Source organism: Candidatus Kryptoniota bacterium (assembly GCA_036567965.1).
In the GTDB taxonomy this organism is placed as follows: Bacteria; Bacteroidota; Ignavibacteria; order Kryptoniales; family JAKASW01; genus JAKASW01.
The window spans coordinates 1-230,686 of record DATCTN010000026.1; the positions used below are offsets into that span (position 1 = coordinate 1).

Consider the following 230,686-nt stretch of genomic DNA (forward strand, 5'->3'; position numbering starts at 1 on the left):
TAAGAAGAAACCAATAAACTAGGCGCCTTACGGCGCCGTCGAACACTATTCGTTTCTTAGACCCACCCGGGAAATTTCCTAATCGCCATTTTTTCCTGAGGCCGTATCAGAGATTCTTCTATCCTGATACAGATTGAGTCACCGCCAAACTGCATCCCCCCTTGCAAGTCCGTCCGCCGCTCCATAATTTCAACCAATTACAATCAGGTGGTTTCTCTTGGACGAATCACAAGTGCGAGCTTGCACGCGCTCCGTCGCTGAAGCTCTGGAGCGTAAGCGACCGAAGTGCGTTTCGGCACGTTTACGCGCCGTAGCGTCAGCACGTGCATGCAAGTGCATGTTAATGCGCTTCAACGCGCAGGCACGCAGGCGTGCCGCGCTGTTCGTCTGGCTGGAAAGGGAAAGCGGGCGAAATGGCGGGATATGAATACCTCTGCACATGATGTGTTACACCACATGAGTAGCGGAAGTGTTATATTCTAACCAATACGATGATCCCTGATGAAAGTATCTGAAAAAAGTTTGCCGAGAGGTATTCCCTTGCCGCTTGTGCCTGAGGGGCTTCCGAAGACAGCCGTACTGGATGAGAACATTCGGCTTGCGGATTTCCCGAGCACGAGGTATCAGGGAAGCAAGCGCAAGATGCTTGCATGGATATGGGAAAATCTTCGTGAGATCCCGTTTAAAACAGCTCTTGATGGATTCGGAGGTACTGCATCAGTAAGTTATCTCCTAAAGAAGATGGCTAAGAGAGTAACCTATAACGACAAGCTCCGTTTCAACTATTTGATCGGGAGGGCACTGATCGAGAATAGTAGGATAAAATTGACAATGGAAGATGTTGAATGGTTATTAGCGGAACACGACGATGTTGCCTACTCTAATTTTGTAGTTGATAATTTCAAAGGAAAGTACTTCCGTGACAGCGAGAATCAATGGTTGGATAAGGTAAATTCAAACCTCATGCAGTTTAAAATGCTGCTGCCAGGGCCTGATCAATACAAAGTTGACTTAGCGTACTACGCCCTTTTTCAGGCATCGTTAATGAAGCGACCGTTTAATTTGTTTCACAGAGAAAATTTGTCAATTAGGACTCGAAGGGTGAAAAGGACCTTTGGGAACAAGAAGACTTGGGAAACGCCTTTCGACGATTTGTTTAGACGGTTCGCATTGGAAGCAAATAAGTTGGTTATAGACAATGATGTTAGTTGTTCTGCTGTCAATTATTCCATTTTCGATATCAATCCCGAAGAATTTGACCTGGTTTATCTCGATCCGCCTTACTTGCGATTAAAGGGGGGCAACGAAACGTCTAACTATTTCAAATGCTACCATTTTCTGGAAGGGATGAGTAATTATTCTTCCTGGTCTGATGTTTTGAATAGATTTCAAGAAGATGGGAAATCCGATTTCGGTTTGGATGATATCCATTTGACATTCGAGCGTATGCTGGAACGGTTCAAGGGAAGCAAAATCGTGCTATCATACAAGAAAAGTGGAGCACCTTCTATTGAGTATATATGTAGACTTTTGAAAAAGTTAGGCAAAAAGGTCTACACGCGGAGCATTCATTATTCATATGCTCTTAATCACCAGAACGGCGACGCAAAAAAAAATCGTGAATATCTTATCTTTGGTATCTGATTAATGATTGAGAATTTTACCTCTTTCCTTAAAGTCGACAAACAAATAGTTCCCCTATTAAGCAAATCAACCTACACGCGGAACTTCCCTTACGCTCTTCGAGAACTGGTGAGTAATGCATACGACGCGGATGCTTTGAGTGTTTATATCACAATCTCGGAAGATCTCAGCAGCATTGAAATAGAAGACGATGGGAATGGAATGTCTAAAGAGGAATTTCAATATTATTGCACGATTGCTGGTCAGAGAAGGGATGTTAAGCTTTCAAGGAAATACAAACGAAAAAGGATTGGTCAGTTTGGTATCGGATTTCTTTCGATTTTCCCTTTTTGCGAGGCCCTTCAAATTGCGACTTCTGTCGAAAATTCACCGGAGGTATTGACAGCGAGAATACCAGCTGGAAGATTTTTTGACATCGATTCTCCTGCCGAGATCGCCGACATTCCTATAGAAGGGACTATAGTGGAGAATCGTGGTCAAACTACTAAGCATTTTACTAGATTCACGCTAGTCAAGCCAACATACCTCGTAAAACAATACTTCACCGTAAAGAAAACCAAAGAGAGAAAAACCATCAAGAATTGGGAGCCCTTGGACAGACTCTCATGGGAACTTCAAGATGACTTACCAATATCCTTGCCTCCGAATTCCCCTCTAGGTAAAATCTTGAAGTACGAGGAACCTATTGGATTAGATGTTTTCCTTAACAGGAAACAGCTTCAAAGAAATGACCCAGGCAAACACATACTTGATCATGGTACTGAGAAAATAGGGGGAATTGAGTACAAGTATGCTATCACCACGGATTGGGACGCAATAAGCCCAGTCGAAGCTCGGGGGCTTAAGATACGGATAAGCAATGTCGGGATAGGAAAGCGAACCGATTTTGAGCTTAAAAGGTCCCGCGGATTTTCTAGATTGCATCAGCTTTCAGGTGAAGTGATGATTTCAGAAGCACTAAAGAATTTCCTAAATATTAGCCGAGATGGTCTGGTTTCAAATGATCTCGTCGATTCGATTCTTGATAGCATCAGTGAAAAATTCAGACTGCAAGCATATTACGTTGACCATGTTAACGATGCCCAGAAATCATTAGAAGATATCCTTGGAGAAGAGAGAAAGATTATCCTTGAGCCTAAACAAGATATTATTGGAAGAAATCTCGACAAGTTAAAGAAACTGGGATTTAAGGTAGTTACGCATCCGAGAGGTTCTGCCGATGCCGGCCGCGAACCTATTAAAATTGACAAGTTCAATAAAACTGTCTACATGAAGGAAGAGGTTGATGAAATTGTTGTAGACAGAATTAAAGTGCTTGGTAAGTTCGTAAAAGTAAAATACTCAAAGTGGGATTATGAAAAATCAGAATACCCTTCTTGCAGACTAACTCAGGATGATTCAGTAGAAATCAATCAGGGTTATCCGCTCTTTTCATCCAAGCAATATGGTACAGTGTTTAAAAGGATACATATAATGTTGCTCTTGCTGAATAAGAAGAATGAAAGCTCGGCCGATCTATTGAAGGATTTTATGAATAATTTCTTGAAAGAATTCGATGAACAAGAAGAAATAAAATGAGGCTGTTATGTTCATTCGCAGGTTTGCAATAACTAACTACCGCAGTTTAGTTGATTTCAAGATTGAACCGATGGAACAGACCACAATTCTTTTTGGCGATAATAACGCAGGGAAATCTAATGCTCTCTTCGCTCTCTATACCATTTTTCAAAGGAAGAGACAAGTAGACAAAGAAGCGGGTCTCCGCACGTTTACCTCTCCTAGAAATTTCTATAGCGGCGTGATCGAGAACTTTGCAAACGATTTCCATAACAATATCGCTGCTGATATCGAGTTTCAGGTAGAGTTCTCTTTATCTGATGCAGAGCTTGACTTAGCGGCGAAGCTCAAGAGACAATTCAGAAGGAGATCCCTGATCGACCATAATGTCATGGTTTTCGGGGGTTCCCTCGTCAAATCTGATGTAGGCGAAGATACCGCTGAGATAGTACTGAAGGGGGTAACTTTGAACGGCAGGTCTGTATACCAGTTTGATGGACAGAAACAATCTTTCACTTATTTCCCTTTGGACGACCCAACCAGAAAACAACAAGGTCGGTTAGGCGAGCCATTCGCTAGGTTGGTAGAACCGTTTAATGATTGCGTAGCCTTAATAGAGAGTTCCAGAGATATGGTTCCTGTTCCGTTCAATTATGACGGACAAGTTGAGCCAATCGGCTCTCATAATTTTAAACATTTTCTTCATACTCTATACCTAAGCGACAAAGGGCATTCTGAGTTCGAACAGATAAACGACGTTTTCAACAAAGACCCATTCAAGCTAGGGATAATCTCATTTGGGAAGCCGGGGAACCAACTAGAAGTGATGATACAGCAGAATGGTATACGGCTGCCCATTAAACACATGGGGTCAGGTGTTCTCCAATTTCTATATATTATTGCAAGAGCAATCCACACAAAAAGCAGGGTGATTTGCATAGAAGAGCTAGAGCAAAACCTTTCTCCAAAGAATCAAGAGCTGGTCCTGGCAAAATTGCAATCGATGATCGCGGATAAAGCAAACAACATAGATCAGGTGATAATCTCTTCTCACTCGCCTGTTTATGCTGATGGAAATCTTGGGGCAGTCTACCTTCTAGAGAAAAAAGGTGATATTACAAGAAATCAATCACGGCTGACGAAAAAGATGAACGAGGGATTTAAGGAACATTTGTTCCCTGCCGCCTTACCTCCAGATACATACACAGACGAGGAATTCGAAGAACGAAGGAAGGAACTAGATCGGATCACAGAAGAAATGTTCCGTCGATAAATTCGAAGACTTGATTTTCCCCCTATAGCTCGGAAGAAGTTCTGCTCATGAGCAAGAGTTACCTTGCGAAGGTTTCAGAGCTAAAGCAAGGTTACCTTCGCAAGCTTGCTCCGCGTTCCCTTCACTTTATCACATACGTATAAACCTCTCGTATCTCCACAGACCATCCCAAATCTGCGCCCGCCACATTGCCCAGGGCCGGATGCTTTTTTGCCGCTTCGATTGCCTTTTCCATATTCTTTGCTTCAATTATGAATACGCCGCCTATCTTTTTTCCTCTTTCCGTCTTTGTATTCCCGTCTACTCTTCCTATTCTCCCGTTATGATGGCCGAGTGTAACCGATTCGGTTTTTACGCCGATGTCCATCAGGAATTCCGCAGAGCCGTAGAGTCCCTTTCTTTCTCCTTCCCAAGCTCCCGCTTGTGACGAGTTCTTCTGGAGCTCTGCTTGATTTCATTCCTAGATTGCTTAGCGGACTGCTCATTGAAGGCCTTGGACACCTCGATGCCACGCGACAGGCAAGTGTTCGCTAGGACAGCTATGCCACCGTTCCGGTAGTAGCTATGGGATCGCCACGTCCCGACTTCGTCCGGACTCGCGATGACGTAAGAATTGTAAAGGGCGCCCCGAACTGCCTGCATGACGTTCCCGAGTTTTTGCATAGCCCTCCGGTCGACCGGCTCCGTCGTGCCGGGTACAAGTTCCTCGCTCCCAACTGCCAGTTCCGCTGTCCCACCCACCGGACGGAAACGGTTGGGTACTTCAATAACCGAATTGAAATTGTTAAATTGCAGGTGAGGTCGTCATGAGAAAAATTATCATCACTTTCTGCTTCTGTGCCACCATATTTTATGACGGAACTGCGTTCAGCCAGCAATCTCATTTCACGGACATGTTCGGCAACGTCAGCGGGTGGGTGAAAGATCAGGAAACCGGTGCGCCGATCAAAGGGGCCAGTGTATATGTTCTTACCTCCGGCGATGACCCCGTAGACAGCGCCAGGGCAATCGACAAAGGGATTGCGTCATACCAGGAGAACTTTGAGCCTAAGCAGATCACAGACCAAAATGGGCGATTCCTCATCAACTCCGTCCCGACTTCAGATGAAGGACCGTTGTATTCGGTGCTCGTCGAAGCGAATGGATATCGAAGTTATCTCATCAAGAACTTTGCCGTGCCTCCGGGAGCTTCGCTCTCATTTGATTTCAAAATCCTCCTGAAGAAAGGTGAAGGGAAGATGGAGGTTATCGAGAAAAGCAGGATCAATTCAATCATCTTCGATCGCTACGGGAATAATCCTGAGGAAGACAAAGAAGCTAATATGATGGAGCACATCGGGATCTCGCCAAATAAAGATAAAGTTGCTTTTTCTCATCCCGATTGGTCCATGAACCCGGCAAGAGATGGGAATCCAGCATCCTTCAACGTTCGATATTCCCTTTGGGTGATTGACCTGACATCGGATCGCGCGCGATGCCTTGCTGGAGAAGACAATGATTTCACGAACCTGTCCAGACCATCGTGGTCCCCTGACCAAAGCTGGCTCGCGTTCATGGCAAGCATGCCGGGAGGATATTCACTCAGCCTTTGGGTTGTTGACACCAGCGGCGCAAACCTGAAGCAGTTGGTTATTCCTGTGGGACTCCAGATTATGTATCATTCGCCAATAAAATGGAAGAACGGGCACACTGTAGTTGTCGAGGGATCCAGAAAAGAATTTGAAGACAACAAAGTAAAAATCATTGCGAAGATTCTTGACTATGACTGTGAAACTGGAACACTGAAGTCAGAGAATTAGATGTCAGAACTTATGCACGGTCACCTTTGCAGGGTTACAAAGCATCTTTCGCAAGCTAACTGCATCTGTATGACCACTTATAGCTCCCAAGGAGTTCTGCTCCTGAGCCGGAGGTTTGCCGGGAGTTCCTCAGGGGACTCCACTCGGACAACTCCCTCATAGTTTGGGTCGTGGTTGGACAAAGCATTCTTTCTCCTAAAACGTTTTCCCTTTCACTTTACCACGTACGTATAAACCTCTAGTATCTCGACAGACCATCCCAAATCTGCGCCCGCCACATTGCCCAGGGCCGGATGTCTTTTTGCCGCTTCGATCGCTTCTTCCATATTCTGTTAGCTGAAAGTCTTGGATAGCTCGATGCCACGCGACAGGCAAGTGTTCGGAAGGGCAGCCGTGCCACCGTTCCGGCAGTATGTATGGGAGATCTTCCCGATTGTAAGGCACGATTAGAATTGCTATTTTCAAACGCAGAAAGGAAAAGATATGGGAAAAGCACTCGTCGTGAAGCCGAAGACAAAATCAGACATGAAATTCTTGTCCGACCTTTTGCAGAAACTGGGCATCAAATCGAGTATCATCGATGAAGAGGCTATTGAGGATGCCGGACTTTCAGCCCTGATGAAAGAAGCGGACAGGACCAGGAAAGTCAGCCGCAAGTCTGTAATGAAAAAGCTGAAGTCGTAATGCGTGTTGAGTTTCTTGAAAGGTTCAGCAAAGACATAGATAGGATATCCTTAAGCAGTGTCAAAAAGTCAGTTGAAAGGTTGATTCGCCAGATTGAGAGTGCAGAATCACTTGAGAAGATCCCGCAGGTAAAGAAGCTGACAGGATTTAAGTCGGAATAAAGAATAAGAATTGCGGATTATCGGGTTGGCATTTTTGTCGAAGGTGATCTGGTCCAGTTTGCGAGAATAGTTCACCGAAAGGATATCTACAAAGTCTTTCCTTGATCTTACCCTCTTTCCTTACCCATCTCCAACGAAATAATTGTGAAGCCAGGCTGCTTATCCGTTGCGGAGGGGGCTTTTTTTCTCCTTCTCAAGCTCCCGCTTGTGACGAGTTCTTCTGGAGCTCTGCTTGATTTCATTCCTAGATTGCTTAGCGGACTGCTCATTGAAGGCCTTGGATAGCTCGACGCCACGCGACAGGCAAATCCTCGTTTCCACACCGCCGGAATTGCCGCCGGGACAGTAAGACTCCAGTTCCATCTCTCAAATAGCCCCCCGAGAAGGATAATATTGGTCAATATTACCGCTCCCGCAGTAAATTGCTTGACAAATATGCAATCCTGGTGTATCTTAACCTAAAACAACAGACGATTACCGCTGAAGCAGTAAGATCATGATCAAAATCGCCGATATAGCCGAAGCTGTCCGCCGCCACAGGAAGGAAGCCGGCCTGAGCCAGAAACAATTGGCCGATCTCGCCGGAGTCGGCAAAACAGCCGTCTTCGATATCGAAAAAGGAAAAGAGTCGGTCCGGCTCGACACTCTCGTGAAAGTACTGGACGCGCTCAACATTAAGATGACCCTCGATGGCCCTTTGATGAGACCGGAGAATGAGAAGCGCTAAAGTCTCTAACTTCGGCAGGTATGCCGGACAACTCGTCGAAGTCGAAAAGGGGAAATCCTACCGGTTCGAGTACGACGAGAAGTATGATGGTACACCAGTTTCCCTGACTATGCCGGTCTCGCAAAAGGTATATGAGTTCGACAGGTTCCCGCCCTTCTTCGAAGGCCTCCTTCCCGAGGGGATGCAGCTTGAGGCGCTGATCCGTATCACCAAAACCGACAGAGACGATCTGTTCTCCCAGCTCGTAATCGTCGGCAAAGATCTCGTAGGCTCGGTAACGGTTGAAGGCGAATGAACTTCTGCCCGATTACATATGAACCGTGCGGCGATGACAAATACTCGAAAGAAGGTCTCAGGCTGCTGTCGCGTAGCCTGAGTACACTGAACGACATCCCGCTGACACAGGAAGAGCAGTTGAGAGAGGTGGCGGCGAGGGCAACGAAAATGTCTATCCAGGGAATCCAACCGAAACTGAGCGCGGTTCTGAACGTAAGATCAAGTTCGTTTGAAATCGTTGACAGAGGTGGAAGATTTATACTTAAGCCTCAGAGCAATTTGTATGCAGAGCTTCCTGAGAACGAAGACGTCACGATGCGCCTTGCGAAGGAAGCTGGTCTGGATGTTCCATTACATGGCATGGTGTATTCAGTTGACGGGAGACTGACGTACTTTGTCCAGCGGTTTGACAGGCACGGCAAGGACGGTAAGTATTCTCTGGAAGACTTTGCGCAGTTGGCGGGGAAGTCCAGGGATACGAAATATGATTACAGCATGGAGAAGGTGGCGGGGATTGTCGAGACGTACTGCACGTTTCCGCTTGTGGAGAAAGTGAAACTGTTACGGCTGACCCTTTTCAATTTTTTAGCCGGTAACGAAGATCAGCACTTAAAGAACTTCTCGCTGATCACACGGAACGGCAAAGTTTCCCTGTCGCCGGTTTATGATTTGATCAATACGACAATTGCGCTGGTGAATCCTCAGGAGGAAATTGCGCTGCCTCTGAAGGGGAAGAAAAGAAACCTAACGCGGGAGACTCTCATAGATTATTTGGGAAGAGAGAGGCTCGGCTTGAATGACAGGACGATAGAAAATGTCACGGGCTCGATTCGGCATGCTATTCCACGATGGAACGAGCTTATCGAAAAAAGTTTCCTGTCAGGTAAGATGAAGGAGAATTATTCTGCACTTCTTGCAGAACGAACCGGGATCCTTTTTTGAATCCGAGCGACCTTGCGAAGGTTCCCGAGCTAACTCAGAGTCACCTTCGCAAGCTTGCTCCCCGTTCCCTTTCACTTTATCACGTACGTATAAATCTCTCGTATCTCGACAGACCATCCCAAGTCTGCGCCTGACACATTGCCCAGGGCTGGATGTCTTTTTGCTGCTTCGATTGCCTCTTCCATATTCTTTGCTTCAATTATGAAAACGCCGCCTATCTTTTTGCCTCTTTCCGTCTTCGTATTCCCGTCTACTCTTTCTATTCTCCCGTCATGATGGCCGAGTGTAACCGATTCGGTTTTTACGCCGATGTCCATCAGGAATTCCGCAGAGCCGTAGAGTCCTTTTAGATATGGCTCGCATTCCTTCATGACTTTATCCAATTCACCCTTTGAAAGAGCGTCCATCTTCTCTTGATCAAAATATCCAAAGCATGCGTATTTCATGAAGAAGTTCTCCATTTAAGTAGTGGTACAATACGACGAAAGCGGCGCCGGACAACCTTGCGAAGGTCGTCAGAGCCGGCATACCTTCGCAAGGTGGCTTCACCGAGCTAACGGTGGCATCGGTAGCGGCTGTCCTTTCCCATACCCTCAACGGTAATGAACCTCAAGGTCATAGGGGTACGGACGCCCTTTTCCCCTCTCGAGCAAGTCTTTGAGGCTCAACAAAAAGACAGCCCATCTCATCGAGCAATGACCCTGAAAGTCCGTACTTTCTCTCCAGCCAGAGTGCCGAAACTGAACGAAGGTCTGCTTCTCATCCGTCGACAAATCGAAGGTGACTTCGGTCTCCTCCCATTCGTCGTTACCTTGCCCCTTCGGTGATTTCCATGCGACACGCTTTCCCGGCTTAAGTTCCTTGACATTTAATTTCTGGCAGGAGCCATTATACTAAAATTCAAGAGTGTCCCCGACCTTTGCACCGTTGCCTCTCGTGTCCGTTGTCCACCACTGAGCGAGCTTCTCGGTCTCGGTTAAAGCCTTGTAGACTTCTTCCGGTGATGCCTTAATGCCCACTTGATGGTTAATTCCGTAACTCATTTCTTCATTGCCTCCTTCTTGATGGCCTCTTTTACCTTTGCCACGTCCGGGCCTTCTCCTGCCCCCTCATAAAAGGAGAGGTCCTCGTCGATTCCGACTAGCCGGAGGCATTGACCTCCCGGAGCCTGGAAGTAAAGGTGATGGTCCGGTACCTCAAGCTTCCTGACAAGACCGGACTCGACAATTTTTCGGCTCATATCCTCCACGTTGTCGGACTTGATTTCTAGCCAAATAGCTCTCTTACTTCGTAAGAACTCGCTCTCATCAGCGACATCCCCATAGAGAAACCCGATGTAGAAGTTTTCTCCCAAACGAATGAAGTCCCTTTCGGGATCCGCTTTCATAATTCTGCCACCGAGCACATCACAATAAAATTTGCGAATGCTGTCTCGATCTTGCCGCGGAATTAGAACCGACGAATGATTTCCAAAAATTACGTTTGCCATGATTACTCCTTTACTTTCTCTTGCGTGAGGCATCCCCAAGGTGTCTAGGGAAGATATCTAAAAAGTAGTTTCAGCCTTCCTCAATCGTGCCGAGGGTTTTCTTTTAAAACGACATCGCCCGTTTCAAGGAGTGACTTCAAATTGGAAAGGCAAATTGGCCATGCACCGGATACAGATTCGATGAACTTAGAATTCAGAACATCTATTCCGTGCGTAACTGTCAGCTTTACGGCTCCATCCGCCCGTTCCAAATCAAATGTGCAACGTGAAAATCCTTCTTCCTTCATTTCCGGTTTCCATTCGTTACGCCACTTAATTACCATGCGCTTAGGTGGACTAAATTCAACAACTTCTCCTGCGTCAGCGACTCGCCCGTCTGGAAACTTCATCATCCAAGCAGAGCCGATTTTCCAATCGGTTTCAGTGTCCATGCCAATCCAATACTGCTTCATAAGTTGCGGCGTGGTAAGTGCCTGCCACAATTTCTCTGGTGTCGTTTTGATGTAACTGACGTAAACAAACTTCGATTTCATTTTCTCCTCATTATTTCTTCACAGGCGTATGAGCGTCATCCCAGCGGTATTTCTTGCGTGAGCCACTTCCCAATTGCTCACAAAAAATTTCCAAAAAATAGTTCCACCCTTTCTCGTGTCCCTTTGCCAGCTCATGATCCGGAAGGTCGCAGTGCACGAGGGTCATGAGCATGTCTACTCCCTGTTTCTTAAAGGTCAGGGTAACCATTGACTCTTGTCCTAACGTACTTGGTGACACCCAGGTATGTTGAATTCGACCCGGTCGCTCGATCTCGGTGAATCGGCCGTAATGGGACGTTCCCTTGAGGGTCCAGTAAAAGAGCCCGTCTACTTTCGGATCCAACATAAACTTTTCGGCTGCATTCCAAGGATTGCCGGAGATCTTTGGGTTCAGCCACGCATCGTAAACCTCACCCAGCGGAGCGGGGATTGTTCGTTCAAACTTAAATTCGATTGTCTTCACTGATTTTTTCCTCTCCTCCTGTGCCATGATTAATACAAAAATTAATTGTTAATAATGATCCCAATAGCTTAGGATCAAAACCTTAAAAATAAGATATGACTCTCTTAGATTAACAAATTGTAAAAATGCGAAATGTTAACGGATGGTAAGTTGGCGCCCAAACTCGTTGGAAACTTCGGTGGCAAAAAACTTAGGTGGGAATCCGGTCATCCTCTTGAATTCCTTCGTAAAATGTGCCTGATCATAATAATACTTGTAGAGTTCGTCTTTGAATTCATCGAACGACCGGCCGTAAGCCCATTTCTTATAAAACTTCTGGAAGCGAAAAATTCCTGCCAGTACCTTCGGAGAGAAACCGACATGATCCCCGAAGAGAATTTCCAGATGGCGGCGCGTGTAGCCGGTCTTGCGTTCTAAATCCGCAATCGTCATGAGACCGTTTGTCGATTTCAATGAGTTGATGCAATACTCCACGATAGTATTTCTGAGCCGCCTCTTTCCTAACAGCCTGACGAGTTGGGATTGAATGAAATCTGCCGCTTCCTTTGCGCTTTTCAGTTCAGGAAGGATGTCGCGTACTTCTAGATGCCACTCAGCGGAAAGAAGTTCGGCAGGCAAAAGCCGATTGGTCATTTCGGCCATCGGTATTCCAAAAACAGGGTACGCTCCGTGCGGGTAAAACTCTATTCCAATACAACATGCCTTCCCGGATTTTGTGCGAAGGACTGCGGAGCAGTCCCGGGTGCCGGCGAAATATAGACAGTGTTCTCGACTTTCCTGAACCCGTCCTTCGACAATAGAGGTAATTGAATTTTCATAATTGAAAATTAATTTCGGACAGCCATTCGGTGCGGCAAGGTTGTTGTCGGACGGGAGCATCCCTACCGGGCTCTCAAATATCCAGATGGATTGAATGTAGGGTCTCAACTCCTCGCGCACCGATATGAATTCGAATCTCATGATTATGGTAACGCTGGCAGCGCTATCCGCGTTCCGGAACGAATCGCAATGTAAGAGGCCGGACAAGACACAGGGAAGTGGTTTGGGAATCTCGCCTCTATTGATTTTGTAAGGCCCGCTGCTGACAAAGACTATGCACAGTTGCGAAGGAGTTCCACTCCTTAGCATGAGCGTTCAAGCAGTCGCTTTAGCAGAGCGCTTCTTGCTGAGATAGTCGACCACGATCCACGCCGATCCGGCCATTGCAAGATTCGAAGCGTTCTCGACCCAGTTACTCATCTCATGCAGATGGATTACGCATGCCGGCACCCATATCAACACACCGAATCCGATCAGCATTGTTGTGAGCAGCCTGGACGCCAAAAGAGCTGAGCGACCTGATAGTATGGCGATAGCTGCAAGTGCAAATGCAATTGTCGTAGCTACCGTCCAGAACATCTGACCGGGAGGAATCCACTTCGGAACTAAGCTTGCCGTATAGTTGAGATAAAAGAGCTGATATAATGAATATGAAATAACGCAAATCCCATAGCTTATGTACGCAGCTCTTTCTATCTTTGCCGCTACTTCCGGATGACTTAGAATAGTGGATGCAAAAACAAAGACGCCGCCTAAGAGAATGGAAAATTGCTCACCAAAGTTGCCGTAGTTATCGAAGGACAGAGGCGTCTTAATGATCTGCGGTATCCAGTAAAGTGAGAATATCAAAAAGATCGCCGCAAGTATCACGGCTCCGAACCTCATCGTTCTCTGCCATTGTATTGCGAAGCCGCCGATAAGTTCGAAGATGCCCAAAATGTATACCAGGATTTCGGGATTTGAAATATTCCCAAGCGCCTCAATCTGATGCCAGTTCAGAGTTATAACGCCGTAGGCTATGGCAGCCAGGCCAAACACGTGACGACCTAAATGAAGTCTCATGTTATCTCAACAGCCATGACGTTTCGTTGAGTTCCTGGATACCTTGCGAAGGTTTCAGAGCTCAAGCGTCGTTACCTTCGCAAGGTTGCAAGCTTGTTTCGTTTTCATCGAACAGCCATATTTACCTTCGCAGGGTTCCAGGCTTTGAAATACCAAGACGAAAAATACTATCATGTTTACAACCGTGGCGCGAACAGGCAAAACATTTTCATCGGTCCGGCCAGTTATGATTCGTGTCTTCGCCTGCTCAAGAAATATCTTTCCAATTATGGAGTCTCGATAATGTCGTATTGTCTCATGCCTAACCATTATCATCTTCTTCTTCGTCAAAATGTGCGCGGATCTATTTCCGGCTTTCTCCAAACGGTGTTCAACGCCTATACTCAGGCGATCAATCTATCGACAGGCCACAGCGGCACGCTATTTCAGGGAAGAGCTAAGGGCCTGGAAATAATATCGGACGAATATGCCGTTCGATTGTGCAGGTATATACATTACAACCCGGTTGCGGCTGGTCTTGTCTCAAAGCCCGAAGATTGGGAATACTCGGACTATTCGGTATGGCTCGGAATCCGAGAGCCGGTTTTGTCCGACCTTAGATTGAGAGACGTGTATTATCGAGACCCGCGAGAGTATAAGACTTTGATGGATGAATATGTTATGGACAGAGAAATTGCAGAGTTAACGCTTGAGGGTGATTAGGGAAGCGGCCGGGTCTGAAACCTTGCGAGGGTTTCTTGGAAAAAGGCGGAGCTACCTTCGCGAGGTAACAGCATTCGCCAGGCAACTTCTCTTCAGTCCTTGCGAACCTTCCATGCAATCACCGTATTTACCTTCGCGAGTTTCACACACAGGAGAATCAAAGAGATGCGAACTCATAAACTTGGAACGCTCAGTGTTCCGGCGATCGGACTCGGGTGTATGGGAATGTCGGAAGTCTACGGTCCTGCCGACGAATCGGAAAGCATCGCCACTATCCATGCCGCGCTCGATGCAGGCATTAATCTTCTCGATACCGGCGACTTCTACGCGATGGGAAGCAATGAGATGCTTCTCAGAAAAGCTCTGCACGGCAAAACGCGCAGCGAATACCTTCTCAGCGTCAAGTTCGGCGGTATGCGTGACCCTTCGGGAGCGTACGTCGGTTTCGACGCACGCCCGAACTCCGTGAAGAATTTCCTCAGCTATTCGCTCAAACGACTTGGCACGGACTATATCGACATTTATCGCCCGTCCCGTATCGATCCGACTGTGCCCATCGAAGAAACGGTCGGAGCGATTTCAGATATGGTGAAGGCCGGCTATGTCAGGCATATCGGTCTGTCGGAAGTGGGCGCAGACACGATACGGCGCGCGCACTCCGTTCACCCGGTCGTCGATCTTCAGATAGAATACTCACTCTTCTCACGCGGTATCGAGCCGCAAATTCTTCCCGCCTGTCGCGAACTCGGCGTCGGCGTTACTGCATACGGCGTACTTTCACGCGGGCTCCTGAGCGGACACTGGTCAAGAGAAAAGTCGGCCGGCAAACGGGACATGCGAAGTCACATGCCGCGCTTCAGCGGCGATAATGTCGATCGCAACCTCGCACTCGTCGAGTCGCTGCGGGGCATCGCAACTTCGCACGGCTGCAGCGTGGCACAGTTAGCCGTTGCGTGGGTCCTCTCCCGCGGCTCCGATATTGTCCCTCTGGTCGGCTCACGCACACGCGAACAACTCAAGGAGGCACTCGGAGCTCTCGAAGTCAGACTTTCTCATGATGACATTGCAGATATCGAGCAGATGGTTCCTCCCGGATCCGTCGCCGGTGACCGGTATGCACCCCAGCAAATGGGGACGCTCGACAGCGAGAAATATGAAAAATAATTCCGAGGTAGGATAACTACCTGCTCAACACCACTCTCACGCGCTCGGCCAAATCTTCCTGCTTCAAAGGCTTCAGCAGAAACTGGGACATGTCCTGGAGTACGCCCTGCGGTGCTAACATGCCGGCGGTGTAACCCGACATGAAGAGTGTCTTTAGATTCGGCTTGAGTTTCCTCAACCTGCCGCCTGATCCAGACGATCATACAACTTCGATTCCCTCCGCGTGTATATCAGGGAGGTGACGCAGGGCAAATGTCATTGAGAATTCGTAACAATTCTGTTTTATCTCCCTCTTGATTATTCTAGATATGTCTGCAGGATGCTGCCTAAAAGTTTATTTTGCGGCAAGCGGCACGTGTGCTATCTTTTCATTGTACCGGAGGCAACCATGACGATTTCTACACGAATACCCGAACTGATTCGGAAGAAGATCTATATTGCAGGACTCCTTCTCCTTTTAGTTCCCTCACTGTTGTCAGCACAAACTTCGTTCGATCTAAAATCTCCGAACGGTAATATCAATATGAAAATCGATGTGGGAATTAAGATCGAATGGTCAGTTCAGGAGAATGGCCAACAGTTAATTTCGCCGTCTACGATTTCATTGCAGCTTGATGATGGCGAAGTGCTCGGAGACAGCGCCAGGCTAATCTCATCGAGGAGGGAAGAGAAAGACTCTTCGTTTCCTGCGATTAACTATTTCAAGTCGATAATTCCTGACAGGTACAACCAGCTCACATTGAACTGCGCCGACGACTTCGGTGTCATCTTCAGAGTGTATGACGATGCTGTGGCGTATCGATTCTTCACGAAGAAGGAAGGCGAGATCGTCGTGAAGAATGAAGAAGCGACCTTCAATTTTTCCGACGACTACAAAGCTTTCGTTCCATATATGAACGATTACAGGAACGGTAAGATCTTCAATTCATCATTCGAGGCGCTCTACAGGGAAATCAAGACTTCCCAGTTCGCAAAGGATTCGCTGGCGTTTCTGCCGCTCTTAGTCGATCCGGGAAACGGGAAGAAACTAGTGATCCTCGAGGCTGACCTGCAGGACTATCCTGGAATGTATCTCGGGCTTAATCAAACCGGTAAAGGTTTCATGGGCGTTTATGCGCCGTATCCGCTCGAAGCGGAACTCCACGGCATAAATTATATCCCCACGAAAAGAGCCGACTACATCGCAAAGACAAACGGCACCAGGAGTTTCCCGTGGCGCATCGTCGCAATCGGTAACCGCGACAAAGATTTGCTGAACAACGATGTAGTGCAAAAGCTGGCTGCGCCTCCTAAAATTTCGGATATCTCGTGGATCAAGCCGGGGCAGGTGTCGTGGGATTGGTGGAACGACTGGAATATTTCTAACGTCAACTTCAGATCCGGCATCAACACACAGACTTGTAAATACTACGTCGACTTCGCGTCCGCATACAAAATCAAATACATCATTATAGATGCGGGCTGGTCACCGGCAATGGACCTCACAAAAATAATACCCGCTCTGGATCTCCGGGAAGTTGTCGACTACGGCAAGAAGAAAAATGTGGGAGTAATTCTCTGGGCAACCTGGCACGCGACGGCGGTTCAGATGGACACGGTGTTTCCACTCTATTCAAAAATGGGAGTGAAAGGTTTCAAGATTGATTTTACAGACCGTGACGACCAGGTCGCTGTAAGTTCTCTCTACCAAATCGCCGCGAAGGCGGCTGAGTATCATCTCCTCGTCGATTACCACGGAGTGTTCAAGCCTGCAGGGATTCATCGGACATACCCGAATGTGGTCGGCAACGAAGGCGTCAGGGGAATGGAGTATCTCAAATGGTCTGCAGACGATGCGTCGAGGGAGCTCGTGAGCATTCCTTACATTCGCATGCTCTCCGGTCCGATGGATTACACACCGGGCGCGATGAGAAATGCCACGAGAGATGCGTTCAGACCGGTGAACTCGATGCCGATGAGCCAGGGTACTCGCTGCCAGCAGCTGGCTATGTATGTCATGTATTTCGTGCCGCTCCAGATGCTTTCGGACAATCCGACTATTTACATGAGAGAGAAGGAGTGCACCGAGTTCATAACGAAAGTGCCGACAATATTCGAAGAGACAGTCCCTCTCGATGGTGAAGTTGGAGAATATGCTGCCGTCGCCCGGCGCAAGGGAACTACATGGTATGTCGGAGCGATGACAAACTGGACGCCGAGAGATCTCGCTCTCGATTTTTCATTTCTCGCAAAGGGGAAATACCGGGCCGTTATTTTTGAAGACGGGATAAACGCCGATCGCGATGCGACAGACTATAACAAGAGAGAAATGGAGATCTCGTCAGGTGAGAAGTTGAATGTTCATCTTGCCCCGGGTGGCGGATGGGCGGCGAGAATTGAGAAGATGAAATAATCTTGACTCGACAGCCATGATTCCATGAATTTCTCCTGTCGCACCGGGTTTAGAAGGATGAGATAGGGTCATCACTTTAAGTTCCAGCAGCACCATAGACAATCTGATCGGTGTGACAACAGTGAGACCGCTGCTATAACCGCCGTCTCGTGGGGGAAACACATCATTCCGCGGGCGTGTCAAGAGATAGAGAAAGATTTCAATGTGTAACTAAGTAGTAAAGTAATTGGCTCACCTCGACTAGTCGGGGAATGCCAATTCTTCGATTAGCCTTTTCTTGCGAAGCGCTTCCTCCATTCTGTATCACACCAAAGTCCCCCAACCGATTAAACTGCTCCCTGGTTCTCAGAGTCAAATATTTGACACATGAGTAGATTAAAAATATTTGAAGTGGGGATAGAATAATGAACAGCATTCGAAATTCAACTTTTCGCGCCGCCATTTTCTCAGCGGTTGTAGTGATGTTGGCACTCTCGATTTCTCCCGAGGCGAGCGCACAGAGAAGGCGCGTCATCGTCGAGGGAAGCAGAGGCACGCGCGTAGTTAGACCTGTGCGCAACCCGTATCCTGTAATCGTAGGCGGACGCAGGTATTTCTACAGCGGTGGGTATTTTTATAGAGGCGGGGGACATGGATATGTCCTGATTCCGGCACCGATCGGCGCACGGATAAGAGTTCTTCCTTTTGGATTCATGACTTTTCATGTCGGACCGCTCGCATATTACTACTATGATGGGACCTACTACAATTATCTCCCGGACCAAAATGTTTACGTCGTTGTCGAGAAGCCGAGCGGCGCGACGCCCCCTGCTTCGGGTGATACACAAGACAAGCTCATCCTCACGGACGGGACCACGCTTTCGGGTATTTTTGTAGGCGCAAGTGCGGACAGCGTGGCATTCCAGGTGAACAACGAAGTCCGAAGCATACCGATCACGGGGATCACTTCGGTCACATTCGCTCCCTCTACGTTCAATAACAACGGGCAGAAATAATTGCGGATGAACATTCAAAAATTCTGGCCGGAAAACGTCAGGCTATCCGGCCTATATCTATACATCCCCGGTCTGATTTGGTATATGATGGCACTAAAAGACAGGATTTCAAGATTGCTGTCCTGAGCCTGCGAGCGTAATTCATGAGTGCCGCTACATGCGTTCCAACGCTCACAAGCCGTACCAGCATCTCTCCCGCATCAGTCAGCGGATGTCAATGAGAAGCTGAACTTAAGGGATAACGGAGAATCTGGGAGCCAACAGCCAGATCGGAAGAGGTTGCCGCGCTGATTTCCCGGTAATATTCCTGACGGTCGACTGCAAGATTGCCAATACCAGTTTCGATAGTTAACTTTCTTGCGTCAGGGGATTCGCATGATTCACTTGATGGGTTGGATCATCGACGCTGCAATGGAGAATGTTCCAACCAAATGACGACGAGATAATTTCAAATGAAATCGTATATGTCCGCTTCGAAAACTGCTGCATTGATAATCCTGATCTCGGTACTCAATGTCGATGCTCAGAATTACTTTCTCAGGACATCCGGCGACAGGCCGTACGGTATCGCGTTCGATGGCAAAGGCGGCATGTACATGGTGACCGCGCCCACAAACGGAGACGGTACGCTTTCTCTCGTCGCACCTGATGGAGGCATCACCAGACTTACGACCCTCCATGGCACTTTCATCGGTCCGGGCATCACTGTTGACGACAGCGGCAACGCGCTTGTGACTACCGGCGACAAGCTTTTGAAAATCGCGCCCGACGGCACTAGTAAGATAATCGCTGACGGATTCACGAGATCATTTGACGTCAAGCTCGACAGGAACGGGAGCATCTTTGTCGCCGATGATATCAAGAACATCGTTTACAAGATTACTCCCCGTGGGAATAAGGAAATCATATACTCGGTCGGCTCAAAGGGTGACTTTGCATTGACCGCAATTTGCATCGACCATCTCGGGAAAAATATTTACATCCGCGACAGGAATCGGATAGTGAAACTCCCCTTGATAGCGAATGCGAATTATGTTAGGCCGGAGGTATTATGTGAGAATCCGGAAATGTTCTACATGTGCATGGACAGCAGCGAAGTGTTATATGTCAGCACAATCAAGAACGTCGTAAGAATTGATTCGACCGGCAAGAAGGAAAGTCTTTCAAAGAACGATCTGAAGACATCCATCGGACTCGCGCCCGGAGGGATAGGGTTTAAAGAGGCTTGTATTTACGTCGCGGTCGAAGATGGGATCGTAGAAATTCCGATCTTGCCTGCGAGGGTGAAATGACGCCATCCTATTTCAAGTGTTCTGCGAATTCAACGGCTATGACCGCAAAATTCTTTCCGGATGGTGGGCAAGCCATGTGAGCGGTCACGATTAAATTTGACATTCCACCTGCCGCCCAATAAATTTTCATTTGAATGACAGCCAGGGCGGTGAGATCAAACCTAGACAAGTTATTCTAAGGTGGGCGAAAGATTGAGTATTAATCTTCAATGGAGGATTCATGCTGATTAGAATCGGTCTTCTTATGACTCTGATTTCTTGCTCTACTCTGGCGCAGGTGAGTAAACCGACTGCCGAGCAGGTTATCGAGCGCATAAAGAAGAATGTCGGTGTATCATGGTTTGAGCCGACGGTCGATACCTTCAAGGCCGGCGATTCGAGCGATACGGTAAGGGGAATTGCCGTGACGATGATGTCCACACTCGATGTACTTCAGCGCGCAGCGGCTGATGGTGACAACCTCATCATAACTCACGAACCCACATTCTATGGTCACGAGGACCAGACCACGAAACTGTTGAACGATCCGGTGTACGTGGCAAAGCAGGCTTTCATTAAGGAACATCATCTCATAATATGGCGGTTTCACGATCACTGGCACGCCCGACGGCCTGATGGAATACATACCGGGATGATCCACGCACTCGGCTGGGAAGAGTTCAAAGACAAGGATAATGACTACGTCTTCCATCTCCAGCCCACCACATTAAAAGAACTTGCATTGTCGTTGAAGCAAAAACTTGGAATACACACACTCCGTGTCATCGGGGACTCAAGCGCGAAAGTTTCAACTGTCAGTCTTTCCGAGGGATTCCCGGGATTCGATTCGAACCGGCGCTACTTTCAGTTCCCTGGAGTAGATGTCATGATCATGGGTGAAGGACACGAATGGGAAACGATCGAGTATGCCGCCGACGCAGTAACCGAGAATAACAAGAAAGGTCTTATCGTTCTCGGCCACATACCGTCGGAGCAGGCAGGAATGGAGGAATGCGCGCGGTGGCTCAGGACTTTTGTAAATGAAGTGCCGGTTGAGTTTGTGCCGGCGAAGGAGCCATTCTGGGTGGCCGAATGAATAGAGATCTCATGAACGCGGGCCCGTCGCATTATGCTGGTTTACGCGACGATACGGCAGTCCCTTCATGGAAGACGTGACCGAAGCTCGAATTGATTTAATGATTGATATAAATATTCCGATGAGACATTGCCGGCGATTGGCGATTTCAGATCACTCCTCACGAAATACTCAACTAAACCTGCGATTCATATGAAACAATCAGACAGAAACATCACTTTGATTCACTCTTACCTGTCGATGCGACGCATCGTCGGAATTCTTGCAATCGGATTACCATTCATCATTGTGCTGGGCGGACTTGTTGAGACCGGCTCGATCCTCCAGGGTTCCCTCAGCAGCTACTATTATACGAACATGCGCGACTTCCTCGTCGGACTTTTGTTCGCTGTGGCAATTTTCTTAATCTCATACAAGGGTTATGAACTAATCGACGACATCGTCACAAATCTGAGCGGTGTGTTCGCTTTGGGAATCATCGCTTACCCGACTTCTCCGTTCTCGGGTCAAGCGGTGAGAGTGGGTGTTTTCCTCACGCCTGATGATGTGTCGCAGTATGTCCATCTCGCATTTTCTGTACTATTCCTTTTGTTTCTTTCATTTAATTCCATCTTTCTGTTTACCAGGCACCGCGGTATCCTCGGCAAAGAGAAGAAGAAACGTAACATGATTTACATCGGCTGCGGACTCGTCATGCTGTTGTCTGTAATCGCAATGATTGTGCAAATCGCTTTCTACCCACATACGATTCTCGCACAGGGGAGACCGGTACTTGTGTTCGAGTCGATTGCGCTTATTTCGTTCGGGGTGTCATGGCTCGTGAAAGGGCACACGCTGTTCAGAGATAAGCAGGCGGCATAATCACATGGCTTCTCAGCGCGACCCCGCAATCACCTGATGCAGTGTCTGGAGAAGCTGCTGCTCTGTAAAAGGCTTTGGCAGGAAAACAGATCCTGTCGGTGAAGACTCGCTCTTGTCGGAACTAGGAAGGCCGCTCTGCATAATGATCCTGCAGTTCGGATCGATCTTCCTTATTTCATTGGCTGCCTCAAATCCATCCATCCCTGGCATTGAATTGTCCATCACTACTGCCGCGATGCGTTCTGTGTTCTTTCTGAAAAGCTCGACGCCCTCTAATCCATTTTCGGCCAGTAACGTTTTATACCCCCTTGATTCCAGGACAAACTGGGTGACGCTTCGGACCGACGGTTCGTCGTCGACAATAAGAATATATTCGCCTTTGCCCGGCGGCCTTTGCGCGGCGACCAGCTTGACATCGGCTTTCGCTCCGGATGCCGGCAAATACACCTTGAACGATGACCCTTTCCCCGGCTCACTGTATATGTTTACGAATCCGTTGTGCGTCTTTAATATCCTTGCGACCGTAGACAGACCGATACCGGTTCCCTTGCCGATTTCTTTCGTGGTGAAGAACGGATCAAATATTTTGTCGATGATCTCCGGCGCAATGCCTGTCCCGGAATCGGAGACGGTAATGGCCGCGTAAGAACCGGATTTCGCATCCGGGTTTAATTTGATGAATCCTTCGTCTGCCTCGACTCTTTCCACTCCTATACTTAACAACCCGCCGGAGGGCATCGCGTCGCGCGCGTTAACCGCGAGATTCAACACCACCTGGCTGAGTTGGGTCTCATCACCGTGTACAATAATAGGCTCGGCTGGAAGATCGAGGACTATCTGAATTGATTTTGGAAAAGTCTCCTCCATTATATCGCAAGTCGCTTTTATCAAATCATTAATTCTTACGTCCTTAGCTTCGCCCATAGTGCCCCTTGAGAACGTCAGGATTTGTTTTACGAGTGCTGCTCCTCTGCGCGTGTTCGCCTCCAGGATGTCGACAAGTCTTCCGTTCAGCTCGTCACCCGAATTGGCCTTCAGTCTCTCGACAGCGAGTAAAATGGGAGTGAGAACATTATTCAGGTCATGCGCTATCCCACTGGCGAGCGTTCCGAGACTATCGAGCCGCTGGGATCGAAACGCGGACGCTTCAAGCCGCTTCTTCTCGGTGATATCTTGCACAAGGAATACCAAACCTATTGTCTCGCCGCGGTCTTCAACACCGGAAACAGATATCAAAGCCTCAAACGTCTTCCCGTTAGCCCGGCGGCATTTTTTTTCAAATAAAATAGTCCTTCCTGCGGAGGCCGTAGAGTCGCGCAACGATTCGACAAAGTTTCCGCCTTCCTCAATAAAATCCCGAATGTGCATTCCGCGAGGAAGGAAGTCGGAGACTTCTCTTCTGAATGAAATATTAGAGAACAGCACGTATCCGTCCATATCGGTCACGACCACTATGTCCTGCATTGCGTCGATGATGAATCTTGCGGTCGTCGCGGGCGTGAGCGACATTAACTGGAACTTGTGGACCGCGTAGGTGACCACCGCTGCGGTGGCGGTGCTCGCTACTGTACCGAGCCGCAGCGTCTGTATACCGAGAAACGGAAGAAACACATCTACGACACCTGCGAGGACGATTGGGATCAACACCCCGATCAGGAGGAACAGCGCCTGATAGCGCTCTTGTTTCAACTTCATCGATCTGAATCTCTCATAACACAGGTACAATCCCCAGGTAAACCATATCTCGACCCAGCATATATAAATGAAATAGTAGCGATAGGGCGTGGGACAGAAACCCGTCGGGAGATAGATCGCGGTTGTAATGAATCCCACAAACTGCAGGATGGAGAAAACGATGCCGGGGAAGAAGATCAGGAGATACATCCATTTATTTCCGCGGGGACTGTGTCCGCTGAACTCGAGAGTGAAGTTGAGGAAGAACGACGGCAGGATTGTGTATCCCACTCCACAGATGCTGTTCACCACCAGCGCAGTCTGCACATCAGGCGTCACGCGCATTATGAACTCGCCTATTCCCCAGAGAACGAGACACGCTATCGAGAGGGACCACAACCGGTTCACGGTTCCGTGAGGGTTCTTCAACAGTACAAACAAGGCAAACGCGGAGTTGAGAAGCGTTGCCGCCAGCGACATCGCCGCAAAAATACTCACCCCTAAAACAGGGATGCCCGCATGCATCAGTGACTCCCGTCTGATCTAGTCATGGTCTCGATTTGCGGTCTTCCTCAACATGTACGAGCTCCTGCGATTGTATCTCAGCGTTAATGCGTCCGCGGAAATCTAATAAACGGACACGATTCAGAAACACAAGGTTCGCAACTTCGGACTTCGCAATCCCGATGATCAAGGTACGACCTGATTCTATCATTGGAAATGCTCTTCGTTGAGAGAGTAATTCAGTAAAGAAACTAAATAGCTACTTAATGAGGGTGAATGTCTACCTGAAACCGAGTTTATATTAGTAAGTTCGACGTTTGAAGTCAAGAAGGACCGGCCGATCACGAAATCCCTTGTTAATCCACCATCCAGGGGATAAATTTTCATCCGTAAGCAACTCAGGGCATGTTGATAAATTCAATCCGAATTCGGGACCTCTCATCACCACTACCCAAGCTGTTGCCATATTCAATTTTATTATTCGACAAATCCCAGAGGTGACGCAAATGAAGACAATTAGTCTTGTCATATTCGCGATTCTAATTTCAGTTTCCGGAAATACTTTTTCCCAGATCGTCCAACATGATAGTGCGATCTTTGTTCAACCCAAAAATGAATTTTATGACTCCATTAGCTCTTCGCTGGATAAGTTCTATACTCCGAAGAGCGTGGCGCAGGAAAAGTCGATTTCCCTTGACTTCACGAGATTTGATCCGCCGAAGTCCGTCGGGGAGTTCACGGAGATGTGGCACAATCCTCCGGTTTCACAGGGAAATACGGGCACTTGCTGGTGCTTCTCAACAACCTCCTTTCTTGAATCGGAAGTCTACCGGCTGTCGGGGAAGAAAATGAAGTTTTCTGAAATGTTTACGGTCTATTGGGAGTACGTCGAAAAGGCGCTCGGCTATGTGAAATCGAGAGGCGACCAGACGTTCGGAGAGGGCTCGCAGGCGACGGCCGTGCTCCGAGCGTGGAGAAAACACGGAGTGGTTCCTGAAAATGATTACACGGGCCTGTTAAACGGACAGCCGTTCCATGATCATTCTAAACTTTTCGCGGAACTCGATTCGTATTTGAAGGGCGTCAGGGCTTCGAATGCATGGAATGAATCCGATGTAGAGTCGACTGTCAAATCCATTTTGAATCACTTTCTCGGAGTTCCACCTGAAAAAGTGGAGGTCAACGGTAAGGTGATGTCACCGATAGAGTACTTCCAGAATGTTGTGAAGCTCGATTTGGATGAGTATGTCCCTCTGGTTTCGTTTTCGGACCGGCCGTACGACACTTGGGTCGAATACAACGTCCCCGACAATTGGTGGCATGGAAAGGAGTACTTCAACGTCAGGCTTGATGAATTCATGAAGGCGATAGACGGCGCGGTCCGTTCAGGATACACGATGGAAATTTTCGGCGATGTCTCCGAACCGGGGATCGAGGGCCATGCGGGGATCGCAGTGGTGCCGTCGTTCGACATCCCGTCTCAATACATAGATGAAAATTCCAGAATATTCAGATTTTATAATCACACAACCGGTGACGATCACGGGATCCATCTTGTCGGTTATACTCAGAAAGACGGAAAGAAATGGTACTTGATTAAGGACTCCGGATCAGGATCGAGAAATAATACTCACCCCGGTTACTATTTTTATAACGAAGATTACGTCAAGTTGAAAATGCTGGGAGTCCTGATTCCGAAGAGTGCAATACCGGATATAGCGGGAAGGATCAAATAGCCGACGAATGTATTGCCCGGTACGGCGGGCACGGAGGCATTATTACTTCTGACCCATCCGGGCTTCGGGTATTGTCGGTTGGAAGAGCTCAACCGGGTTGCCCGACGGATCGTCGACGATGACTTGCTTTCCGCCGACACCTGTGACTATTTCATTCCTGAAATGTGCTCCCGCCGACCTTAGCGACTCAACCATGGCGGCGATGTCGTCGACTTGTATCGCAAACCGGTTCCATCCTCCCGGCTCCGGTTTCGTGCCGTCAGGCAAGGACTGGCCTCCGCCTCCTGAGGGGCTCGGTGCACTCAGGACGAGTCTGAGATCTCCCCGCGACAGCATCGCGAACGGCGGTGCCGGATGCATTTCAAGAGTGAATCCCAGATGCCCGCAGTAAAACGAAATGGCCGCGTCGACATCGTGGACGATATAGCGGACCTGAACTGTTGCCATTATGGCCCCTTTCCGTTATCTTTATGATGATGTTACTTGATTTTCAAGATAAAGTCAACGACTGCGTCGCATGAATTCGGTGAGAAAAAAAGATCTTATGAGAGAGTTAATCGTGGGGACGAGGGAAAACTCTATCGGTGCAGTCCTCTTTCACCAGGCGGCAGGCCAGATTCTCGGTCTAAACGTCAGCGACATGAAGTGCCTTGACGCGATCGTGATCAGGGGGCCGTCGACCCCATCCAGGCTTGCGTCAATTACCGGACTCACAACCGGAGCAACCACAACGATGATCGACAGGCTGGAAAAAGCGGGGCTTGTCGAGAGGCAGCGTAACCCTGATGACCGGAGGGGTACTGTCGTTGTCCTCTCGAAACAGGCCGCGAAGAAACTCCCTCCGTTGTTTGACTCTATGTCACGCGCCATGGAACGGCTGGCTTCGGGGTACACGGAAAACGAGTTGAAGCTGCTCTCTGAGTATTTTCGAAAGCTTGCCGTCATTTGGAAAGAGGAACGGTACAAACTCCTCGCGCGCGTGCAGGATCGATGACACAGATCTGCATGAACCTCATTTTATTTTTGGATCAAGTTTATTAATTTCTGTTGTAGTTGTTGTGGCAGCAGGCAAAATTCGTGTAGTCAGGGAAGCCTCTTAGTCGCCGCTACCCATTTGAAAGCCGGCACTTCCAGTTTGATCTCTCTTCTCAGTGCCGGTAATGATTTTGAATTAGAATATCTTTCACTCTGATCCGATAATCGTGCATTGCTAATTCCCTCCTTCCGCGTTTTGTCTGAAAGGAATCTGTCTCTCAAATGAGGAAGGTGTATTGCGTTGGCATTGCATGTTCTTGAGAGTGAATCTCTCGCGGCCCTTGTAAATCGGTCGACGGGTATTTCCGCACAGAAGTGCTACCAGTGCGGGAAATGTTCGGCAGGTTGCCCGGCCGCCGTGGGTATGGACATCGCTCCTAACGTCGTCATGCGTCTCCTTCAGGTCGGTACTGAATCAGCGGATCAGAAACTGCTTTGCAGCTACAGCATCTGGCTTTGCCTCGCGTGCCACACCTGTGACATGCGCTGCCCTATGGAAATCGATCTACCCGGAATCATAGATGTACTCCGCTCGGAATCACTCCGCCGAGGAGCGGTCAACCCGAGGGCAAGGGATATCGTAGCATTTCATAAATCATTTATCGATAACGTCCGCCTTTTCGGCAGGATGTGGGAAATAGGGTTGATCGGCGAGTACAAGGTCCGTACGCGGCATTTTCTTCAGGACATTTTGCTTGCACCTTCGATGTTGGTGAAACGAAAACTCTCTCTATGGCCCGGATTGCACGGGCGTCTTGTCTCACGGATCTTTTCCCGCGGACCAGGCAGGTTGGAGAAAACCAGATGAAGATGGGATTATATCCCGGTTGTTCTCTAGAGGGATCGGCCCGGGAGTATGCCGAATCTCTTCGCGCAATCGCACCGCTTCTTAATCTGGACCTGAGAGAAGTGGAAGGCTGGAATTGTTGCGGTGCGAGTTCGGCTCACATAATTGACCATGCTGTCTCCCTCGCGCTTCCGGCCCGCATCCTGGCACAGGCCGTCAAGCAGGAAATGGATGAAGTCCTCGTTCCGTGCGCAGCGTGCTTTAACCGGCTTGCGTCCGCGAAGCACGAGCTTGCCGCCGACCCTGGCGTGAGGGAAGAGGTGTCCGCCATGATCGGCATGAATCTCGACGACAACACTGAGATCAGGAATATTCTTGAAGTTCTGGACAAAGTACTCACTCCTGATATTATCAAATCGATTCCGAATACTTTTCCCCACAAAGTCGCTTGCTATTATGGCTGCCTCCTCGTCCGGCCGCCTGATGTTGTCCGGTCTGACAAACCTGAGGACCCGGTAGTAATGGACGGACTTATGAAAAAAATTGGCGCGACCACTATCGACTGGGGAATGAAAACAGAATGCTGTGGTGCGAGTCTGTCGATCCCGAGGACGGACATAGTCGGGATTCTATGCGGGCGGATTCTGGAAGACGCCTTCATCCGCGGCGCGGAGGCGATCGTGGTTGCTTGCCCGATGTGCCATTCGAATCTCGACATGCGCAGATCGGAAGTTGAAAGGACAACCGGGAAGAAATTTTCTCTCCCGGTCATATATATAACTCAGGCTATCGGTCTGGCGTTCGGTCTTAGCCCGGATGTGCTCGGCATTCAAAGGCATTTTGTGAGAATGGGACTTGAAGCGAGGAACAAGGTCCCGCAGAAACCGCTGGCCAAAGAAGCAGGATCATAGGAATACTCTCCATGTCACGAATCGGTGTGTTCGTCTGTCATTGCGGCGAGAATATCAACTCGACTGTCGACTGCGGCCGTGTCGCGAAGGAATGCGCCGCAATTCCCGGTGTGGCGCACAGCGTAGACTATAAATACATGTGCTCCGACCCCGGACAGGCTCTCATCCGCGACTCGATACGTGATAAGAACTTAACCGGAGTAGTGGTCGCTGCGTGTTCGCCCCGGATGCACGAACCGACATTCAGACGGGCCTGTGCCGACTCCGGCATGAATCCTTTCCTTTGCGAGATGGCAAATCTCCGTGAGCACTGCTCCTGGGTGCATGCAAAATCGGATTCCACCACCGAGAAAGCGATCGACATTGTCTCGATGATGGTGGAAAAAGTGAAACGCAACAAGCCGCTCTTTCCTATAAAAGTGCCGGTCACTAAGACCGCGCTGGTGATTGGCGGTGGGATCGCTGGAATACAAGCGGCTCTCGATATCGCCAACGCGGGGAAACAGGTCGTGTTGATCGAACGTGATCCGTCGATTGGCGGTCACATGTCGCAGTTGTCCGAGACATTTCCGACACTCGATTGTTCGCAGTGCATTCTCACACCACGTATGGTTGAGATCGCCCAGCACCCGAACATCACGCTCTATTCTTACGCTGAGCTTGAAAGTCTTACGGGATTTGTAGGAAACTTCACCGCCCGAATTCGCAAGAAAGCGAAAAGCATAGACGAAAAAGCATGTACCGGCTGCGGGGACTGCGCGACCGCGTGTCCGATCAAGAAGATACCCAGCGAGTTTAATACAGGCCTCGGTTTGAGAAGCGCCATCTACATCCCGTTCCCTCAGGCTATTCCAAACAAACCGGTGGTCGACAGGAAACATTGCTCTTATTTCAAAAACGGCAAATGCAAATTCTGTGTGACGAAATGTCCGGCAAACGCTATAAAACTCGATCAACAAGACGAGCTTATTGATATTCCGGTCGGCTCGGTGGTAGTCGCGACAGGATTCAGCGTCGTGGATTCAACGTTCTTTCCGGAGTATGGATACGGAAAATACAAGGATGTGATATCAGGATTGCAATTCGAGCGGCTGCTTTCGGCGTCAGGTCCGACTCTTGGCGAAATGAAACGCCCGTCGGACGGATCGCTCCCGAAAAAAATCGTTTTCATCGCGTGTGCAGGTTCGCGCGATCCGGCAAAGGGTATCGAGTACTGCTCGAAGATCTGCTGTATGTATACGGCAAAACATGCCATGCTTTATAAGCACAAGGTGCATGACGGAGAAGCTTACGTCTTCTACATGGACATACGAGCGGGCGGGAAGGGTTATGACGAATTTGTCAGAAGGGCGATTGAGGAAGACGATGTGAAGTATATCCGTGGAAGGGTGTCGCGCGTTTACGAGCGCAATGGCAAGTTGATCGTTCGCGGCGCGGATACTCTGCTTGCAGGCGAGCAGGTGGAGATAGAAGCCGACATGGTCGTGCTCGCAACAGCCGCAGTTGCCAATCAAGGTGCTGAAGACCTCGCACAGAAACTTCATGTGAGTTATGACGCGCATGACTTCTTCTCCGAAGCTCATCCGAAGTTGAGGCCTGTCGAGACGAATACTGCGGGAATATTTCTGGCGGGCGCGTGCCAGGCACCGAAGGACATTCCTGAAAGTGTCGGCCAGGCATCAGCCGCAGCGAGCAAGGTCGTCGGAATGTTTTCAGCCGACGAACTAACCCGGGAGCCGATCATAGCCGTCGTGAATCGTTCCGCCCCGCCGGTCTTTTCCACCTGCGCAGGCTGCTTCATGTGCCAGTCCGCATGCCCGTTCAGCGCGATCGAACGTGAGGAAATCAGAACGAGAGACGGCCAACTAATCAAGACCGTAGCAAGAGTCAATCCTGGTTTATGCCAGGGGTGCGGGACATGTGTCGCGTTCTGCAGATCCAAGTCGATCGATCTGCAAGGGTACACTGATGACCAGGTCTATGCCGAAGTCGTGGAGCTATTTGCCTGATGAATGAAATCTTCGATCCAAAAATAGTCGCTTTCGTTTGTAATTGGTGCACATATGCCGGAGCCGACTTGACCGGAACGAGCAGGATCAAGTACGCGCCGAACGTCCGCATAATGCGCTTCCCCTGCACGGGACGAATCGATTACAATTTGGTGCTGAATGCTTTCGCGCAGGGTGCGGACGGAGTGATCGTGTCGGGCTGCCATCCGAACGACTGTCACTATACATCGGGTAATTTCCACGCGCGACGCAGATGGATAGTCTTTCGTGAACTTATGGAGTTCATGGGAATTGATATGCGTCGGGTAAGATTCTCATGGGTCTCCGCGGCCGAGGGCGCAAAATGGGCGGAGGTCGTCAACTCGACGGTTGAAGAGGTCCGCGCGCTCGGACCATCTAAAGATTTTTCTGTCATGAAGAACGAGTTGGTAGCGTGATGAACATCCTGGCTGTGACAGTTAATCCATGAAAGAGTGCGAATGAATCCACAGACGGAGGTACTTCAGAAGAAGGCAGGGGATCTCCTCGGGTCAGGAAAAGTGGGCGTCGTTATCGGCTATGGCGAGGGAAGCGCCGGACGCGTAAGACCTGTCTTCGTACGAGATACATCGCACATATCATCCCTGGTGTGGGATGAAAGATGCAGGCAAAACCTTGCGGTCTACCTTCTCAAACCGGAAATCAGGAAGCTTGGAATCCCTGCCGTAACTGCCGCACCTGCCGTCGTCATGACTATCATACAATTGATTTCCGAGAACCAGATCAAGTCCGCCGATCTCGTTACTCTCGCTTTTGACAACGACTCGATTGTTGAACTTAAGGACAACTCCGGGCTCGAGGCATACGCGCTGGGTCATCAGCTGGTTGTCCCTGAGTCGGTGGGCAAGGAGATAAAAACCATTTCAGATTTGGACACGCAGGGGCGGTTTAATTATTGGAACGATGAATTATCACGTTGTATAAAATGCTACGCCTGTCGCGCGGCGTGCCCCCTGTGCTATTGCGAGAAGTGCATCACTGACGACAACCAGCCGCAATGGGTCTGCGTCGCGTCCCACGCATTAGGGAACTTTGAGTGGCACATCAACCGTGCAATGCACCTTGCGGGAAGGTGCGTTGAGTGCGGCTCGTGCAGCGCCGCGTGTCCGGTCGGGATACGTGTCGGCCTGATGACGACGGAGGCGGCGAACATCGTGAAGCAAAACTTCGGGTACAGGCCGGGCTTGCGATGCGACTCGCAGGCGCCCATGGCAACGTTCAAAGTGGAAGACGCGGAAGATTTTATTAAATGAATACCATTCAAAAGAATATCACTCACGAAAATCTCCTGAAGTTCCTCGAAGCCGTCCGGTCTGACGGCAGGATTCTATATGGGCCCCAAGAAGTGAAGCATAAGACCTTTTTTAAGAAAGTAGAAGACGTCGAATCGATCACCTTCGATTATGTGCAGACTACTGAGTCACCGAAAGCTGTCCTTTTCCCGAGAGTCGAGAGGCTCATTTCTTACGAGAAGGTGAACGGCGAGGTCAAGATTGTTGATCACGCCGTCGAGATTGACGGGACTGAATTGGTCCTTTTCGGCAGCCGGCCCTGTGACGCTGTTGCTATGAAGCTGCTTGCCGACTTTTTCGAACGTGACACGCCCGACACGTTCGTCAAGCGGAGAAGAGGAAATCTGACTATCATCAGTATGAGCTGTGTGAATTCAGATGAATACTGTTTTTGTACTTCGGCGAAGACATCACCGGGCGATACCTCGGGGAGCGATATACTCTTAACACCGGTCGGTGATAATTCGTATTACGCGGAGATCTTAACTGAGAAAGGGAACGCGCTACATAATGCTCACGGCGGTCTCTTCACGGACAGTGAGACAATTGAAAAAGAGAAGTTTCTGGCGAAAGTCGAAAACAATTTCTCCACAGGCGAAGTAACCAGGCGTCTTTCAAAAGCGTTCAGCCATCCATTATGGAACGATGCGGCATTGAGGTGCATCGGGTGCGGCACATGCGCTTACGTTTGTCCGGTCTGTTCATGTTTTGACATCCAGGACGAGGGAAATTATAAAAACGGCGTCCGCCTGCGATGCTGGGATTCGTGTGGGTTCGCGAATTTCACGCTTCACACATCGGGGCACAATCCGCGTCCGACTCAATCGGCACGGTGGCGTCAGCGGGTGATGCATAAATTTTCATACTGGCCGGAGGATTACGGAACCGCCGGATGTGTCGGCTGCGGCAGGTGCTCGCGGGCTTGTCCGGCAGATATGAACCTAAAAGAACAGCTCAAGGAAATAGTCGAAAAGATCGAGGTGTCGTGACACTTGGAATGAGCATCGGCAATAACTACAATCCATACTTGATGCGAATTGAGAAGATCACTGATGAAGCTCCCGGCGTGAAGACGTTCCGTCTCAATTTCATCGACGACAGCGCCAGGAAAAATTTTGAGTTCCGTGCGGGCCAGTTCGGTGAGTATTCGATTTTCGGCGAAGGCGAATCGACGTTTTGTATTGCTTCTCCTCCAACTCGCAAGGATTACATCGAATGCACGTTCCGCCAGACCGGTCGGGTGACGTCCGCACTGGCAAGGAGTGAAGAGGGAGACATGATCGGATTTCGCGGACCGTATGGAAATATTTTTCCCCTCGAAAAGTGGAAAGGAAAGAACCTCCTCTTTGTCGCCGGCGGGATTGCACTTCCCCCGATGCGATGCGTCATCTGGAACGCGCTCGATCTGCGCGACTGGTTCAAGGATATTACCGTCCTCTACGGCGCCCGTACCGTTTCTGATCTCGTCTATAAGCACGAGCTTCAGGAATGGAGCAACCGGTCCGACATGAAATTAGTTACAACGGTTGATCCGGGAGGAGAGACTTCAGACTGGAAAGGGAAAGTCGGATTCGTCCCCACCGTACTGGAACAATTGGCACCTACGGGCGACAACACTACGGCAATTGTCTGTGGTCCCCCGATAATGATTAAGCTCGCGTTTCCGGTTCTCGAAAAATCCGGCTTCTCACCGGACAATATCTTCACTACTCTTGAGAACAAGATGAAGTGCGGGATAGGGAAATGCGGTCGCTGCAATGTTGGCCCCGCGTATGTGTGCAAGGACGGGCCTGTCTTTACATACTCTCAGTTACAGCGTCTCCCTGCCGAGTATTAGTTCTCATCTCGTGAGATTGTTCCCGCACTAATGTCGTTTCGGGAGTGATCTGTCCGCAATGGTCTCATGATATCTAGAAGAGCGAGGCAAGCGTCCTGCTGATCGCTCAGCCAACTACCTTTGCCAATTCTTCTCGTCTTCGTTTCCATGTAACGATGAAACCGATCACCATTATGATCACGCCGCCCCAAACGAGGTTGATGAAAGGCTTGATGCTCGCTTCTATTATCAGTGTCTCGGTCCCGGCATTTGGCGACGCAGCGGAATTATTTGAAAGAAGAGCCGCGTCCTGGGAATTTTTCACCGGAAGATAACTCAACAATATACCTGCCTGCTTTGTTTTATCGTCAACGTGGATTTGTGCAACTGTGAATTGATCTCCGGACCTGGTCGTAATTGTGTTCTGACGGTTTTCACCTGCCGGGTTGATCTCGTTCGTTAGAGTCAGCGTCTGCTTCAAGCCGTCTCTCGATACCAGGTCGACAGTGGAACTCAACTCAAATGCCTGCCCGTTCATCATTGCCTGCTTCTGATTGTCTGCTACGTTAAATCCTCTGAATGTGAGAGTGTATTTCCCGACAGTCGAAGGAACATTCATCGTCAGTGGTACAGTGATTCCTCCCTCCGACGTTTGCATCCCTGAGGAGCCTTCGCTTCCTTCTTCAATGTTTTGAGGAGAAAGGTACAGGTCGCGCGTGAGCATGTTCTTGCCGATGAACGCCAGAAGTGACGGATGAGTGAACGCGTCATAGTTCACAAGACTGAAAATGTACGGGTTCCGCATGACTGCCCCGTCGTTATATGAGCTGGCGTACATGATGAGAGGGGCGTCGAAAGAACTCGTTCCGTTTCCTACAACGACGTCGTATGCAGTCTTCTCGCCGCCTGCCTGCGAAGTACCGATGTATGTAAGCTTATAACCGAAAGCGTCCACAGACTGATTCCTCGGAAGCGACAGCGTCACCTTCTCATCGTAGCGGGTGGACGCGATTATTCCGATAAACAATACCGCTATCCCGACATGGGCCAGAGACGCGCCGAGAAACTTCGGGTTTCCTTTCGCAATCTTGTATGCGATTTCCAGATTTACAAAAAGGGCAAAGGCGCTGCACAGGAAAAACAATGCTATAGGTATGTCATGCATTCCGGCGAAAACTACGATTGCAGTCAACAGTACGGCGGCCGTGGCCGGCATTCTTATCGTCTTGAGCAAAGTCTGCGAATTGGATTTCTTCCACCAAAAGAGTTGTCCCAACCCGATCATCGCTGCCATGAATATCGCGAGTGGCAAATTCGTCTTGACGTAATAGCTCGTGTCTATTGCGCTCGGTTTGCCCTGGATAATGTTCGACAGCAGCGGCGCGCTCGTGCCCAGGAGCGTGAACGATGCGACGACTGCGAGGGCCGCGGCACCTAGGAACAGGGCGAATTCCCTCGAGGTGTAGGAGTAACGTATCTTAAGGTGCGGTATTTCCTTCACCCGCTTGAAGAACAACCCGAAGCCGAGCACACAGAAAAATGCGATAAGAAGCACGAGGTAAATGTAAACCCACATTCCAGGTTTTTCAAAACTATGAACTGATGTGTCACCAAGTACTCCGCTCCGCGTGAGGAACGTGCTGTATAGTACGAGCAAAAAGGGCATCATCCCCATGATCAGGTTCGCGCGTTTGAAGCCGCCCGTGCGGCGCTGCACCAGTAGTGTGTGTACTGACGCCACCGCGAATAGCCATGGGATGAAAGATGAATTTTCTACAGGATCCCATCCCCAGAATCCTCCCCAGCCGAGGGTCTCATAGGCCCAAAATCCTCCGAGCGTGATCCCGAACCCGAGTATCGCCGACGTGAAGAGCGTCCATGGTACAGCGATCTTTATCCACCCGTCGTACTCCCTTCGAAGTAATGCAGAGATCGCATTTGCGAACGGCACGGCAGTGGACGCGAACCCGAGAAAAAGAATCGGAGGATGAATTACTATCCACAGGTTTTCGAGGAGCGGGTTGAGTCCCCTGCCATTGTCGGGCATGAAACCGGACTGGACATTCGAAGGCCATGTCTGCCAGACATATTCGAACGGGCTCTTCACAATTGCGAGCAATATCAGGAAAGTCGCGATCGCGGAATAAACTCCCATCACCGACGCTTCGTAGTGATGCTTGCGCGCGTACGTCATGAGGATCAACCCGATGATGCAAGTGTACATTGTCCATAGCATGAAGCTCCCTTCCTGGCCCACATAAAAAGTGGAGATGAGAAGAGGGGAATGAAGCTCGTATGAACTGTAACTCCAGACGTAAGTGTACTGGAACTGGTGTGTGAGAAGGAGATTCATGAAATAGCCAGCCGTAAGGATTACCGAGACCGCTCCGACATGAAAACCGATTCTTGCCGCCTTCAGATACCGTTCGTCATTCTTCAGAAAAGAATAAACGTATCCAAACGTCGCCGTCAACATCCCTCCGAATGCGGCTATGATCAAGACTTGACCCAACATCTATTTCTCCTCTTGGTTATCCCTGGCCCTCACACGATTCCATCAGTGCCAGTTACAAGTAAATATGTGGAACCGCACACGGTAGAACCAACAATAATGTGAATTTATCTGTTCCTGTCACGATCGTAACTCTTTTCGTCTCCGATCTTATCCCATTGATGCTTCGGATGCGACTTCTATTCACTGTTGAAAAAGATTCAAACGATGACAATACACCTTCATTTCGTCAGAAACGAGCGTTAATCCCACCCATGAGGGAGCCGTAACTGGTCGCACCGTTGAAGGTACCCTGGTAATATAAATTCATAAATAAATTCCCGGGAAGTCTCGTGGTGAGGCTTGCGTTGGGCTGGTTTTGGACGAGATGGCCGGCGCCGTTTCCAAATCCATAATTGACTCTCGAAAATCCCACAGCGATTGTGGATGAGTTGAAGGAGACATACTTCGTCAGCGTAATGCCGTACACTGAGCCATTCAGGAAATTGCTGATGATCCTGCTGTAGGTCAATGTACCGGTGATTTGCAAGTACGGTATTTCCGACTGAGTCAGAGTCACTTGCACGTCTCTTGTCGGATCTATATCGCCCTGTTGAAAACTGTAGCCGGTCCCCAGCAGTACGAACGTCGAAGAGAAAGGCCTGATGTTCAAATCGAGTCTCACGGTGTGCCTTAACTGGTTCACGCTTTCCAGTATGCTGTCGAGGGTCGTTCCGAATGTCTGATAATAAATAATATTTCTCTGACCGCTGTAAGATAGGTTGACTGCGAATAGATTAATTGGGGCGATCTGAGCGGACGCGTATAGATTTGTCAGCGAGAAATCGTTCGTCACAACTTTTTTGTTGAGACGAAATATGTCCACCTGCCCGGTGATATAAATGTTCAGGATTCTTGTGGGGCTGCTGTTATGCTGGAAGTAAACGAATCGTCGATCGGTTCGCAATTCGTTGAACTGTTGGAAGACCCCGATCGTATTCACCATTAATCCGTTTACCATCGAATCGAGGCGAGAAACGTATCCGCCGATCTGCGGGTATCTCGGATTGAAACTGAGATTGTAGAAATCCGGCCTCGAACCGGCCACCGCTCCTGCTGTGAAGCTTCCGAGCCGCATTTCTCCCTGGAACCCGTCGATCGGCCCGACTCCGGCAACATTGTTGTTGATGTATCGACCCGCCCAGAGATTAATGTCGTCCGACTTGTACGACAGCGCGAGATCGTAGACCCTCAGGTTTGAAAGAGGATTAGATGTTACCTGGCTCCACTCATTTCCGAGGTAGGAATAATTCATATAATCCGTGAAAAAAAATTGTGAGCCGTTGATATGGTCCGCGTTGAGATTGAGCGAATAATTCCACCTCTGCAAGTCGGGGACATTCGTGTAATTCGAAAAGTTGGATGACGAATTCACGGTCACTCCACCGTATAATCTCGATTCAGGCAAGCGTGAACGATTACTTGACACTGCGACCGGTTTGCTCTCAATCTCCGTGCGCACCATACTCGTGTCTTTCTCGTCTCCTGCCGTCATAATATTTGATGTCATCTTTTCCTCACCTTCAACCAGCGCATAAGCTTTGTCGCCGACATTCACGGGAATCTTGCCGATTACCGGTCCCGCACATGATCCTGACGAAAGATATTTTGCACTCATGAGTGGTTGACTTCGCCCGTCACGTTCAACGTATAACTACTACCCGATAAACAATAGGAAAACAGAAATCGAATTGCAAAAGTAAGTAGACAATAAAATTGATTAATAAACCAATATCTGGATAGGGGTAGCTGTCCTGTGTTCTCGGAGGGCTCCGGATTGTTCAACGAGTCGATTGGGCCACCTCCCGGATGAACGATTTTTTGATGTCGACGCTGCTCCAACCTCATTTGAAGTAGTCCTGCTTTACCTCGGCGTGCAGATCATATCATCTATAAGAGAAAAAATCTGTAGGTTTATTGAGACAAATGCAGAACGACAGGTTCGCCAAATGTCGACCGGATTGATTATTGATTTTACGGTTGAGACAGTGCGAATGAAAAAGATGGATCTTCTAAAGCTTTGCCGGTGTCCCCACATCCAAATCGCAATCGAAACATGCCGTGACTTCGGTTGTGGTTACTTATTGATATTGCGCCGCGGGAGTGTTAACCTTTCGAAGGCTGAGGCCGAGGTTTTTTATTCTCGTTCTGTTTTACGTTCGGTTTAATTTGTGTCTCGCGCCGAAAGAAACGGCAAGAGCCGCAGGGAAACCGGGAGACAGGTAACAATGGACCATAAAAGCAAGTTGTCGCGCAGGGAGTTTGTGAAGATCGCCGCGCTAGGTGCGGGGACCATTGCGCTGGCCGGAGGGGGTATCGGCTTCATCGAGGGTTGTTCCGGACCGGCGCGTTCAGGCAGAAGTTTCCTCTCACAAGATGAATACCGACTTGTCGAGGAAATCGCGGAACAGATAATTCCCACGGATGATTGGCCCGGTGGACGCGACGCGGGTGTTGCGAACTTTATTGACATCCAGCTTGCAGGCCCGTACCGCCGCTTCCAGCAGGATTATCGCCGCGGCCTCGCAGCAATTGAGAACTCGTGTTTGACCGCGTACAAGAAAAGTTTCGGGGAACTAGCCTGGGACACTCAAACGAAATTTCTGTCGGATATGGAGGCGGGTAGTCTGACTGAAGAAACCTGGAAGAGTGTGTCGTCAAAATATTTCTTTGAGCTCATGAGGTCGCATTGTCTTCAGGGATATTACGGGAGTCCGCGTCATGGCGGCAACAAGAATTTCGTAAGCTACAGGATGATCGACCTTGATCCGCTTCAGACTGTCGGAGAAAACCGCCATGGAATCTGACCGGTGAGTGAGAAGCATGTGAACGCGGTCGTCATCGGCGCGGGAGCCGGAGGCGGTGTGGTGGCAAAGGAGCTGAGCGAGGGCGGATTGTCCGTGATCCTACTTGAACGCGGTGATTGGACGTCGTACGATGCTCATGACACCGATGAACTTGTTTCCCAACGTACCACGGTTCTCGGGAACGCTTTTGGTCCGGACGACGAAAGGTATCGCAGGGTGGTTGTGCGTGATGATGGCACGGATGAGATCGTCCTTCCCAGTGAAAACGACTATAATAACGTCGCTGCATGTGTCGGATCGGGAACTGTAAGCTACGGCGCGATGGCATGGCGGTTCATGCCTGAAGATTTCCGAATGAGATCGACTTACGGCAGTATCGCAGGATCGACGCTGGACGATTGGCCGCTCAGCTACGACGATCTTGAACACTGTTACGAAAGAGCCGAATGGGAAATTGGAGTCGCCGGTGATGCAACACTGAATCCTTTTGCCGCTCCAAGGAAGAAGCCGTATCCCATGCCGCCGTTCGTATACAACAAGGAAGCCAAGCTTCTTGATTCCACGATGAAGCGAATGGGGCTGCATCCTTTTCCGATTCCCATGCTGAGGAACTCCATCCCGTACAATCAGCGCCCGGCTTGCGTCAGAAGACGGTCGTGCTGCGGATTTGCCTGTCCGTTGAATGCTAAATCAGGGACCCATAATACCGTAATCCCTGCGGCTATATCGACAGGGAATTGCGAGCTGAGGACGAATTGTGTTGTGAGCGAAGTGCCCGTTAACGAATCGGGGAGAGCAACAGGTATAGTGTATTTTGACGGCGAAATGCGGAGGCATGAGCAGAGTGCGGATATCGTGGTTGTTTCCGCATCGGCAACTGAAACTCCCAGACTTCTTCTCAATTCCAAATCGAAATCTTACCCCTCCGGAATCGGGAATCGGTTCGATTGGGTCGGCAGGAATTTGCAGGGGCACGCTTACACAGGCGCGTTCGGACTGTTTGAAAATGACATATATGATGACGTGGGGCCGGGCGCTTCGATCGCGATAAGCGATTTCAGCCATCATAATAAGGGAATCGTGGGTGGAGGTATTCTTGCAAACGAGTTCACAAGGCTTCCATACTACTTCACGGCGATTCGACCGCCGGGCGCACCCACGTGGGGAAAAGCTCACAAAGAATTTCAGCGGAAATATTTCCGGCGTAACATACAAGTTGTCGGGCCAATCCAGGAAATGCCCATGTTCGATTCCCGCGTCCAGGTCGATCCCTCGGTGAAGGATTCCTGGGGAATACCCGTTGTCCGTCTCTCCGGCCATCGTCACACGAAAGACGTCGATGGCTGCGAGTTCCTTTCAGCGCAGGCGGAGCGGATCCTAAAAGAGGCGGGCGCCTCTTACACGTGGCAGGCTGTCGGAGGGAAGGGTTTGAGCGGCGGCCAGCACCAGGCCGGCACATGTCGTATGGGTGATGATCCTCGAACTTCAGTCACTGACAGGCATGGACGAGTGCATGAAACTCCGAATGTCTTCGTCGCAGACGCAAGCCTCCACGTGAATAACGGCGGCTTCAACCCTGCGCTCACGATAATGGCACTTGGATTCTGGGTCGGCGAGTATATCACAAAAGAATGGAATGCGGGAAACCATTTTGCGTAGACAATGCATCAACGGGAGCATGAAAAGGGAATTCGAATGAGTTTTGCTCGAAGAGTACTCAAGCGGATAACAATTCCAGTCGGCTCGCTCTTGCTTCTCTTCATCGGATTCAACGTTTTTTGGGATACGGCTCCTCCTCAGGTAACTTGCGCATCGTGTCATGAGATTGAGAGCTCGTCTTCGTCATGGGCTCACAGCGGTCACAGGGCTTTGAGCTGCAGAGACTGTCATGGTACGGCATTCACAAACGGGATCCACAGCGTATCTGAAAAGATTCAAATGGTCGTCAGGCATTTCAATGGTTCTGACTTACGGGAAATAAAGATGAATGAGACTCAGGTTGTGGAAATGATAGACAACTGTCGCCGATGCCACGCCGCGGAGTATTCAGGCTGGACATCAAGCGGACACTCGGCGACTTATGCGGCGATCTTTCTCAATGAGAATCATAACTCAACCGAGCAGTTGAACCCCGATTGCTTAAGATGCCATGGAATGTACTATGACGGCACAATTCAGAGTTTGGTTACGCCGTTGAGTGTCAAAGGTCCCTGGAGGTTGAAAGACGTGGTTGAGGCAGAGCGGCCCGCAATCCCTTGCCTCTCCTGTCATCAGATGCACCGAACGGGGACACCGTCTCAGCCTCCGGACTATTCCAATCCTCAAAGAATTTTCTACGAGACTAAAGTTGATTCCCTGGATGTTCTATTCTACGACCGCTATGAGAAAATTCACCTGGACCTGAATGAATTGCCGCCGGTGCAGCTCAAGGCTGGCGGTAGAACTGTAAAAGTCTCGGGCGATCCTGTCCAACGATTGTGCACACAGTGTCATTCGCCAAACTCGTTCCACGTCGCCGGCACAAGCGACGACAGGACTCTACGGGGAGTTCATGAGGGACTTCCCTGCGAGGCGTGCCATGACGTACACAGCAACGAAGCGCGACAGAGTTGCGTGCACTGTCACCCGGCGATATCGAACTGCGGTCTGGATGTCAAAACTATGAATACGACGTATGCCGATAGAGGTAGCCGGCACAATATCCATTTTGTAGCGTGTAAGGACTGCCACGCAAAGGGAATTCCAAAGAAGAAAGTGTCCTGAGCTTCAGAAGGCGTTACCCCGTCAGACGAATTCTCGTAGTTGCGTCTGGACGGTGACACGATCATGCGTCTTTTTATTGAAATATCGATAAGCAATCGCACAAGAACGGGTTCTTTATAGACTCAAGATTCACAATCGCACTTGTTTGATACTGAGGGGATTTTATTGTGATATCAAACTGTTCCACTATTTATACGGTCAAATATGCATGCTGTTTTTTTCTGTGATTCTTAGAATCTTCCATAATTCTGGATTGTTCCGATTTTTGGATGAGATATGTGAGCGACTCTGGTGAGGCGAGGCGTCAGAAGAGATATTGTCGTCAAATCCATCCTGGGATTACTTGTGCTCATTATTTTGGCTCTCGTATTGAGATCTGTTTACGCGTACGCATTCTTCCGGATTACGTCTACGACATTGGGCGAGAACGGCTGGTCCCCGGCAGGCTCGAATCCTGCGGTTCAAATAGATGAGGACATGACTTTCGAGGCAAGTTATCTCGTATTCAAAGTCGGTTCGGTGCGATTTCAGGTTCTGGGAAAAACAAAATACGATAGCCTCCCTTCGTACAGACTTCGAGCTTACATTGACTCCTACAGCGGGTTCCCATTTGTAGACTTCCATTCCGTATACGACACGTATGCCGATGAGAACACTCTCTATTGCCTGTACAACTCGCGAAGTCAAAAGGATGGACAAAGCTGGGTTTACACAACGACGAGGTTCCAACCGGATCACGGGATTATCATTTGGGACCAAACGAGGGATGGCAAGTTCATAAGGGAAGTGGAGTTGCCCCTTGAAACAAATTATACGAATGGTGTCAGCTTCATTTATTATTTACGAAACATGTGCCTGCGAGCTGAAGGAAGACAGACCGCTCTCGATATTCCCATTATAGATGATACAGTACGATCCTCGGTGAAACTGGTTATTGACGAAAAGAGAGAGCCGTGCACCGTCGCCGCGTTCGGTTATCCTGTGGATTCATACAGGCTGTCGGGTCACATTAATTTTATCGGCACCTTCGGGATAACAGGAGACTTTGTCGGATGGATGGCTGCAGACTCTACCGCGCTTCCTTTGCGCGCTGACGTGAAAGTGTTCCTCGGCAAGGTAGTGGTACAACTAAAGGAAGTGAAACGTGCCGGTGGGATACCACCAAGGCAGGCGGGAAATGAATAGGATCGAATTGGTCTCTCGCCTCTTCAGGACAGCGAGTTCCATCACCGATGCTTTCCCGCGTGCAGGATCGAAATTTCTCGATATGACTCTCCTGCCAGTTGCTGGAAGCGACATGTTGTCGAAAATGAAATTGGATGGAGCGAGGCGGATCGTTGGCAGGATTCAGCGCTTCGAGAAGATCCTGATAGTGTCGGACCTGAACATCGGTGATGCGTTGTTTTCGCAGGCGGCAGTGTCCGGTCTGCGGGATTACTTTCCTGATTCGCAGATGGATCTTGCGATCAGCAAGAAAGCCGAACGAATTGTCGGAGGGAATCCAGAGATAAACAACGTGCTCCCTGTCTTTGCCGGAACGCCGATTCCTTCGGCAAACGATCTCGCTGCCCTCGCGAAGATTGCCACTCGCGGCAAGTATGATTTTCTCCTCAGCCTATGTCCGTACTTCGGAACCAAAGATTTTTCCTTGTCAACAAGGAATGTCGTTCCATTCGACTCGTTCGCGGCTGTACTTGTTAATGCGATGAGGAAGCCGCTCGAAATGAGTCACGTCGTTTATCAACTTCATCGGTATATCCACCTTCTTTTAGGCGGAATTGCTCCTCAAAAAAGAAAGATGGAATTCAAGGGTCTGACGGCGACAATTCCAGAAAGCTCGATGGACGACGCACGCAAGTACCTCCGGAAGGTCGGCATCGGCGGGAATGACAAAATAATAATGTTAAATCCTGACGCGTCGACACGATTCACGAGGATTCCGCACGATATAGTGGTTCAGATAATCAAAAGACTCCTGAGACTCAAATGTCCGATACTACTCGGGTCTGGATTCGGTGACGGACAACTTGGGAAAATGATAATGGAATCTCTTTCACTCGAGGAAAGGAAAGGAGTCATCTCGCTCAAGTCGAATATTTCACTTGAAGAGTTTTCGGCGCTCATCGATTTCAGTGATGTATATATCTGTGGCGACTCGGGTCCGATGCACATCGCTGCCGCGAGAAGACGTTCGGATATGATCGGTGCCCCCCTCAGGAACAGGACGGCTGTATATTCTATTTTTGGTGCGACACCGGCGAAGACGTACGCGTACGATAGTTACCACCCGGGTTACTTTCCTTCTAATCAGCACGCTGATTCCCGCACGTATGTCGCCACTAGTCCTTGCAGAAATATCACATGCATCAACAAAAACGCAAAGACCTGCCGGACGACTCGTTGTTTCGAATTTGTAGACGTGGACTCGATCGTCGACGATATTGAGAACTCCCTGACTCACGAATGGGAACGCGACCGCATGCCTCGGAACATCGAAATGGAAAATCGTACCTAGCTCCGCAGAGTGGCAATTTCCAAAGTCGATTTCTTGGATGGTCACTCTCGATCGATCTACTCGGATGGTGGCGAAGATAGAGTAGTTTGTGTGTTTATTTCCCCCCAAGGCGCTGGAAGTTGGTCGGATGTTCGTGTTGAGAATTTCTGAGGGCGGGGTTAACTTGAAGAGATAAGACAGGTGAGGGTTGTGCAGATTCCAGAGGGTCTACAAAGGGTTTTGGGACGCAGAAGAAGAGGCAAGCGAAATGTGTCGCCATCTTTAACTGCCGAAGAGTTTCTTCGATCAATTACTTTAATTCCTGATATCGATCAGCTGCTGGGTCATTTTACGTCTAAATTTGCTGAAATGTTCGCGGCGGATTCTATATACCTTGTTTTGCTTGAGCCTGTAACAAATCGATACGTGATCAGGAGAACGAAGGGAGGAAAGCCGAGCCTTGTCGGGCGGTTCGGGTTCCTTCGCACAGATAATCTCATCAAGTGGCTTAATGTCAACAGGCGGCCGTTGAATGTCGGCATTCAGGGTGAAGTTGTCTCGTTTCTCGACGCGGCGGAACAGAAGCTTCTTGCGGACGCGTCAATCCAGGTAGTCATTCCTCTGATCGTGATAAATCGGCTGACGGGGGTCCTTTTCGTAGGCAGGGACAACAACAAAAGGAGGTATTCAAGCGAGGAGGAGAGCATGATGCAGAGCCTTGTTTCGCAAAGTGCGCTCGCCATCGAATATGCTATGATATACCAGTTCCAGGAAGATAAACTGAAACGTCTATTCCACGCTGACAAGATGATGACGGTAGGTGAACTTGCCGCAGGAGCAGCACACGAGATACGCAATCCGCTCGCCGCAATCCGAAGTACGGTTCAGTATTTGAAGAAGGATCTTGCGGGCGAAAAGAGTAAGCTTGCCGATGGAATAATCGAAGAAGTTGATCGCATCGACAAAATTATAAAAGGGCTCCTGTCTTTCAGCCGGATATCTGAGCTGCACATGGAACCGCTGGAACTCAATTTAGTGTTGGAGCAGACGATTTCACTTTTGGATTTGGAGATCAAGAAGCACAATATAGAGCTTGTGAGAGACTTCAGGCTCGCGGATTCGCGGATTAAGGGAGACGGCGCTCAATTGAAGCAGGTATTCCTGAACATACTTCTCAACGGCATACAGGCCATGGAAAGCAGCGGATGCCTGAGCATAATAACGGCGGAGTCGGCCGATCAGAGTGGTGCGATAGAGGTCTCGGTACTCGACACCGGCCCCGGAATTCCGCAGGCAGAGCTAGCGAGGGTGTTTGATCCTTTTTACACGACTAAAGAAAACGGAACCGGCCTCGGCCTTTCAATATCATACGGGATAATCAGCAGGCATGGCGGAGAGATTCAGATCAAGAACGGAGCGGATCAAAAGAAGCGCGGCACATGCGTGACCATCACGCTTCCAAGAGATTCGACGAAAGGACAATGACAGAAATACCGACAGGCAAGAAGCGCGTTCTGGTCGTCGATGACGAAAAGCGTATACGCCAGATATTGACCACAATTCTATCCGACGAGAATTACGATGTCGCCAGCGCGAGCGATGGGCTCGAAGCACTTAATATCATACAGGACTTCATGCCGCAGGTAATAATTGTCGATCTTCAGATGCCTCGCATGCACGGAATTGAAGTGATAGATCAGGTGACGAAGATGGATAAGCACATTGTGCCGATAATTCTCACTGCTCACGGGTCGATCGAATCGGCAGTGCAAGCGACGAAACACGGCGTGTACGATTACCTGACGAAGCCGTTCGATAACGAGCAGATGCTTCTAGTGGTCGGCCGCGCGATGGAACACCACCGGCTCACTGCGGAGGTAGATGAACTAAAGAAAAAGCTCGGCAGTAAGTACGGGCTCGATTCGATAATCGGGGATAGCAAGCCGATGCAGAAGGTGCGCGCAGAAATAAAGAGGATCGCGGGTGCGGACGCCGTGGTACTTATCGAGGGCGAAAGCGGGACAGGGAAAGAATTGGCCGCCCGGGCGATCCACTATGAAAGCAGCAGAAAGAATTCTCCTCTCGTGATCGTGGACTGCGGATCCATTCCAATGACCATTATTGAAAGCGAGTTTTTCGGACATGAAAGGGGCGCATTCACGGACGCGCGCGAGCAGAGAATAGGGAAGTTCGAAGAGGCTGATACCGGCTCAATTTTTCTGGACGAGATCGGGGAACTTCCGCTCAATGCTCAGACTAAGCTTCTCAGGGTTCTCCAGGAAAAAGAATTTACGCGAGTCGGGGGAACGGGCCCTTTGAAAGTTGACGTTCGCGTGATCGCGGCGACCAACAAGAATCTCGAACAACGAGTGAAGGCCGGGAAATTCAGGGAAGACCTTTTCTATCGGCTGAACGTGCTCCGGCTTCGCCTTCCTCCCTTGCGTGAACACAAAGAAGACATTCCCCTGTACGCCCGGCATTTCGTCGAGAAACACCGCGGGACGATTCGCCGCGGAGCTTGTGAGTTTTCCCCTAAGGCCATCGAACTCCTTGCGGCTGATGAGTGGGGCGGCAATATCCGCCAGCTCGAGAATGCAATCCAGCGCGCAATGCTCTCGATGCAGGGCGAGCGGATAGAGGTTTCTGACTTCTCTTTCCTGACTACTGAGCGTGTGAGCGCTCCGCTTCGGTACGATCCGGAACTGGGACTGATAAAATACATCGCATCGCTCGCAAAGGTCGCGGAAAGAAAAATCATTCTGGATACTCTTGAAGAAGAAGATTGGAACAGGACCGCCGCTGCCTCGAAGCTGAAGCTTAGCAGGCGAAGACTATTTGATAAAATGCAGGAGTATAATATAGAAGCGCCGCCGGATACCTGAGCTTCTGTGAAGAGCAGGCATCCGTTGTTCTGAAATACTTTTCCCCTCTTAGTTTTTCGTCGTGAAGTTCTCGTCGTGATGCAATTAAGCCTGTCGGAATGGTTCTCCGGCAAGTGGGCAATAGATTTCCCAAAAAAACGATAAATCCGCCCACTTTGGATTAGCCGCTATCGAATTCATTCAAAAATTGAGGTTTTGCTACGGCATTGGTCTTGCACACATTTTCAGTATGGCGTTGGAACCAAGCGCAAGGCTTGCACAAGCCGGGCGTTTCCGCACTCGAAGAGCTGAAGGGCGTGTCGCGCACGTTGTTTACTAAACAAAGAGCATACCCTTCCGACGTACTCTTTTCCACGTCGTGCGGAACTGTCCCCTTCCAAATGAGAACCGCGGGTGATCACAACATGAAGCACAGCAATCCATTCATCGGAGCAGCGTCCGCTATGCTTCATGAAGCAAGAAAGAATGCCTTAATCGGAAAACCGGGACCGAACCATTTGAACGGTGGTGGAGAAGAGCGTCCATCTTCTCTTTGCGGACCCGGTGTCGTTGTCCCCGGGTTGCTGAAGTGGATGGAGAATTCTCTTGGTTCCAACAGCTTCTGGTTCGAAAAAATGTTAAACAGATAGGGATGGTCCAAATGAAGAGCGATCCAAGAGAAATAGTGGTCGGCAGCCAGGAAATGCGGCAGGTAATGTCGCTGGCCGAGAGAGCTGTCCGTAATGACTTTGCGGTTCTCCTGCTGGGAGAAAGCGGAGTAGGGAAGGAAGTTATCGCCAGGTACATTCATCAGCGAAGCGCCAGGAGCGATGGCCCATTCGTTGCTGTGAATTGCGGGGCGATTCCTGAAACTCTATTCGAAGCCGAACTCTTCGGCTTCGAGCGAGGGGCGTTCACAAATGCTTTCGCTTCCCACCGGGGGCATTTCGAACAGGCACATCATGGTACAATTCTTCTCGACGAGGTTTCAGAGCTCCAGCTTGCATTGCAGGTGAAACTTCTTCGCGTACTGGAAGAGAAATCTGTCACGCGAATCGGCGCGGAGAGAGAAATCCAGGTAGACGCCCGAATCATTGCTGCGAGCAACGTCAATCTCCAGAATCTCGTAAGAGAAGGAAAATTCCGGAAGGACTTGTATTACAGGCTTGCCGTATCGATTATCTTCATCCCACCTCTCCGGGAGCGTAAAGGAGATATTGAGTCCCTTTCAAATTGCTTCCTGAGAAAGTACACTACGATGAAGAAAACACTCAGCCGTGAAGCGCTGCTGAAACTCACCCACTATGAGTGGCCGGGAAATGTCCGTGAATTGGAATACTGCATCGTCCGATCGATCATCGACAGCGACGGGAGGGAAATCATCAAGGCGGATGAAATTCATTTCCTGGAGGATGATATCCATTCGGGGAGTACGATCGAACGCAGAGCATACGAGGAGGCATTGAGAAACGCGAGTGGCAACATCAACAGCGTCTCTCGTCAGCTTGGTGTGCACCGCAACACTGTTTATAACAGGATTAGAAGGCTGAACATCGACCTCTTCCGATACAGGAACGGTCATACTGTACCCCAGTAACGCGATCAGTTGAACATTGCGGGCGGGCCCGGGCCGGCGAAAAGCTCGGGCCGCCGCCCCCGGAAGGCTCCTAGTCTCTCCTCAATACCAGGTCGCCTAACTTTGCCTGCATCACGATGCGCTGGGCCACATCCACCCAGTATGTGATCACGTTTGTATTCCCTGAGCTCTTGTTTGTTACCCGGGCGACGTAGCATTCATGGCCCTGAACGTTCTCGACACCGGTTACATTGATTTCATTCGCCGTATCTCCATCACTTGCACACTTCCACTCAAAACCTTTCTGCAAAGCCAGCATCCAGGTTCCGAAAAAATAATCGAGCGTCGAGTAGTCTGGGAGATCACTCAATTGGCTTACGCTCACACTCGTGCTCGTTCCTTGCTTTGTAGTCAACGTACTTTCGGTAAAAACAACTTTTCCTTTCTCATTGACGTATGAGTTGGTAACCAGTTCGGCCACCTTTTCTGAACTGTCCGAGCCCGCATCATACAACGGATTCTTCACTTTTGCCGCCTGTCGAACGACATAACAATTCTCTTTGTTGTACTCTTTTTTTGAAATGATCGTTATCGTCTGGTTTATAGGGACCGGTTCTCCACGCAGGATGACCTTCTGTCCGGACTGGACAGCCTTTAGCTCAAACTTGGCCGTTTCAGCATCTCTTGAGATAAAAGAATTGAAGGAAAACTTCTCTCCGGTTTTGAATTGCGGGGGCTTAACCGCAGCGATGTCAGCCGTTTCGCAAGGCCTGACATCGCAAGTGTTCTGGTGCAAGGAGCTCTTCTCGAGAAATGACAGATTTGGTCCCACAAACAATCCGAAAGCGCCGATCAGAATGGTAGTCAGCGCCTCTTTTCGTGACACCGTGGCTCGAGTCCTTGTCGAATCGTGACCCGATCCTTTCTCACCGACATTTTCAGTGGACATCGGAAGTCTCCTTTACTTTGTTCTTTTCCATTTCATCGATTTCTTCAAGTTTGCGTTCGTATTCTGCTGATGCAGCCTGCATTTTGTCGAGCGGTATCTTCGCATCCAGCCACATACTGTCGATGGCTGACTTTCTCAGAACAGGGCAAAGCTCTTTATGGTACGCAGTAAGGCTGCCGTATTTTTCGTAAGCGGTCGCCCTACAGCCGCCCGCGCAAAGATACTTGACCAAGCATCCGTCGCACTCCTTAATCTTATCCACCGTTGCTTCCCTGCACTTGTTCATCGCTTCTGATTCCCTGTATATCTTCACGATATCATCCTCAAGTATGTTCCCGGCTCTGAATTCATCTTTGAACATCATAACGCACGGATAAATGTCTCCGTTGGACACCATGTGAATATCTCCGCTTGCGAAACCACATTGTATCCGCCGTATCCCTTTTTTGATGATCAATTTGTCCCTGCTGTTCACTTCGAGCGGCGGGAGCTCGTCGCCTCCTAGTTCAAGCCTCAACCCGGCATTGTACATGACATCGCGGTATTGGCGTTCTGTTACTATTGTCTCGATTGGTTTGTGTTCCTTGTCGTATTCTATCGTTCTCGCAGGCATATACGCGCTCATCCTGTGTATGTCCACACCTATCTCATCTATCAATATCCTGTGAGTCTCCGGCATGCTCCTGACATTAGACTTTGCCACGACTGAATTCACCACGAAGTGTTTCGGCCTGTTCTTCGCGAGCAATTTTATTGCGGTCAATGTGCGGTCGTATGACCCTTTTCCTCTGAAAGCCTCATGCTCCTCCTTGACAATGCTGTCAAAGCTGACCCACACGAAGTCGAATAGCCTGGTAACATCATTGACATTCTGATCATTGATAAGAGTCCCGTTTGTAACCAAAGCTGTGAAGAAGCCTCTCTGTTTTGCATGAGCGGCCACTTCGAACAGATCCTCTCTGAACATCGGCTCGCCGCCGCAGAAGGCGACGATTGAAACTCCAAAGTCCCTCAGCCGGTCGAGGGCGAAAATCGATTCCTCCGTCGTCATTTCACGGGCCGATTTTCCATTTCGTTTCCTGCTATCCGCATTATAACAGTAGCTGCACGAGAGGTTGCACTTCTCTGTATTTGAAAAATAGACGGCGATCGGGTGATCGGCCGCGAGAGTAGTTGATTGCTTATGGAAGACGTATTTGTCGACATGCACCATATGAGCTTCCACCATTCCCTTTATGAACACGAGAACCTTATCACGAATGTCGACCGGATTGAGGTCGAATCTTTCGGCAAGGTCTTGCACAACTTCTTCGAGACGCGTGTGCGTCTCGAGGGACTCCATCACTTCTTTTCCCGATTCGTTCAATCTCACCCAGACATGGTTCTCGGGATCGAAGAAGAGATGCCAGCCTTCTTCGCCGGGGAAGTGTACCATCCTGGGCGGAAGGAGAAGTCTTCCGTTTTCCAGGTCGTGATATGAGTCCTCATTTAAGTTCATCGTGTCAGCGTCCATCAGGTCTCTATTCCTTTCGGTCGATTCATTCTCAAGTTCGGTGCCCTCCCATCGTTGGGCACCCCGCAATCGGCGGAGTGCCCAAAAATGGCAAGGGTATATCCTCCCGGTACGTTATACTGGGCTCAGTTTGTGGCAATGAATATGGTCACCGTGACGGGGACGGAGCAAACGCATGTGCAGTTGCATCCTGGATTGGTTGTCATGTTTGCCTCTAATGTGGAGAGGCTGGCAAACCCGAGCGGATTGAACATTTGCTTTTCACCTCCTTTGGGTAGTGATATTAATTGTCAGAATGTTTTGTGAGGTCATAATTCGACTGTTACTACTCTTTCTCCCTTTGCGCCACGGTTCACGATTACTTTTGGCTGACCGGGAAGAAGGGCGTCTGTTTGTCTTTCATCCCCGTGGGAAGAGAATTGCCCGTCGAAGAGCCGTCGGTATGTCAGGCAGTTCACGTACAACTCTTCATGTGTCCCCGAGCCGATAATGGCACCTTTTTCGATAACCATTATCCTGCTCGCCGACATGACCGTTGAAAACCTATGCGCGATTACGAACGTCGTTCTGCCCTTCATTAAGTTCGCAAGGGCGTCGTGTATGAGATTCTCAGATCGTGAATCGACGGAAGAGGTCGCCTCGTCAAGGATAAGTATCCTCGGATTCCTCAAGATTGCTCTCGCGATCGCGATACGCTGCCTTTCGCCTCCCGAAAGCTGGCTGCCTCTTTCTCCCACTTCAGTGTCGTAACCCATAGGGAGCCGCAAAATGAACTCATGCGCATTCGCCGCCTTTGCCGCCCGAACGATTTCCTCCTCGCTGGCCTCCAGCTTTCCATATTTGATGTTTTCTTTTACTGATGCGCTGAAGAGAAACGTGTCTTGCATTACGATCCCGAACTGCTTAAGGAAGGTATCTCGTTTGAGTTGCTTTATGTCGATTCCATCAATGAAGATTCCACCGTCGTAAGAATCGTAAAATCCCGAAAGGAGGCTGAGCAACGTGCTCTTGCCCGCCCCGCTTTCTCCGACAAGCGCGATTACATCTCCCGGTCTCACATCAAAACTGATATCACGGAGGACCGGGACGTCAGGCTTATATGAGAACGAGACATTCCGGAACTTGACGTTCCCCCTAAACACTATGTCAATGGCATCGGCATCGTTCCTGTCCTCCGCGCATTCGTCCATAAGTCCGAAGACTCTCTCCGCAGCCGCAAGCGAGGTCTGTACCCCTAAGTTTATTCCGATAAGATTTCGGATTGGTCCGAAAATGTTCACAGTGTAAGCGGAGAACGCCATCAATTGTCCAAGCGTGAGCATGCCACCGATGACCTGGTAGCTGCCATACCAGAGTATCGAGACGCCGGCAAAGGTGGTGCAGAGGAGTGCGATCGCAACGCTCATGGACGAGAGTACACCGAGGCGGATGTTGAGGTCTTTGTTCCTTTCGATTCCCGATTCGACCGTCCGAGAACGGAACTTCTCCAGCCCGAATGTTCTTATGAGGCGGATGCCGGCAAAACTCTCCTGGACATCCCCGTAGACTTTTGATTTTTCCTCCTGGACTTTGTGCGCGACGTCTTTTATGTGCTTGTTGAAAACCTGAACGCCTATCGCAAAAACCGGAGCGACAGATATCGCGATGAGAGTCAGACGCCAGTTAATTGCGAATGCGATCAGGACCGTACCCGAAACAATAATGAGGTTTATGAGTGCGACTATGACTGTGTCACCGACAAGCGTGCTCGCAGCAGTCGTGTCCGCCAGGATTCTGCTTGCCAGATATCCAGTCTTTGTTTCGTCGAATATGGCGACGGGGAGTCGCTGGATTTTCTCATACAATCCCTTCTGCATCGTGCAGACAACCTCTTCGCGGAACCCGACGAGAAGCCTTCCCCTGACAAAGTCGATTAATGATCGCAGGAAATACAACCCGAGGAAGCCCGCGCCGAACTTTGAGAGTAGTACGGGGTCTTTCCGCGGGATGACGACATCGATGAGAAGAAGCAGGACGAGGGGCGTCGCGAGATCGATCGCCGCGCTGACCACGGTCAGTATCCCTGCTGCGATAAATGACCTGGCGTGCGGCTTGGCGAATGGAAGTATCCGTTTTATTATCGTCCTGTTCTGCATTTCACTCTCGCCTGGTTCTCAGCTGTGCGCCGGTGCATCCATAGTGACGCCTCACCTGCGTGGATGAATTATGCTAGTGTAGAGTCAACAGGTGTGCCATGATGTGAGTGCGAATTCGCAAAGTTAATGCGGCACCGGATCTGTTTTCCACGCCCGGCTGCACATCGCGCGCCGACTCATCGTGGATGTCCTGATCCCGCTGGAGATTAACTGCACATGCGGCCCCTTGTGCATGCACAATACATAGTGGGCGGTTTCCTTCTCAAAAGGTGGGAAGCAAACCGCCCACCTAAAAAGGCAAATTCCCCGAAATCGAACTGAAAAAAGCGATTTGCCAATGGCATAGCGATTGCACAAATATTGTAGCGATGAAAAGCCGGATGAATGGAAAACGGATGATGCCATGAAGAAAGCTGAGGTAACTACAGAATGCTGATTACGATAGTGAAGAAAGAGATAATGGAGAGCATATTCAGCCTTCGCTTCCCACTCTTTCTACTCGTGGGAGTGATCCTCATACCGATGGGATTCTACGTCAATGAAGTGAATTATTCGAAGAGACTCAGCGACTATAACGAGCAGGTGAGATTGCAGGACAAAGCTCTTACTTCCTCCCAGATGTGGGATGTACTTTCGGGGAGCGTCCCCCTAAAGGGCTTTCTTCCGCCCGCACCCCTCTCTGCATTCGCAGAGGGCCTGGAAAATTCACTTCCGCGGTTCTATACATTCGGCCGCGACGGTTTTCAACCCGGTGAGGTACCCCTGGGCGAACGGTCCGTGTTGTCCGAACTTGGAGACCTCGATTTCGCATTCATAGTGCAAATGGTACTCAGTCTTATCGTGCTCATGTTCGGGGCGGATGTCATCTCGGGAGAAAAGGAGCTTGGAACACTCCGAGGCATCCTCTCGAACAGCGTGCCCAGGGATGTTGTCCTGTTCGGAAAGCTGATCGGTGGTTACATCTCAATCTGGCTCCCTTTCACGCTGGCGTTTCTCGCAGGCATACTCTTGCTGAGTTTTACGTCTTTTCCCCTGGGCAACCCCGATATGCTCTCAAGAGTCCTCATGGTGTTTCTCGCTTCGTCTGTCTTCATGCTTGTCTATTTTTCAATCGGCATCATGATATCTACCAGTACGTTCAGGACGAGGACATCGCTGGTTGCTATACTAGTCCTTTGGGCATTCTTCCAACTCGTGATACCTAAAGCCAGTAACATGATCGCGGACCTTGTTTATCCTGTAAGGACAGAGGCGGTGGTGTCGATGCAGAAATCGCTTGCCGCCAACACTCTCGAGAGCGAAAAATCGTCGGTCCTCGGTAAGAAATACGAAGAACTCTTCGGCGGCGGAAGTTCGCCAATCTCAGCTTCTGCAGCGGCCCAGGACGATTGGAATAAGTACCGCGAGGAGACCGACCGCAAGTACTCCGATGACGTGGCGGCGCAGCTCAACGCCATCGACGAGGGGTACGACAGGGAACGCGAGTCCCAGGCCCGGATCGGAACCGCAGTCTCCCTCATTTCGCCCGGAGCGGTATTCAGCAATTTCATAACGGACTTGTGCGGAACCGGTGAATGCGAAAGGCTAGAATACATGGACGCGGTACGCGCGCACCAACAGGTGTTGAACAAGGAGCTCTTCAGCGCCGTAAAGCAATCACCAATCACAATCCCCGGGCAATCTATGGGTACTAGCGTTTCCGTCCAACGGGTGGTGGATCTGAAATCCCTTCCCGGCTTTGAAGTGACCACAGCAGGATTTTCTGAAATATTTTCGCGGAATTTTAACGGATTCATGACGCTGGCGTTCTGGCTTATTGTTCCTTTTGCAATAGCATACACGAGGTTCATGAGATATGACGTACGATAGCCAATTAGTCGTAGAGCAAGCGTCGTCAAGTCCAGCGACGACAGCGGCCGCAGGACCCGTACGTGCAATGATCCAGGCGGTCGATCTCACAAAGAGATACGAGGACAATCTACTCGCGCTCGATCACCTCAATCTCGAAATCAAAACCGGCCAAATTTATTGCCTCCTTGGGGCGAATGGCGCCGGGAAAACCACAGTGATAAACACGTTCTTTAATTTCATCGAGCCGACCAGCGGAACAGCGAAGATCAACGGCTTCGACTGCACGCTTGAGCCGTTGCAGGCTAAGAAATACGCCGCTTACGTCTCGGAGAATGTAATGCTCTATGGAAATTTCACTGCGAGACAGAACCTCGATTTCTTCACGAGACTCGGGTATGGAAAAGAGGTCAGTCGCGAAAGTTGTCATATGGTGATGAGGCAGGTCGGTCTCCCTGAATCGGCATTCGAGAAACGAGTAAAGACATTCTCGAAAGGTATGCGACAGAAGCTCGGTATCGCTATCGCAATCCTCAAACAGGCGCCAGCACTCATTCTGGATGAACCGACGTCCGGGCTTGATCCGAAAGCTGCGTCGGATTTCATCGAGCTTTTGTTCAACCTGCGAATGAGTGGCAAGGCGATACTGATGTCGACACATGACGTTTTCAGGGCGAAGGAGATCGCTGACACAATTGGAATCATGAAGGAAGGCGTTCTGATCACTGAGAAGAGCAGGGCAGAGTTTCAAGATGAAGACCTTGAGAAACTCTATTTGAAATACATGGAAGTGGAATGAGCACTGCATTCTTCCGCAAGATGCTAAGACGGCACAGGAATCCGGTCTCTGGATTCGAGGGCGGAAAAAATGCGGGAAATATTGTGAATGTGCAAGACACAAGGAGGCGTCCAATGAAAAAGCTATCGATCGTTCTCATACTGATGCTCCTGAGACCGGCAATCGGACAGGTGCTCTACAATCCGAACGATGAAAGGTTCAAGTCTCTATACCTTGAGAAAGCCCAGAGCGATTACAAGCTTCAGAAAGATACTTTCGACAGGCAGAAGATCCTGTATGACAAAGGATTGATCTCTCAGCAGGAGTTTGAACAATCCGAGGCGGGATTCAAGACGGCGCAGGTAACCTACCAGCAGGCGATACTTTCTCTGGCGTTTGAGCAGCCGCACGTAACGATCGACAAAGCCATCAAGTACCAGTCAAAGGATGGCTTGATTTACGTCAAGTTGACGCTGAGAAATACGACAAGCGGAATCATCGCCAATGGCGAGAAGAATGTGGAATCGTTCGGCGATATCCGGACTGACCAGCTTGCTAACATTTATGTATCTCTCCTGAACGATAATCACGCTGTCGTCAGCCAGCCATACGAAGCCAAGATCGGCATGATGAAATTCAATGAACCTGTTACAGTTGATTTTGTTCTCCTCCAGGATCTCGATTACGTCACGGTCAAGGACGTGTACGGCGATAAGTCTGAAGAAAGGAAGATCCTCCTTCAGATGGATGAGAGCGCGAACCGGGTTCTTATCACACCGGACCAGTTTTCACAGGAGGCAGACCTCGGTTCACAGGCGAATTACACTATGACTCTCGCGCTGTTCTCCAGCCGCAGCGACATCTACCGTTTGAGCGTCGTGAATCTTCCCAGACAGATAAGCTGGGATTTTGTGGACGCGCAGAATTCTGAAGGCCGCAATACGAGATTGTCACAGGTGAAGTTCTCTCAGGATGTGAATTCGCGGCAGCTGTCCCTGGCTTTGTACCTTCCAGATCGATATGACGGGACGACATTCAATGTCGATCAGGCAGTCGAATTCTTTGTCGTCGCGGTTCCGCGTAACGCCGAAGGGCAGACATTTGACGACACGAAGAAGTATTCCGCATCCGATCTCGACAAGATGCATGTAAGTTACGCGCGACTCGAGCTCGTGCCCAGAGGAGTGGGCAAAATTGTGGTGCAGGCGACCAATTATTACCAGGAAATAAGACCCGGCGACAAAGTGACGATGAACCTGACGGTTCTCAATGATGGGACAAGACCGCTGGATAACATTCGCCCGCATGTGGACGCGCCGGTAAACTGGACGCCAGTAGTCACACCGGATCTTATTGAGTCTCTTCAGCCGGGCAAAGACCAGAATGTGGTTGTCACATTAATCCCTCCGTCCGGACTGGAAGTGGGCGACTATGAAGCTACCGTAAAGACTTCAGCGTTCTCCAGCAACAGGCGGGTCGACGGCGAGAACAAGAGCATACGTATACACATAAGTTCGAAATCGAACGTCCTCGGGACGGTGATACCCGTAATGATGATACTCGGAATCGTTGCCGGAGCCGTGGTTCTCGGTGTGAAAACCGGGAGGAAGTGAGAAAATGCCGCTCAGCAGCCGTATTTCCGGAATTTCGATTCAGGTAGTATCGCGAAACGCTTTCACCCCGAAAGCAGCGGTCTCGTCGGTTCGGAATTCACCGCTCTGTCGGAGGTTTTGGTGAGAGAGGACTCGATGCCGTCGTTCAAGCGTAACCGGGAGGAAGTCGTGACTGATGAAAATCTTCATCGGTCGATCTTCGAGCAAAATCCCCTTCCGATGCTAATACATGATCCCGACTCACAGATGTTCATCGGAGTGAACGACGCGGCCATAAGGAAATATGGATACTCCCGCGAGGAATTTCTGAAGATGTCGATCGAGGATCTCGGGACCGATGAGAAGGAATCCGATATCGATCGCGAGGACGGGCAATCGAGCAATGGCGAAAAGATCGGACATCACAGGCTGAAGAGCGGCGAGTTAATAGATGTCGAGCTGACTTCTCATGGGCTTGAGTTCAGCGGACACAAGGCGGTGTTTACGGTGGTACACCAGATAAACAGCCGGACTAAGGCCGCTCCGAAAACACGACGCGACATACTGGAAGAGATACCTGTCGGCTATTACAGGACCGTGCCCCAGCGATCTTTCGTCGAGGTCAATCATGCGTTCGCGCAGATGCTGGGTTATACAACCGAGGAGATGCTCTCACTCGATGTCCCGGACGAGCTCTGCTTCAATCGGGACGAGACGATGGTGGGGAAAGTCGGCCAGGACTTTCCGTTCAAGCCGAAAATTTTCCGGCTCCGAACCAGAGAAGGGAACGAGGTATACATTGAAGATTTTTCAAGATATGTCAGAGACAACGAGGGAAAGGTCGTTTTCAGGGAAGGCATTTGCAGGCGTGTCACGGATGTCGAAGCGGCGGAAGAGAAATCGATCGAGCTGGAAGAGGGACATCGCGCACTTGTGGATCAGATGCCGGTCGCCGTTGCCGTCCACACCGACTGGAAACTCGCTTACCTCAACAGAGCAGCGGAGAAGTTAACAGGTACCGCTGAACCCGGGGGGGCTGTCGGCAGGTCGTTTCTCGAATTTGTACATCCGGAATCATTGGCAGCAGCACTAGAACATGTCGAGGCCATTATGAATAATATTGAGAACATTGACACTGCGGAGCTGAAAATGCTCCGCCAGGACGGATCCACCGCGTCAGTCGAAGTGACGAGTATGCATGCGACTTATCACGGGAAACCTTCTATTCAAAGCGCGTTCCGGGACGTAACCGAACAGAGGCAGCTTGAAGATCGGATGCATCTTCAGAGTGCCGCCCTGAATGCCGTGACCAACGCCGTGGTCATTACGGACCGGAGCGGAAAGGTCGAATGGATCAATCCTGCCTTTGAGAAACTAACCGGCTACAACGCCCTTCAGGCGGTCGGTGCGGATATCGGAGACCTTGTCGGGTCTGGAAAACAGGATGAGAGCTTCTACAAAGAAATGTGGAATACGATACTTACCGGCAAACCTTGGCGGGGTCAGCTTGTAAATAGGCGCCGCGATGGAGGTCTTTACAATGAATGGATGACTGTCACCCCTGTGGCGGGCGACGACGGGCAGATAGCGCATTTCATCGCGACTAAGGAAGATATAACTGAGCGCAAATCGTTGGAAGATGAGCTCACCCAAGCGCAGAAACTCGACGCGATCGGGAGACTGGCAGGCGGTATCGCGCATGACTACAATAATATACTCGGCGTGATTCTCGGATATGGAGAGCTCATCAAGGGACGGCTGCAGGAAGAGGAATCGGTCCGTAAACAGCTCGACGCCATAATTGCTGCGGCGCGAAGAGGGTCTGACCTTACTAAACAACTTCTCTCGTTTGCACGGCGGGAAGCTGTATCTCCCAAGGTGCTGGATGTGAATTCATCTATAACATCGATCATGGAAATGCTTCATCAACTTATAGGCGAGAACATTTCGCTCGTGTTCAATCCAGGAAGGAACCTGTGGAACGTTGAAGCCGATCCGTCCCAGCTTGACCAGATACTGGTTAATCTTGTGACTAACGCCCGGGACGCAATTGATGATGTAGGAACGATCACCATAGAGACCGCGAACGTCCTCCCCGGCGAAGATCGTTTAGTCGGTCTTACTGACCGTATGCGCGGCGGATCGATAAGGATCTCGGTTACCGATACCGGCAAAGGGATTGAGCGAGGAATGTTGAAAGAAATATTCGAGCCGTTCTTTACCACGAAGGTGAAAGGGCACGGCACGGGTCTCGGCCTCTCGATGGTATACGGGATAGTGAAGCAGAACGATGGATCGATAGAAGTAAAGAGTGAGCCGGGGATGGGGACAACGTTCGACATATACTTTCCGTCCGCGGCGGGGGAACCGGAAAAGTCGGCAGAATCGTCGGCAGACGCGATACAGAAGGGAAACGCGACGGTTCTGATAGTCGAGGATCAGTCGGACCTGCTCGAATCGGCGAAGAAGAGTCTCGAAGAATACGGGTACAGGGTGTTCGCTGCTCTGGATCCGCATGACGCGATCGCAATGTGCAAAGAGTTCAGCGGGAGCATCGACCTTCTTCTCGCGGACGTGATAATGCCGGCGATGAACGGCAGCGAGCTGAGTCGCAGGATCGGTAAGATAAAGCCGGGAATTAAGACACTGTTCATGTCGGGGTACGCTGCAGACATGCTCGAGCCTCCGCGCGGAGTCGGCAAAGGAGTGGATTTCATACAGAAGCCCTTCACACCCCACGACCTCGCCGGCAAGGTGCAGAAAGTGTTGGAGAAAGGATGACTTGAGTCGAACCGGTTATAAAGTCTAGTCGCAATCTCAGTCATTCTTAGTCCCGAAGGATCCATTCCCATCTTTCATCGTGGACGCCGACGGTCCGCAGGCATGGTGAAAGATTTCAGTCGGTCTAATCAAGCATTATCGAGTGACATTATCGTGATCGCTGCCTGGTGTGGAAGTCTCCGAGTTCTCGATGGGGTATGAAAGTAAGGCGGAGACTTTGACTATCATCACCGAGTGGTTCGCTCTCTTGACTCGAATAAAGAGGTTAAGCATATTTCAGCAGTGTCGGGCGGGTGCTTGGTCGCATAAAATTGCGCACACCCTGAATTAAGGAAGCGAATCATATCCAATGTCGTGCGATGTTTTTCCATAGTTGGGAGAATCAAAGTCATGAAGACAAAGTATTTCCTCATGTCGGTTACCTATGTCTTGTTATTCGGGAATCCAAACGTTTTCGGGCAGTGGGTTCGGCTGACGCCCCAGTACAGTCCTGATATTTGGGCACTTGCCCAGCAGGGACCGGTGATTTACGCGGGAATGGACAACGGTATTTTCAAATCGACCGATTACGGTTCTACCTGGAGCGCTTCAGGACTGACAGGAACGAACGTGCGCGCAATCTTCATAGGCGATGAGGTGGTCTACGCAGGAACTGACAGCGGAGTTTACAGTTCCACAAACAACGGTTCGACCTGGTTGTCCGACGGCCTACTCGACACGTCTATCTCCTCGCTGTGCCGCCTGGGAGACCTCATGTTCGCAGGCACCGCTGGCAGAGGTGTATTCTTCACGTCCGACAACGGCGTGACCTGGAATTTGGCGGGACTGAGCCAAAGTGCAGTTAAATCCGTCGCCTCGATTGGCACGAAGGTTCTAGCCACGGTTCCGTCCGTGGGAGTATTCGCCTCCGCAGATAGCGGCAGAAGCTGGAATGATTTTGATATCGGACTGTCCACGACAAACGTCGGACCTCTCCTTGTCGATAGTCTCGCGGTCTATCTCGGCACAATCAATGGCGTCTACACATCGTTGGACAGTGGGAGAAGTTGGGCCCCAAAAAATTCCGGATGGACATACGGAATGGTCACAGCATTAGCTGGAGCCGGAGCTGATCTGGCGGCTGGTACATCGGTGAATGGAATACTGTATTCCGCGGATACAGGAACTACCTGGAAATGTTCCAACCTTACATCATGGACAAATTACATAGTCTCACTTGCTATCAATGCTATTGCACTTACTGGCTCAGACACTTCCATGTTTGCCGGGACATCATCGTTCGGTGTATTTCATTCGACAAACGCAGGAATAACCTGGACTCCGCAGGGCCTTACGTCGACGCCTGTACGCGCTCTGGCTGCCGACAATTGAAATTTGTTTGAGGGCACAAATGGTGGAATATTTCTTTCGAACGACAATGGAATTACCTGGAGATCAGTTAATCTCGGACTAACATGGCCCGAAGTATCTTCGATGGTGATAAAAGACTCCAGTATATATGCGGGCACATTCGCGGATTCAGGCGGCGTGTTCCACTCGTTAAACAACGGGAGAAGCTGGACGCTAACAAATTTGAGAGGCCGACAGGTATACTGCCTTGCGATGCACGATTCCATTTTGCTCGCAGGCGGTCCGGCTGGACCAAGTTATTCCGGAGGACTTTTCATTTCTACAGATGGAGGCCAGTCGTGGACTCAGTCTATCAATCGTGGAGTACTTGGAATCAATTCTGTTGCCATAGGTGACACCAACCTGTTTGCTACGGACTTAAACAACCAGGGAATATTCGTATCTACCAACCGCGGTGAAAGCTGGTCGTCCCAGCTTGGTGGAAGTTCGATCGCTGTAATGGGGACGTCCATTTTCGTGGGAGCGTTTTATAATTCGATCGGGTTCTTCTCGAGGGATAACGGCAAAACCTGGACAGAAACCATGACCCCTGGAGATATCTTCTCCGTTTTAGTCAACAACGATACAATATTTGCAGCAACAGATCACGGCATATTTGCATCGGCTGACTCAGGCTTCACTTGGGCAAATATTGGGTCGGGACTGAACAGCGCTTGGTTCTACAGTTTGACAATTTCGAACGGATTTTTGTACGCCGGATCAGCTGCAGGCCAAGTATGGCAACGACCGCTTTCCGGAATTTTGATCAACGTTCTCCGCGCGCCCACATTGCTGAGTCCGAAGAATGACTCTACCGTCAATTGCGACTCTGTAGAATGTGTTTGGGCATCCGTCCCGGGAGCGGCGAGCTACAGGCTTCAAGTAGCACTCAACCCTGACTTTACAAACCTCCTATGCGATGTGTACCCAATTGCCAATACAATATTCAATTTCAGGAACATTGCCCGCGGTGAAGAATATTACTGGAGGGTTAGCGCCGCCGATTCATCAGCTATGAGCAATTGGTCGTTTGTGTGGGAGTTTCATGGTGCGGTGGACACCAACCGGCGGAGTGTAAAGTGGTCACAGACGGACTTTTCAGCTTCGCGCGTGCAAGCGCTAACGGTACTAGACAGCGCGATTCTTGTCGGAACAAGTTCGAGCGGAGTATTCCGTTCTAGTGATAACGGACTAACATGGATGCCATTGGATTCTGGCCTGACATGTACAAATATTTCTTCGTTAGCAACGAACGGTGAAGATCTTTATGCGGGGACTTATTCTGATAGCGGAGGTGTGTTCAGATGGGTAAGAGAATCTGGAAAATGGTCCCTCACCACTCTTGCTTCTCGGCAGATCTATACGATTGCTGCCTCTGGGACCTACACACTGGCCGGCGGGCCATCCGGGTCAGATTATACGGGAGGGTTGTTCCTCTCGACTAATCAGGGTTCGTCTTGGACCCAATCTATTAACAGAGGATCATCAGGGATCAGCTCTCTTGTCATCTCAGGAAATGATGTGTACGCGACAGACTTGAATGACCAGGGGATATTCGTTTCAACGGACCACGGGTCCACTTGGAATTCCCAATACGGAGGAAGCTGTATCGCTGTCATGGGGAACAGCATATTTGTGGGAGCTTTCTATCGGGACGGTGGCTATCGTTCGACTGACAACGGGGCGACATGGTCGTACATCGGGAATAGTCCTCTCCCTGAAACTAGTACGCTTTTCCCCATAGGAAGTAGTTTGATAGCGGCTGGCGAGCACGGTGGTGTCTTCACAAGCTATGATGCAGGACTGACGTGGACGGAAGTAGACAGCGGATTGACGGAAGCTGTCACATCTTTCACAATGAACAGAGGGTATCTGTTTGCAGGTACAGCAAACGGTCATGTTTGGAAAGGGATCCTCTCGGACATACCTACAATTACACGCAGTGGAGCCCAGCAGGTCCCCTTGAGCTATCAACTCAGGCAGAATTACCCCAACCCATTCAACCCTTCGACAACCGTCAGCTTCGACTTGTGGCAGACTTCGAGAGTTAAGCTTGAGATATTCAACTTGCTCGGACAGCAAGTGAGGATTATGGACCTCGGACTTATGGGTGCTGGAAGTTATGCGGACACCGTTGATATGTCGCATTACGCAAGCGGAGTTTATTTCTATCGAATTGAAGCGGTGGGAGTGGACGGGCAGCAGTTCATCGCAACTAAGAAGATGGTCCTAATGAAATAATTCTTGAAGGTGGTCCGGCGGGCCTAGCTCCATTGGCCCGCCGTCTTCGCTTGGTAGAAACTTCCGAGACGGAATCTGAAGAAATGTAGACAGTCAAAATGAGGGATCGTGGGACGTTGAAATGGCCCGGGGCGATTTCACCTCTTGACTCCTTCAACAATCACTGCATCCAGCGTTCTCTCCCCAAGTTCTATTGCATTTATGTCGTCAATCCGGCTCTCAAACGGGCCCTTACTCTCTGCATCGAACCCTATCGAATTCAACACTTCAACTAGAGCCGAAGTGTCGTACATACATTTGTGAGGGAACTGAAGAAAGCTCGCGAAGAAGTCTTTCAGGCGGTTGTTTCTGGTCTCGTAAAGAACGCCAAGGCTCTCGACAAGGTCATCGGCCCGCATCTTGCCGGTTCTATATTTCTCAACCAAAACTTTCAGATCCGGAACTACGATTCGAATAACTCCTCCTGTTCGCAATACCCTGTGACACTCCGTCAGCAATCTTAAGCCGTCCTTCTTCGAGAAGTGTTCGACTATGTGCGACGCGTAAACGACATCCGCCTCCCCGTCTCCCCAGGGAAAACGTTTCTGCAGATCCCTGACCAGGACGCCATCCCAATTCCATGGATTGCCATGTGGATCAAGATCGAACAGTTTCAATTTCCTGTTAATGAGGTTGTATAGTGGTACCCTTGATAAACGGGCGCCCATGGAATAATCCACGTTGACCCATCCTGCTGGCTTAACAGACCCGCAGCCGATATTAATCTTCATCTCGTCATCCTTTTGCTGATAGCAAATATAGGGAATCTGCCCCTACTTCCTCAAGAAAAAGATCACGAGATAAAACGTTCCCTAACGAGGCAAGTCATCAGTCGACCTTTCAACGTTGTTGAAACATTTGAGTTATTCGGCAATGTTGGTTATCACCAATCCGGAAGTCAACGAACCGCCGGAGCTACCGCGTAGGCGGCTGAGCCGGGTGTGGCTTCCCGAAGTTCCTTACCTGCTTCAAAGTTTGATATTCTCACGAAGTGATTTTATAATATACCGGTATGCTTACTACAACACAGATGCTGGTACGCCTCGGCGTCGCAGTATTCCTTGGTCTCCTGGTCGGGCTTGAAAGGGAATCCATCGGGAAGGAGGCAGGCGTAAGGACGGATATGCTGGTCTCCGCGGGCGCTGCTCTATTCTCCATTGCCGGACTCTCACTCCCTTACATAATCTCGGTAGGAAATCTTTCCGACGTCATTGCAAGGAACAGCGGGTTCCTGACGGTGATTGCTAATATCGTGGTCGGCATCGGCTTCCTCGGCGCTGGCATTATCGTGAAACAGGGAGTCCACGTCAGAAGTGTCACGACCGCAGCCACAGTTTGGTATGTGGCGGCAGTCGGCGTACTCTGCGGCATCGGCTTGATGGAGCTTGCCGCAATCGCAACGGGTGGAATGATCGTTCTCCTTCTCATCCTGAGAGGACTCAACATACCACTCCTCTTCGACAGGGAAGATCGTAAAGAATAGGTAAGGGTTGCTGCCGTTCTCGAGGAACGGGCTATTGGGGACTGTGCTCTAACTACTTTGCTGCAGTGAGTGCATTTATCACTTTCTATTTCAATCCTCGTTTGATCGAACAGAACTGATTCAAGTCTTTACTTGTTAAGCCTGATGACGACCTCTAACAGGTCTGCCTCAGTTGTGCCGGTCTCTGCCACAGACGTTTTTTGTGAATTCAAAGAGCATTGGAGTGATTCAATGAGAAGTTTCTTTATAATGATGACCGCGCTTGTGACGTCCGCATATGCGCAGGTTGGCGACGCAGTAAAGCTAAAGAATCCCATCGGCTGGGAATTACATTCCGGTGCAGTCTCGACCGCGAGGTTCTACAAGTCCAACAGTTTGAGCAATCAAAAAACAATTCAATCATCCCCATGGCAGGCGATCGGCCCGGCCCCGATGCAGAGCGGATTCTATTCTTATGTTTCAGGGAGAGTCAGCTCACTGGCCGTCGACCCTACAGATTCGACCGTTGTGTATTGCGCTGCTGCCGGCGGAGGTCTCTGGAAAACAAGCGACGGCGGAGCGTCATGGACACCTCTCACCGACGATTTCCCCGAGCTCTCATCAGGCTCGGTCGCGATTGATCCCTTACACACGAATATTGTCTACTACGCAACAGGCGAACTCAATTTCAATCTTGACGGGTATCCTGGCGCAGGAATGTATAAGTCGACGGATGGCGGCAGCTCTTGGACCCAGATGACGATTCCCGCCGGCGGCGGACTCTATTACGCAAGCAAGGTTGAAGTCGCTCCTTCAAACGACTCGATTGTCTACGTTGCGGGATATTACGACGTATACAAGTCGACGAACTTCGGTCAAAGCTGGACCGAACTTCACCTTACGAACGGCGCCGTCGACGACATCGTGATCGATCCTGCGGACGCAAGAAAGGTTTATGCTTCCTACGGCGACCTGTTTGCAGGCGACAGTGCAAATTACGGAATCTATAAATCCACAGACGGAGGTTCATCCTGGTCTCGCCTGTCGAGCGGACTTCCTCCGTCGTCGCAGGTAAGCAGGATCTCACTTGCAATTGCAAGGAACAATGATCAGGTGTTGTATGCGGCCATCAACGGGAACAAGCCCGGGAGCACCACGACCGACACGAACAGGGTTTACAAATCAACGAACGGTGGAGCTAGCTGGTCGTTGCTATCATCTGTGACTGCAACTTCAGACTTCGGTGGTGGACAGGGATGGTACAACAATGTCATCTCGGTAGACCCGACAAATTCTAACATTGTCTACCTCGGTGGGATCGATTTCTGGAAATCGACAAACGGCGGAAGCAGCTGGACAAATCTCACCGACGCGTATGGAAGCTACACCGGTGCCAACATTCACCCCGATCAGCACGCGATCTCATTTTCGGGCGGCAGCGGATCGTTCTTCTACATCGGAAACGACGGGGGTATATGGAAAACCTCTGACGGCGGGAGTACATTCACTAACTGCAACACGAACCTGCAGACGATTCAGTATTACGCGATCGACGCCGACCAGAACAATTCGCCTATTACAGTCGGCGGAACTCAGGATAACGGTACGGAAGAAGACTCGCTCCCATCGCTCGTGTGGAGTGAGATTAACGGCGGAGACGGCGGATACGTCCTCATCGACCCGAAGAACTCGAACAATATTTTTGCTGAATACGTTTTCGGAGCGCTCGTCAAGTCGACCGACGGCGGATCGACTTTCAATTCCATTACATCCGGCATAAACGAGTCCGGATACTGGACCACTCCCTATGTTATGGATCCGAATAACGACGCCCATCTATTCACGGGCACCTCGAAAATTTACAAAACTACGAATGGCGGCTCGCACTGGAGTTCTGTAGGCGGAATTTTGGTTTCGGCGTCCACATTGATTACGACGATGTCTATATCTCCGGCGAACGACAGCATTATCTACGCAGGCCTCAGCGGTTACAGGGGCGCGAGCGGGACAGCGTACCTTTTTGTCTCGACGAATGGTGGAAGCAGCTGGACCAACGTAACGAGCAAGCTTCCCACAAGCTGCGACTTTTGCCGGGTCACTGCCGACCCGACCCACTCTGGCTCTGCATATCTTGCCGTGCTCTCGGGTTCGGCGCATGTCCTGAAAACAACTGATCGCGGCCAGACATGGACAGCTATCTCTTCGACTCTCACAGGATTTGACGATGTCCCGACAAAAATAATCTGTGTGGATTCACTCACGGGTTACATATACGGCGGCACTTATTCCGGAGTATATCTTTCAACGGACGATGGCACATCATGGTCGAAGTTCACATCCGGGCTGCCCGACGCGGTAGTTGATGACATTGCGATTCAGTATTCTTCTCACAATTTGCGTGTCGGGACGCATGGAAGAGGGACGTGGCAGCTCGCGCTGAGCGATGTCTCTCTCCCGGCACAACTCCTAAACTATACTGGGAAGACAGCTGGAAACGGGATCGCTCTTTCGTGGACCACCGCGTCGGAACAAAACAATTCCGGATTTGTCATCATGAGGAAGAGCAGAACTGATTTGAGCTATGTGACTATTGCCAATTATCTGACCGATCAGTCACTACGAGGCGAGGGAACAAGTCCGTCCGGAAGGAGCTACGAGTTCACGGATGACAACGTGCTGCCCGGCAACTATTACGATTACCAGATCACAGAAGTAGGTGGTGGCGGGCTCACAAGGACTTACGGACCGATAGAAGTTTTCACGACTCCTGCGCCGAAAGATTTCGTCCTTCATCAAAATTATCCGAATCCCTTCAATCCATCCACGGACATTTCTTACGAGGTGCCACACGGGAGCCGAGTGTCCTTAACCTTATACAACACGCTCGGCGAAAAGATTGCAGATCTGGTCAACACATATCAGTCAGCGGGAAGATATGACGTGCAATTTAACGGCGGCAATCTCGCCAGCGGAATCTACTTCTGCCGGATCGTGGCTGGCGGCTATGCTCGCACAATCAAACTGGTCCTGCTGAAGTAGGCGAACTGTGTTCTCCGATTTCGGCTGGAAGTGTTTGTGCAAAGGTCCGGCTGCTTACAACTGTTCGGTCATCATATTTTGAATTTCAGCGCGCTGAATGCCAGGGAAACGGCTTTCGCTTTCGTGGGATAAATAAGTGGCTCCATGTCCCCAAACCCCAGATCGAAATCCCAGTATCTTGTACTTATCCCGGTTCCCGCGGACCATCTCATGCCATGGTCACCTCCGAACCTCACGCCCGTTCTGATTGGAATCGTGTAAAAAGGTCTCCACTCCGCCCCGACACCGTACTCTGGACTCGTGGAGTTTCCGAAGTTGTTGTTGAGTCCTCGCCTGAATTCTAAAGCCACTATGATCTGTCCGGGAACGCCGTGAAGAATTTCATCCGGATGTACAGCGATAGATATGCCGACTTTTGTCGGAAGAGAAGTGGTGAAATGTGACGATGGGGAGCTAGTTCCTTTGATTACCGTTCTCAGGACATTTTGGATTGAGTCCACGACTTCGGATACATCAATATCCTGGGGCGTTGGACTTGAATAGCCGGAATAGACTATCGTAGTGTCGGCGGAAGTTGCTAAGTCGTTGCGGGACCAGTAGATCTTGCCAAGATCGGTAACACTTATCCCGAGAGTGAAAAATCGAAAGAGCCTTGCGGACATGCCGAAATCTGCCCCGATTCCCATGCCTGCCGGGTGAAAAGGATCAAAGGCTTTCAGATCTTTCCCGCTTTCATTATCCGGGTTCTCACTAAAAATTGCGCTTGCTATGCCCGATTGCTGCGACGTGAAGTTGACCTTCAATTCGCAGTCGTAGGTTTCGGGGTCGGTATAAATAGAGCTGTTCCGCGATACCACAGTCGCGTAACCGTAACCCGCGACATACTTCGGCGCCACGCCTATAACAATGTCGCTGATTTGAGATCTGGAAATCTTGGTGAGATCAGGAATTCGAAGCGCAAGATCCACTGATGACTCAGTGTACCACCAAATGGATCCGGCTAACTTGTTCCAGTTAAAGGTTGAGCCGGGTGAATTCCCGTTCAAAGGAAAGAGGACGGTGCTCGGGAGTTCAAGTTTCGATCCGGCGATTTCGTCAATTGCCACCCCCACTCCAAAATTCCCGCTGCTCCATGATAATCCGATTACTCGTGCATTCACTCCGCCAAGGAAATTACCGACGCTGTCGGGGAATGCCGCGAGGATCGACGCCTTGTCTGAAGCGGTAAGCACCTTTCCGTTTTCATCTCCCCGGTTGTTGTATTGTCCAGTTCCTGTGAAGTACTTGTTATAGAAATCAATATCAACCACATCATTGCCGGCGTACAGACTCACGGGAAGGAATTCGATCACCAGGATTCCTTTCGGACCACTCAAGAGGTTTGCAGGATTTGTGCCGATCGCATCGACATCGCTCGACATGGCAATCGAATTATTGCCCATCGAAACGAGACGTGCCGGGAGGAGCTCCTGTGCGTTCAATATGGATAGTGCGGTAATGACTCCCGCAAGGACAAGAAAAAGTCGAGTCAATACGGTTGCTCAGTCATTTGAGCTCGCGCGAAGCTTGAACTCGCCCTTCATCTTAAGAGCGACATAACTCGTCCGCTGGAACTGGACCGTCTGCTCCCCCTCCGGTGTCGAAGCCGTGACGAGGAACTCTAGACACGCATGCTCCAGCATTTTGGCTTCGGGGGCGGTAACGCTGACGACAAGTGCACTGAATACAGGCAGCGCGACTGTTCCATCATCGTTGAACCTGGTGGGTGAGGCGACGCTAAACTGCCCGGTATCCGGGAGAACGAAGAGGACTTTATGTGTAAGTGTGTCGAGCGCCATCACAGAAAACCTGACGCCGATTGGAAGCGCGTTTGTAATCTCGAAAGTTATCCTGCCGCTGTCGACATCATCGAGACCCTTTTTCGTTTCAGCGGACAGCTGGAGGTTTCCGGAAACCAGAGTATAGTTGAAGTCTTTCAATCCGACATCGAGCGGGCACATTATTAGGGCGGTTCCGCCGAATGCATCATTTTTTGAAATCGTGCCAGCCTCATTTGTGGGGTTGAGCATTGCCGTACGGTCGATTATGAATCTGTCGGGAAACGACCCGGTGTTGCTGATGAAACGATTGAGCATATCGGCGAAGCATTTCCCAAGTACCACATCGTTTCCCTGCGACCCGGGGTAAAGAGTCTGTGTGACAACTGCGGAATCGGCTTCATGGATGCCGCGGTTACTGCTTCTCGCGGTGACTCTCAATGTGAGCGCAGCGGGGAGGCTGCCGGTAAGATTCAGCTTGAATGTCAGCCTTGTTGAATCGCTCAATCGATCGTCAGGATTCAGATCGCCTTTCAGTCCAGGGAGACTCACGACTTCAGTGTCCGATGTCAGGTGGACCGGATTCGGCATTCGAATGACTCCCGTTGCAGAAATGAAACTGACACTCGACATTGTGAAGTTACCACTTATCTTGTCCGAGGATGAGACGAGAACGAATTCTCCGCCCGAGCCGGGCAGTGTGACAGTCATCGCGTATGATATTGAATCGGCCGGTTGACTCCCAAGATCCATCGTCCAGTTGGAAAGACTAAATGAGTCTGAGCTTTTACTTTTGGCATCAGGAGTCTGGAGATCTCCCACGCTCGCGAGGTCCCGGTCAACCTCGAAGGGGTTTCCATGGTCGTCCCTCATGCCGTTCACTATGATCTTCACGTCGCATGGCATGTTAAAAAAGTTTCTCATGTTCGCTGCGATTGTGCCGGACGCGATGCTCGCCCTTTGTATCTTCTGTGAGCCGGGGAAGGCAATTTTCCCGCTGATAACAACAGGGGGCTGAGGATCTACGACGGCCTCGGCGGATGTCGCCTTGATGTTTTTCAGAGACATCGTGACAAGAACCACCGTATCCGATTTTACAAGTACGGACTTAGTACCTCCGGGAGAGCTTAAAACCATGCACACCTTCGGGTTCGCCGGCAGCATGATATCTTCGAGCTTCTGTGTACTCGTGTATGATTCGCCCGGATCCAGCTTCTTGTCGGGGAGCTGAACTGTGAACAGCGTTTCCCCAGCCGAATCCTCGAATACGATTCCCTCGGGGAAATCCAATTGCTCGCAGTATTCGCTGACGATACTGGCAGTCAAGTCGGCAGAACTGATTTCAGCCCATTTGAAATTGGCAGCATTTGCGGATGCGGCGAATGTAAATGTCCTGGGAGGAATCGGCATTGGTGTTACGCTGTGTCCTACGACCGATTTGCTTCCGGTCAACTGGTCGAGCATCGTTACAAAAGTGAACGGCGACGGAGACCGGATGGAGAAAGTACCCAGGGAGTCGACGACACTTACGGATGGGAAAGCCTTTAACTTCAAACTATTGCCCACCTTGACTGTGGAAAGGCTCAGGTTCTCACAAGTGGATAGTGCACCCGATGACCAGATAGTAGTCAAAGAGGTTGTGTCGCCCTTCGTGGTGACGACAGAATCTTTCCCCACGATCTGTGCCAGTGTAAACGTACCGTTGAAAATGGGAATGCTTAGCTGTGCGTCCCACGTTGGCATTACAAATTTTTGCGGTAGATCGCGGGAACACCCTGACGCGAGAAGGACTGGCAGAGTTAACGCCAGGAATAGCATAGGTTTCATTTTGTGATTCCTCGACGTCAATAGAAATGAACTTATGCGATGCTTATCTATTCAGGCGAGATCGCGATTCGCCTTCCCCCTTCGCCTCATCCGTATATGTCTATCAAACAAATCTCTTCTGAGGTAACGGGCGAAAGGGCGGATTCACTCACGCACCGTGGTACCTCCTCAGTTTCAAAATCAGATTTTCAAATCGAACTTTCTCCGAACTGAGAACTAGTTGCCTGATTGAGCCCCGTAAAGCGCAGCGGCACCGTATTCCTTCCCGTTGAAGAAGTAGCCCGCCGGGTCGACATGAACGCCGTTCTTCCTCACTTCGTAATGCAGATGCGGCCCGGTGGATAATCCGGAGTCGCCGCTCAATGCAATGACCTGTCCGCGGACGATCTTTTGTCCTGCCTTGACAAGTGCCTTTGAAAGATGACCGTAAAGAGTCGTGTAGCCGTAGCCATGAGATATTTCAACGACATTCCCGTACCCTCCTCTTCGCCCCACGTAGGAGATCACGCCGTCTCCTGTCGAGTGTACCGGTGTACCATAACCGACTACGATATCTATTCCCTCATGCATCAGCCGCATATGGAGGATCGGATGGAATCGAATGCCGAATCCGTCCGTCATGGTGCCGAAACGTATTGGGTCAATCGCCGGGAGGTGGAGGAACATGTCCTGGTTCTTCTTGTACTTCGACAAAATCTCCGAGTAACTCTCCTGTTGCAGTCTCGCTTCACGATCGAGTGCGTCCAATGCGCTCGAGGCTGTCGAGATCATCTTGTTCGCATCCGGCGACATCCCGTAATCCTTGTTGATCTCCGTTCCACCGATTCCGACTTTGCGAACATCGGAAGAAATATTCTGCATGCCCACGGATGTCCGAAGTTCCCTGTCGCTCCGCCCGAGGTCCAGCATTGTGTTTTGAAGCGCGATGAGTTTGTGATCGAGAGTCGAGAGCTTAACCTTAAGCGCGCTGTTTTCCATGGCCATGTTGTCGGCTCGAAGACTCTTCACATTCAGGAGATCAAACCCAAAATATTCTGACGTCATTGTGGCTATCGACGAGATGATGACTATCGATCCAGCTGATAACAGGATCCTTCGCAGGCTTAGAGAAGTAAATCTCAGACTCGATTGTGAATAGTAGTAAAGTTTGAACATTTATCCTTCAATTCGCTATGCGACAACCACCATGCCGCAAAGACTAAGGAGTCGGGTTCTAAAGCATGCTCGACTGCACGTCAATCTATATGATTCCTGGAGGGCTTGGGAGTCCGGTGCTTAATCCACCGGCTAAGCAAGTAATTATTACAATCGTATGGAAAAAATTGCTGGTACTTTAAATGGATGGTATCCGAGTGAGCGACCAGCTGATACCGCCCTGCCAGGTAATCAGCAGGTGAAGATGTTTAACAGATAAAATGCGGATGATGTTTGCGGTGGAAGCGGTATGTGCTCTTCATTTTAATTTGCGGGTTTCCCGGAGAGCCGGTCATTAACATAATTCAAAAGCTGAATAGCAGGCTGGAAGTCGGGTCGGCTCTCAAGTATTTCCATGAGTCGTGATTTCGCCTTAAAATATTCACCAACTCTAACGTACGCATAACTGATTGCGAGACCATTTTGAATTTTTTCGGAAGGACTCTGCGGAAAGCTGTCAGTCAGAAGGTAGTACGTCAGTGCTTTGTCCGCGTCGCCTCTCCGCATCATTACGTCCCCGAGCGTTCTATACGCCTGGATCGATGGGTTTATTCGCAACGAGCGCAGGAGAATATCAACCATGTTGTCGATTCGATTTTCCTGAAGATAAAGTCGTGCGAGATACAGATATAAGGATACGTCCGGTGGATCCTGGCTCAGCAGCGCCCTGTACTCACCTTCGACCTCTCTCCAGTCTCAGCGCCGCTGGTAGAAATTTATCGCACGGAGGTGTGCGTTTCCCCAGTCGAGATTGCCGTCCACAACTTGTTGGGCTATCTCGCCGATCGTGTCGGACGGCGAGATGGAATCACCGCGAGGTGCCTGGTTTTTGAACGGCCATCCGGAAGTCAGGACGTCTGTCGATTGTTTCGCGATCTGCTCGTCTAGTTCCGTTATGCTCCGACTTCCCCAAAGTTCCGCGTCCTCGATGGTGTCGTTCTTCGTCCACTCCGCTTTTGTGGCGAGGAGACCGTTCGCCTTCATCACTTCCGAGTAGCATTTCGCGATTAGGAAATCTCCACGGGAATTCGGATGGAGGTGTTCTGTTATTAGATTGTGCCCGATGAGGGAATCCGGCGACTCAGTCATGAAAAATTTTTCCATATCCGCAACAAAGCAATCGCGGCCGTCAGCCATCGTTCTTATCAGATCGTTGAACTTGCTATCGGTTCTGAATCGCAGCTCGTCATCGTCACGCGCTAGAATGTATTCTGCGAGTGCGTTTGATTTCTTCCCCGCTTCATCGTAGCATCGGGCCAATCTGTAGTGTGCCCCGGCATGACTTGAGTCAATTGAGATCGCATTCTGAAATTCAATTATCGCCGAATCAATTTTGCCGGGATTTTCAAACTCGTGTCCTCTCTTCATTGCATTCTCTAAGATCGAATCCTGCATCTTGTTGCCGGAGTAGCTCGAGATGAACGGAGGCTGGTCTCTGAGGTCCGAAACCTGAGTGCCTAGTATAAGGGGAATTCCGCTTGATCGGCAGTACTCTCTTAGAGCGATTAGGTTTTCGCGAAAGATGGAACATGTTTTGTTATATAATTCGCTCCCGGGCTGCACGTATGCGCCCCGCGAGAGCCGCTCCATCTCCGTACCGCGCGAGAGTGTGTCATTTGTTCGTCCCCAAAGTCTTGCGATTCCATTAAGCCCGTCGCGCATGAGTTGGAATGTTCGGCAGTGAATCATTCGCAGGTACAGAAGCGTGAAGAATCTCGACGAACCGACTGTCTGGTTGGACGCAGCGCCGAGCGCGCCGTAAAATTCATTGTGACCGTCGTAATCAATTATCAAATCGGGTTGGTAACGTGCGAGCTCCGTGCCGATATCAAGAGCCGTATAGCTGCTTGTCGCCGTCATGCCGAGATTGATTATCTCAACTTCCTTCTGCGGGAAGATCGCTTTTAGTCTGTCGCGCAGATATGTTGAGAATGCTCCGTTGTAGTAATAAGGGTAGCCGACCGTGGTGGATCCGCCCAGACAGAAGATTCGGTAAACGCCCGCGGGTTTTGGCATAGCGAAATAAGTGGGGGAGGTGGACGGGTGAAATGCCGATTTGCCAAAGTAACGGTACTTGACGTCCGGATTCTCCCTGTAGAAAGTCCGCCTTCCGATTTCAACTCGACTGAAGAGGGAAACATCCTCGCCATAGTTGAACAGCCTCAACCCAATCTCGAGACACACAATAAAAATAACCGGAATCGAAAATGTCACAGCGATGAAGATATATCGCTTGATTGGAGTCAGCTTTGACGTCTCCACAAATCGTTCTTCGGTCGTCATGCCGGAAAATATACGCTGAAAAGGTGAAAACATTATGGTGAGTCGGCACTTTACAATTTTCACGATAAGACTCGGGTCTGCATGTCTCCCGAAATGAACTACCACGTGAACAGGACATTTATTCTCGGGTAGAATAAACCTCGATTGACAAAAGGAAAGTCCTTGAAGAAAATTCCGGGTTGGACTAATATGATTTTCGTCCGATATTGCGAAGCTAGCGTGAATGGTGTTGTGCAATTGAAGGCTGTCGGGATGCAGAGTAGATGGTAGCTGGAGTTCGGTATGCAAATTTCAAGGAACAAAAGAGCGCGACAAGTGGATGACTTCTCTGCGTTCAATTTCCATTTGAGATTTGAATAGGAGTGAATCGCATATGAAAATGTTACGACGTTTAATGGTAATCGGAGCATTTGTAGTTCTTCAATGGAATGCGGTTTGGTCGCAAACCGTTATGATCAATCAGGTCGGGTATCTTCCCGATCAACAAAAGAAATTTTACGCGATAGCCGGCGCAGACAGTTTCTCTGTTACTGACGTCAATACCGGTGCAGTTGCGTATAGAGGCACGCTGCAAACACCTTCGGGAAAGGATCCATCGACGGGGTTTTACATTTATGCAGGGGATTTCTCGCCGTTGACTACTGAAGGAACATACAAGATATACACGGATGCTCCGGACAGTTCTTACCAGTTCAGCATCTCGCGAAGCGTCTTCGAAAGTGTGTACAAAGCTTCGTTGAAAGGTTATTATTTTCAAAGGTGTGGTACTTCTCTCCTCTCGCAGAACGCGGGAGTGTATGCGCGGAGCACGTGTCACGTAAACGACGGCACTTATCACTCAACTACCGGTTTGACCGGAACGAAGGTGACTACAGGTGGGTGGCATGATGCAGGAGATTACGGCAAGTATGTCGTGAATGCCGGCATTTCTGTCGGAACACTCCTGCTCGCCTACGAAATGTTCCCGGACAAGTTCAAGTACGATGATTTGAACATTCCTGAAAGCGGTAACTCAGTTCCTGACATCCTTGACGAATCGAAATATGAACTCGACTGGCTGCTTGAGATGCAGGACACCACGGACGGTGGAGTCTATTTCAAGGTGACCACCGAGAACTTCGACGGATTTGAGATGCCGAGCTCGGATCTGTCGACAAGATACATTTACCAAAAATCCACTACTGCGACGGGAGACTTTGCAGCTGTGATGGCGCTGGCAGCAAGACTCTTTCAGCAATTCGATACGGCATATGCTTCAAGATGCCTGAACGCTTCTCGCCTCGCATGGCAGCACCTCGAGGCAAAACCGACTATCGTGCCCACCGGCGGGTTCCATAATCCATCCGGTACAGGAACAGGGGAGTACGGCGATGGCAGCGATTCCGATGAACGGTTGTGGGCATCGGCGGAATTGTTCGTTACAACGGGCGACACTCTGTACCATAATTACTTCAAAAGCCACTACAACTCGTCGGGTATTTTCGCGTCGACCATGGGTTGGGCGGATGTGCGTTCCATGGGTCAGCTCGAGTACCTTATCGGCGGCCAATCGAAAGCCGACACGTCCGTACAATCGCAGCTGAAGGTTTCACTCCTCGCTTATTGCAGCGCGCTGAGTTATACGGCGGAGTACGACGGACTGAACGTAACACTTACGCCTTCCCAATATTATTGGGGGAGCAACGGTCAGGTGTTGAACAATGCGGTCCTGCTAATTGCGGGTTACGTATTTTCAGGAGATACTACATATTACAACACTGCTCTGGAACAGCTCAATTACATACTCGGATGCAATGCCAGGCTCCAGACGTACGTGACCGGAATCGGCAGCAAGTCCCCACTGCACATTCACCATCGTCCCTCTGCCGCTGACGGCATCGCGGCGCCAGTTCCCGGTTTGATGTCGGGAGGACCTGATGAAGGACTCGACGACGCGGTTCTCAAAGCAGACTACACTAGCACGACACCTCCTGCGCGATGTTATGTAGATGATCAGAACAGTTATGCGTCGAACGAGATCGCGATTAACTGGAATGCGCCGCTCGTGTTCGTGTCGGGTTATTTGAATGAGGCGCCTGCCACGCCTGTTGCTCAAGCCGTCCGCTCAATTCCGCTGAAATACAATTTGTCCCAGAATTATCCGAACCCTTTTAATCCATCTACCGTGATCGGGTACGATCTTCCGACCGGCGGGAAAGTATCCTTGAAGGTATATGACATTCTCGGGAGGGAAGTAGCTACACTCGTTTCGGGTGCAAGGGCTGCCGGGCACTATGACGTGACATTTGACGGAAGCCGACTGCCAAGTGGAGTGTACTTCTTCAGACTTTCTGCAGGACAATTCGGCTGCGCAAGAAAGATGGTGTTGCTTAAATAGTTTCGACCGGGAGGTGACCGCCACTTATCAAGTGGCGGTCACCTTTCAACCCAATCTTGACATTAGTCAAGTGGGCGGTTACATTTAAACAGTGCGTTAGCGCTAACATGTCAGGAGGCGCAAATATAACAAAGGCGTGTATTGATTCTTGATTTACTGAGCTCAATAAAATTCGGTTCAGATAATCAGTCCTTCGGAGTCAGGGGGTCCGTCAATTTTGTCTCCAATTGTCAGGGGGCCAGAGACAAGGACGGATCAGCGCGCGGCAGAACATATGCATAAGGCCGTGTCTTTCGTGCTTCCGCATTTCCTCATTGGCCTCGGATAAAAATTAGGAGAAGTCAATGTTGTCAATTAGCCACCGATTTGTGAGAATGGTCGCCGTTGCTTTCTTAGCTTTCTTTCTCGGGTCTTCGGCTTATGTCATGGGCGCCAGTTCAGGTACTATCAAGGGCAGGATTTTTGATAAGGACTCGAAAGACGTGCTCCCCGGAGCTACGGTCCTTGTGAAAGGTACGAGCCTTGGCGCCGCGACTGATGTCAATGGTAATTACGTTATTCATAACGTCCCAACTGGCAACCAGACGCTTGCGGTCTCGTACATCGGGTATAATCCGATTACGATCGACGTCGCCGTTTCCGAGACCGAAGATACTCACCAGGATATTTACCTTGAACCGCGGGCGATCACCGGAAAGACGGTTGTGGTCACTGCTCAGGCGCAGGGCCAGATGCAGGCCATAAACCAGCAGCTGTCTTCGAATACTATTGTGAACGTGGTGTCGGAGGCTAAGATCCAGGAACTTCCCGACTTCAACGCAGCGGAAGCGATAGGCAGGCTTCCCGGTATTTCAACGCTCAGAAGTTCAGGCGAAGCAACTCAAGTTGTCATAAGAGGAATCGCTCCGCAATACAACCTGGTTTCCATCGACAATATCACTCTTGCATCCACGCAAAAGTATAACCGAGCCGTAGACCTGACAATGATATCTCCGTACATGCTGGAGTCGATCGACGTTTACAAGGCGATAACGCCAGACATGGAGGCGAACGCAATCGGCGGCATAGTAAACATGCAGCTCAGGGAGGCACCCTCTGGATTGCATTCCGACCTCATGTGGCAGTCAGGTTATACCCAGAAGACAAGTAAGTACAACAACTATAAGGCCGTCGGAGCAGTGAGTGATCGCTTCTTTGATGACAACTTTGGCGTATACCTTCTACTCAATGCGGAGAAGTATGATCGAAGCGCGGACAACATGAGCGCGGGGTACCGCGTTACAAGCACAAATTTTACCCCAGGTGTCAGTTCTCCTGTTCAAGTGACGGGCATGGGGCTGAACAGGCACTTCGAAACAAGAGGCCGCTATGGAGCCAATTTCATTATCGATTATAAACTGCCGAACGGTACGATCCAGTCAATTAATATGGTCAGCCGACTTAATTCAAAATACACCGACTACCAGACTAACTACGACTATATAGGCCTCGGTATGAATTGGAATGTACAGAACGGAAACGCCAATACCGACATGGCTGTAAACGCGCTCCAGGGAAAGTATGACTTCGGGTTCATGTCGATGGATTTAAGCGCGGCGAATTCTTATTCGCGAAACAATAACCCGTTCGTACCAAACTTCACATTTTCGGAGCCGGCTGGACCTGGTAGCGGAATTCGCGGACCAATACCGCTGAACACTCCGCCTGAAGATCTGTACCAGCTCGCACAGTTCGATACCACAAAGGGCGATCTCAGTCAGCTTGGATACAATTCGTACGATTTCAAGGAAAACGATCAGGTGTATTCGGGCAATTTCAAGATTCCGTTGACCTTCGGGTCGTCGGTGTCAGGCTGGTTGAAGGTAGGCGGAAAATACAAATACAACTATCGTATCAATAATGAGAATGCGCCGTACGCCCAATTAAGGTACCAGGGGAATGACCTCGTGCCGCATTTGAGACAGCAATTCCCTCAGCTTCCGTACGACCAGAACCAGCAAGGGTTCTTCATGTATGGTTTTACAAATTACGACAATTCTCTTGTCACAAATTTCCTGAGTGACAAGTTCGGAGATATGCTCTGGGTGCCTGGAACGGGCCTCCTGGATGAGATGACTACTTATGTAAGGAACAATTATTCCAACGCTATCAACTGGCACGACGGCGACTATGAAGACAAGATCAATGATTACACCAATTATGAAAGGTACTACGCAGGGTACGGAATGGCAGAGTTGGATATGTGGCAGGCATTGTCGATAGTGGGCGGTGCGCGATATGAAGCCGACAAAATGCAATTCACTGCTTACCATGTCAAACAGCTCCAACACTCAGCCGACGTGATTGCGGTGCCTGTTACTGCGTATCCGAAGAACTTCTATTGGCTGCCGATGGTCCAGGCAAAATTCAATGTCACTGAATCAATCGACATGAGGTACGCTTTTACGAAAACTCTCGCCCGTCCGGATTTCACCGAGCTTTCACCCTACTTGAATATGGATCTGAACAGTGACTATCCGAGCATGGGCAATCCTGGCCTCAGGCCCGCAACATCTTTGAACCACGACCTCATGATCACTCTCCACAGTGGTGAGTTAGGACTGTTGTCTGTCGGAGCATTCTATAAAACAATTTCCGATTTCTCATACGGAATCCAATACCCACTGTATCCCTATTCAACCGCGCCCGGTTACGACACGCTCGCCCAAGTTCCGGGCGCTGCACAGGGGACTCCCGTCACGACCTTCTACAACAACCCCTATAAGGCGTTTATCAAAGGCGTCGAGGCGGATTTCGAAACGAGATTGTGGTACTTGCCTGATCCGTTCAGCGGGATCGTGTTGTCCGTGAATTACACTCACCTGCAATCAAATACTTTCTATCCGCTCCCACTCATAAAGAATCGAAGGGTGGGAAAGATCCTGCAACAGATAATCGTCGATTCGTCCCGCGCAGGCCGTTTGATAGATCAGCCGGATGATATTCTGAATGCGGCGATCGGCTACGATTACAAAGGCTTTTCGGGAAGATTATCATTCCTATTTCAGGGAGCTATGGTAAATGGAATCGGTACGGTACCCGAACAGGACAGTTACACGAATAACTATTTCAGGATGGACGCCTCAGTCAGACAAAAGCTCCCGTTGGAAGGGTTGCAGATTTATCTCGATGTTAACAACATAAACTCGAGAGCCGACATTTCGACACAGCAGACAACAGGAGGATTTACATCCGAACAGTACTACGGGCTCACGGCGGATGTCGGAATCCGATATACCTTGTGATATCCAAATTGAACCTATCGGGCGATTTCTATTATCAGATGAATTAAGAATCAACCAGAAGGAGAATCAAAATGAAAAGATCATTGCTTACAATTCTTTTCATGCTTGTGACGGTTCCGGCTGCACTATACGCCGCGGCGCCGGACACCGTTTGGGTTCCTAATGATTACAACCAGGGAACCATCAACGACGTAATCAATGCTGTTCAAAACGACACGCTGAGCAACGGCGTTCCGAAGGATACCACTGCCGTTTTCATGTTGTACAGGGGGGGATATTATGTCTTGAATGGAACTCTTACTCTCAAACGTGGAACGCATTACGCAATTGAAGGAGAACCTGCGCCTTCAAGCGGGCTCGATTCCGGAATGGCTATCATAATTCCAGGTCTGGTCAGCGGAGGATATTATAATTACATTATCGACTGCTTCGGTGACCTTTCAGCAAAGAACGTGTGGTTCATTTACGGATACACGTCCAGTGGAACTCAGGATTGGATGACATTGCAATTCGAACAGAACGACAATGCTCAGGCCGTCGGCGATTTCGACAATTGCATTTTTGATTACGTTCGAGCGATGGCGGTAACTTCCAATCGTTCCGGATTCGTGGGAAAGTTCAACAGGACTACTTTCAGAAACTGCATAGATCCCTCACAATGGTGGGCAGGAAGAATGTTTGCGACCGTCTCGCAGACGATTACCACAGACTCAATCGGAGCGGAGAATTGCACTTTTGAAAATATGGGTTTCGCGTTCCAGACAGATTACATCCCGCCAGTGCGCACCTGGTTCAACCACAACACTTTCCTTAACATTGTCAAGTTTCCTTTCAAGTTCTACTACATGACGCATCTCGTGTGCACTAACAACGTATTCGTGAATTGCCACTTCTCCGGAGAACGGTACAATGACAGGATAGAACAGGATCCTGACAACCTCCTTTACGGCGCAGTGCTCGATGTCGATACGATGGACACTCGGGACGGACTCGCCGGAACACTTTACAACGGGGTGCCGGAAAACCAGCGGGTTGTGATCTTCTACAACAACAGCAATTACACCGACCCGGCCTTCCAAACATTTTACACAACATACGATGATACCGTATCCGCTTTGCGCGGTCAGATACTCGCCGAGCCGATGATGAATGCCCGGACTCTGGACATGTTTACCTGGCACCCATTTATGAAGATGGCGAATGTGTACGATGCTACGGATCCCAGCTTCGTTACTCCGGCGACCAACATGGATAGCATCATGGCATTTCTGTTCCAGAAGTACGTACCATCGGCACAGGGTGGAGGTGGAAACATTATGTGGGGCTACCAGACCGATTCCACACTCCTGGGAATCTGGCCGACGCACGAGAACCTGGCCTACACAAATTCCACGCTGCTGACCGCGGGCATGGGCGGTTTCCCACTCGGTGATCTCTTTCACTGGTTCCCGACTCAGTACACTTCATGGGCAGCGCAACAGTCGGCAGAAGACTCTCATATCTATCAAATTGCCACTGGCGTGAAGACACTCCCGGGAAGTGCTCCAGCAAAATTTGCACTTGACCAGAACTATCCGAATCCGTTCAACCCGTCGACAATAATCAACTACACTGTGCCTCAGAGGGAAACTGTCACGTTGAAGGTGTTCAACGTACTCGGTCAGGAAGTCGCGACTGTATTCAACGGCATACAGAATCCCGGAAATTACCAGGCGACCTTCAATGGAAGTAAGTTCGCCAGCGGTGTCTACTTCTATCGCCTGCAGGCGGGATCAACATCTCTTACAAAGAAAATGATTCTGACAAAATGACGATAGCTTACTCAGGACCGGGTATGAGTGTGTAGAAATTTGTCGCGATCCCGGAACTTGGGCTGGGAGATGAAGCATCTCTCAGCCTTTTTTTTGACGGGTGCAGCCTGAAGCCGTTGCAAAAGGACTGCCTCATGCGAATCGGGTACAATTCGCGAAATAGATCTGAGTTGGCCAATACTAACGAGATTCTCTTCCGTCGCAGACGGAGCACGTTGAACATATAACACCTTGGGCTCTGACGGACTGATTGTTGGAGCCTTTCTTTCTATGGACGGTAATGAACAATGAAAAAATCATTCTTCCTGGTATTCTGCATTTTGATACTGTGCTCCATTGCGGGAGCTCGTATCGTTGTCACCGGTAGGGTGACGGACTCCGATGGAAAGCCGTTGCTCCGAGCAGATGTTACACTCACCAAACCTCCTGACCTTATCCCGTTTGCGAGCATTGAAACCGCAAAGGACGGCACGTTTCAAATTGATATCGACTCATCTGGCATATGGATACTCCGGGCCTCCGGTGTACTTCACAATAATGTCCAGGTTGCGCTGTATATCAAAGATCAAAAGAGTGTAGACTTGAGAATCGGACTGGGTGCATATCCATATCTTAGCGACTTCGGCCAGGCAAGGGTGATCGGCGACTTCAATAATTGGTCGATACTGTCGGCTGTTCCAATGAGGCCGCAACCCGACGGGACGTATCAAGCGGTAGTGGCGTCGAAATCAGATTCAGTTGCATATCGCCTGAGAAATGTCCGCAAAGGGGAAAATGTTGAGGGGACTCTTGCCCGCAAATATGACTGCACTCCTGCCGGCGTATACAGTTCAGTGACAGCCACACGCGACGGGAAGGCAACGATAGTCTTTGACCCCGGAATGCTCCCGCGCTCTTCGACACCTTCATGGATCAAGTCATCGGACGAATTTGTGTCGAAGTTCGCGCAGAATTACCTCGAACTGCTAAGGACGCGTGAGAACTACGTTTCCACTTTCAGTGGCTACATGATTTCGCGCGGGAAACAAAAAGAACTTAAGTTTGACTGGTCCGATATCTTTGCATCTCTGGAGAAAAGAATTCACGAGGAAGAGAATCCATCTCTAAGAGAGGAACTCTGCTTGGAATTTATTGACTTTGCGCTGATAAGCAACAAGTTCGACGACTCGTTATATGCGGCCGCGTTGCATGAAATCTCACCAGCTTCCAGGGTATGGGTTCTCATTCCGCACGATCTCTTCTCGACGCTCGTCCACAGCGGCTTGAGCGCGGACGAGCAATCCAGGTATGTGGAGCAGATTCTCGCATCAAATCCCGAGATTCGAGTGAAGTCATCTCTTGCCTTAGATGAATTCATGGCTCGCCGGCTTGGTGGAGAAGCGAAGCGAGCTGCAAGTTTCTATGATCTCATGATGAAGAATTATGCCGGCACTCCCGAGCAAGTGAGGGTGCACGAGGCATTTCCCCATGAATATGACATGATGGTAGGAAAGCAGCTTCCGGAATTTTTGCTGAGATCCATGGATGATACCTCTAAGATTGCGAACAATAAAATGCTGTCCGGCAAGTATTTCCTTATGGATTTTTGGTCCGCAGCCTCTCCGGTATGTGTGGGGGAAAGGAAGTATCTCGAGACAATCTACCGGAATTACAAGGAAAGGAATTTTCAGATTTTGAGTATGTCGCTGGATAGTTCGCGTCAGGAAGTTATGAGGTTTCGCCGCGGCAAGTGGAAAATGCCATGGTTCAATGCTTATGTCGGGAATAGCATGCAAAACATAATCTTGAAGACTTTTCAGGTCATCGTAATACCGAAGTTGATCCTGGTTGATCCGAAAGGGACGATCATCGCTATAAGTGACGATCCCAAGGCTAATGGTTTGGACTCGTTGCTCAGCCGCCTCCTGGTGAAGTAGGTCTTGCGAACTGAATCGGTGATCCGATCCCAAAGATCTTGGCACGAATGAAAGGCTGCACCGATTCCCTTCATCGGGGTCTCGCCAGCCAGAAATTCGGTTCGCCATTCGATGACTCCGATCAAGCTATAAGGAGAATCAAGAATGAAGAGTGATTTAAGCAGACGTTCATTCATCTCACGCGTGGCTGCAGCCGCTGCCGGACTTGGACTACTCAAATCTAATTCTGAAGCAGGTAAGATTCGGAGCCTTTTCGGTCCCGGTGAAAGAGCCGAACCACTTTCCACGGTTGACCGAAAGGAATTTGTGAACGGAGAAATTACAGGGAAGTGCGCTGTCCCCCCTAATTGTCCTGAATGGGCGCACAACGCGGTATTTTACCAGATCTATCCGCAAAGTTTCTACGATTCAAACGGAGACGGCATTGGTGATCTCAACGGAATTATCGACAAGCTCGATTACGTAAAAAGTCTCGGCGTAGACGCAATCTGGATCAATCCGTTCTTCGACTCGCCTTTCGGCGACGGAGGTTACGACATTTCTGATTATTACAAAGTCGCACCACGGTACGGAACGAACGACGATGCGAAAAGATTATTTGAAGAAGCACACAAGCGCGGGCTGAGAATCCTTTTTGATTTTGTGGCAAGCTATACATCTATAGAGCATCCGTGGTTCAAAGCGTCCGCGCAGCAGGAGAAGAATGAGTACTCGAACTGGTATATCTGGACAGACAATGTCTGGTTGAATCCGCCGAAGGAGTACCAGGGATCATTCATAAAGGGGTACGGCAGGAGGAACGGACAATATTTGCTCAATTTCTATTACTCCGAGCCGGCGCTTAATTACGGTTTCGCCTCGCCCGATGCGGAACAGAAGTGGGAGCTGCCTATAGATCACCCGGACGTTCTCGCGGTGAGAGAGGAGATGAAAAGAGTCTTCCGCTACTGGATGGAAATGGGTGCAGACGGTTTTCGAGCTGACATGGCAGGCGCGCTCGTCAAGACCGCGAACGTCGAGGGCAACGAACAATTCTTCAAGACTCATGAAGATGGCACGAAAAACTTCTGGCGTGAAGTCAGAGAAATCCTAAACAAGGATTTTCCCGACGCGTTTATCGTCTCCGAATGGTCATATCCGGCCGCGGCGCTCGATGGATGTTTTCACGCCGATTTCTTTCATTGGTTCCAGGGATATAACGATCTATTTCAGAAAGAAGACTGGAGAATTCTCAACGGCTACTCGGAAGGCCACAGTTACTTCGACAATGAAGGGAAAGGCGATATCGCATTCTTCCTGAATAGATTCATGGAGCAGTATGACCGCACTAAGGGTAAAGGATACATTTCTCTTCCGCTCGGGAACCACGACAACGCGCGTCTCGGTAATCGCCGGACCGACGATGACCTGGAGATAATATATGCTTTCGGATTGACGATGCCGGGTGTAACATTTATCTATTATGGGAACGAGATCGGCATGCGTCAAATGCCGGAGGACTGGCCACAGGTCGAGGGCGCATACCGTCCGCGAAACGGAGCGAGGACTCCAATGCAGTGGTCGACCGGAAAGAATCTCGGCTTCTCCACCGCATCCGCAGAAAAGCTCTACTTGCCCGTGGATCCCGCGAATGATGCTCCGACTGTTGAAGACTCGGAAAAGAATCGCGACTCTCTTCTACAGAGGACGCGCAAACTTATTACGTTGAAACATTCCGAACCGGCACTCTCCGCTTACGCGGAGTTCGTTCCGCTTTTCGCGAAGGAAAACACTTATCCTTTCATATACGCCCGATCAAAAGACAAAGACGTAATAATTGTAATCTTGAATCCGTCTGCGAGCGAATCGGCTGCCGATTTTGAATTGAACGTAACATACTCCACCATGAGCTTGTTCGCTGGAAAGGAAGTCAGGATAACAAAAGTCGACCGCAAGCACTCAGTAATCGTGCCCGGACGAACTTACGCGATCTACAAACTGAATGTTTAAAGGGGAATCAGGTCTGTCGTGAACACGACATACGCCGATGCTCCCGAGATTTCGTTACGACGATTACTCCGTTCAAATTCGGACTGGGAAACAATCGTCGTTTTCCAATTTTGAAAAGTAATGACGGACATGATCATTATAATTACATTGAAAGTAAACCGGAGGCTTAGTACAGTATATGAAGATGTCAATGCTTCGTTTTAGATACCTCGCTCATAATCAGTTGATAGCAATTCTCTTATTCGCATGCGTGATAAATGCAGCCTTCGCTTCGACTCCTTACAAGTGGAAGAGTGTAATCGCGGGCGGGGGAGGATTTGTGCCGGGTATAATCTATCACCCCACCGCCAGAGGACTGGCGTACGCGAGGACCGATATAGGCGGCGCGTACAGATGGGACAACTCAACCAGTCAGTGGATTCCGTTGACAGACATGATGACGCGGAATAATTCTGACTACATGGGGATTCTCTCGATCGCGGTCGATCGGAGCGACACAAACCGTGTTTACATGGAGTGCGGGAAGTACACCCAATCCTGGGCCGGAACAGGCGCGGTTCTGTCTTCGACGGACCAGGGAAACTCGTGGTCCATCAATCCGATACCGGTCAAGATAGGTGGAAACGAGGACGGCCGCGGCGCCGGGGAGCGATTGCAGGTTGACCCCAACGCCGACTCAATTCTATTTATGGGAACGACAAAGGATGGTCTTTGGAAATCTACCGACTTCGCAGCTACTTGGACGAAAGATACTGCATTCGGCGCGGCAAATGTCGACTTCGTTTTGTTTGATCCGACAAGTTCGACACCGGGAGACGCGACGCAGCGGCTCTTCGTAGGTGTCGTCAACACAGGAGGTCAAAGTCTCTATCGCAGCGACGATGGCGGTGGGTCATTTACTCTTGTGGCGGGACAACCGTCAGGCGTCATGGCAATAAGGGCGGACATCGCCGACTCAATGCTGTACGTTACATTCGCGAACTACCAGGGACCGAATAGCGCAACGTCAGGCTCCGTTTGGAAATACAATGTCAACAGCGGTGCATGGACAAACATATCTCCGTCCTCCGGCTCATATGGATTCAGCGGGATATCGGTCTATCAGCGAAATCCGAATTACATAATAGTCAGTACTCTCGACAGGTGGTCGCCGATGGATGAAGTTTACTTGTCGACTAACGGAGGTGCGAGCTGGTCGGGCCGTCTCGTCGGTATGAACCTCGACCACAGTTTTGCACCATACACCTCGACGGTCAACCCACATTGGCTCGCAGCGCTCGTAATGGATCCTTTCGATTCCAGCAAGGGAATGTTCGGGACCGGTTTCGGCATCTGGGCTTGCGACAATTTGTTCGCGTCGACTCCAACCTGGTTTTTCAAGGATAAGAATCTTGAAGAAACGGTCCCGATGCAGATTATCAGCCCAACATTTACTAACCTGATGTCCGCGATGGGAGATTACGATGGGTTCCGCCACGATAATCTCGATGCGTCGCCTGCTCAAGGAAGATACAATCCTCCCAAAGGGACGACTCTCTCAATCGCCAGTGCAGGACTTGTGCCCTCCAAAGTTGTGAAGGCTTACAACTCTTCCCCTTACGGCGCGTACTCGACCGACGGCGGTTCAAGCTGGCACGATTTCACAGGCAGCCGCGGCTCACCTGCTTATCCGACGGGCGCGAACGGGGGAGGGACTTGGTCGATAGCTATTTCATCCGACGGCAATACGATCGTGTGGGGACCGAGCGGCGTCTCGTCGCTTTATTACTCGACAAATTTCGGAAAGAGTTGGTCGAAGAGCCTCAACATTTCCAGTGCTCCACCTCCGGTGGCCGACAGGATGAATCCCGAGAAGTTCTATGCGTTCGACTATTCTCTCGGTAAGATTTCCGTGTCAATCAACGGAGCCGAGACTTTTTTCCAGGGTGCTACAGGACTCCCCACCACATCGTCGATGGAAGATGATCACCTAAGCGCTGTGCCGGGGCGGGAAGGAGACGTGTGGATTTGCTGCGGCGACAACGGCCTCTTCCACTCCACGAATTCTGGTACGTCGGTGACACAGATTACAAGCGTGACCGCTGCTTATAAGGTCGGCTTCGGAAAGCCATTAGTTGCAGGAGAGTATCCGGCAATTTATATCAACGGGGTGGTCGGCGGCGTACTCGGCATCTACCGGTCCGATGACTCAAGTGCAACATGGGTGAGGATTAACGACGATGAACATCAGTTCGGTTGGGTCCATCAGGTAACCGGCGACATGCGTGTGTACGGCCGGTGTTACGTGTCTGCCGAAGGACGCGGCATCCAGTACGGCGAGCCGGTCGGCAGCGACACGACGGATAACCCCTCGAGTTTCAGAATCATGAACACTCCGACAGACAGCTTGAAGCATTTTTATCAAAACATTTCTGTCTCGCTTTCGAAGGCCACCGATCCTGAAAGCAACCCGTTGACGTATATACTTCATTTTTTTGGCCCGGGTGTGGACACCACCTGCGTGTCCCCTGATACCGCTGTCGTCTTCTCGGTGGGAAATATTCTTCCATCAAGCGCGTATGTGATCACCGGATTCGTGACAAATGGATTCGACACCACGGCGACATCGAACAGCGCTCTCCTTTACAGTTCCTCTTTGATTACTGGCGTCGTCGGAAATGCGTCCGGACTACCGTTGTCATTCGGTCTTTACCAGAATTATCCGAATCCGTTCAACCCATCGACCACAATAAAATTCGATATAAGCCGTCCGTCGTCGGTGCTGATCCAGGTATATAACGTGATTGGAGAACGGGTATTCCAGATGAGTTACCGGAACCTGAACGCGGGTAGCTATGAGAAGGATCTCAACCTCGATTCGTACGCGAGCGGCGTCTACTTCTGCAGGCTGGAGGCAATAGACAAGCTCGGCGACATTTTCACTTTTATGAAGAAGATGCTATTGCTGAAATAGGATGTCAATAATGAGGAGTATCGGTTGACCGTGCCAAGCGGCTCTCGTTTTCTCAAACATGAGCTCGACGTGATTGGATCAGTTTTTCGATATGCGACGATCTTGATCTCGCTCTTCGGGACCGGCGGTGCATCGGCCCAATGGGTCCAGTCCGGCAGCTCTTCCTTCGGTTCGGTGACGGCATTCGCTTTCGTCGGCACTAATATCTTTGCGGGGACCGACAATGGGGGAATCTTCGTTTCAGGCGACGGCGGCGCGAGCTGGAAGCCGGAGAACACTGCATTCGGAAACGCGGCAGTAACTTCAATAGTCTATTGGCAAACGCAACTCTTTGCCGCGACTTTCGGAGGAGGAATATTTTTTTCCTCGGATGACGGGGCGTCGTGGGAATCGTCTGAGTTCTCCCACCCATACGTTCAGTGCCTTGCAGTTAGCGGGACCAACATCTTCGTCGGCACGTGGAGCAGCGGTGCCTATGTGTCGACTGACACCGGCCGCACATGGGCAGCCATAAACAAGGGATTGCCAGTTTACAACGGTGGAGGGTTGCCGACAGTAAACGCGTTCGCAGTCGACGGGTCGTCCATCTACACCGGCACAGACGGCGGCGTTTATGTATCAACCAATAACGGCGCGAACTGGGACAGCGCCAACACTCACATGACAAACGTGTTCGTCACTTCATTAGCGGCAAACGGAACGAATCTTTACGCCGGTACCTTTCACGGAATCTATCTCTCCTCTGACAACGGAGGCAACTGGACAATATTGAGTAACGGCGCTCCCGATACCGTAATTGAGTCTATTGCGGTGGGATCGTCGGGCGTAATCGCGGCTACCGACGACGGATTATGTCTCTCGACCGACAACGGTTCGAGCTGGTCGACGTTGCGGCTCGGTCTGGCCAATCCTTTTTTTGGTTGTGTCGCCGCGAACGGGAGTGAAGCCATCGCCGGTGCGGGAGACGCCGGCACATTCTTCTCCACCAGCGGTGGGCTAACATGGGTTGCATTGAGTTCAGCGCTGCCTGCTTCAGAAGTGATGACCCTTGCGGTTGATGGCTCCCAACTGCTCGCTGGAACCGACGCTGGCATATTCGTTTCGTCCGATAGCGGAGCTTCATGGTCACCGTCCAACGTGAATCTGCCCGCCACTACTGTCGATGCATTCGCCGTGAACGCAGGCGACATCCTGGCTGGTACCGCCGGAAATGGCGTGTTTCTCTCTACTGACAACGGGTCAACATGGAACGCGGCGGACACCGGACTCACAAGTCCAAACATCTCGTCATTGGCGTTACTCCCGTCGTCCGGCGGGACCATTCTTGCAGGCACTCCAGCAGGTGTTTTTCTAACAACGAATAACGGAGCAACGTGGACGGCTTCCGACAGCGGTCTCCCTTCAAGCAGAGCAATCATTGGCATCTGGGCGGCGGGAGGGAAGACGTTTGCTTCAATCGCGACCGGACTATTTGTATCCACGGACAGCGGTGCCATTTGGAACAGTTACTGGACAAACCCTGGCGTGACGGATTTTGATGAGGCGAACTCAAACGTCTTCGTCGTCTCAAATTCCGCAATCTTTGAAACTACAGATGGCGGAACGGACTGGATTCAATCGGACAGCGGGTTCACAAGTAACAATATTGTCACTTTCGCTTCCCTCAATCATGGTCTTTTTGCCGGCACTAACGACGGTAACGTATTCGTCTCGACTGACGTGGGCGTGAGCTGGCAGCATCTTGGGACCGGGCTTCCGGTTTCCAGCGTCATCTCAATCGCACCGTTCGGAAATTACCTTTTCGCCGGCACAAGCGGGAACGGCGTATGGAAATTGAATATTCCTGATTCAATAACTCCCGTCAGAGCAAGCCCGCCGCCAGTTGCCAAACAGTTTTATCTCGAACAGAATTATCCGAATCCATTCAATCCGGCCACTACTATTGGGTACGCTGTTCCTCGCGCCGGCCACGTGCTGCTTCAGGTGTTTGATGTCCAAGGACGAAATGTCGAGACGCTTGTAGACAGGAACCAGGACGCGGGGCCATATATCGTGACATTTTACGGGACCAGATTTGCCTCAGGCATCTATTTCTACAGAATCACTCTGAAGGTCACCGCGACGGGTGAACTAATCTCCGCAGTTAAGAAGATGTTAGTTCTGAAATGATCCCTGATGTGAGTTGATTGTTGAATTGGCTGACACGACTCTTCTCGCGTGGATTTGATGAGCCAGAAAATGGGGACCGAGTATTTTCGTGTTGCTAAATTTGCTTTATGCGCCTTTGGTATTATATCATCTTTCTTTTTCCTTCCGGACACGATTCTAATTTCCCGAATCAAGTCTTATCTTAGTTCTCATCGAGCTTTTCCTATTCCATCAAAAGCCTGAAAGGAGTTCCATGATGAAAACCCTTTTTACGTGCATGTTTGTTCTCGCTGTAACGAACCCGACCTCGTTCGGTCAATCAGTTAGTTATGATTCCGCATCTGTCGCGAAGTTGATAGCGGCGGAGCAGGACAGTTCCCGCGTAATGGAGATATTGAGTTACATATCAGACGTCTATGGCCCGCGACTCACGTGGTCTCCTGCGTTCAAAAACGCCGCGGAGTGGGCAATGGATGAGATGCGAGCGTTCGGACTTTCAAATGTCCATCTTGAAAGCTGGACGCCGGTGGGCAAAGGTTGGGAGCTGAAAGGTTATTCCGCAAACGTGGTCGACAAGCAAGTGTTTCCTCTTATTTCATATCCGAAGGCGTGGTCACCGGGAGTCGATGAGACTGGCGACATCGTATACCTCAATGTCTCAAACCTCGATGAGCTTCAGAGCTTCAAGGGAAAACTGAAAGGGAAGTTTGTCATGATTGACAAGCCCAGGGAACTGAGTCCGCGTTTCCAGCCGCTTGCAACGAGGATACCCGACTCAACCTTGCTTAAGCTGGCCAACGCTGCGCCCGAGACAAGGAGATTTCGATTCGAGATGTCTCCTGAGATGCGTGCCAGGATAAAACTGAATTCTGAAGAGCTGCAAATGTGCAAGGATGAGGGAGCAGCGGCTGTACTCACAGAAGCGGCCGGCGATGATGGAAATGTATTCGTCCAGCAGGCATCGGTCCCTGTCGATCCCGATGTGCCCTACGACCAACGGCCGAATGTTTGGACCCCGGATGGTCCGAAGATCGTTCCCCAGATTGCCGTTGGGGCTGAACACTACAACCGCCTCGTGAGAATGATCCAGAAAGGTGAACATCCACAACTAGAAATGAATCTGCAAGTTGAATTCACAAAGGCTGATTCGGGATACGATATTGTCGGTGAAATTCCAGGATCAGATTTGAAGGACCAGGTTGTGATGATCGGTGCTCACTTCGATTGCTGGCAGGGCGCTACGGGTGCGACGGATAATGGTACGGGCTCGGCAGTGTGCCTCGAAGCAATGAGAACCATTAATGCAATCGGGCTTCACCCGCGAAGGACAATTAGAATCGCGTTGTGGGGAGGTGAGGAGGAAGGCTTGTTCGGTTCACACGCTTACGTTGAGCATCATTTCGGGACAAGAGGAGGCACCTGGTTCGCGCCTGAAGGACCGGCAGTAATGAAACCCGAATCGGAAAAGTTCCAGGTGTACTTCAACGATGATAACGGAGCGGGAAAATTCAGAGGAATTTATCTCCAGGGAAATGAGGCCGCGAGAACGATTTTCAGGAATTGGCTTGAGCCGTTTCAGTCAATGGGTGCCTCTACCATTTCGCTGAACAATACCGGCGGCACCGATCACCTCTCGTTCGATGCAGTCGGACTTCCCGGGTTCCAATTCATCCAGGATCCTATCGACTACGGAACGATCACGCATCATTCAATAATGGACCTGTACGACAGGGCGCCGGCAGATGATCTCAAGCAATCGGCGACCATGATGGCTGCTTTTGCATATGATGCCTCCATGATGGACGGCCAATTCCCGAGGAAATCCATCGATGCCTCGCAGTCCGGTAGAAGATAGGGAACACATCCGATAATTTAGGGGAACGGGGCAGGCATCGCCTGCCCTTTCTTCTAAGCAGCTCACCCGATTGGCGTGGGCAGGACCTGCATGCAACCATTTGACGCCTCACCAAGAAACCACTTGAAAAGCTAACGCGCGAAGTGTAATCTCTTCTGTCAAACGTGGCGGCCCAGCCGAAACTTATTCGGGTTGCTCATAAAATTTTCCCAACTTGCTTTCAGGAAACGCGATGAAAGGAATCATTCTAGCAGGCGGCAGCGGCACGAGACTCTATCCTATCAGCAAAGTGATAAGCAAACAACTCCTCCCGGTCTATGACAAGCCGATGGTGTACTACCCTCTGTCAACACTCATGCTTGCAGGGATCAGGGATGTTCTTATTATTTCTACTCCTACCGATCTTTCGAGGTTTGAGGAGTTGCTCGGAAACGGGTCGAGATTCGGGATGAAATTTTCTTACTCGGAGCAGCCGCGGCCGGAGGGACTTGCCCAGGCGTTTATCATCGGCGAAAAGTTCATCGGTAAGGATAATGTCTGCCTCATACTCGGCGACAACATCTTTCACGGCCACGGACTCACAGGGCTTCTGAATCAGGCCGTAAGGTATGTCGAATCGAAAAAGAAGGGCGTCATCTTCGGATATTATGTCAATGATCCAGAGCGTTACGGAGTCGTTGAACTTAACTCGAAGAAAGAGGTCGTATCCATCGAGGAGAAACCGAAATCTCCGAAAAGCAATTACGCCGTTGTCGGGTTATACTTCTATCCCAACTCCGTCGTGGATGTTGCCAGGCGTGTTAAGCCGTCGGCTCGCGGCGAACTGGAAATCACCAGCGTCAACCAGGAATTCCTTCAGAAGAAAAAGTTGAGGGTGGAGCTAATGGGACGCGGAATGGCTTGGCTGGATACCGGTACTCATGAAAGCATGATGGAGGCTTCACTTTTCATCCAGACGATCGAGAAGCGCCAGGGACTCAAGATCGCTTGCGTCGAAGAAATAGCCTTTCTTCAAAAGTGGATCTCGAGGACACAGCTGGAAGCCGCAGCTTCTGAGATGAATAATGATTATGGAAACTACCTAAGAACAGTTCTTGGATGAGCCGCTGAAAGAATACGCGCCTCCGTCTCCTCTTTTCTTCTCCGTTAACGCTGACTTCATTCTTGAGGACGGATCCGATCTCCATGAATGTGTCTGATCGTCAAGGCCAACAGTCGTTCCGAAAATATTGTCACGAATTCCGTTTGTGCCCCGGCTGGAGCGTGGAATTTATTTGTCGTGCGTTGTATCTTTTAAAATCTTGATCCATAACCTCATCACAAACACTGCCGCTTCCGCAAATCCAGCCGCAAGCATCGCGGGGCGCGTGATCATTTCTCAAGATAAACTGCCAGGAATAATCTTAAGATGAAAATCTCAGTTATTGGAACCGGATACGTCGGACTCGTAACGGGCACCTGTCTTGCCGAAACCGGGAATCAGGTGGTCTGCATGGATGTCGACTCGCGCAAGGTCGCGTGGCTGAAAAAAGGTAAATCACCCATTTACGAACCGAATCTCGATTCACTTCTCATTAAGAACATCGATGCGAAGAGACTTCTATTTTCAACCTCGCTTCGGGAAGCGGTGGAAGAAGCGGAGATCATATTCCTCTGTCTGCCGACGCCGCCGGGAGCTGATGGAGGCGCCGATCTCTCTCAAGTGCTTCAGGTGGCAGGCGATATCGCGAAGAGTACAAGCGGCCCTAAAATTATCGTCACTAAAAGCACGGTGCCCGTTGGCACGGGCGATAGGCTCCGCGACCTTTTCAAGAAACATGGTAAGAATGATTTTATCGTGGCATCCAATCCGGAGTTCCTTAAGGAAGGGAATGCCATTCAGGACTTCATGTTCCCTGACAGGGTCGTAATAGGGGTTGAGGATCAGGCAGCGGAAAGAGTCCTGCGCGACGTTTACGAACCATTTGTCCGAACAGGCGCGCCTGTTCTCGTCATGGAGATTAGAAGCGCGGAGATGGTCAAGTACGCGGCGAACGCGTTTCTGGCGACGCGCATCTCCTTCATGAATGAAATTTCGAGGCTCTGTGAAAAACTGGGCGCCGACATCGACAAGATCAGGACAGCAATGGGCTATGATGCCAGGATAGGTCCGAAGTTTCTCTTCCCCGGAATTGGATGGGGCGGGAGCTGCTTCCCGAAAGACGTGAGAGCGCTCATAAAGATGGGTGAAGAAACATCCGTCGGAACTCCTATCGTATCAGCCGTCAACGCCGTCAATGAAGAACAGAAGCGGGTCATTCCGCAGAAAATCAAGAAACATTTCGGTGAGAATCTGAAGGGGAAGAAGTTTGCCGTCTGGGGCCTTTCCTTTAAACCGAAAACGGATGACATGCGCGAAGCTCCGTCGGTAGTCCTGATAGAAAGTCTCCTCAAGAGTGGCGCTGAGATTTCCGCCTTTGATCCTGTCGCCGTTCAAAATGCGAAGGCGATATTCGGGAAGAAGATTACTTATGCAAAGGATCAATATTCCGCATTGAAAGGCGCAGACGCTCTGGTCCTCGTTACTGAATGGCAGGAATTCAGAGAGCCTGACTTTGCCAGGATGAAGGCCCTTATGAAAGAGAGCGTACTGTTCGACGGCAGGAATATTTATAACGCCGACAGGACGAGAGCGCGCGGTTTCACATATTACGGGATCGGCAGGAAATAATGCCGGAAGAAACGACAGAGGAACACAAATGTCCAGGGTATTGATCACAGGCGGAGCTGGTTTCATCGGATCACACTTGTGTGACAGGTTTCTCGCTGAAGGCGACGATGTGGTATGCATGGACAACTTTCTCACTGGGAGCCCCGACAATATCGCGCATTTGATAGGCAACCCGCAATTCAGATTCATCCAGTACAACGTCACTGATTTTATTTACGTTGATGGACCCATAGATGCTGTCCTTCATTTCGCAAGTCCTGCCTCGCCGATCGATTATCTCAAACTCCCGATCCAAACGTTGAAAGTCGGTTCGCTCGGAACTCACAAGGCACTCGGGTTCGCAAAGGCAAAGGGCGCCCGTTTCCTCCTCGCGTCCACGAGCGAAGTTTACGGCGATCCGCTCATGCATCCTCAGAGAGAGGAGTACTGGGGAAATGTAAATCCTATCGGCGTGCGCGGCGTTTACGACGAAGCGAAGAGATTCTCCGAAGCGATGACAATGGCTTACCACAGGTACCACGGACTGGATACCAGGATCGTCAGGATATTCAACACGTTCGGCCCGCGTATGCGGCTCGATGACGGACGTGTCCTTCCTGCGTTCGTCAAGCAGGCTCTCCTTGGCGAAGATCTCACAGCCTTCGGCGACGGCACCCAGACACGCAGCTTCTGCTATGTCGATGATCTTGTCGAAGGAATTGTTCGTCTTCTTCGTTCCGCCCATAATGAGCCGATCAATATCGGCAATCCCGACGAGATCACGATTCTCCAGTTCGCGAAAGAGATAATCGAGCTCACAGGGAGCAAGAGTAAAATAGTTTTCAAGCCGCTCCCCGAAGATGATCCGAAAGTAAGACAGCCGGATATCTCCAAAGCTAAGGGACTCCTCGGTTGGGAGCCGGGAATACCGAGGAAGGAGGGCCTTAGGAGAACCATCGGCTACTTCAAAGAGAAACTCCGTCTTACTTCCTAAGAGAGTGTCGTAATTCATTCTTGAATCTGCGGGCTGTTTAATTCGACGAGTGTCTCCGCACGGTCACCTCGAATGTCAGTTCAAGTCATACGCCTTCATGATCGGCCCCGCTGCTCCACGAATGAACCGGGTCGCCACCGGTGTTTGAATGTTTTCATTGCGCTCTCGCGGATTCACCTGATTTCTTCAACACCCCTCGACGTCTTTAGCTACTAATGGCCGGAGCACAAGATTTGGCTCGTTCGCCTAATTTATTTCAATATTTGACGTGAAAATCTAAATTAATTAACCGCCGAAATAAATTCTGTTGGATGTTGATTGCTTCGCGGTGGGGGCGGAAGTATAAGTATAGTGTAGAATTTCGTGTGGAGAACTTTTGAAATGAAAGAAAGTGAAAGCGGATCGTTGGTAATGCAACACGGTAAAGACTTCGTGAGAAATCAGGGAATGTACGACCCGGCGTTTGAACACGACGCCTGCGGGATGGGATTTGTCGCGGACATCAAAGGAAGAAAGTCCCGGTCGATCATCGACAAGGGTCTCGACATCTTGAAGAATCTCGAGCACCGTGGCGCTGTCGGAGCTGATCCGGAAACCGGCGACGGCTCCGGTGTCTTGATCCAGATGCCGGACGAATTCATTCGAAAAGCGGCTGGCGAAAAGAAAATCAAACTCCCGGCCGAAGGAAAGTACGGCGTCGGGATGATGTTCCTGCCGCAGGACCCGATAAGGCGAAAGGCTGTCGAAAATATTGTCGAGAAAATCGTCATCGATGAGAACCAAAAATTTCTGGGCTGGAGAGATGTGCCTGTCGATCCTTCCGTTCCCGGAAGAGGGGCGCGCGCAACGCAACCGTTTATCAGGCAATGTTTCATATCAGCCAACAAGTCGATAGAGAGTCAGGATGAATTTGAAAGAAAACTCTACACGATCCGTAGAATCATTGATCACAGAGTTCGCGCGGAATTGGACTGCGACAGAAGCGAGTACTATGTTCCTTCGTTCTCAAGCAAGATCCTGATATATAAAGGTATGCTCCTTGCTCCACAGCTGGTCGCATACTATAAAGACCTGTCGGATAAAGACATGAAGTCCGCGATGGTAATGCTCCATCTCAGATTTTCTACGAACACATTTCCAACCTGGGATCTTGCGCATCCGTTCCGAGTTATCGCTCATAACGGCGAGATCAACACGCTCCGCGGCAACAAGAACTGGATGGCTGCGAGACAGGCGGTCATGGAGTCGCCATATTTCGGGAAAGATCTCAGGAGGATGCTCCCGATCATAATGGAAGGTCAAAGCGACTCCGCCACGTTCGACTCCGTTCTGGAACTTCTCATCATGAGCGGGCGAAGCCTTCCTCACGCGATGATGATGATGATTCCTGAAGCATGGTCAAAAAATGATTTGATGGACCCGGACAGGAAGGCATTTTACGAATACCACGCAACGATGATGGAGCCGTGGGACGGACCTGCGGCTGTCGTCTTCACGGACGGCAATATCATTGGCGCTACTCTCGACCGGAACGGTCTGAGACCCTCCAGATATGTGGTGACGAAAGACGGGCTGGTCGTTCTCACGTCGGAGGCCGGCACTTTCAGCGTCGATGCGGACAATGTGGCGAAGAAGGGAAAACTCCAGCCTGGAAGGATGTTTATTCTTGACCTCAAGCAGGGAAGGATAATCGAAGACGAAGAAGTAAAGCGTGAGATCGTAACGAAGAAACCGTACCGGAAGTGGGTCAACGACAACATGATCAAGTTGTCTCACCTTCCGACCCCCGCCAACATTTATAATGCTGATTTCGGAACGCTGCACATGCGTCAGAGAATATTCGGATACACGAAGGAAGATATTTTCGACGTGATGCTCCCGATGGCGTCAAAAGGCGAAGAAGCCGTCGGCTCAATGGGATCGGATGCGGCTCTTTCCGTGCTCTCGGAACGCCCGCAAATGCTTTTCAGATATTTCAAACAGCTGTTCGCCCAGGTTACGAACCCTCCGATAGACGCGATCAGAGAAGAGCTCGTGATGGAACTGACTACATACGTCGGTCCGGAACAGAATCTTCTTTCCGAGACTCCTCTACACGCACACAGGCTCGAGCTCGAGCACCCGCTTCTTTCGAATTCGCAGATGGAAAAAATAAGAAACATCGCGAAGGGACATTTCAAATCGATTACGATCCCGCTTCTGTTCAATCCCGGCGTCCGTCACAACATGCGCGAGAGAATGGACCAGATATGTGCGGAAGCAGTTGATGCTGTGAAGGACGGGATATCTTTGATAATCCTCTCCGACAAAGGAGTTGACAGGAATTGTGCGGCAATACCGAGCCTCCTCGCAACTGCAAGCGTTCATCACTCGCTGCTGCGAGCCGGATTGAGAACAAGGACGGGCATCATCGTTGAGAGCGGAGAGCCTCGCGAGGTACACCACTTCGCCCTCTTGTGCGGTTATGGTGCGAATGCAATCAACCCTTATGTCGCTTACGAGACTCTTGCGTACCTCACGGAAAAAGGGTTTCTCCCGGACGTCAAGGACTACAAAGCCGCCAAGAATTATTTCGTAAAGGCCGTAAGCAAAGGACTCTTTAAGATTTTCAGCAAGATGGGGATAAGCACGCTGCAGTCGTATTGTGGTGCCCAGATCTTTGAAGCTGTAGGCCTCGACAGTGAAATAGTCGAAAATTATTTCACGGGCACCGCGACCCGCATCGAGGGGCTAAGTCTCGAGATGCTGGAACAGGAGACGATAAAGAGGCACGTGCATGCTCTCGACCCGCAGATCGATCAAAGCACTCTCGATGTGGGAGGACTTTACCATTACAGGCGCGACGGCGAAAACCATCTTTGGAACCCGCTCACGATCTCGAAGCTGCAACTGAGCACGAGACGCGGCGATTACAAGACATTTAAGGAATATACCGACTTCATAAACAATCAGGACAAACGCCGGGTCACATTGAGAAGTCTTTTTGAAATTGACGCCAGCGGTACTAATGTCCCGATAGAAGAAGTCGAACCCGCTTCAGAAATTGTCAAGAGATTTGCTACCGGAGCAATGAGCTTCGGCTCTATCTCGCGCGAAGCGCACACGTCGCTCGCCATGGCAATGAACCGGATCGGTGGGAAGTCGAATACAGGTGAAGGGGGCGAAGAGACCGATCGGTTCAAACGGCTTCCGAACGGCGACAGCATGCGGTCGGCGATCAAGCAAGTGGCATCCGCCAGATTCGGAGTCACTGCCGAGTATCTGGTGAATGCCGACGAGCTTCAAATCAAAATGGCTCAGGGCGCGAAACCGGGTGAAGGGGGTCAACTCCCCGGCCACAAGGTGGACAAAATAATCGCGAAGGTCAGGCACAGCATTGCCGGTGTGACTCTGATCAGTCCGCCTCCGCACCATGATATCTACTCAATCGAAGACCTGAAGCAGCTGATATTCGATTTGAAAAATGTCAACCCTTATGCGCGCATCAGCGTGAAACTTGTCTCCGAAGTCGGTGTCGGTACGATAGCAGCAGGTGTCGCAAAAGCACACGCAGATCATATACTTATCTCCGGTCACGACGGAGGAACGGGAGCGAGCCCGATCTCTTCGATCCAGTACGCGGGTTCGCCGTGGGAGCTCGGATTGAGCGAGGCCCATCAGACACTTGTTCTCAATGGGCTTCGAGATCGCGTGTATCTTGCAGCTGATGGTCAGATGAAGACAGGTCGCGATGTAGTGATCGCTGCACTTCTCGGCGCGGAAGAATTCGGATTCGCAACCGCACCGCTTGTCACGCAAGGCTGCATAATGATGAGGAAGTGTCATCTCAATACGTGTCCGGTCGGAGTCGCGACCCAGGATCCCGACCTGAGGAAGAAATTCTCAGGCAAGCCGGAATATGTGGTCAACTTCATGTTCTATATCGCCGAGGAAGTCAGAGAACTCATGGCTTCACTGGGGTTCAGGAAGTTTAATGATATGGTAGGACAAACCGACAAGATTCTTCCGATCAGGCTGAACGATCACTGGAAGGCGCGCGGACTGGATTTGTCTAAACCTCTTTACAAGCCGAAACCGATTTATGAGACGGGACTCTTCAGATCTCGCGGTCAGGACCATGGGCTCGAAAATCAACTGGACCATGAGCTGATAAAACTCTCAGAACCGGCTCTGAATGACGGGACTCAAGTGACAATCCAAAAGCGAATCAGAAATATCAACCGGACAGTCGGTGCCATGTTGTCCGGAGAAATTGCCAAGCGATACGGTGACGAAGGCTTGCCGGACGGGACCATAAAGATCCAGCTCCGGGGTACCGCCGGACAGAGCTTCGGCGCATTCCTGTCGAGAGGTGTCGAGCTGAATCTTACGGGCGAATCGAACGATTACACGGGTAAGGGACTTTCTGGCGGAAGATTGATCGTGAAAGTGCCGCCGGAAGTTACGTTTGATCCCGCCGAAAACATTATTATAGGCAATACTTGTCTCTATGGCGCAACGAGCGGTGAAGCGTACATAAATGGCGTGTCCGGAGAAAGATTCGCAGTACGAAACTCCGGCGCTTACGCGGTGATCGAAGGTGTCGGTGATCATGGTTGCGAATATATGACCGGCGGCAGAGTCGCGGTCCTCGGAAAGATCGGACGGAATTTCGCGGCCGGAATGTCCGGGGGCATCGCATACATCTGGGATCCGGATAAAGTCGCGGAGAAGTATATCAATCATGCTATGGTGGCTGTCGAGTACCTGATTTACGAGGATGACATTGCCGAAATTTACACCATGGTACAGAAGCATCACGAATATACCGAATCAAAAAGGTCCGAATATATTTTGACAAACTGGAGCACTGAGAAAGACAACTTCTGGAAGATCGTTCCGGAAGAATACCGGAAAGCTCTTGCGAGACAGGAGGAAGAGAGGAAGATCGTCACTGTCGTGGAACATGGTCCGGCAGAGAAGGAGGTTGTGAATGGGTAAGCCCACGGGATTCAAAGAGTACAAGCGCATCCTGCCGGAACACGAAGCTGTTGAAACGCGTGTAAAGCATTTCAAGGAATTCGAGAGCAGATTTCACCGCGAGGACGCAAAGATCCAGGCGGCGCGGTGCATGGACTGCGGAATTCCGTTTTGTCACGGTGATACCGGGTGCCCGGTACAAAACTATATTCCAGAATGGAACGACCTGGTCTATATGGGCCAATGGCGGGAAGCGCTCGAGAATTTGTTATCGACAAACAATTTTCCCGAATTTACAGGTCGACTCTGTCCCGCGCCTTGCGAGACAGCATGCACACTCGGGATAAACGAAGAACCTGTCACCATCAAATCTATTGAACGCACAATAATCGACAAAGGTTGGGAAGAAGGCTGGGTCAAGCCCAGGATGCCATATGTCCTCTCCGGCAAGCGCGTGGCGGTGATCGGCTCAGGCCCGTCTGGTCTTGCGGCGGCTCAGCAGTTATGCCGCGCAGGGCATTTCGTGACGGTGTTCGAGAAGAACGACCGGATCGGAGGTCTCCTTCGTTATGGCATTCCTGATTTCAAGTTGGACAAACACGTGATCGACAGACGCGTCGAACAAATGACGGTCGAAGGCGTGGAGTTCAGGACGAAAGTAAATGTCGGCGTGGATATTTCGGTGGAGGAAATCTCGGAAAAATATGATGCAATAGTTCTTGCAGGTGGATCAGAGACGCCCCGGGACATTCCGATTCCCGGAAGGGAGCTGATCGGAATCCACTTTGCGATGGATTTTTTACCGATGCAAAACCGCGTTAATGCAGGCGATGTCGTACAGAACCAGATCGTAGCCACGGGCAAGGACGTCGTCGTCATTGGAGGCGGCGACACAGGCTCGGATTGCGTCGGAACTGCGAACCGCCAGGGCGCGAAATCCGTCACTCAGATTGAAGTCCTGCCGATGCCGGCAGATCAGCGTCCCGACAGCACACCGTGGCCTTATTGGCCTTTGATACTCAGGACCTCCTCAAGTCACGAAGAGGGAGTTGCGAGGAAGTGGAGCATCAATACCAAGTCATTCTCCGGAAATGATAAAGGTGAAGTCTCATCGCTTCAGTGCAACCAGGTAAAATTTGAAAACGGCAAGTTGATCGATATACCGGGTACCGAATTCGAGTTAAAGGCGGATCTCGTCTTAATCGCAGCCGGTTTTGTTCACCCCGTCCATGAAGGACTTTTGAACCAGATGAAGGATGCGGGTCTCGAACTCGATCAGCGCGGAAATGTGAAAGCGGCATTTGGAGACGGCGAGAACGCACATGCGACAACGATGGAAAAAGTCTTCGCGTGTGGCGATATGAGGCGCGGGCAATCGTTGGTTGTGTGGGCGATCGCGGAAGGGAGAAAGTGCGCCGCCGCTGTACACAGCTTCCTGTCGTCAGAGGAGTCGCGGCTATCATCCGGTGAAATTCGATCGGTCGAAGGAAGCGCCGCGTAAACGGGGACCCGCTCGGGGTCCATCACGCTCAGGAATTGATTTGATGGCGGGACGATTTCGTTAGAACCAACGCTGGGTTGAAGTTAAACCTGTCTCGATTTAGGAATCCAGCGAACACGAACGCCGAGGCAATGAATTCCACGACTTTTTATCCCTGATGTGAGCGAATCGATCGGAAGGCTGTCTCCCGTCTGCTCCGCTTGACAAATCCATTTGTACGGGCTAATATTTACATGTGCCCGATAGGAGAGCCGGGACATTGATTGCGAACAGCCAGGGGTGGAGAAGGACCTCCAGACTTTTCATTATCCGAATAAGATTGATCCGCGATTAGTCGCCGGCAAACGGATTGGGCGTAACCTTGGAAAACTAATCGAAGGAGGTAATCATGCCGCTGAACATTTCGCGCTACGGGTGGCAGCCGGACCTTCCGGATCGCCGCGATCTCGTGTATGCTGCTCCACCCTCAATCGTAAGAAAACTCCCGCCTAAAGTCGATCTCCGGATGCAGTGCCCTTCAGTCTATAATCAGGGAGAGCTCGGAAGCTGCACTGCGAACGCCATCGGAGCGGCGTTCGAGTTCGAATTGAAGAAGCAGAATGTGAATCTCGACTTCATGCCTTCGCGCCTTTTCATCTACTACAACGAGCGCGTGATGGAACATAGCGTAAACTCGGACAGCGGTGCCCAAATCCGGGATGGAGTAAAGAGCGTCAATAAGCTCGGCGTCTGCCCGGAAAAAGAATGGCCCTACGATCCGAATGCTCTTACCATGAAGCCCAATGATGCCTGCTTTGCGGACGCTCTGAAGCACCAGGTCCTTTCATATCACCGCGTCACAAGGACCCTCAGTCAAATGAAGGGTTGTCTTGCCGACGGCTATCCGTTTGTTCTGGGATTTACGGTGTACGCATCGTTTGAATCCGAAGCTGTTGCAAAGACGGGAAAACTCAACATGCCAGGCAAGAGGGAACAGGTGGTCGGCGGCCATGCTGTCATGGCGGCGGGCTATGATGACAAAGCAAAGCGCTTTATCATTCGGAACAGCTGGGGGAGCACATGGGGCATCGCCGGATATTTCACGATGCCATATGATTATCTGATGGAGCCGAATCTCTCGGACGACTTCTGGACAATCAGACTGGTAGAACTTAATCCGGCACTTAAGAAAGCAAAAAAGTAAATTGAAAGGTCGACGCTCCGCGAATGAACGCACATCTTCGCCGAGCGTCGATGCTGTCTTTTACACTCGGGGGGAACAAAGTCACCCGTTATCCTTCTCTTCTGGATTCAAACATCACAACTCTTTATCTTTGATGCAGTTTTTCCAATCATAAATCCAAGGAGTTGATCATGAAAATCGATATGCCCTTGAAATCATTCTCCAGATTATCAGCTGCTATTGCAATGGTAATGCTCTTCTCTTCATTATCGTTGCTGGCGCAGGAGAAGGAGGTCTACAAATCCGTTGCCGACGCCCTGCGCTCCGGGAGGATGCTTGCCGGAAAATCGGGCCCCCAGAGTCTCAACTGGATAAATGGAGGGGACGAGTATTCTTATATCGCCGTCAATAATGAGACGAAGAAGAATGAGATCAGGACTTTCGACCCTGCAACCGGGAAAGACGAATTGGTCTTTGACGGCGAGGGAGTGACATTTCCCGACACGTCCATGCCATTCAATTATTCTTCGTTCCAATGGGCCCGCGATTCTAAGCATATTCTCTTTCAAACACATTTCAGAAGAATTTATCGGCGATCGGGAATATCGGATTACTATATCTACTCGCTCGACACGAAGAGCTTGAGAGTCGCGGCGAAGGACGCACGCACGGCGGAATTGTCCCCCAGCGGCGAGAGGGTCGGGATCGAACGCGAAGGCAACATGTTCGTTTATGATTTCGATTCGAAAAAGGAGACCCAACTTACAAATGATGCTACGGGCGACACGGGCATCTTTAACGGGCACTACGATTGGGTTTATGAAGAGGAGTTCGGTCAGCCACAAGCCTGGAACTGGTCGCCTGACAGCAAGTACATCGCCTTCTGGCAATTCAATGAGAGAAAGGTGCCAATCTTCCGAATGACGAATTTCGAAAGCAATCATCCTGAGTACGTAAAGATCCCTATACCACAGCCGGGTGATCCGAATCCTGCAGTGAGGATAGGAGTGGTCGACGTTGAGTCGGGCAAGACTGTCTGGCTCGACCCCGGCCTCGGAGACGATTTTTACATTCCACGAATATATTGGACCAGCGACCCGGACGTGCTCGCCATGCTTACACTTAACCGCGAGCAAAACGATCTCACTCTCTTTTTCTTCAACGTGAGGACCGGTGAGCGGACCAAGATCATGGAAGAGAAGAACGACACCTGGGTTGCGATTTTCAATTTCTATACTGCCGTCGATGACATGATGTATTTCCCCGAAGGAACAAAAGAGTTTTTCTGGGTCTCGGACCGAAGCGGGTTCTACCAGATTTACAGATACGCCTACAGCGGCAAACTGATCAACCGGGTGACGGAAGGCGACTGGGATGTCATAAAGGTCGTAGGCATTGATCCGAAGAACAAAACTATTTACTACACATCGGCGGAGGCTTCTCCACTTGAAGAAGAATTGTACTCCATCAGGTTCGACGGTTCACACGAGACCCGCCTTACTGATGTGTCGGGCTATCACCAGATTAATATGTCGCCTAACACCAGCTACTATCTCAATACATACAGCAATTTTTCCACGCCGCGGCAAGTCGAGCTATGCTCATCGGACGGCAAAACGATCAAGACACTTGAGGACAATAAAGATGTCAGCCAGTATATTCAGACTCATGCCTACTCACCGAAGGTTCTGAGCAGCTTCGTTACCTCCGACGGTGTTAGACTGGATTACTCGATTGTCAAGCCGATGGACTTCGATTCCACTAAGAAGTATCCCGTCGTTATGGGCATCTATGGCGGCCCCGAATCGCAATCCGTGTACAACTCATTTGAAGGTTCATCGTGGACGGAATTTCTGGCGCAACATGGCTACATCGTTGTGGACGTCAACAATCGGGGTAATGCCAGTTACGGAAGCAAGTTCCTTAAGGTCGTGTACAAACAGCTCGGCATCTACGAGAGTCATGATTTTGTCGAGATGGCTAAATACCTGAAGACTCTACCTTATGTTAATGGAGATGAAATGGCAATAATGGGCACAAGCTACGGCGGGTACAGCACGACATTCACGATGCTGTCTCATCCGGGTGTGTTCAAGGTCGGGATTGCCAACTCTCCAGTTACCGATTGGCATTTGTACGACGACATTTATACTGAGAGATACATGAGTCTCCCCGACGAAAACAAGGACGGGTACACGAAGACGTCGGATATGACTTACGCCGACAGTTTACGCGGACATCTTCTCATTGTCCATTCGATGAGCGACGACAATGTTCATCCTGTAAATACGATGCAACTCCTGACCGCACTCACTAACGCGGGTAAGGACGTCGACTTAAGAATCTTCCCGCCCGGAGCTCATGGAGCGGCATATAATTTTCAAAGTTTCATTCTCGAGTTCCAGGTTTATTACCAGTATCTTGAACGCTATCTAAAGGGAAGCAATGATCTGCCCAATCTGAACGCGGAGGCGAACAAGTAAGGGAATAATCTTGCGACTGCTCGCTGCGACTCACTTTCAAAGACGGTAGTAGATTCCAAATACAAATCAGAGTGAGTCGCGGTGAACCTGGAGTTCCCCCCGCACCTGTGCGGAGTCACTCAACTATAGAGTCGATGTTCGGGTGCTTTTGATTTTGCCGATAGCCGTGCTTGTTCGCGTCCCCCTTTTTTGACGGTACACTTGAACGACAAAATCCCGTAGTTCCAATAAACCGCTTGTCTGTTTCAAATTGCGGTCTTTTTCCTTCCCACCAACCTTTTTCAGACGTCCGGAGTCGAAAGATATGAAGAGGCAAGAAAGCAAATGGCAGAGGAAAATTTGCAGGAGCTGACAACCGATAACGAGCTCGTGTCGAGAGCACAGAGAGGCGACATGAACGCGTTCGAAAATCTAGTTGAAAAATACAACCGCCACGTCCTGTCGCTGGCGTTTTCGTACGCGAGGAACTCGGATGATGCAAAGGATATCTACCAGGAGACACTGATCCGCGCGTTCAGGGCGATTGGTAAGTTCGAGTTCAGGAGTGAATTCTCAACATGGCTTTACAGGATCGCGACGAACGTCTGCCTCAGTTTCAAATCGAGTCAGAATCGTGACGCGGAAGTATTCAAGAGGGACATCATGAAAGGCGATGACGACGCGGACGGCAGATCGATCATATCCGAGTCAGCAGGGCCGGACTCCGTCGAAGGAGAATACATGCGCATGGAACTTGCGAAACATATTGAGCGTGCGCTTTCAGTACTGTCACCGATGCAGAGGCTGGTCTTCACGATGAAACATTACGAGGGATATAAATTGAAAGAGATTGCGTCAATCTCAAATTGCACCATCGGTACAATCAAGAAGCATTTGTACATGGCCGTGCGGCGGTTACAGGAAGAACTTGTCGAGGTTTTTGAGTAGGAGAATATGAACATGAGACACAGGAAATATGAAAGCCTTATCGTACTGAGGCACTACAAAGAGATTTCTCCAGTTGAGGACAGGAAACTTGATAATCATCTTTCGTCCTGTTCGCGGTGCAGAGAATTCCGCGATGAACTGGCGCGCATCATGCCTGTCGGGTCACCTTCCTCGCAGGGAGTAGTCGAAAGTACGCTTGAAGAAGCGAGAAAGAGTTTCCGCCGCGTTTTGCGCGACGAAAATCCGCATACAATCCGCGTCACAAGACTAAGTTGGCGCGGCTCTGAGACGCGGCGGTTTCAGGTGCCCGCTTACGCACTTGCTGTGGTATCGGTGGTTATGCTTGCAGTGGGAGCTCTTACAAGTTATGTCCTCGTCAACCGGAAGCCGGCTGCCACGATCGGGGGCGCGGGATTTCTCTCTGAACTTTCTACTCAAAACCAGGACAGCGTGGCCATAAACGACGTCAAGTTTATTTCGACGGATCAGAAAACGGGTGAAGTGAGATTCTCATTCAATTTCATGAAGCGTTACGAAATGAAAGGCTCCCTCGAAGATCGCAACATTCAAAAGGTGCTTGCGTATGCGCTTGTAAATTCCGACAACCCTGGAACGCGTCTTCGAACGATCGGTATGCTCGATGCTTCGCCCAGTGCCAGGCCGGACGCTCAGATCAAGGAAGCACTCCTCCGCGCTGTCCTGTCGGACGACAATGTCGGGGTGAGACGTCAGGCATTGGTCGCGCTTCAAAAACTTCCGTTCGACAACGATGTCAGAGATGCCGTCCTCTCGGTGTTGAAGAATGACAACAATCCGGGACTGCGTGTTGCGGCAATCAATTTGATTTCCGAAAAGGAGTTCACTTCGGGTACGTCGTCCGCTAAGGCCGCAAGAGTCGATCCGAAAGTGCTGGATATCTTAAAGGAAAAATCATCTTCAGACCAAAATAAATATGTCAGACTAAAAGCAGCAGATATGCTGAAGGAAATCACGGAGCTCTAAAATGAAAAAGACTTATGTAGTATCCGCATTGTTGGCTTTACTGTTTGCGACCGTTGCTGCAGTCAAGGCCGACTCAAATTCGGATTTGCAGAAAACATTCAACGTGTCTAACGGTGGTAAACTCGTCGTCTCGGTCGGAAGCGGCGACATCAGGATCAGGGTGTGGGACAAGACTCAAGTGCAGATGACTGTGAGTAATATCGGCGACGATGCGGACCGCGTCGAATCTGATCAGGAAGGCAATACGGTGACAGTCAGATACCGTTCTCATAGCGGATGGTGGTCCTCGAATCGCGATTTGAGGTTTGAATTCTTTGTACCGCAAAGCTTCAATGTTGATCTAACCACATCAGGAGGCGACGTAGAAATCAGCGGCACGCTCGCGGGAAACGCGGAAATGTCCACTTCCGGGGGCGATCTCAAAATAGATGAGGTCGATGGTACGCTTCAGGGAAGGACATCCGGCGGAGACGTGGTCGTGCGCAACGTTCAGAAGGACGCCACCCTCACCACTTCCGGCGGCGATATCCAGGTAGATCGCGCCGGCAGTAAGCTGGAAATTACTACATCCGGTGGTGAGATAACTGTGGGAACTGTCGGAAAGGATCTCGATGCCTCCACGGCAGGCGGAGACATATCGATACAGAAAGTCGGAGGAGAACTGCGTGCCTCCACTGCAAGCGGCGATATCTCTGTCGGGAAAGTCGGCGGAAGCATTTCCGTCAACACGTCAGGTGGCGATATCACTCTTAGCTCCGGGAACGGCAGGATTTCCGCGAATACCTCCGGCGGAGATGTGACTATATCGGATGTCGTCGGATCAGTCGATGTAAATTCCTCCGGCGGCACGATTAAAGTCGGGTTCACGCCTAAGGGAGACGAATCCAGCCGGATCGAATCAAGTGGCGGCGATGTATACCTCTACATTCCGTCCGACGCAAAAGTCACAGTGCACGCCCAGGTATATGGCGGAGACGAGGAATCCATCGTTTCAGATTTTCCTGTCACTCTGCACAAGAGATCGAGTGGATTTGGAAATCAAAATGCGGAAGTCACGCTGAACGGCGGCGGCCCGGAGATCTATTTGCAGACCTCATCGGGAAGCATCTACATCCAGAAACTCAGTTCATTTTCACGCTAAAAAAGGAAGGAGAGTCGCGATGAAAGCTCTACTCGCAGGAATTACTATGACTTTTTTGTCGGTGTGCACTGCTTACACTATGACCGGCGGCAACGGGCTGAAGGAAGAATTCCACAAGTCATACCCGCTTGCTTCGAAGGGAACGATCAGTCTCCAGAACGTGAATGGTGATGTCGAAATAAAAGTTTGGGACAAGAATGAAGTGAAGGTGGATGCCGTCAAGTATGCTGACGATCAGGAAGATATGGATCAACTAAAGATAGAGGTCGACGCCACTCAGAACTCGGTCGATATCGACACCCAATATCCTGATGAGGACCATTCTCATGGCCATCACGGGAGTGTAAGTGTTGATTATATCCTGACCGTTCCTAAGGACGCTGAACTGGATGAAATCAAAACCGTGAACGGATCCGTCGAGATCTCGGGCTCGGAAGGATCGGTCAGGGCGTCGAGCGTAAACGGTTCGGTGGAGGCTTCCGGTCTGAAAGCGTCGTGCGAGCTTAAGTCGGTGAACGGAAAGGTAAGTGCCGAGTTTGTTTCTCTTCCGTCCGATGCTCGTGCGAGACTCGGCTCGGTAAACGGCACGGTGACCATTAAGATTCCGGCGGACGCGAACGCCAGTGTTAAGGCAAGCACCCAGTCCGGACATGTCAGTAACGATTTCGGCCTGACATCATATGAGAAGCATCATGACGACTGGGGGGTCAGGATCGGTGATTCGATCAAAGGCGATATTGGAAAAGGCGGAGCCGACGTCGACTTGAACAGCGTGAACGGCAGCGTAAGAATCCTGAAAAACGAAGGAAGCAACTAATTTGAAAGCCCGCCGGTCCGTGTACTGTACCATGATGTTTGTGCTGCTGTTGGCAGGCTCGACACCCGGAGCCGACGGAAAGTCGCCGCTGCGGGTCCATGCCGTCAGGACGACTTCTGTCATACGTATCGACGGAATCTTATCTGAGACGGTCTGGAAGGGACCGGGGTTTACAGACTTTACCGAACGTGATCCGAATGAAGGGACAAAACCGAGCCAGCGCACCGAAGTGTGGGTGGCGTATGACGACGAGAATATTTATGTGGCGGCCAGGATGTTCGACACTTCGCCCGATTCGATTGTTGCAAGACTCGGAAGACGCGACATGGACCTGTCTGCCGACAAGTTCATGGTCGGTTTTGATCCCTACAACGACGGGAGGTCCGGCTTCTATTTCGGAGTCAACGCCGCCGGAACTATTTATGACGGCACGCTTTACAATGACGACTGGAACGACAACAGCTGGGACGGCGTGTGGGAATCCAAAACCAGGATCGATTCCCTCGGCTGGATAGTTGAAATGAGGATCCCCTTCTCACAGCTGCGATTCCATAAGTCGGATTCGCTTGTTTGGGGAATAGACTTCGAACGATTTATCGGTAGAAATAACGAAGACGATTATGCGGTCTATACCCCGAAAAATTCCAGCGGGTTTGTATCCAGGTTCGCGAAACTCGACGGGATCCACGACGTCGATGCCAGACGCCCGATAGAAATTCTTCCCTATTTCACGACGAAAGCTGAGTATCTCAATCCCGGCGAAGGGAATCCGTTCAACGATGGCTCAAGATATACGCCGGGATTTGGAGGCGACTTCAAACTTGGAATCGGAAACAACCTGACTCTCGATGCTACTGTCAATCCCGACTTCGGACAGGTCGAGGTCGATCCTGCGGTGGTTAATCTCAGCGATGTGGAAACATATTACCAGGAAAAGCGGCCGTTCTTCATCGAGGGCGCGGAGATATTCACCAACTTCGGGTATGGCGGCGCGAACAACAACTGGAGCTTTAACTTCTCCAATCCTAATTTCTTCTACAGCAGACGAATAGGACGTACACCTCAGGGAAGCGTTCCTTCTTCCGCACTTTTCGTGGACGAACCTGCAGGTACGCAGATAATCACTGCCGCGAAGATGACTGGAAAGATCGGTGAAGGATGGACACTCGGCGCCATTAGCGCGGTGACTGCAAGCGAAACCGCAAGAGTCGACACCTCCGGCACCATATTCAATGTGCCCATTGAGCCGCTCACTTACTACGGAGTCGCAAGGCTCCGAAAGGAACTCAACGACGGTCGGCAGGGAATCGGTTTCATCACAACTTTGTCCGAAAGTGACTTCCAATCCTCCTCTCTTCGCGATCAGCTCAACTCCAGCTCGCTTGCTTTCGCTGTGGATGGATGGACTTTTCTTGATCAGGACAAGGTGTGGGTTGTGAACGGCTGGACCGGGTTCAGCCACGTTCGCGGCGACTCTGCGAGAATGGTTGCTCTCCAGGAGGATCCTATCCATTACTTCCAACGGCCCGACGCAGGCTACGTTCATATGGACAGCTCGGCAAGGTCGCTTACAGGATATGCAGGACGGTTCGCCCTTAATAAGCAGAAGGGTGACTTCTACGTCAATGCTGCTTTCGGATTTATCAATCCTGCCTTCGATGTCAACGATCTCGGATTCATGTGGCGGGACGATATGTTGAACGGACACATCGTTCTGGGCTATCAGTGGTCCCAACCCGGAGAGTTCACCCGAAACGCCAATGTCTACTTTGCGACCTACAGGACATATGACTTCGGCGGCAAACCGACCTGGATCGGATATTTCGTCCAGACGAATGTGACTTTTCTGAATTATTATTCGGCTTATGGATACTTCGCCTTTAATCCACAAACTTATAATGACTTCGAAACTCGCGGCGGACCGCGAATGCTTAATCTCCCAGGTTGGGAAACTGATTGGCAACTGCAAAGTGACAATCGGAAGGAAGTGATGGCCTCCTTTGAGGTTCATTCGCTCAAATATCAAACGGGAGACCGGGACCTGTACCTGGTTCCCGGAATCACATGGAAACCGGGAAGCAATCTTTCGATCGCGTTCATGCCGAGTTATGATTTATCGACCTCAGGTGCGCAATGGGTCGGAAATTTTACCGATCCGTATGCCACCTCGACCTATGGGACTAGATACGTTTTCGGAACAATGGACCAGAGTACTTTCTCGGCTACCATTCGAGTTGATTGGGCCTTCACACCTCAACTTACACTTCAGATGTATCTCCAGCCACTTATGTCGGCCGGAAAGTATACCGGTCTCAGGGAGCTCTCGCGCCCGGCATCTTATGACTTCAACACGTACGGCAAGAACGGTTCTATACTGTCTTTTGAAGATGGAACTTACACAGTAGACCCTGACGGTAACGGTCCAGCTCAACCATTCTCGTTCTCCGATCCTAATTTCAATTTCAAATCGCTCCGCGGAGACGCTGTCCTACGATGGGAATTCCTCCCTGGTTCAACAATGTACTTCGTCTGGACGCAGAACCGAGTCAACACGGATTATCCCGGCAATCTTGCGTTCTACCGGGATTTCAAAAGTCTCCTGACCACACGCGGCGATAACGTTTTCATGATCAAGATTAGTTATTGGTTCAATCCCTGAGAGCTTCGTTTCAAATCGGATAGCACGCTAAAGAAATGTAATGCGGAGGAGCCAGCACCTCCGCTTTGCATTTTACGCTGAGCTCTGCGGTCCGCCAGCCGTAAAGTTACTTCCAACATAATTTTATTCTCTCTACTCGATTCTCTTTAATCCCATCGAGCGTCTGTTTATATTTATTCAATACTGCAACCGAATTGTGAATCCCATTTCTGAATTTAAGGATGATTTGATCGACCGACGAAACACGGATCGCTAAGATGGAGGAAGAATGGATGTCGGAATTTTGAACCGCAAGATTGTTGAAGACAAGAAAGGAGGTCAACTCCTTCTGGATTTGAGCAACGATTTTAAGATCAGGATATATCGCGATTCCTTAAATGAATCGGACGGTTGCACGTTCCTTATCGGACGCGAAGGATTTGTGAAATCGCTCTATCTCATTTCTGTGGGCGAAGTGAGTCCTCTGTTCAGGAAATTCGAGGGAGAAATTGTAGAGTCTTCCGGCAGCGGAGACAAGCTGAGGATCATGAGGTGTGGAATGACTCATTCCAACGCGCTCAGACTTCAGGAGCTCTTTCCGTTTACACGCGCGACAGCTGTCGGACTGACAAACTCTTTCGGCTTTGGCGACAGGCTGGGTCTCGCGAACGCCGGACATCTCCGTGCGCTGAAAGGATACAGGTTTAAACCTATCCTGGCACAGCAGTCGATCAGAGAATTGACCAGAACAAATCGAACTCCAGAAGATGTGATGGACGCTGCCGTGTGGGCCGTCTTCCAGGAAGGATACAAAGATGGGTTCGGTGCTGATGCAGACCATCTTAAGCGGACTGATGACATCGACAGGTTGATCAAGGCAGGATTCCGTACATTCACCTTCGATCCAAGCGACTTCGTAGTGAATGGAGTCGAAGAGCTGAGTCTGGACGAAGTGAAAAGGAAAGTAGCGCTGCTTCCGTGGAAGGACTTGCAGGATAACGTCCAGGTGCTTCTGTCGCGTTACGAGAAAAAAACTTTCAAGATCTCTGACGGTTTTTCGATTGCGCCTGCCGGCGAAGAAATTTTTCGGGCTGCACTGAAATATTGCGCCGCACTCGTTCATATCAGGAATTTGTATTCCCATCTGAAGAAGAATTACTCGGATATCAAATACGAAGTCGAAGTCTCGATTGACGAAACCGACACGATCACATCGCCATTCGAGCATTTCTTTATCGTGACGGAATTGAAGCGGCTCGGAGTCATTTTTGTTAGCCTTGCCCCTCGCTTTATCGGTGACTTTGAGAAAGGAATCGATTATAAGGGGGATCTCGGGCTGTTCAGAAGGGAATATGAAAAGCACGCAAACATCTCTGTCCATTTTGGGGACTACAAGATTAGTCTGCACTCCGGGAGTGATAAGCTAAGTGCGTATAAAGAGATAGGGAAGCTGAACGTCGGCCTCATCCATATAAAAACTGCCGGCACCAGCTACCTCGAGGCGCTCAAAGTCGTCGCGAACAAAAACTATTCACTCTTCAGAGAAATCCTCGACTTTTCCGTCGGATTGTACGCTGACGAGAAGAAAAGCTACCACGTTTCGGCAGATGTCAAAAAACTGAAGCGCGGCAAAGAGTATCGAGATGACGAGCTGGCAGGACTTTTCAACTCGAACGATGTCAGGCAAATACTTCACGTCACTTACGGCAGGGTGCTTACGGAGAAAAATAAAGAAGGGAATTTCCTTTTCAGAGATCGGATCTACAAATGCCTGATCGAAAACGAAGAATTGCATTATCGAATTCTTTTCGATCATTTCAGGAAACATCTGGAGCCGTTCAGGAACCTGGCCTGAACCCTGATTAGAAATGAACGCCCTCCGTTTTTCTCGTATCGAAATTTCCGGTTTTCTTATTATTTTATTCTTAAAGTTACCGGTAAACCTTTCGGAAATTTCTTTGAATCTATAGGACTGAGAAATGAACAATTATTCATTTGAACATTTGAGAGGAAGGTCGTGCGCGATAACCGGCGGCGCAGGCGTGATCGGTACTTCCATAGTGAAGTGTCTGGCGTCCGTCGGCGTGAAAGTAGCCGTGCTGGATCTCGTGAAAGATCTCGCGGACAAAACGGCGAAGACCCTCGTGGATGAAACGGGAACGGAAGCGATTGGCGTCGAGGCAAATGTTCTCGACAAGGATTCTCTTGTCCGTGCTAAAGAACTTATCGGCAAGAAATTCGGAAAACTGGACATCCTTGTAAACTGCGCCGGCGGCAACTCGCCTCAGGCGACTACGCTGGCGGAATTTGTTGACAAGGATAATCTTGATAAACTTCAAGACACTTTTTACGGTTTAAGTATAGAAGGCTTCAGAAAAGTCTTCGACCTAAATTTTATCGGGACATTACTTCCGACAATGGTTTTGACAAAGGATATGGTTGAGAAAGGCGGCGGTACCGTCTTAAATGTGTCATCGATGAATTCGTTCCGACCGTTAACGAAGATCCCGGCATACTCAGCAGCTAAAGCATCTATCAATAATTTCACGGAATGGCTCGCCGTTCACCTGGCGAAAGTTAATATTCGAGTGAACGCGATCGCCCCGGGGTTTTTCCTTACAAATCAGAATAGATTCCTCTTGACTGACGAGAAGACGGGAAAACTGACGGCACGAGGAAACAAGATCCTCGCCGCGACACCCATGGGAAAGTTCGGGGAGCCTGAAGACCTTCAAGGCGCGGTACTCTATCTCGTGTCCGACCTTTCAAAATTCGTGACCGGTGTCGTCATCCCTATAGACGGCGGGTTTAACGTGTACTCCGGAGTCTAGCTGAATGATCTACTACAGCAGGGGATCGGTCGACGACAAGATTTCTGGTGAAGAATTACGGTCGGGGCTTCATGACGCCTTTGAAAAGATCGGCAAGCGAAACAAGGTAGTCGCCGTTCCGCCCGACATCACGAGGTTTCATTCACAGTCAGGAATCATTACAGAAATCGCTTGGGAATATTATAAATCCAATCTGACCGATATTCTCCCGGCAATCGGTACTCATTCACCAATGACTGAGAAAGAAATCGAGACGATGTTCGGCAAAACGCCGAAGAGTCTTTTCAGGATTCACGACTGGAGAAAAGGTTTTTCAACTTTGGGCGAGGTCCCGTGCGAATTTGTCCAGCAAGTCTCAGGTGGTGCAGTTGACTATTCCATTCCCATCCAGGTCGATAAGCTTCTGGTAGAAGGGAAATTCGATCTTATACTTTCAATCGGTCAGGTGGTGCCTCATGAAGTTATCGGGATGGCGGGTCACAATAAAAATATTTTCATAGGTACCGGCGGATCTGAAGCGATAAACAAGAGCCACTTCCTGGGCGCGGCATTCGGGATGGAAAGGATGATGGGTCGCGCGGATACTCCCGTAAAACGCGTCCTCAATTACGGCTCCGATCATTTCGCGGATGGACTTCCGATCATATATATCCTTACGGTGGTTGGGAGAGACACCGACGGTTCACTCGCGATAAGAGGGCTGTACATAGGTGACGATGTAGAGTGTTTCAACCTTGCCGCATCGTTGTCGCTTAAAGTGAATTTCACTATGCTGGAACAGCCGCTGAAGAAAGCTGTCGTGTACCTCGATCCGTCTGAATTCAAAACGACATGGCTTGGGAATAAATCGGTTTACCGTACCAGGATGGCGCTCGCGGACGGTGGAGAGCTGATTGTTCTTGCCCCCGGGCTGAAACGATTCGGCGAGGATTCGGGTATTGACGCGCTCATTAGAAAGTACGGCTACGTAGGCACTCCGAAGGTGCTCGAGCTTGTGAAGAAGAATCGTGACTTGCAGGAGAGCCTCAGCGCAGCTGCTCACCTCATCCACGGATCCTCCGAAGGGAGATTTTCAATTACGTATTGTCCCGGAGATATTTCCAGAACTGAAATGGAAGGTGTGGGTTTCAGGTATGCCGACCTCGGAAAGATGTTAAAGAAATATGACCCTTCCACGATGAAGGACGGCTTCAATACACTTCCCGGCGGCGACGAAATATATTACATCTCCAATCCCGCACTCGGTCTATGGGCATACAGGGGCCGCTTCTCTTGAAATCTAGTTGAATCGAACCAGGAGTTAAAATGGATAAAATGAACTTCGGACTCATCGGTGTTGGCGTGATGGGTCAAAATCTCGCTCTGAATATCGAAAGAAACGGATTTTCAGTCGCGGTATACGACCGCGCTCTCGATAAAGTCAATGAGTTCACAAAAGGAAAAGCGTCCGGCAAAAGGATCATCGGCGCAACCAGTATAGAATCATTTTTGCAGCAGCTTGAGCGTCCCCGGCGAATCGTCCTCCTCGTAAACGCGGGCAAGCCGGTGGATGATGTAATCGATGGGTTACGACCGCAGTTGGGCAAAGGCGACATCATTATAGACGGCGGTAACTCATTCTTTCTGGACACGGAACGCCGCGCGGCGGATTTAGAGAAGCACGGAATATTTTTCGTCGGTTCGGGAGTGTCGGGCGGCGAGGAAGGCGCGCTGAAAGGACCGAGTCTCATGCCCGGCGGTGCAAAGGAAGCATACGACATAATTTCTCCGGTGCTCACGAAGATCGCTGCACACGTCAACGGTGAACCATGCTGCACTTACATCGGTCCGCGAGGCGCCGGCCACTACGTGAAGATGGTCCACAATGGAATCGAATACGCCATCATGCAGCTCATTTGCGAGACTTACGATATACTCAAGACCGGTTACGGACTCCCGGCTCCTGAAATCGCGAAGATATTCGATAAGTGGAACCAAACCGAATTGAATTCATATCTATTCGAGATTACGAGTAAAGTTCTAAACAAGATCGATGATGTCACCCATAAACCCCTTGTCGATTTCATTTTGGATACTGCCGAGCAGAAAGGAACCGGGAAATGGACTTCTCAGAATGCTTTTGATCTCGGCACTCCGATCCCGACCATCAATGCCGCCGTTGAGTCACGAATGCTCTCGAGTTTCAAAGACCAAAGAGTGAAGGCCTCGCGCATACTCCGCGGACCGGACGCGCACCCTGCTGAAAAGGAAGAGTCGATGATAAATGAAGTACGCGACGCTCTTCACGCTTCCATAATTGCCAGCTATTCGCAGGGGATGGCATTGATGCAGGCCGCGTCGGCGGAATACAAGTATGATTTGAAGGTCGACCAGATCGCCGCGATCTGGAGAGGCGGGTGCATAATCCGTGCGAAGATTCTTGAGGAAATCAGGCAGGCTTATCGCAGGAACCCGTCACTCCAAAACATGATGACGGACGACTACTTCAGCGGAACTCTAAACAAACTCCAGGCGCCGTGGAGGCGCACCGTTCAGATCGCGAGCGGAGCTGGAATACCGGTGCTTGCGATGAGTGCGTCACTGTCGTACTACGATGCTTACAGGCGCGAAAGGCTTCCAGCGAACCTCCTTCAGGGCCAGCGCGATTTCTTCGGCGCCCACACGTACAGGAGAATCGACAAAGAGGGAATTTTCCACACGAAGTGGGAAGAGTGAATGAAGTTTATAGTCGATCGTAATATTCCTCTCGTTCAACAGGCTTTCGAAGGACTGGGGGATGTGACCGCCCTCGAGACCGGAGATTTTACCAAAGACACCGTTCGTGATGCCGATGTCCTGGTAGTCAGGTCCGAGACAAAAGTCAACGCAGCTCTTCTCGACGGATCCTGCGTCAAGTTCGTCGGCACAGCAACGATCGGTACCGATCACATCGATCTCGATTACCTCCAATCAAGAGGGATCGGATTCGCCAGCGCGCCGGGCTCGAACTCGAACTCGGTGAAGGAATATGTCGCCGCAGCACTCCTTCACCTTGCGGCACGGGAGAAATACAATCTCAAGGGGAGGACCATCGGAGTCGTGGGAGTTGGAAATGTAGGGAGCAAGGTGGTAAAGGCAGCGGAAGCGCTCGGACTCCATGTGGTTCAAAACGATCCTCCGCTCGCGGAGCGGACTGGCGACAAACATTTCGTCGGTCTTGATGATGCGCTGAAGTGCGATATCGTCACTCTTCATGTGCCGCTCACGAAGGAGGGATCGCACCCGACTTTTCATCTGATCGGAAGTGAACAGTTTGCCAAGATGAAAAAGGATTCGGTCTTCATCAACACTTCGCGCGGGGCTGTGGTAGACACAACAGCTCTCAAGAAGGCGATCCGTGACGGAAATGTGTCGGGTTCCGTGATCGATGTTTGGGAACATGAACCTCTAATCGATTGCGAATTGCTCTATATGGTCTCGCTTTCCACGCCGCACATCGCCGGTTATTCCACGGAAGGAAAAGTGAACGCCGTGACTGCTGTCAGGAAAGCAGTGTGTGAACATTTTAAGATTAAGTCTGAATGGGACCCGCACGATCTGATCGGACCGCCGCCCGTTCCTGATGTGAAGGTGTCGCCCGATGAGGCTCAGCCGGAAGAAATCCTTGATCTGGTTGTATCGGAAGTTTACGACATAACATACGACAACACTCATCTCCAACAGCTAGTCGGCATGCCCGAAAAGGATCGCGCCGGATATTTCAGGAAATTGCGAAGTGGCTACCGGGTACGCCGCGAGTTCTCGAACACTACGGTCCATCTTCCCCGCGAGCATGCAGGCCTTTCGCGTGTTCTTTCGTCTCTCGGTTTCAAACTAAACGTATAAATTCAAAAGGAGCAAGCAATGAGCAGCGGGTTGAATATTCGGAAAGAAGGTGCGCTCGATCTTGTGTCACTAGGGGCTTTGGTGCACCGCCTCGATCCGGGAATCATACCTTTCAGGAAAGCGACAGAATGTCAAATACATGTAAGCGGCGGCGAGTACAATGTCGCAGCGAATCTCTCGGATTGTTTCCGAATGAACACCGGTATCGCGACCGCGCTCGTGGAATATCCAATCGGTGAGCTCATCGCGGAACGTGTGAAGGCAATGGGAGTGAAGCCGTTCTACAAATATTTCAAACATAACGGTGTGAACGGACCGAACCATGCGACTGTCTACAGCGACCGCGGACAAGGAGTGAGAGCGCCTGTTGTATTTTACAATCGTGCAAACGAGGCGGGCGCGCTTCTGAAGCCGGGCGACTTCGACTGGGAGAAGATTTTTTCGGGCGGGGTGAGATGGTTCCATAGCGGCGGGATATTTGCCGCGCTCTCGCCGACGACCGGTGAATTGATCGTTGAGGGAATGAAAGCCGCGAAAAAAGCCGGCGCGGTCGTGAGCTTCGATCTCAACTTCCGCGAAAAGTTGTGGAATATCTGGGGCGGTCAGCAGAAAGCGGTGGAGATTGTCGCGCGCATCGTACAGAATGTGGATGTCCTCGTCGGGAACGAAGAAGATTTGCAAAAAGGTCTGGGTGTTCCGGGACCTGAAGTGGCGTCGAAATCGAAGCTCGACCCGACCGCCTTCTTCGGTATGATCGATAAAGTCGTCGCCAAGCATCCGAATGTGAAAGTCGTCGCTACGACTCTTCGCGAAGTGCACTCCACGAATCGCCACGGCTGGGGCGCAGTCGCCTGGGTCGACGGTAAAACTTATTCATCTCCCACGTGCGATCTGGACGTATTCGATCGCGTCGGCGGTGGTGACGGCTTCGCGAGCGGGTTCTTCTACGGGCTCCTGACCGGTGAATCGCCCGAAGAATCAGTCAAACTCGGCTGGGCGCACGGCGCGCTCCTGACTACTTTTCCGGGCGATACCACCATGGCGACACTCGAGCAAGTCCGGTCATTCGCCAAGGGCGGATCTGCTCGCATCCAGAGATGAAGACGCGGCGTTCCAGAACGGAAGCACTTCTGAAAATTGAAATTTAGACGGCGTACAATCCGATTGATCGTACGGGCCGAGCGTGCATCTGACGAATTAAGGAGGTCGAGTTGAAACCTGAATCGTCTCACTCTTTTGTGGAATCGGCTGGAATCAGCTGGAAAAATGCGGGCGAGGGGATGAAAAGAAAAATCCTGAGCTACGATTCCCAGATTATGATGGTACACGTTGAATTCATCAAGGGCGCCGTCGGCACAATTCACACTCACCCGCACAGGCAAATCACATTCGTCGAGTCGGGAAAGTTTGAAGTGCGAGTCGGTGACCAGAAACGGGTGCTGTCAAAGGGCGACAGTTTTATAGTCGCGCCGGACGTCCCACACGGTGTCATCGCGCTCGAAGCAGGCGAGCTCGTGGATGTATTCACACCGGCAAGATACGATTTTCTTTAATTGCGGCCGCGGATCTATTGAAATATACGGCGAGGCGTTTATCCATCGCCTCACGAACGTCGTCAGTCCAGCGCAAACCCGCAATTCAGACAAGGAGGCTGTGAAATGGAACTAAGGTATTCACCAGGCAACGTCGCTTACAGGACGATGACCACAAGCGAGTTGAGGAGTGCCTTCCTCGCGGACAATCTCTTCACCGCTGGAAAAATAAACATGATCTATTTCGACATGGATCGAGCGATAGTCGGAGGCGCCCTGCCTACGAAAAAGTCGCTTTCAATTGAAAGCAGCAAGAAGGAAATGGCGGCAGATTATTTCACAGAACGAAGAGAGATCGGGATATTTAACGTGGGCGGCAGCGGAAAGATAAAGACTGACGGCAACATCCTCAGTGTGAGGCATAAGGACGCTGCCTATATCGGAAAGGGCACGAAGGAAATCGTTCTCTCAAGTGACAGTGGTTCCAACCCCGCGATCTTTTATTTCGTGAGTTATCCCGCGCACGCCGCGTACCCGACCACACTTATGAAGTTCGGAGAAGTGTACTCTGCAAAACTCGGGACTGCAAACGAGGCGAATGTCCGGACATTGAACAGGTACATTCACACGAAAGGCGTTAAGAGCTCTCAGCTCGTCATGGGACTCACCGAGCTGGAGCCGGGAAGTGTGTGGAACACGATGCCACCACACACTCACCAGAGAAGGACCGAGATATATTTCTATTTCAATCTCAAAGAGAATTCCGCCGTGTTTCACATGATGGGCGAGCCGTCGGAAACGAGGCACATCGTTGTGCGAAATAATCAGGCCGTGGTCTCACCAAGCTGGTCAATACACACTGGTGTGGCAACTCAGAATTATTCATTCATCTGGGCAATGGGAGGAGAGAACCAGGAATTCGAAGACATGGATGGCGTCGACATGGCGTCAATGAAATAATGTGCGAATGAATTCCAGGAAAATCAGGGAGCGGATTTATGATACTCGATAAGTTCAGATTGGATAACAAAGTCGCGATCGTCACCGGATCGAACCAGGGAATCGGGATGGCGTACGCGATCGCACTCGCCGAAGCCGGCGCCGACATCGTAAGCGTTTCAAACCAGAAAGATTTTGCCGCGGTTGAAAAGGAAATCAAGAGCCGCGGCCGTAAATTCAAATCGTACGTCTCAGATTTCTCGAAGCGAAAATCTCTTTACAGCTTCGTTAAGAAAGTGAAGTCGGATTTTCCCACGATCGACATCCTGGTGAATAATGCCGGGACGATTATGAGAAAACCGATTTCGGAACATCCCGACGACTACTGGGACAGGGTCATCGAAGTAAATCTCTCCGCACAGTTCATACTGACAAGGGAGATCGGTAAAGAAATGGCAAAAAGGGGAAGTGGAAAGATCGTTTTCATCGCGTCTCTCCTGGCGTTCCAGGGAGGAATCCTCGTGCCCGGATACTCTGCCTCGAAGGGGGGAGTGAGGCAACTGACCATGGCATTCTCGAATGAATGGGCGTCGAAGGGAGTTAATGTCAATGCGATCGCGCCGGGATATATCGCGACGGACAACACCGCGGCGCTTCGTGCCGATCCGGAAAGGAACAAGGCGATTCAGGACAGGATCCCGCAGGGAAGATGGGGAACGCCGGAAGACTTGATGGGAACTGTCGTGTTTCTCTGTTCTGATGCTTCGAACTACCTGAACGGAAGTGTCGTGACAGTTGACGGCGGCTGGATGGGGAGATGAATTTTTCTATAAGTGAAATCAGAGGAAGATAATGTCTCGAGCTGACGTAGTTCGGAGGATAATTGAGAACGGTGCGGTGGCGGTTATAAGAATGAGTGACCCTGCGAAACTTATCAAAGTGGCGGAGGCAATCCACAAGGGCGGCATAAACGGGATCGAGATTACGATGACTGTCCCGGGCGCGATCAAAATAATCGAACAGGCAAGCAAGACGATTGGTCGAGAGATGAACATTGGCGTTGGCTCGGTACTTGATCCTCAAACCGCTCAGGACGCGATAAACGCGGGGGCGAATTATGTCGTGAGTCCGATATTCAAAAAGGAGATCGTGGAGATCGCTCACAAGAACGATGTTCCCGCATTGCCGGGCGCATTCTCGCCAACAGAAATACAAACCGCCTTTGAAGCTGGTGCGGATATCGTGAAGGTTTTTCCTGCGGACGTTGTCGGAATGGCATTCTTCAAAGGAATTCTTGCGCCGATGCCCCACTTGAAGTTGATGCCGACCGGCGGAGTGACTTTGAAGAACGCGGGCGAATGGCTGAAAGCGGGCGCGTGCGCGGTCGGAGTCGGCTCGGCACTCCTCGACAAGAAAGCGATCGACGGGGAAGACTATGGACAACTCACCGAAAATGCTAGGACGCTCATGAGCAGTATCGCTCAGTTCAGGTCGTCCGTGAAGAAATCATGATTATTTCTAATTTGATTTACAGAACGCGACGGAGAAAATAAATGGGATTGAAAATCAAATCCGCTTCAGACTGCGAGTTCGACTTGATGTCACTCGGAGAATGCATGATCAGGCTGAGTCCACCGGGACATCAGCGGATCGAATTGACAGCAGTGTTCGAAGCTTATGCTGGCGGCGGCGAGTATAATGTCGCTTACGCGCTGTCGAGGTACGGATTGAAGACCGGCTGGGTATCGCGACTCGTGAACAATCCGCTCGGGAATTTCATACGCAATCACGCACGCGCAAGCGGAATGGACATCAGCGAAGTAATCTGGGTGCCGTATGATGGTTCGGGGAGACAGGACAGGATCGGACTAAACTTCACTGAAGTTGGCATCGGTGTCCGCGCGAGCGTGACGATGTACGATCGCGGCAATACTGCCGTCGCTCACATGAAGCCGGGCGAAGTCGACTGGAAGCGAATATTCTCCAAACGGAAAGTACGCTGGTTCCATACGGGCGGAATATTTCCCGCGCTCAGCGACAGTTGTGCTGAAGTCGCGCTTGAGGCGATGAAAGCCGCCCACGAATCGGGTGCAGTTGTCAGTTACGATTTGAATTTCAGGAGCAACCTCTGGTCGAGCGCCCGAGCCATCGAAGTGACGAAGAAGCTGATCAAGTTCATAGATGTCCTGATCGGGAATGAAGAGGATTTTCAGAAGGTGCTCGGATTCAAAGTCGAAGGCACAGACGAGAATCTGAAGAAGCTTCCCGTCGAAGGATATAAGGCGATGGTGAAGAACGTCGTCGCGGATTATCCTCACATACAGCTTGTGGGCACGACGCTGCGTGAAGTGGTGAGCGGCCTCGCGAACAATTGGTCCGCTATAATGTACTACGACGGAAATTTCTACGAGTCGCGGCGGTACGAGCATCTTGAGATCGAGGACCGTGTCGGCGGCGGGGACGGGTTCTGCAGCGGTCTTGTATACGGCTTTCTGACAGGACTTACTCCGCAGGAGTGCGTGGAAATGGGCGCGGCACACGGTGCACTTCTCCAAAGCACTCGCGGCGACACGAGTATGGTGACGATGGACGAAGTGAAGCACGTTATGAAGGGCGGGAGCGCGAGAATAAAAAGATAGGAGCCTTTCTCTTAGCTCACTTCCTGCATCTGAGTTGTAATCCCGATTTTCTTCAAGAGCTCAAACGGAAGCTCCCCGCCCGCGAATATGAACACGAATTCGTTCCTGATTTCCCGATCGCCTTCGGGCGTCGCGATGACGACACTCTCTTCGCGAATCTCTTTCACTTCAGAATTGAAAATCACGTTTGCTTTCTTCTTCGATATCATCTCGCCAATCTGATCCCGGTTCCGCTCTTTGATTCGAGTGAATTCCCCCTTCCGGTAAGAGAGCGTGATCGTGTTGTTCTTCTGGAGACTCAATCCAACAGCGGCCTCTATCGCCGAGTCTCCTCCGCCCACGATCAGGATCGAATTGTTATTGTATGTCGATGTGTCTATCAATCTGTACATGACTTTCGATAATTCCTCGCCCGGCACTCCAAGTTTCCTCGGCGTTCCTCGCCTACCGAGTGCGAGTATCACGTGCCCTGCGGTTAAGGTCAAATCTGAAGTTGTGACTGTGAATATCCCATCTGCTTTCGTTATGTCGAGTACTTTTTCATTGACTTTCACATTTAACGAACACGTCGAGATTATTTGCTGCCAGACCTCCAGGAGCTTTTCCTTTTTCACTTCGGTCAGTTTCAATTTTCCCCAGATCGGCAATTCCACCGGCGCGGTCATTACTACTTTTGCGCGAGGATAATGGAGTATCGATCCGCCGATGTCGCTTTGCTCAAGTATGATGTATCTAAAATTCTTCTCCTGCGCGCTCAGTCCCGAGGCGAGTCCGGCCGGCCCGGCACCTACGATCACGATGTCGTACTCGGCATTTCTCGCTCGCTCCTGTGCCACGATATGCTCGACCGCTGCCTTGCCCTGGGTTACCGCATTCTTTATCAATCCGATTCCGCCGAGCTCACCGACTATATAAATTCCTTTTACACTCGTCTCGTAATTTTCGTCCACGCCCGGTAAATCGGCGTTCCGGCCGGGTTTCGCCATCAGCAGAGTAATCGCGTTCACCGGACACGCATCCGCGCACAAGCCGTGACCAACACACTTCGCACCATGGATGAGAGTCGCTTTTCCTTCGATTATGCCGAGCACGTCTCCTTCCGGGCATGCCTTTACGCATCCGCCGCAGCCGATGCAGTTCGTGACATCAATGTGCGGGTGAACAGTCGACGCCTCGCTGAGTCCGCTGATCTTCAGTTCCTGGAATTTTTTCCGCGCCTTCTCCTCTTTGCGCTTCAGGTAGAGGACGTAGGGGACTACAGTCACAATGATCAGGAATATCGTGGCGAGCGTTGTAATAAAAGTGTCGTTCATGTTCGTAGTAGTAGTTAGCCATTAGCTCTTAGCAATTAGCCATCAGCTAACAGCTAACAGCTAAATCCTAAAAGCTTATCCCAATTTCCGCATTTATTTGTATGCTGTTCATCGTCGCGTCTATTATATCGTCAACTCCAATCGATATAAACCAGCGTGGCGAAATATAATAGTCGACGTAACCGGTAAGAGTCTGGGTCGAGTAGCTCTGCTGAACAGTGGAGACGGTTACGTTGTAGGAATCATATCGGAGAGTCAGCGAAAGTGAATAGAAGAAAGTCCGGTCGAGCTCGAACGAAAAGTCGCCGCCGTTCGTGAAAGCGCCAACAAAACTCGTGTACTGCAGTGCGGCATTCATGCCCGTCTCGAGGAGATCGCGCCCTCTTATCGTGCCTCCCAATGTGCGTTCATTTCGAGCGAATCCCTTTTCGGTCCTGAATGATCCGTTTGCAGAGAGCGTAAATTCGCCCGACAAATCTGCCGTAACGCTTCCTCTGAAACCCTGGAGAATATTCCTGTCGACAAGCGAATCGGGGATAGTTCTCATTGTCTGAAACAGATATACCTCTCGCGACGCGTCGTACCCGAGGTTCGCAAACAGCCATTCAGCGGGATAATAGTTGACAGACAGGAAGGTGTTAGAAAAATTGAACGCGGTCTTCCTCGCTCCGTTTGAGAGCTCGCTCAGGTCTATTTCGGATGATTCATAAACCGAAGTCTTCGGGCCGAGCGAAACCATATTCTGAAGATAGAGGAAATCGCGGTCGAGCTTGCCGCCGACTGTTTGTACCCCGTAGGCGATTGTACCATCATATTGATGCGAAAAGTCTTCAGACGTGTGGTAATTAAGAAATGCGGCTGTCTTCGTTCCGCTGAAATTCAGAACCGACGAGGGAATATTTGCCGCTGCGCCGCCTAGAAGTCCCGCGGTAAATTTGTCGATTCGGTAATAAATCTGCGCGCCGTCGAAAGTGCCCAGCCCGCCGACAAATCTTGATGTTAACCGGCCCAATCCGAATCCGAGTGGAGACTTCTCGTTTTCACGTGTCAGAGAAAAGTCGTAAAGATTTTGCTGGAAACCTTTCCTGTTGCCGTAAAGCGAATAATCATCAGGGGTCGAGTAGAATCCTCTGTCGTAAATTGACAGCGCGGTTCCGGTTCCGAATAGGTTGCCGAGTCTCATCTGCAGCATAAGTGCCGGTTGATTGAGATCGAATTTTGATTCTTCAGCGATTACGCCTTCATATTGGACTGCTATTCTTCCTGTTAAGATGTTTTCGACAGGTACACTGGACTTTTGGATTTGCGGAGCATTGCTCATCGCGTGCCGGCTCTTGTTGTTTGCTTGCTCGGACGCGATCGCCTGCGCCGATTCGTACCATACATCAATTGTTACTGAATCCCCCACAGTGAATTTCGAAAGTGCGCCGTGATACGATGCCGCGCTTGAGCTGTCGGCGATTGCAGTGATTATTGCGCTGCCTAGCTCGCTGCCGTTCTTGAATATGCGGGCTGTATCCCCCACCGAAATGTGATCGAGATTTCCCGCGCCCATGTAGATATTTGTCCCCGAGATGTAAGTAATACGGGAATGAACTTCCTTCTTTTGTTGAGTCTGTGCGGAGGCAGCGCCGATCAATGATATAAGCAGGAAGATCGTTTGTTTCATCCGCCGCCTGTCGGGTGACAGTTGTAACAGGCGCTGCTCTGGTAGACGTAACCTCGAACGTTTGAGTGCTGTGGATCGGTTCTCCCGTGAGTGTGCTCGTGGCATGTCGTGCACGCGAGCGCCTGGAACCCGGCGGGAGTATCAGCTGTGTGACAATCCGTGCATTTGTTCCATACTCCGGGACTGTGTCTGTTTCCCGCGTGGATCGGGAAGTAAGGGTGAGGGAAAAACGCGGCTGGCTGCCATGTGAGAGAACGGTGGCATGTTCCGCACATTACCGAATAACCTGCCGCTGAGTGATTGGGCTCCTGTGTGGAATTGTATTCCGTCTGATGACACGCCACGCATTCGCTCGGAGTTCCACGATACCGGTTGCCCACATGGCACGAAAGACACGGGACCGCATCATGCGCACCTCTGGTGGGAAACTGTGTAATGTTGTGATCGAAACTCGATTGCCATGAGATCCCGTCGATGCGGTGACATTGAGTGCAATCGGTGCCGAAACCGGCAAGCCGGTGGTCCACTGCCACTGCCGCGTCGTAATCTTTTTGATGACAGAAGTAACAGTTCTTGGGTGTGCCGGTAAATTTCAAGTCAGTGTGGCAGCTCCGGCAGGAGATCGCGCGGTGCTGGCCGTAAAGTTTGAAGCTGGTATTTGAATGGTCGAATTTCATCGGAGATGTCAGCACGGTCCAGCTGCCGGTTGTGTGGCAGTCGGTGCACTCCATCGCGATCTTCCCATGTGGAGATTCCTGTGCGAGCACGGTGGAGCACCACAATATTGTCGTGACAACGAATATAAATGGTCTCATTTTGAATCTCTCAATTGTCTGCTGGTGCTTCACGCGGAATGGCAGTCAATACATTTTGTGCCGATCGGACGATATCTTGCTGTCCTCTTGCCATCGATAAGAACTGTCGGATGACATTTCTCGCACGCGACTCCTATGTGCTTGCCGGTTAATGGGAACGATGACTGAGTGTCATGGTCGAAATTTGTCCTCGTCCAGTTTTCCGCCGTATGACATCTGCCGCAATCTGTGAAACCCTCAATCATGAATTGCCCCTTATGCTCGTCTGCGTGACAGCTCGAACATTTCATATCGAGTCCGACATATTGAACGGGAAGCGGTTCTGCCGGCTGAGTGTGGCATTTCGAGCATGCGATCTCCGCGTGCTTCCCGCGAAGAGGGAATCTCGTCTTTTCATGCGAAAACAGGAGCGATTGCCATGACACCGTCGTATGACATGTAACACATCCGCGAGCCATTTCATTCACGAATTGCCCACCGTGAATATTTGAATGACAGGTTGTGCAATCTATTTCTCCTTTCCAGCGGAACTGGAGTTTAGACTGGGCATTCACTTTTCCCGATTGATGGCAATCGTTGCAGGCGACCGCTTTGTGGGCGCCGGTAAGAATGTACCTCGTCTTCTGATGATCGTCTATGCTGAACTCCGCAGGTTTGAAGCCCGCGTCGATGTGGCATGCGTCGCATTTCCCGCCGTCGTCTCGATCGGCAAACTGTCCGGCATGCGCGTCGGCGTGACAGTCAGAACACGCCTGGAATTTAGTAATATGAAATCCAAGCTCACCAGATATGTTTTTCTTCATAGGATTGTCCGAGTGGCACTGTGAGCATTTCAAGTCGGCGTGCTTGCCGCGCAGAGGGAAGAGCGTTTTCGAATGATCGAATTCGGCCTTTGCAACGATCACGAAAGTTTCTGTGGTGTGACACGACGAACAAGGTTGCTTGAACTCCCCTTTGTGTGGATCGGCGTGACATGAAACGCATGACGAAAAACTCATGTGAGTGAACTTGATCGTTTTTCCGTCGGCAAGAGTCTGGTTGTGACATTGATAGCAGCCTGTGGTCCTATGCTTTCCGGTCAGCACGAAATTTGTCCTGTCATGCGAAAAGTTATCGGCGGGTTTCCAGCGTTCTGTTGTGTGGCACGAGGAACAGTTTGAACTGAGCTGGCCCTTGTGGATGTCTTCATGGCACGACTGGCACGACGTCGACAATCCGAGATATGTTATTTTTTGTTGAGTTGCAGGAAGAAGCTTCACGTCCGCTGCCGAAATGTTGTTGGTGTTGTGGCATTGGCGACATGAGGTAGACTTGTGTTTACCGGTAAGAGCGAACCCTACGGCGGAGTGATTGAATGTCGCGGTATCCAGAGGCATGATCTGGTAGTTTCTGCCGAAATGTTCGTGATGGCATTCCTGGCACATCTTCAGGCTGACTGTCGCATGGTATCCCTCGCCTTGTTTTATGCGGACGTTGATCTCCTTGTGACACGATAGACATCTGGCGTTCGAAAGCGATTTCCCTATAGTGTGGCACTGGGTGCAGTTGCTCATCCCCTCCAGGTTGGCATGAGCGGTGGTCAACTCTCCGGGAGAAATTTGCCCGTAAGAAACGCCCGCCAGTATGTCAAGAATTGATAAAATCAGGACAGTTTTTGCTGTCATCGATGCGTCATTTTAATAATTTACCAGGAGAACGATTTAAAAGGGACAGAGAATTATTTTCAAATGGTCGAATTTATTTTGGAAACCGGAAAACGTTTTGTCTCTGACCGGGATCGTCCCCGTTCTGTAAAAAGGTCTAAGCTGTGAGATGCCCCTTCATTGTGGGAAGAAAATATCCAGCTGTCTGCATAGAATCAAGTGCGATGACTTGTCCGGTCACTTCCATATCCATGTATATCCCAGAGCGACCGCGACTCCGACATGCACGATCAAAATCGCCAGCATGACGATCGAGAAGGGGAGATGAATGACATGCCAGTAATGAAATACCTGCCTGAGCTTTTCAAGAGCGAGAATCCGCTGCCTGAGTACGATGCGGTCGTTTGCGACGCGAGCGATTTCGCGTACCGAATTCTCCGGGATGGAATGCTCGCGAAGAGTCTTCTTAAGCATCTTGACCCGTCTCGCTCTCGAGAAATCTACCGCGAAGAGATATAGGGTCAACCGAATCAATCCCGCTTTCGACTCGTCAAATTTATGTGTCCCGATACTTTCAATCGAATCGATGACGGAGCTGTCAAGATTGTGTTTTTCCTTTACCGATTGCAGGAGGCGGCTTCTCTCCTCCTCGAGATCTTTGGCAGTCAGTTCCTGTCCCTCTATATTTTTCGGGATGTGCCTGTAGAAATAGCGGCCGATGAAACCGCTCAGGACGACCGCCGACATGCTCCAGAACCCGACAGCCGCAATGCCGCCGAACTTAAAAGTGGTATGGTACAAAACGAGTATGGGTCCCACAAGGCACATAAAGATATGAAATTCGAGATAATCTTTGATCTTGCCCAGGTGAGCGAGGCGCCTCACTCTTTTTCTCGACGAGTATATCGCGACACCGATGAAAATCATGGCGGTCCCTATGATACCGTATCCATGACTCTCGAATCCGCTCGGCTTAAGTTCTTCATACAATGCATGAGTTGGCCTTTCGTCGAGAGGCAAAAGGTAGTACGTATAGTTCTTGATCCAAATCGAGACGGCGGTCAGTAAACCAACCGACACCAGGAAGATGGTGAAGATCGTATGGGGAAGTTTTTTCATAGATTCAGGGAAGGCCGGGGCAGCCCCTGTGGGAGAATTGTAAGATTGTAAACGGCCGGCCTGAGAGATATTTGGAGCGATATGTCAGCAAGAGTTCCTGCTTCAAGTGGTTGGATTAGTAATTGGAGCCTCGTTCACAAAGTGCAATTTAGTAGACGCCCGCAAAAATTCAAGAGTTTAATGGCTGGGGCAATTAAGTCGGGGCCGAAATATCTGCGTGGCCGTATGTACCGAAAGCGGCATTCGTGGTTTTGTCGCCGCTGGCACCGTTAGATTGTTCTAGAGAATCATTATATTGAAGACACATTATAAGATTGGGCAGATGATGAAAGTGCTTCTTGTGTACCCCGGTTACCCCGATACATTCTGGAGTTTCAGACATGCGTTGAAATTTATCTCCAAGAAAGCGGCGTTCCCGCCACTTGGTCTCCTTACTGTTGCCGCGATGCTTCCTGAGAATTGGGAAAAGAAACTGATCGATCTTAATGTCGAGACGCTGGACGACAAACACATACTATGGGCCGATTATGTTTTTATCAGCGCTATGTCGGTACAGCGCGAATCATCGAAGGCTATAATTGCCAGGTGCAATAAGCTGGGAAGAAAAGTGGTTGCCGGTGGGCCTCTGTTCACTTCTTCGCACGACGAGTTCGAAGGGGTCGACCACTTTGTTCTTAACGAGGCCGAACTTACGCTTGCCTCTTTCGTTACCGATCTGCAGGCGGGTGACGCGAAAAAGATTTATACTTCGACGGATTGGGCTGATGTTTCCCGGACTCCTCCTCCGCTGTGGGACCTGATCAACTTCAAACATTATGCGTCGATGAACGTGCAGTACTCGCGCGGCTGTCCATATGACTGCGAGTTCTGCGACATAACCGTTTTATACGGACGCGTACCCCGGACAAAGTCGAAAGAACAGATCGTCACCGAGCTTGATAATCTATACGACCACGGATGGCGGGGTCCGGTCTTCTTTGTCGACGATAACTTCATCGGAAATAAAAACAAGTTGAAGCACGAGCTGCTCCCGGAGATCATCGAGTGGGAGAAGAAGAGGAACCACCCGTTCTATTTCAACACCGAGGTATCGCTGAACTCTGCGGACGATGACGTGCTGCTGCGGATGATGGTACAGGCGGGTTTCAATGCCGTGTTCGTAGGAATTGAATCGCCGAACGAGGAGAGCCTGCAAGAATGCAAGAAAATTCCCAACAAGAATCGGAATCTCGCCGAAAGTGTGAGAAAGATCCAGAAGTTCGGAATGCAGGTTCAGGGCGGTTTCATCGTGGGATTCGACAGCGATCCATCCACGATCTTCGACCGACTCGTGGCGTTCATACAGGAAACCGGAATTGTCACAGCGATGGTCGGTTTGCTGAACGCGCCGAAAGGCACCCGGCTTTACAAGAGAATGAAGGGTGAGGGAAGACTCATATCGCATTTCTCAGGCGACAACACAGATTTTTCGATGAACTTCATACCAAAGATGAGCCGCGAAGCACTCATCAAAGGATACAAGAACATAGTCGGGAAAATCTATTCGCCGTCGGAGTATTACGCACGCGTGAAGAAATTCATGAAGGACTTTAAACCTCCCCAGGCGAAGGTGTTCCGTGTGAATTTCGACGACATCAAGGCACTCTTTAAATCTGCCGTGATCCTGGGAATCTTCAGGAAGGAGCGGGTGTATTACTGGCGGTTATTCTTCTGGTCGCTCTTCACGCGTCCGAAGTTATTTCCTCTTGCGATCACCTTTTGCATTTACGGTTTTCACTTCAGAAAAATATTCGAAGATAATATAGCGAGCCTGTCCTAGCAGACAGGCCCGCCTGTAATATCACTCCTGAATCGTTCCCTTGAGCTTCAGGTCCCTGCTCGAACTCCCGATCATTATATCGTATTCACCGGGACGTGTTGCCCACGCGTCGGTGGTCAAGTCATAATGCGCGAAGTCGGCGCGCAAAACCTCGAACCTGACCGTCGTGCTCTCACCGGCCTTTAACGAAACCCTGGCGAATCTCTTCAACTCCTTGACCGGTACAGGAGTCGTCGTTCCCGGATCGTGCACGTAGAGCTGGGCAATCTCGACTCCTTCCCGCTTGCCGACGTTCGCGAGTTCAAAAGTCACTTCATAATTTCCTGATCCACTACCGCCCATTGGCTCGACTTCCAGATTCTTGTATTCGAAATCCGTGTAAGAAAGTCCGTATCCGAACGGGAAGAGCGGTTTTATGTTATACTTGTCGAAGTGCCTGTACCCGACGAAGATCCCGTCACTGTAAACTGAGACGCTGTCCTGTTTCCTGTATGAATCGTATGCCGAACAGTCTTTCCATTGCATTGGAAATGTCACCGGCAGTTTCCCCGATGGATTGTGATTTCCCAGAAGAACGTCCGCGATCGCGTTGCCCGCTTCGTCACCGCCGAACCATGCCTCGAGGGCAGCGGGCACGTCACCGATCCATTTATTCATAAGGACCGGTGCACCCGAAATCACAACAACGATCGTATTCTTGTTTGCCCCGCAGACTTTCTTGATGAGCTCGTCCTGGTCTGCCGGCAGTGCCATGTCGTCCCTGTCGAATCCTTCGGACTCATACTGGCTGGACGTCCCGACAAAGAGGATCGCGACATCGGATTTTTTCGCGGCCTCAACAGCCTCTTTGACCGGATCTCTTCCGGAGGACTTCATTCCCAGGATTGCAAGAGCTCCCCCTTCGTCCTGGTAATACTCGAACTTCAAATCGTAGTATTTGTCTTTCTTCAACTCAAGCGAATAAGAACGCGCTATGGGCGGATGGTCCCTCCAGTCGTCGATGACCATTTTTCCGTCAACATAGAGCCGGATGCCGTCGTCGCCCATCCCTTGCAGCTGGTAATATCCGTCTTCCTGCACTTTAAGTTTAGTGGTCCATCTCACGGAAAAATGATCCGCCGGAATTCCCTCAGCCGGAGATCTTCCGGTCCAATTGAAGTGAATCTGCTCGTCGTTTCTGGTAACCTTCGGCGTTCCATTCAATGATTGATTGTCGAAATATTCTGCGTGTAACCCGTGGACGTTGGTATTGTCCGGAAGATAAAGGAGCGAGCTGTCGATCGGCTGGACATCTCCGTTGAGTTCGGATCCCTCCGCAAAGTTAATCTTGATTTTATCGCCGAGTTTGTTCTTTAGCGCCTCGAGCGGACTAACTGAATAAACCGGTGTCACCATCGCACTGCCGCCGCCTTGCGTTCTTGCCTCCGCGGCATTCGGTCCGATGACAGCGATAGACTTCAACTTGTCGGGATTCAGCGGCAGGATATTGTCCCTGTTCTTGAGCAGAACAATGCCTTCGACTGCAGCCTGGTAGGCGACCTTTTGATGTTCAGGAGTATTTATGAGCGTTGAATCGGCGGACCGATTTTCATCGAACAGACCGAGCGTGAACATCACCCGGAGAATCCGCCTTACCTTTTCGTTTATTGTGCTTTCCTTCACCGTTCCGTCGTGGACCGCATCCGCGAGAGTGCCCGGATTCAGAAACTCGCCGGTCGGCATCTCCAGGTCCAGACCGCCGTTGGCGGTTGGGATCGTGCTGTGAACCGCGCCCCAGTCGGACATGACGAGGCCGTCGAATTTCCATTCGTCCTTTAGCTTGTCCTTAAGTATGTAATCGTTCTCGCTGCAGAAGTGGCCGTTAATCTTGTTGTACGCAGACATAACCGCGAGAACTTTTCCTTCTTCGACTGCGGCTTTGAAAGCTGGGAGGTAGATTTCATTCAGCGTCCGCTTGTCAATCTTCTCGTCGACAAATCCGCGTTCGAATTCCTGATTGTTCGCCGCGAAATGTTTTACGGTAGCGGCGACCTTCTCGCTCTGTACACCCTGGATATAGCTCACAGCCATTCTCGATGCGAGGTAGGGGTCCTCGCCGTAGCTCTCGAAGTCTCTTCCGCCGATCGGCAGCCGCGCGATATTGACGCACGGCCCGAGTATGACGTCCCTTCCTTTTCCCCTCAGCTCTTCTCCGATGGATTTGCCGACACGGTTGATGAGTGAGGTGTCCCATGATGCTGCCATTGCCATGCCGGCCGGAAATGCGGTTGATCTTCCCCACCTGACGCCGAGCGGTCCATCCGACATTTTCAGTTCGGGAATTCCGAGGCGTTCGTTGGGCTTCGTCGCGAACCCGGTACCTCCAAGCATCGATAGCTTCTCGTCCATCGTCATTCTTCCCAGAAGATCTTCAACACGTTGATCTACCGGTAGGTTCGGATTTTTATAAACTGGCACAGTAGACCCCTGCGGTCTTGGTCCTGCACCCGACGTCAAGAGAGATATAGCCGCTGCAAAGACCACTACAATTGAATCCGGAAGAAATCTGTTCATGCTCTTTCCTTTCACAGATATTGTTCAAAGTTCGATACTGACCTGAGATTTTTCGATTCTGTATTTTAGACAAGCTTCAATTATCATTGTTCAGAGAATCCAGTTGAAATATACGAGACAAGCCTGAAAGATGTTGATTTTGATGGAATCCTGACTATCTTTTTATGTTAAGAAACAAATCCCTTGAACAAATTCATAATTATTATACTTGACGTCATCGTGGTCGCAATAGTGGCATACTTTAGCTGGTTTCTTGCCACAGACTACCAGACCTTCCAGGGAAGATTTCATTTGCCGTTCGTGCTGTGGGTGATCGACACTGTCGATCTTTTCATACATGAGGGCGGACACTTCTTTTTCGGATTCATGGGGAGAATGATTTACTTCATGGGCGGGTCGTTGATGCAGATTGTCCTCCCGTCTCTTGCGGTCTGGGTCTTCCTTAAATCCGGATACCGCACGCTCATCGCTACATTATACTGGCTCGGCCAGAATCTTGTAAATGTTTCCGTGTACATCGGCGACGCTCCATATAAAAGGCTCCCGCTCATTTCGGACAGCGCGATACACGACTGGAACTGGATCTTTAACCAAGCGGGAATGATGAACGAGGCCGGGACGATCTCAGGAATTGTTCTCGTTCTGGGAATTATTTCCTGTTGCGGAGCCGTGGTGACCGCGCTGTTCTTCCTCGAGGCCGATGTCCGTGCTGCCTTCTCCGCGGAAGAGAATGATTAAGCACGTGGTGTTTTTCAAATTCCATCCGGGCACGCCGGATGAAGAAAAGTCGAAAATGGAAAACGGGTTGAGAAATCTTCGGTCACACATCCCCGAGATAAAGAATTTCGAATTGGGAAAAGATGTTGTTCATTCAGAGCGATCGTTCGACTTCGCGCTGATCGGTACGTTCGACGACCTGGAGTCGCTGAAGAAATACGCTGCGCACCCCGAACATCAGAAAGTTTTGAAACTTATCAACCGGATCTGCGGTAGTATCAAATCGGTGGACTTTGAAACTTAACAAACGGATGGTCTCAAGTCATATGGAGGGAACCGGTTAAGAATGTCTGAAGTAATCTTAGAGACTGCGGGATTGAGCAAGAAATTCGGGAGCCGCTGGGCTGTGAAGGATCTCAACCTTCGCGTGAACGCCGGCGATGTATTCGGTTTCCTCGGACCAAATGGCGCGGGGAAGAGTACGACGATAAGGATGATTCTCACTCTGCTTGAACCGACATCGGGAAATGTGAAAATATTCGGGACCGAAGTGAGACGCAGCAGGGAGTTCGTCCTCTCGAGGGTGTGCGGAATTGTAGAGAAACCAGATTTCTACCTTTACCTCTCCGCTTACAGGAATCTGGAGATCCTCGGCTCGCTCACGCGCAAGGTCACAAAGGATGAGATTCATAACGCGCTTGAAATCGTCGGACTGAAATCGAGGGCGAAGGATCGGGTAAAAACATTTTCACACGGTATGAAGCAGAGACTCGGCATCGCGCAGGCCATCCTGACGAAACCGGAGCTAGTGATACTTGACGAGCCGACATCGGGACTCGACCCGCAGGGAATGAAGGAAGTGCGGGACCTCGTCCGCACTCTCTCGAAGGATCATGGGACAACGATACTTCTCTCCTCACATCTCCTTACCGAAGTCGAGGCGGTTGCAAACAGGATGGCTGTATTGAATCACGGAGAACTTGTTGCGCAGGGTGATGTCTCGGAGCTACTCAACGGTGACAGGACTTATTACTCCATTACGGCGACTCCGCGGGAGAAAGCGCTGGAGATCCTGCGGAAGCTCGATTGGGTCGAGGTGGCGCAGGCTGATGCCGCGATCGACGTCCACATCGATTCATCCCGTGCAGCCGAATTAAATAGAATTCTCGTCACGGGCGGTGTGGAAGTCTCTTCGTTTGCAGCCAGGCGGACGCTCGAAGATTATTTCCTGAAAATTACGGAAGGAGCGTCCGAGGTATGAGTCTATTTGGAATTGAGCTTTTCAAGACATTCAGGCGCTGGCGTACGTATATCGGATTTGCCGCGGTCGCGGGGGCGGTGATCCTTCTCGAGGTAATCCTGAAATTGAACCAGGCGAAAATGGCTCACGGCTTCGCTGGCGAACTCAACGGCGATTTCATGGTCTCCGGAAATATCCTCAACGTCTGGGTAATCACCGCGCTGATCATGAACTCATTATATGTGCACGTCCCGTTTCTGATCACACTCGTCGCCGGCGATATGGTGTCGTCCGAATACACGTCGGGGACGATCAGGTTTCTCCTTATACGTCCGCCTTCGAGGTCGAAAATTATCTTCACGAAGTACCTCGCTATGCTCTTTTACACCGCTGCCCTCATCGTTTTTCTCGCGGCTCTGTGCGTCGGGATCGGGCTCGCGTTTTTTGGAAGCGGTGACATGATCAGATTCCAGACCGGAATCCCGCACGTCGTCATCCTACAGGAACATCTCGCGGTGTCGAGGACAATGCTCGCTTTCCTGTCGGCGATCCTCTCGATGTCCGTAGTTGGATCTCTTGCATTCCTGTTTTCGACACTCGTCGACAACTCGATCGGCCCGATTATCGGCTCGATGGCGATAGTGGTGGTCTTCTTTGTGCTGGGCAACCTTCCGTTTGATTTTGTCGATGCCATCAAGCCGTACCTGTTCACAACCTACATGAATATCTGGCAGCTGTTTCTCGATGATCCAATTAACTGGGGCGAGATATCAAAATACACGCTGGCTCTTCTCGGTCACGACGTTTTATTTTTCGGCGTCGCGTATTTGGTTTTCGTCAGAAAGGATATAAAAAGTTGACAAATTTCCTGCTCGCGGCAGTAAGTCTCCTTTTTATTTTGAATCCGGCTCAAAAGGAAGACGGGGTCCAATATCTGAAAAATGCGCTTTCCAAATTCGCGGGGATTGAAGATTACGTAGTCAATGTGAAAGTCCACATGGACATTCCTGACGTAAAATCCCCCGACATGGAAGGCACTGTTTACTACAAGGAGCCGGACAAATATAAAATGGAATCGAAAGGATTGTTCTTTCTCCCAAAAGAAGTGGGAGTATTTAATCCAAAGAAATTCGATCCGGATGCGTTTGACGTAAAGTTCGTGGACACAACGGAAGTCGATGGAGTTCCCGCCGTTCGAGTCTCGTTGAGTCCGAAGAAGGATGAGAGCGGGATGAGGGAAGTGATCCTTACGATCGATGAACGGGATTGGCTCATCCGGGAAATCGCGAGCGTGCCGTACCCGGGAAGACAAGCGAGTGCGAAAATCACATACGACAGGTTCGGGAATTTTCAACTTCCTGTTCGAATCGATGTGAACCTCGATATCGATAAGGGTAATATGCCGATGGGGAGATTCGGCGGCGAGCAGGCGGTAAGGAGAGGATTGAAGGGGAACGTCGAAATTTATTATTCGAATTATAAGATCAATTCCGGATTGAGCGACTCAATATTCAAAACGGAAGAGTGACTAGGTAGAAATCGTGAGGGGTTCAAACTTTTGAAAGGCTTCATTTTGACGTCCCGAAAGGACTAGAAAGGCCCGTTTGCGTTTGAAGCCTGCGCGCCCTATTTTCGGTTGTTGAGTGTTAGCAAACAATAAGAAGTGAGGCCGAGCATGAAAAGTCGTGTTATAACCTTCTCCATTATGGTTGCAGCTGTCAGTTTCGCAATTGGACTGGTCGGCAAACTGACCGGGCACCATTTCTTTGTTTCAAATTCCACCTGGCATGAGTTTGCGCAAACCGTCCTGCTCTTCGCGATTGCGTGGGGAGTCGGTGAGCTGGCTTTTGCCAGAAGGGACTAAGACGGTCGGGCAACTTTGCCCGACTTAGCCGGCAGCACGGATATTTTCCTCGTCCGTGGCAATCAGCAACGGATATGACCGCCATGACGAGAACCCAATCCCACTCGACTCGTCGAATCCAGCACCACGAAGCGAGTTTCTTGATAAACTTTCACACCTCAAGTATATTTTAAACGCAATCAAGAGAGAGGAAGAATTGAAATTCGGAAACCTTCCGGGTGCTTGTCGTTGCGGGGGGAGACTTGAGCTACGAGCCTGCGGATCTTTCTTTTCATGTTGTGCATACCCCTGTGAGGCAATAGACCTGATCGGATCGAAATGAGCAAGGGCCAGTCGATAACGCCGCTCATGGTCCAGTACAGGAAGGTCAAGGATCGCTACCCCGACGCGATAGTGTTATTTAGGATGGGCGATTTCTATGAAACGTTTGAGGAGGACGCGCGGATCGCGAGCTCGGTGCTCTCAATTACACTCACGCGTAGGGCTAATGGTGCCGCTTCCGATATCCCTCTTGCGGGTTTTCCACATCACGCCATCAATCAGTATTTGCCAAAGCTCGTGAAGGCCGGCTACAGGGTCGCTGTATGTGAACAGCTCGAGGATCCAAAATTCGCGAAAGGAATCGTGAAGCGGGATATCGTGGAAGTTGTTACTCCGGGCGTGAATTTCTCGGCGGATTCGTCGAAACAAAACAATTACTTCGCTTCATTGATATCCGACGACCGTGAATTCGGTCTCGCATTTTGCGACGCGACAACCGGCGAATTTAATTATTCACACGGAGACCTGAACCGTCTCGAAAGTTACCTGGCAAGGATCGAACCGCTCGAAGTCGTCATCCCGAGGGATATGGTGGATACTCTGGCTCCTTTCATTGAGGGACCTCTCAAGAAGGTCACGTTAACCCGGAGAGACGATTATATATTCAATTATGATTATGCCTACGACAAGCTTGTTCATCATTTCAAGGTCCAGAGCCTGAAAGGTTTCGGGCTGGAATCAAAACCTCTCGCCGTAGAAGCGGCGGGCGCCGCGCTCGATTATCTCGCGGAAACTCAAAACGGCAACCTGGCCCACGTCGTCGGGTTGTCTGAATTCAGTCTTGCAGGGTTTCTCGAGATCAACAGGACCAGCCGGAAGCATCTTGAAATTGCAGAGAGCTCCTGCGAAGGCGGGCCAACTCTGGTGTCCACCTGCGATTTCACACTCACTTCAATGGGCTCAAGACTTCTCCGGCGGGTCTTTCTTCAGCCGTTGCTGAGTCCTCCGGACATAAATGCCAGGCTTGATGCTGTTGAAGAGATCGTCGATAACCGGGATGTTCGCGGGAGGCTCTCGGATATTTTGGGAGGGTTCGGGGATCTTGAAAGACTCGTCGCGCGTATATCGACAAAGAGAGCATCGCCGCGAGAAGTCGGCGCACTCCGTGAAATGCTCAGGCGGATTCCCAATATCAAGACGGAGCTCGAGAAACTGAACGCAAGAGATTTGAAAGAAGCCTCCAATGAGATCAACACCGAAGCGCAACTCCTGGCGATCCTTGAAAAGTCACTCTCAGATGAACTACCTGCCTCGGTTTCCGATGGCGGCATAATAAGGAAAGGTTATAACACGGAGCTCGACGAGATCCGCTCGTTCTCGCTGGACGCAAAGGGATGGATCGCCCGGCTTCAAGTCTCTGAAAGGCAACGAACGGGTATCTCGTCATTGAAGGTCGATTATAATTCTGTGTTTGGGTATTATATCGAAGTCACGAATTCGAACCTTTCCCGCGTGCCCGCCGACTACGTGAGGAAACAGACTCTTGTGAATGCCGAGCGCTTCATTACGCAGGAGCTGAAGGAGTATGAAGAGAAGGTCCTGCACGCTGAAGAGAAAATTCAGAAGCTCGAGCTCCAGCTATTTGAAGAGATTCGCGACGAGATTATCGCTCACTCAGCCTCGCTGCTGATGACATCGAGAGCAATCGCCCTTGTCGACATGATGATTTCTTTTGCCAGAGCCGCTGTTGAGAACGACTATGTGAGACCGGTCGTCGACGACTCGATCGATCTCGAAATCACGGATGGAAGGCATCCGATGGTGGAACGCGTTCTTCCCAGCGGGGAAAGTTTTGTACCGAACGGGATTTTGTTGTCGGAAGGAAAAGATCAGATCGTATTGATAACCGGTCCGAATATGGCGGGCAAGAGCGTTTATATCAGGCAGGTTGCGCTGATAGTGTTGATGGCACAGGCAGGATCGTTTGTTCCCGCAAAAAGTGCCCGCATCGGTGTTGTCGACAAGATATTCACACGTGTCGGAGCTTCGGACAGCATTACTTCAGGTGAGAGCACATTCATGGTCGAGATGCAGGAAGCGGCAAATATTCTGAACAACGCGACTCCGAGGAGTCTTGTAATTCTCGACGAAATCGGGAGAGGGACAAGCACATTCGACGGCGTGTCCATCGCCTGGTCAATAGTAGAATATCTTCATCAGAATCCGGCAAGATCAGCGCGGACTCTATTCGCTACACACTACCACGAGTTGAACGAGCTTGCCGAACTTTACACTCATGTCAAGAACTTCAAAGCAGATGTCAGGGAATACGGTGGTAAGGTTGTTTTCCTTCACAAGATTGTGGAAGGAAGCGCAGATCACAGTTACGGAATTCATGTCGCGGAGATGGCGGGAATTCCGCGCGCTGTTACATCACGTGCAAAGGAGATCCTGAAAAATCTCGAATCGTTCGAGGTATCCGCCACCGAATCGGCGTCCGAGAGCCATGTGGGACCAAAGATGCCGCGTGCGAAAAAAGTCCTCTCGAGGAATAAAGAGGGCGATCTCCAAATTGAGATGTTCCAGTTAGGCGACGAAGAGCTGAGGAAGAAGATAAGGGACGTGGATGTTAACAATCTTACGCCCGTTGAAGCACTTAATAAAATTGCGGAAATAAAAAAGATACTAGAAAAGGAGTAACAGATGGCTTTTTCGGGAAAAGTCGTTTCGGTTCGCGGAGCCACGATGATCGGGGAAACAAGCATCACCAACGAATTCAGCGTCGGGGCATATATATCCGTCGTGTTGGCTGAGAGTAAAATACTCGGGGTCGTCACGTCGATGGAACTCAGCTCGCCGGAGACCGTCAGGTTCTCGACGAACCTGTTCGGTAAATTCAGCGGCGGGCGGTTTGAGCGCGGGACCGAAGAACTTCCGTTCGCGGGCGCGCCGATCGAGCTTCCGTCAGAAGCCGATCTCGACCTCATCTTCAACACAAACAGGCGGTACGATTTTACACTCGGCACGATCTCGCTCCTGAACGAGAAGAAGAATTACATCGACCCGGACAAATTTTTCAGCAGGCACGTCGCGATAGTTGGCGCAACCGGTTCCGGAAAGTCGTGCGCGGTAGCGTCAATTCTGCAGAAAGTTGCCAAACTTCCGGGCGCAAGAATAATTCTGCTCGATCTTCACGATGAGTACGCAGACGCGTTCGGAGACATGGCTGAACGTGTCAACATCGGCGAGTTTGAACTTCCCTACTGGGCGATGAATTTTGACGAGCTCGTCGAAACGTTTATTGATCCCGACGACCCTGCTGCGAGAAGCGAGACCGTCGTAATGTCGGAAATCGTCCTGAACAGTAAGCGGATGAAGAACCTCGCTTACAAAGACTCGATAACAGTCGACTCGCCCGTATACTTCGATCTGGCCGATGTGAAGGTGAGGATGCAGGCGCTCGACACCGAGCGTCTTCCGAACGGGAAGGAAGGTCCGTTCTATGGGAACTTCACGAGATTTGTTTTCAAGTTCGATACGAAGTTGAACGACAAACGCTTCGAGTTTCTCTTCAAGCCGAAGAGTTTCAAGACCTCGGAATCCTTCGCCCCGTTTCTAGAGTCGTTGTTCGGATTGAAATCGGGCAAATCGGTCGTGGTGCTCAATCTGAACAGTGTTCCGCAGGAAGTGATAAACGCACTCGTCTCTCTCCTCGCGCGTCTCGTCTTCGATTTCAATATGTGGAATCCATACCGTGCCAACCTGCCTATCCTGCTTGTGCTGGAAGAGGCGCACAATTATCTCAACATGCGCAGCTCATCGCAGACTGCGCGCCGCACAATCGAGCGGGTCGTGAAGGAAGGGAGGAAATATGGCGTCAGCTGTATGGTTGTAAGCCAGCGACCGATCGACGTTGCCGAATCGATCCTTTCGCAATGCAGCAATTTCGTCGCTATGCGCTTGTCTAACCCGGACGACCAGGCCTACGTTGCAAAGCTGGTCCCCGAGTCGATGGCCGATCTCCTGGACATCATCCCGGCCCTGAAGCAAGGTGAGTGCCTGCTCCTCGGAGACGCGTCGATAGTCCCGATGAGAACTAAGATCGATGCTCCAAATCCATTTCCGAGAAGCAAGGACGTCGAATTCTACACGAAGTGGAGCATCCTTCCTCCCGCCGTCGATCTCGCTGCCGTCGTGGATAGATGGAGAAGGATCAGCAACTGATGAATCAAAGGCAGCTTTTTCATGCCATCGAGAAGATGGCGCTGAAAGATTACAAGAGCGACGAGGACTTGTTGCAAGGCGTGGTCGAGGAAATCATGAACTCGGATCAGATCAGGATAAAAGGCGGACGGGTCTGGAAACTCATCCCGAGGAAGAACACATATATTCTCGTCAAGCAAATCGGGAAAGTCAAGATGATGGCCGACGAGTATGCGATAAAGGTGTCGGAGTATCCCGACTTTGTGAAGATCGGCAATCAGAAGACGCTCCTCAGCTCAGAAGCGAATCCGGATTTGCGAAAGAGAGGTATTGCGGAGTACTCCGCGACGGGAGTCGGTGAAAAAGTAAGAGTAAAAGGGATTCATCTCTATCCATACATCCTTGCGTTCAATTCGGACGGAGTCGATCAAACACTTTTCGACACCTTGAACGTGATCGGAAGCGCGATCACCGGCGTGCTTCGGGAGAGGCGGGCACTCGCGCGGACGAAACAGCTCGAGCAAGATCTCGATAGGGCTCGTGAGATCCAGCGGAGTATACTTCCCGAACACGAACAGAAATTCGGATCATACGAGATTTTTGGAGTCTCGATTCCCGAACGGGTCGTGGGAGGAGACTTTTTCGATTACCTTCCGGCGGGCGAGGAACACGAACGGCTCGGCGTAGCGGTCGGCGACGCGGCCAGCAAGGGACTGAGTGCCGCCGTCGAAGCGCTTTATGTTTCCGGCGCACTCAAGATGGGGGTCGAGCTCCAAACCAACATGGCCTCTCTCGTAAAGAAGGTCAATAACCTTGTCAATTCAGCTTTTTCAGATTCGAGGTTCGTGACACTTTTTTACGGCGAATTCTCGGACGGGAAGAGCAGCCTTTTCCTTTACGTGAACGCCGGACACAACTCGCCCATGTTTATCAAAAAGTCGAAAGGCGATGTCGCCCTCCTTCAGCCGACGGGTCCCGCGCTCGGGATCGCGCCGAACGCGCAATACAAAATAGGTAACGTGAACTTCGAGGTGGGTGACGTCCTGCTCATTTATACTGACGGAATATCCGAGGCTCACGACGCGAACTTCGCACTTTATGGCGAAGACAGACTAAAGGCCCAGCTTGTTGAGCTGGCTCAATTCGAGCCTCGGAAGATTTGTTACCAAATTCTGGAAGACGTTCAGAAATTCTCCACTTCAGCGACGTATACTGACGACAAGACACTCGTCGTCATCAAAAGACTAAGCTGAAGGGCGCGATTTCGGACGCGCGAACGCGATCAGAATCTGATTCATGGAATCCGTGACAGGAAATCTTAGCTAAATGATTCTCACGATATATAAGATCGCTGTTTTTGCGATCACGATTTCGATAACCCTCTATACGATCTATCGACAGCGGCGCGGTGGATACGGCGTGGTTGCCGGCTGGAAAAATATTCCCATCGGTCTTAGCCTGATCTCTCTTGGAATGGCAATGGAAGCGCTAAAAGGAATCGTCACAATACCTGACGTCATTAATCTTCCTTACGATGTTGTAAGCTATTTCGGGTTGTTTCTTCTCGGCATCTTCTTTATCGGATACGGTTTTATCAGGCTTGTACCTGAGATGGATGACTACGTAAGAACGCTTGCCGACAAAAAATTTGTCGAGCAGAATAAGGTTTTCACGAAACACATCTTAAAACTTCAGGAGAACAGCGTCGCGCTCGCCTCTCCGGGCAGCGTGCAGGATGTCCTCCAGAGAATCGTCTCGAACGCGCAGGAGGTCACGGGCGCGCATCTATCCGCACTCATGCTTTTCAACACGGGGTCCGACACGCTCAATTCTTCCAATTACTCGGGAGGCGGAGGCGGCGTGCTGGAGAAGCTTGTCGACATTTACGACATCGACCTCAGAATCATAGAACTGCCCCGCGTGGAAATGGATTTTCTTAAGAAGCTGGCACGCACCAGAAAGCCGTACATCGGTACGGACTTGTCCGAGTTGATCGGGTTCTTTGTCGGCGAACGAGAGATCCCGCAATTCGCCGACCAGCTTGGGATGAAGCGGTTCGTGCTCGTCCCGCTGCACGTCGACCATATTCCGGAGGGATTCCTCTGCTATGTCTTCACGGGAGAAGAGTATTCCGAAATCCTTCTGGAGCTTTTCGCCCACCAGTGCTCGCTCGCAATGCGAAACGCGAAACTGTTCGACGAGATGCAGCAGAACACGATCGCGCTTGAAGTCCAGCGGAGGAAGGCCGAAAACGCGAACAGGGCGAAATCTGAATTCCTTGCCAACATGAGTCACGAACTCAGGACGCCGCTGAACGCGATCATCGGGTTCGGGGAAGTGCTGCAGACCGACATGAATGAGATGCCGCAGGATATGGCAAGACAGTTCATCGGCCACATCAGCAGCAGCGGGAGGCATTTGCTCGAGTTGGTTAACGACCTCCTCGATCTTTCGAGGCTCGAGATCGGGCGGTTGAAGCTGGAGAAGACAAGGTTCCAGGTCTACGACGAGCTGATGCAAGCAGTTAAGATCGTTGAGCCGATGGCGCTGGAAAAGAAAATCGAGATCGTGACGGACATAGACGAGTCTGTCGGAGAAATATTTGCCGACGCGCAGAAGATGAGGCAGATAGTGATCAATCTCCTCTCGAACGCGGTGAAGTTCAGCCACTTCGGCGGCAAGATCAACCTTAATGCGTGGAAGAACGAGACTGCGATTCATTTCTGCGTGGAAGATTTCGGAATGGGAATAAAGAGCGAAGACATAGAAAGGCTCTTCAAGCCGTTCGAGCAGCTTCAGCAGAACCCGTACGCAAAGAAGTATCGCGGCGTCGGGCTGGGACTCGCTTTGTCCAGGCGTCTTGTCGAGCTCCACGGCGGCAGAGTCTGGGCCGAAAGCGAACCGGGCAAGGGCTCGAAGTTCTATTTCACGATTCCACAGTAATGGATTCCAAAAAGTACACGATAAAAAAAAGCGCCGTCGGTGAGGCGCAGCGAAGAGTCTTCAAGATAAACTATGAAGGCGACCTGAACCCCGATCAGCTCGAGGTTGTCAGGACCGTCGACAGCCCCGTCCTCGTGATCGCCGGCGCAGGCACGGGCAAGACGAAAACTCTTACTTACCGTGTGGCATATCTTGTCGAACTTGGCGGCAATCCACAATCGATACTACTCCTCACATTCACCCGCAAAGCGGCTAACGAGATGCTGAAACGCGCGGGGGCACTTTTGAAATCTGCTTCCGCAGACCAGGTCGCGGGCGGAACATTCCATTCCTTCGCGAACGTGACTCTCAGGCATTACGCCAAGGTTCTCGGTTACGGGGAACAGTTCACGATACTCGACGACTCCGATGCCGCGGATGTCGTAAACTTGCTTCGCACCCGCATGAGCCCCGAGAAGAAATCTAAAAGATTTCCGAAAAAGGAAACCCTCGTCGACATTTACAGTCGGTCCGAAAACACTCTTGTCAAAATTGAAGAAATAGTCTTCAAGGATTATCCGAGATTCGTCGAGCAGCTGGATGACATACTCAAGCTCAAGAATCAGTACGAGGAGTACAAACGGAAATATAACCTGATGGATTATGATGACCTGCTGAAGAATCTCCGTGAGCTGTTAATCCAAAATGACCCGGTGAGAAAAGCGGTGGCCGGAAAATTCAACTTCGTGATGGTCGATGAGTTCCAGGACACGAACAAAGTCCAGGGAGAGATCGTCAGGCTTCTCGGGATGGAAAAACAAAACGTGATGGTGGTCGGCGATGACGCACAGAGCATCTACTCCTTTCGCGGCGCGAATTTCAGGAACATATTCGATTTCCCGACATATTTTCCGGAATGCAAGATCATAAAGCTCACAGAGAATTACAGGTCGACACAGGGAATACTTAATTTCTCGAACAAGATCATAGATGCGGCAAAAGAGAAATATGAGAAGGAACTCTATTCCAGAAAGAGGGCCGGCGAGAAACCGGCGATCATTTCAGCCGAAAATGAAAACGTGCAATCGAAATTTGTTGTCCAGAGAATCCTCGAGCTGCGTGAAGCAGGAGTGGCGCTGAACGACATCGCGGTCCTCTTCAGATCGTCTTATCTATCGTTTGATCTGGAAATTGAATTGACTCGCGCGAATATACCTTACGTGAAATTCGGCGGGATGAAGCTCGTTGAATCGGCGCACGTGAAGGACGTCGTTGCGTTTCTAAGGATAATGGACAATCCACAGGACGCCGTGGGGTGGCACAGGATACTCCTTCTTCACCCGGGAGTGGGTCCGCGCGTAGCAGAAAAAGTCCTCGATAGGATCGCACAGGGCGGCGGTGCAACTGATGACTCCGAGACCAAGGTGCCGTCGAGCATTTCAGAGCTGATGGAATTCATTACAGAAGAAGGTGGCAAATCGAATCACCCTGTCGACAAGGTCGAATCGGTGTTGCGGTATTACCAGCCGCTTATGAGACAGAAATACGACGATTATCAGGAGCGCGAAAAGGATTTAGTGATGTTCGCGTCGATTGCTGAACGTTACAGGTCGCTTCAAAATTTTCTTGCGGACCTTGCGCTTGAGCCGCCGACTGAAAGTGTCATCGAAATGGGAGAAAGCGACCGCGAGGAGGAACAGCTGAATCTCTCGACGATCCATTCCGCGAAGGGACTGGAATGGAACAGCGTGTTCGTCATATGGGCGCTTGACGGCAAATTCCCCTCCGTCCATGCGGGCGAAGACGATGACGAGCTTGAAGAAGAGCGAAGATTAATGTATGTCGCGTGCACGAGAGCGAAAGAGAACCTGTACGTCACATACCCGATGAACATTTACGACAGGGAAAGCGGGAAGATATTCACCAAGCCGAGCAGGTTCATAGACGTCGTGCCTCCGGAATTCTTCGAGAAGTGGAATCTGGATTTCGAATAGAAATATGCCGCGTCTCTTAAGCCCTCCGTAGTATCGCGCAAATTCCAAATTCAGTAAGCGGTTCCTGAATGACATGCAATCAATTCTTGTCATTCCGGGGATTCTGAGGAACAATTGGTTAGTGACGACGAAGAATCTTCTGAAGGGCTCATCCATATTCCCGCTTTGTAAAAATATCGGAGTCTCCTTCACATATTCGTTGAGACTCCGCAGGCAGCTCATACTGACTCTTATCCTGAGATCCTTGAGGACTACCTGCCGTCTTGCAAGTACTATTTCTTGGTGCATGGCTGAGACTAAAAAGTCGTTAGCAGTACTTTACTGACCCGACAGGTTTTGATCGTCGCGATGAACGGTCCATAGCTCGCCTACCGCACTCGCGTCGCTGATCCATTCGCCGACAGCCAGCCGAAGAACGAAACAATATGCGTAGAACATGAGCAAAGGGAGATAATGAAGCCCGGTATCAAGTATTACGTTGCCAGTCGAGAGGAAAGCGAGCACTGTTGGAATGCCGACCACGACGACAAAGGAAATTATCCATCCGCGATTATGATTCTTGTACAGAACATATAGCATGTAAGGAGCGAACGTGACTGCAAGGATGGTCAAAATTATGATTGAAACCGGAATGAAGACTCCACGAGGTATTACGAAACCACCACCATATAACAGTATCGTATAACGATTATAGGAGAGCCAATAATGAAGTCGACTCAATCGTTTAATATCAATCCGTGGTTGAATCGTATTAGATGTTCCGGTTATCATTTTTCTGATCTCACCTGCACGGATAAAGCTCTTGCATTTTCACGCGGCTTAACCCAGTAGCTCCGAAGCCAGGAGTCCGGCGATGATCAGTCCGCCGCCTATCGCTCCGATCGGCCCGACGAATTCCCCAAATGCGAAGAATGCTATGACATTCGCCATCACCGGCTCCATCGAAAATATGACGGCTGCTTTTGTCGGCGTCGTTTCACGCTGATACTTAGTCTGCAGATATGTCGAGAAGACCGTCGCCAGAATGGAAGTGTACAGGATCGCCCATACGAAACCCGCCGTGACATGAATGTGCATCGTTTCGACGAACGGTGCGGCCGCGAGTGCGAGCAGTGCCGTCACCGAGAGCTGGAGGAAAGTCAGTTTCGATGGATCGTGCTTCTTGCCGTAGATGTCGAGATACACAATGTATATCGCGTATGTGATTGCGCAGAATAGTGTGAGTATGTCTCCTATGTTGAACCTTTGTCCGTTCGGAGAAGTGAGAAGGTACAACCCGACTGCAACCAGTCCAACTCCTATCAAATTTCCGCGTGTCGGAGATTTTCTCTCGATGACCCCCTGCGCAATCGGAGTGAATGCTACAAGAAGTCCGGTAATGAATGCCGATTTTGAAGCAGTCGTGTACTTGAGACCGACAGTCTGAAGGGCGAATCCCACCATCAGAAGAATCCCCAGGAACAATCCTCCCAGAAGCGTCGCTTTATCCATCTTGAAGTAGTTCTTCCGGTAAATCAACGGGAAAATGAGCGACGCTATTCCAAACCTTAAAGCGAGAAAAGTGAGCGGGGATGAATCGGTAAGGGCAAACTTGACTACGGCGAATGTACCGCCCCAGACCAGTGTTATAGAAAGAAGGACGAGCTCCGGTTTACGGGATCGGGACATATCTGAAAATGAAATCGATCAGCGGCTGCCTGTAATAAATGATTGTCACAACGGAGATGATGTAGAAAACTATATTTACGACCGTCGGCTTGTCTGTAAGCAAAACCTTCGTCGGGTTTTCGCCGAGCCCGGATTTGTGGATGAGATAAAGGTATCGGAATATTCCGTAGACGACAAAGACGGTCGTGAATATCAGCGCCTCGGTCCCGAAAGCGCGTACCGTTCTCTCCGACACGGTATAAAGGGCGTAAGTAATGATTACGCTCGCCGCGGATATCGAAAGGATCTGGTCAATCAAGCTGAGATCGTATTTCGCCAGGACCTTCCGGGATGATTCGTCTCCCGTGACGTTCACGTATTCTCCCCGTCTCTTAGCGACTCCTAGGAAAATCGATATGAAGAGAGTCGTCATGACGAGCCAGCTGGAAATCTTCACCCCGATCGCAAATCCGCCCGCGGTTATTCTTATGATGAATCCGATTGCGATGACGAACACGTCGAGAAGCACGACTTGCTTGAGGAGAAATGAATAGAATAGGTTAAGTATGATGTACAAAACGATTGCCGCACGAGCCGAGGGAGCGATCGACGCAAAAGTCTGGAGTGAAAACGTTATCAAGAGCAGGAGGAGCGCGAATGCCCAGCCGTTCAAGACCGGAATTTCACCCGAGGCGATCGGGCGGTTTCGCTTGACCGGATGAATCCTATCTAGCTCGCGATCAGCAATGTCATTTATCACGTACACGCCCGAAGCGGCAAAACAGAATGAGACAAAGGTGACTATTGTCTCGGTCAACATTGGAAGGTTGAAAAGGTTCTTCGAGAAAATGAGCGGGACAAGGACGAAGACATTCTTTACCCACTGCTCCGTTCTCATCAGTCTTATGTATCTTCGAATGCTCATCATTGCGATTTGACTTTCCAATTTAGCCAACTGAAGGCTTGTATTACAAATTAGAGAAAGGGCAGGCGAAGGGCCGCTCGCCCTTAACATCTGTCTCTTTCCGAAGCGACCCTTCGCACAGTGGTTGGATTCAGCCGTCGGAAGCGTAGAATGATTGTTACAGATTCAAAACAGCTCATTACGAACCTCCTCTCCATTTTGTTTTTTCTCCTCAGGCAAAATATATTCAACCCATGTTTCTTACGTATCTTTTGATGTTTCTCATCGCTATCTTCGCGGGATTCTTCGGGGCACTTGTCGGCGTCGGCGGTGGAGTTATAATCGTGCCGGCTCTCTCTCTTGTTTTCCACCTCCCGATCCACATGGCCATCGCTGCCAGCATCGTATCCGTCATTGCGACATCAATCGCCGGTGCGCTTTCTTATGTCGAGCAGGAAATCACGAACATCAAACTCGGAATGTTCCTCGAGATTGCGACAACCACGGGAGCTCTTATAGGTGCGCTCATCGGAGTCCTCCTGAACGGCTGGATCCTGAGCATGATTTTTGGTGGGCTTATCTGCTATATGGCAATTATCTCATACAAGACAAGGAGTTCTGAAGAGAAGATGATCTCTTCGGGCGGTTATTCCTTGGAGTCGAGCGACAAAATTGCGGTCGCCTTGAAATTGCACGGAAAATACCACGACCAGGCCATGAAGACCGAAGTACATTATCACGCCACAAGGACGATCGAAGGAAGCCTTGTTTCCTCGCTGGCTGGAATTGGGTCCGGACTTCTCGGGATCGGCGGCGGAGTCATAAAAGTCGCGGCAATGAATTCATTCATGGGAATCCCGATGAAAGCGGCTGTCGCGACAAGCAAATTCATGATCGGGGTAACCGCCGCGACAAGCGCCGTGGTCTACTTCCTCGCCGGGGGTATCGATATATATGTGGTCGCCCCGGTCGCGCTCGGAACAATGCTGGGCGCGACGTTAGGGAGCTCGGTAATGAACAAACTCCACAGCAAGGTCATCAAGACGATCTTCTTCTTCCTCATGATTTATCTCGGCTATCAAATGATCGCGAAGGGTGTGCTTCTGAAATTCAATTTCAACCTTCCTGGTACACTATGAAAGATAATGCTCGCCGAACCGAAGAGGCAGAAGGCCGCGCGCTTACAAAAGTTGTTGCTTTTATCCTCGGAACCGGAATGTATACGACTGTCGCTCTCTACCTTGCGGGGCTCATCCTCCTTTTCGCGAAAGGCGGAACAGCACCCGCTTTGTCGCGCCAGTATTTCCATTCCTTCGGAGATTTTTTCTCGGGCCTGGTCACTCTCGATGCGAGAGCGTTTCTGTATCTCGGCACCATAACTCTCTTGCTTACTCCAGTGAGTCGTGTGTTTATTTCAATATTTGCATTCTGGAGAGAGAGGGATTTCAAATTCGTAGGTATAACCCTGATCGTGTTTCTCGTGATAGTCGCCAGCGTTCTTGTAGGGAGCGTCTTCAAGATTAATCTCGGGTGACGTTTTCGCCCCGCTCGTTCTCTAAGGTCAGAAACGTGTAGATTAGTCTCTTTGACGAGAGCAGGAAAGGAAATTGATTTTAACTCCCGTTATTGCTAAAATACTGTCCAATGAAGACTTATCAAGTTGACCAATCGGGCTCCAATGAAGAAATCGACTAAGGTTTTTCTGTGGATTCTCGGTATCGTTTTATTGGGGAGCGTCTTCATGGCTGTCCTCTTGAGCGGCGGCGGATCTGAAGAAAGTGAGTACGATCTTTCCGGTCCCGGTTCCAAAATAGCAGTCGCTAACATTACGGGTACAATCCTATCTTCTCGCGAAATCGTTTCAAGCCTGATGTCGCTGTCCGAGAACAGGAGCGTGAAGGCAATACTCCTTCGTGTCGACAGTCCCGGTGGCGGGGTCGCTGCAAGCCAGGAAATTTTTGAAGAGGTAAAATATATAAGTGATTCCGTCAAGCCTGTCGTCGTGTCCATGGGCGCCCTTGCCGCAAGCGGTGGATACTATGTGAGCTGTCCTGCAACGAGGATCGTCGCTAACCCTGGAACTGTGACCGGAAGCATCGGTGTGATCGCGATGTTCCCCAATTACGGGAAGCTGATGGAAAAACTCGGACTTGACATGAATGTCATCAAAAGCGGGGAGTTCAAGGATTCGGGATCTCCTTTCAGAAAGATGACAGATCAGGATAAACAGTATTTCCAGGGAGTTGTCAACGACACCTACAGTCAGTTCATTGCAGTGGTGTCAAGAGAAAGAAAGATCGACATAAACCAATTGAAGAAGATCGCGGACGGGCGAGTCTTTACAGGTTCCCAGGCGCTGAAACTGGGGCTCGTCGATACTCTCGGCTCTTTCGAAGACGCGATAAAGATCGCGGCGAACCTCGGCGGCATAAAAGGGAAACCGATTGTGGTCGAGGCGAGAAGGCAAAGAACTCTTTCCGACCTCATCTTCGGCGACCTCCTTTCGAAGTTTCACTTCCTGGAAAAAGACTTTGAGGAGCAGCCCGTCCTACAGTATAGATTTTTGCAGTAATCCGGAGTACCCCTTCGGAAAAAGGAGAATATAATGAGCGTTACTAAAGCTGATATTGTCGAAGAAATTGCTTTGCAAACCGGTCTCACGAAGATTGAGACTCAGGCTGTGGTCGAGGGATTCCTCGCGTCCGTGCGGAACGCACTGGCGGAAGGAAAGGCTATCGAGATCAGGGGATTCGGAAGTTTCAAGATCAGGAAACGAAAAGGACGAATGGCGCGCAATCCGAAAACAGGTCAGGCATATCCTGTGAAGGAACAGTTTGTGCCCTACTTCAAAGTGTCTAAGGAGTTCAAGGCTTTTGTCGACGAACATCTCGGCAAGAATATTGCGCCTGACAAGGGAAGCGTAGAGGAGGCAGCCCAGAAGTGAAGTCGGGTTTTTGTCCGAAGTGCGGCACAGAAGTCTCGTCAGAGTTTGCTTTTTGTCCGAAGTGCGGATTCAAACTCCCTGAGATTGAGCATGGACCGGTCGAAGAGACAACTGCCGTTTCCACCGGTGCGGCTCTTATCTGTCCGACCTGCGGATTCGTGAATTCTCCTCGCGCGCTGTCTTGTGAGTCGTGCGGCACTTCCCTGAAGAGCGTATCGAGAGTTTCAATTGAGAAGGCCGAACAGACTGGATCGGAACCACAGCCCGAACGAATCACCCGGCAGGAATCAAAAGATCAGCTCCCGAAGCAAAAGCGCGACAAGACTCAAAAAGAAAAACCGCAGCAAAACGTCCGAAAGAAATTTCATCTCGAGCCGTTCCAGGTCGCTGTAATAGTCGCAGCAGTATTTCTCGGCGCGGTGCTTACATACGGAATCATGACCTCGTCGAAACCCTCTCAGTCACAGCAGGATGATTCTAGCACACAGCAGGCTGCCGGCTCCACTCAACCGAGTGCTGACATTCTGCAGGCGATCGACAGACTCAGACAGGTTGTCGACAAGAATCCGTCCGATCTTGTTTCTACACTCAAGCTTGCGAACATGCTCCAGGACAACACTTTTTACGATCAAGCTGCGATTTATTACAAGCGATATCTCGACAAGGTTCCGACCAACGACGACGCGCGCGTGGATTATGGCGTCACATTATTTGAAGGCGGCAGGACACAGGATGCCATCGCACAGCTGAACCAGGCTATAAAGAACAATCCTAAGCATCAGGTTGCATACTTCAATCTCGGAATAGTATATCTTAATGCGCAGGAAATCGACAAGGCGACAGACGCCTTCAAGAAATGCGTTACGATAGATCCGACGACAGATATCGGAAAGAAAGCCAAACAGACTTTGGACGAACACATGAACATTCCTAACCAGCAGGAGGTGAAGTAGTATGCCGAGTGGCAAGAAAAGAAAACGCCACAAGATGGCGACTCACAAGCGCAAGAAACGTCTCCGTAAGATGCGCCACAAGAAAAAGATCCGTTAGTATTTGACGCCTGCGCCGCGGTTCACCGTTACAGGAGGCCGCGGTGCGGCATCTCATTTAGAAGAAAGCCAACATGAATTTTCTGAAAAAGTTTTCAGCCGCCGTCGTGGCGGTCGTGGTCGTCGTCTTTACTCTAGGTTGGGGATTCTGGGCGCATCCTGTAATCAGCAAGGAGGCGGTCGGCCTCCTACCGGAACCGCTTAAGAATTTCTATTCCGCCAACGTCGATTATCTCTCCAAACATTCTTCTGATCCCGACATCCGGCGGAATGAGGACAAGAATGAGGGTTACTATCATTATATAGACATCGACAAGTACGGGAAATATCCGAATTTCGATATTCCGCATTCTTACGATGCAGCGGTAAAGAAATACGGAGCAGATACAGTGATGAAGAATGGAGTCGTGCCGTGGCGGGTTGGGTGGATCACCGACAGCCTTACAGCCGCAATGAAATCGGGAAACGTTGCGGAGGTGCTTCATTTCTCCACCGATCTTTCTCACTATGTCGCGGATATGCACGTCCCGCTTCACGCGACAGAGAATTATGACGGACAGATGACCGGCAACATCGGTGTGCATGCTCGATGGGAAAGCGGAATTCCGGAACACTTCGGCAGCACCTACAACTTCACCGGGATCGATAGCGCTAGCTATATCGATAATCCCGTTGAACATGCATTCGGGATAATAATGCACAGTTATTCACTCATTGGCAAGGTGTTCGGAGCCGACAGTCTGGCAAAATCCGAAATACCGAAGGATCAATTATACCGGGTTGAAGAAAGAGGCGGGCGAAAAACATATATATATTCCGAAGATTATTATACTAAATTCAATTCCGCTCTCGATGGGATGGTTGAATCGCAGATGCGGAAGGCGGCTAAAGAGGTCGCCTCTTATTGGTACACAGCCTGGGTGAACGCAGGTAAGCCTAAATTCTGGTCAAACTGATCAAAGATGAAAAGAAAAGAAACTTTAAATCGAATTCAATTAGCTGAACGGGAAATCCCGAAGAAGTGGTATAACATATCGGCGGACATGAAGGAGAAGCCGCTTCCTCCGCTCGACCCGCAGACTCACAAACCGGTTGGCCCCGATGCGCTTGCCGTGATATTTCCGAATGCCCTCATCGAGCAGGAAGTCACGGAGAAGTTATTCGTGAAGATCCCGGAAGAAGTTCTGAAGATTTATCTGAAGTGGAGGCCTACTCCGCTTGTGAGGGCTCGCGGGTTGGAGGAACTTCTCGAGACTCCGGCCCATATTTACTACAAGAACGAATCTGTAAGCCCGACGGGGAGCCACAAGCCTAACACGGCCGTTGCGCAGGCTTATTACAACAAACTTGAAGGTGTGAAGCGGCTTTGCACGGAGACGGGCGCAGGCCAGTGGGGAAGCGCGCTGGCAATGGCGTGCAACCATTTCCAGCTTGGATGCAAAGTGTTCATGGTCAGATCTTCTTACGAGCAGAAGCCATATCGACGTGCCATGATGCACCTGTGGGGCGCTGATGTCACCGCAAGTCCGAGCGACGAGACGAACTCAGGCAAACATTTCCTCGAGCGCGATCCGGACTCCTCCGGCAGCCTGGGTATGGCGATCAGCGAGGCGGTGGAAGTGGCGGCGAGCGATCCTGAAACAAAGTATGCCCTTGGCAGCGTCTTGAATCATGTCCTCCTCCACCAAACGATCATCGGTGAGGAAGCAATGAAGCAACTCGAGAGAGCCGGAGAATATCCCGACACACTCATCGCTTGTGTCGGCGGCGGATCGAACTTCGGCGGCTTCGCTTTCCCGTTTATCCGGGAAATCCTCCAGGATAAACCGCGCGCGAAGAAAATGCGGGTCATCGCGGTGGAACCTTCCGCGTGTCCGACACTCACGCGCGGGTCGTTCACCTACGATTACGGCGACTCGTCCGGTCTAACACCCCTTCTGTCGATGTACACGCTGGGCCACGATTTTGTTCCTGCTGCAATTCACGCCGGCGGACTTCGATACCATGGCGCCTCGCCCCTCGTGTCTGCGCTTGTAAATCAGAAGATCGTTCAGGCTGTCGCGTATTCCCAGAATGAAGTCTTCGATGCCGCCGTGAAGTTTACGAGGAGCGAAGGCATTGTTCCTGCTCCGGAGTCCGCACACGCGATACGCGCGGCAATCGACGAAGCTCTCCGCGCAAAGTCGGAGGACAAAGAAGATGTCGTGGTGTTCAATCTCTCCGGACACGGCTACTTCGACATGAGCGCGTACGATGCTTATATGCAGGGCCAGCTGGAAGACGTACCGGTTGATGAAGAAGATCTCAAGCGCTATTTGAGTCAGATAAAATCGCTTTAAGTCTCCGCGCAAAGACTTCTCAATAGTCCGACAACAAGTTCATTCTCAAGTAGGTTCTCTGTCTTTTGAGCAAACGTCATTTCCCAGCAGTGAGCTGTTGGGGAAGATAAGGGAATCTTGCGAAGACCTTTTCTAAGAAACGAGTGAAACTCAATAGAATCGTTGCTCGTCCTGGAAGAATCTTTGCGGGGTTGCCAATCCGTTTTCTTGATTTTTACTCCATGCGTAGATAACTTGAAAAATAGAAAAAATCCATAGGAGGTGTATCATGGCACAGGATGACAATGGTCTGACGAAGGGTTTGCTCCTCGGATTCATCGCCGGAAGCGTCATCGGAGCGGTAACGGCGCTGCTTCTCGCACCGAAGTCGGGCAAAGAGCTGCGCGGCGATATCAAGAAAAAGACTGACGAATTGAAAGAGGCGACACAGGCGCAGTTGATGAAAGCAAAAGCGAAAGCTGAGGATCTGGTGAATGAAGGGAAGAAGCGTTCCGAGGAAATGGTAAGTGAGGCAAGACGCCGAGCCGGAACACTAATCTCCGATGCCGAACGCGTAATCGAACAGGCGAAGGGCGAAGGCGGAAAGCTCAAAGCCGCCTTAAAAGCCGGAACCGAAGCCTTCAAGGATGAGCGAAGCAAGAATAGCTAAGAGGGGAATGTCGTGACAACTGTTTTTCTGTTAGTTGCCTCGATCGCCCTTCTCGCAGTCGCAGGCGCAAGCGTCTATGCGATTGTGATGATGAAGGATGCGAGGCAGGTACTCAATCAGCTCGAAGTGTCCCTCCGGGAAATTTCCGAAAAGTCGGGTCCGCTTCTTGAAAATTCCGGCGTGATCACGGGCAAGATCCGCACGATTGCGGAGAGCGTCGATGGCGAGGTGACCAATGTCAAGGGGGCGCTGGATTCTGTAGTCGATGCCGTTGAAGACTTGGTCGAACTTGAACGAAATGTCAAATCCAAGATTGAAGATCCAATAATGGACACTGCAGGATATTTTGCCGCGCTCGCCAGGGGCGTCAGGGTATTCTTGCGCGTACTTAAAAGCTAACCTTAGCCGGGCATCCTGTTCCATCCGGCTTCTCCCGCGAGGATCCGTTAGGACCAAGCTTCCTGACCGGGAAAAGGAGATTGTATGAAGGATTATCTTCCAGCGAGCTTGCGCAACATTGCATTAATCGGCCACGGCGGTTCAGGCAAGACCACTCTCGCCGAGGCCGTTCTGTTTGCTTCAGGTGTCACCACCAGAATGGGTTCGGTTGCCGAAGGCAATACCGTATCCGACTACAACCATGATGAAATCGAAAGAAAGATCTCGATAAGCACTTCGCTTATCCACACCGAATGGTCCGGTAAAACACAGTCGGGACGCGACCTGAAGATCAATATTCTCGATCCTCCGGGATACCCGGACTTTCTCGGAGAAATCAAGGCAGCTCTCCGTGTGTCAGACGCCGCATTGGTTCTCGTGAAGACAGTCGAAGGGATTGAAGTCGGGACTGAAATTGACTGGGCCTTTACAAAAGAGTACAAGACACCGGCGCTCTTCGTCATAAACAAAGTCGATTCCGAACATTCGAGTTTTGAGAAGACACTCCAGCAGATCCGCGACAGGCTGTCACACGATGTCGCGGTGGTTGAATTCCCAGCGAACGAGGGAGCGGGATTCGACAGCGTTGTGGATGTCCTGAGGATGAAGCTCCTTAAGTTCGATAAGAACGCAAGAGGAAAATACACCGAGTCTGACATTCCGGCAGCTCTCAGGGAAAAGGCTGACAAGTGCAGGGAAGAACTTACGGAAAAGCTTTCCGAAACCGATGAAAACCTCCTCAACGTATTTCTCGAGAACGGCGCGCTGACAGACGAGCAGATAGCTGCCGGCCTGAAGAAGGCGATACTCGACAGAAAGATCTTCCCCGTGTTCGCGGCCTCAGGCCAGCAGCTCGCAGGTGTCGCATCGATTCTGGATTTCGTATCTGATTATGCCCCGTCACCCGACCTCGTTCCGCCTGTGACAGGCTACAAAGCAGGCAATGCAAAAGAGGAAATCAAAATTGCTTGCGACCCGGGAGCCGATACGTCGCTGTTCGTTTTCAAAACAATTTCGGAAAGAAATATCGGAGAGCTGTCCCTCTTCAAAGTGTACTCCGGTGTGGTTATGCCGGGAATGGATTTAGTCAACCAGGCCAACGGTAAGGGCGAACGTCTCGGTACTCTTTATGTCCTGAACGGCAAGGACCGGAAGGAGATTTCAAAGGTTATCGCGGGCGACATCGCGGCAGTTGTGAAGCTTAAGGACACTCATACGAACAATACTCTGAGCGGCAGGAATCTTCCCGTCGTCCTGAAGAAAATAGATTTTCCTGAACCGATAATGCGTGTCGCAATCGTCTCGAAGAATCGTCACGATGAAGACAAAGTCGCGTCCGGATTGCATGCACTCCATGAAGAGGATCCGACATTTCTCGTCGAGGTGGACTCCGAGCTCAGCCAGACTGTGATGAGCGGCCAGGGCGAAATGCACTTGCAGGTCGTCGTAAGACGACTCAAGGAACGGTACGGCGTCGATGTCGACATGGTCGAGCCCGACATACCGTACCGCGAGACCATCAAAGGTGTCGTCGCCGATTCCGAATACAAACACAAGAAGCAATCCGGCGGACGCGGACAGTACGGTCACGTGCACCTGAAACTCGAGCCGAAACCGCGCGGAGGCGGTTTCGAATTCGTCGACGCGGTTGTCGGCGGCGTCGTACCGGGCAGGTTCATCCCGGCGGTCGAAAAGGGAGTGATCGAAGCGATGGAACAGGGCGTGATGTCCGGACATAAAGTTGTCGACGTCCGCGTGACATTGCACGACGGTTCCTCCCATCCCGTTGATTCCGACGAAATCTCATTCAAGATCGCCGGCTCGATGGCGTTCAAGAAAGGATTCAGGGAGGCGAAACCGGTGCTTCTCGAACCGATATACGAACTCGAAGTTCTCGTGCCCGACGAGCATATGGGTGATATCATGGGCGATATTTCCGGGAGACGCGGAAAGATACTGGGCATGGACGCCGAAGGAAACAACCAAAAGATCCGCGCGCAGGTACCGCTGAAGGAACTTTATAAGTACGCCAATGTGGTGCGCAGCATGACCCAGGGACGCGGAGTCTTCCGTCAGAAATTCTCTCACTACGAGGAAGTCCCGAAGGAAGTGGCGGAGAAAATCATCGCCGAAGCGCAGAAAGAAAAAGTCGAGCAGGAATAGAAACCGAAATCCCGGATCGAGTGTCCGGGATTCTTATTCAGGAGCGGAATGAATAGACTCTGGACGCCGTGGCGATCGAAATATATTGAATCGTTTTCCGACAAGGACGACGGCTCGCCTAAGAAATGCATCTTCTGTGATAAGGTTTCGGGCACTGACGACGAAAAGAACCTTGTCATTCATCGCGGGACGCATTCCCTGATTATGCTGAATCTCTATCCGTACAACAGCGGTCACCTGATGGTTGTACCTTTTTCTCATAAGTCGGAATTTGGCGAGCTGACCGCCGATGAAAATGCTGACGTTATGAAGGAGACGCAGTTGGCGATGAAGCTGCTGCTTGCGACCTCGCATCCCGATGGATTCAATTTCGGGGCAAATTTCGGAAGGGTCAGCGGCGCCGGGATCGCGGACCATGTGCATTTTCACATCGTGCCACGATGGAACGGCGATACTAATTTCATGCCGGTCCTCGGTGAAACTAAGATCATTTCGGAAGACCTGACGGATACGTACAGGAAGTTGACCGCCGCGCTTCGTACGGCGAAAGTGTAAGAACCTCTATCCCCGATTCTCGAAGAGGGCTGGTAAGAAACATGCGGGGAACATTCCTCAAGCCACGAATCTTTCACGTTAAAGAATTAAATTGGGTGACAAACCCAGGTTCTGATTTAGAATGAAGCGAAAAGTCCTGTTCATATTCGGCACGAGACCCGAGGCGATAAAGATGGCGCCGCTCGTAAAGGCGCTGTACAAATCGGAATCCTTCATAGCCAGGACATGCGTTACCGCGCAGCACCGGCAGATGCTCGACCAGGTGCTCAGGATATTCCGGATAAAACCCGATCATGACCTGAACATCATGACCGAAAATCAGACTCTCTTCGATTTGACTGCGAGGATCATGACGAAACTGCGCGTCGTGCTCGATGTAGAGAAGCCTGACATGGTTGTTGTCCAGGGAGATACTACGACTACATTTGTCGCGTCGGTCGCCGCATACTACATGAAAATTGAAATCGCACACCTTGAAGCCGGGTTGAGGACGGGAAACAAATATGCACCGTTTCCTGAAGAAGTGAACAGAAGACTGACAAGTGTCGTAGCCGACATTCATCTTGCACCGACATCCTGGGCAAAAGAGAACCTGATCAAAGAAAACATACCGGAGGGATCCATTTTCGTGACGGGTAATACCGTCGTCGACGCGTTATTCCATGTAGTGGATTCGCTTAAGAAGTCCGGTGAGGCATTCGGACCGCTTTTTAAAGGAATAGATCTGGAGAAGAGGATTATCCTCATCACCGGTCACCGGCGCGAGAATTTCGGAGAAGGCTTCAGAAACATCTGTGAATCGGTCAGGGAGCTTGCCGTCAAATTTCCCGACGCAGAGTTCGTTTACCCGGTTCATTTCAATCCAAACGTACGCCAGCCAGTAAACAAGATCCTGAGCGGGATTTCTAACGTCCACCTTATCGAACCGCTTGACTACGAGCCCTTCGTCTTCGCGATGGAGAAATCTTATTTGATCCTGACTGATTCCGGAGGCGTTCAGGAAGAAGCACCGTCGCTCGGAAAGCCCGTCCTTGTTATGAGGGACGCGACCGAGAGGCCCGAGGCGGTTGAGGCGGGAACGGTGAAACTCGTCGGAACAGACAAGATGAAGATTATCGGAGGCGTATCGACTCTTCTCACCGACCCCGGAGAGTATTTGATCATGAGCCGCGCGCATAACCCTTACGGCGATGGGAAGGCCTCTCAAAGAATCGTCGCAATCCTCGAAGATCATTTCAAGAAAAAAGATCACAAGTGAAATGAAGAAGAAATATTCTCTTGTAATATTCGACATCGACGGTACGCTTGCGGACACGAGCCGTCTTATCTTCGATTCATTTAATCACGTGGCAAAGAAGTATAGATCGAAAGTGTTCACTCCGCAGGAAATCATGTCGTATTTCGGTCCACCCGAGGAAGTGGCACTTAAGAACATAATCGGTGAAGAAAATTTCGATTCTGTCTGGCGCGATTACCTCGATTACTACCGGGAGCACTCGGACGATTCGACCATATTTCCTGGAATTAAGAAACTATTGACCGAGCTGAAGTCATCCGGCTGTCGGCTTGCAGTTTTTACAGGCAAGGGAAGTCATACGACAGAAATAACCCTGAGTTACCACGGGCTTCGCGATTTATTCGACGTAATCGTTACCGGTTCTATGCTGAAGAATCATAAGCCGGATCCTGAAGGAGTTGAGTTTGCTTTAAAGGCTCTCGGCATCGCGGCGGGGGACGCGGTATTAGTCGGAGACTCGCGTTCGGATTTCAAAGCCGCTGCCGCCGCGAGGATTCATTTCATTGCCGCTGTATATGACTCGCTTGCGGCAAACCGTTTCGATAATATCGATTGTGCGAAAGTGACGACAGTAGACCAGTTGTCTTCTCTACTCTTGTCCGAGAGAAACGGAAACGAATGAGAATGGAAATCTCCCGTCCCGATAGATATTCGCGTTATCTGACAGCTGCCGCGCTTATCATAGCGCTTGCCACATACTGGCGATTCAGGGAGATCGATCTCTCGACGGTCTACGCATACGTCGCGCGGCATGATGTCGTTCGAGCCGCACTGCTTACCGATCTCTCTTCTTCACGCTCGATCCTGTGGGATTTCTTTGGATTATTGAACAGGTTCCTAACGCCGGGATCGATCGAGTTTCTCAGAATAGCAGGGTTGGTAATTACCGTGTTAAATTTTGTGCTCCTCTCGTTGATGCTCGGGTACGTTCTCGGTCAGTGGGTGTGGGGAACGCTTTTGATTTTCCTGCTGGCTTTGTCGCCTCCAGCGATAATCGCTGCGGTGACGGGCGGCCCCGCGGCTGTCGCGGCGACACTCGTAATTCTCTACCTTCTTGCGCTCTACCGAAACCAATACATCTTTGGAGGACTTCTCGCCGCCGCCGCGCTCGCAGCTGGATTGCCCGGACTCATAATGTTTCTCGTCGTGGTCCTCGACTTGCTTCAGAATACCCAGGATCGAGCCAGGATCATACCTAAACTCCTGTCGGCAAGCGGCGCTTTTCTCGCGGTCACCGTCCTGATTTATTTCTACTCTTTGTATGCAGGTGAGGCGGGCCTTCTCACTATACCGCTTGGCGATCATGATCTCAACTGGAATCTTGCTGGAGCGGTTCCGCTTGTCCTGCTGGGCGCATTTGATATCGCAGGTGTCGTCTATCTGATGGTGAAGAACAGATTCGACGTGTATAAAACGCATTTTCACACCTTTATGTTGTGGGTGACGTTCTGCGCATTGTCGGTAGTGCAGCCGACAACTCTTAATTTATTTTGCGCCCTCGTCGTCTCGTCTGTTCTTGCTGCATTCTTTCTCCAGGGATTCGCTTCTCTTTGGAAATGGAAATACGTATCGACGGGAACATTTGTCTTCGTCGTTTCACTTGTGTTCCTCTTCGGTGATATGTATGGGAGCAACAAGTACCTGGGAGACAAGATTTCCATCGAGACATTTGAGCAAGATGAGGCGGTCGACCAGGTGGTGAAAACGATCAGGACTGCGAGCGGGGGAGCCCGGATCGTAACTAATTTCGCCGCCGCTCAATTCGCAGTACGATTGCACAAGCCGGTAATTGAGATCCACAGCGCTTTTCTCCCGATAGAGAATTTTCAAGACGGCGGGTACGGAACCATTTACATTGCAAGCAACATCAGTAAAGCAGACACACTTTTGAGCGGCTGCAAGGAGCTGTTTGCCACAACCTACACTGAAGATGGTAGGACGCTTCACCTCCAGGTCATCAATTGCGAGGAAACGAAATGACTGACAAAATCAAGATTGGAGTGGTCGGTGTGGGCCATCTCGGACAAACCCATGCCCGTCTGCTGAAACAGATTGACTTGTTTGACCTGGCAGGAGTCTATGATATCGATTCGGCCAAGGCAACAAAGATTTCGGACGAGTTGGGCATCAGGGCTTTTTCGTCTATAGACGAAGTGAAGAGATATGTCGACGCCGTATCAATAGTCGCACCTACCAGCGCTCACTTTGATCTCGCTGTCGATTTCATGCGGAGCGGGAAAGCGTGTTTCATCGAAAAGCCTGTGACCACGACGGTTGATGAAGCGGAAACTATAATGAAGATCGCGGCTGATAAAAAGGTCAAGGTGCAGGTGGGACACATTGAGAGATTCAACCCGGCTGTCCTCGCTCTTTCAAAGATCAAGCTGGATCCGATGTTCATCGAATCGCATCGTCTCGCGCAGTTCAAGCCGCGCGGGATCGATGTCGCAGTCGTTCTCGATCTCATGGTCCACGACATCGACCTTATTTTGAATTTCATCAAGAGCCCCGTTGTGAGGGTTGACGCGTCGGGCGTTGGTGTAATCTCTGACACCGTCGATATCGCAAACGCCAGATTGAAATTTGAAAATGGTGCGGTCGCTAACCTGACCTCGAGCAGGATATCTCAGCGGCAGATGAGAAAAATGAGGCTGTTCCAACGTGACGCTTACATTTCCATGGACTTCGCCGACGGCATCGCCGAGGTCTACAGGGCAGTAAAACCGGAGGAAGCTCCAGCCGGTTTTAATCTTGGAACAATAGGAATCGGCAAATCCGAACGAATCGTTACTTACGAGCAGCCGGAGGCACCACAGGTCAACTCGTTGAAGCTTGAACTCGAGCTGTTTGCAAAGAGCATTCAGGAAGATATTCCAACTTCAGTCGGTCCTGAAGACGCACTTAAAGTCATGGTTGTTGCTGATACGATTGTAAAACAAATTGAAGAGTCGAAGTCGAAATTGAAAATCTGAACCGATGAAGAAGAAGGAGTCTCACATAACGATAAACGAACCGATCCTGGATAAGATCGGTAAAATCGCGGATGACGAAAAGGTGACGGCTTACGTAGTCGGCGGCTATGTCAGGGACATGATCATATCTCTTAATGAGCCTGCCATTTACGATTCCCCTGCCAAGGACATCGATATTGTGGTTCTGGGCGATCCTGTTCCATTTTCTAAAAAAGTGTATGAGAAGTTGAATGCTTCGGGTCTTGTCGTATTCGAAAGGTTTCGGACTTCTCAAATGATGGCGGGAAAAGTAAAGGTTGAGATAGTGGGTGCCAGAAAAGAGAAGTATGATTCGAATTCCAGGAAGCCTCAGGTCGAGGCGGCAACATTGGAAGACGATCTCGCGCGCAGAGATTTCACAATCAATGCGATGGCAGTGGCGTTGAATGGCCCTCACGTCGGGTCAAGAACGCAATCATTGGTCGATCCGTTTCACGGTGCTGAAGCGATTTCCAATCACACGGTGGACACTCCTCTCGATCCCGAAGAAACGTTCGGTGAAGATCCGCTCAGGATCCTGAGGGCGATCAGATTTGCATCCCGCTTCAACTTCTCTGTGTCACCCAGAGTCTATAACGCAATCAAGTCGATGAAGGAAAGGTTGTCGATAGTCTCACAGGAGCGAATCACCGATGAGTTCCTGAAGATCCTCGCGGGGTCCAGGCCGTCTGTGGGATTGCGGCTCATGCAGGAAACAGGCATCATGAAGATTGTCTTTCCTGAGATCAGTGACATGCCCGGCGTGGAGCAGCGGCAGGACCATCACCATAAAGATGTATTTCTCCATTCGATGAGTGTGGTGGACAGTCTTGCGGGTGTCAGCCAGGACGTATGGCTGAGATTCGCCGGACTCGTACACGATATCGCGAAACCGGCGACAAAGAAATTCGTCGACGGTATCGGCTGGACTTTCCACGGCCATGACGAGATCGGCGCGCGGTGGATGAAGAAAATATTTCACCGGCTGCGAATGCCGATGGAGCACCTGCCCTATGTTGAGAAACTCGTCCGCCTCCACCTCCGTCCGATGGCACTCGCTGTTGAAGGGGTGACCGACTCAGCGATCAGGCGCCTGCTCTTCGAAGCGGGAAATGATTTCGATGATCTCATGAAACTTTGCCGCGCCGACATCACGAGCAAGAACAGAAATCTCGTCGCAGAGTACTCATCCAACTACGACCTTGTCGAGAAACGTGCTAGGGAAGTGGAAGAAAAGGACAGGATCAAGAACTGGAAACCGCCTGTGAACGGTGATGAGATCATGCAGCTCTTCGGACTTAAGCCCGGGAGAGAAGTCGGTGTATTGAAGAAGCTGGTTGAAAGCGCGGTTCTCGACGGGATTATTCCGAACGATCATGATTCTGCGGTCGATTATCTCAAGTCGCAACGCACAAAAATCCCTCCCCGAAAGTGAAACAGTCGGGCAAGTCATCCGTCTAAATAATAGAGGCATATCTCAAAGCTGAATTTTAAATTCTGAGGAGTTTTAAATGTTGAAGAAGATGATTATTCCTTGTGTTATAGCCGTATTTGCTCAAGTGGCTTTCGGACAACAGAGTGCTGCTGGAAGGCCGCTCAGCCTTCAGGACTGTATTAAGCTTGCGTTAAATCGGAATACATCCGTGTTGCAGGCTCAGTATCAAGCTGAAAGCCAGGACGCGAAGGTATTGAGCGCGTATGGGGGTCTTCTCCCGACGGTAAGCGGGAACGGCCAGTTTGCATACACCGACCAGCGCTCTCCTGTTGGTTACAGGAGCCTTCAGGGAATCCTGATACCGACAACGGGCGGAGTCAACATCAACCGGCAGTACCAGGCATGGGTCACTGCGGACTATACTCTGTTCAATGGCTTTGCGAATTACTCGACAGTCAATCAAGCCAATTCCGCAGGCGAGTCGATGGATTTAGGCTACGAGCGCGCAAGGCAGACAGCCGTATATCAGACAACTCAGAATTATCTTGCTGTCTTCAATTTTCGAGATCAACTCCAGATCAGCCGGGATAATCTAACGAGAGATCAGCAGCAACTTGAGAGTATAAAGGAATCTAACACCGTCGGCTCAGCCTCACTTGCCCAGGTGTACCAGCAACAGGCAACCGTGAGTCAGGATGAGTATGCGCTGGTGCAGGCACAAAATGCATACGATCAGGCGCAGGCAGCTCTTCGATTTTTCCTCGCGATCCCTGTGACGGACACGGTCACTTTTGCGGACCCATCGGTCAAAAGCGAGATAGATACCACTGAATTCGTGCAGGTCAATCAGCAATTCAGCTTGATTCCTCAACTCATGGGTAAGGCATTGGATACCAGGTCCGACTATCAAGCCGCCCAGTACAGCCTCGATGCCTCAAAATCATCTTTGTCGATTGCCAATGCGGAGTATTCACCGACTATAAGTTTGTTTACCCAATATCAATTGAGCGGGCCGCAGTTGACAGGTGCGGGCACGGATAACCTAGCCCAGAACAAGAGTTTTTACGGAGGTCTATCGATCTCTATCCCAATCTTCAACGGGTTCGTAACTCAATCCAACATCCAGCAGGCGGGAGTCGCTGTGAAAGCGTCTGAACAAACTCTCGATGCCACAAAGCGTCAAGTGGCGCTCGATGTGTACCAGGCGTTATTGAATCTCAACGCGTCTGAGAAAGGTTACCTTGCCGCATTGAATGCTGTCGCGGCTGCCAAAATCAATCTGGAGACGGAGCAGGAGAAATTCAGGATTGGCGGCGCTACGCTCCTTGACGTCCTTACTGCTAACGCACAATATACGCTGGCGTTGTCAAGCAGAGTCGTCGCTGCTTACACTTATATACAGGCGAAGGAGCAGATGGAATTTGCTGTCGGAACAATTAACTACTGAGGAATACAATGGCGAAGAATAGCAACAAGAAAAAGAAGATTTTTATTTTGAGCGGGGCTGGAATACTGGTCCTGATTTTGGTCGCGGCGATAGTGATAGGCGGAAAGAAGGAACCTGTCATATCGGTCCAGACTGAGAAGGTCGCGCTCCGTACCATCACACAGGTTGTTACTGCTTCAGGCGACGTCGAACCGAAAGTTCTTGTCAAAATAAGTCCCGAAGTCAGCGGCGAAATAGTGGACCTTCCCGTCGTTGAGGGTCAGAAAGTGGCACAGGGACAGGTGATCGTGAAAATACGTCCTGATACCTACATCGCACAGGTTCAGCAGAGCCAGGCATATCTACAATCGCAGCTTGGCTCCCAGGATTTGGCGAAGGCGAACTACGACAATTCGACTTCCAATTACAAACGGGCACAGGAGCTGTATAAGAAGAATTTGATGAGCGATCAGGATCTCGAATCCGCGAAGACTCAGTTCGAAGTCAACAAAGCGACTTTCGAGTCTGCAAAGGCAAATGTGGCTTCGGCTCAAGCGCAGCTGGCCCAGGCGCAGGACGCTTTTAGCAAGACCACTATCCACGCGCCGATGGACGGAATCGTCAGTGTGCTGAATTCGAAACTCGGCGAACGGGTTGTCGGCACGAGTATGATGGCTGGAACGGAGATCATGGATATCGCAGACATGAATAGCATGGAAGCTCAGGTCAATGTGGACGAAAACGATGTCGTGCTTGTCGCCGTTGGTGACACCTCGCTTTTGTCCGTTGACGCTTATCCCAACAAGAAGATAAAAGGGGTAGTTTATCAGATTGCATCCTCCGGGACCACCACCGGTGCCGGAACCCAGGATCAGGTTACAAATTTTTTGGTGAAAATAAAGATTATCGAGAAAGACGCCGAACTGAAACCCGGCATGTCTGTTACTGCCAACATTCAGACCGCTACTCATCACGATGTCTTGTCGGTTCCGATTCAGAGCGTCACTGTCAGGATGCCGAAAGCAACAGAAGCCAAAGATCAGGGTGCTTCGTCCAACGTCAACAACGCAAAACCGAACGAAAAACATGAAACAGTCAGCGAATGCGTATTTTTGGTTGATAAGGGAGTTGCGAAAACTGTGACGGTAAAGCGAGGTATCGCCGACGATAATTACGTGGAGATAACATCAGGCCTCAAAGAAGGTGAGGAAGTTGTGAGTGGAAATTTCGTCGCGATTAGCCGGGAACTTAATGACGGCTCAAAAGTTAGAGTAGATAATAATAAGTCGTTGGCGACAAAAGCGATCGGAGGATAAGATGGCGTCGTCGGATAAAGTCATTGAGCTGCTAAAAGTAAGTAAAGTGTACGATATGGGTGCCGAAGTTCAGGTCCAGGCACTCAAAGACATCGACCTTATAATCAACAGAGGTGAGTATGTCTCGATAATGGGCCCGTCGGGTTCGGGCAAGACGACGCTTATGAACATTCTGGGTTGTCTCGATACACCGACAAGCGGTAAGTACATGTTCAATGGCGTTGATGTCAGCGATATGGACGACAACGAGCTCGCTAAGATTCGCAACCAGGGAATCGGCTTCGTTTTCCAGACATTCAATTTGATTCCGCGTTCAGATGCACTGCATAACGTGGAATTACCTCTGATATATAGTGGTGTGCCTGCATCTGACAGAAAAGACCGGGCACTCAAAACCCTCGAAATGGTCGGGCTTGCCGAACGGGTCCACCATAAACCAAATGAGCTTTCCGGCGGGCAGCGCCAGCGTGTTGCGATTGCGAGAGCTCTTATTAATGATCCGGCGATCATTCTCGCCGACGAACCAACCGGGAATTTGGATTCGAAAACGGGCGACGAGATAATGCTGTTCATGGAAGAGTTGCACAATAAAGGGATCACGATAATTCTTGTAACTCATGAAGAATATATCGCCGAACATTCCAAGAGGATAATTAGAATTAGGGATGGCATGATAGAAAGCGATCTGCCTTTGGAAAAGAACGGAAAAGTTCACACTTTCCATGAGGCAGAGAAGGTGCGACAGTGACTTTTTGGAGTGAGTTTAATGAGGGGCTGAAACTTTCGTTTGCCGCGCTGATGGCAAACAAAATAAGAGCGGCATTGACTATGGTCAGCATATTTATAGGAATCGTTGCCGTGACTCTCATGGGCGCCGCAATTACGGGACTCACAAACTCGTTCAATAAGAGCTTCCAATTCATGGGGGTTGATGTCTTATACATTGACAAATGGCAGTGGGGCTTTGGCGGAGGCGAATGGTGGAAATATCGAAACCGTAAAGACCTGAAGCCCGAGTACGCGGAAAGAATACAGCAAGAGGCGACATTAGCTGCTGCTGTTGCACCGTCAGTTGATGAAGGTGGAATCATAAAATATAGAGACAAAGTGGCGAACAGCGTTGACATCAACGGAACTACTGCGGCGTATGCCGATGTAAGTAACATGAGCCTTGATGAGGGAAGATTCTTTACCACGGAGGAAGACCGCGGCAATAGACCTTTGGCCGTTTTAGGCGGCGACGTCGCCGATGCTCTATTCCAAAACAGAGATCCGATCGGAGAGACGATCAAGATCAACGGATTGCCATTCCGTGTCATTGGTGTCAGGAGTAAAGAGGGAAGTTTTATGGGAATGTTCAGTCTTGACAACATCGTGTTCATCCCAATTGGTCAGTTCCAGAATATTTACGGGACTCACTACTCCGCAACGATCGATGTTCGCGCTTCCAGCGTAGATGATCTGGATAACTCAAAGGAGGAATTGCGTGGTATAATGAGAAAGATCAGAGGTCTGGCTCCTTACCAGGAGGATGATTTCTCGATCAACCAGCAGGACCAGTTCACAAACGCATTTGACCAAATGATAATGACTGTCGGTATTGTAGGCCTTTTTGTCACTGCGCTCGCACTTTTCGTAGGCGGGATCGGAATAATGAACATAATGTTTGTCAGCGTTACGGAAAGGACCAAGGAGATCGGTATTAGAAAAGCTCTCGGTGCGCCGAGACGCACAATTCTGCTGCAATTTCTGCTCGAGGCTGTACTCATTTGTTTGGTAGGTGGACTTGCGGGACTTGCAGCATCGTACCCGTTAAGCATGCTCCTCGACAAATTCCTGGCGACGTCAATGCCTCTATCGCTTGCAATTACCGGGATTTTGATATCGCTTGTAGTAGGTGTCATCTCGGGACTCGTGCCGGCGCTCAGGGCGTCGAAACTCGATCCAGTCGATGCGTTGCGATACGAATAAGGATAGCTAGTGCAGACTCTAAAGGACTGCTCAGGAAATGGTTACCAGGAATCTCGCTTACCGGCGGGAATAAAATAGGCGGAGACACCGAGCTATGAATAAGAATTTCATTTTGTCTGAGTGGCGAGAAAGTTTTGCAATGGCGATCTTTGCGATCCGCGCTAACAAGCTTCGTTCTAGCCTTACACTCCTGGGGATTGTAGTGGGTGTCTTCTCGATCATTGCAGTCAACACGGCGATGACAGTTCTCCAAAACTACGTCGTATCGAAGTTGAATTCCTTGGGATCGAACACCTTTGTGGTCCGGAAATTTCCCGCTTTCTACACTAGCGATTGGGATAAATACAGGAATCGAAAAGACATCACGTATGAACAGGCAATGGAATTAAGTAGGCAGGCTACTCTTGCAAAGAGCGTGGGAGTATTGTCGGGCACGGGAGCGAAGATCGTTCACTATCGCGATCAGAAAACGAATCCCAATGTGTCACTACTTGGCATTACTCCTGATATCTCATCAGCGCGGAACGAAATAATCGCAGAGGGCAGATCGATTGGTGAAAACGATATTGAAACTGAACAACCAGTGTGCGTCCTCGATCCGAATTTGGCCAAATCACTTTTTCTACATTCCGATCCGATTGGTGAACAGGTGACGATTGATGGCATCGGTTACACCGTTGTCGGTGTCATCGAAGACCAAGGGAACATGATTGGCCAGTTTTACTCTTTAGAAGTTCCAATCACGACCTTCTTCGCGAGGTATGGAAAGGTGAGGAGGAGCATGAACATCTACGTGCAGGCCAAAAGCCAGGAAGTGTTAAGTGAATCTCAGGAACAGGCTGAAGGGATATTGCGCACGATCCGGCAGGTCCCGCCGGGAAAAGATGATGACTTTGATATTATTTCTAACGCGTCGATGGTAGGTCAATTCGACAAGGTGACTCTTTACGTGAAAATCGGGGCAATAGTTGTAAGCGCGATCGCCCTCCTTGCCGCCGGCGTCGGCATTATGAATATCATGCTTGTCGGCGTCACCGAACGCACTAGAGAAATCGGCGTCAGAAAATCCGTCGGTGCGACGAAGCGCAACATACTGATTCAATTCTTGTTGGAAGCGATAGTGCTTTGCGAAGTTGGAGGAGTGATCGGCATCCTTCTGGGCCTGCTCGGTGGAAACATGGCGGCACTTCTATTGCATTTGCAGGCGGCGTTCCCGGTCGACTGGGCAATCATTGGGCTCGTCGTGTGCTCGATGGTCGGCGTTACGTTCGGGGTTTACCCCGCATATAAAGCCGCAAGCGTCGATCCGATCGAGTCGCTCAGATACGAATGATAAGAAAATAAAAAGACAAAGGTCAATAGTCGCAAAAGATAAGTTGTAACAAGGACAGGTCGCGCAGTACCAGCTTATCTAGCTTTGACGTTTGCCTTTTCATCACGTCTTCATCCGGAGTCCTTTTTCCTCGTAAGAGAAAATCCAACCTACCACTTTCCCCGGTTCGATCGTTTCGAAATTGTCCCAGTATTCTCTCGTATAGATGTACCTCGAACTCGTGTCGCCTGACGGAATCGGAACGATCATCTTTCTAATTTCGTCGAACCGGTTCTTCCAGCGGCTCATGTTTCTTATCCTCAGGTCTACCCAACCGTCATGTGCCCAGGCATCGATGGACTTCTGATTTGCCTGGAGGACATTTTCTCCCCTGAACGGCGGTATTTTTATTTCCTCGCCTCTGAGCAATTCGGTCCCGTTGGGAAGAAGTATCGGTATCCCGATTGAGATTATCTCGCTGCGTAGTTTCTTCTCCCGTTTGATAAGATCGAGTGCTTCCTCAGACATTTTTTCGGGTGAAGTGGCAGCAATCTTGTCGAAATTCTCGTAGAGCCTGAGGATGATGTAAGATTCGTAAAGAAGTTTTGAAAGTCTGGGAGGTCCAAGAAGTTCGAATGCGACGCTGTCCACTTTGTGTTTCTCTTCAAGCTCTTTCATCTTCGTGAATGCCGAATGGAACATATAACCGGCACGATATGTCGGTGCCAGGGTCGCGTTATCGAGGGCATTTATTATGTCGTGGCCGGTATTTCCTCCCTTTATTTCAAAAATGACATCTTCGGCAATTTCTTCGGGAGTAACGTATTCCATTTGACCCGGTGTCGTTATCGCCTCGAACTCCCCTTTGGAGAAAAGCCCGTTCTCGCCTGTATCGATGAATACCGACTTCAATCGTTCGGTTGTTACTTTGGTTTTCTCGGCGTTTTTCAGCTCGAGAACTTTGGTGATTTTATATGGGTCGTCGGGCGAACAATCCTGGAGCATGATCGGCTTGCCCCTTCTCATGATTTCTCCGAACGCGACGCGCTTCCACGCGATCGCGGCGGTCGGCTTGATTTCCTTCGTGATCGGCGCGTCGGGAGTTCTTCCCATGAGGAACATCAGAAGCGTATGAGCGCCCGCGACGGCAGACTTGCTCAGGAGAACGCTGCTCGGCTTCTCCTCGCTGTGAGTGTACGGAATGTTGAGTCCCATTCCGCCTGTTCCGCTGGTGCCGATCTTGACGTACACCTTCGTGCTCGCCTCATGCATCGAGCGGTACAATATCTGGATGTGCCTGATTAATTGAGGGGTGTATTCAGTGCACAGCAGCCTTTCCACTGAATCATAAAGACTGTTTTCGGTTCCGCTTTTCGCTTTGTCAAGCTCCTTCAGCACCGCCCGGCTCGTCTGAAACAGGTCCTGGTATGCGATCGCCGTTGCTGAGTTGATGCAATCGACTACAACTTCCGGCCTGTAATCAGTGAGAAGATTGTAAAGTGTACTTGCCTTGAGGACTTCCTCGGACAATTCGCCGAGCATATCGGCGATCAGGACTCTTCTTCGTGCAGAATCGCCAAGTACCTCATCGCGCGGGATGTCTTTAAGTTCCTCCCGCATGAAAATGTTTCCATGAAATGGCACAAAAAAATCCGGGTCAAGATCCGGAAATTCTTTTCTCAATAGAGTTACTGCTTCAGTGGCTTCGCTCTTGAGAAGCGAGGTAACTATAATCTTGTCCGGTTTTTCCGGGACAAGTTTGCGGCAGATTGCCGAGCCCACTAAGCCCCAGCCGCCGAGAACAAGGACGGTTTTTCCTTTGATCTCCATTCGGGGTTCCTTTCATTTTGCCACACAAAATAACTGTCAGGTGCACTTCGCGCAAGATTCCGCCGCATGACCGTTGGGTTGCCCGCATGGATTTCAAGCCGAAGGGCCGTCGATTGCATTTGTTTCGCTCGTCCGTTAAAATAGCCGAGTTGCAAAATCTAAAAAGGAGGTAGTCAGTGGCTTGCACAAGAAGACTAATGGCACTTATTGCCGTTATGTGTTTGAGTACCTCGGCGGCTTTCGCCAGCGGTTATCAGCTTAACGAACACGGTGCCAGGGCTGTTTCAATGGGAGGCGCTTTCGTAGCGCGGGCTTGGGACCCGTCCGCGATCTATTTCAACCCAGCGGGACTGAGTTACGTCAAAGGATTCAATATCATGGTCGGGGGGACCCTCATCCTTCCAAGCACGACATTTACCGGGCCTTATCCGAACAATACCGAATCGAAGATGAATCCGCTTTCGTTCTTTCCGCCTAACGCCTACATAACCTACAATTTCGGTAACGGGCTGGCGGCGGGAATCGGCGCTTACACGCCTGAAGGTCTAGGCACCGATTGGCCGACGAACTGGGTCGGCAGGTTCATCATTACGAAAATCAACCTCCAGTCGTTCAACATCAACCCGACTGTTTCATATTCGTACCAGGATGTCGTTTCAGTCGGAATCGGTTTCGATTACGCGCTCGGTAACGTCACACTTGAACGAGTTGCGAATACTCCATTCAGCGATTCAACCGGTACACCGATTACGCCGTTCGTCCACATGGACGGAAGCGCGAAAGGAACCGGCTTCAATTTCGGACTTATGGTGAAACCGATCGATAATATCTCCATAGGGTTTTCTTACCGAAGTAAGATCGATTACAAAGTCGATAATGGTACGGCGACTTTTTCAAACGCAGGGATTCTTGCCAGCCAGCTTCCCGGCGGAGCAGTATCGACATCGGTGCCATTTCCGGAAACCTGGTATCTTGGCATAGCCTATAAGGGGGAGAACTATTCTATCGAAGCCGACTACCAGTACGTCGCATGGAGCGCTTATCAGCAGCTGACGCTCGCCTTCAAGACTGTTACTACTCTCCAGCAAAACCTGTCGATAACCGGCGACTACGGCAATACTTACATCATGCGCGTCGGCGGAGAGTATTTGCTGAACGATATGTGGTCGCTGCGGGGCGGAGTATTCTACGATAAGAATCCCATCCCGGATGCGTACGATCTCCCTTTGCTCCCCGATGCGGACCGACTCGGTCTCAATCTGGGTGTCGGAGTTAACGTCACGAAAAATATTTCCGTTGACGCTTCATATATGTTCCTTCCATTTAAGCAGAGGACGATCACTACCTCCGCGTTCGGCTTCAACGGGACGTACAACACGACTGCAAGTTTGATCGGCGTCGACGTGACGTACCAGTTTTAGTTTGCTCTAACAAAAAATCACGAGGAGCAACAATGAAAAGTTTTGAATTGAGTTTTAAATCGATATTGATGTTGACTGTGGCTGCCTTTGTGTTTGGGTCATGCGGCGACTTCAAGAAGTCAAGCGTTGTGACCCCGCCTTCTCTTGGCAGCGTAGATTTCACCCGATTCGTTTCGCTTGGCAACTCGTTAACAGCGGGATACCAGAGCGGTGCGCTGTATGAATCCGCGCAGAAATACAGCTTTCCGGCGCAAATCGCCCGCCAGGCAGGAGTAGCGGATTCGGCGTTTCAGCAGCCGCTCATAAGCGAACCCGGAATCGGTGGACGCATGAAAATTCTTAACCTTAACGGACCTGTCATCGGCACCGATCCGCCAGACGCAGGAACACCTCTCAACACGCTCCTGTCAAGACCCTACAACAATCTCGGAGTCCCGGGAGCAGTCCTCTTCGACCTTACCGACACAGCGAGTTTCGCCGGCAAAGCAATGCCGCCCAGGAGCAACCCGTTCTTCCAAATTGTTCTAAGGAGCTCGGGCTTCGGAAGCAGCCCCGTAGCGCAAGCGTCGGCTCTCCATCCGACTTTCATGACCGTTTGGATCGGTGCCAACGATGTTCTTGGCTACGCGACTTCCGGAGGTACTGTCGGGACGATGGGACCAGGCTCAGGACCGACCGACGTGCCGACATTTTCGTATTTGTACAATCAGACAATGAGCGCGGTCCTTTCGGGTGCTTCAGGCGCGAAGATTGCCGTTGCGAATATTCCGGACGTAACAGGAATCCCCTTCTTCACCACGATCCCCGACAGTTTCCCGAATCCGCAGACCGGAAAAGCTATCGGGCCGTTCATTGTCGAACGGCATCATGCCGACGGCACTCTGCACGCAGAACCGATCAACGCACGTACGGATTACATACTGCTGACCGCCATCGATTCGTTGAACGCCAAGGTGGGAGTGCCAGCTCCTTATGGCACAGGGCGACCGCTTCCCGATGAGTACGTACTCGATTCGTCGGAGGTTGCCACCGTCGAGACTGCGATCGATGGTTATAATGCGGCAATAGCCAACTTCGCATCCAACAATTCCGCCAAAGTAGTTCTGGTGGACGCTCACACAGCGCTTCAGAATTTTGCAAAGTATGGCTTCGTCGGACAGGGAGTAGTGTTGAACGCAAGTTATATAAGCGGAGGCTTCTTCGGACTCGACGGTGTCCACCCGACATCGCAAGGTTATGCGTACGTTGCAAACATCTTCATCGGCGCAATCAATCAGCATTTTGGCTCGAACATTTCTCTTGTGCCGATTTCCAGCGTGCCGAGTTCAATCGTGCTCGGTAAGAGAACTGCGCAAGAGATCATGTGGCCGGAGATTCATTACTCCGACCTGAGACAAATGCTCGGGCTGATCCAGCAGAACGGCAGCCGTTAGAACTTAAATCCTCGACATATTTCAAGCCCCGCTTTTTTTGCGGGGCTTATTTTATGTAAATTGTGTCTTACTGTGATATGTCGATACTAGTTTGTCCAAATTGTCATTCTACTAATCTACGGCGAAGCCACAGTCGCAACGCAGGTGAAAGATTCCTGAAACTGTTTCGACGGAGACCTTACAGGTGCAAGGATTGCGGCTGGAGAGGCGAGCTTGTTTCCTCCGCACTGGTATCGTCGAAAGTCAATAAGAAGAGTAGTTATTTGTTTGCGGCGCTCTTCTTTATTGTAATTGTCGTTCTGTTGATTGTGTTCAACGCCCGCCCCGATGTCATCGAATCAATCGTGAAAAACTTATTCGGTCAGACGAAATGAATCAGGAAGCGAATCTCGAGTCCGCCCGGGAGATGGGCCTGACTCCGGAGGAGTTCGAAAACATAAAAAAAATACTGGGCAGAAATCCGACCTTCACCGAGATTGGAATCTATTCGGTAATGTGGTCGGAACACGCCAGCTACAAAAACTCCATTCTGCAGATCAAGAAACTGCCTCGTTCCGGCAAGAATTTGCTTGTGAGCGCCGGTGAAGAAAATGCAGGGCTGGTAGACATAGGCGACGGTCTCGCTGTCGCGTTTAAAATCGAAAGCCACAACCATCCGAGCGCGGTGGAACCGTATCAGGGTGCAGCCACAGGAGTCGGCGGCATACTGCGTGACATTTTTACAATGGGGGCGCGGCCGGTCGCTGTACTCGACTCTCTTCGGTTCGGAAATCCGGACAATCCACGGGTCAAATACCTTTTCGAGAATGTGGTGAAGGGAATCGCCGACTATGGCAACGCATTTGGAGTTCCTACGGTCGCCGGCGAAGTTTATTTTGACGAGTGTTATGACGAGAACCCGCTCGTTAATCCTATGGCAGTCGGTATCGTCAGGCATGACAGGATAGCTAAGGCGTCGGCAAAGGGCGTCGGAAATCTCGTGATGATTGTCGGATCGTCGACGGGCAGGGACGGGATCCATGGAGCGACATTTGCCTCGGAAGATATCTCCGAAGCGTCTGAAGCCAAGCGGCCGTCAGTACAGGTCGGAGATCCCTTCACGGAAAAACTCCTGCTCGAAGCGACCCTTGAGGCAATCGACGCAGGTCTCGTGGTGGGTATACAGGATATGGGAGCGGCGGGAATTGCCTGCTCGACATCTGAAATGAGCGCGAGGGCAGGAACGGGCATGGATGTCAATCTCGATCTCGTTCCGCTGAGGGAATCCGACATGTCGGCCTATGAAATCATGCTGTCGGAATCTCAAGAGCGAATGCTGGTTGTCGTGAAACCGAGCGATGAAAACGCAATAAAGAATATCTTTTCAAAGTGGGACCTGAACGCGGAGGTCGTAGGGAAAGTCACGGGCGACGGCATTCTCAGGATTAGCCGCTATGGAAAAACTGAAGCCGAGATTCCCTCCAAGACACTTGCGCTCGGCGAAGGAGCACCGGTATACGTCCGCGAGAGTAAAAGGCCCGAATACCTTGATAAGCTTGAGCGCTTCGATCCAGCCGGTCTGAATGAACCCGGAAATTACCACGATGTTCTGCTGAAACTTCTTGGTTCTCCGAACATCGCCGCGAAGAATTATGTCTTCGAACAATACGATTACATGGTGGGAACAAATACCGTCGTGCTGCCAGGCGAAGGCGACTCGTCTGTGATCCGCCTGGACAGGTGGGCCGGAACCGTAGAAGGCAAAAAACGCGGGCTGGCCTTCAAGACCGATTGCAGCGGGCGATATGTTTATCTCGATCCGAAAGCGGGTGCCGAACATGCCGTTACGGAGGCCGCGAGAAACGTGGCGTGCGTCGGCGCGAAACCAATAGCGATAACAAATTGTCTGAACTTCGGAAACCCGTACAAGCCGGACGTCTATTACCAGTTTGAGAAGGTGATCGAAGGGATCGCGAAGGCTTGCAGGGAATTTGACACGCCTGTGACGGGAGGAAATGTCAGCTTTTACAATGAGAGTCCCAACCGGACGGTGTATCCGACGCCTGTGATCGGCATGCTCGGAATAATTGATGACACGTCAAAAGCATTAAGGTCGCATTTCGTGAAGCCAGGTGATGTCATTGCCGTTGCAGGCGAATCAAGCGATGCAATGGGAGGAAGCGAATATCTCAGCCTGATCCATAATGTTGTCGCCGGAAAACTGCCGCAGGTGAATTACGATCTTGAAAAGAAGCTTCATAGATTTCTTCGGCAATCTGCCATGGCGGGTATCCTGAATTCGGCACATGATGTTTCCGAAGGAGGCCTAGCGGTCGCGCTCGCTGAATGTTGTATCAGTAATCCCGAGAGTTTGATTGGGGCGAAAACATCAATCCCGTCAACAATGAGAGAGGACTTCAATCTTTTTGGCGAGGGCGGTGGAAGAGTTGTTATTACATTTGATCCGAAGATGAGGGACTCGGTGGAAGTTGCTGCTTCCTCGGTGGGTCTGACTCTTAAGAGTATAGGCGTGGTCACCGGCGACCGGCTGCAGATCAACGATTCGGTCGACGCTCCCGTAACGGAGCTCGCCTCGACTTATTATGGTGTTCTCCCATCGAAGTTCGCTATCTCATTTGCGCTATAGCTTGAAAAATCTTTTCCAGTTTTCTTCGAAAATGCTCAAGCCGTTTGTGTCTTACCTGACAGCCGCGTCGCAGAGCGCGCGTTCCCACGAGATATTCTTCTACTCTTCAGCACTCTCCTTCCAGGTCGTTCTTTGCCTGATACCCACTGTGTTTCTCGTGATGTGGGCGCTCGGCACGTTCCTTTCACGCGAGACACTCCTGAAGCAGCTCGAAACAATCATAACGTTCGCGCTTCCTCAAAGGCCGCGCTCGGGCGACGATATCAAAGAGATGGTTCTCGACCGCGCAAGGGTATTTACACAGCACAGGAGACTTTTCGGAGTAGTAGGGTTCGTCGGATTCTTCTGGACGTCGCTCGCTCTCATAGGCACCCTGCGGAATACGATATTCCATGTCGTCGGCATCGATGTCAAACGCCCGTTTCTCCGCCGAACGATATACGATCTAAGAATGCTTCTCATCGCCGGATTCTTCTTTACCGCAAGTACGGTGGTGACCACGCTCTTCTCGGGAGTACGTCAGGCGGCGATGCAGCTTCCGCCCGGCGAAATGAGATTCACGCTTGTTAAAGTCGGCCTGCCGGCTGTGTCCGCGTTCGGCCTCACCGTCCTCCTTTACTTCTCGATTTACAGATTCCTCTCGTTCGGAAAATTAAAATCGGCGCCGGCACTGTTCGGTGCCTTTTGGGCGGCAGTCCTTTATGAGGTCGCGAAGAACTTTTTCGCATTATACATCACGAAAATTGGAAATCTCGGAGAAGTGTACGGCGCTTTGGAAATCGGCATCGGACTCCTCCTTTGGATTTTCTATTCCACCTGCGTCTTCATATTCGGCGTGGAGCTTGCGATAGTGAACTCCAAACGGAAAGCCCTCCTTATGGGAGCACCCGCATGATCGGTCGATGCAACGCGATCCGTCGCTTTACAATTTTCAATCAGACATCATGTTGTATCGGTCCGTCAGCCTTTCCTTCGGGTTGCCTGCATGGTCCCGAAGGAAGAAACCGTTTCGTCAAGAATTAAATTCAGAGTTAAGAAAATGTCACAAAAAATTTTTCATTTTGCGGTTGAAAGAAAAAAAGTTTACGAACTCGCTTACAACTTACGCTGGACTTACAACTGTCGAGTCCAGAACTTCTTCGCTAAGCTTAGCCCGCGCGTATGGGAACATTCGAACCATAATCCGATTCAAGTGCTTAATGAAATAAGCGAAGAGGAATTGCGATCAAGGTTAATGAACAAGGAATTGCGCGACGAGTTGAATGTGTCCTACGATTCGCTTCAGAATTATCTGAAGATTGTCCGTAAACCTGTTCCTGCTTTCAAACGTTTTGACAAGCATCCGGTTGCCTACTTCAGCGCTGAAGTCGGGCTCCACGAGAGTATTCCTGTCTATTCCGGCGGTCTCGGCGTGCTTTCGGGCGATCATACAAAAAGCGCAAGCGATATCGGACTGAATTTCGTCGCCGTGACTCTCTTCTACCGGCAGGGATATTTCGTACAGAAGATCAGCAGCGACGGTTATCAGCAGGAAGAGTACCGTGAGACAGATTTTCACCGGCTGCCGATCGTCCCCGTTACGGATGAAGGTGGAAACATGGTGAAGGTCCAAGTGCAGATTGGAAGAAGCACAATTTCAGTAGGCGCATACAAAGCCGTTGTAGGTCGCTCCCTCCTTTATCTCCTGGAGACAAATCTGCCTGAAAACGAGGAACATTACCGAGACCTGACCGCACGAGTATATGGCGGTGACAGCACAACGAGGATCCTGCAGGAGATCGTGCTGGGTATCGGTGGAACGAAATTCCTGAAAGAACTCGAGCTGGAGCCGGCCGTATACCACATGAACGAGGGACATTCCGCGTTCCTCACGCTGGAACTTCTGCACGAGCAGCTGTTGTCGGGCAAGCCGCTTGAGCGCGCGATTGAAGAAGTGAAGAAGAAATGTGTCTTCACAACTCATACTCCGGTAGCGGCCGGCCATGACAGGTTCACACTGGACCTGATCAATTTCAGCCTGAGCGGTTTCATTTCATCGTTCGGAATTACGCCCGACGATTTCATGAAGTTCGGCCGCGTTAATCCTGACGACAAAACTGAGACGTTCTGCATGACGGTCCTCGCTCTGAAGATGAGCAGGGGAGCAAACGCGGTAAGCGAACTCAACGGGAAAATCAGCAGACAGATGTGGACGGCGCTCTACCCGGGGCGAAAGCCGAACGAGGTGCCCATAGGTCATATCACGAATGGCATTCACAGTTCGACATGGATTTCTCATGAAGCGTGCGCGCTCTACGAAAAGCTTCTGGGACCGAACTGGCTCGGGAAGCTCGATCGTCCGTCAGAGTGGAAAGCTGCTGTCGACAGGATCCCTGACGAGGAACTTTGGGCATTGAGATATGCGCTTCGCAGGAGTCTCATTGAGTTTGTCAGACGCCGGCTGAAAAGGCAGCTCCTGAGGTACGGCAATTCATCGGGCTGGGCGGAGAAGACTCTTTCGCCCGACGCACTGACGATCGGTTTTTCGAGACGGTTCGCAACTTACAAGCGCGCGCCGCTAATTTTCTCGGACATGGAGAGAGCAGCCAGGCTTTTCGGTGACCCGAAGCTCCCGATTCAGATAATCTTCAGCGGAAAGGCTCACCCGCGCGACGACGCAGGGAAGTCTTACATCCAGCAAATGATGCACCTTAGCCGCGATCCGCGATTTACCGGCAAGGTTGTGTTTGTCGAAGATTATGATATGGGTGTCGCACGACATCTTGTTTCAGGATGCGACATCTGGCTGAATAACCCCCGACGCCCTCTCGAAGCAAGCGGGACGAGCGGCGAGAAAGTCATCCTGAACGGCGGATTGAATTGCAGCGTGATGGACGGTTGGTGGCGTGAAGCATGCAATGGGAAAAATGGCTTTCAAATCGGTGAGGACAAAGACTTGCAGGTCTCAGTTGAAGAACAAGATAGAATTGATTCCGTAAATTTGTACGACGTCATAGAGAGCAAGATTGTACCTCTTTTTTATGATCGTGACGCTTCCGGACTTCCTCTGAAATGGCTGAAGATGGTGAGGGAATCGATTCGGACAATCGCGCCGGTGTACAACACTGCACGAATGGTGAGAGAATACGTGAATAGCTACTATATACAAAAATGAAAGACGTTTTTTGCCATGACTAAAACTGATGAACTTTGCATAAATACAATTAGGTTTCTGGCGGTCGACGCGGTGCAAAAAGCAAATTCGGGACATCCGGGGATGCCTATGGGGACGGCGCCCATCGGCTACACTTTGTGGACGAAATATCTCAAGCACAATCCGCGCAACCCGAAATGGTTCGATCGCGACCGGTTCGTGCTTTCGGCCGGTCATGGCTCGATGCTCCTGTATTCTCTGCTCCATCTTACCGGATATGATGTTACACTTGAAGATTTGAAGAGTTTCAGACAGTACGGAAGTATCACACCGGGTCATCCTGAATATGGAATTACGCCGGGTGTCGAGACGACGACAGGTCCACTCGGCCAGGGCCTTAGCAACGCGGTCGGGATGGCCATCGCCGAAGCATATATGGCCGCATACTTTAATCGTGAGGGGTTCAATCTCGTAGATCATTATGCGTACGTCATTGCCAGTGACGGCGACATGATGGAAGGCGTGACGAGTGAAGCGGCTTCAACCGCGGGTCATCTCAAGCTCGGCAAGCTGATCGTTTTTTACGATGATAATGGAATTACGATAGAAGGTCATACGAGCCTCGCGTTCAGCGAGGATGTACTGGCAAGATATGCGGCGTATGGCTGGCACACACAGCGCATCGAAGACGGCAACGACATCGAGGCGATAGGAAATGCGATTGAAACGGCGAAAAGTGTAACCGGCATGCCGTCGGTCATCGGAGTGAGGACGCATATCGGGTATGGTTCGCCGGGGAGACAGGACACCGCCGAAGCTCACGGTCAGCCGCTCGGCGAGAAGGAAGTAGAAGCGACGAAGAAAAATCTCGGATGGCCGCTTCAGCCGACATTTCTAATCCCCGCTGAAGCGCTGAATGTATTCAGAAAGTCTGTGGACAAAGGCCGGGAGAGCGAATCCGGATGGAATCAGCTTCTTGAAAAGTACAGGAAGCAGTTCCCCGACCTCGGCGCAGAATTCCTCGCCTGGCTTTCCGGTGATGTGCCCGCCGCCGCACTTAACGATCTCCCTGGGTTTGATCCAGCGGCCGGTGCGGTTGCGACTCGCACCGCGTCAGGAAAAGTCATGAGCGCGTTCGAACCCAAAATTAAAAATTTTCTCGGCGGCGCTGCGGACCTCTCACCCTCGACTGACACATGCGTCAAAGGGCTTGGAGACTTCTCGTCGACATCAAGGACGGGTCGCAATTTCCACTTCGGCATCCGCGAACACGGCATGGGTGCGATAATCAACGGCATGGCAGTGCACGGTGGACTGATACCGTTCGGCTCGACATTCTTTGTGTTCACGGACTACATGCGGCCGCCGATGAGGCTCGCAGCAATTTCCCATTTCAGGACTGTGTACGTCTTCACTCACGACAGCATCGGCCTGGGAGAAGACGGGCCGACCCACCAGCCTGTGGAACATTTCATGCTCATGAGGGCGATACCGAATTTCGTGATGATCAGACCTGCCGATGCGAATGAGACCGTCGAGGCGTGGAAATATATTCTCGGATACAAGAAAGGGCCGATCGCGCTCGTGCTGACGAGACAGAAGATCCCGGTCATCGACAGATCGAAATACGCGGCCGAATCCGAACTCCGGCGCGGAGCCTATGTTCTCGCCGACACCGGCAACCCGGAAGCCATCATAATAGCGACGGGAAGTGAAGTCCATGTCGCCCTTAAAGCTTACGAGGAGCTCGCGTCGAAAGGCGCAAAAGTAAGGCTCGTCAGTATGCCGAGTTGGGAAATTTTCGATACGCAGGACGCAGCGTACAGAGAATCTGTCCTTCCTGCAAAGGTCTGGCGGAGGGTTTCAATTGAGGCGGGCATTACGAAAGGTTGGAGCCGGTATGTCGGTGACCGCGGGATCAGCATCGGAGTCGACCGGTTCGGTTCGTCCGCGCCTGTTGATGTCGTAATGCGGGAATACGGAATAACAAGTGCCGCAGTCAACGAAGCAGTTGAGAAGCTCCTGAAATAGTTGCTGCTCAAAATCTAATTCAAACGAAAGCGCCATGTCGATCAAATATGAATTTGCAGCAGGAAAATACCAGTCTGACTTCTCAAGCGCGCTGACTCAATTGTCGGGCGAGAATTTCCTCGCGAGACTCTGGGAAAAAGATGGATCTCTCTGGTCTGATGAACCGGCGCATAGGGCGGTTGCACTTAACAGGCTTGGCTGGCTCAACCTTCCTTCGAGGATGATTCGGGAAGCAAGTGTTCTTGAGGATTACGCAAGCGCTGAATCTTATAGGAAATTCACTCACATCGTCCACCTCGGGATGGGAGGGAGCAGCCTCGCGCCTGAAGTCCTGTTCCGAAGTATAGCCTCTGCTGAAGGATATCCCGAGTTGACTGTTCTCGACTCAACCGATCCCGATCAGATCGAGTCGGTATTGCAGAAGATCAAATTGGAATCATCACTCTTTATCGTAGCCTCCAAGTCCGGCACAACCATCGAGACGCATTCACTCGCGAAGTTCTTTTATGAAACGATGTTGAATCGATATCCGGAAAACATTGCGAGTCACTTCATCGCAATAACTGATCCGGGTACTGCCTTGCAGACCGCAGGCGAAGCGAAGTACGCGCGCGTCTTCCTGAACCCGCCCGACATCGGCGGTCGTTACTCGGCGTTGAGTTATTTCGGATTAGTGCCTTTCGCGCTGATCGGAGGCGATCTCACGCGATTCCTCCGGAAAAGTGTGGAAGAGGAAAATGCTTGCGGACCAACAATGCCGACCCCGGATTGCAGCGCCGTCCAACTTGGAGCATTCCTTGGAGCTCTCTGTAGCGCGGGCGCCAACAAGTTGACGATCGAAACGAGTCCGACAATTTCAACTGTCGGATGGTGGATTGAACAACTAGTCGCGGAAAGCACAGGGAAGAATGGAAAGGGAATCCTCCCTGTGACGGGCGAGGAAATGACCGTTCCGAGTTTCTATTCGTCCGATCGGGTGTTCGTCCATATGAAAATTCGAGGTGATGTCGAACTCGAAAAAGAGGAAAAGCTTAGAATCCTGAGTCAAAATGGATTTCCCGTCGTCTCGATTCAACTCGATGAGGTTTTCGATCTTTCCGGACTGATGTACCAGTGGGAAGTTGCTACGGCTGCAGCGTCTGCGATCATTCGCGTCGACCCGTTTGACGAGCCGAATGTCACCGAAAGCAAGGACAACACGAAGATGCTCCTGCACCAATTTGAATCGAAGGGGAGCATCCAATTCGACGAGGTGCCGCTTATATCCGGTCCCGAGAAGATTTACGGAAATGTCGAGCGTTCAGGAAATGTCTACTCGGTATTGAACAGTTTGTTCGGCCGGAACAAGGCGGGCGAATATCTTGCGATCATGGCATACCTCCCTCGCGTCGACGAGGTCGACGAGCTGCTCGAGAGACTGAGAGTTTTGCTGAGGAACCGCCTGAGGATACCGGCTACGGTCGGCTATGGGCCGAGGTTCCTCCATTCAACCGGTCAGTTTCACAAAGGTGGTACGCCGAACGGACTCTTCCTGCAATTCGTGCATTCGCCCGCGGCGACCTATAAGATCCCGGGAGAAGATTACGATTTCGCAACGTTGATTCGGGCACAGGCGGCGGGAGACTATCTCGCGTTGAAGCGAAAGGGGAAACCCGTAGTCTCGATTCACCTTTCGGACTACCTGGCCGACTTGAAAAAGATTATTGCCGGAATTGTCTGAGGGCAAGCCTCAAAAGAAGAATAGCGGCATCGCAACAGCACCCACAACGCTCGCAGCAAAATTCACGACATCATTATTGATCCACCGGTATCCCTGCACGAGAACAGTTTCACCCCCGTTACAGTGAGTCCGTCTCTCTGTTATCTTTCCGCATGTGCCGCACCTGTACTGAGACTGAAGAGTCCCGCCGAGTATGCTGTCCGCAAGACTTCCTATCGCGCCGCTTAACGCGCCAGCTGCTATGAACCGCACCGGGAAAACTGAGTATCCGCCGGCGAGCGGAAGTGATATCACACCAAGTACTGCCGCCGAAAGAAATCCTGAGAATGTTCCGAGTGACGAAATCGCTCCGGACATCCCTTTTTCAACTCTTCTCATTGACGCGAGCGAATAGGGGTTTGATTTGGAAAATACTCCGATCTCAGTTGCAAGCGTGTCCGCGGTGACAGCTGCCAGCGATCCGACATATGCTAGGAACCAATGGTAGTTTGGATAGAGGCAATTTCCTATCAGCATCAACAGTCCAAATCCGCCATTAGCGAACACCTGTGCCGCGTCCCGCGTGTGACTCTTCTCATAGAGAAGATTGTAGCCGGCCTTCTGCCTCGCGAACAACTTCGAGGCGAGACTTCCGATAATGAAGAATGCGAGAATCGGCGCCGCCCACTTCCACTCGCCATATCCGAATATGAATCCTCCGAGTATGAATGTCGCGACCGCGCCGTCTGTGCCGAGAAATCTCAACTTGGCGGAAACATATGCCACCAGTAGGGCGAGAAACTCCCCGAGAATAAATACGCTAAGGGTTGATGGGTCGTTCGCCGCTATATACAAAAGAACAGCCGACGACAGAGGAACGGTCAGGTTGTCCGTGGCTCGCGGGGAGACCAGCTCGATAGCGGCGACCATGATGCCCACGGAGCACGAGACTCCTATCAGTGCCCATGAAGTGAGAAAGGCTCCGGTTTGAGCACGAAAGAATGTCAGTCCAAACAGCGTGGCGGCGGCCGCTATAATGAACATCGCTGCGCCACCTTCGAACGTCTTCCTTTCGCCGAACGCGCCTACAGCATGAGCGTTACGCAGGTTCGAACCGACGATTGCGGCGGCAGGATCCGCTAGACCCATGATCAACATGGCGGAGGATACGATGAACGGATGGCTGTCCCACAACAGGAGAACCAGGATCAGGAATGAAACGGGGTAGTAGACTGTGCCGAGATTTTTTCTGTCCGGGTTTATCCCTTTGAACATCCCGAGACGGACAGAAACGAAGTTGACGACGACAAATGTGCCGGCAAGAAGTGCGGGATAAAGTTTCGAGTGGAACAAGAGTGGAGCAAAGAACACGACCACGGCGACTGCCGCGTGGACAAATTCACGCGTCTTTTTTCCATCAACTTTGAAACGACCTTTCAGCAGGTCAGCAGCCACGACGAAAAGAGTGAGCACGACGAGAATGAGAACAAAATTCAGGAATTCATTCATCGGGAAAAAACTAAGAATAACCGGAGGAAAATACAAATTCTGTCGCGAGTGGGCCGATTTGCTTATGTTGGACTTACTCTCCACGTTACTTAAATTTCCAAAAAGGAAGCCATCATGCCCGACCTTCTCCTCGACGGTGAGTCGCTAACGGTCGAATCCGCATATCTCGCCGAGCGGCAAAGGATGAAAGTCTCCATATCGAAACCCGCAAGGAAGAAGATGGGCCGCTCGCGGAAAAAGATTGAAGAATGGCTTTCCCGGGGCGACGCGATCTACGGCGTGACGACGGGGTTCGGAGAGTTTGCAACGGTCAACATACCTCACGAGAAGATAAAAGAGCTCCAGGTAAATTTGATCAGGAGCCACTCGGCGGGCACAGGCGATCCTCTTCCGCCGGATATCGCAAGGATGATAATTCTTTTGCGCGCTAATGCGCTGGCCAAAGGCTACAGCGGAGTGACCCCGGAGGTCGTCGACAAACTTCTTGAAGCCTTCAACCTATACCTGATCCCGTTCATTCCATCGAAGGGCTCAGTTGGGAGCAGCGGTGATCTCGTTCAACTCGCGCATCTTGTCCTTGCACTGATCGGCGAAGGGAGCTTCATCGAAGATGGAAGAATCGTTCCATCCGCTGAAGTCCTCCGAAAAAACAAAATCGATCCGCTTGTTCTCTCCGCAAAGGAGGGACTCGCGCTTGTGAACGGCACTCAAATGATGGGGGCATTCGCAGTCCATTGCGTTTACGAGGCACTTCAGCTCGCAAAGATCTTCGATATCACCGGTGCATTGAGCGTGGAGGCGCTTCGTGGAACTGATGTCGCATTCGACGAGCGAATTCACAAGCTGAGACCCTACCGCGGCCAGCTCGCTTGCGCTAAGAATGTGAGACGCCTCCTTGCCGGAAGCGAGATACGCAAGTCTCATTTGCATGACGATCCTCGCGTGCAGGATGCTTATTCACTCCGCTGTATGCCCCAGGTGCACGGCGCGATTCGCGACACGATAGAGTTCTGTAAGAAACAGGTGAACGTCGAGATAAACTCCGCAACGGACAATCCGCTGATTATCGCCGAAGATGAGACCCACCTCGAAGGCGGAAATTTCCACGGCGAGCCGCTCGCACTAGTTTGCGATTATCTCGCAATCGGTCTGAGCGAATACGCCAGTATTTCAGAACGAAGAGTGGAGCGGATGGTAAACGGCCAGCTCAGCGGCCTTCCGAAATTCCTGAGTGAGGATGGCGGACTGAATTCGGGCATGATGATCGCACAATACACAGCCGCCTCGCTCGTCAGCGAGAACAAAGTCCTATCACATCCGGCGAGTGTTGACTCGATACCGACAAGCGCAAACCAGGAAGATCACAACTCTATGGGCTCAATCGCAGCACTGAAATGCTACCAGGTGCTCGAAAATGTGTGGAGAGTCGCGGCGATCGAGCTTCTTGTCGCCTGCCAGGCAATAGATTTCGCGAGGAAGCTCGCCGGCAAAGGCCGCGAACTCAATTGTGGAAAAGGTACCGAAAAAGTCTACAGGCTTGTCCGCAAGAAAATTTCGCATTTGGACAGGGACCGCGTACTCTACAGGGACATAGAAAACGCACTTGGGATGTTAAAATCTGGCGACATTATCAACGCGGCTGAGAGTGAATCGGGAGAACTCGAATAATGGAACGGAGACGAATATGGAAGTGACATTTCAAGTGAGCCTTTATCCAATCGCGCAAACGAATTTCCGGAAACCGATAAACGGATTCATAGCGAATTTGAAATCGGATCAATTGAAATTGGAAGTTCAGGAGACTTCAACGATTGGGATCGGCGACATCGAACTGGTTTTTGAGTCGTTGAAGCAAGCTTATAAGCAAGCATGTGGGTCGGGCGCCACTGTCATGGTACTGACAATAGTTAACGAGCACCCGACCAGGGAAGAGCTGAACAAATTGAACGAATGACACTTTGTTGAATGAGTACTAATACACAGGAGAGCTGAATGCCGGGTTTGTCTAAAGCTATCAAAGAAATGCCGAAGGTGCTTCTGCATGACCACCTCGACGGCGGCCTCAGGCCGAAGACCGTCATCGAGCTTGCCCGTGATCAGAAGTACAAAAAACTTCCCACTCAGGATCCGGAGGAGTTGGCGGAGTGGTTCCATCGAGGCGCGAATCGAGGAAGTCTTCCTCTCTACCTTGAAGGTTTTGCTCACACCACCGGTGTTATGCAGACGGACGAAGCGCTCGAGCGTGTTGCCTATGAAATGATTGAGGATATGAAGAAAGACCATGTTGTGTACGTCGAGACCCGATTCGCGCCTGTGTTTCACACGCAAGGAGGGCTTCACTGGGAAGAGGTGGTCGCGTCCGTGCTGCGCGGACTCGAGAAGGGGAGGAAAGATTTTGGCGTAGGATACGGTCTGATCATCTCGGCCATGAGAAACATGAACCTCAGCGAGGAGATGGCGCAGCTCGCGGTGGATTTCAGGGAGCGCGGTGTAGTCGGGTTCGATCTTGCAGGCGAAGAGGGAGGCTATCCCCCGAAAAAGCACGTCGATGCGTTCCACTATATTCAAAGACAAAATTTCAACATAACGATCCACGCCGGTGAAGGATTTGGAATGGAATCGATCTGGCAGGCGATACAATGGTGCGGAGCTCACCGTATCGGACACGCGACGCGACTGATAGATGACATCATCCAGTCCGACGGAAAAACTGTCAAGCTCGGCACTCTCGCCCAATATATCCTCGACAAACGGATTCCTCTGGAAATTTGCCCGAGCTCGAACGTTCACACCGGAGCAGCAAAGGACATTGAACATCATCCATTCGGAGTCTACTTCCGTGAGAAGTTTCGCGTTACCGTAAATACGGACAACCGGCTCATGAGCGCGACGAATATTTCTAAAGAATTTCAAATCGTTGCAGACGTCTTTCGTGTATCATTCGATGACATGGAAAAGCTCACCATCAATTCCATGAAGAGTGCTTTCCTCCCTTATGGCGAGCGAATAAGATATATATATGAATCCATAAAGCCAGGATATGAGAAGCTTCGGAAGAAGTACAAGCTCAAATAGAAAAGTTATTTCTACCTGCGATGTATGAGGAAGGGTAAAATCGTTCAAGAAACTGACTTCGGAAAGATACCTGAGGCGTGAGATGACAATCGAAGGGACTCTAAAAGCCGGGACCGGAGCGCGCGTGATACATGCGCCTCGTGGAACTAAACTGAATACGAAAGGATGGCAGCAGGAAGCGGCGCTCAGAATGCTGATGAACAATCTCGATCCGGAAGTTGCGGAGAAACCGGATGAGCTCGTGGTCTACGGGGGAAGCGGAAAGGCCGCGAGAAATTGGGAGGCGTTCGACGCGATCGTTGCAACACTAAAAAGATTGGAGAATGATGAGACTCTCCTGGTCCAATCGGGAAAACCGGTCGCGGTATTCAAGACTTATGAGGAAGCGCCGCGGGTTCTTATCTCGAACGCGATGCTCGTCCCCGCCTGGGCGAATTGGGATGAGTTCAGGCGGCTCGAGCAGCTTGGCCTGACAATGTTCGGCCAGATGACCGCGGGAAGCTGGATATATATCGGCACGCAGGGAATACTTCAGGGAACCTACGAAACATTCGGCGAAGCCGGGCGAAGACATTTCGGGGGGACACTTGCAGGGAGATTCGTCCTCACGAGCGGACTCGGCGGGATGGGCGGCGCTCAACCGCTCGCTGCAACGATGAACGGAGCTGCATTTCTTGGAGTTGAAGTCGATCGAAGTAGAATCGAAAAGCGGCTGAAGACCGGATATCTCGACAGGATGAGCGAAAGCCTGGACGAGGCGCTCTCACTGGTGCTCGATGCAAAATCCAGAAAGACAACTCTTTCTGTCGGTCTCCTCGGAAACGCAGCCGACATAATTCCTGAAATCGTAAGGCGAAATATCGTTCCAGATCTCCTGACAGATCAGACGAGCGCGCACGACACTCTCAACGGATATGTGCCCGCAGGAATATCGTACGACGCCGCGCTCGAACTCCGCATTAAGAATCCACAGCGTTACATCTCGATGGCCCGCGATTCGATCGTATCTCACGTCAGGGGAATGCTTGAGCTGAAAAGACGCGGAGCAATCACGTTTGACTATGGTAATAATATTCGCGGCGAGGCACAATCGGCGGGGGTAAAGGACGCATTCGAAATTCCGGGATTCGTGCCTGAGTTCATTCGACCTCTCTTCTGCGAGGGGAAAGGACCATTCCGATGGGTAGCGCTCAGCGGCGACCCGGAGGACATTTTCGCGACTGACGAGGCGGTTGTGAAGACTTTTCCTGAGAACAGTCATCTCGTGAACTGGATCGAAAAAGCTCGCAAGCATGTCCATTTCCAGGGACTCCCGGCAAGAATCTGCTGGCTCGGCTACCAGGAGCGGGACAAAATGGGATTGATCTTCAATGAACTTGTGAAGAGCGGGAAAGTGAAAGCTCCAATCGTAATCGGCCGCGACCACCTCGATGCGGGGAGTGTCGCCTCTCCGAACCGGGAAACTGAGAAAATGAAGGATGGGTCGGACGCGATTGCCGATTGGCCTATATTGAACGCCCTACTGAACGCCGTCGGCGGTGCGAGCTGGGTTTCAGTCCACCATGGCGGAGGTGTCGGTATCGGCTTGTCGATCCATGCAGGGATGGTGGTAGTTGCCGACGGTACCGATGCCGCCGCTCGCAGGTTGAAGCGAGTACTAACGTATGATCCTGGAATGGGAGTCGTCAGACACGCTGATGCCGGTTACGAAGATGCGATCCGGGAAGCGCGCGATAAAAAGATCGATATGCCGATGCTTAAGAGGCTCTAAATTCCATCTGCGGATGCAATCCTCAATGTAGAAATTTCAAATGAGTCGACTGCGAAAATGAAACTCTACTTCCATGTCACCGGACACGGGCAGCCGCTTATCATCCTGCACGGACTCTTCGGCTCTGGTGACAACTGGTACACGCTATCAAACTTCTTCGGAGAGAAGTTTAGGGTATGGGCAGTGGACCAGCGCAACCATGGCCGCTCACCTCACAGCGATACGTTCGATTACCGTTCGATGGCTGCGGATATCGACGACCTCATGATTCACGAAGGCATCTCATCGGCTTGCTTCATCGGACATTCCATGGGCGGAAAGACAGCGATGGAATTTGCCCTGACTCATCAGGAGAAAGTTGAGCGTCTTGTCGTCGTCGATATCTCGCCCCGATCTTATCCGCCTCAACATGACGCGATATTCGAAGCGATGTTCTCGCTCGATCTTGCTAAATACCAAACGCGCTCCGAGCTCGACGCTGCACTCTCGGGTAAGATACAAGAATATCCTGTCAGGCAGCTCCTTCTGAAGAATGTCGCTCGGGACGAAAATTCGAACTTCAAGTGGAAGATCGACATCAAAGCGATTCACAAGAACTATAGCAAGGTAAATGTTGCGATCAGCTCACAAATACCATTTGAGAAGCCAACTCTATTCCTGCGGGGTTCAAAGTCGAAATACATCACGGATGAAGATATTCCTGCAATCAAATCTCTGTTCCCCCATGCGTCATTTGCAGTCGTTGAAAATGCCGGTCACTGGGTACACGCCGAAGCTCCGGGAGAGTTCGGCAGGATCGTCATGGAATTTTTGACCCACAATTGACGTTTATAACTTCTGTGTGCAAGTACTGAGCTACTTGCACCGGGGATTTCAAGAAAATTCCGTACCTGGTGGAGTTTGAAACTCACTCAGGCAAAACTTAATTTGAGTCCGTAATCAATTGGAGGAGAATATGGGAGTCGAGATAGGTTCAAAAGCTCCGGATTTTAAGCTGTACGATACCGACAAAAAAGAAAGAGGCCTTTCAGAGTTCAAGGGCAAGAAAGTTGTTCTTGCCTTTTATCCGGGTGCGTTTACCGGCGTCTGCACGAAGGAAGTCTGCAACTTCCGGGACTCACTCGGTAGATTCAACAACTTGAACGCACAGGTGGTCGGCATTAGTGTCGATCCGCCATTTTCCAATAAAGCATTTGCCGACCAGAACAAACTCAACTTCCCGCTTTTGTCCGATTTTAACCGCGAAGTTGTGAAGAAGTACAACGCGTACCATGAAAACTTCGCAGGCCTGAACGGCTATACCGCTGCGAAGCGATCGGTGTTTGTCCTCGACAAGGACGGCGTCGTCAGGTACAAGTGGGTCTCCGATGTTCCGAGCGTGGAGCCGAACTACGACGAGGTCCTGAAAGCGGTCGAGTCACTGAAGTAAAGGTCAATTCGTTTCCCCGGGCTCGCCCGCCGCGGCGAGCCCTTTTCTTCTCAAAAAAATTCAATCGATGGAGGGAATGGAATCATGGCGAAAGCCGTAAAAGCAGTCGGCAGGGCGACCGAGAGCTCTCTCAAGGTCGGGGCAAAAGCGCCGGCATTTACTCTCAAAAATGACGGCGGAGAAACTGTCAAGCTTGCTGACTATAAAGGAAAGAAAGTTGTCCTCTACTTTTACCCGAAGGATGACACGCCCGGATGTACAAAAGAAGCATGCTCGTTCAGGGATGGGTTTTCGGAAATCAAGAAAAAGGGGGCCGTCGTCTTCGGTGTTAGTGCAGATTCGGTCGAGTCGCATGGGAAATTCAAACAGAAATTCAATTTGAACTTTCCTCTTTTAAGCGATACAGATAAAAAAGTCATCAACGCGTACGGCGTATGGAAGGAAAAATCTCTGTATGGCCGGAAATTTATGGGAATCGAGCGGACGACTTTCGTAATCGATGAGGACGGCAAAATAAAGAAAATCTTTCCAAAAGTGAAAGTTGATGGCCACTACGACGAGGTATTGGCGGAACTTTAATATCTGAGGACCACCTCCTTTCAGCAACGAGGAATATCTGATGAGTGAAGTAAAAGTCGAACTGGAACTTGAAGACCTGGTGAGGGAACTCCTCATCAAATTGGGTGAGGATCCGAACCGTGAAGGGCTGACGAAGACCCCTTATCGGGTTGCGCGCGCTTATGAATTCCTGACAAAGGGCTACAAGCAGGATATCGAGACGGTAATGAACAACGCCATATTCGAGGAGAAGTACAGCCAGATTGTAATTGTGAAGGACATCGACTTCTACAGTCTGTGCGAGCACCATATGCTCCCATTCTTCGGGAAAGTTCATGTGGCGTACATTCCCGACGGCAAGATAGTAGGACTCAGCAAGATGCCGCGCATAGTGGAAGTTTTCGCACGCAGACTGCAGGTGCAGGAGAGAATGACGGAGCAAATTGCCGAGACTCTTTTCCAGTATCTTGAACCGCGCGGAGTCGGAGTGGTCGTGGAAGGCCAGCATCTCTGCATGATGATGAGGGGAGTAGAGAAACAGAATTGCGTTGCGACAACAAGCTCGATGCTCGGTGAATTTCGCGACGATGTCAAGACGCGTGAGGAATTCCTGACACTGATCAGGCAGAGATGATTTAGCATGAAACTCGGGGGTAAAGTCGCGATTATCACGGGCGGGAGCAAGGGGATCGGCCGCGCTATCGCGGAACATTACGCTTCAGAGGGCGCGAAGCTCGTGGTCTCCGCCCGCGGTGAAAAGGAACTTATTTACCTCAGGGACATGCTCCGTGAGAAGGGAACCGAAGTCGAAGCGATTGTTGCGGATATGTCCAAAGAAGATGAGATCAGAAATCTTGTCTTACAGACATCGAATCGGTTCGGTAGAATAGACATACTCGTGAACAACGCGGGGTTCGGCATATTCAAACCTGTCATCGATATGGAGACGAAGGAATTTGATTCCATCTTGAACGTGAACTTGCGTGGTGTGTTTATCGCTACCAGGGAAGTCCTTCCGTTCATGATAAAACAAAAAGACGGCGTCATCATCAATATCGCCTCCCTGGCGGGAAAGAACGCGGTGGAGAACGGCTCGATATACGCGGCGACGAAATGGGCACTTCTCGGGTTCGGAAAAAGTCTGATGCTGGAAGTACGCAAACATAATATCAGGGTCGTGGCGATTTGTCCGGGAAGTGTCGACACGAGTTTCGGATCGGGAAGATCTTCAGCACGCGATTGGGCGCTTAAGCCGGAGGATATTGCCGAAGCCGCAGTGTTAGCTGCTTCGCTGCCGGCCCGTGCAATGATGAGTGAAATAGATTTGAGACCGACGAACCCCAGGTGACGATGGGTCAGCAAGACGAAATATTTGATGTGACCATCATAGGCGGAGGTCCGGTTGGACTCTATGGCGCTTTTTACGCCGGGCTGCGCGTGATGAAGACGAAGATACTCGACGCGCTCCCTGAACTCGGCGGACAACTGGTCGCACTCTATCCGGAAAAATACATTTACGACGTGGCTGGATTTCCGAGGATTCTCGCGAAGGAGCTTGCGAAAAACCTGATCGAACAGGCTTTGATGTTCGACCCGACTGTCTGTTCAGGTGAAAAGGTCGTGACCCTCAAGAGCCCGGCTCCGGGAGGCGTGTTCGAACTCTTTACCGACAAAGGGAATGCACATTACACAAAATCTGTCATACTCACCGCAGGCATCGGCGCATTCAAGCCGAAGAAACTCGATGCACGGGGCATCGACACGTTCGAGGACCACGGCGTTTACTATTTCGTTACCGACAAGAGTGTCTTCAAGGATAAGGAGATCCTGATAGTTGGCGGCGGAGACTCCGCGGTCGACTGGGCGCTCAATCTCCTCGACACTGCAAAGAAGATCACGCTCATTCACAGGCGCGACGAGTTTCGTGCGCACGAAGAGAGTGTCAGGGAACTCATGTCGTCACCGGTGGTCGTGAGGACTTTTCACGAATTGAAATCGATAAGCGGCAACTCGTCACCGGAAGAAGCGGTTATTTGTGATAACAGGACTCGCGAGGAATCGAAGTTGAAAGTGGAGGCGGTTGTTCTGAACCTCGGCTTTCATGCCGACATCGGTCCCGTGAAGGAGTGGGGCCTGGAGCTCGAGAAGGGCGGCATCAAAGTGAATCACAAAATGGAGACTAACATCGTCGGCATTTTCGCAGCCGGAGATGTTGCCTCTCATCCCGGGAAATTGAAGCTCATCAGCACCGGATTCGGTGAAGTAGCGACTGCGGTGAACTTCGCGAAGAACCTCCTCGATCCGGCATCGAGGATTTATCCCGGTCATTCGAGCGACATGGACAAATTGTCCGCTGCGAAGAACCGCGTCTAGTCGCTATCTGCTGAAGCGCCCCACCGACTTTACCCTGCCTCGGTGTGACACTCCCCTCGTTCTCTCGTCGCTTCGCTTTGCTTCGCGAGGTGAATGCTGCAATGGGGTTCCACCGCAGAGCGGTGGGACGAGGCGGGCGAGATTTCATAATTTCGTTTCCTATGACGTATATTACGTAAACGATTATTTCTCACTGGATTAGCTCAAAAACATTCTGCCTGAATTGATAAACACTCCGATGGCGCGCCTGTCTTCGCGCGTCCGTAAACACTTCAAGTCCCTCAGACATTACAACTACCGGCTTTACTGGATCTCCCAGCTCATCTCTGTGACCGGGACGTGGATGCAGAACGTCGCGCTCGCGTGGTACGTCGTCACTCTAACCGGATCTGCCGTCGCGCTCGGAACTGTTACTGCACTCCAGTTCTTGCCGATTCTCGTTCTGTCTCTTTTTGCCGGCGTATTCATTGATCGGCTGCCAAAGAGAAAAATACTTTTGGTGACTCAGTCCATTTCCGCGATTCAGGCGTTCATATTGTGGATCATTGTTGCACTTAGAGTCGCGACGCTCGGTGAAATATATTTCCTCGCGCTTCTAATTGGCCTTGTCAACGCATTCGACCAGCCGGGGAGACAGGCGTTCGTCGCCGAGATGGTGCCCGATGAAGATGTCGGAAACGCTATCGCCCTTAACTCTCTCGTTTTCAACGCGGCCAGGACAGTTGGTCCGGCCATCGCAGGAATAACGATCGCACTCGTGGGAGTCGCACCGAGTTTTCTCATTAACGGTATAAGTTTTCTGGCTATCATAGTGGCAATCTTACTCATGAAGAAATCTCAGTTGAGAAATTTCTACTCGAAGGTAGACATCACTTTGAAGCAGGGTTTGAAAGAAGGGATCTCTTTTGCGGTAAACGAGCCGGCAATCGCATCGATACTGATTGTATTGATTTTCATTGGGACGTTCGGATACAATTTCAACACTGTACTCCCTCTTCTTGTGAAGTTCGTGCTGAAAGGCGGCCCCAAAATGTTCGGCGTCCTGACCTCGGCGCTTGGAGTCGGATCGATGATCGGAGCACTTAACGTGGCGGGCAGACAGAAGCCGACACGCAAATTCATTTACTCGTTCGCGCTCGTCTTTACGATTATGGATATCGCGATCTCTTTTTCAAGATCTTACATTCTAACAATTATATTCATAGTGGTTCTGGGCATCGCAAGCATATCATATATCGCCTCAACTAACACCTCTCTGCAAATGAACAGCCCGCTTCATCTTCGTGGCAGGATAATGGCTCTTTACGTGATGATTTTCGCGGGAAGCACTCCAATCGGGGCACTCTTCACGGGGTTTGTCGCTGAGCTGCTGGGAACCGCCGTGATGATATTCATCGAAGGTTCGTTGTGCCTGGCGGGAATAGCTTGCGGATTGTTGTATGTGAGGAAAAGGATTCCGAAAATTCAGAAGAGAAAAGAGGAGGTCCCACATGCTAACGGGACCTCCTGAAGGTTGGTCGTCTATCTATTACTGGTCAGGGTCCTGCTGATCGTCGCGCTGGATAACAGGTCCATCCATCTGCATGTCACCCGGATCTACAGGCGATTCCCTGTCGAATAACATCGGCATGCTCATAAGCGGGTCCTCGTCAAGTAACGGATCCAGGTCAGACATTCCCCACATATCTGCCATCGTCCCGATGTCCATCATGGGTGCGTCTTCGCTCATCGAATTGGTGCCGCCCATCATCATTTCACCGCTCATCGGTCCCTGTCCGCTGCGACGGTTCATGATCACCCTCTGCGTTCTCATGCGGCGCATCGCCATGGCGGGGTGCTCAAGTACTTTCTTCCAGATTTTCTGCTGGTCAGGTGTCAAAAGCTTGTTCACAGCAAACCAGCCGTCGAGCATGTTCTTCTTCAAATCGGTCTGAAGTTTTGCAATCTCGTCAATCTTGTCGCTCAGTGCCCCTGCGTCGGGATTGTCCGCGGACGCGAGCTGTCCGTAATCGAGCCGCGCGTGGCTCAGCTTTGCCCGCACATCGATCTGCTTCTGCATCAGGTCAAACCTGATTTTCTGAATATCCTTCTTTTGCGAATCGGTCAACTTTAGCTGAGACCCTGCCGTGTGCGACCGCCACATGCGCATGGGTCCCTTTTGCATGCTTGAATCCTGTGCCCAGGCCGTTCCGGCTATCGCCAATGCACTTAACACCAGAACTAAGAATTTTGATTTCATTTATTAACTCCTTTTTGTAAATCTACTCGTTGGACATCCAAAACTCTCTCGCGGTTTAAACAAGTGCGCCTGATCGCATACTATTTTTGCAAATCATGGAACCATCCGAACATCGTCTTTATCCGCTCATTTGGGTTGACAAGACTTTCGCTTCTGTCATTCCGAGGAGTCTGATGAGTACTGGGCCGGTGACGACGAGGAATCTTCTAGAGTACTCTTCGATAACGCTTTTGTGGAGAACTACGGAAGATTCCTCACTTCGCTCATCTCGACGGTGTCGGGACTCGCTCGTTCGGAATGACAAAGCATAAGCTAAGTGTCATTCCGAGGAGTCGCGTGCGTGCTGGCCGGTTGACGACGAGGGATCCTCTTAATGCTCCCTCGAATGTTACAGTAGGTTAGACTTCCGGAAGATTTCTCTCCGCTCGAATCATCTATAGCTCGGATTCACAAAATACAATCCAATACAAGTGATGCCGTCTCCTTGAAGCGCTTTCCCCCTTTTTCTATATTCGAAATGTGAGAGGGATTCTGAGAGGCAGGATAGTGATCGAGAACGCCGGTAAAATCACAGCTGATGGCGGGGTGATAGTCGATAACGGAAGGATTGTGGACATAGGAACCTTCGATCAGGTTCACAAGGAGGCGGGCAGTTTGCCGGTGAGAGATTATGACGGAATCATCTGCCCCGGACTCATCAATGCTCACACGCATCTCGAACTTTCCAATTTCAAGCGACTCCGGCACGAGGATTTTGTCGACTGGGTAATGAAGTTGGTCGACGCAAGATCGACAGTCGTCCCTGAGGAAACGATAAAGGAATGCGGCGATGCCAAGAAGAGAGCGGAGTCGCAAGGGACTTCATTCTTCGTGAATGTCGGCAACTCCCTCGATGTCAATAATTCTCTCGGCACTAATCAGTTGTTCCAGTACGAACAGATCGGGATAAACAGTACGAGTGCGGATACAGTCTTCGATCACGCGGCGCAGAACCTGGCATTGTCCAAAGTCGATTCAGCTCTTGCGATCCACGCGCCGTATTCTGTCTCACCCGAGTTGATGAGGAAGATAAAATCATATAACAATTCGTCCGGTCACATTACGTCGATCCACCTCGCCGAGACGCCGGAAGAGCTGGAGTTCGTCCGTACCGGAAAAGGAAGAATGACCGACCTTCTCAACAAGAGAGTTGGTAAATGGAGCTTTACCCCCGCCGGAGTGACTCCCATCGAATACGTGAACTCGCTCGGCATTCTTGACGAGAGAACGATCTGTGTGCACTGTGTATTCACCGATAATGATGACATAAACATATTGAGGGACAGGGAATGCGCCGTGTCGGTGTGCATCAGGAGCAACCGCGAACTTTCCGGTCAGCTCCCGCCTGTCGCAAAGTTAGTCAAGAACGGGGTAAGGCTTCTTATCGGTACCGACAGCACTGCCAGCTCGCCGTCAATCAACATGTTCGAAGAGGTCGCCGCTTTCTTCAGCGAATTTGGAAACGTGGCGGAGCCGTCAGAGATATTGGCGATGGCGACATCCGACGCCGCGAGGTTTCTCGGGATCGAGTCGGCTTACGGCTCGCTCAAACCGGGCAGCCGCTCGTCCGTGGTATTCCTTCCATTCGATGGATACGAGTCCGAAGCGATTGAGTTTGTCCTGTCGGAGGGTTACAAAAACTCCGGAATGATTTGCGATTGAAACCGAAATTTTTCCTGCTGTCTCTCTTCTTAGTGGCTCTATGTCTCATCGGATACAGAGTGATTTTCACAACCACCAGTGTGAAGGTCGATAGGACTCGAGAGACGATTTTCGTCGACAGCTCTTCGCCAGTGAGCGTGAGGGTGGTCGCGATCAACCGGCTCGGCATGCGTGTTCCCTTCAAGCATCTGAAGGGACGATTCGTGGTCAGGGAAGGCGCCGAAAAGATAACCATAATCGGAACCAGAGAAGACGAACTCATCTTTAAGACCAACAGCCTGTCGGGAAGACTTGAGATCCTTTACTACACAGGCGTCATACCATTTCCCGTCGAAATTGTTTTCAATATTGAATCTGAATCAATAGCAGATCTTATGAATCTTAATGTAGTCTTATCCTGAAAGTCGGAATGCTAGATTTCAAATTGACAAAAAGAGATTCCTCAAGCAAAGCGAGAGCCGGTATCATCCGGACGAGTCACGGCTCGATTCGGACGCCCGTCTTCATGCCGGTGGGCACCCGAGCGAGCGTGAAGGCAGTCGAACAGCGGGAACTTCTCGAGATAAACGCGCAGATCATTTTGGGAAATACGTATCATCTATTCCAAAGGCCAGGGGTCGAAGTCCTGACTAAACTCGGCGGACTCCACTCGTTCATGTCCTGGCCACGGCCGATTCTAACGGACAGCGGTGGGTTCCAGATCCTGAGTCTTTCTGAGCTCCGTAAACTCTCTCATGAAGGCGTCGAGTTCAGGTCCCACATCGACGGGACATATTATTTCTTCTCACCGGAAAAGATAATCGAGGTCGAGAGACAGATCGGCGCAGACTTCATCATGGTACTCGACGAGTGCGCACCGTACCCGGCGGACAAAGAGTATGTCACAAAGAGCATCGAGCTCACTTACAGCTGGGCGATGAGATGCAGGGAGTCGTTCGCGGCTTCGACGCCGCTCTACGGTTATGACCAGTATCTCCTTGCCATCGTTCAGGGCGGAACCCACCTTGACTTGAGAGAGAAAAGCGCGCGAGACCTCGTCGCTTCCGATTTCGACGCCTACGCAATCGGAGGACTGGCTGTCGGCGAGCCGGTGGAAGAGTTGTACCATGTTACAGATTTCGTCACGGACCTCCTTCCTGAAGCCAAGCCTCGTTATCTGATGGGAGTCGGAACCCCGGAAAACCTTCTTGAATCGGTCGAGAGGGGAGTCGACATGTTCGACTGCGTCATGCCGACGCGCAACGGACGAAACGCGCAGGCGTTCACCGCCGAAGGAACGATTAACATAAAGAATGCGGTTTATAAGTTGGATGAGGCGCCGTTGTGTGGGGAGTGTGACTGTTACGCCTGCAAGAATTTCTCTCGCGCGTACATTCGGCACCTTTTTAACGTGGACGAGATACTCGGGTTACAGCTTGTCTCCTTACATAATTTGCGATTTTTCATTAGTTTAATGGAGAAAGCGCGGGTCGCGATAATGGAAGACCGCTTTGCGGAATTCAAATCCGGCACACTCGCTGAATTGAACACAAAGAAAATGGAGGAAATTTGAACAGCTTACTTCTTGGTTTCATGGCACCGGCTCAGGGCGGAGACGGCGGCGGAGGTATGATAAGCACCGTGATTATGTTCGCGCTTATCATTTTCATTTTTTATTTCATGATCATCCGTCCCCAGAGCAAGCGGCAGAAAGAGCGTCAGAAAATGCTCGAGGCGATGAAGAAGGGTGACAAGGTTGTCACGAGCGGCGGCATCCACGGAAAGATCGTCGGCATGGAAGACAAGGCGGTCCTCGTGGAAATTGCCGACAACGTAAAAGTTAAAGTGGAGAAATCGGCGGTATCGGCGATCCTGCCTGAGTAATATGTCCCAGTTCGACAATATCGAATCCGCAATAGAAGACATCCGGCAAGGAAAAATTGTCATCGTCGTGGATGACGAAGAGAGAGAGAACGAAGGCGACTTCCTCCTCGCTGCGGAGAAGGTTACGCCTCACGCCGTCAATTTCCTCGCGAAACACGGACGCGGAATTATTTGTGTCGCCCTTTTGCCGGAGCGAGTCAGGCAGCTCGGGCTCGACATGATGGTGGACACGAACACGTCGCTTCACCAAACTGCGTTCACGGTGAGCGTGGATGCGGTGCGAGGGACAACCACCGGAGTGTCTGCGGCGGACAGGTCAACGACGGTACTGGCGCTGGTAAACCCGGGCACGGTCCCCACAGACCTTGCTCGGCCAGGTCACATTTTCCCCTTGCGAGCAATGGAAGAGGGAGTGTTGAGACGCGCAGGTCATACGGAGGCGGCAATCGACCTGGCGAGACTTGCGTCGCTTTATCCTGGGGGAGTTCTCTGCGAAATATTGAACGACGACGGGACAATGGCACGCGTGCCGCAGCTCAAGAAGATCGCGAAAGAGTTCGGCCTACACATCGTTACCATTAGGGACCTGATCGGGTACCGGATGCAGCGCGAGAAGCTGGTGAAGAAGATAGTTGTAACGAGACTCCCGACTCGGTACGGTGACTTCAACCTACATCTGTACCAGGGTATCATCGACAAGAAAGAACATCTCGCACTCGTCAAGGGTGAGATCGATGAGAGCAAGCCGGTGCTGGTACGTGTCCATTCGGAATGTCTTACCGGCGACGTCTTCGCCTCATTGAGGTGCGATTGCGGCGAACAGCTCCACTATGCGATGAGGGCGGTAGAGAAAGAAGGATCCGGAGTCGTGCTCTACATGCGGCAGGAAGGCCGGGGGATCGGCCTCGTAAACAAACTGAAAGCCTACAGGCTCCAGGACGACGGTGTCGATACGGTGGAAGCCAACGAGAAGCTCGGGTTCAAAGCTGATCTCCGGGATTATGGTATCGGCGCGCAGATCCTGGTGGACCTCGGAATCAGGCGGATGAGGCTAATGACGAACAATCCCAAGAAGATAATCGGTCTTGAGGGGTACGGGCTGGAAGTGGTCGAGCGGGTGCCGATCGAAATCGAGCCAAATGAGATAAATCACAAGTATCTTGAGACAAAGCGAGATAAATTAGGCCACCTCATCCCGAATCTCTGAGAGTCGGGACGAGAATATTTGAATAAAGTTTGTTATCTTCAATTAAAGCCATTTAGTCCGATAAGAGGACGAATGGCTTTCGTATTTTAGTGAACGTAGATAGGAGGTGTTGATGTCAAATAATTCAATTTATTTGACAAAAGAAAAACTCGTGGAACTCGAAGCGCAGTTGAAGGACATGAAAGTAAACGGGCGGCAGGAAGCCGCACGGAAGATAGCGGAAGCTAGGGGTCACGGAGACCTGTCCGAAAATTCCGAATACGATGCGGCGAAAGAGGAAATGCAGATGCTGGAGCTTCGTATCTCGCAGCTCGAGCAGACGCTGACTCGCGTGCGCGTGATGGATCCGACGGAAGTGCGCACGGACAAGGTTTACATTTTTTGCAAAGTCCAGCTTCTCGACATGCTTTCGAATAAGAAGATAGAATACCAGCTTGTGTCGACGGAAGAAGCGGATCTGGCGCAGGGAAAGATTTCCACGGATTCGCCGATCGGAAAGAGCCTGCTGGGGAAAGTAGTGGGCGATGTGGTGAGCGTGAAAGTTCCTGCGGGGATGAAGCAATACAAGATTCTTCAAATCGGAAGATGAATTCATAATGCCCAAGAACCTCGAGTTCAAGGCAAGAATCAAAGAGCCGGCAGAACTCGAGAAAGTTCTTCGATCGGGCAAGGCTGAATTCATAGGGGTAATAGAACAAAAAGACACCTACTTCAAAATATCCGGCGGGAGACTCAAGATTCGTGAAGCCAGCGACCGTAATCCGGAACTGATCTACTACAACAGAAACGAATCATCGTCGAGCGGAATGGAAAGCACATACGATGTTCTTCCCTTGAAGGACACAAAGTTGAAGGAAATTTTGTCCGAAGGGCTCGGAGTGAAAGTCGTAGTGGAGAAAAAGCGAACGCTCCTCATGTACAAGAACGCTCGGATACACATAGACGATGTCGTGGGGCTGGGGAGTTTTATAGAGTTCGAAGTGGTGTCGAATGGCGACGATAATGGAGACAGAGAGCTTCTTGATCTCTTGAAGCGACTCGCCGCGCCGTTTGTGCTGGAGGCAATAGCGAAGTCATACAGCGATTTGATGGAAGGGCAATCGGATCTCTTGTCTCTGGGAGGAGTCCGTCCATCCGGCCCAATATGAATGGAACTGATAAGAATGAGAGACACGGTTATGTGCACCTGCGTTTGTAATTGAGTTGTGTTGCGGATAAATTCTGGAAATCTCAGGAAGGTCAACCGGGAAGACGTCGAAGCGATTGTATAAAGCTGATTTGTGGTGTCAGGACGATAGATGGTTCTCCAGTAGTTAAGCGTGATGTGGCGATTTAATTATAAGATTCTATTTCACTAAGGAGGTATTCAATGAGCAATCTCAGAGAAGCTTTCAACCGATCAGGGTTCTCGCGATTCATTAATAGTCCGGCGGGCCGCGTCTTTCGAGTGGTTGCTGGCCTTGCATTTCTCGTTGTCGGCTTTTTCTATAGAGATCATTTACTCGGTGTGCTTTCAATGGTGTGGGGCATCTTCCCGTTGAGCGCCGGATCGTTTGACATCTGTTACATCAGTGCTGTGCTGGGCGGCCCTATATCCGGCGAAAAAATCCGAAGTGCACACAAGCCCGAATGATACTCAAGTGGCACCGCTTTGAGAAACTTGCTCTTGAGGCTCTGGATCGAAACGGCGTGAGAAAAGAGTAGGAATGAGGCGGGGCACATGGAAGACAAGGGAGCATGACTGGTGAGTAATATGAAAAAAAACACGCTCACTTCTGCCGTTCATTTACTAATTTCATAATAATCTTACGCTTCAGAAAGCGCTGCACAAGGATATGAATTCGGTGAAAGCGTACTGCGAGGGATGAGGATATTTCAACTCCCAATAACAGGGCCGCGAGATAGGACACCCTCGCTCGGACAAGCAGACCTTGGCGAGGAGAATCAAATAGAGCCGCTGCTCAAAATTGACATCGAAGCCGACTCTGCGGTGGAGACGACGACAGATTTTCCAAAGTTCTCATTAATGGTTTGTTCGAAGAGACTTACAGAACATTCCTCGCATCGCGCATCTGTCCGCACTGAATGGACGGTATCGCTCGTTCGGAATGACAATTAGAACATAAGACCGGGTCTTGAGAGCAAAGCTTTAGTCGAAATATGCTATCTTCAATCGGTTTTACATTAATGATTGCCTGGAGTCCGACATGATCAGAATATCCTGCATCGCCCTTCTTCTCTCAGGCCTCATCGGCTGTACCACTTTCGCTCCACCTTCTCCGCTGATGACATTCGGCGGGCCGAAGACTGTCCAGGAATCTCACTCGGAAGCCGCCGTCGCTGTCGGAACCGGGTTCGGACTCTTCCCGGGTGCTCACTCGGGCGCGATGGGGTGGTTCGGGAGATACAAGAGAGGAGTGACAGACAAGTTCGATCTCGGAGTCGACGCGGTCGGTGTCGTGAGGAGTGATAAGGGAACTCTCACCGCAAAAGTTGCGGGAAGATATCAGCTGAGGCCGAGACTCCGCCTCGAATTAGGACTGGGAGCTGCCGACGATTCGGATGGAAAGAGTTTGAACGGAGATATCGGCCTGACGGTCGGCACCATCGACAGGGAATTCTGGAATTACTATGCCTCCCTCCGACTCGGCGCTGCGAAAGGATATCCGGGGAACATTTTCGGCACTGGCGACATTGCACCGACAGATGCACTCTTCCCTATCATTAACTTCGGAGCGCAGGGAAATATTTCTAAAAACCAGGAGTTTGTGTACGAAGGCGGCTTCGGTTATATAATCCCCCGTGCGAGCAGTGCAGGTGCTTTGATTTATCTTTCGTGCGGATTGTTGTTCGATATAGGTAAGTAGAGACCGGTCGGGCTGGCTGTCAGCTGATCGCTCGGGCTTCCAGATGCCTCAGCGTGTGCGAATCCCAGTATTGCATCCTTAACTTCAGGAAGCGTTCCAAGTGTCACGAGCCTCGACCGAAGCGCCGAGCCGTTTCTCACCCCGTGGAAATATCCGTGATAGTATTTCCTGAATTCCATTATCGCGCGTCGTTCACCTTTGAGCTGGATCTCCATCTCGAGATGTCGTAGACAAGTCGCCGCCCGCTCTTCGATTGTCACTCCTGCCGGAACCGGTTCGCCACTCATGAGAGATTTTATTTCCCGGAATATCCATGGATTACTCACCGCGCCTCGTGCGACCATGACACCGTCGCAGCCGGTGCAACTGAACATGTCAATTGCGTCCTGTGCCTCTCTTATGTCACCGTTCCCGATTATCGGAAGCGCCGCTTTCTCCTTGACCGCCCTGATCCAGTCCCAATTCGCTTCGCCGTCATGATGCTGATCTCTTGTCCGCGCGTGGATCGTGAGTGCCGAGAGTCCTTCTTCCGCGCAAATCTTTGAGACTTCGAATATGGTTATCGAATTCGAATCCCATCCAAGGCGTGTTTTTAACGAAACCGGAAGCGATACCGCACTCTTCACGGCGTGTATGATCGAGCGCATCTGCTTCATGTCCTTGAGAAGTCCAGCGCCCGCTCCGCGCTGCGCCACTTTCGGCACCCAGCAACCGGCATTTATGTCTATGAAATCGGGTCCGGCATCCTGGGCGATCTTCGCCGCCTCAGACATTACTGTAGGATCGCCGCCGAATATCTGGATTCCGATCGGACGCTCCTTATCATCGTTTATCAGTTTTGCCAGACTCTTCCGTGCTGAACGTATCAATCCCTCGGAACTTATGAATTCCGTGTAAACGATGTCAGCGCCGAATTCCTTGCATATCAAACGAAAACCGAGATCTGTCACATCTTCCATCGGTGCAAGCGCGACGGGTTTTTCTAACTCATATCTTCCGAGTCTGATTTTCATATCCCAATTTGGTCCAGCGTTGACTCCAAATCAACCTCCGGTGGTCACTGCGACTCACCTTAAAGATCTGTGCAAACGCTGGAGTCGCCCATAAGGGTGAGTCGCTGCAGCAGATCTCTCTAAGGAACGATCTTGTTCAGCGGATACTCGATAATTCCTTCCGCCCCGTTCCGCTTCAACTCGGGCACGAGTATCCTGACAATCTTCTCTTCGATTATTGTTTCTATCGCGACCCATTCATCATCCGATAGAGGCGACACGGTCGGTCGCCTGAGAGCCGGGATGATCCCGATTATTCTCGGCAGATCCGCCTTCTTCAGGTTCATCTTCAACCCGACTTTCCCCTCGGCCGCAATCGCCGCCTTCAAGAGAAGTGCAAGCGTGTCTATCTTTTCCTTCTTCCACTTGTCTTTATATGCCTCTTTGTTGGCAATGAGTCGGGTAGACGATTCCAGAACCGTGTCGATTATCCTCAGGTGATTCGCGCGAAGCGAACTTCCCGTTTCCGTTACCTCTACTATTGCGTCGGCAAGCTCCGGCACTTTAACTTCAGTGGCTCCCCACGAAAACTCCACATCCGCTTCGACGTCGTGTTTCTTCAGATATTGTTTCGTGATGTTGACTACTTCAGTCGAAATCCTCTTTCCCTTCAGATCGGCGACAGACTTGTAGTCCGAGTCTTCCTGGACTGCCAGCACCCATTTTACCGGACGCATGCTCTGTTTTGCGTAAACCAACTCCGCCACTTCCTGTACGTCGCTCCCCGTTTCGAGAATCCAGTCCTTGCCCGTGATCCCGGCGTCGAAAGTTCCATGCTCGACGTACCTCGACATTTCCTGCGCCCTCACTAGCATCGGCTTGATCTCGTCGTCAGCAATGTTGGGAACGTAGCTCCTCGACGAGACTGAAATGTTGTATCCTGCTTTCTGAAAAAGTGTGAACGTCGATTCCTGCAAGCTTCCTTTCGGCAATCCGAGCTTGAGAATTTTGTCGTTGGGCATTTCACTCTACTCCTTCATGAAAATATTTTTAAGGAAGTGTCTACTTCTTTATTACAAACTCGATTGTGTCGGGCTGAACCGCGATTAGTTGTAGTCCCGCCGGAACTCTCATAGCAGGCTGGAAACGCGAGGACAACGATCTTGTCAGATCATCATAATCGATGCTCGCGCCGAAAGAATCGGCTGTCATCTCGGACATCAGATCGATACCTCCTCTCACAGTCACGTCCACCATCGGCGGGAGGAGAAGGATATTCACCGAGTCACGGTTGTTCAAAACGGAGATTGGAATGCTTCGGAATGTGTTGTCCGTGATTTGCTCTACGTCGACTCTCAACTCAACGCTCTGGTCGCTCACCTTCACGACGCCAATAAGCGAGTCCGATAGTCGAAGCGTCGCGTCTATGTCCTCAGCCGCATTTCTGTATCTCTTCGGCGCGGTATACCAACTGTTAATCCGATCGATGAGCCGTCGTGCACCTGTGATGTACACCGAATCGGGAGCGACCCTCAAGTTGCCGACAATCGTGAAATTCTGTTTTGGTTGAACATCCACCCGCGCTATGACCGGTACCTTCTTCGTAATTATCGTGTCGATGGTAATAATAACCGTATCTGGCGTGAAGCCCAGAACTTCTGCCGATGAGCCGAGATCGAGCGAATAACCGAGATCGCGACCGGTCAGGATAACTCTCTGCCTGCTGAGATTTGCCCCGTCGATGTTTATGCTTGAGGTGGTCGAGAAATATGCTGCGGCGAGTTGCCAGCCTGTTCCGTGGACACGAACCAGTATTGTCGAAGGAACCGGATTTCCCAGCGCCAGCTCGTCGGGAATATTGCTTATCCTCAACGGCACTTTCACAGAAATGGAATATTCGTTGTTCATCGAAACTGACAGCCACACCAGTACCGACAGGAATATCGATGCGACTATCACGTGTGTTTTCTTCTCCATGGGCTTGAAAAAATATACTTCCGAAGGCATGATTTTACAATGAGTTGAGAGATCATCCCTTCAACACAGTCCTCAGATAGTGGACTTCAGCCATGAGATGTATTTCGATTCCATTTTCCGATGTTTACCTTTCTCCAACTGAATGTGCTCTGTGCAATTGATGAGCGGAGGGTCGTTCCATCTTGTTCGGCAGTTATGAGTACTGAGTCGTTCCATATTGGAGGGCGAAGCATTCGCTCCTATTAACGACGTCTCTTCTCACGATCATTGGTAATGATGAATTTTCATGTTTGTTGCGCACGTATGAAAGTAATTCTTTGATGAATGGCACCGTATTCAATTTCAAAATTCGATTGCCTCTTCCCGTGACACGACGAGTTGGCAAATAGTTGTTTTGTTGTCTTCTTCCTTCAGATGGAACGCATAACCTCAACAAAATCGGTGATTTTGCCCGCGAAACAATTGCTATTTGTGCCTTCAAATTGTAACTTTTCGAGGATGAAAATTGCGGTATTTGTGTCCGGCAGAGGCACAAACCTTCTCAATATTATTAAGAAGCAAAAAGATGGATTTCTGAAATCGGAAGTCGGTATCGTGATTTCCGATCGTGAGTGCGAAGCGATAGAAAGTTCTAAGAGTGCCGGTATCCAGACAAAAGTTGCCGATCCGAGAAGTTTCCAGGATGAAATGGATTTCGGAGTAGAGTTGCTGGACTCTCTCAGGAAAAGCGGAACCGATTTCATCGTCCTTGCCGGCTACTTGAAAAAAATTCCGGATGTGGTCGTAAAGCAGTATGCGAACAGGGTCATCAACATTCACCCGGCGCTCCTCCCATCGTTCGGTGGAAAGGGAATGTACGGTCTGAGAGTTCACCAGTCTGTGATCGATTACGGCTGCAAAGTAAGCGGTGCGACGGTGCATATTGTCGATACCGAATACGACCACGGTCCGGTGGTCATTCAGAAGTGTGTGAAGGTTGAAAACGGCGACACGGCCGAGAGTCTCGCATCGAGGATTCACCAGCTTGAATACGAGCTGCTTCCGGACGCAATAAAACTCTTTGAGGAAAATAGAGTGAAGATTGAAGGGAGAAGGGTAATTCTTTCGTGAAAATCAAACGAGTGCTGATAAGTGTAACTGATAAAACGGGGTTGGTTGAATTCGCGAATGTGATTGTGAAATCGGGAGCAGAGATCTATAGTACCGGAGGGACGCTTCAGGCACTCGAGGCAGCAGGAGTGAACGCGCACAGTATCAGTGACGTGACGAAGTTTCCTGAGATACTGGATGGGCGCGTGAAGACTCTCCATCCTGCTGTCTTTGCGGGTATTCTCGCGAAGCGCATCCCTGATCATCTCGACCAGCTGAAGAAGCTTAATCTCTCTACCTTCGACATGGTTGTCGTTAACCTTTACAAATTTGAACAGGCGGTAGCTTCAGGCGCAAACCTCGATGCTGTCGTCGAGAGCATCGATATCGGCGGTCCGTCCCTCATTCGCGCGGCAGCAAAAAACTATGAAGGCTGCGCAGTTGTCGTGGACCCGTCCCAGTATGCTGACGTGTCTGCGGAGTTGTCCGCTAAAGGTGAGATCGGCATTAATCTCCTCAAGTATCTGGCGGCAGCGGCGTTTGAAAAGGTCGCCATGTACGATGTGGCGATTGCCAATTTCTTCAAGTCGAAATTCGGAAACGGAAATCAGATCCCCGACTCGTTCATGGCTGCCGAGCGGAAGAGCATGGATATGCGCTACGGCGAGAACCCACATCAGTCGGCCGGCTTTTACGGGGACTTCGGAAAATTTTTCGAGCACATTCACGGGAAGGAATTATCTTACAACAATCTCGTTGACGTCGACGCGGCGCAGAGACTCCTCCAGGAATTTGAGGCGCCTGCGGTTGTAATCATCAAACATACGAATCCATGCGGAGTCGGGATCGGGCATGATCTTGACGAAGCTTATGCCCGGGCGTTCAAGACGGATCCCAAGAGTGCGTTCGGAGGAATAGTGGCGCTCAACAGGACTGTCGAGCCCGCACTCGCTGAAACACTCAACCAGATTTTTCTTGAGGTGCTGATCGCGCCCGAGTTTTCTTCTCAAGCCCTTGAAATTCTCAGGAAGAAGAAGGACAGGCGTCTTATCGTGTGCAAGAACAAACTTCCGGACGTTCTTCAGGTGCGGTCATCGTGCGGAGGCATACTGGTACAGACCGCGGACAGCGTGATCTTCGATGAAAACAATCTGAAGGTGGTGACTAACCGAAGGCCGACGGAATCCGAGTTAAGCAACCTTAAATTTGCCTACACGGTCTGCAAACACATGAAATCGAACGCGATCGTTTTCGCGGGGAACGGGATGACCCTCGGATCGGGAGCCGGCCAGATGTCGAGAGTGGACTCCGTCCGGATCGCGCGCATGAAAGCCGACGAAGCCGGATTGAATCTCGAAGGAAGTGTCGTAGCATCGGATGCCTATTTCCCATTCTCGGACAACGTGGAGGAGATTGCGAAAGCCGGAGCTACGGCGGTCGTCCAGCCAGGCGGCTCAGTACGAGATTCGGACTCCATTGAGGCCGCGAATAGGCTGAACATATCAATGGTTTTTACAGGAATCAGACATTTCAAACATTAGAAGAGTGAAGTGATGGGATTTTTCGGACTACTATCGAACGATCTGGCTATCGACCTGGGAACCGCGAACACTCTGATCTGGATGAGATCCAAGGGCGTCGTTCTCCGAGAGCCATCGATCGTCGCGTTTGACAAGAATTCGAAGCGTATAGTCGCTATCGGACATGAGGCGAGAGAAATGCTCGGGCGAACGCACAGGGATATCCAGGTGATCAGGCCGATGCGTGACGGAGTTATCGCCGACTTCGAAATCGCCGAGGGGATGCTTCGTGCATTCATTCGGAAAGTGCATGCCGGAATGATCCCGAGCAGACGAATCGTGATAAGTGTCCCGAGCGGAATTACCGAGGTCGAAAAGAGGGCCGTGAGGGACGCGTCGGAACACGCGGGAGCAAAAGAAGTTCATCTTATCGCTGAACCGATGGCCGCAGCCATTGGAATAGGACTCGATGTCGACGCGCCCGTTGGAAATATGGTCATCGACATCGGCGGAGGCACGACTGAGATCGCTGTCATCGCTCTGTCGGGAATCGTGAACGAGGAATCCATACGGATCGCGGGCGACGAGATGAACAACGCGATCATACAATTCTTCAAGAAGAACCATAACATACTCATCGGGGAACGCACCGCTGAGGCGATTAAATGTGAAGTCGGCTCCGCAATGCCGCTCAAGGAAGAAATTACGATTCAAGTAAAGGGTCGTGATCTTGTGGCCGGCATTCCGAAGACAACCGAAGTTAGTTCGGCCGAGATCCGTGAAGCTTTGAACGAGCCAGTCGGCGCTATTGTGGATGCGGTAAAAATCTCTCTCGAGCGTACACCGCCTGAATTGTCCGCCGATATCCTGGACAGGGGAATCATGCTCTCCGGCGGAGGCGCGCTGCTCAAAGGTCTGGATGAGAGAATCAGGATGGAAACCAATCTGCCGGTTCACGTGGCAGAAGATCCTCTTACTGCTGTGGTGCGAGGTGTCGGAAAAGTCCTCGACAAGATCGCGGAATACAACAAGGTGCTTATCAAGAGCAGACGGTATTGACGGTAGCAGGGAATGTTTAAATGGTTAACTGAATTTTTCGCGGTAGCGAAGAACTATCTGGTCTTCGCGCTGCTCCTATCTTTTTCTTTTTTCCTTATCTCCACGAATAGTAACACGCACACGCAGGGTTTGCAGACTCTTGGACTGGTGACCACTTCGTACCTCGAGGCCGGAGTCAAGAGCGTGCTCGGATATTTCAGTCTCAGCGCGAAGAACAACGAGTTGCAGAGGGAAAACGCCCAGCTTGTCGATATGGCGGCGCGTATCCGCGAGACAGTTGCCGAGAACCAGCAGCTGCGCGATATGCTCAAACTGAAGGGCCTGAAACCTGCTCCGATGATTCCGGCCAACGTGGTTGGGCGAACCTCAGAAAGCGGAAGGTACTTCGTCACGCTCGATGTCGGATCTGATGACGGCGTTTCGGTCAACGACCCGGTGGTCACGGGGAGAGGCCTCGTAGGAATCGTGATGGCGGTGAGCGGCAATTACTCGTTAGTCAGGACTCTTCTCGACAGCGACAGCAGAATAGCGGCACGGCTTGTAAACGCGGCGTCTGACGGAATAATCGTGGCCGGCGGGTTTGGCGATTTGTCCATGAAGAACGTGTCGAGACGGTATTCAGTTGGTGAAAACGATATCGTCGAGACATCGACTCTCAGCAGTCTTGTCCCTCCGGGAATCGTGATCGGGATCGTGGCCAAAGCGACCGATGAGGCGGGAAACATATTTAAGGAAATAGAAGTCCAGCCGGCGGTCGATTACACCTCGCTCTCGGCGGCGTTCGTCATGCGGTACTCGCGGCCTGCCGGCGCAGTCGGTTTGGAATCAAAAGCGCTTCAAAAGACTAAATGACAAAACAGATTCTCGGATACATAGGTCTCGGTATCGCGGCGATCATCGCTCAGAAATTCCTGGACAACTTTGCGGCGATCAATCTTGTCTCGCCGCAGCTGGTGATCCTGTTCGTTGTATTCCTTTCGCTGCGCGAAGGGCAGCTGAACGGCATGTGCGGCGGATTTGTAATCGGGATATTCCACGACCTCCTTGCGACACATTTCCTGGGTATCACCTCATTCATCGGAGTCATTGCGGGATTTGTCGCCGGCTTCTTTTATAAGGAGAGCGACATCGAGCTTGCCGCCAGGACCTTCAGCTTCGCCTGGATTTCCGCCATCACTCTTTTCGTTTCGGAACTTGTGGCGCTTCCGATCATCGCAGCCGGCGAGTTGAATTATGTCTACGTTTTCTTGAAATTCACTCTTGGTACGACAGTCTACACGTCGGTTTTTGCAATGATTATTGTATTCGTGAACGGAAAGAAGAGTCGATATGTTTGACACCGATTTCGGCTCGCGCGCAAGATCGGTTATCATGAGAGGGGTCGTCACAGTTGCCTTACTCGCGATCGTGATCAAACTCGGCGACATGCAACTCATGAATGAAGTTGTCTATGGCAAAAAATCCGAGTCGATTACCACACGCATATTCGTTCAGCAGCCACTTCGCGGCGAGATATTCGACAGGAACGGAAAGGTTCTTGTGGAGAACGATCCCGCATATGAAGTATCGGTGATACCGTTCGAATTCAAGGACAGTCAGATACCGGCTTTCTCAACACTTCTTCAGATGGACAGCAGCGATATCTCGAGGAGGATCCAGATTGGAACCCAGATATCGCCTTACTTTCCGGTCAGGCTGAAACGGGATATTTCCTTCGCGACACTTTCCTCCATCGAGGAGCATCTCAAGGAATTCAAGGGTGTCTATTTCGACATAGATCCGAAACGCGTCTACATCGGCAAGGCGAGAGCGGCCCATGTGCTCGGATTTACAAAGGAAATTTCAGAACAACAGCTCGAGACGCTCGGAGATTATTATAAGCCTGGCGATATCGTCGGCTACACGGGACTTGAGGCAAGTTACGAGACCATCCTGCGCGGTCAGAAGGGGCTGAAGTATCTGGCGGTTAGCGCGAGCGGGCAGGTCATGGGAAGCTACGAGGAGGGCAAGATCGACGTTGCGGCAAAGGACGGGAACGACCTTTACCTGACGCTCGATGAAGGACTGCAGGCCAAGGCCGAGTCTTTGCTGGTCGGCCAGAGAGGTGCCGTCGTCGCCCTCGATCCGAATAATGGTGAAGTCCTTGCGATGGTCAGCGCCCCTGATTTTGATCCCGACGTTTTTTCCGGTTACACGTCGAAGGATGAATGGGACGCGTTGATGAATAACCAGGACCATCCGCTCTTCAACCGCGCAACGATGTCCGTTCTGCCGCCGGGATCAACATTCAAGATGGTCCTCGCGAGCGCCGCGCTCCAGGAAGGAATCGCAGATGAAAGTTACACAATTCACTGCACGGGCGTTTTCTATTACGGCGGCAGGGCGTTCAGGTGCCATGGCGTCCACGGAACCGTCAACATCATAGACGCGATAGAAAAATCGTGCAACGTGTTTTATTACAACCTCATGCTCAAAGTGGGCCTTGATACCTGGACGAAGTACGGCCAGATGTTCGGGTTCGGAGAAAAGACCGGGATCGACCTCAAAGAAGAAAGCCCGGGGGTGCTCCCGTCGAGAGATTACTTCGATACGGTTTTCGGGAAGAACGGCTGGACAAACGGTTATCTGGTGAGCCTCGGGATCGGTCAGGGAGAACTGAGCTGCTCGCCGATACAGATGGCGGCGTACACGATGGCACTTGCGAACTATGGGCATTATTATCAGCCGCATCTTGTGCGATACGTGCGCGACAGGAACAACGACAAGATTTACTATACGCAGTACAACGATCGGACAATTCCGATAAGCAAGGAAGTATTCGATCAGGTCCGCGAAGGGATGTACCTGGTCGTGAATGGTTCCGCCGGAACGGGGCGAGTAGCGGCGATTCCAGGCGTTCTGGTCGCCGGAAAGACTGGCACGGCGCAGAACCCGCGTGGAAAGGATCACGCGTGGTTCATCTCTTTCGCGCCGTACGAACATCCGAAGATTGCACTCGCGGTCCTTGTGGAAAACGCGGGCTTCGGAGGATCCATCGCCGCTCCTATCTCCAAAGCACTGATCGAGTACTATCTGAAAGAGACGGGCGACCTGCCGCAGGAGGTGCCGCCGGCTCCTGTGACTACTGCCGCCCTCAAGTAATGTTCGATTTTTTCAAAGACTCGTTCGACTATAAGACTTTCTTTCTTGCCCTGATTCTCGGAACCATCGGGGTACTGGCGGTCAACAGCGCCACATTCAATTCCGGCACCAGCGATTATTTTGTCAAGGATCTGATCTGGCAGGGCATGGGCATAGTCCTCGCCCTCACAATCATGTTCTCCTCGAACCGTTTTCTTGAAAACGGTGCTTACTATTTCTATGCGTTCACTATTCTCCTTCTGCTGTTCGTGCTGGTCGGCGGGAAAAGAGTTGCAAGCCACACCAGTTGGCTGGGAATATTCGGCGTCGGTGGCCAGCCCTCCGAGTTCGCAAAAGTGGCGACGATACTCGCGTTGTCAAAGTTCATTTCCGAGAAAGCGAATGAGCGGACCCCGTGGCATTTGATCGGGATATCGGCGGCGATTGTCGGAGCTCCCATGATACTGACAGCGGTACAGCCGGACCTCGGGACAACCGTCGTCTACTTTGCCATATTCTTTCCGATTCTGTTTTGGGGCGGACTTCAACCGCTTGTAATTGTCGCGCTTATCGCACCGATCGCGATCATATTTGCGGAGTTCACCGGAACATCGACTCTTCTGATCACCGTAGTTGCGTTCGGCGTTCTCTTCTTTCTTCTTAGCCGTAAAAAGCTGTTTGCCGTCACGTTGAGCTTTGTCGCGGTATCGTTTGGTCTGTTCATGGAATATTTTTACAAGAAACTTCTTCAGCCTCACCAGCAAAAACGTATCCAGATATTTTTGAACCCCAACATTGACCCCCAGGGCGCCGGCTATAATGCTCTCCAGGCTCGCGTCGCGATCGGAAGCGGCGGGCTTTTTGGAAAAGGATATCTGCACGGCGCTCAGACCCAACTCAGGTTCGTTCCCGCCAGGTGGACGGATTTCATATTCACAGTTATCGGTGAGGAGTTTGGGTTTGCGGGCGCAGCATTCACTCTTGTCGCGTTCGGTGCGCTTTTTTTCAGGGGGGTAAGAATCGCGGAAACCGTGAAGACTCGATTTTCAAGCCTCGCGGCCATCGGAATAACATCCGTCTTTCTCTTTCACGTTTTCGTTAACATCGGAATGAATGTCAATCTTGCCCCGATCATCGGAATCCCCCTCCCATTCATCAGCTACGGAGGATCGTCGATTCTTTCAGATTGGATGATGGTCGGGATTCTTTTAAATTTCTACGCACACAGGAAGGAACATTAGGGAATGATCCTCAGCGACAAGCGAATCCTTGAAGAAATAGATAAAGGAAGCATTGTGATCGAGCCGTTCGACAGAAAATATCTCGGCTCGAATTCTTATGATGTCCATCTCGCCGACAAAATGGCTGTCTATAAAGACGACGTCCTGGACGCGCGCAGGCATAACGAGGTGGTACAGTTCAAAATTGACGATGACGGTTTCCTCCTTCTCCCGGGACGCCTGTATCTCGGAGTCACGCAGGAGTATACGGAAACCCACACGTTCGTACCGTTCCTCGAAGGCAAATCGAGTATCGGGAGGCTTGGCATCGACATTCACTCGACGGCAGGAAAAGGCGATATCGGCTACTGCAACACCTGGACGCTTGAGATAAGCGTGAAACAGCCCGTTAAGATTTACGCCGGCATGCCGATCGGACAACTGATTTACTTTCAGGTCAGCGGTGACGTGATGGTTCCTTATAATAAAAAGAAAACAGCGAAGTACACTCGCAAGACAAAACTCCCCGTCGAATCGATGATGTGGAAGAATTTCGATTCGAAAATCTTTGGTTCGAGATGAGTTTCAAAAAGCTTTCCGCTTCCATCGAGAAACGTTCGAGCAATCTTTGCATCGGGCTCGATCCATCTGCTGACAGGATCCCGGAATTCCTCTTCGAATACGAGGACGCGGTTCTCGAGTTTAATTCCAGGATAATAGAAGCGACCGCCGATGTTGCATGCGCGTTTAAACTGAACACGGCTTTCTATGAGGCGCTCGGCGAAAAAGGATGGCTGACATTCGGGGAAACGATAGCTAGAATTCCCGACGATATTTATGTGATCGCCGATTGCAAGAGAAGCGACATCGGCAACAGCGCGAAATATTATGCGCAGACATTTTTCGATTTCTTTGAAGCCGATGCTGTGACGGTGAATCCATACATGGGGTATGACTCGATAGAACCTTTTCTTTGTTACAAAGAGAAAGATATATTCGCTCTCGCTGTGACATCCAACAAAGGGGCACACGACTTTCAGCTGCTCGAGTTCGGCGGAAAAAAGTTTTACGAGTATGTTCTGGAAAAACTTTCCGAGTGGAACAAAGATGGAAATATTGGAGCGGTGGTGGGAGCCACGAAAGGTGATCAGCTAGCTTCGATAAGGAAGGAATACCCGCAGCTCCCGCTCCTGATACCGGGTGTCGGTGCGCAGGGCGGCTCGGTCGAAGATGTCGCCGCGGTGGCGGCCGATGGCGGCACCCCGGTTCTTATAAACGTGGGAAGGGATATCATATTCGCGGGATATGACGAAAAATTTGCCGACAGGGTAAGAGAGAAGGCGTTTTATTACAACGCTTTACTGAAAGGGAAATGAAATTCTTCCTGAGGAAAGTCCTCTCATGGCTGGGCTTTCTCATTTTGACTTTTGTGTTCTTCGCGATGCCGATCTCGCTTCAGATGACTGACGATAATAACGGCTCGCGGAATGAGAATCACGGATTAAGCAGTTTCGTCGAACGTGAAAATCGAATCCCGGCTTATTTTGAGTTCGAAGGAGGCTCGCTTCCCGTAAGCATTGGCGGGAGTTCACTCAATATCTCGCTGCTGCTTCGGCCAGATTCGGCGGAAAGCTGGATTTCACTTTATGTGAACGGTGAGAGAGAAGACATGAAGCCGGCTGCGGACAAGGAGAGGGTCACGTTTACCGCGGTTGACCTGAAGCCCGGACGAAACGAAATAGCGGCAGTATACCACGTACCTACCGGAGAAACTTTAGCAGTAAGAAGAGCGATTATCTTTTCATTCAATAAGATGTAATATGCTCTCAGATCTGTCGGAGTTTCAGCTCAAAGAGCTCCTTTGGAATCGCAAATTCGATCCCAACCTGAAAGCCGTGTCCGGCAGACGGGTTGAAATTGTCCAGACCGGCGAGCTTAACTCGGACACCGGTCCCGATTTCCGAAACGCGCTCGTAAAACTGGATGGCGTGGCGTACCGAGGGGACATCGAACTCCATCGCAGAAGTTCGGACTGGATTTCGCACAACCACCAACTGGACAGAAATTATAACTCCGTAGTCCTGCATGTAGTTGTGGAAGCTGACCATGATCTGGAATGCTTCACTCAAGCGAGGAGAAGAATTGAGACGGTTGAGCTTTCGAACTACCTCTCGGCAGACGCGGAACGATTCCTTTCCGGCCTGGAGAGGGAAGACTATTTAGGCACGTTGAAATGTATGGGAAGAGCTCAATCTGTTCCCTCTGCCGCGAAGATGGAGTTCCTCAATCTCCTTGGTGAACGAAGATTCATGCATAAGGCCAATAAATTTGAAGAGCGCCTGAAGGATATCATTGACGAGAACCGGCCTGTGGTCTTTGAGGCGAAACAGAAATACTTCAAAGATTTTTCGGAGCTCCTGATCGAACATAAATCATACGACGATAAGGAGCTGAGAGAGGAAGCACACTGGGATCAGCTTTTGTACGAAGGAATTGTGGAGGGCCTGGGCTACAGCAAGAATACCGCCTCGTTCAGGAAGCTTTCCAGGAATGTCACGCTCTCTTTCCTGTCTGAACAAGCCAACGGGGACGTTACGGTCGCCGAGTCGATTTTATTCGGCGTAGCCGGATTGCTGCCGCATCAAACAACCGGCTTCGATGAGGAGTCGGTGAATTATGCTCGCAGAATCGAAGGGTTGTGGCTCGGCTTGAAGAAGAAATATAAACGTGAATTCTTGGACAAATCGGAGTGGCTGTTCTTTAAGTTGCGGCCGCAGAATTTTCCCTCTGTTCGAATCGCCGGAGCGGCTCAGATGGTGACCGGTCGCGGCAAGGACTTCACTGCAAAATCAATCTTTGAATCCATTGCTCATGAGACTGCTTCGGATCCTCTCAGGTTGTGGCGCGACCTCCTCACAGTTCCCGCGAAGGATTTTTGGTCGAGACATTTCGTCTTTGGCGAACCAGCTGCGACAAAAATAAGGATGCTCGTCGGGTCCAATCGGGCCGAAGAGATCATCATAAATGTCCTGTTGCCGCTGGCATACTTAAGAGGAAAAATATTCCAGCTTCAGGATCTTCAACAAAGGTCGTTGGATATTTACAGCCGGCATTTTCCGACAGCGGACAATAATGTCACGCTTCTCGTGAAGGAGGCATTATTTGGGGGAGACAACGTTCTCGGAAACGTTATAGCTCAACAGGGAGCGCTTCATTTGTACAGGACTTTATGTTCCGAGAAAAGGTGCTTCAGGTGCAAGATAGGAAAGACCCTCTTCGGGAAGTCCGCCTGAGCCCTTACTTGTCCTTGATATCCTGAAGAAGCGACGACGCGGCTGTTTTCAAGCTGTCGTCATCCTCGTCTCTCTTCGGTATTCCGGGGATTGTCCAGAGTTGCTCCCGCGCTTTCTGGTACTCCTCTTGCTCGTCATACGCCTTGGCAAGATCGAGCCTGAACATTACGAAATTCCCGTCGAGGCCGACTGCCTTTTCGTAAAACTTGATCGCGTCGTCCATGTTTCCCCACGCCAGCCCCAACGGCCACCGGAACAACTTCGGCTTCTCGGCAAGTTTCGCGTGAGTTCTTCCTAGGATGTAATATGGTATCGCGTTGTTCGGGTCAAGCGCTATCGCACGCTCACAATCTTCGCGCACCTGCTTGACGATCGGAGCGACGCTGAACACTCCCTTGAAAAGCGCGACCTTTCCGTTTGCTACTGCGCGGTAGGTGTACGCCATAGAATTATTCCCATCGGCTTTTACTGCCCGGTCAGCGTTGTTGTAAGCTTCCTGGTATGCCTGTAGCTGCTCGTCCTTCTGGTCGTCCGTTGCTACGGGCATGTGGTCTGCAATGTGGGTCTGCGCCCTGCACATTCTCCAGAGGATTTCCGCGTTGTCAGGATATTCGTTGTTTGCGTCGCGAAGAACCTGGAGCGCCTCCTTGTTGTCGAAACTGTTGAACAGGTCGTCGCTCTTCTTCAGCAGGTCCTGAAGCGTTGGGCCCGAGAATGCGCACGACAATAACATGACAACAGCCAGTACCATAGATTTCATATTGCCCTCCGGTTAGTGCGTAGCGGGGTCAGTCGCCGAGTTGAAGCCGTCTGATTTCGTCGCGAAGTTTCGCAGCCCGTTCGTAATCTTCGCGGCTTATGGCGTCGGTTAATTCCTTCTGCAACTGCTGCATTTTAGATTCCTTCGTGTATGCAGGTGAACGCTCGCGTCCCTTTTTTGTGCGTTCGTCAGTCGACTCGATTTCATGCTCGCCTTCCTCTGCCTCCGGAATCGTCGATGCTTCTTCCATTACGGATTCAGCAACATATATTGGGACGCCAAATCGAATCGCTATCGCTATCGCGTCGCTTGGACGCGCGTCGATCTCGTGCGCGGTCGAGTTTCCTTCCACGTTAAGTCGCGCGTAAAATGTTCCATCTCGCAATTCACTGATAATCACATCGGACAGGGAATTCCCCAGCGTGTCCAGAACGTTCTTCACCAAGTCGTGAGTGAGAGGTCTCGGCGGTTTGATCCCTTCAAGTTCCAACGCGATCGCTTGCGCTTCAAATTGACCGATAATTATCGGAAGTCTCCTCTCACCTTCGGTCTCTTTGAGTATCAGTGCGTACGCGCCGGGACTGGAGGGGCTGGGGGAAAGTCCGAGTATGTCAACCATTACTTTCTGCAAATGAATCTCTCCTCGTTCATCGTCAATTTGCGGAAAGAGTCAATCTTTTCCAAGAGCCTTTCTCACACGTGCCGTTATCTCGGGTACGATCTCGAAAGCATCTCCGATAATTCCGTAATCCGCGACCTGGAAGATCGGCGCGTCTTTGTCCTTGTTCACGGCTACTATGCATTTTGAGGACGACATGCCGGCAAGGTGCTGGATCGCGCCCGAGATGGCGACCGCAACATATAATGAGGGCAACACGGTCTTTCCGGTTTGCCCGACCTGGTCGTCATGAGGTCTCCATCCTGCGTCTACGACTGCGCGGGAAGCGCCGACGGCTGCCCCCATCGCATCCGCGAGATCTTCGATCATCTTGAAATTCTGCGGTCCGCCGAGTCCCCGCCCGCCTGAAACTATTATTTCGGCTTCGGTCAAGTCGGGCCTGCCGGCTTTCGTCACGGCTACAGACGTGACCCTGGATGCAAAATCTGAATCTTCGAATTTCACAGCCACTTTTTCACATGCAGCCCTGGAACCGTCGGAAGGACCGGGACTGAATACATTCGGCCGAAGGGTAAACACTTCCTTTTCTGAATTGACTTTGACATCGATTAAAGCTTTCCCCGCGTATACAGGTCTTGTCGCAATGATCGAGCCGGACTCGGAACGTATCCCCACACAGTCTGCTGCCAGTCCGGCTTTCAATTTTGCGGCGAGTCTGGCACCGAGGTCCTTCCCCATCGCGCTCGCCGGCAGAAGTATGACATCCGCCGAAATTGCGTCCGCAACTGCCGCGAGTCCTTTTGCATACGCTGTCGTGGAATACAAGTTAAGCCGTCGATCATCTACAGCGTACACCTTTTTTATTCCGCAACCTCCAAGTTCCGGCGCGATAGCCGAGACGTCATTGCCGATGACCGTTGCCAGTGCTTCGGCTCCGAGCTCCTGCGCGAGGCGCACTGCGGCGCCCGCAACTTCAAATGCGACTTTCTTGAACTTACCTTCCCGCTGTTCCGCAAACGCCAGTATCTTCATCACGTTCTCCTGTGTCAGATAACTTTTGCTTCTTCGTGAAGCAGTCTCACAAGCTCATCGACTGCGGTCTTGTCTGTGCCGAGAATTCTGCCTGCCTGTTTTATTGCAGGCTTCTTCATTACGGTTGTCTCCGTAAACGCTGCCGTTGTACCCGGCGCCACTTCCTGAACCGGTTTCGACTTCGCGGCCATGATACCTTTCAAAGACGGGTACCGCGGTTCGTTAAGTCCTTTCTGCGCCGTGATCACACAAGGCATCGAAAGCTCCACCGTCTCCCTGCCGCCTTCAATTTCTCTCTCGCACACCACTTTCCGATCGGCTTCATTCACATCCAGTTTCACGACCACGGACGCGGAAGGGAGACCGAGAAGTTCGGCTGCCATTGTGCCTACCGCCGAATCATCGTAGTCTATCGATTGCTTGCCGAAGAAGATGATATCTGCGCCCGAGTCCTTTAGTGCCGACGCGATCATAGACGCGACCGCGAACGAATCTCTGGCCATACCGGTCTTCACCAGGACGCCTTTATCACCTCCCATCGCGAGAGCCTTTCGGATCACGTCCTTGTTCGAATCGCCTCCTATTGAAACGTATGTTACTTCAGAAGGAGATTTGTCCTTAAGCTGGAGCGCCGCCTCAATCGCAATTTCGTCGTACGGATTAAGGATGACGTTGATCTCAGATCGGTCAATCGTCTTGCCGTCATCACCTACCTTCACTTTTGTTTCGGTATCAGGAACCTGGTTGACGCAAACGAAAAGCTTCATCGCTCATCTCCTTTGGGATTAATGATGGGTGATAAAAATTTATGCCCGAGTAGGAAAAACTTCAAGAGAAGTTTTTGGCGCAGGTGGATAAAGTGGACCTATCATTCTCGCTATAATGTTAAATCTTGAACTCCTATGTGAATCCACCCGCCACTCACCTCCGGAGCGATTTCACTTGCAGCATCTGGTTCTGGACGCCGAAACGAGTCTGGACTGGAATGCCCCCATCCAGCGTTCGGGGTGACAGAAGCATTTAAAAGTGAGACACTACCTACTAATTCTCCTCATTGTTTCGCAGGTGGGCCGGTAATATATTTTCACTACTATGTCTGGGAATGGTAAAACCCGCTCTCGGAGTGAATTCGAGGGGCGTCTTAAAAGAAAGTTGAGAGTCGACACCCGATTTGGCGTTCTGGAATGCTCGCCCGGAAAGAAGTTTTTCGCAGTAGTTACGGACTCAATCTCAAATGCAATCCGCGTCTCCGAGATTTATCAGGCTCATAAGTACGGCTTCAAGATCAAATTGGCGCTGTTGCCGGGCGAAGAAGTCGGAAGAAAGAAGTTTGGAATTTGTCGAGTCGGTGTCGCGCCTGTCAGGCGCTTCGACGACTCCACATCGGAACAGGTGACTCAAGTCCTGTACGGAGAATCTTTCGATGTCCTTCAAATTCGTGACAACTGGGTCAGAGTCCGACTGACAACCGACGGATATATCGGCTGGGTCGCACTCGCCCAGGTATCACTTTTCAAGGAAGATGAATACCGGAAGTTTGAATCCATCTCCAGGATGTATGTTTCGAAAAAGACTGCGGGACTTCTCGAAGAGCCTGACTCCTCGTCCGGAATTGCCCGGGAAATAGTTCGCGGTTGTCCACTTGCGGTTGCCGGACAGACGGACGGATTCTGGAAAATAAAAACACCTGACGGCGATATCACGTTCGTTGAGAAAACATCCGCGGTCGAGAACATTCCGGAGTCGGATTTTTCCATTGGTCGGCTTCTGGCGACGGCGTTTTCATTCAAGGGAGTTTCATACGTGTGGGGAGGGAGAAGCCCGATGGGATTCGACTGTTCCGGGTTCATCCAGACAGTGTTTGCGCTCAACGGAATCGCACTGCCGCGCGATGCGGATCTTCAATTCCAAGCCGGAAAGGCAATCGGAAAGAGTTTCAGAAAACTAAGGGCGGGAGATTTGTTGTTTTTTTCGTCAAATGGCGATAAAATTAGTCATGTCGCGCTGTATATCGGAAAGAACAAACAGTTTATCCATTCCTCAGGGTTTGTCAGGGTTGGCAGCTTTGACAGAGGAAGGAAGGACTTCGACAAGAATCTTCTGGCAAAATTTGTCGGAGCCTGCAGGATAATCTGACGAAAGAGAGGTGTTTGAGTCTTCAGCTATTATGATCACAAGATTGCGCAAAATGATCACGACCTGTCCGAAGGTGCGCGCCAGTATTCGATGCGAAGCGACCCGGGTTATACTCGTGACAGGAGCTACGGAAAAGTTTTACTTCTAAACCAAAACTACGAACCGCTTACTATCTGCAGCTGGAAAAAAGCGGTCATCCTTCTTTATCTCGGTAAAGCAGAATTGATCGAAAGATATGATGGGATGGTTCTGCGATCGGTGTCGACATCGCTTCCCATGCCCAGCATCCTGCGACTCTCTGTCTTCTACCGTGTACCACACAAGCGAGTGATCCTTTCAAGGAAGAACATCCTCAGACGCGATGGCAACAGGTGCCAGTATTGCGGACGAGGAGATCTCCCTCTCACAGTCGATCACGTTATCCCCAAGACGCGCGGAGGTGAAGAGACATGGGAAAACCTCGTCTGCGCGTGCATGAAATGCAACAACAAGAAGGGCGACCGTACTCCCGAAGAAGCCGGAATGAAACTGGTTTCTTCTCCTCGCCGACCGAACCATGTGGCTTTCATAAGACATTTCGTCGGAAGAATTGACGAAAAATGGAAGCCGTACCTTTTTATGAAGTAGAAAAATATCTTAAATTTGACGCACAATGCCGAATAAGAAGATCATCCTAAGCGGGATGCGTCCGACAGGCAAGTTGCATCTCGGCCACTGGGCCGGGGCACTTGAAAATTGGGTCGCACTCCAAAACGAAGGCGGGTACCAGAACTATCACCTCGTAGCCGATTACCATGCGCTTACCACCAATCTCGATTCGTCGAAGATTTACGATTTGACTATCGATATGGTTATGGACTGGCTCGCGGCAGGAATAGATCCGGAGCACAGTCCCATGTTCAGACAATCCAAGGTAAAGGAGCACGCCGAACTCCATCTGATCTTTTCGATGCTGATTACCAAGTCGAGGCTCGAACGAAATCCCACGCTGAAGGAGCAGGTGCGCGATCTTCATCTCGGTCCGATCAGTTACGGATATCTCGGATATCCAGTGCTCCAGGCTGCCGACATTCTCCTGTACAAGGGCGAAGTGGTTCCTGTCGGTGAAGACCAGCTCCCGCATATTGAAGTCACGCGCGAGATTGCCAGGGACTTCAACAATCAATATGGGAATGTTTTCCCGGAACCGGCGGGGCTGCTGACGAAATTCGCGAGACTTCCCGGACTCGACGGAAGAAGGATGAGCAAATCTCTGAACAACGGCATTCTCCTTTCCGAATCTCCCGAAGAAGTAAAAAAGAAAATGAAGAAGGCTGTTACTGATCCGCAAAAGATCAGAAAGGGCGATCCCGGAAGGCCGGACATTTGTCTCGTGTTTACTTATCACCAGAAGTTCAACGCCGCGGAAGAAAAAGAAATCCGCCGCGGATGCGAGAGCGGCGAGCTCGGTTGTGTCGATTGCAAGATGCGGGCGGCTGACCGCATCAACGCGTTCCTGGCGCCTATGCACGAGCGCCGGAAAGAATTTGAACAGAACCCGCATAAAGTCGAAAAGATACTGGAGCGCGGAGAAGAAGAGGCAAAAGTGATCGCGAAACACACCATGGACCAGGTTCACCAAGCAATGAAGATGGGATGACGTACAGAGTTAAGTTGAACGACTTCGAAGGCCCACTTGACCTTCTCCTGTTCTTTATCAAGCGCGATCAGCTGGATATTTACGATATTCCGATCGCTCAAATCACAAAAGAGTTTCTCGATTATGTAAGATATCTCCAGCTGCTGGATCTCGAAGTAGCCGGCGATTTTATTGTTATGGCTGCGACCCTTATGCAAATTAAGGTGCGCATGCTCCTCCCGCACGAAGAAGGAATCGAAGATCTCGTAGAGGATGATCCGCGCCGCGAACTTGCCGATAGACTCGCCGAGTATGCTCGCTTCAAGGAAGGCGCGAGAAACTTCGGAGTTCTGGAAGAAGCGGGCGGAAGGCTGTTTTACAGGACTTATTTCCGCCAGGACGAGCGACAGCACTCGAGTCCTGAAGACGAGCAGCTGAAGAATGCGACACTCATAGATCTGGTTACCGCGTTCAAGCGCGCGATGGATAAATTCGAGTCAACACCTTTTCACAGTATCCAGCGACTGAGCGTTACGATAGATGAACAGATCGAATTTCTGGTGGATTCTCTTAAAGACAGAGCCACAATCCATTTTCTCGAGCTCGCTGCTCAAATTCATGAGAGGATAACACTCGTTGTGACTTTCATAGCGTTGCTAGAGCTGATAAAAAGAAATGTTCTGCGCGTCCAGACCAGTGGTGCCTTCAACGATTTCATAATTTCTAAGTTCGAAGATGTAATAGAGAATAATGCCGAAGCAGAACTATCCTGAAGATGGGTTGAACCGGGATCCGAACGAGATCCGCAGCAATGGA

The 230,686-nt window shown here is 50.6% G+C and carries 190 protein-coding genes and 1 pseudogene (1 of these 191 cut by a window edge); 149 read left to right on the top strand and 42 right to left on the bottom strand.

Going from position 1 to position 230,686, the window contains the following annotated elements; genetic code table 11:
- Positions 1 to 501 precede the first annotated feature (501 nt).
- The 3 genes from VIS48_10770 to VIS48_10780 are packed head-to-tail and all read left to right on the top strand — an operon-like array spanning position 502 to position 4,474.
- Positions 502 to 1,644 carry a DNA adenine methylase gene (locus VIS48_10770; protein HEY9166631.1) on the top strand — a complete coding sequence of 381 codons (1,143 nt, stop codon included), beginning with the start codon at positions 502 to 504 and terminating at the stop codon, positions 1,642 to 1,644.
- Between the two features lie 3 nt (positions 1,645 to 1,647).
- Positions 1,648 to 3,222 carry an ATP-binding protein gene (locus VIS48_10775; protein ID HEY9166632.1) on the top strand — a complete coding sequence of 525 codons (1,575 nt, stop codon included), beginning with the start codon at positions 1,648 to 1,650 and terminating at the stop codon, positions 3,220 to 3,222.
- A 7-nt stretch (positions 3,223 to 3,229) separates the two neighbouring features.
- The gene (locus VIS48_10780; protein HEY9166633.1) at positions 3,230 to 4,474 is read left to right on the top strand and encodes an AAA family ATPase; all 1,245 of its coding nucleotides are present in this window, start codon (positions 3,230 to 3,232) and stop codon (positions 4,472 to 4,474) included.
- A 121-nt stretch (positions 4,475 to 4,595) separates the two neighbouring features.
- Here the strand turns inward: VIS48_10780 and VIS48_10785 are convergent, their stop codons facing one another.
- Both VIS48_10785 and VIS48_10790 read right to left on the bottom strand, forming a co-directional pair.
- Entirely contained in the window at positions 4,596 to 4,841 is a 246-nt protein-coding gene (locus tag VIS48_10785; GenBank protein HEY9166634.1) for a hypothetical protein, read from the bottom strand.
- Positions 4,841 to 5,137, bottom strand: coding sequence for a hypothetical protein (locus VIS48_10790; GenBank protein ID HEY9166635.1), 297 nt, complete (start codon positions 5,135 to 5,137; stop codon positions 4,841 to 4,843). Before VIS48_10790 ends, VIS48_10785 begins: the two co-directional genes overlap by 1 nt.
- A 143-nt stretch (positions 5,138 to 5,280) precedes the next feature.
- On the opposite strand from VIS48_10790, the gene VIS48_10795 reads away from it, so the two are divergent.
- From VIS48_10795 to VIS48_10815, 5 genes are all read left to right on the top strand, one after another.
- The gene (locus VIS48_10795; protein ID HEY9166636.1) at positions 5,281 to 6,273 is read left to right on the top strand and encodes a carboxypeptidase regulatory-like domain-containing protein; all 993 of its coding nucleotides are present in this window, start codon (positions 5,281 to 5,283) and stop codon (positions 6,271 to 6,273) included.
- 483 nt (positions 6,274 to 6,756) lie between these two features.
- On the top strand, positions 6,757 to 6,957 hold the full coding sequence (locus tag VIS48_10800) for a hypothetical protein (protein HEY9166637.1): 201 nt from the start codon (positions 6,757 to 6,759) through the stop codon (positions 6,955 to 6,957).
- A 660-nt stretch (positions 6,958 to 7,617) separates the two neighbouring features.
- Positions 7,618 to 7,845: a type II toxin-antitoxin system Y4mF family antitoxin gene (locus tag VIS48_10805; GenBank protein HEY9166638.1), complete on the top strand. Its 228-nt coding sequence runs from the start codon at positions 7,618 to 7,620 to the stop codon at positions 7,843 to 7,845.
- Positions 7,832 to 8,140: a HipA N-terminal domain-containing protein gene (locus VIS48_10810; protein HEY9166639.1), complete on the top strand. Its 309-nt coding sequence runs from the start codon at positions 7,832 to 7,834 to the stop codon at positions 8,138 to 8,140. Before VIS48_10805 ends, VIS48_10810 begins: the two co-directional genes overlap by 14 nt.
- Positions 8,137 to 9,063, top strand: coding sequence for a HipA domain-containing protein (locus VIS48_10815; GenBank protein HEY9166640.1), 927 nt, complete (start codon positions 8,137 to 8,139; stop codon positions 9,061 to 9,063). Before VIS48_10810 ends, VIS48_10815 begins: the two co-directional genes overlap by 4 nt.
- Positions 9,064 to 9,134: 71 nt before the next feature.
- On the opposite strand, the gene VIS48_10820 is transcribed toward VIS48_10815, so the two are convergent.
- From VIS48_10820 to VIS48_10850, 7 genes and pseudogenes are all read right to left on the bottom strand, one after another.
- Positions 9,135 to 9,509, bottom strand: a complete 375-nt coding sequence (locus VIS48_10820) for a YciI family protein (GenBank protein HEY9166641.1) — start codon at positions 9,507 to 9,509, stop codon at positions 9,135 to 9,137.
- A gap of 147 nt (positions 9,510 to 9,656) precedes the next feature.
- Positions 9,657 to 10,106 (bottom strand): annotated as a pseudogene (locus tag VIS48_10825) (SRPBCC domain-containing protein).
- Positions 10,103 to 10,450, bottom strand: a complete 348-nt coding sequence (locus tag VIS48_10830; protein ID HEY9166642.1) for a VOC family protein — start codon at positions 10,448 to 10,450, stop codon at positions 10,103 to 10,105. Before VIS48_10830 ends, VIS48_10825 begins: the two are co-directional and overlap by 4 nt.
- Positions 10,451 to 10,632: 182 nt before the next feature.
- Complete coding sequence (locus tag VIS48_10835) at positions 10,633 to 11,085, bottom strand: SRPBCC family protein (GenBank protein HEY9166643.1); 453 nt, start codon at positions 11,083 to 11,085, stop codon at positions 10,633 to 10,635.
- Between the two features lie 10 nt (positions 11,086 to 11,095).
- Positions 11,096 to 11,548 (bottom strand): SRPBCC domain-containing protein, encoded by a 453-nt coding sequence (locus tag VIS48_10840; protein ID HEY9166644.1) that lies wholly within the window; start codon positions 11,546 to 11,548, stop codon positions 11,096 to 11,098.
- 135 nt (positions 11,549 to 11,683) lie between these two features.
- Positions 11,684 to 12,676: a DUF6597 domain-containing transcriptional factor gene (locus VIS48_10845; GenBank protein ID HEY9166645.1), complete on the bottom strand. Its 993-nt coding sequence runs from the start codon at positions 12,674 to 12,676 to the stop codon at positions 11,684 to 11,686.
- A gap of 6 nt (positions 12,677 to 12,682) precedes the next feature.
- Entirely contained in the window at positions 12,683 to 13,429 is a 747-nt protein-coding gene (locus VIS48_10850; GenBank protein ID HEY9166646.1) for a hypothetical protein, read from the bottom strand.
- Between the two features lie 144 nt (positions 13,430 to 13,573).
- On the opposite strand from VIS48_10850, the gene VIS48_10855 reads away from it, so the two are divergent.
- Together VIS48_10855 and VIS48_10860 are read left to right on the top strand one after the other, a co-directional pair.
- Positions 13,574 to 14,131, top strand: a complete 558-nt coding sequence (locus VIS48_10855) for a transposase (protein ID HEY9166647.1) — start codon at positions 13,574 to 13,576, stop codon at positions 14,129 to 14,131.
- Positions 14,132 to 14,296: 165 nt separating this feature from the next.
- Complete coding sequence (locus VIS48_10860; GenBank protein HEY9166648.1) at positions 14,297 to 15,295, top strand: aldo/keto reductase; 999 nt, start codon at positions 14,297 to 14,299, stop codon at positions 15,293 to 15,295.
- 16 nt (positions 15,296 to 15,311) lie between these two features.
- Here the strand turns inward: VIS48_10860 and VIS48_10865 are convergent, their stop codons facing one another.
- Positions 15,312 to 15,473, bottom strand: coding sequence for a hypothetical protein (locus tag VIS48_10865; GenBank protein ID HEY9166649.1), 162 nt, complete (start codon positions 15,471 to 15,473; stop codon positions 15,312 to 15,314).
- A gap of 210 nt (positions 15,474 to 15,683) precedes the next feature.
- On the opposite strand from VIS48_10865, the gene VIS48_10870 reads away from it, so the two are divergent.
- From VIS48_10870 to VIS48_10890, 5 genes are all read left to right on the top strand, one after another.
- Entirely contained in the window at positions 15,684 to 17,687 is a 2,004-nt protein-coding gene (locus tag VIS48_10870) for a glycoside hydrolase family 97 protein (protein HEY9166650.1), read from the top strand.
- A gap of 404 nt (positions 17,688 to 18,091) precedes the next feature.
- Positions 18,092 to 18,682 (top strand): DUF6515 family protein, encoded by a 591-nt coding sequence (locus VIS48_10875; GenBank protein HEY9166651.1) that lies wholly within the window; start codon positions 18,092 to 18,094, stop codon positions 18,680 to 18,682.
- 452 nt (positions 18,683 to 19,134) lie between these two features.
- A complete protein-coding gene (locus VIS48_10880) occupies positions 19,135 to 19,974 on the top strand; it encodes a hypothetical protein (protein ID HEY9166652.1) in 840 nt (279 codons plus the stop codon).
- A gap of 220 nt (positions 19,975 to 20,194) precedes the next feature.
- Positions 20,195 to 21,049 carry a Nif3-like dinuclear metal center hexameric protein gene (locus tag VIS48_10885; protein ID HEY9166653.1) on the top strand — a complete coding sequence of 285 codons (855 nt, stop codon included), beginning with the start codon at positions 20,195 to 20,197 and terminating at the stop codon, positions 21,047 to 21,049.
- Between the two features lie 192 nt (positions 21,050 to 21,241).
- The gene (locus VIS48_10890; GenBank protein HEY9166654.1) at positions 21,242 to 21,910 is read left to right on the top strand and encodes a DUF998 domain-containing protein; all 669 of its coding nucleotides are present in this window, start codon (positions 21,242 to 21,244) and stop codon (positions 21,908 to 21,910) included.
- A gap of 12 nt (positions 21,911 to 21,922) precedes the next feature.
- On the opposite strand, the gene VIS48_10895 is transcribed toward VIS48_10890, so the two are convergent.
- The gene (locus VIS48_10895; GenBank protein HEY9166655.1) at positions 21,923 to 24,109 is read right to left on the bottom strand and encodes an ATP-binding protein; all 2,187 of its coding nucleotides are present in this window, start codon (positions 24,107 to 24,109) and stop codon (positions 21,923 to 21,925) included.
- 485 nt (positions 24,110 to 24,594) lie between these two features.
- On the opposite strand from VIS48_10895, the gene VIS48_10900 reads away from it, so the two are divergent.
- Complete coding sequence (locus VIS48_10900; GenBank protein HEY9166656.1) at positions 24,595 to 25,824, top strand: C1 family peptidase; 1,230 nt, start codon at positions 24,595 to 24,597, stop codon at positions 25,822 to 25,824.
- A 42-nt stretch (positions 25,825 to 25,866) separates the two neighbouring features.
- Here the strand turns inward: VIS48_10900 and VIS48_10905 are convergent, their stop codons facing one another.
- Positions 25,867 to 26,271 carry a VOC family protein gene (locus tag VIS48_10905; GenBank protein HEY9166657.1) on the bottom strand — a complete coding sequence of 135 codons (405 nt, stop codon included), beginning with the start codon at positions 26,269 to 26,271 and terminating at the stop codon, positions 25,867 to 25,869.
- Between the two features lie 79 nt (positions 26,272 to 26,350).
- On the opposite strand from VIS48_10905, the gene VIS48_10910 reads away from it, so the two are divergent.
- The 8 genes from VIS48_10910 to VIS48_10945 all read left to right on the top strand — a co-directional run bounded on the left by VIS48_10910 (position 26,351) and on the right by VIS48_10945 (position 33,734).
- Positions 26,351 to 26,818, top strand: a complete 468-nt coding sequence (locus VIS48_10910) for a MarR family transcriptional regulator (GenBank protein HEY9166658.1) — start codon at positions 26,351 to 26,353, stop codon at positions 26,816 to 26,818.
- Positions 26,819 to 27,100: 282 nt separating this feature from the next.
- On the top strand, positions 27,101 to 27,667 hold the full coding sequence (locus VIS48_10915) for a 4Fe-4S dicluster domain-containing protein (GenBank protein HEY9166659.1): 567 nt from the start codon (positions 27,101 to 27,103) through the stop codon (positions 27,665 to 27,667).
- A complete protein-coding gene (locus VIS48_10920) occupies positions 27,664 to 28,557 on the top strand; it encodes a CoB--CoM heterodisulfide reductase iron-sulfur subunit B family protein (protein ID HEY9166660.1) in 894 nt (297 codons plus the stop codon). Before VIS48_10915 ends, VIS48_10920 begins: the two co-directional genes overlap by 4 nt.
- An 11-nt stretch (positions 28,558 to 28,568) precedes the next feature.
- On the top strand, positions 28,569 to 30,566 hold the full coding sequence (locus tag VIS48_10925) for a CoB--CoM heterodisulfide reductase iron-sulfur subunit A family protein (protein ID HEY9166661.1): 1,998 nt from the start codon (positions 28,569 to 28,571) through the stop codon (positions 30,564 to 30,566).
- The gene (locus VIS48_10930) at positions 30,566 to 31,003 is read left to right on the top strand and encodes a hydrogenase iron-sulfur subunit (protein HEY9166662.1); all 438 of its coding nucleotides are present in this window, start codon (positions 30,566 to 30,568) and stop codon (positions 31,001 to 31,003) included. The genes VIS48_10925 and VIS48_10930 overlap by 1 nt, the downstream gene beginning before the upstream one ends.
- 42 nt (positions 31,004 to 31,045) lie before the next feature.
- On the top strand, positions 31,046 to 31,858 hold the full coding sequence (locus tag VIS48_10935) for a hypothetical protein (GenBank protein HEY9166663.1): 813 nt from the start codon (positions 31,046 to 31,048) through the stop codon (positions 31,856 to 31,858).
- Complete coding sequence (locus VIS48_10940; protein HEY9166664.1) at positions 31,855 to 32,886, top strand: 4Fe-4S dicluster domain-containing protein; 1,032 nt, start codon at positions 31,855 to 31,857, stop codon at positions 32,884 to 32,886. Before VIS48_10935 ends, VIS48_10940 begins: the two co-directional genes overlap by 4 nt.
- Positions 32,887 to 32,894: 8 nt before the next feature.
- A complete protein-coding gene (locus VIS48_10945) occupies positions 32,895 to 33,734 on the top strand; it encodes an FAD/NAD(P)-binding protein (protein HEY9166665.1) in 840 nt (279 codons plus the stop codon).
- A gap of 106 nt (positions 33,735 to 33,840) precedes the next feature.
- Here the strand turns inward: VIS48_10945 and VIS48_10950 are convergent, their stop codons facing one another.
- Together VIS48_10950 and VIS48_10955 are read right to left on the bottom strand one after the other, a co-directional pair.
- Entirely contained in the window at positions 33,841 to 36,228 is a 2,388-nt protein-coding gene (locus VIS48_10950; GenBank protein ID HEY9166666.1) for a cytochrome c-type biogenesis CcmF C-terminal domain-containing protein, read from the bottom strand.
- 226 nt (positions 36,229 to 36,454) lie between these two features.
- Positions 36,455 to 37,882, bottom strand: coding sequence for a hypothetical protein (locus VIS48_10955; GenBank protein ID HEY9166667.1), 1,428 nt, complete (start codon positions 37,880 to 37,882; stop codon positions 36,455 to 36,457).
- 610 nt (positions 37,883 to 38,492) lie between these two features.
- On the opposite strand from VIS48_10955, the gene VIS48_10960 reads away from it, so the two are divergent.
- The 9 genes from VIS48_10960 (at position 38,493) to VIS48_11000 (ending at position 48,786) form a co-directional block, all read left to right on the top strand.
- Positions 38,493 to 39,071 carry a gluconate 2-dehydrogenase subunit 3 family protein gene (locus VIS48_10960; GenBank protein HEY9166668.1) on the top strand — a complete coding sequence of 193 codons (579 nt, stop codon included), beginning with the start codon at positions 38,493 to 38,495 and terminating at the stop codon, positions 39,069 to 39,071.
- Positions 39,072 to 39,074: 3 nt separating this feature from the next.
- Positions 39,075 to 40,730, top strand: coding sequence for a GMC family oxidoreductase (locus VIS48_10965; GenBank protein ID HEY9166669.1), 1,656 nt, complete (start codon positions 39,075 to 39,077; stop codon positions 40,728 to 40,730).
- 36 nt (positions 40,731 to 40,766) lie between these two features.
- The gene (locus tag VIS48_10970; protein HEY9166670.1) at positions 40,767 to 41,834 is read left to right on the top strand and encodes a NapC/NirT family cytochrome c; all 1,068 of its coding nucleotides are present in this window, start codon (positions 40,767 to 40,769) and stop codon (positions 41,832 to 41,834) included.
- 291 nt (positions 41,835 to 42,125) lie between these two features.
- Positions 42,126 to 43,019, top strand: coding sequence for a DUF3108 domain-containing protein (locus VIS48_10975; protein HEY9166671.1), 894 nt, complete (start codon positions 42,126 to 42,128; stop codon positions 43,017 to 43,019).
- Entirely contained in the window at positions 43,012 to 44,349 is a 1,338-nt protein-coding gene (locus VIS48_10980; GenBank protein ID HEY9166672.1) for a glycosyltransferase family 9 protein, read from the top strand. Before VIS48_10975 ends, VIS48_10980 begins: the two co-directional genes overlap by 8 nt.
- A 249-nt stretch (positions 44,350 to 44,598) precedes the next feature.
- Complete coding sequence (locus VIS48_10985; protein HEY9166673.1) at positions 44,599 to 45,813, top strand: ATP-binding protein; 1,215 nt, start codon at positions 44,599 to 44,601, stop codon at positions 45,811 to 45,813.
- On the top strand, positions 45,810 to 47,210 hold the full coding sequence (locus VIS48_10990) for a sigma-54 dependent transcriptional regulator (GenBank protein HEY9166674.1): 1,401 nt from the start codon (positions 45,810 to 45,812) through the stop codon (positions 47,208 to 47,210). The genes VIS48_10985 and VIS48_10990 overlap by 4 nt, the downstream gene beginning before the upstream one ends.
- Before the next feature lie 254 nt (positions 47,211 to 47,464).
- On the top strand, positions 47,465 to 47,839 hold the full coding sequence (locus VIS48_10995; protein ID HEY9166675.1) for a hypothetical protein: 375 nt from the start codon (positions 47,465 to 47,467) through the stop codon (positions 47,837 to 47,839).
- Positions 47,840 to 47,850: 11 nt separating this feature from the next.
- Positions 47,851 to 48,786: a sigma 54-interacting transcriptional regulator gene (locus tag VIS48_11000; protein HEY9166676.1), complete on the top strand. Its 936-nt coding sequence runs from the start codon at positions 47,851 to 47,853 to the stop codon at positions 48,784 to 48,786.
- 70 nt (positions 48,787 to 48,856) lie between these two features.
- On the opposite strand, the gene VIS48_11005 is transcribed toward VIS48_11000, so the two are convergent.
- The gene (locus VIS48_11005) at positions 48,857 to 49,714 is read right to left on the bottom strand and encodes a hypothetical protein (protein HEY9166677.1); all 858 of its coding nucleotides are present in this window, start codon (positions 49,712 to 49,714) and stop codon (positions 48,857 to 48,859) included.
- Positions 49,704 to 51,227: a PqqD family peptide modification chaperone gene (locus VIS48_11010; GenBank protein HEY9166678.1), complete on the bottom strand. Its 1,524-nt coding sequence runs from the start codon at positions 51,225 to 51,227 to the stop codon at positions 49,704 to 49,706. Before VIS48_11010 ends, VIS48_11005 begins: the two co-directional genes overlap by 11 nt.
- Positions 51,228 to 51,314: 87 nt before the next feature.
- Here VIS48_11010 and VIS48_11015 point away from each other — a divergent pair, with 87 nt between their 5' ends.
- Positions 51,315 to 51,533 (top strand): hypothetical protein, encoded by a 219-nt coding sequence (locus VIS48_11015; GenBank protein ID HEY9166679.1) that lies wholly within the window; start codon positions 51,315 to 51,317, stop codon positions 51,531 to 51,533.
- Between the two features lie 2 nt (positions 51,534 to 51,535).
- On the opposite strand, the gene VIS48_11020 is transcribed toward VIS48_11015, so the two are convergent.
- A complete protein-coding gene (locus VIS48_11020) occupies positions 51,536 to 53,362 on the bottom strand; it encodes an ABC transporter ATP-binding protein (protein ID HEY9166680.1) in 1,827 nt (608 codons plus the stop codon).
- Between the two features lie 429 nt (positions 53,363 to 53,791).
- On the opposite strand from VIS48_11020, the gene VIS48_11025 reads away from it, so the two are divergent.
- The 6 genes from VIS48_11025 to VIS48_11050 all read left to right on the top strand — a co-directional run bounded on the left by VIS48_11025 (position 53,792) and on the right by VIS48_11050 (position 63,991).
- Positions 53,792 to 55,231, top strand: coding sequence for an ABC transporter permease subunit (locus VIS48_11025; GenBank protein HEY9166681.1), 1,440 nt, complete (start codon positions 53,792 to 53,794; stop codon positions 55,229 to 55,231).
- On the top strand, positions 55,218 to 56,009 hold the full coding sequence (locus tag VIS48_11030) for an ABC transporter ATP-binding protein (protein HEY9166682.1): 792 nt from the start codon (positions 55,218 to 55,220) through the stop codon (positions 56,007 to 56,009). Before VIS48_11025 ends, VIS48_11030 begins: the two co-directional genes overlap by 14 nt.
- Positions 56,010 to 56,122: 113 nt before the next feature.
- Entirely contained in the window at positions 56,123 to 57,601 is a 1,479-nt protein-coding gene (locus VIS48_11035) for an NEW3 domain-containing protein (protein HEY9166683.1), read from the top strand.
- A gap of 120 nt (positions 57,602 to 57,721) precedes the next feature.
- Positions 57,722 to 60,361 (top strand): PAS domain S-box protein, encoded by a 2,640-nt coding sequence (locus tag VIS48_11040; protein HEY9166684.1) that lies wholly within the window; start codon positions 57,722 to 57,724, stop codon positions 60,359 to 60,361.
- A 390-nt stretch (positions 60,362 to 60,751) separates the two neighbouring features.
- The gene (locus tag VIS48_11045; GenBank protein ID HEY9166685.1) at positions 60,752 to 61,732 is read left to right on the top strand and encodes a hypothetical protein; all 981 of its coding nucleotides are present in this window, start codon (positions 60,752 to 60,754) and stop codon (positions 61,730 to 61,732) included.
- Between the two features lie 3 nt (positions 61,733 to 61,735).
- Complete coding sequence (locus VIS48_11050; GenBank protein HEY9166686.1) at positions 61,736 to 63,991, top strand: T9SS type A sorting domain-containing protein; 2,256 nt, start codon at positions 61,736 to 61,738, stop codon at positions 63,989 to 63,991.
- Positions 63,992 to 64,128: 137 nt separating this feature from the next.
- On the opposite strand, the gene VIS48_11055 is transcribed toward VIS48_11050, so the two are convergent.
- A complete protein-coding gene (locus VIS48_11055) occupies positions 64,129 to 64,761 on the bottom strand; it encodes a methyltransferase domain-containing protein (GenBank protein HEY9166687.1) in 633 nt (210 codons plus the stop codon).
- 281 nt (positions 64,762 to 65,042) lie between these two features.
- Here VIS48_11055 and VIS48_11060 point away from each other — a divergent pair, with 281 nt between their 5' ends.
- Both VIS48_11060 and VIS48_11065 read left to right on the top strand, forming a co-directional pair.
- Positions 65,043 to 65,513 carry an MgtC/SapB family protein gene (locus VIS48_11060; GenBank protein ID HEY9166688.1) on the top strand — a complete coding sequence of 157 codons (471 nt, stop codon included), beginning with the start codon at positions 65,043 to 65,045 and terminating at the stop codon, positions 65,511 to 65,513.
- A gap of 231 nt (positions 65,514 to 65,744) precedes the next feature.
- Positions 65,745 to 68,531: a T9SS type A sorting domain-containing protein gene (locus VIS48_11065; GenBank protein HEY9166689.1), complete on the top strand. Its 2,787-nt coding sequence runs from the start codon at positions 65,745 to 65,747 to the stop codon at positions 68,529 to 68,531.
- Positions 68,532 to 68,602: 71 nt separating this feature from the next.
- On the opposite strand, the gene VIS48_11070 is transcribed toward VIS48_11065, so the two are convergent.
- From VIS48_11070 to VIS48_11090, 5 genes are all read right to left on the bottom strand, one after another.
- The gene (locus tag VIS48_11070) at positions 68,603 to 70,063 is read right to left on the bottom strand and encodes a DUF5723 family protein (protein ID HEY9166690.1); all 1,461 of its coding nucleotides are present in this window, start codon (positions 70,061 to 70,063) and stop codon (positions 68,603 to 68,605) included.
- Between the two features lie 9 nt (positions 70,064 to 70,072).
- A complete protein-coding gene (locus VIS48_11075; GenBank protein HEY9166691.1) occupies positions 70,073 to 72,175 on the bottom strand; it encodes a hypothetical protein in 2,103 nt (700 codons plus the stop codon).
- Between the two features lie 216 nt (positions 72,176 to 72,391).
- Positions 72,392 to 73,330: a M23 family metallopeptidase gene (locus VIS48_11080; GenBank protein ID HEY9166692.1), complete on the bottom strand. Its 939-nt coding sequence runs from the start codon at positions 73,328 to 73,330 to the stop codon at positions 72,392 to 72,394.
- Positions 73,331 to 73,633: 303 nt separating this feature from the next.
- Positions 73,634 to 73,951, bottom strand: a complete 318-nt coding sequence (locus VIS48_11085) for a hypothetical protein (protein HEY9166693.1) — start codon at positions 73,949 to 73,951, stop codon at positions 73,634 to 73,636.
- A gap of 114 nt (positions 73,952 to 74,065) precedes the next feature.
- The gene (locus VIS48_11090; GenBank protein HEY9166694.1) at positions 74,066 to 75,715 is read right to left on the bottom strand and encodes a hypothetical protein; all 1,650 of its coding nucleotides are present in this window, start codon (positions 75,713 to 75,715) and stop codon (positions 74,066 to 74,068) included.
- 310 nt (positions 75,716 to 76,025) lie between these two features.
- Between VIS48_11090 and VIS48_11095 the strand changes: the two genes are divergently transcribed.
- From VIS48_11095 to VIS48_11245, 31 genes are all read left to right on the top strand, one after another.
- On the top strand, positions 76,026 to 78,029 hold the full coding sequence (locus VIS48_11095; protein HEY9166695.1) for a glycoside hydrolase family 9 protein: 2,004 nt from the start codon (positions 76,026 to 76,028) through the stop codon (positions 78,027 to 78,029).
- 344 nt (positions 78,030 to 78,373) lie between these two features.
- Complete coding sequence (locus VIS48_11100) at positions 78,374 to 81,313, top strand: carboxypeptidase-like regulatory domain-containing protein (protein ID HEY9166696.1); 2,940 nt, start codon at positions 78,374 to 78,376, stop codon at positions 81,311 to 81,313.
- Positions 81,314 to 81,384: 71 nt separating this feature from the next.
- Positions 81,385 to 83,124, top strand: coding sequence for a T9SS type A sorting domain-containing protein (locus tag VIS48_11105; GenBank protein ID HEY9166697.1), 1,740 nt, complete (start codon positions 81,385 to 81,387; stop codon positions 83,122 to 83,124).
- A 287-nt stretch (positions 83,125 to 83,411) separates the two neighbouring features.
- Positions 83,412 to 85,040, top strand: coding sequence for a thioredoxin-like domain-containing protein (locus VIS48_11110; GenBank protein HEY9166698.1), 1,629 nt, complete (start codon positions 83,412 to 83,414; stop codon positions 85,038 to 85,040).
- Positions 85,041 to 85,184: 144 nt separating this feature from the next.
- Positions 85,185 to 87,029, top strand: coding sequence for an alpha-amylase family glycosyl hydrolase (locus VIS48_11115; GenBank protein HEY9166699.1), 1,845 nt, complete (start codon positions 85,185 to 85,187; stop codon positions 87,027 to 87,029).
- A gap of 190 nt (positions 87,030 to 87,219) precedes the next feature.
- A complete protein-coding gene (locus VIS48_11120; GenBank protein ID HEY9166700.1) occupies positions 87,220 to 89,982 on the top strand; it encodes a T9SS type A sorting domain-containing protein in 2,763 nt (920 codons plus the stop codon).
- Between the two features lie 30 nt (positions 89,983 to 90,012).
- Positions 90,013 to 92,151, top strand: coding sequence for a T9SS type A sorting domain-containing protein (locus tag VIS48_11125; protein HEY9166701.1), 2,139 nt, complete (start codon positions 90,013 to 90,015; stop codon positions 92,149 to 92,151).
- A gap of 235 nt (positions 92,152 to 92,386) precedes the next feature.
- Positions 92,387 to 93,985 (top strand): M28 family peptidase, encoded by a 1,599-nt coding sequence (locus tag VIS48_11130; GenBank protein HEY9166702.1) that lies wholly within the window; start codon positions 92,387 to 92,389, stop codon positions 93,983 to 93,985.
- A gap of 232 nt (positions 93,986 to 94,217) precedes the next feature.
- Positions 94,218 to 95,087: a glucose-1-phosphate thymidylyltransferase RfbA gene (rfbA, locus tag VIS48_11135; GenBank protein ID HEY9166703.1), complete on the top strand. Its 870-nt coding sequence runs from the start codon at positions 94,218 to 94,220 to the stop codon at positions 95,085 to 95,087.
- Between the two features lie 306 nt (positions 95,088 to 95,393).
- Entirely contained in the window at positions 95,394 to 96,695 is a 1,302-nt protein-coding gene (locus VIS48_11140; protein HEY9166704.1) for a UDP-glucose/GDP-mannose dehydrogenase family protein, read from the top strand.
- A 28-nt stretch (positions 96,696 to 96,723) separates the two neighbouring features.
- Positions 96,724 to 97,668, top strand: coding sequence for a UDP-glucuronic acid decarboxylase family protein (locus VIS48_11145; protein ID HEY9166705.1), 945 nt, complete (start codon positions 96,724 to 96,726; stop codon positions 97,666 to 97,668).
- Positions 97,669 to 98,049: 381 nt separating this feature from the next.
- Complete coding sequence (gene gltB, locus VIS48_11150) at positions 98,050 to 102,648, top strand: glutamate synthase large subunit (GenBank protein ID HEY9166706.1); 4,599 nt, start codon at positions 98,050 to 98,052, stop codon at positions 102,646 to 102,648.
- Positions 102,641 to 104,128 carry a glutamate synthase subunit beta gene (locus VIS48_11155; GenBank protein ID HEY9166707.1) on the top strand — a complete coding sequence of 496 codons (1,488 nt, stop codon included), beginning with the start codon at positions 102,641 to 102,643 and terminating at the stop codon, positions 104,126 to 104,128. Before gltB ends, VIS48_11155 begins: the two co-directional genes overlap by 8 nt.
- A 388-nt stretch (positions 104,129 to 104,516) precedes the next feature.
- The gene (locus tag VIS48_11160; GenBank protein HEY9166708.1) at positions 104,517 to 105,311 is read left to right on the top strand and encodes a C1 family peptidase; all 795 of its coding nucleotides are present in this window, start codon (positions 104,517 to 104,519) and stop codon (positions 105,309 to 105,311) included.
- A 170-nt stretch (positions 105,312 to 105,481) separates the two neighbouring features.
- Positions 105,482 to 107,773: a S9 family peptidase gene (locus VIS48_11165; protein ID HEY9166709.1), complete on the top strand. Its 2,292-nt coding sequence runs from the start codon at positions 105,482 to 105,484 to the stop codon at positions 107,771 to 107,773.
- A gap of 324 nt (positions 107,774 to 108,097) precedes the next feature.
- A complete protein-coding gene (locus VIS48_11170; protein HEY9166710.1) occupies positions 108,098 to 108,700 on the top strand; it encodes a sigma-70 family RNA polymerase sigma factor in 603 nt (200 codons plus the stop codon).
- Between the two features lie 12 nt (positions 108,701 to 108,712).
- Positions 108,713 to 109,702, top strand: coding sequence for a HEAT repeat domain-containing protein (locus VIS48_11175; GenBank protein ID HEY9166711.1), 990 nt, complete (start codon positions 108,713 to 108,715; stop codon positions 109,700 to 109,702).
- 1 nt (position 109,703) lies between these two features.
- Positions 109,704 to 110,843 (top strand): DUF4097 family beta strand repeat-containing protein, encoded by a 1,140-nt coding sequence (locus VIS48_11180; GenBank protein ID HEY9166712.1) that lies wholly within the window; start codon positions 109,704 to 109,706, stop codon positions 110,841 to 110,843.
- Between the two features lie 19 nt (positions 110,844 to 110,862).
- A complete protein-coding gene (locus tag VIS48_11185) occupies positions 110,863 to 111,660 on the top strand; it encodes a DUF4097 family beta strand repeat-containing protein (protein ID HEY9166713.1) in 798 nt (265 codons plus the stop codon).
- 1 nt (position 111,661) lies between these two features.
- Positions 111,662 to 114,319, top strand: coding sequence for a DUF5916 domain-containing protein (locus VIS48_11190; GenBank protein ID HEY9166714.1), 2,658 nt, complete (start codon positions 111,662 to 111,664; stop codon positions 114,317 to 114,319).
- Between the two features lie 268 nt (positions 114,320 to 114,587).
- Positions 114,588 to 116,153, top strand: a complete 1,566-nt coding sequence (locus VIS48_11195; GenBank protein ID HEY9166715.1) for a tagaturonate epimerase family protein — start codon at positions 114,588 to 114,590, stop codon at positions 116,151 to 116,153.
- Between the two features lie 124 nt (positions 116,154 to 116,277).
- Positions 116,278 to 117,129 carry an SDR family oxidoreductase gene (locus VIS48_11200; GenBank protein ID HEY9166716.1) on the top strand — a complete coding sequence of 284 codons (852 nt, stop codon included), beginning with the start codon at positions 116,278 to 116,280 and terminating at the stop codon, positions 117,127 to 117,129.
- Positions 117,130 to 117,133: 4 nt separating this feature from the next.
- Positions 117,134 to 118,405 carry a lactate racemase domain-containing protein gene (locus VIS48_11205; GenBank protein ID HEY9166717.1) on the top strand — a complete coding sequence of 424 codons (1,272 nt, stop codon included), beginning with the start codon at positions 117,134 to 117,136 and terminating at the stop codon, positions 118,403 to 118,405.
- 29 nt (positions 118,406 to 118,434) lie between these two features.
- Entirely contained in the window at positions 118,435 to 119,844 is a 1,410-nt protein-coding gene (gene gndA / locus VIS48_11210; GenBank protein ID HEY9166718.1) for an NADP-dependent phosphogluconate dehydrogenase, read from the top strand.
- Positions 119,845 to 120,993, top strand: a complete 1,149-nt coding sequence (locus VIS48_11215) for a 4-phosphoerythronate dehydrogenase (GenBank protein ID HEY9166719.1) — start codon at positions 119,845 to 119,847, stop codon at positions 120,991 to 120,993.
- An 18-nt stretch (positions 120,994 to 121,011) separates the two neighbouring features.
- On the top strand, positions 121,012 to 122,094 hold the full coding sequence (locus VIS48_11220) for a sugar kinase (protein HEY9166720.1): 1,083 nt from the start codon (positions 121,012 to 121,014) through the stop codon (positions 122,092 to 122,094).
- Positions 122,095 to 122,204: 110 nt separating this feature from the next.
- Positions 122,205 to 122,546 (top strand): cupin domain-containing protein, encoded by a 342-nt coding sequence (locus VIS48_11225; protein HEY9166721.1) that lies wholly within the window; start codon positions 122,205 to 122,207, stop codon positions 122,544 to 122,546.
- A 105-nt stretch (positions 122,547 to 122,651) separates the two neighbouring features.
- Complete coding sequence (gene kduI / locus VIS48_11230) at positions 122,652 to 123,485, top strand: 5-dehydro-4-deoxy-D-glucuronate isomerase (GenBank protein HEY9166722.1); 834 nt, start codon at positions 122,652 to 122,654, stop codon at positions 123,483 to 123,485.
- 38 nt (positions 123,486 to 123,523) lie between these two features.
- Complete coding sequence (locus tag VIS48_11235; GenBank protein HEY9166723.1) at positions 123,524 to 124,285, top strand: SDR family NAD(P)-dependent oxidoreductase; 762 nt, start codon at positions 123,524 to 123,526, stop codon at positions 124,283 to 124,285.
- A gap of 31 nt (positions 124,286 to 124,316) precedes the next feature.
- Positions 124,317 to 124,976, top strand: coding sequence for a bifunctional 4-hydroxy-2-oxoglutarate aldolase/2-dehydro-3-deoxy-phosphogluconate aldolase (eda, locus tag VIS48_11240; protein ID HEY9166724.1), 660 nt, complete (start codon positions 124,317 to 124,319; stop codon positions 124,974 to 124,976).
- A 41-nt stretch (positions 124,977 to 125,017) separates the two neighbouring features.
- Positions 125,018 to 126,103 (top strand): sugar kinase, encoded by a 1,086-nt coding sequence (locus VIS48_11245; protein HEY9166725.1) that lies wholly within the window; start codon positions 125,018 to 125,020, stop codon positions 126,101 to 126,103.
- An 11-nt stretch (positions 126,104 to 126,114) separates the two neighbouring features.
- Here the strand turns inward: VIS48_11245 and VIS48_11250 are convergent, their stop codons facing one another.
- From VIS48_11250 to VIS48_11270, 5 genes are all read right to left on the bottom strand, one after another.
- Positions 126,115 to 127,416: an NAD(P)-binding domain-containing protein gene (locus VIS48_11250; GenBank protein HEY9166726.1), complete on the bottom strand. Its 1,302-nt coding sequence runs from the start codon at positions 127,414 to 127,416 to the stop codon at positions 126,115 to 126,117.
- Between the two features lie 67 nt (positions 127,417 to 127,483).
- Entirely contained in the window at positions 127,484 to 129,085 is a 1,602-nt protein-coding gene (locus tag VIS48_11255) for a hypothetical protein (GenBank protein ID HEY9166727.1), read from the bottom strand.
- A complete protein-coding gene (locus VIS48_11260; protein HEY9166728.1) occupies positions 129,082 to 129,900 on the bottom strand; it encodes a hypothetical protein in 819 nt (272 codons plus the stop codon). Before VIS48_11260 ends, VIS48_11255 begins: the two co-directional genes overlap by 4 nt.
- A gap of 29 nt (positions 129,901 to 129,929) precedes the next feature.
- On the bottom strand, positions 129,930 to 131,564 hold the full coding sequence (locus VIS48_11265; protein HEY9166729.1) for a cytochrome C: 1,635 nt from the start codon (positions 131,562 to 131,564) through the stop codon (positions 129,930 to 129,932).
- A 216-nt stretch (positions 131,565 to 131,780) separates the two neighbouring features.
- Entirely contained in the window at positions 131,781 to 132,662 is an 882-nt protein-coding gene (locus VIS48_11270) for a hypothetical protein (GenBank protein ID HEY9166730.1), read from the bottom strand.
- 325 nt (positions 132,663 to 132,987) lie between these two features.
- Between VIS48_11270 and VIS48_11275 the strand changes: the two genes are divergently transcribed.
- A complete protein-coding gene (locus VIS48_11275; protein ID HEY9166731.1) occupies positions 132,988 to 134,481 on the top strand; it encodes a DUF4070 domain-containing protein in 1,494 nt (497 codons plus the stop codon).
- A gap of 21 nt (positions 134,482 to 134,502) precedes the next feature.
- Here VIS48_11275 and VIS48_11280 read toward each other — a convergent pair whose 3' ends face one another.
- Positions 134,503 to 137,034 carry a glycoside hydrolase family 3 C-terminal domain-containing protein gene (locus tag VIS48_11280; GenBank protein HEY9166732.1) on the bottom strand — a complete coding sequence of 844 codons (2,532 nt, stop codon included), beginning with the start codon at positions 137,032 to 137,034 and terminating at the stop codon, positions 134,503 to 134,505.
- Positions 137,035 to 137,217: 183 nt separating this feature from the next.
- On the opposite strand from VIS48_11280, the gene VIS48_11285 reads away from it, so the two are divergent.
- The 11 genes from VIS48_11285 to VIS48_11335 all read left to right on the top strand — a co-directional run bounded on the left by VIS48_11285 (position 137,218) and on the right by VIS48_11335 (position 150,235).
- Positions 137,218 to 137,772 carry a hypothetical protein gene (locus VIS48_11285; protein HEY9166733.1) on the top strand — a complete coding sequence of 185 codons (555 nt, stop codon included), beginning with the start codon at positions 137,218 to 137,220 and terminating at the stop codon, positions 137,770 to 137,772.
- Positions 137,765 to 138,055 (top strand): Dabb family protein, encoded by a 291-nt coding sequence (locus VIS48_11290; protein ID HEY9166734.1) that lies wholly within the window; start codon positions 137,765 to 137,767, stop codon positions 138,053 to 138,055. The genes VIS48_11285 and VIS48_11290 overlap by 8 nt, the downstream gene beginning before the upstream one ends.
- Positions 138,056 to 138,097: 42 nt before the next feature.
- A complete protein-coding gene (locus VIS48_11295) occupies positions 138,098 to 139,012 on the top strand; it encodes an ABC transporter ATP-binding protein (protein HEY9166735.1) in 915 nt (304 codons plus the stop codon).
- The gene (locus tag VIS48_11300) at positions 139,009 to 139,851 is read left to right on the top strand and encodes an ABC transporter permease subunit (GenBank protein ID HEY9166736.1); all 843 of its coding nucleotides are present in this window, start codon (positions 139,009 to 139,011) and stop codon (positions 139,849 to 139,851) included. The genes VIS48_11295 and VIS48_11300 overlap by 4 nt, the downstream gene beginning before the upstream one ends.
- Entirely contained in the window at positions 139,848 to 140,519 is a 672-nt protein-coding gene (locus VIS48_11305) for a hypothetical protein (GenBank protein HEY9166737.1), read from the top strand. The genes VIS48_11300 and VIS48_11305 overlap by 4 nt, the downstream gene beginning before the upstream one ends.
- Before the next feature lie 147 nt (positions 140,520 to 140,666).
- Positions 140,667 to 140,855, top strand: a complete 189-nt coding sequence (locus VIS48_11310; protein ID HEY9166738.1) for a hypothetical protein — start codon at positions 140,667 to 140,669, stop codon at positions 140,853 to 140,855.
- A 318-nt stretch (positions 140,856 to 141,173) separates the two neighbouring features.
- On the top strand, positions 141,174 to 143,816 hold the full coding sequence (gene mutS, locus VIS48_11315; protein ID HEY9166739.1) for a DNA mismatch repair protein MutS: 2,643 nt from the start codon (positions 141,174 to 141,176) through the stop codon (positions 143,814 to 143,816).
- A gap of 3 nt (positions 143,817 to 143,819) precedes the next feature.
- Positions 143,820 to 145,340, top strand: a complete 1,521-nt coding sequence (locus VIS48_11320; GenBank protein HEY9166740.1) for a helicase HerA-like domain-containing protein — start codon at positions 143,820 to 143,822, stop codon at positions 145,338 to 145,340.
- On the top strand, positions 145,340 to 146,572 hold the full coding sequence (locus tag VIS48_11325; protein ID HEY9166741.1) for a PP2C family protein-serine/threonine phosphatase: 1,233 nt from the start codon (positions 145,340 to 145,342) through the stop codon (positions 146,570 to 146,572). The genes VIS48_11320 and VIS48_11325 overlap by 1 nt, the downstream gene beginning before the upstream one ends.
- Positions 146,573 to 146,645: 73 nt before the next feature.
- Positions 146,646 to 148,262: an ATP-binding protein gene (locus VIS48_11330; GenBank protein ID HEY9166742.1), complete on the top strand. Its 1,617-nt coding sequence runs from the start codon at positions 146,646 to 146,648 to the stop codon at positions 148,260 to 148,262.
- Complete coding sequence (locus VIS48_11335) at positions 148,262 to 150,235, top strand: ATP-dependent helicase (GenBank protein ID HEY9166743.1); 1,974 nt, start codon at positions 148,262 to 148,264, stop codon at positions 150,233 to 150,235. Before VIS48_11330 ends, VIS48_11335 begins: the two co-directional genes overlap by 1 nt.
- 318 nt (positions 150,236 to 150,553) lie before the next feature.
- Here VIS48_11335 and VIS48_11340 read toward each other — a convergent pair whose 3' ends face one another.
- From VIS48_11340 to VIS48_11350, 3 genes are all read right to left on the bottom strand, one after another.
- Positions 150,554 to 150,955, bottom strand: coding sequence for a hypothetical protein (locus VIS48_11340; protein ID HEY9166744.1), 402 nt, complete (start codon positions 150,953 to 150,955; stop codon positions 150,554 to 150,556).
- A gap of 99 nt (positions 150,956 to 151,054) precedes the next feature.
- On the bottom strand, positions 151,055 to 151,903 hold the full coding sequence (locus VIS48_11345; protein ID HEY9166745.1) for a DMT family transporter: 849 nt from the start codon (positions 151,901 to 151,903) through the stop codon (positions 151,055 to 151,057).
- Positions 151,887 to 152,807, bottom strand: a complete 921-nt coding sequence (locus VIS48_11350) for a decaprenyl-phosphate phosphoribosyltransferase (protein ID HEY9166746.1) — start codon at positions 152,805 to 152,807, stop codon at positions 151,887 to 151,889. Before VIS48_11350 ends, VIS48_11345 begins: the two co-directional genes overlap by 17 nt.
- Positions 152,808 to 153,040: 233 nt before the next feature.
- On the opposite strand from VIS48_11350, the gene VIS48_11355 reads away from it, so the two are divergent.
- The 21 genes from VIS48_11355 to VIS48_11455 all read left to right on the top strand — a co-directional run bounded on the left by VIS48_11355 (position 153,041) and on the right by VIS48_11455 (position 174,691).
- Positions 153,041 to 153,925, top strand: a complete 885-nt coding sequence (locus tag VIS48_11355) for a sulfite exporter TauE/SafE family protein (protein ID HEY9166747.1) — start codon at positions 153,041 to 153,043, stop codon at positions 153,923 to 153,925.
- Complete coding sequence (locus VIS48_11360; GenBank protein HEY9166748.1) at positions 153,922 to 154,320, top strand: DUF1634 domain-containing protein; 399 nt, start codon at positions 153,922 to 153,924, stop codon at positions 154,318 to 154,320. The genes VIS48_11355 and VIS48_11360 overlap by 4 nt, the downstream gene beginning before the upstream one ends.
- 207 nt (positions 154,321 to 154,527) lie before the next feature.
- The gene (gene sppA, locus VIS48_11365; protein HEY9166749.1) at positions 154,528 to 155,358 is read left to right on the top strand and encodes a signal peptide peptidase SppA; all 831 of its coding nucleotides are present in this window, start codon (positions 154,528 to 154,530) and stop codon (positions 155,356 to 155,358) included.
- Positions 155,359 to 155,391: 33 nt separating this feature from the next.
- Positions 155,392 to 155,730, top strand: coding sequence for an HU family DNA-binding protein (locus VIS48_11370; GenBank protein HEY9166750.1), 339 nt, complete (start codon positions 155,392 to 155,394; stop codon positions 155,728 to 155,730).
- Positions 155,727 to 156,683 carry a tetratricopeptide repeat protein gene (locus tag VIS48_11375; protein ID HEY9166751.1) on the top strand — a complete coding sequence of 319 codons (957 nt, stop codon included), beginning with the start codon at positions 155,727 to 155,729 and terminating at the stop codon, positions 156,681 to 156,683. The genes VIS48_11370 and VIS48_11375 overlap by 4 nt, the downstream gene beginning before the upstream one ends.
- Positions 156,684 to 156,853: 170 nt before the next feature.
- The gene (locus tag VIS48_11380) at positions 156,854 to 157,735 is read left to right on the top strand and encodes a S1/P1 Nuclease (protein ID HEY9166752.1); all 882 of its coding nucleotides are present in this window, start codon (positions 156,854 to 156,856) and stop codon (positions 157,733 to 157,735) included.
- Positions 157,736 to 157,741: 6 nt separating this feature from the next.
- Positions 157,742 to 159,118 (top strand): TrpB-like pyridoxal phosphate-dependent enzyme, encoded by a 1,377-nt coding sequence (locus VIS48_11385; protein ID HEY9166753.1) that lies wholly within the window; start codon positions 157,742 to 157,744, stop codon positions 159,116 to 159,118.
- Positions 159,119 to 159,386: 268 nt separating this feature from the next.
- Entirely contained in the window at positions 159,387 to 159,767 is a 381-nt protein-coding gene (locus VIS48_11390; GenBank protein ID HEY9166754.1) for a YtxH domain-containing protein, read from the top strand.
- 12 nt (positions 159,768 to 159,779) lie between these two features.
- Positions 159,780 to 160,166, top strand: a complete 387-nt coding sequence (locus tag VIS48_11395; protein ID HEY9166755.1) for a DUF948 domain-containing protein — start codon at positions 159,780 to 159,782, stop codon at positions 160,164 to 160,166.
- 84 nt (positions 160,167 to 160,250) lie between these two features.
- Positions 160,251 to 162,368, top strand: a complete 2,118-nt coding sequence (fusA, locus tag VIS48_11400; GenBank protein ID HEY9166756.1) for an elongation factor G — start codon at positions 160,251 to 160,253, stop codon at positions 162,366 to 162,368.
- Between the two features lie 48 nt (positions 162,369 to 162,416).
- On the top strand, positions 162,417 to 162,923 hold the full coding sequence (locus tag VIS48_11405) for an HIT domain-containing protein (protein ID HEY9166757.1): 507 nt from the start codon (positions 162,417 to 162,419) through the stop codon (positions 162,921 to 162,923).
- A 121-nt stretch (positions 162,924 to 163,044) separates the two neighbouring features.
- Entirely contained in the window at positions 163,045 to 164,181 is a 1,137-nt protein-coding gene (gene wecB, locus VIS48_11410) for a UDP-N-acetylglucosamine 2-epimerase (non-hydrolyzing) (protein ID HEY9166758.1), read from the top strand.
- A 1-nt stretch (position 164,182) separates the two neighbouring features.
- Complete coding sequence (locus tag VIS48_11415) at positions 164,183 to 164,842, top strand: HAD family hydrolase (GenBank protein HEY9166759.1); 660 nt, start codon at positions 164,183 to 164,185, stop codon at positions 164,840 to 164,842.
- The gene (locus VIS48_11420) at positions 164,839 to 166,200 is read left to right on the top strand and encodes a hypothetical protein (GenBank protein ID HEY9166760.1); all 1,362 of its coding nucleotides are present in this window, start codon (positions 164,839 to 164,841) and stop codon (positions 166,198 to 166,200) included. Before VIS48_11415 ends, VIS48_11420 begins: the two co-directional genes overlap by 4 nt.
- The gene (locus tag VIS48_11425) at positions 166,197 to 167,192 is read left to right on the top strand and encodes a Gfo/Idh/MocA family oxidoreductase (protein HEY9166761.1); all 996 of its coding nucleotides are present in this window, start codon (positions 166,197 to 166,199) and stop codon (positions 167,190 to 167,192) included. The genes VIS48_11420 and VIS48_11425 overlap by 4 nt, the downstream gene beginning before the upstream one ends.
- Before the next feature lie 4 nt (positions 167,193 to 167,196).
- Complete coding sequence (locus tag VIS48_11430) at positions 167,197 to 168,645, top strand: HD domain-containing protein (GenBank protein ID HEY9166762.1); 1,449 nt, start codon at positions 167,197 to 167,199, stop codon at positions 168,643 to 168,645.
- 76 nt (positions 168,646 to 168,721) lie between these two features.
- Positions 168,722 to 170,092, top strand: coding sequence for a TolC family protein (locus tag VIS48_11435; GenBank protein HEY9166763.1), 1,371 nt, complete (start codon positions 168,722 to 168,724; stop codon positions 170,090 to 170,092).
- 8 nt (positions 170,093 to 170,100) lie between these two features.
- Entirely contained in the window at positions 170,101 to 171,387 is a 1,287-nt protein-coding gene (locus tag VIS48_11440; GenBank protein ID HEY9166764.1) for an efflux RND transporter periplasmic adaptor subunit, read from the top strand.
- Position 171,388: 1 nt separating this feature from the next.
- Positions 171,389 to 172,135 (top strand): ABC transporter ATP-binding protein, encoded by a 747-nt coding sequence (locus tag VIS48_11445; protein HEY9166765.1) that lies wholly within the window; start codon positions 171,389 to 171,391, stop codon positions 172,133 to 172,135.
- A complete protein-coding gene (locus tag VIS48_11450; GenBank protein ID HEY9166766.1) occupies positions 172,132 to 173,358 on the top strand; it encodes an ABC transporter permease in 1,227 nt (408 codons plus the stop codon). Before VIS48_11445 ends, VIS48_11450 begins: the two co-directional genes overlap by 4 nt.
- A 94-nt stretch (positions 173,359 to 173,452) precedes the next feature.
- Positions 173,453 to 174,691: an ABC transporter permease gene (locus VIS48_11455; protein HEY9166767.1), complete on the top strand. Its 1,239-nt coding sequence runs from the start codon at positions 173,453 to 173,455 to the stop codon at positions 174,689 to 174,691.
- A 102-nt stretch (positions 174,692 to 174,793) separates the two neighbouring features.
- On the opposite strand, the gene VIS48_11460 is transcribed toward VIS48_11455, so the two are convergent.
- The gene (locus VIS48_11460) at positions 174,794 to 176,500 is read right to left on the bottom strand and encodes a short-chain dehydrogenase (GenBank protein ID HEY9166768.1); all 1,707 of its coding nucleotides are present in this window, start codon (positions 176,498 to 176,500) and stop codon (positions 174,794 to 174,796) included.
- Positions 176,501 to 176,676: 176 nt separating this feature from the next.
- Between VIS48_11460 and VIS48_11465 the strand changes: the two genes are divergently transcribed.
- The 7 genes from VIS48_11465 to VIS48_11495 all read left to right on the top strand — a co-directional run bounded on the left by VIS48_11465 (position 176,677) and on the right by VIS48_11495 (position 188,864).
- Positions 176,677 to 177,921: an outer membrane protein transport protein gene (locus VIS48_11465; GenBank protein HEY9166769.1), complete on the top strand. Its 1,245-nt coding sequence runs from the start codon at positions 176,677 to 176,679 to the stop codon at positions 177,919 to 177,921.
- A 32-nt stretch (positions 177,922 to 177,953) separates the two neighbouring features.
- Positions 177,954 to 179,354, top strand: coding sequence for an SGNH/GDSL hydrolase family protein (locus tag VIS48_11470; protein ID HEY9166770.1), 1,401 nt, complete (start codon positions 177,954 to 177,956; stop codon positions 179,352 to 179,354).
- Positions 179,355 to 179,724: 370 nt separating this feature from the next.
- Positions 179,725 to 181,980, top strand: coding sequence for a phosphoribosylformylglycinamidine synthase subunit PurL (gene purL, locus VIS48_11475; protein ID HEY9166771.1), 2,256 nt, complete (start codon positions 179,725 to 179,727; stop codon positions 181,978 to 181,980).
- Between the two features lies 1 nt (position 181,981).
- Entirely contained in the window at positions 181,982 to 182,875 is an 894-nt protein-coding gene (locus VIS48_11480; protein ID HEY9166772.1) for a YihY/virulence factor BrkB family protein, read from the top strand.
- Positions 182,876 to 183,019: 144 nt separating this feature from the next.
- Positions 183,020 to 185,134 carry an alpha-glucan family phosphorylase gene (gene glgP / locus VIS48_11485; GenBank protein ID HEY9166773.1) on the top strand — a complete coding sequence of 705 codons (2,115 nt, stop codon included), beginning with the start codon at positions 183,020 to 183,022 and terminating at the stop codon, positions 185,132 to 185,134.
- A gap of 15 nt (positions 185,135 to 185,149) precedes the next feature.
- Positions 185,150 to 187,144 (top strand): transketolase, encoded by a 1,995-nt coding sequence (gene tkt, locus VIS48_11490; protein ID HEY9166774.1) that lies wholly within the window; start codon positions 185,150 to 185,152, stop codon positions 187,142 to 187,144.
- 34 nt (positions 187,145 to 187,178) lie between these two features.
- The gene (locus tag VIS48_11495) at positions 187,179 to 188,864 is read left to right on the top strand and encodes a glucose-6-phosphate isomerase (protein ID HEY9166775.1); all 1,686 of its coding nucleotides are present in this window, start codon (positions 187,179 to 187,181) and stop codon (positions 188,862 to 188,864) included.
- Between the two features lie 9 nt (positions 188,865 to 188,873).
- Here VIS48_11495 and VIS48_11500 read toward each other — a convergent pair whose 3' ends face one another.
- Positions 188,874 to 190,352 carry a DUF92 domain-containing protein gene (locus VIS48_11500; protein ID HEY9166776.1) on the bottom strand — a complete coding sequence of 493 codons (1,479 nt, stop codon included), beginning with the start codon at positions 190,350 to 190,352 and terminating at the stop codon, positions 188,874 to 188,876.
- 114 nt (positions 190,353 to 190,466) lie between these two features.
- On the opposite strand from VIS48_11500, the gene hutH reads away from it, so the two are divergent.
- The 11 genes from hutH to VIS48_11555 all read left to right on the top strand — a co-directional run bounded on the left by hutH (position 190,467) and on the right by VIS48_11555 (position 201,068).
- Positions 190,467 to 192,020 carry a histidine ammonia-lyase gene (hutH, locus tag VIS48_11505; GenBank protein HEY9166777.1) on the top strand — a complete coding sequence of 518 codons (1,554 nt, stop codon included), beginning with the start codon at positions 190,467 to 190,469 and terminating at the stop codon, positions 192,018 to 192,020.
- Positions 192,021 to 192,036: 16 nt separating this feature from the next.
- On the top strand, positions 192,037 to 192,306 hold the full coding sequence (locus VIS48_11510) for a YkoF family thiamine/hydroxymethylpyrimidine-binding protein (protein HEY9166778.1): 270 nt from the start codon (positions 192,037 to 192,039) through the stop codon (positions 192,304 to 192,306).
- 38 nt (positions 192,307 to 192,344) lie between these two features.
- Entirely contained in the window at positions 192,345 to 193,427 is a 1,083-nt protein-coding gene (locus tag VIS48_11515; protein ID HEY9166779.1) for an adenosine deaminase, read from the top strand.
- Between the two features lie 82 nt (positions 193,428 to 193,509).
- Complete coding sequence (hutU, locus tag VIS48_11520; protein HEY9166780.1) at positions 193,510 to 195,198, top strand: urocanate hydratase; 1,689 nt, start codon at positions 193,510 to 193,512, stop codon at positions 195,196 to 195,198.
- A gap of 57 nt (positions 195,199 to 195,255) precedes the next feature.
- Positions 195,256 to 196,023 carry an alpha/beta fold hydrolase gene (locus tag VIS48_11525; protein ID HEY9166781.1) on the top strand — a complete coding sequence of 256 codons (768 nt, stop codon included), beginning with the start codon at positions 195,256 to 195,258 and terminating at the stop codon, positions 196,021 to 196,023.
- A gap of 130 nt (positions 196,024 to 196,153) precedes the next feature.
- Complete coding sequence (locus VIS48_11530; GenBank protein ID HEY9166782.1) at positions 196,154 to 196,627, top strand: peroxiredoxin; 474 nt, start codon at positions 196,154 to 196,156, stop codon at positions 196,625 to 196,627.
- A gap of 84 nt (positions 196,628 to 196,711) precedes the next feature.
- Complete coding sequence (bcp, locus tag VIS48_11535; GenBank protein HEY9166783.1) at positions 196,712 to 197,206, top strand: thioredoxin-dependent thiol peroxidase; 495 nt, start codon at positions 196,712 to 196,714, stop codon at positions 197,204 to 197,206.
- 40 nt (positions 197,207 to 197,246) lie between these two features.
- On the top strand, positions 197,247 to 197,819 hold the full coding sequence (gene folE, locus VIS48_11540; GenBank protein ID HEY9166784.1) for a GTP cyclohydrolase I FolE: 573 nt from the start codon (positions 197,247 to 197,249) through the stop codon (positions 197,817 to 197,819).
- Positions 197,820 to 197,825: 6 nt separating this feature from the next.
- Positions 197,826 to 198,533, top strand: coding sequence for an SDR family NAD(P)-dependent oxidoreductase (locus VIS48_11545; protein ID HEY9166785.1), 708 nt, complete (start codon positions 197,826 to 197,828; stop codon positions 198,531 to 198,533).
- Positions 198,534 to 198,535: 2 nt separating this feature from the next.
- Entirely contained in the window at positions 198,536 to 199,558 is a 1,023-nt protein-coding gene (locus VIS48_11550) for an NAD(P)/FAD-dependent oxidoreductase (protein HEY9166786.1), read from the top strand.
- A gap of 238 nt (positions 199,559 to 199,796) precedes the next feature.
- Positions 199,797 to 201,068, top strand: a complete 1,272-nt coding sequence (locus VIS48_11555) for an MFS transporter (GenBank protein HEY9166787.1) — start codon at positions 199,797 to 199,799, stop codon at positions 201,066 to 201,068.
- A gap of 18 nt (positions 201,069 to 201,086) precedes the next feature.
- Here VIS48_11555 and VIS48_11560 read toward each other — a convergent pair whose 3' ends face one another.
- Positions 201,087 to 201,797 (bottom strand): periplasmic heavy metal sensor, encoded by a 711-nt coding sequence (locus tag VIS48_11560; protein ID HEY9166788.1) that lies wholly within the window; start codon positions 201,795 to 201,797, stop codon positions 201,087 to 201,089.
- 546 nt (positions 201,798 to 202,343) lie between these two features.
- On the opposite strand from VIS48_11560, the gene VIS48_11565 reads away from it, so the two are divergent.
- The 9 genes from VIS48_11565 (at position 202,344) to VIS48_11605 (ending at position 209,435) form a co-directional block, all read left to right on the top strand.
- Positions 202,344 to 203,498 carry an amidohydrolase family protein gene (locus VIS48_11565; protein HEY9166789.1) on the top strand — a complete coding sequence of 385 codons (1,155 nt, stop codon included), beginning with the start codon at positions 202,344 to 202,346 and terminating at the stop codon, positions 203,496 to 203,498.
- Positions 203,495 to 203,899, top strand: coding sequence for a hypothetical protein (locus VIS48_11570; GenBank protein ID HEY9166790.1), 405 nt, complete (start codon positions 203,495 to 203,497; stop codon positions 203,897 to 203,899). Before VIS48_11565 ends, VIS48_11570 begins: the two co-directional genes overlap by 4 nt.
- A gap of 8 nt (positions 203,900 to 203,907) precedes the next feature.
- Positions 203,908 to 205,050, top strand: coding sequence for a tRNA guanosine(34) transglycosylase Tgt (tgt, locus tag VIS48_11575; protein ID HEY9166791.1), 1,143 nt, complete (start codon positions 203,908 to 203,910; stop codon positions 205,048 to 205,050).
- Positions 205,047 to 205,361, top strand: coding sequence for a preprotein translocase subunit YajC (gene yajC / locus VIS48_11580; GenBank protein ID HEY9166792.1), 315 nt, complete (start codon positions 205,047 to 205,049; stop codon positions 205,359 to 205,361). The genes tgt and yajC overlap by 4 nt, the downstream gene beginning before the upstream one ends.
- A 1-nt stretch (position 205,362) precedes the next feature.
- Positions 205,363 to 206,568: a bifunctional 3,4-dihydroxy-2-butanone-4-phosphate synthase/GTP cyclohydrolase II gene (locus VIS48_11585; protein ID HEY9166793.1), complete on the top strand. Its 1,206-nt coding sequence runs from the start codon at positions 205,363 to 205,365 to the stop codon at positions 206,566 to 206,568.
- A 112-nt stretch (positions 206,569 to 206,680) separates the two neighbouring features.
- On the top strand, positions 206,681 to 207,157 hold the full coding sequence (gene greA, locus VIS48_11590; protein HEY9166794.1) for a transcription elongation factor GreA: 477 nt from the start codon (positions 206,681 to 206,683) through the stop codon (positions 207,155 to 207,157).
- Between the two features lie 7 nt (positions 207,158 to 207,164).
- Positions 207,165 to 207,716 carry a class IV adenylate cyclase gene (locus tag VIS48_11595; GenBank protein HEY9166795.1) on the top strand — a complete coding sequence of 184 codons (552 nt, stop codon included), beginning with the start codon at positions 207,165 to 207,167 and terminating at the stop codon, positions 207,714 to 207,716.
- A 221-nt stretch (positions 207,717 to 207,937) separates the two neighbouring features.
- Positions 207,938 to 208,201 (top strand): YgaP-like transmembrane domain, encoded by a 264-nt coding sequence (locus tag VIS48_11600; GenBank protein ID HEY9166796.1) that lies wholly within the window; start codon positions 207,938 to 207,940, stop codon positions 208,199 to 208,201.
- A 574-nt stretch (positions 208,202 to 208,775) separates the two neighbouring features.
- Positions 208,776 to 209,435 (top strand): hypothetical protein, encoded by a 660-nt coding sequence (locus VIS48_11605; GenBank protein HEY9166797.1) that lies wholly within the window; start codon positions 208,776 to 208,778, stop codon positions 209,433 to 209,435.
- Here VIS48_11605 and dusB read toward each other — a convergent pair.
- The 3 genes from dusB to VIS48_11620 all read right to left on the bottom strand — a co-directional run bounded on the left by dusB (position 209,396) and on the right by VIS48_11620 (position 212,434).
- Positions 209,396 to 210,448, bottom strand: coding sequence for a tRNA dihydrouridine synthase DusB (gene dusB, locus VIS48_11610; protein HEY9166798.1), 1,053 nt, complete (start codon positions 210,446 to 210,448; stop codon positions 209,396 to 209,398). The genes VIS48_11605 and dusB overlap by 40 nt on opposite strands.
- A gap of 119 nt (positions 210,449 to 210,567) precedes the next feature.
- Positions 210,568 to 211,449, bottom strand: coding sequence for an ATP phosphoribosyltransferase (gene hisG / locus VIS48_11615; GenBank protein ID HEY9166799.1), 882 nt, complete (start codon positions 211,447 to 211,449; stop codon positions 210,568 to 210,570).
- Between the two features lie 40 nt (positions 211,450 to 211,489).
- Complete coding sequence (locus tag VIS48_11620) at positions 211,490 to 212,434, bottom strand: hypothetical protein (GenBank protein ID HEY9166800.1); 945 nt, start codon at positions 212,432 to 212,434, stop codon at positions 211,490 to 211,492.
- A 468-nt stretch (positions 212,435 to 212,902) separates the two neighbouring features.
- Between VIS48_11620 and purN the strand changes: the two genes are divergently transcribed.
- From purN to VIS48_11675, 11 genes are read left to right on the top strand one after another with little or no spacing between them, the layout of a single operon-like run.
- The gene (gene purN / locus VIS48_11625; protein HEY9166801.1) at positions 212,903 to 213,514 is read left to right on the top strand and encodes a phosphoribosylglycinamide formyltransferase; all 612 of its coding nucleotides are present in this window, start codon (positions 212,903 to 212,905) and stop codon (positions 213,512 to 213,514) included.
- On the top strand, positions 213,511 to 215,034 hold the full coding sequence (gene purH / locus VIS48_11630; protein ID HEY9166802.1) for a bifunctional phosphoribosylaminoimidazolecarboxamide formyltransferase/IMP cyclohydrolase: 1,524 nt from the start codon (positions 213,511 to 213,513) through the stop codon (positions 215,032 to 215,034). Before purN ends, purH begins: the two co-directional genes overlap by 4 nt.
- A 12-nt stretch (positions 215,035 to 215,046) precedes the next feature.
- Positions 215,047 to 216,072, top strand: coding sequence for a rod shape-determining protein (locus tag VIS48_11635; GenBank protein ID HEY9166803.1), 1,026 nt, complete (start codon positions 215,047 to 215,049; stop codon positions 216,070 to 216,072).
- 12 nt (positions 216,073 to 216,084) lie between these two features.
- A complete protein-coding gene (mreC, locus tag VIS48_11640; GenBank protein ID HEY9166804.1) occupies positions 216,085 to 216,924 on the top strand; it encodes a rod shape-determining protein MreC in 840 nt (279 codons plus the stop codon).
- Entirely contained in the window at positions 216,921 to 217,409 is a 489-nt protein-coding gene (gene mreD / locus VIS48_11645) for a rod shape-determining protein MreD (protein ID HEY9166805.1), read from the top strand. The genes mreC and mreD overlap by 4 nt, the downstream gene beginning before the upstream one ends.
- Complete coding sequence (gene mrdA, locus VIS48_11650) at positions 217,402 to 219,213, top strand: penicillin-binding protein 2 (protein ID HEY9166806.1); 1,812 nt, start codon at positions 217,402 to 217,404, stop codon at positions 219,211 to 219,213. The genes mreD and mrdA overlap by 8 nt, the downstream gene beginning before the upstream one ends.
- Positions 219,213 to 220,433 carry a rod shape-determining protein RodA gene (gene rodA / locus VIS48_11655; protein HEY9166807.1) on the top strand — a complete coding sequence of 407 codons (1,221 nt, stop codon included), beginning with the start codon at positions 219,213 to 219,215 and terminating at the stop codon, positions 220,431 to 220,433. The genes mrdA and rodA overlap by 1 nt, the downstream gene beginning before the upstream one ends.
- 3 nt (positions 220,434 to 220,436) lie before the next feature.
- Positions 220,437 to 220,994: a dCTP deaminase gene (gene dcd / locus VIS48_11660; protein ID HEY9166808.1), complete on the top strand. Its 558-nt coding sequence runs from the start codon at positions 220,437 to 220,439 to the stop codon at positions 220,992 to 220,994.
- Positions 220,991 to 221,788, top strand: a complete 798-nt coding sequence (gene pyrF, locus VIS48_11665) for an orotidine-5'-phosphate decarboxylase (protein ID HEY9166809.1) — start codon at positions 220,991 to 220,993, stop codon at positions 221,786 to 221,788. Before dcd ends, pyrF begins: the two co-directional genes overlap by 4 nt.
- The gene (locus VIS48_11670; protein HEY9166810.1) at positions 221,785 to 222,231 is read left to right on the top strand and encodes a hypothetical protein; all 447 of its coding nucleotides are present in this window, start codon (positions 221,785 to 221,787) and stop codon (positions 222,229 to 222,231) included. The genes pyrF and VIS48_11670 overlap by 4 nt, the downstream gene beginning before the upstream one ends.
- A gap of 1 nt (position 222,232) precedes the next feature.
- The gene (locus VIS48_11675) at positions 222,233 to 223,705 is read left to right on the top strand and encodes a DUF2851 family protein (GenBank protein HEY9166811.1); all 1,473 of its coding nucleotides are present in this window, start codon (positions 222,233 to 222,235) and stop codon (positions 223,703 to 223,705) included.
- Between the two features lie 4 nt (positions 223,706 to 223,709).
- On the opposite strand, the gene VIS48_11680 is transcribed toward VIS48_11675, so the two are convergent.
- The 4 genes from VIS48_11680 to VIS48_11695 are packed head-to-tail and all read right to left on the bottom strand — an operon-like array spanning position 223,710 to position 226,883.
- A complete protein-coding gene (locus VIS48_11680; GenBank protein ID HEY9166812.1) occupies positions 223,710 to 224,465 on the bottom strand; it encodes a tetratricopeptide repeat protein in 756 nt (251 codons plus the stop codon).
- A gap of 28 nt (positions 224,466 to 224,493) precedes the next feature.
- Positions 224,494 to 225,096, bottom strand: a complete 603-nt coding sequence (locus VIS48_11685) for a bifunctional nuclease family protein (protein HEY9166813.1) — start codon at positions 225,094 to 225,096, stop codon at positions 224,494 to 224,496.
- A gap of 39 nt (positions 225,097 to 225,135) precedes the next feature.
- Complete coding sequence (locus VIS48_11690) at positions 225,136 to 226,116, bottom strand: electron transfer flavoprotein subunit alpha/FixB family protein (GenBank protein ID HEY9166814.1); 981 nt, start codon at positions 226,114 to 226,116, stop codon at positions 225,136 to 225,138.
- A 14-nt stretch (positions 226,117 to 226,130) separates the two neighbouring features.
- A complete protein-coding gene (locus VIS48_11695) occupies positions 226,131 to 226,883 on the bottom strand; it encodes an electron transfer flavoprotein subunit beta/FixA family protein (protein HEY9166815.1) in 753 nt (250 codons plus the stop codon).
- Between the two features lie 385 nt (positions 226,884 to 227,268).
- Here VIS48_11695 and VIS48_11700 point away from each other — a divergent pair, with 385 nt between their 5' ends.
- The 5 genes from VIS48_11700 to scpB all read left to right on the top strand — a co-directional run.
- The gene (locus VIS48_11700; protein HEY9166816.1) at positions 227,269 to 228,252 is read left to right on the top strand and encodes a C40 family peptidase; all 984 of its coding nucleotides are present in this window, start codon (positions 227,269 to 227,271) and stop codon (positions 228,250 to 228,252) included.
- A 90-nt stretch (positions 228,253 to 228,342) separates the two neighbouring features.
- Positions 228,343 to 228,879 carry an HNH endonuclease gene (locus VIS48_11705; GenBank protein ID HEY9166817.1) on the top strand — a complete coding sequence of 179 codons (537 nt, stop codon included), beginning with the start codon at positions 228,343 to 228,345 and terminating at the stop codon, positions 228,877 to 228,879.
- Positions 228,880 to 228,904: 25 nt separating this feature from the next.
- Positions 228,905 to 229,891, top strand: a complete 987-nt coding sequence (trpS, locus tag VIS48_11710) for a tryptophan--tRNA ligase (GenBank protein ID HEY9166818.1) — start codon at positions 228,905 to 228,907, stop codon at positions 229,889 to 229,891.
- Positions 229,888 to 230,643, top strand: a complete 756-nt coding sequence (locus VIS48_11715) for a segregation/condensation protein A (protein HEY9166819.1) — start codon at positions 229,888 to 229,890, stop codon at positions 230,641 to 230,643. The genes trpS and VIS48_11715 overlap by 4 nt, the downstream gene beginning before the upstream one ends.
- A protein-coding gene (scpB, locus tag VIS48_11720; GenBank protein ID HEY9166820.1) for an SMC-Scp complex subunit ScpB crosses the window boundary here: on the top strand, positions 230,621 to 230,686 show its 5' portion. Its footprint extends 957 nt past the window's final position; only the first 66 of its 1,023 coding nucleotides appear in the window; its start codon is at positions 230,621 to 230,623; the stop codon falls past the right edge of the window. Before VIS48_11715 ends, scpB begins: the two co-directional genes overlap by 23 nt.

Bases quoted from the DNA above. Each gene is read 5' to 3' on its own strand.
- VIS48_11200 (HEY9166716.1), top strand. From the start codon at position 116,278: ATGAACAATTATTCATTTGAACATTTGAGAGGAAGGTCGTGCGCGATA.
- VIS48_10820 (HEY9166641.1), bottom strand. From the start codon at position 9,509: ATGAAATACGCATGCTTTGGATATTTTGATCAAGAGAAGATGGACGCT.
- VIS48_10960 (HEY9166668.1), top strand. From the start codon at position 38,493: ATGGACCATAAAAGCAAGTTGTCGCGCAGGGAGTTTGTGAAGATCGCC.
- VIS48_11085 (HEY9166693.1), bottom strand. From the start codon at position 73,951: ATGGTTGATATTCTCCTGCGCTCGTTGCGAATAAACCCATCGATCCAG.
- dcd (HEY9166808.1), top strand. From the start codon at position 220,437: ATGATCCTCAGCGACAAGCGAATCCTTGAAGAAATAGATAAAGGAAGC.
- VIS48_10945 (HEY9166665.1), top strand. From the start codon at position 32,895: ATGAGCATCGGCAATAACTACAATCCATACTTGATGCGAATTGAGAAG.
- VIS48_10890 (HEY9166654.1), top strand. From the start codon at position 21,242: ATGAAACAATCAGACAGAAACATCACTTTGATTCACTCTTACCTGTCG.
- VIS48_11290 (HEY9166734.1), top strand. From the start codon at position 137,765: ATGATTAAGCACGTGGTGTTTTTCAAATTCCATCCGGGCACGCCGGAT.
- VIS48_11530 (HEY9166782.1), top strand. From the start codon at position 196,154: ATGGGAGTCGAGATAGGTTCAAAAGCTCCGGATTTTAAGCTGTACGAT.
- VIS48_11300 (HEY9166736.1), top strand. From the start codon at position 139,009: ATGAGTCTATTTGGAATTGAGCTTTTCAAGACATTCAGGCGCTGGCGT.
- VIS48_11250 (HEY9166726.1), bottom strand. From the start codon at position 127,416: ATGAACGACACTTTTATTACAACGCTCGCCACGATATTCCTGATCATT.
- VIS48_10850 (HEY9166646.1), bottom strand. From the start codon at position 13,429: ATGAGACTTCATTTAGGTCGTCACGTGTTTGGCCTGGCTGCCATAGCC.
- VIS48_11525 (HEY9166781.1), top strand. From the start codon at position 195,256: ATGAAACTCTACTTCCATGTCACCGGACACGGGCAGCCGCTTATCATC.
- VIS48_11265 (HEY9166729.1), bottom strand. From the start codon at position 131,564: ATGACAGCAAAAACTGTCCTGATTTTATCAATTCTTGACATACTGGCG.
- VIS48_11145 (HEY9166705.1), top strand. From the start codon at position 96,724: ATGTCCAGGGTATTGATCACAGGCGGAGCTGGTTTCATCGGATCACAC.
- VIS48_10940 (HEY9166664.1), top strand. From the start codon at position 31,855: ATGAATACCATTCAAAAGAATATCACTCACGAAAATCTCCTGAAGTTC.
- glgP (HEY9166773.1), top strand. From the start codon at position 183,020: ATGTCACAAAAAATTTTTCATTTTGCGGTTGAAAGAAAAAAAGTTTAC.
- mutS (HEY9166739.1), top strand. From the start codon at position 141,174: ATGAGCAAGGGCCAGTCGATAACGCCGCTCATGGTCCAGTACAGGAAG.
- VIS48_10885 (HEY9166653.1), top strand. From the start codon at position 20,195: ATGCTGATTAGAATCGGTCTTCTTATGACTCTGATTTCTTGCTCTACT.
- VIS48_11155 (HEY9166707.1), top strand. From the start codon at position 102,641: ATGGGTAAGCCCACGGGATTCAAAGAGTACAAGCGCATCCTGCCGGAA.
- VIS48_11420 (HEY9166760.1), top strand. From the start codon at position 164,839: ATGAGAATGGAAATCTCCCGTCCCGATAGATATTCGCGTTATCTGACA.
- VIS48_11025 (HEY9166681.1), top strand. From the start codon at position 53,792: ATGCTGATTACGATAGTGAAGAAAGAGATAATGGAGAGCATATTCAGC.
- VIS48_10775 (HEY9166632.1), top strand. From the start codon at position 1,648: ATGATTGAGAATTTTACCTCTTTCCTTAAAGTCGACAAACAAATAGTT.
- VIS48_11275 (HEY9166731.1), top strand. From the start codon at position 132,988: ATGAAAGTGCTTCTTGTGTACCCCGGTTACCCCGATACATTCTGGAGT.
- pyrF (HEY9166809.1), top strand. From the start codon at position 220,991: ATGAGTTTCAAAAAGCTTTCCGCTTCCATCGAGAAACGTTCGAGCAAT.
- VIS48_10905 (HEY9166657.1), bottom strand. From the start codon at position 26,271: ATGGCAACAGTTCAGGTCCGCTATATCGTCCACGATGTCGACGCGGCC.
- VIS48_11425 (HEY9166761.1), top strand. From the start codon at position 166,197: ATGACTGACAAAATCAAGATTGGAGTGGTCGGTGTGGGCCATCTCGGA.
- VIS48_10795 (HEY9166636.1), top strand. From the start codon at position 5,281: ATGAGAAAAATTATCATCACTTTCTGCTTCTGTGCCACCATATTTTAT.
- VIS48_10870 (HEY9166650.1), top strand. From the start codon at position 15,684: ATGACGATTTCTACACGAATACCCGAACTGATTCGGAAGAAGATCTAT.
- VIS48_11390 (HEY9166754.1), top strand. From the start codon at position 159,387: ATGGCACAGGATGACAATGGTCTGACGAAGGGTTTGCTCCTCGGATTC.
- hisG (HEY9166799.1), bottom strand. From the start codon at position 211,449: ATGCCCAACGACAAAATTCTCAAGCTCGGATTGCCGAAAGGAAGCTTG.
- VIS48_11140 (HEY9166704.1), top strand. From the start codon at position 95,394: ATGAAAATCTCAGTTATTGGAACCGGATACGTCGGACTCGTAACGGGC.
- VIS48_11280 (HEY9166732.1), bottom strand. From the start codon at position 137,034: ATGAACAGATTTCTTCCGGATTCAATTGTAGTGGTCTTTGCAGCGGCT.
- VIS48_11500 (HEY9166776.1), bottom strand. From the start codon at position 190,352: ATGAATGAATTCCTGAATTTTGTTCTCATTCTCGTCGTGCTCACTCTT.
- VIS48_11165 (HEY9166709.1), top strand. From the start codon at position 105,482: ATGAAAATCGATATGCCCTTGAAATCATTCTCCAGATTATCAGCTGCT.
- VIS48_11095 (HEY9166695.1), top strand. From the start codon at position 76,026: ATGAAAATGTTACGACGTTTAATGGTAATCGGAGCATTTGTAGTTCTT.
- VIS48_10935 (HEY9166663.1), top strand. From the start codon at position 31,046: ATGAATCCACAGACGGAGGTACTTCAGAAGAAGGCAGGGGATCTCCTC.
- trpS (HEY9166818.1), top strand. From the start codon at position 228,905: ATGCCGAATAAGAAGATCATCCTAAGCGGGATGCGTCCGACAGGCAAG.
- dusB (HEY9166798.1), bottom strand. From the start codon at position 210,448: ATGAAAATCAGACTCGGAAGATATGAGTTAGAAAAACCCGTCGCGCTT.
- VIS48_11220 (HEY9166720.1), top strand. From the start codon at position 121,012: ATGAGCAGCGGGTTGAATATTCGGAAAGAAGGTGCGCTCGATCTTGTG.
- VIS48_11555 (HEY9166787.1), top strand. From the start codon at position 199,797: ATGGCGCGCCTGTCTTCGCGCGTCCGTAAACACTTCAAGTCCCTCAGA.
- VIS48_11060 (HEY9166688.1), top strand. From the start codon at position 65,043: ATGCTTACTACAACACAGATGCTGGTACGCCTCGGCGTCGCAGTATTC.
- VIS48_11585 (HEY9166793.1), top strand. From the start codon at position 205,363: ATGTCCCAGTTCGACAATATCGAATCCGCAATAGAAGACATCCGGCAA.
- VIS48_11345 (HEY9166745.1), bottom strand. From the start codon at position 151,903: ATGTCCCGATCCCGTAAACCGGAGCTCGTCCTTCTTTCTATAACACTG.
- VIS48_10845 (HEY9166645.1), bottom strand. From the start codon at position 12,676: ATGCTAAGGAGTGGAACTCCTTCGCAACTGTGCATAGTCTTTGTCAGC.
- VIS48_11170 (HEY9166710.1), top strand. From the start codon at position 108,098: ATGGCAGAGGAAAATTTGCAGGAGCTGACAACCGATAACGAGCTCGTG.
- VIS48_11600 (HEY9166796.1), top strand. From the start codon at position 207,938: ATGAGCAATCTCAGAGAAGCTTTCAACCGATCAGGGTTCTCGCGATTC.
- VIS48_10815 (HEY9166640.1), top strand. From the start codon at position 8,137: ATGAACTTCTGCCCGATTACATATGAACCGTGCGGCGATGACAAATAC.
- VIS48_10860 (HEY9166648.1), top strand. From the start codon at position 14,297: ATGCGAACTCATAAACTTGGAACGCTCAGTGTTCCGGCGATCGGACTC.
- VIS48_10950 (HEY9166666.1), bottom strand. From the start codon at position 36,228: ATGTTGGGTCAAGTCTTGATCATAGCCGCATTCGGAGGGATGTTGACG.
- VIS48_10970 (HEY9166670.1), top strand. From the start codon at position 40,767: ATGAGTTTTGCTCGAAGAGTACTCAAGCGGATAACAATTCCAGTCGGC.
- VIS48_11470 (HEY9166770.1), top strand. From the start codon at position 177,954: ATGAAAAGTTTTGAATTGAGTTTTAAATCGATATTGATGTTGACTGTG.
- tgt (HEY9166791.1), top strand. From the start codon at position 203,908: ATGCTAGATTTCAAATTGACAAAAAGAGATTCCTCAAGCAAAGCGAGA.
- VIS48_11445 (HEY9166765.1), top strand. From the start codon at position 171,389: ATGGCGTCGTCGGATAAAGTCATTGAGCTGCTAAAAGTAAGTAAAGTG.
- VIS48_10875 (HEY9166651.1), top strand. From the start codon at position 18,092: ATGAACAGCATTCGAAATTCAACTTTTCGCGCCGCCATTTTCTCAGCG.
- VIS48_11515 (HEY9166779.1), top strand. From the start codon at position 192,345: ATGCCGGGTTTGTCTAAAGCTATCAAAGAAATGCCGAAGGTGCTTCTG.
- hutH (HEY9166777.1), top strand. From the start codon at position 190,467: ATGCCCGACCTTCTCCTCGACGGTGAGTCGCTAACGGTCGAATCCGCA.
- VIS48_11435 (HEY9166763.1), top strand. From the start codon at position 168,722: ATGTTGAAGAAGATGATTATTCCTTGTGTTATAGCCGTATTTGCTCAA.
- kduI (HEY9166722.1), top strand. From the start codon at position 122,652: ATGGAACTAAGGTATTCACCAGGCAACGTCGCTTACAGGACGATGACC.
- VIS48_11000 (HEY9166676.1), top strand. From the start codon at position 47,851: ATGAAGAGCGATCCAAGAGAAATAGTGGTCGGCAGCCAGGAAATGCGG.
- VIS48_11030 (HEY9166682.1), top strand. From the start codon at position 55,218: ATGACGTACGATAGCCAATTAGTCGTAGAGCAAGCGTCGTCAAGTCCA.
- VIS48_11010 (HEY9166678.1), bottom strand. From the start codon at position 51,227: ATGGACGCTGACACGATGAACTTAAATGAGGACTCATATCACGACCTG.
- VIS48_11270 (HEY9166730.1), bottom strand. From the start codon at position 132,662: ATGAAAAAACTTCCCCATACGATCTTCACCATCTTCCTGGTGTCGGTT.
- VIS48_11195 (HEY9166715.1), top strand. From the start codon at position 114,588: ATGGATGTCGGAATTTTGAACCGCAAGATTGTTGAAGACAAGAAAGGA.
- VIS48_11180 (HEY9166712.1), top strand. From the start codon at position 109,704: ATGAAAAAGACTTATGTAGTATCCGCATTGTTGGCTTTACTGTTTGCG.
- VIS48_11105 (HEY9166697.1), top strand. From the start codon at position 81,385: ATGAAAAGATCATTGCTTACAATTCTTTTCATGCTTGTGACGGTTCCG.
- VIS48_11255 (HEY9166727.1), bottom strand. From the start codon at position 129,085: ATGAAACAAACGATCTTCCTGCTTATATCATTGATCGGCGCTGCCTCC.
- tkt (HEY9166774.1), top strand. From the start codon at position 185,150: ATGACTAAAACTGATGAACTTTGCATAAATACAATTAGGTTTCTGGCG.
- VIS48_11495 (HEY9166775.1), top strand. From the start codon at position 187,179: ATGTCGATCAAATATGAATTTGCAGCAGGAAAATACCAGTCTGACTTC.
- VIS48_11245 (HEY9166725.1), top strand. From the start codon at position 125,018: ATGGGATTGAAAATCAAATCCGCTTCAGACTGCGAGTTCGACTTGATG.
- VIS48_11595 (HEY9166795.1), top strand. From the start codon at position 207,165: ATGCCCAAGAACCTCGAGTTCAAGGCAAGAATCAAAGAGCCGGCAGAA.
- VIS48_11370 (HEY9166750.1), top strand. From the start codon at position 155,392: ATGAGCGTTACTAAAGCTGATATTGTCGAAGAAATTGCTTTGCAAACC.
- VIS48_11035 (HEY9166683.1), top strand. From the start codon at position 56,123: ATGAAAAAGCTATCGATCGTTCTCATACTGATGCTCCTGAGACCGGCA.
- VIS48_11405 (HEY9166757.1), top strand. From the start codon at position 162,417: ATGAATAGACTCTGGACGCCGTGGCGATCGAAATATATTGAATCGTTT.
- VIS48_11080 (HEY9166692.1), bottom strand. From the start codon at position 73,330: ATGTTCAAACTTTACTACTATTCACAATCGAGTCTGAGATTTACTTCT.
- VIS48_11355 (HEY9166747.1), top strand. From the start codon at position 153,041: ATGTTTCTTACGTATCTTTTGATGTTTCTCATCGCTATCTTCGCGGGA.
- VIS48_11675 (HEY9166811.1), top strand. From the start codon at position 222,233: ATGCTCTCAGATCTGTCGGAGTTTCAGCTCAAAGAGCTCCTTTGGAAT.
- mreC (HEY9166804.1), top strand. From the start codon at position 216,085: ATGTTTAAATGGTTAACTGAATTTTTCGCGGTAGCGAAGAACTATCTG.
- VIS48_10835 (HEY9166643.1), bottom strand. From the start codon at position 11,085: ATGAAATCGAAGTTTGTTTACGTCAGTTACATCAAAACGACACCAGAG.
- hutU (HEY9166780.1), top strand. From the start codon at position 193,510: ATGACAATCGAAGGGACTCTAAAAGCCGGGACCGGAGCGCGCGTGATA.
- greA (HEY9166794.1), top strand. From the start codon at position 206,681: ATGTCAAATAATTCAATTTATTTGACAAAAGAAAAACTCGTGGAACTC.
- VIS48_11335 (HEY9166743.1), top strand. From the start codon at position 148,262: ATGGATTCCAAAAAGTACACGATAAAAAAAAGCGCCGTCGGTGAGGCG.
- VIS48_11680 (HEY9166812.1), bottom strand. From the start codon at position 224,465: ATGAAATCTATGGTACTGGCTGTTGTCATGTTATTGTCGTGCGCATTC.
- VIS48_10990 (HEY9166674.1), top strand. From the start codon at position 45,810: ATGACAGAAATACCGACAGGCAAGAAGCGCGTTCTGGTCGTCGATGAC.
- VIS48_11110 (HEY9166698.1), top strand. From the start codon at position 83,412: ATGAAAAAATCATTCTTCCTGGTATTCTGCATTTTGATACTGTGCTCC.
- eda (HEY9166724.1), top strand. From the start codon at position 124,317: ATGTCTCGAGCTGACGTAGTTCGGAGGATAATTGAGAACGGTGCGGTG.
- VIS48_11330 (HEY9166742.1), top strand. From the start codon at position 146,646: ATGATTCTCACGATATATAAGATCGCTGTTTTTGCGATCACGATTTCG.
- gndA (HEY9166718.1), top strand. From the start codon at position 118,435: ATGGATAAAATGAACTTCGGACTCATCGGTGTTGGCGTGATGGGTCAA.
- mrdA (HEY9166806.1), top strand. From the start codon at position 217,402: ATGTTTGACACCGATTTCGGCTCGCGCGCAAGATCGGTTATCATGAGA.
- VIS48_11055 (HEY9166687.1), bottom strand. From the start codon at position 64,761: ATGAAGATTAATATCGGCTGCGGGTCTGTTAAGCCAGCAGGATGGGTC.
- VIS48_11100 (HEY9166696.1), top strand. From the start codon at position 78,374: ATGTTGTCAATTAGCCACCGATTTGTGAGAATGGTCGCCGTTGCTTTC.
- VIS48_11635 (HEY9166803.1), top strand. From the start codon at position 215,047: ATGGGATTTTTCGGACTACTATCGAACGATCTGGCTATCGACCTGGGA.
- rfbA (HEY9166703.1), top strand. From the start codon at position 94,218: ATGAAAGGAATCATTCTAGCAGGCGGCAGCGGCACGAGACTCTATCCT.
- VIS48_11015 (HEY9166679.1), top strand. From the start codon at position 51,315: ATGGCAAGGGTATATCCTCCCGGTACGTTATACTGGGCTCAGTTTGTG.
- fusA (HEY9166756.1), top strand. From the start codon at position 160,251: ATGAAGGATTATCTTCCAGCGAGCTTGCGCAACATTGCATTAATCGGC.
- mreD (HEY9166805.1), top strand. From the start codon at position 216,921: ATGACAAAACAGATTCTCGGATACATAGGTCTCGGTATCGCGGCGATC.
- VIS48_10880 (HEY9166652.1), top strand. From the start codon at position 19,135: ATGAAATCGTATATGTCCGCTTCGAAAACTGCTGCATTGATAATCCTG.
- VIS48_11005 (HEY9166677.1), bottom strand. From the start codon at position 49,714: ATGTCCACTGAAAATGTCGGTGAGAAAGGATCGGGTCACGATTCGACA.
- VIS48_11430 (HEY9166762.1), top strand. From the start codon at position 167,197: ATGAAGAAGAAGGAGTCTCACATAACGATAAACGAACCGATCCTGGAT.
- VIS48_11295 (HEY9166735.1), top strand. From the start codon at position 138,098: ATGTCTGAAGTAATCTTAGAGACTGCGGGATTGAGCAAGAAATTCGGG.
- VIS48_11415 (HEY9166759.1), top strand. From the start codon at position 164,183: ATGAAGAAGAAATATTCTCTTGTAATATTCGACATCGACGGTACGCTT.
- VIS48_11670 (HEY9166810.1), top strand. From the start codon at position 221,785: ATGAAATTCTTCCTGAGGAAAGTCCTCTCATGGCTGGGCTTTCTCATT.
- VIS48_11460 (HEY9166768.1), bottom strand. From the start codon at position 176,500: ATGGAGATCAAAGGAAAAACCGTCCTTGTTCTCGGCGGCTGGGGCTTA.
- VIS48_10980 (HEY9166672.1), top strand. From the start codon at position 43,012: ATGAATAGGATCGAATTGGTCTCTCGCCTCTTCAGGACAGCGAGTTCC.
- VIS48_11160 (HEY9166708.1), top strand. From the start codon at position 104,517: ATGCCGCTGAACATTTCGCGCTACGGGTGGCAGCCGGACCTTCCGGAT.
- VIS48_11075 (HEY9166691.1), bottom strand. From the start codon at position 72,175: ATGAAACCTATGCTATTCCTGGCGTTAACTCTGCCAGTCCTTCTCGCG.
- VIS48_11130 (HEY9166702.1), top strand. From the start codon at position 92,387: ATGAAAACCCTTTTTACGTGCATGTTTGTTCTCGCTGTAACGAACCCG.
- VIS48_10900 (HEY9166656.1), top strand. From the start codon at position 24,595: ATGAAGACAATTAGTCTTGTCATATTCGCGATTCTAATTTCAGTTTCC.
- VIS48_11020 (HEY9166680.1), bottom strand. From the start codon at position 53,362: ATGCAGAACAGGACGATAATAAAACGGATACTTCCATTCGCCAAGCCG.
- VIS48_11325 (HEY9166741.1), top strand. From the start codon at position 145,340: ATGAATCAAAGGCAGCTTTTTCATGCCATCGAGAAGATGGCGCTGAAA.
- VIS48_11715 (HEY9166819.1), top strand. From the start codon at position 229,888: ATGACGTACAGAGTTAAGTTGAACGACTTCGAAGGCCCACTTGACCTT.
- purN (HEY9166801.1), top strand. From the start codon at position 212,903: ATGAAAATTGCGGTATTTGTGTCCGGCAGAGGCACAAACCTTCTCAAT.
- VIS48_11385 (HEY9166753.1), top strand. From the start codon at position 157,742: ATGAAAAGAAAAGAAACTTTAAATCGAATTCAATTAGCTGAACGGGAA.
- VIS48_11185 (HEY9166713.1), top strand. From the start codon at position 110,863: ATGAAAGCTCTACTCGCAGGAATTACTATGACTTTTTTGTCGGTGTGC.
- VIS48_11350 (HEY9166746.1), bottom strand. From the start codon at position 152,807: ATGAGCATTCGAAGATACATAAGACTGATGAGAACGGAGCAGTGGGTA.
- VIS48_10770 (HEY9166631.1), top strand. From the start codon at position 502: ATGAAAGTATCTGAAAAAAGTTTGCCGAGAGGTATTCCCTTGCCGCTT.
- VIS48_11235 (HEY9166723.1), top strand. From the start codon at position 123,524: ATGATACTCGATAAGTTCAGATTGGATAACAAAGTCGCGATCGTCACC.
- VIS48_11380 (HEY9166752.1), top strand. From the start codon at position 156,854: ATGAATTTTCTGAAAAAGTTTTCAGCCGCCGTCGTGGCGGTCGTGGTC.
- VIS48_11320 (HEY9166740.1), top strand. From the start codon at position 143,820: ATGGCTTTTTCGGGAAAAGTCGTTTCGGTTCGCGGAGCCACGATGATC.
- VIS48_10780 (HEY9166633.1), top strand. From the start codon at position 3,230: ATGTTCATTCGCAGGTTTGCAATAACTAACTACCGCAGTTTAGTTGAT.
- VIS48_11215 (HEY9166719.1), top strand. From the start codon at position 119,845: ATGAAGTTTATAGTCGATCGTAATATTCCTCTCGTTCAACAGGCTTTC.
- VIS48_10800 (HEY9166637.1), top strand. From the start codon at position 6,757: ATGGGAAAAGCACTCGTCGTGAAGCCGAAGACAAAATCAGACATGAAA.
- VIS48_10895 (HEY9166655.1), bottom strand. From the start codon at position 24,109: ATGCATGCGGGCATCCCTGTTTTAGGGGTGAGTATTTTTGCGGCGATG.
- VIS48_11455 (HEY9166767.1), top strand. From the start codon at position 173,453: ATGAATAAGAATTTCATTTTGTCTGAGTGGCGAGAAAGTTTTGCAATG.
- VIS48_11065 (HEY9166689.1), top strand. From the start codon at position 65,745: ATGAGAAGTTTCTTTATAATGATGACCGCGCTTGTGACGTCCGCATAT.
- VIS48_11260 (HEY9166728.1), bottom strand. From the start codon at position 129,900: ATGAGACCATTTATATTCGTTGTCACGACAATATTGTGGTGCTCCACC.
- VIS48_11510 (HEY9166778.1), top strand. From the start codon at position 192,037: ATGGAAGTGACATTTCAAGTGAGCCTTTATCCAATCGCGCAAACGAAT.
- folE (HEY9166784.1), top strand. From the start codon at position 197,247: ATGAGTGAAGTAAAAGTCGAACTGGAACTTGAAGACCTGGTGAGGGAA.
- VIS48_11545 (HEY9166785.1), top strand. From the start codon at position 197,826: ATGAAACTCGGGGGTAAAGTCGCGATTATCACGGGCGGGAGCAAGGGG.
- VIS48_11705 (HEY9166817.1), top strand. From the start codon at position 228,343: ATGCGAAGCGACCCGGGTTATACTCGTGACAGGAGCTACGGAAAAGTT.
- VIS48_11695 (HEY9166815.1), bottom strand. From the start codon at position 226,883: ATGAAGCTTTTCGTTTGCGTCAACCAGGTTCCTGATACCGAAACAAAA.
- VIS48_11550 (HEY9166786.1), top strand. From the start codon at position 198,536: ATGGGTCAGCAAGACGAAATATTTGATGTGACCATCATAGGCGGAGGT.
- VIS48_10930 (HEY9166662.1), top strand. From the start codon at position 30,566: ATGAATGAAATCTTCGATCCAAAAATAGTCGCTTTCGTTTGTAATTGG.
- VIS48_11310 (HEY9166738.1), top strand. From the start codon at position 140,667: ATGAAAAGTCGTGTTATAACCTTCTCCATTATGGTTGCAGCTGTCAGT.
- VIS48_11690 (HEY9166814.1), bottom strand. From the start codon at position 226,116: ATGAAGATACTGGCGTTTGCGGAACAGCGGGAAGGTAAGTTCAAGAAA.
- VIS48_10920 (HEY9166660.1), top strand. From the start codon at position 27,664: ATGAAGATGGGATTATATCCCGGTTGTTCTCTAGAGGGATCGGCCCGG.
- VIS48_11560 (HEY9166788.1), bottom strand. From the start codon at position 201,797: ATGAAATCAAAATTCTTAGTTCTGGTGTTAAGTGCATTGGCGATAGCC.
- rodA (HEY9166807.1), top strand. From the start codon at position 219,213: ATGTTCGATTTTTTCAAAGACTCGTTCGACTATAAGACTTTCTTTCTT.
- VIS48_11120 (HEY9166700.1), top strand. From the start codon at position 87,220: ATGCTTCGTTTTAGATACCTCGCTCATAATCAGTTGATAGCAATTCTC.
- VIS48_11175 (HEY9166711.1), top strand. From the start codon at position 108,713: ATGAGACACAGGAAATATGAAAGCCTTATCGTACTGAGGCACTACAAA.
- VIS48_10925 (HEY9166661.1), top strand. From the start codon at position 28,569: ATGTCACGAATCGGTGTGTTCGTCTGTCATTGCGGCGAGAATATCAAC.
- gltB (HEY9166706.1), top strand. From the start codon at position 98,050: ATGAAAGAAAGTGAAAGCGGATCGTTGGTAATGCAACACGGTAAAGAC.
- purL (HEY9166771.1), top strand. From the start codon at position 179,725: ATGAATCAGGAAGCGAATCTCGAGTCCGCCCGGGAGATGGGCCTGACT.
- VIS48_11620 (HEY9166800.1), bottom strand. From the start codon at position 212,434: ATGCCTTCGGAAGTATATTTTTTCAAGCCCATGGAGAAGAAAACACAC.
- VIS48_11115 (HEY9166699.1), top strand. From the start codon at position 85,185: ATGAAGAGTGATTTAAGCAGACGTTCATTCATCTCACGCGTGGCTGCA.
- VIS48_11045 (HEY9166685.1), top strand. From the start codon at position 60,752: ATGAAGACAAAGTATTTCCTCATGTCGGTTACCTATGTCTTGTTATTC.
- VIS48_10790 (HEY9166635.1), bottom strand. From the start codon at position 5,137: ATGCAAAAACTCGGGAACGTCATGCAGGCAGTTCGGGGCGCCCTTTAC.
- VIS48_11360 (HEY9166748.1), top strand. From the start codon at position 153,922: ATGAAAGATAATGCTCGCCGAACCGAAGAGGCAGAAGGCCGCGCGCTT.
- sppA (HEY9166749.1), top strand. From the start codon at position 154,528: ATGGCTGTCCTCTTGAGCGGCGGCGGATCTGAAGAAAGTGAGTACGAT.
- wecB (HEY9166758.1), top strand. From the start codon at position 163,045: ATGAAGCGAAAAGTCCTGTTCATATTCGGCACGAGACCCGAGGCGATA.
- VIS48_11440 (HEY9166764.1), top strand. From the start codon at position 170,101: ATGGCGAAGAATAGCAACAAGAAAAAGAAGATTTTTATTTTGAGCGGG.
- VIS48_10785 (HEY9166634.1), bottom strand. From the start codon at position 4,841: ATGGACATCGGCGTAAAAACCGAATCGGTTACACTCGGCCATCATAAC.
- VIS48_10810 (HEY9166639.1), top strand. From the start codon at position 7,832: ATGAGAAGCGCTAAAGTCTCTAACTTCGGCAGGTATGCCGGACAACTC.
- VIS48_10955 (HEY9166667.1), bottom strand. From the start codon at position 37,882: ATGAGTGCAAAATATCTTTCGTCAGGATCATGTGCGGGACCGGTAATC.
- VIS48_11605 (HEY9166797.1), top strand. From the start codon at position 208,776: ATGATCAGAATATCCTGCATCGCCCTTCTTCTCTCAGGCCTCATCGGC.
- bcp (HEY9166783.1), top strand. From the start codon at position 196,712: ATGGCGAAAGCCGTAAAAGCAGTCGGCAGGGCGACCGAGAGCTCTCTC.
- VIS48_11205 (HEY9166717.1), top strand. From the start codon at position 117,134: ATGATCTACTACAGCAGGGGATCGGTCGACGACAAGATTTCTGGTGAA.
- VIS48_10830 (HEY9166642.1), bottom strand. From the start codon at position 10,450: ATGAAAGCGGATCCCGAAAGGGACTTCATTCGTTTGGGAGAAAACTTC.